216 protein-coding genes, 15 tRNA genes, 1 other RNA gene and 2 pseudogenes (2 of these 234 running past the window's edge) are annotated in these 222723 nt (G+C 69.1%); 168 read left to right on the top strand and 66 right to left on the bottom strand.

The annotated features are described in order from the left end of the window. A protein-coding gene (locus tag JGR64_RS10430; protein ID WP_199373317.1) for an FAD-dependent oxidoreductase crosses the window boundary here: on the top strand, nt 1-451 show its 3' portion. The gene continues 743 nt to the left of window position 1, outside the view; the window shows 451 of its 1194 coding nt (coding positions 744-1194); the start codon falls outside the window, past its left edge; its stop codon occupies nt 449-451. A 27-nt stretch (nt 452-478) separates the two neighbouring features. On the opposite strand, the gene JGR64_RS10425 is transcribed toward JGR64_RS10430, so the two are convergent. The 5 genes from JGR64_RS10425 to JGR64_RS10405 form a co-directional block, all read right to left on the bottom strand. Next, nucleotides 479-829 carry a hypothetical protein gene (locus tag JGR64_RS10425; RefSeq protein ID WP_182825135.1) on the bottom strand — a complete coding sequence of 117 codons (351 nt, stop codon included), beginning with the start codon at nt 827-829 and terminating at the stop codon, nt 479-481. A 98-nt stretch (nt 830-927) separates the two neighbouring features. Beyond that, nucleotides 928-2016, bottom strand: a complete 1089-nt coding sequence (gene rlmM / locus JGR64_RS10420) for a 23S rRNA (cytidine(2498)-2'-O)-methyltransferase RlmM (RefSeq protein WP_199373316.1) — start codon at nt 2014-2016, stop codon at nt 928-930. Between the two features lie 34 nt (nt 2017-2050). Then, nucleotides 2051-2626: a nucleoside deaminase gene (locus tag JGR64_RS10415; RefSeq protein ID WP_199373315.1), complete on the bottom strand. Its 576-nt coding sequence runs from the start codon at nt 2624-2626 to the stop codon at nt 2051-2053. Next, entirely contained in the window at nt 2626-3042 is a 417-nt protein-coding gene (locus tag JGR64_RS10410; protein WP_199373314.1) for a hypothetical protein, read from the bottom strand. The genes JGR64_RS10415 and JGR64_RS10410 overlap by 1 nt, the downstream gene beginning before the upstream one ends. A gap of 84 nt (nt 3043-3126) precedes the next feature. Next, a complete protein-coding gene (locus JGR64_RS10405; protein ID WP_199373313.1) occupies nt 3127-4881 on the bottom strand; it encodes a glutamine--tRNA ligase/YqeY domain fusion protein in 1755 nt (584 codons plus the stop codon). Nucleotides 4882-5086: 205 nt separating this feature from the next. Here JGR64_RS10405 and JGR64_RS10400 point away from each other — a divergent pair, with 205 nt between their 5' ends. Further along, a complete protein-coding gene (locus JGR64_RS10400) occupies nt 5087-7285 on the top strand; it encodes a GGDEF domain-containing protein (protein ID WP_199373312.1) in 2199 nt (732 codons plus the stop codon). A 70-nt stretch (nt 7286-7355) separates the two neighbouring features. After that, complete coding sequence (gene msrA / locus JGR64_RS10395; RefSeq protein ID WP_199373311.1) at nt 7356-8006, top strand: peptide-methionine (S)-S-oxide reductase MsrA; 651 nt, start codon at nt 7356-7358, stop codon at nt 8004-8006. Between the two features lie 12 nt (nt 8007-8018). On the opposite strand, the gene JGR64_RS10390 is transcribed toward msrA, so the two are convergent. From JGR64_RS10390 to ahpC, 3 genes are all read right to left on the bottom strand, one after another. Then, on the bottom strand, nt 8019-8972 hold the full coding sequence (locus JGR64_RS10390; protein ID WP_199373310.1) for a LysR substrate-binding domain-containing protein: 954 nt from the start codon (nt 8970-8972) through the stop codon (nt 8019-8021). Nucleotides 8973-9025: 53 nt separating this feature from the next. After that, complete coding sequence (gene ahpF / locus JGR64_RS10385; protein ID WP_199373309.1) at nt 9026-10606, bottom strand: alkyl hydroperoxide reductase subunit F; 1581 nt, start codon at nt 10604-10606, stop codon at nt 9026-9028. A gap of 153 nt (nt 10607-10759) precedes the next feature. After that, a complete protein-coding gene (gene ahpC, locus JGR64_RS10380) occupies nt 10760-11323 on the bottom strand; it encodes an alkyl hydroperoxide reductase subunit C (RefSeq protein ID WP_199373308.1) in 564 nt (187 codons plus the stop codon). A gap of 236 nt (nt 11324-11559) precedes the next feature. Between ahpC and prmC the strand changes: the two genes are divergently transcribed. Both prmC and pip read left to right on the top strand, forming a co-directional pair. After that, complete coding sequence (gene prmC / locus JGR64_RS10375; RefSeq protein ID WP_199373307.1) at nt 11560-12411, top strand: peptide chain release factor N(5)-glutamine methyltransferase; 852 nt, start codon at nt 11560-11562, stop codon at nt 12409-12411. 34 nt (nt 12412-12445) lie between these two features. Then, nucleotides 12446-13393, top strand: coding sequence for a prolyl aminopeptidase (gene pip / locus JGR64_RS10370; protein ID WP_199373306.1), 948 nt, complete (start codon nt 12446-12448; stop codon nt 13391-13393). 12 nt (nt 13394-13405) lie between these two features. Here the strand turns inward: pip and JGR64_RS10365 are convergent, their stop codons facing one another. Genes JGR64_RS10365 through JGR64_RS10355 form a run of 3 tightly spaced genes read right to left on the bottom strand, consistent with a single transcriptional unit; the run spans nt 13406 to nt 15482 of the window. Beyond that, a complete protein-coding gene (locus tag JGR64_RS10365) occupies nt 13406-13966 on the bottom strand; it encodes an NUDIX hydrolase (RefSeq protein WP_199373305.1) in 561 nt (186 codons plus the stop codon). Further along, entirely contained in the window at nt 13963-14916 is a 954-nt protein-coding gene (locus tag JGR64_RS10360; protein WP_199373304.1) for a 5'-3' exonuclease H3TH domain-containing protein, read from the bottom strand. Before JGR64_RS10360 ends, JGR64_RS10365 begins: the two co-directional genes overlap by 4 nt. Beyond that, entirely contained in the window at nt 14913-15482 is a 570-nt protein-coding gene (locus JGR64_RS10355) for a nitroreductase (protein ID WP_199373303.1), read from the bottom strand. Before JGR64_RS10355 ends, JGR64_RS10360 begins: the two co-directional genes overlap by 4 nt. A gap of 155 nt (nt 15483-15637) precedes the next feature. Here JGR64_RS10355 and JGR64_RS10350 point away from each other — a divergent pair, with 155 nt between their 5' ends. The 3 genes from JGR64_RS10350 (at nt 15638) to JGR64_RS10340 (ending at nt 21445) form a co-directional block, all read left to right on the top strand. Next, the gene (locus JGR64_RS10350; protein WP_199373302.1) at nt 15638-18025 is read left to right on the top strand and encodes a DUF1631 family protein; all 2388 of its coding nucleotides are present in this window, start codon (nt 15638-15640) and stop codon (nt 18023-18025) included. A gap of 161 nt (nt 18026-18186) precedes the next feature. Then, entirely contained in the window at nt 18187-20268 is a 2082-nt protein-coding gene (locus JGR64_RS10345; protein WP_199373301.1) for a DUF1631 family protein, read from the top strand. Nucleotides 20269-20350: 82 nt separating this feature from the next. Then, on the top strand, nt 20351-21445 hold the full coding sequence (locus JGR64_RS10340; RefSeq protein WP_199373300.1) for an NAD(P) transhydrogenase subunit alpha: 1095 nt from the start codon (nt 20351-20353) through the stop codon (nt 21443-21445). A 39-nt stretch (nt 21446-21484) separates the two neighbouring features. On the opposite strand, the gene JGR64_RS10335 is transcribed toward JGR64_RS10340, so the two are convergent. The 3 genes from JGR64_RS10335 to JGR64_RS10325 are packed head-to-tail and all read right to left on the bottom strand — an operon-like array spanning nt 21485 to nt 22888. After that, entirely contained in the window at nt 21485-21931 is a 447-nt protein-coding gene (locus JGR64_RS10335; RefSeq protein ID WP_199373299.1) for a DUF3106 domain-containing protein, read from the bottom strand. Nucleotides 21932-21935: 4 nt separating this feature from the next. Continuing rightward, on the bottom strand, nt 21936-22307 hold the full coding sequence (locus JGR64_RS10330) for a hypothetical protein (RefSeq protein ID WP_199373298.1): 372 nt from the start codon (nt 22305-22307) through the stop codon (nt 21936-21938). Further along, nucleotides 22304-22888 (bottom strand): RNA polymerase sigma factor, encoded by a 585-nt coding sequence (locus JGR64_RS10325; protein ID WP_199374280.1) that lies wholly within the window; start codon nt 22886-22888, stop codon nt 22304-22306. Before JGR64_RS10325 ends, JGR64_RS10330 begins: the two co-directional genes overlap by 4 nt. Nucleotides 22889-23056: 168 nt before the next feature. Between JGR64_RS10325 and JGR64_RS10320 the strand changes: the two genes are divergently transcribed. Then, complete coding sequence (locus JGR64_RS10320) at nt 23057-23368, top strand: NAD(P) transhydrogenase subunit alpha (RefSeq protein WP_199373297.1); 312 nt, start codon at nt 23057-23059, stop codon at nt 23366-23368. Nucleotides 23369-23391: 23 nt separating this feature from the next. Beyond that, nucleotides 23392-24774 carry an NAD(P)(+) transhydrogenase (Re/Si-specific) subunit beta gene (locus tag JGR64_RS10315; protein ID WP_199373296.1) on the top strand — a complete coding sequence of 461 codons (1383 nt, stop codon included), beginning with the start codon at nt 23392-23394 and terminating at the stop codon, nt 24772-24774. Nucleotides 24775-24825: 51 nt separating this feature from the next. Here the strand turns inward: JGR64_RS10315 and JGR64_RS10310 are convergent, their stop codons facing one another. Continuing rightward, nucleotides 24826-25227 carry a hypothetical protein gene (locus tag JGR64_RS10310; RefSeq protein WP_199373295.1) on the bottom strand — a complete coding sequence of 134 codons (402 nt, stop codon included), beginning with the start codon at nt 25225-25227 and terminating at the stop codon, nt 24826-24828. Nucleotides 25228-25323: 96 nt separating this feature from the next. Here JGR64_RS10310 and sufT point away from each other — a divergent pair, with 96 nt between their 5' ends. From sufT to JGR64_RS10290, 5 genes and pseudogenes are all read left to right on the top strand, one after another. After that, nucleotides 25324-25875, top strand: a complete 552-nt coding sequence (gene sufT / locus JGR64_RS10305) for a putative Fe-S cluster assembly protein SufT (RefSeq protein ID WP_199373294.1) — start codon at nt 25324-25326, stop codon at nt 25873-25875. Between the two features lie 322 nt (nt 25876-26197). After that, nucleotides 26198-27760: pseudogene (locus tag JGR64_RS13915) on the top strand (S8 family serine peptidase); the annotation flags it as partial. A 3-nt stretch (nt 27761-27763) separates the two neighbouring features. Further along, a complete protein-coding gene (locus JGR64_RS13910) occupies nt 27764-28462 on the top strand; it encodes a proprotein convertase P-domain-containing protein (RefSeq protein ID WP_255531438.1) in 699 nt (232 codons plus the stop codon). 117 nt (nt 28463-28579) lie between these two features. Continuing rightward, entirely contained in the window at nt 28580-30235 is a 1656-nt protein-coding gene (locus tag JGR64_RS10295) for a PKD domain-containing protein (RefSeq protein WP_199373292.1), read from the top strand. A 35-nt stretch (nt 30236-30270) separates the two neighbouring features. Beyond that, on the top strand, nt 30271-31608 hold the full coding sequence (locus tag JGR64_RS10290; RefSeq protein WP_234446943.1) for a M20/M25/M40 family metallo-hydrolase: 1338 nt from the start codon (nt 30271-30273) through the stop codon (nt 31606-31608). 39 nt (nt 31609-31647) lie between these two features. Here JGR64_RS10290 and JGR64_RS10285 read toward each other — a convergent pair whose 3' ends face one another. From JGR64_RS10285 to wrbA, 3 genes are read right to left on the bottom strand one after another with little or no spacing between them, the layout of a single operon-like run. Further along, complete coding sequence (locus tag JGR64_RS10285; RefSeq protein ID WP_199373290.1) at nt 31648-32133, bottom strand: asparaginase domain-containing protein; 486 nt, start codon at nt 32131-32133, stop codon at nt 31648-31650. Nucleotides 32134-32191: 58 nt separating this feature from the next. Then, the gene (locus tag JGR64_RS10280; RefSeq protein ID WP_199373289.1) at nt 32192-32548 is read right to left on the bottom strand and encodes a DUF2069 domain-containing protein; all 357 of its coding nucleotides are present in this window, start codon (nt 32546-32548) and stop codon (nt 32192-32194) included. Beyond that, entirely contained in the window at nt 32548-33138 is a 591-nt protein-coding gene (gene wrbA / locus JGR64_RS10275) for an NAD(P)H:quinone oxidoreductase (RefSeq protein WP_199373288.1), read from the bottom strand. Before wrbA ends, JGR64_RS10280 begins: the two co-directional genes overlap by 1 nt. Before the next feature lie 86 nt (nt 33139-33224). On the opposite strand from wrbA, the gene JGR64_RS10270 reads away from it, so the two are divergent. Together JGR64_RS10270 and JGR64_RS10265 are read left to right on the top strand one after the other, a co-directional pair. Next, a complete protein-coding gene (locus tag JGR64_RS10270; protein ID WP_199373287.1) occupies nt 33225-34493 on the top strand; it encodes a YihY family inner membrane protein in 1269 nt (422 codons plus the stop codon). A 4-nt stretch (nt 34494-34497) separates the two neighbouring features. After that, nucleotides 34498-35130 (top strand): TlpA disulfide reductase family protein, encoded by a 633-nt coding sequence (locus JGR64_RS10265; RefSeq protein ID WP_199373286.1) that lies wholly within the window; start codon nt 34498-34500, stop codon nt 35128-35130. Between the two features lie 12 nt (nt 35131-35142). Here the strand turns inward: JGR64_RS10265 and ppk2 are convergent, their stop codons facing one another. From ppk2 to hemA, 5 genes are read right to left on the bottom strand one after another with little or no spacing between them, the layout of a single operon-like run. Further along, a complete protein-coding gene (gene ppk2, locus JGR64_RS10260) occupies nt 35143-35919 on the bottom strand; it encodes a polyphosphate kinase 2 (protein ID WP_199373285.1) in 777 nt (258 codons plus the stop codon). Between the two features lie 40 nt (nt 35920-35959). Beyond that, entirely contained in the window at nt 35960-36478 is a 519-nt protein-coding gene (gene moaB / locus JGR64_RS10255) for a molybdenum cofactor biosynthesis protein B (RefSeq protein ID WP_199373284.1), read from the bottom strand. Nucleotides 36479-36487: 9 nt separating this feature from the next. Further along, a complete protein-coding gene (locus JGR64_RS10250) occupies nt 36488-38209 on the bottom strand; it encodes a UDP-N-acetylglucosamine-peptide N-acetylglucosaminyltransferase (protein ID WP_234446942.1) in 1722 nt (573 codons plus the stop codon). A 16-nt stretch (nt 38210-38225) separates the two neighbouring features. Beyond that, on the bottom strand, nt 38226-39314 hold the full coding sequence (prfA, locus tag JGR64_RS10245; RefSeq protein ID WP_199373283.1) for a peptide chain release factor 1: 1089 nt from the start codon (nt 39312-39314) through the stop codon (nt 38226-38228). After that, nucleotides 39292-40626 carry a glutamyl-tRNA reductase gene (gene hemA / locus JGR64_RS10240; RefSeq protein ID WP_199373282.1) on the bottom strand — a complete coding sequence of 445 codons (1335 nt, stop codon included), beginning with the start codon at nt 40624-40626 and terminating at the stop codon, nt 39292-39294. The genes prfA and hemA overlap by 23 nt, the downstream gene beginning before the upstream one ends. A gap of 156 nt (nt 40627-40782) precedes the next feature. On the opposite strand from hemA, the gene JGR64_RS10235 reads away from it, so the two are divergent. From JGR64_RS10235 to JGR64_RS09970, 54 genes are all read left to right on the top strand, one after another. Next, complete coding sequence (locus JGR64_RS10235; protein ID WP_199373281.1) at nt 40783-42396, top strand: tetratricopeptide repeat protein; 1614 nt, start codon at nt 40783-40785, stop codon at nt 42394-42396. Further along, the gene (gene lolB, locus JGR64_RS10230) at nt 42393-43043 is read left to right on the top strand and encodes a lipoprotein insertase outer membrane protein LolB (RefSeq protein WP_199373280.1); all 651 of its coding nucleotides are present in this window, start codon (nt 42393-42395) and stop codon (nt 43041-43043) included. The genes JGR64_RS10235 and lolB overlap by 4 nt, the downstream gene beginning before the upstream one ends. Next, nucleotides 43040-43942 carry a 4-(cytidine 5'-diphospho)-2-C-methyl-D-erythritol kinase gene (gene ispE, locus JGR64_RS10225; RefSeq protein WP_199373279.1) on the top strand — a complete coding sequence of 301 codons (903 nt, stop codon included), beginning with the start codon at nt 43040-43042 and terminating at the stop codon, nt 43940-43942. Before lolB ends, ispE begins: the two co-directional genes overlap by 4 nt. Beyond that, nucleotides 43905-43981 (top strand) — tRNA-Gln (locus JGR64_RS10220). The genes ispE and JGR64_RS10220 overlap by 38 nt, the downstream gene beginning before the upstream one ends. Before the next feature lie 37 nt (nt 43982-44018). Then, entirely contained in the window at nt 44019-44981 is a 963-nt protein-coding gene (locus JGR64_RS10215) for a ribose-phosphate diphosphokinase (protein WP_199373278.1), read from the top strand. A gap of 109 nt (nt 44982-45090) precedes the next feature. Beyond that, on the top strand, nt 45091-45741 hold the full coding sequence (locus JGR64_RS10210) for a 50S ribosomal protein L25/general stress protein Ctc (protein ID WP_199373277.1): 651 nt from the start codon (nt 45091-45093) through the stop codon (nt 45739-45741). Between the two features lie 51 nt (nt 45742-45792). Next, nucleotides 45793-46389 (top strand): aminoacyl-tRNA hydrolase, encoded by a 597-nt coding sequence (pth, locus tag JGR64_RS10205; protein WP_199374276.1) that lies wholly within the window; start codon nt 45793-45795, stop codon nt 46387-46389. 96 nt (nt 46390-46485) lie between these two features. Beyond that, nucleotides 46486-47577, top strand: a complete 1092-nt coding sequence (gene ychF, locus JGR64_RS10200) for a redox-regulated ATPase YchF (protein WP_199373276.1) — start codon at nt 46486-46488, stop codon at nt 47575-47577. 113 nt (nt 47578-47690) lie between these two features. Beyond that, nucleotides 47691-47776 (top strand) — tRNA-Tyr (locus JGR64_RS10195). Nucleotides 47777-47791: 15 nt separating this feature from the next. Beyond that, nucleotides 47792-47865 (top strand) — tRNA-Gly (locus JGR64_RS10190). 44 nt (nt 47866-47909) lie between these two features. Next, a tRNA-Thr gene (locus JGR64_RS10185) sits at nt 47910-47985 on the top strand. Between the two features lie 60 nt (nt 47986-48045). After that, nucleotides 48046-49236: an elongation factor Tu gene (gene tuf, locus JGR64_RS10180; RefSeq protein ID WP_191073332.1), complete on the top strand. Its 1191-nt coding sequence runs from the start codon at nt 48046-48048 to the stop codon at nt 49234-49236. A gap of 101 nt (nt 49237-49337) precedes the next feature. Beyond that, nucleotides 49338-49413, top strand: a tRNA-Trp gene (locus JGR64_RS10175). Nucleotides 49414-49437: 24 nt separating this feature from the next. Then, a complete protein-coding gene (gene secE, locus JGR64_RS10170; RefSeq protein WP_199373199.1) occupies nt 49438-49821 on the top strand; it encodes a preprotein translocase subunit SecE in 384 nt (127 codons plus the stop codon). Nucleotides 49822-49841: 20 nt separating this feature from the next. After that, entirely contained in the window at nt 49842-50414 is a 573-nt protein-coding gene (gene nusG / locus JGR64_RS10165; protein WP_233348053.1) for a transcription termination/antitermination protein NusG, read from the top strand. A gap of 186 nt (nt 50415-50600) precedes the next feature. Then, complete coding sequence (gene rplK / locus JGR64_RS10160) at nt 50601-51029, top strand: 50S ribosomal protein L11 (RefSeq protein ID WP_199373198.1); 429 nt, start codon at nt 50601-50603, stop codon at nt 51027-51029. A gap of 4 nt (nt 51030-51033) precedes the next feature. After that, nucleotides 51034-51732 carry a 50S ribosomal protein L1 gene (gene rplA, locus JGR64_RS10155; protein ID WP_199373197.1) on the top strand — a complete coding sequence of 233 codons (699 nt, stop codon included), beginning with the start codon at nt 51034-51036 and terminating at the stop codon, nt 51730-51732. A gap of 345 nt (nt 51733-52077) precedes the next feature. Next, nucleotides 52078-52602 (top strand): 50S ribosomal protein L10, encoded by a 525-nt coding sequence (gene rplJ / locus JGR64_RS10150; protein WP_199373196.1) that lies wholly within the window; start codon nt 52078-52080, stop codon nt 52600-52602. A gap of 69 nt (nt 52603-52671) precedes the next feature. Next, complete coding sequence (gene rplL / locus JGR64_RS10145; RefSeq protein ID WP_199373195.1) at nt 52672-53043, top strand: 50S ribosomal protein L7/L12; 372 nt, start codon at nt 52672-52674, stop codon at nt 53041-53043. A 228-nt stretch (nt 53044-53271) separates the two neighbouring features. Then, nucleotides 53272-57426, top strand: coding sequence for a DNA-directed RNA polymerase subunit beta (gene rpoB, locus JGR64_RS10140; protein WP_199373194.1), 4155 nt, complete (start codon nt 53272-53274; stop codon nt 57424-57426). Between the two features lie 88 nt (nt 57427-57514). Continuing rightward, nucleotides 57515-61765, top strand: a complete 4251-nt coding sequence (gene rpoC, locus JGR64_RS10135; RefSeq protein ID WP_199373193.1) for a DNA-directed RNA polymerase subunit beta' — start codon at nt 57515-57517, stop codon at nt 61763-61765. 340 nt (nt 61766-62105) lie between these two features. Next, nucleotides 62106-62480, top strand: a complete 375-nt coding sequence (rpsL, locus tag JGR64_RS10130; protein ID WP_182825358.1) for a 30S ribosomal protein S12 — start codon at nt 62106-62108, stop codon at nt 62478-62480. Between the two features lie 54 nt (nt 62481-62534). Further along, nucleotides 62535-63002, top strand: a complete 468-nt coding sequence (gene rpsG / locus JGR64_RS10125) for a 30S ribosomal protein S7 (RefSeq protein ID WP_182825360.1) — start codon at nt 62535-62537, stop codon at nt 63000-63002. A gap of 144 nt (nt 63003-63146) precedes the next feature. Beyond that, a complete protein-coding gene (gene fusA / locus JGR64_RS10120; RefSeq protein ID WP_199373192.1) occupies nt 63147-65237 on the top strand; it encodes an elongation factor G in 2091 nt (696 codons plus the stop codon). 51 nt (nt 65238-65288) lie between these two features. Beyond that, entirely contained in the window at nt 65289-66479 is a 1191-nt protein-coding gene (gene tuf, locus JGR64_RS10115; RefSeq protein ID WP_182825364.1) for an elongation factor Tu, read from the top strand. A 504-nt stretch (nt 66480-66983) separates the two neighbouring features. Next, a complete protein-coding gene (gene rpsJ, locus JGR64_RS10110; RefSeq protein WP_024891232.1) occupies nt 66984-67295 on the top strand; it encodes a 30S ribosomal protein S10 in 312 nt (103 codons plus the stop codon). Nucleotides 67296-67305: 10 nt separating this feature from the next. Then, entirely contained in the window at nt 67306-67959 is a 654-nt protein-coding gene (gene rplC / locus JGR64_RS10105) for a 50S ribosomal protein L3 (protein ID WP_182825366.1), read from the top strand. A 12-nt stretch (nt 67960-67971) separates the two neighbouring features. Then, nucleotides 67972-68577 (top strand): 50S ribosomal protein L4, encoded by a 606-nt coding sequence (gene rplD, locus JGR64_RS10100; protein ID WP_182825368.1) that lies wholly within the window; start codon nt 67972-67974, stop codon nt 68575-68577. Beyond that, on the top strand, nt 68574-68873 hold the full coding sequence (gene rplW / locus JGR64_RS10095) for a 50S ribosomal protein L23 (RefSeq protein WP_199373191.1): 300 nt from the start codon (nt 68574-68576) through the stop codon (nt 68871-68873). Before rplD ends, rplW begins: the two co-directional genes overlap by 4 nt. 10 nt (nt 68874-68883) lie before the next feature. Further along, nucleotides 68884-69711, top strand: coding sequence for a 50S ribosomal protein L2 (gene rplB, locus JGR64_RS10090; RefSeq protein WP_199373190.1), 828 nt, complete (start codon nt 68884-68886; stop codon nt 69709-69711). A 6-nt stretch (nt 69712-69717) separates the two neighbouring features. Further along, complete coding sequence (gene rpsS / locus JGR64_RS10085; RefSeq protein ID WP_182825374.1) at nt 69718-69984, top strand: 30S ribosomal protein S19; 267 nt, start codon at nt 69718-69720, stop codon at nt 69982-69984. 10 nt (nt 69985-69994) lie between these two features. Continuing rightward, on the top strand, nt 69995-70330 hold the full coding sequence (gene rplV / locus JGR64_RS10080; RefSeq protein WP_182825376.1) for a 50S ribosomal protein L22: 336 nt from the start codon (nt 69995-69997) through the stop codon (nt 70328-70330). Between the two features lie 3 nt (nt 70331-70333). Beyond that, complete coding sequence (rpsC, locus tag JGR64_RS10075; RefSeq protein ID WP_199373189.1) at nt 70334-71074, top strand: 30S ribosomal protein S3; 741 nt, start codon at nt 70334-70336, stop codon at nt 71072-71074. A 6-nt stretch (nt 71075-71080) separates the two neighbouring features. After that, complete coding sequence (gene rplP, locus JGR64_RS10070) at nt 71081-71494, top strand: 50S ribosomal protein L16 (RefSeq protein ID WP_182825380.1); 414 nt, start codon at nt 71081-71083, stop codon at nt 71492-71494. Beyond that, a complete protein-coding gene (gene rpmC / locus JGR64_RS10065) occupies nt 71494-71679 on the top strand; it encodes a 50S ribosomal protein L29 (protein ID WP_182825382.1) in 186 nt (61 codons plus the stop codon). The genes rplP and rpmC overlap by 1 nt, the downstream gene beginning before the upstream one ends. Nucleotides 71680-71692: 13 nt before the next feature. Beyond that, on the top strand, nt 71693-71959 hold the full coding sequence (rpsQ, locus tag JGR64_RS10060; protein ID WP_182825384.1) for a 30S ribosomal protein S17: 267 nt from the start codon (nt 71693-71695) through the stop codon (nt 71957-71959). A gap of 12 nt (nt 71960-71971) precedes the next feature. Next, complete coding sequence (gene rplN / locus JGR64_RS10055; RefSeq protein ID WP_182825386.1) at nt 71972-72340, top strand: 50S ribosomal protein L14; 369 nt, start codon at nt 71972-71974, stop codon at nt 72338-72340. Nucleotides 72341-72362: 22 nt separating this feature from the next. After that, a complete protein-coding gene (gene rplX, locus JGR64_RS10050; protein WP_199373188.1) occupies nt 72363-72677 on the top strand; it encodes a 50S ribosomal protein L24 in 315 nt (104 codons plus the stop codon). A gap of 10 nt (nt 72678-72687) precedes the next feature. Continuing rightward, nucleotides 72688-73230 (top strand): 50S ribosomal protein L5, encoded by a 543-nt coding sequence (gene rplE / locus JGR64_RS10045; RefSeq protein ID WP_182825390.1) that lies wholly within the window; start codon nt 72688-72690, stop codon nt 73228-73230. Nucleotides 73231-73246: 16 nt separating this feature from the next. Beyond that, on the top strand, nt 73247-73552 hold the full coding sequence (gene rpsN / locus JGR64_RS10040) for a 30S ribosomal protein S14 (RefSeq protein WP_182825392.1): 306 nt from the start codon (nt 73247-73249) through the stop codon (nt 73550-73552). 61 nt (nt 73553-73613) lie between these two features. Next, a complete protein-coding gene (gene rpsH, locus JGR64_RS10035) occupies nt 73614-74009 on the top strand; it encodes a 30S ribosomal protein S8 (RefSeq protein WP_199373187.1) in 396 nt (131 codons plus the stop codon). Nucleotides 74010-74022: 13 nt separating this feature from the next. Further along, entirely contained in the window at nt 74023-74550 is a 528-nt protein-coding gene (gene rplF / locus JGR64_RS10030) for a 50S ribosomal protein L6 (protein WP_199373186.1), read from the top strand. 30 nt (nt 74551-74580) lie between these two features. Then, nucleotides 74581-74934, top strand: coding sequence for a 50S ribosomal protein L18 (gene rplR, locus JGR64_RS10025; RefSeq protein WP_182825398.1), 354 nt, complete (start codon nt 74581-74583; stop codon nt 74932-74934). A 161-nt stretch (nt 74935-75095) separates the two neighbouring features. Then, on the top strand, nt 75096-75635 hold the full coding sequence (rpsE, locus tag JGR64_RS10020) for a 30S ribosomal protein S5 (RefSeq protein WP_199373185.1): 540 nt from the start codon (nt 75096-75098) through the stop codon (nt 75633-75635). Next, a complete protein-coding gene (rpmD, locus tag JGR64_RS10015; protein WP_182825402.1) occupies nt 75628-75825 on the top strand; it encodes a 50S ribosomal protein L30 in 198 nt (65 codons plus the stop codon). The genes rpsE and rpmD overlap by 8 nt, the downstream gene beginning before the upstream one ends. Before the next feature lie 4 nt (nt 75826-75829). Continuing rightward, on the top strand, nt 75830-76264 hold the full coding sequence (gene rplO / locus JGR64_RS10010) for a 50S ribosomal protein L15 (protein WP_185116118.1): 435 nt from the start codon (nt 75830-75832) through the stop codon (nt 76262-76264). 7 nt (nt 76265-76271) lie between these two features. Beyond that, complete coding sequence (gene secY / locus JGR64_RS10005) at nt 76272-77627, top strand: preprotein translocase subunit SecY (RefSeq protein ID WP_182825406.1); 1356 nt, start codon at nt 76272-76274, stop codon at nt 77625-77627. Between the two features lie 341 nt (nt 77628-77968). Next, a complete protein-coding gene (gene rpsM / locus JGR64_RS10000) occupies nt 77969-78325 on the top strand; it encodes a 30S ribosomal protein S13 (RefSeq protein WP_182825408.1) in 357 nt (118 codons plus the stop codon). A 12-nt stretch (nt 78326-78337) separates the two neighbouring features. Further along, the gene (gene rpsK, locus JGR64_RS09995) at nt 78338-78727 is read left to right on the top strand and encodes a 30S ribosomal protein S11 (protein ID WP_132985250.1); all 390 of its coding nucleotides are present in this window, start codon (nt 78338-78340) and stop codon (nt 78725-78727) included. 13 nt (nt 78728-78740) lie between these two features. Next, nucleotides 78741-79376, top strand: a complete 636-nt coding sequence (gene rpsD, locus JGR64_RS09990) for a 30S ribosomal protein S4 (protein WP_199373184.1) — start codon at nt 78741-78743, stop codon at nt 79374-79376. A gap of 49 nt (nt 79377-79425) precedes the next feature. Beyond that, a complete protein-coding gene (gene rpoA / locus JGR64_RS09985) occupies nt 79426-80424 on the top strand; it encodes a DNA-directed RNA polymerase subunit alpha (protein ID WP_199373183.1) in 999 nt (332 codons plus the stop codon). Nucleotides 80425-80448: 24 nt separating this feature from the next. After that, nucleotides 80449-80823 carry a 50S ribosomal protein L17 gene (gene rplQ / locus JGR64_RS09980; RefSeq protein WP_199373182.1) on the top strand — a complete coding sequence of 125 codons (375 nt, stop codon included), beginning with the start codon at nt 80449-80451 and terminating at the stop codon, nt 80821-80823. An 87-nt stretch (nt 80824-80910) separates the two neighbouring features. Next, entirely contained in the window at nt 80911-81429 is a 519-nt protein-coding gene (locus JGR64_RS09975) for a disulfide bond formation protein B (protein WP_199373181.1), read from the top strand. A gap of 69 nt (nt 81430-81498) precedes the next feature. Further along, nucleotides 81499-82875 (top strand): 3-deoxy-7-phosphoheptulonate synthase class II, encoded by a 1377-nt coding sequence (locus tag JGR64_RS09970; RefSeq protein WP_199373273.1) that lies wholly within the window; start codon nt 81499-81501, stop codon nt 82873-82875. A 40-nt stretch (nt 82876-82915) separates the two neighbouring features. On the opposite strand, the gene JGR64_RS09965 is transcribed toward JGR64_RS09970, so the two are convergent. After that, a complete protein-coding gene (locus JGR64_RS09965) occupies nt 82916-83500 on the bottom strand; it encodes a 2'-5' RNA ligase family protein (protein ID WP_199373180.1) in 585 nt (194 codons plus the stop codon). Next, nucleotides 83497-85326 (bottom strand): translational GTPase TypA, encoded by a 1830-nt coding sequence (typA, locus tag JGR64_RS09960; protein ID WP_199373179.1) that lies wholly within the window; start codon nt 85324-85326, stop codon nt 83497-83499. Before typA ends, JGR64_RS09965 begins: the two co-directional genes overlap by 4 nt. Nucleotides 85327-85542: 216 nt before the next feature. On the opposite strand from typA, the gene JGR64_RS09955 reads away from it, so the two are divergent. The 6 genes from JGR64_RS09955 (at nt 85543) to prpC (ending at nt 92633) form a co-directional block, all read left to right on the top strand. Further along, nucleotides 85543-86037, top strand: coding sequence for a peptidylprolyl isomerase (locus tag JGR64_RS09955; RefSeq protein WP_199373178.1), 495 nt, complete (start codon nt 85543-85545; stop codon nt 86035-86037). 144 nt (nt 86038-86181) lie between these two features. Then, the gene (locus JGR64_RS09950) at nt 86182-87381 is read left to right on the top strand and encodes a pyridoxal phosphate-dependent aminotransferase (protein WP_199373177.1); all 1200 of its coding nucleotides are present in this window, start codon (nt 86182-86184) and stop codon (nt 87379-87381) included. Between the two features lie 37 nt (nt 87382-87418). Beyond that, the gene (locus JGR64_RS09945) at nt 87419-88405 is read left to right on the top strand and encodes a malate dehydrogenase (protein ID WP_199373176.1); all 987 of its coding nucleotides are present in this window, start codon (nt 87419-87421) and stop codon (nt 88403-88405) included. A gap of 156 nt (nt 88406-88561) precedes the next feature. Continuing rightward, nucleotides 88562-90448 carry a propionate--CoA ligase gene (prpE, locus tag JGR64_RS09940; protein ID WP_199373175.1) on the top strand — a complete coding sequence of 629 codons (1887 nt, stop codon included), beginning with the start codon at nt 88562-88564 and terminating at the stop codon, nt 90446-90448. Between the two features lie 79 nt (nt 90449-90527). Continuing rightward, nucleotides 90528-91412 carry a methylisocitrate lyase gene (gene prpB, locus JGR64_RS09935; RefSeq protein ID WP_199373174.1) on the top strand — a complete coding sequence of 295 codons (885 nt, stop codon included), beginning with the start codon at nt 90528-90530 and terminating at the stop codon, nt 91410-91412. Nucleotides 91413-91478: 66 nt separating this feature from the next. Beyond that, nucleotides 91479-92633, top strand: a complete 1155-nt coding sequence (gene prpC / locus JGR64_RS09930; RefSeq protein WP_199373173.1) for a 2-methylcitrate synthase — start codon at nt 91479-91481, stop codon at nt 92631-92633. 70 nt (nt 92634-92703) lie between these two features. Here prpC and JGR64_RS09925 read toward each other — a convergent pair whose 3' ends face one another. The 3 genes from JGR64_RS09925 to JGR64_RS09915 form a co-directional block, all read right to left on the bottom strand. Then, a complete protein-coding gene (locus JGR64_RS09925) occupies nt 92704-93315 on the bottom strand; it encodes a glutathione S-transferase N-terminal domain-containing protein (protein WP_199373172.1) in 612 nt (203 codons plus the stop codon). 75 nt (nt 93316-93390) lie between these two features. Continuing rightward, the gene (locus JGR64_RS09920; RefSeq protein ID WP_182825437.1) at nt 93391-93846 is read right to left on the bottom strand and encodes a cell wall hydrolase; all 456 of its coding nucleotides are present in this window, start codon (nt 93844-93846) and stop codon (nt 93391-93393) included. Between the two features lie 270 nt (nt 93847-94116). Further along, a complete protein-coding gene (locus JGR64_RS09915) occupies nt 94117-96141 on the bottom strand; it encodes an NADPH-dependent 2,4-dienoyl-CoA reductase (protein ID WP_199373171.1) in 2025 nt (674 codons plus the stop codon). A gap of 236 nt (nt 96142-96377) precedes the next feature. On the opposite strand from JGR64_RS09915, the gene JGR64_RS09910 reads away from it, so the two are divergent. The 3 genes from JGR64_RS09910 to JGR64_RS09900 all read left to right on the top strand — a co-directional run bounded on the left by JGR64_RS09910 (nt 96378) and on the right by JGR64_RS09900 (nt 99456). Continuing rightward, nucleotides 96378-97502 carry an OmpA family protein gene (locus tag JGR64_RS09910; RefSeq protein WP_199373170.1) on the top strand — a complete coding sequence of 375 codons (1125 nt, stop codon included), beginning with the start codon at nt 96378-96380 and terminating at the stop codon, nt 97500-97502. 185 nt (nt 97503-97687) lie between these two features. Then, the gene (locus tag JGR64_RS09905) at nt 97688-98776 is read left to right on the top strand and encodes an OmpA family protein (RefSeq protein ID WP_199373169.1); all 1089 of its coding nucleotides are present in this window, start codon (nt 97688-97690) and stop codon (nt 98774-98776) included. Between the two features lie 98 nt (nt 98777-98874). Next, complete coding sequence (locus JGR64_RS09900; protein ID WP_199373168.1) at nt 98875-99456, top strand: hypothetical protein; 582 nt, start codon at nt 98875-98877, stop codon at nt 99454-99456. Nucleotides 99457-99544: 88 nt separating this feature from the next. On the opposite strand, the gene kbl is transcribed toward JGR64_RS09900, so the two are convergent. Then, nucleotides 99545-100747: a glycine C-acetyltransferase gene (kbl, locus tag JGR64_RS09895; protein ID WP_199373167.1), complete on the bottom strand. Its 1203-nt coding sequence runs from the start codon at nt 100745-100747 to the stop codon at nt 99545-99547. Nucleotides 100748-100788: 41 nt separating this feature from the next. Continuing rightward, nucleotides 100789-101823 (bottom strand): L-threonine 3-dehydrogenase, encoded by a 1035-nt coding sequence (tdh, locus tag JGR64_RS09890; RefSeq protein WP_199373272.1) that lies wholly within the window; start codon nt 101821-101823, stop codon nt 100789-100791. 227 nt (nt 101824-102050) lie between these two features. Between tdh and JGR64_RS09885 the strand changes: the two genes are divergently transcribed. The 7 genes from JGR64_RS09885 to JGR64_RS09855 all read left to right on the top strand — a co-directional run bounded on the left by JGR64_RS09885 (nt 102051) and on the right by JGR64_RS09855 (nt 111868). Then, nucleotides 102051-104144 carry a S46 family peptidase gene (locus JGR64_RS09885; RefSeq protein ID WP_199373271.1) on the top strand — a complete coding sequence of 698 codons (2094 nt, stop codon included), beginning with the start codon at nt 102051-102053 and terminating at the stop codon, nt 104142-104144. 181 nt (nt 104145-104325) lie between these two features. Then, nucleotides 104326-106416 (top strand): S46 family peptidase, encoded by a 2091-nt coding sequence (locus JGR64_RS09880; protein ID WP_233348181.1) that lies wholly within the window; start codon nt 104326-104328, stop codon nt 106414-106416. Beyond that, complete coding sequence (locus JGR64_RS09875) at nt 106413-107057, top strand: histidine phosphatase family protein (protein WP_199373165.1); 645 nt, start codon at nt 106413-106415, stop codon at nt 107055-107057. Before JGR64_RS09880 ends, JGR64_RS09875 begins: the two co-directional genes overlap by 4 nt. 10 nt (nt 107058-107067) lie before the next feature. Further along, nucleotides 107068-108378 carry a bifunctional tetrahydrofolate synthase/dihydrofolate synthase gene (gene folC, locus JGR64_RS09870; protein WP_199373164.1) on the top strand — a complete coding sequence of 437 codons (1311 nt, stop codon included), beginning with the start codon at nt 107068-107070 and terminating at the stop codon, nt 108376-108378. A 31-nt stretch (nt 108379-108409) separates the two neighbouring features. Continuing rightward, complete coding sequence (locus tag JGR64_RS09865) at nt 108410-109522, top strand: SPOR domain-containing protein (RefSeq protein ID WP_199373163.1); 1113 nt, start codon at nt 108410-108412, stop codon at nt 109520-109522. Nucleotides 109523-109586: 64 nt separating this feature from the next. Next, nucleotides 109587-111059, top strand: a complete 1473-nt coding sequence (purF, locus tag JGR64_RS09860) for an amidophosphoribosyltransferase (protein WP_199373162.1) — start codon at nt 109587-109589, stop codon at nt 111057-111059. Continuing rightward, nucleotides 111056-111868, top strand: a complete 813-nt coding sequence (locus tag JGR64_RS09855; protein WP_199373270.1) for a ferritin-like domain-containing protein — start codon at nt 111056-111058, stop codon at nt 111866-111868. Before purF ends, JGR64_RS09855 begins: the two co-directional genes overlap by 4 nt. 18 nt (nt 111869-111886) lie before the next feature. Here JGR64_RS09855 and lpxH read toward each other — a convergent pair whose 3' ends face one another. Genes lpxH through JGR64_RS09840 form a run of 3 tightly spaced genes read right to left on the bottom strand, consistent with a single transcriptional unit; the run spans nt 111887 to nt 115820 of the window. Then, nucleotides 111887-112624 carry a UDP-2,3-diacylglucosamine diphosphatase gene (lpxH, locus tag JGR64_RS09850; RefSeq protein WP_199373161.1) on the bottom strand — a complete coding sequence of 246 codons (738 nt, stop codon included), beginning with the start codon at nt 112622-112624 and terminating at the stop codon, nt 111887-111889. 26 nt (nt 112625-112650) lie between these two features. Then, a complete protein-coding gene (locus tag JGR64_RS09845; RefSeq protein ID WP_199373160.1) occupies nt 112651-113223 on the bottom strand; it encodes an ECF-type sigma factor in 573 nt (190 codons plus the stop codon). Next, nucleotides 113220-115820, bottom strand: coding sequence for a serine/threonine-protein kinase (locus JGR64_RS09840; protein ID WP_199373159.1), 2601 nt, complete (start codon nt 115818-115820; stop codon nt 113220-113222). Before JGR64_RS09840 ends, JGR64_RS09845 begins: the two co-directional genes overlap by 4 nt. Before the next feature lie 189 nt (nt 115821-116009). Here JGR64_RS09840 and JGR64_RS09835 point away from each other — a divergent pair, with 189 nt between their 5' ends. The 8 genes from JGR64_RS09835 to JGR64_RS09800 are packed head-to-tail and all read left to right on the top strand — an operon-like array spanning nt 116010 to nt 124349. Beyond that, entirely contained in the window at nt 116010-118244 is a 2235-nt protein-coding gene (locus JGR64_RS09835) for a response regulator (RefSeq protein WP_199373158.1), read from the top strand. Next, nucleotides 118241-118615, top strand: a complete 375-nt coding sequence (locus JGR64_RS09830) for a response regulator (protein WP_199373157.1) — start codon at nt 118241-118243, stop codon at nt 118613-118615. Before JGR64_RS09835 ends, JGR64_RS09830 begins: the two co-directional genes overlap by 4 nt. A 23-nt stretch (nt 118616-118638) precedes the next feature. Then, entirely contained in the window at nt 118639-119415 is a 777-nt protein-coding gene (locus tag JGR64_RS09825) for an anti-sigma factor antagonist (protein WP_199373156.1), read from the top strand. Nucleotides 119416-119433: 18 nt separating this feature from the next. Beyond that, nucleotides 119434-120303 (top strand): patatin-like phospholipase family protein, encoded by an 870-nt coding sequence (locus JGR64_RS09820; protein ID WP_234446941.1) that lies wholly within the window; start codon nt 119434-119436, stop codon nt 120301-120303. After that, nucleotides 120296-121183 (top strand): patatin-like phospholipase family protein, encoded by an 888-nt coding sequence (locus JGR64_RS09815; RefSeq protein WP_199373154.1) that lies wholly within the window; start codon nt 120296-120298, stop codon nt 121181-121183. The genes JGR64_RS09820 and JGR64_RS09815 overlap by 8 nt, the downstream gene beginning before the upstream one ends. After that, complete coding sequence (locus JGR64_RS09810; protein WP_199373153.1) at nt 121180-122361, top strand: fused response regulator/phosphatase; 1182 nt, start codon at nt 121180-121182, stop codon at nt 122359-122361. Before JGR64_RS09815 ends, JGR64_RS09810 begins: the two co-directional genes overlap by 4 nt. Before the next feature lie 31 nt (nt 122362-122392). Further along, entirely contained in the window at nt 122393-123790 is a 1398-nt protein-coding gene (gltX, locus tag JGR64_RS09805) for a glutamate--tRNA ligase (RefSeq protein WP_199373152.1), read from the top strand. A gap of 58 nt (nt 123791-123848) precedes the next feature. Then, a complete protein-coding gene (locus tag JGR64_RS09800) occupies nt 123849-124349 on the top strand; it encodes a transcriptional repressor (RefSeq protein ID WP_199373151.1) in 501 nt (166 codons plus the stop codon). Here the strand turns inward: JGR64_RS09800 and JGR64_RS09795 are convergent. Then, complete coding sequence (locus tag JGR64_RS09795) at nt 124346-126550, bottom strand: TonB-dependent receptor (protein WP_199373150.1); 2205 nt, start codon at nt 126548-126550, stop codon at nt 124346-124348. The genes JGR64_RS09800 and JGR64_RS09795 overlap by 4 nt on opposite strands. Nucleotides 126551-126623: 73 nt before the next feature. On the opposite strand from JGR64_RS09795, the gene JGR64_RS09790 reads away from it, so the two are divergent. Next, nucleotides 126624-127028: a MerC domain-containing protein gene (locus JGR64_RS09790; protein WP_199373149.1), complete on the top strand. Its 405-nt coding sequence runs from the start codon at nt 126624-126626 to the stop codon at nt 127026-127028. Between the two features lie 34 nt (nt 127029-127062). Then, nucleotides 127063-127296 carry a 30S ribosomal protein THX gene (locus JGR64_RS09785; RefSeq protein ID WP_255531423.1) on the top strand — a complete coding sequence of 78 codons (234 nt, stop codon included), beginning with the start codon at nt 127063-127065 and terminating at the stop codon, nt 127294-127296. Between the two features lie 72 nt (nt 127297-127368). Here the strand turns inward: JGR64_RS09785 and JGR64_RS09780 are convergent, their stop codons facing one another. Next, complete coding sequence (locus tag JGR64_RS09780) at nt 127369-128589, bottom strand: dipeptidase (RefSeq protein WP_199373147.1); 1221 nt, start codon at nt 128587-128589, stop codon at nt 127369-127371. Between the two features lie 14 nt (nt 128590-128603). Then, a complete protein-coding gene (gene hutI / locus JGR64_RS09775) occupies nt 128604-129824 on the bottom strand; it encodes an imidazolonepropionase (RefSeq protein ID WP_199373146.1) in 1221 nt (406 codons plus the stop codon). Nucleotides 129825-129925: 101 nt separating this feature from the next. On the opposite strand from hutI, the gene JGR64_RS09770 reads away from it, so the two are divergent. Further along, the gene (locus JGR64_RS09770) at nt 129926-131179 is read left to right on the top strand and encodes a formimidoylglutamate deiminase (protein WP_233348051.1); all 1254 of its coding nucleotides are present in this window, start codon (nt 129926-129928) and stop codon (nt 131177-131179) included. 19 nt (nt 131180-131198) lie between these two features. Here JGR64_RS09770 and JGR64_RS09765 read toward each other — a convergent pair whose 3' ends face one another. The 3 genes from JGR64_RS09765 to JGR64_RS09755 form a co-directional block, all read right to left on the bottom strand. After that, entirely contained in the window at nt 131199-131729 is a 531-nt protein-coding gene (locus tag JGR64_RS09765; protein ID WP_199373144.1) for a methylated-DNA--[protein]-cysteine S-methyltransferase, read from the bottom strand. Beyond that, on the bottom strand, nt 131726-133276 hold the full coding sequence (locus JGR64_RS09760; RefSeq protein ID WP_199373143.1) for a DNA-3-methyladenine glycosylase 2: 1551 nt from the start codon (nt 133274-133276) through the stop codon (nt 131726-131728). Before JGR64_RS09760 ends, JGR64_RS09765 begins: the two co-directional genes overlap by 4 nt. Nucleotides 133277-133352: 76 nt before the next feature. Then, nucleotides 133353-134522: an alkaline phosphatase family protein gene (locus tag JGR64_RS09755; RefSeq protein WP_233348050.1), complete on the bottom strand. Its 1170-nt coding sequence runs from the start codon at nt 134520-134522 to the stop codon at nt 133353-133355. 474 nt (nt 134523-134996) lie between these two features. Between JGR64_RS09755 and JGR64_RS09750 the strand changes: the two genes are divergently transcribed. The 20 genes and pseudogenes from JGR64_RS09750 (at nt 134997) to JGR64_RS09655 (ending at nt 153033) form a co-directional block, all read left to right on the top strand. Further along, complete coding sequence (locus tag JGR64_RS09750) at nt 134997-135410, top strand: hypothetical protein (protein ID WP_199373141.1); 414 nt, start codon at nt 134997-134999, stop codon at nt 135408-135410. 48 nt (nt 135411-135458) lie between these two features. Beyond that, nucleotides 135459-136298, top strand: coding sequence for a type IV secretion system protein (locus tag JGR64_RS09745; RefSeq protein WP_199373140.1), 840 nt, complete (start codon nt 135459-135461; stop codon nt 136296-136298). Nucleotides 136299-136312: 14 nt separating this feature from the next. Beyond that, complete coding sequence (locus JGR64_RS09740; RefSeq protein ID WP_233348175.1) at nt 136313-137050, top strand: TrbG/VirB9 family P-type conjugative transfer protein; 738 nt, start codon at nt 136313-136315, stop codon at nt 137048-137050. Continuing rightward, entirely contained in the window at nt 137047-138189 is a 1143-nt protein-coding gene (locus JGR64_RS09735; protein WP_199373138.1) for a TrbI/VirB10 family protein, read from the top strand. Before JGR64_RS09740 ends, JGR64_RS09735 begins: the two co-directional genes overlap by 4 nt. Then, nucleotides 138189-139250: pseudogene (gene virB11, locus JGR64_RS09730) on the top strand (P-type DNA transfer ATPase VirB11); the annotation flags it as partial. The gene JGR64_RS09735 and the pseudogene virB11, both read left to right, overlap by 1 nt. Before the next feature lie 16 nt (nt 139251-139266). Further along, the gene (locus JGR64_RS09725; RefSeq protein WP_199373269.1) at nt 139267-140019 is read left to right on the top strand and encodes a lytic transglycosylase domain-containing protein; all 753 of its coding nucleotides are present in this window, start codon (nt 139267-139269) and stop codon (nt 140017-140019) included. Nucleotides 140020-140071: 52 nt separating this feature from the next. Then, the gene (locus JGR64_RS09720) at nt 140072-140458 is read left to right on the top strand and encodes a TrbC/VirB2 family protein (RefSeq protein ID WP_199373137.1); all 387 of its coding nucleotides are present in this window, start codon (nt 140072-140074) and stop codon (nt 140456-140458) included. Beyond that, a complete protein-coding gene (locus JGR64_RS09715; protein WP_199373136.1) occupies nt 140451-140756 on the top strand; it encodes a VirB3 family type IV secretion system protein in 306 nt (101 codons plus the stop codon). Before JGR64_RS09720 ends, JGR64_RS09715 begins: the two co-directional genes overlap by 8 nt. Beyond that, nucleotides 140753-143224, top strand: coding sequence for a VirB4 family type IV secretion/conjugal transfer ATPase (locus JGR64_RS09710; RefSeq protein WP_199373135.1), 2472 nt, complete (start codon nt 140753-140755; stop codon nt 143222-143224). Before JGR64_RS09715 ends, JGR64_RS09710 begins: the two co-directional genes overlap by 4 nt. A 38-nt stretch (nt 143225-143262) precedes the next feature. After that, on the top strand, nt 143263-144009 hold the full coding sequence (locus JGR64_RS09705) for a hypothetical protein (protein WP_199373134.1): 747 nt from the start codon (nt 143263-143265) through the stop codon (nt 144007-144009). Between the two features lie 21 nt (nt 144010-144030). Beyond that, complete coding sequence (locus tag JGR64_RS09700; RefSeq protein ID WP_199373133.1) at nt 144031-145164, top strand: type IV secretion system protein; 1134 nt, start codon at nt 144031-144033, stop codon at nt 145162-145164. 216 nt (nt 145165-145380) lie between these two features. Continuing rightward, nucleotides 145381-147288: a threonine--tRNA ligase gene (thrS, locus tag JGR64_RS09695; RefSeq protein WP_199373132.1), complete on the top strand. Its 1908-nt coding sequence runs from the start codon at nt 145381-145383 to the stop codon at nt 147286-147288. Between the two features lie 69 nt (nt 147289-147357). Continuing rightward, nucleotides 147358-147903, top strand: coding sequence for a translation initiation factor IF-3 (infC, locus tag JGR64_RS09690; protein ID WP_199373131.1), 546 nt, complete (start codon nt 147358-147360; stop codon nt 147901-147903). Nucleotides 147904-148161: 258 nt separating this feature from the next. Continuing rightward, the gene (gene rpmI, locus JGR64_RS09685; protein WP_055249161.1) at nt 148162-148359 is read left to right on the top strand and encodes a 50S ribosomal protein L35; all 198 of its coding nucleotides are present in this window, start codon (nt 148162-148164) and stop codon (nt 148357-148359) included. Nucleotides 148360-148372: 13 nt separating this feature from the next. After that, nucleotides 148373-148732 (top strand): 50S ribosomal protein L20, encoded by a 360-nt coding sequence (rplT, locus tag JGR64_RS09680; protein ID WP_182820419.1) that lies wholly within the window; start codon nt 148373-148375, stop codon nt 148730-148732. 119 nt (nt 148733-148851) lie between these two features. Then, on the top strand, nt 148852-149847 hold the full coding sequence (pheS, locus tag JGR64_RS09675) for a phenylalanine--tRNA ligase subunit alpha (protein WP_199373130.1): 996 nt from the start codon (nt 148852-148854) through the stop codon (nt 149845-149847). A 9-nt stretch (nt 149848-149856) separates the two neighbouring features. After that, on the top strand, nt 149857-152232 hold the full coding sequence (pheT, locus tag JGR64_RS09670) for a phenylalanine--tRNA ligase subunit beta (RefSeq protein WP_199373129.1): 2376 nt from the start codon (nt 149857-149859) through the stop codon (nt 152230-152232). A 13-nt stretch (nt 152233-152245) separates the two neighbouring features. Beyond that, nucleotides 152246-152548 (top strand): integration host factor subunit alpha, encoded by a 303-nt coding sequence (gene ihfA / locus JGR64_RS09665; RefSeq protein WP_182820422.1) that lies wholly within the window; start codon nt 152246-152248, stop codon nt 152546-152548. Then, complete coding sequence (locus JGR64_RS09660) at nt 152541-152897, top strand: MerR family transcriptional regulator (protein ID WP_199373128.1); 357 nt, start codon at nt 152541-152543, stop codon at nt 152895-152897. Before ihfA ends, JGR64_RS09660 begins: the two co-directional genes overlap by 8 nt. A 59-nt stretch (nt 152898-152956) precedes the next feature. Then, nucleotides 152957-153033 (top strand) — tRNA-Pro (locus tag JGR64_RS09655). Nucleotides 153034-153104: 71 nt separating this feature from the next. Here JGR64_RS09655 and JGR64_RS09650 read toward each other — a convergent pair. Beyond that, nucleotides 153105-154136, bottom strand: a complete 1032-nt coding sequence (locus JGR64_RS09650) for a diguanylate cyclase (RefSeq protein ID WP_199373127.1) — start codon at nt 154134-154136, stop codon at nt 153105-153107. Nucleotides 154137-154399: 263 nt separating this feature from the next. Here JGR64_RS09650 and JGR64_RS09645 point away from each other — a divergent pair, with 263 nt between their 5' ends. Next, the gene (locus JGR64_RS09645) at nt 154400-155365 is read left to right on the top strand and encodes a TraB/GumN family protein (protein ID WP_233348048.1); all 966 of its coding nucleotides are present in this window, start codon (nt 154400-154402) and stop codon (nt 155363-155365) included. Nucleotides 155366-155380: 15 nt separating this feature from the next. Here the strand turns inward: JGR64_RS09645 and dxs are convergent, their stop codons facing one another. From dxs to JGR64_RS09620, 5 genes are all read right to left on the bottom strand, one after another. After that, nucleotides 155381-157294, bottom strand: coding sequence for a 1-deoxy-D-xylulose-5-phosphate synthase (gene dxs / locus JGR64_RS09640; RefSeq protein ID WP_199373125.1), 1914 nt, complete (start codon nt 157292-157294; stop codon nt 155381-155383). Between the two features lie 69 nt (nt 157295-157363). Next, nucleotides 157364-158512, bottom strand: a complete 1149-nt coding sequence (locus JGR64_RS09635) for a hypothetical protein (RefSeq protein ID WP_199373124.1) — start codon at nt 158510-158512, stop codon at nt 157364-157366. Between the two features lie 157 nt (nt 158513-158669). Further along, nucleotides 158670-159326, bottom strand: a complete 657-nt coding sequence (locus JGR64_RS09630) for an HNH endonuclease (protein WP_199373123.1) — start codon at nt 159324-159326, stop codon at nt 158670-158672. Between the two features lie 81 nt (nt 159327-159407). Beyond that, a complete protein-coding gene (locus tag JGR64_RS09625; RefSeq protein ID WP_199373122.1) occupies nt 159408-161198 on the bottom strand; it encodes an acyl-CoA dehydrogenase C-terminal domain-containing protein in 1791 nt (596 codons plus the stop codon). 55 nt (nt 161199-161253) lie between these two features. Continuing rightward, nucleotides 161254-161730 (bottom strand): LEA type 2 family protein, encoded by a 477-nt coding sequence (locus tag JGR64_RS09620; RefSeq protein ID WP_199373121.1) that lies wholly within the window; start codon nt 161728-161730, stop codon nt 161254-161256. Between the two features lie 158 nt (nt 161731-161888). Between JGR64_RS09620 and JGR64_RS09615 the strand changes: the two genes are divergently transcribed. After that, a complete protein-coding gene (locus tag JGR64_RS09615) occupies nt 161889-162521 on the top strand; it encodes a hypothetical protein (protein WP_199373120.1) in 633 nt (210 codons plus the stop codon). A 30-nt stretch (nt 162522-162551) separates the two neighbouring features. Here JGR64_RS09615 and JGR64_RS09610 read toward each other — a convergent pair whose 3' ends face one another. From JGR64_RS09610 to JGR64_RS09590, 5 genes are all read right to left on the bottom strand, one after another. Then, the gene (locus tag JGR64_RS09610; RefSeq protein WP_199373119.1) at nt 162552-164087 is read right to left on the bottom strand and encodes a Ppx/GppA phosphatase family protein; all 1536 of its coding nucleotides are present in this window, start codon (nt 164085-164087) and stop codon (nt 162552-162554) included. Continuing rightward, nucleotides 164084-166189, bottom strand: coding sequence for a polyphosphate kinase 1 (gene ppk1 / locus JGR64_RS09605; RefSeq protein ID WP_199373268.1), 2106 nt, complete (start codon nt 166187-166189; stop codon nt 164084-164086). Before ppk1 ends, JGR64_RS09610 begins: the two co-directional genes overlap by 4 nt. Before the next feature lie 52 nt (nt 166190-166241). Further along, nucleotides 166242-167591, bottom strand: coding sequence for a phosphate regulon sensor histidine kinase PhoR (gene phoR / locus JGR64_RS09600; protein ID WP_199373118.1), 1350 nt, complete (start codon nt 167589-167591; stop codon nt 166242-166244). Between the two features lie 9 nt (nt 167592-167600). Beyond that, on the bottom strand, nt 167601-168290 hold the full coding sequence (phoB, locus tag JGR64_RS09595) for a phosphate regulon transcriptional regulator PhoB (protein WP_199373117.1): 690 nt from the start codon (nt 168288-168290) through the stop codon (nt 167601-167603). A gap of 97 nt (nt 168291-168387) precedes the next feature. Continuing rightward, a complete protein-coding gene (locus tag JGR64_RS09590; RefSeq protein ID WP_199373116.1) occupies nt 168388-169971 on the bottom strand; it encodes a M48 family metalloprotease in 1584 nt (527 codons plus the stop codon). Nucleotides 169972-170162: 191 nt separating this feature from the next. Here JGR64_RS09590 and grxC point away from each other — a divergent pair, with 191 nt between their 5' ends. From grxC to JGR64_RS09570, 4 genes are all read left to right on the top strand, one after another. Next, entirely contained in the window at nt 170163-170456 is a 294-nt protein-coding gene (gene grxC / locus JGR64_RS09585; protein WP_199373267.1) for a glutaredoxin 3, read from the top strand. Continuing rightward, on the top strand, nt 170453-170845 hold the full coding sequence (locus tag JGR64_RS09580) for a carboxymuconolactone decarboxylase family protein (RefSeq protein WP_199373115.1): 393 nt from the start codon (nt 170453-170455) through the stop codon (nt 170843-170845). Before grxC ends, JGR64_RS09580 begins: the two co-directional genes overlap by 4 nt. A 134-nt stretch (nt 170846-170979) precedes the next feature. Then, entirely contained in the window at nt 170980-171990 is a 1011-nt protein-coding gene (locus JGR64_RS09575) for an isocitrate dehydrogenase (protein ID WP_199373114.1), read from the top strand. Between the two features lie 135 nt (nt 171991-172125). After that, complete coding sequence (locus tag JGR64_RS09570) at nt 172126-173460, top strand: Na+/H+ antiporter NhaC family protein (RefSeq protein WP_199373113.1); 1335 nt, start codon at nt 172126-172128, stop codon at nt 173458-173460. 57 nt (nt 173461-173517) lie between these two features. Here JGR64_RS09570 and JGR64_RS09565 read toward each other — a convergent pair whose 3' ends face one another. Further along, nucleotides 173518-174279: a Bax inhibitor-1/YccA family protein gene (locus JGR64_RS09565; protein ID WP_199373112.1), complete on the bottom strand. Its 762-nt coding sequence runs from the start codon at nt 174277-174279 to the stop codon at nt 173518-173520. A 171-nt stretch (nt 174280-174450) separates the two neighbouring features. Here JGR64_RS09565 and JGR64_RS09560 point away from each other — a divergent pair. The 13 genes from JGR64_RS09560 to JGR64_RS09500 all read left to right on the top strand — a co-directional run bounded on the left by JGR64_RS09560 (nt 174451) and on the right by JGR64_RS09500 (nt 184104). Further along, a tRNA-Pro gene (locus JGR64_RS09560) sits at nt 174451-174527 on the top strand. A gap of 47 nt (nt 174528-174574) precedes the next feature. Beyond that, a tRNA-Arg gene (locus JGR64_RS09555) sits at nt 174575-174651 on the top strand. Nucleotides 174652-174774: 123 nt separating this feature from the next. Further along, a tRNA-His gene (locus JGR64_RS09550) sits at nt 174775-174851 on the top strand. A gap of 62 nt (nt 174852-174913) precedes the next feature. Next, a tRNA-Lys gene (locus JGR64_RS09545) sits at nt 174914-174989 on the top strand. A 65-nt stretch (nt 174990-175054) separates the two neighbouring features. Continuing rightward, nucleotides 175055-175139, top strand: a tRNA-Leu gene (locus JGR64_RS09540). Between the two features lie 155 nt (nt 175140-175294). Then, nucleotides 175295-176590, top strand: coding sequence for a trigger factor (gene tig, locus JGR64_RS09535; RefSeq protein ID WP_199373111.1), 1296 nt, complete (start codon nt 175295-175297; stop codon nt 176588-176590). 25 nt (nt 176591-176615) lie between these two features. Continuing rightward, complete coding sequence (gene clpP / locus JGR64_RS09530) at nt 176616-177242, top strand: ATP-dependent Clp endopeptidase proteolytic subunit ClpP (RefSeq protein ID WP_182820443.1); 627 nt, start codon at nt 176616-176618, stop codon at nt 177240-177242. A gap of 125 nt (nt 177243-177367) precedes the next feature. Further along, on the top strand, nt 177368-178657 hold the full coding sequence (gene clpX, locus JGR64_RS09525; RefSeq protein WP_199373110.1) for an ATP-dependent Clp protease ATP-binding subunit ClpX: 1290 nt from the start codon (nt 177368-177370) through the stop codon (nt 178655-178657). A 245-nt stretch (nt 178658-178902) separates the two neighbouring features. After that, nucleotides 178903-181329 (top strand): endopeptidase La, encoded by a 2427-nt coding sequence (gene lon, locus JGR64_RS09520; protein WP_199373109.1) that lies wholly within the window; start codon nt 178903-178905, stop codon nt 181327-181329. A gap of 151 nt (nt 181330-181480) precedes the next feature. Then, the gene (locus tag JGR64_RS09515) at nt 181481-181807 is read left to right on the top strand and encodes an HU family DNA-binding protein (protein WP_199373108.1); all 327 of its coding nucleotides are present in this window, start codon (nt 181481-181483) and stop codon (nt 181805-181807) included. A gap of 11 nt (nt 181808-181818) precedes the next feature. Continuing rightward, a tRNA-Val gene (locus JGR64_RS09510) sits at nt 181819-181893 on the top strand. A gap of 32 nt (nt 181894-181925) precedes the next feature. Further along, nucleotides 181926-182002 (top strand) — tRNA-Asp (locus JGR64_RS09505). A 122-nt stretch (nt 182003-182124) separates the two neighbouring features. Further along, nucleotides 182125-184104: a peptidyl-prolyl cis-trans isomerase gene (locus JGR64_RS09500; protein WP_199373107.1), complete on the top strand. Its 1980-nt coding sequence runs from the start codon at nt 182125-182127 to the stop codon at nt 184102-184104. 80 nt (nt 184105-184184) lie between these two features. Here the strand turns inward: JGR64_RS09500 and JGR64_RS09495 are convergent, their stop codons facing one another. From JGR64_RS09495 to gloB, 3 genes are read right to left on the bottom strand one after another with little or no spacing between them, the layout of a single operon-like run. Continuing rightward, complete coding sequence (locus JGR64_RS09495; RefSeq protein ID WP_199373106.1) at nt 184185-184991, bottom strand: enoyl-ACP reductase; 807 nt, start codon at nt 184989-184991, stop codon at nt 184185-184187. A 33-nt stretch (nt 184992-185024) separates the two neighbouring features. Further along, the gene (locus tag JGR64_RS09490) at nt 185025-185987 is read right to left on the bottom strand and encodes a lytic transglycosylase domain-containing protein (RefSeq protein WP_199373105.1); all 963 of its coding nucleotides are present in this window, start codon (nt 185985-185987) and stop codon (nt 185025-185027) included. Further along, on the bottom strand, nt 185984-186751 hold the full coding sequence (gloB, locus tag JGR64_RS09485) for a hydroxyacylglutathione hydrolase (RefSeq protein ID WP_199373104.1): 768 nt from the start codon (nt 186749-186751) through the stop codon (nt 185984-185986). Before gloB ends, JGR64_RS09490 begins: the two co-directional genes overlap by 4 nt. Before the next feature lie 42 nt (nt 186752-186793). Between gloB and JGR64_RS09480 the strand changes: the two genes are divergently transcribed. From JGR64_RS09480 to dnaQ, 3 genes are read left to right on the top strand one after another with little or no spacing between them, the layout of a single operon-like run. Continuing rightward, nucleotides 186794-187447 (top strand): hypothetical protein, encoded by a 654-nt coding sequence (locus JGR64_RS09480; protein WP_199373103.1) that lies wholly within the window; start codon nt 186794-186796, stop codon nt 187445-187447. Beyond that, a complete protein-coding gene (gene rnhA / locus JGR64_RS09475) occupies nt 187444-187896 on the top strand; it encodes a ribonuclease HI (protein WP_199373102.1) in 453 nt (150 codons plus the stop codon). The genes JGR64_RS09480 and rnhA overlap by 4 nt, the downstream gene beginning before the upstream one ends. A 37-nt stretch (nt 187897-187933) precedes the next feature. Continuing rightward, complete coding sequence (gene dnaQ / locus JGR64_RS09470; protein WP_199373101.1) at nt 187934-188665, top strand: DNA polymerase III subunit epsilon; 732 nt, start codon at nt 187934-187936, stop codon at nt 188663-188665. Nucleotides 188666-188679: 14 nt separating this feature from the next. Here the strand turns inward: dnaQ and JGR64_RS09465 are convergent, their stop codons facing one another. Both JGR64_RS09465 and JGR64_RS09460 read right to left on the bottom strand, forming a co-directional pair. Then, nucleotides 188680-189384, bottom strand: a complete 705-nt coding sequence (locus JGR64_RS09465) for a protein phosphatase 2C domain-containing protein (RefSeq protein ID WP_182820453.1) — start codon at nt 189382-189384, stop codon at nt 188680-188682. Between the two features lie 227 nt (nt 189385-189611). Continuing rightward, nucleotides 189612-189702 (bottom strand) — tRNA-Ser (locus tag JGR64_RS09460). A gap of 106 nt (nt 189703-189808) precedes the next feature. Between JGR64_RS09460 and JGR64_RS09455 the strand changes: the two genes are divergently transcribed. Continuing rightward, the gene (locus JGR64_RS09455) at nt 189809-190216 is read left to right on the top strand and encodes a DUF6165 family protein (RefSeq protein ID WP_199373100.1); all 408 of its coding nucleotides are present in this window, start codon (nt 189809-189811) and stop codon (nt 190214-190216) included. On the opposite strand, the gene JGR64_RS09450 is transcribed toward JGR64_RS09455, so the two are convergent. Further along, complete coding sequence (locus JGR64_RS09450; protein ID WP_233348045.1) at nt 190192-191268, bottom strand: glycosyltransferase family 9 protein; 1077 nt, start codon at nt 191266-191268, stop codon at nt 190192-190194. The genes JGR64_RS09455 and JGR64_RS09450 overlap by 25 nt on opposite strands. 18 nt (nt 191269-191286) lie before the next feature. Here JGR64_RS09450 and JGR64_RS09445 point away from each other — a divergent pair, with 18 nt between their 5' ends. The 6 genes from JGR64_RS09445 to JGR64_RS09420 are packed head-to-tail and all read left to right on the top strand — an operon-like array spanning nt 191287 to nt 195012. Further along, nucleotides 191287-192048, top strand: coding sequence for a 3-deoxy-D-manno-octulosonic acid kinase (locus JGR64_RS09445; RefSeq protein WP_199373099.1), 762 nt, complete (start codon nt 191287-191289; stop codon nt 192046-192048). Further along, a complete protein-coding gene (locus JGR64_RS09440; protein ID WP_199373098.1) occupies nt 192048-192806 on the top strand; it encodes an MBL fold metallo-hydrolase in 759 nt (252 codons plus the stop codon). Before JGR64_RS09445 ends, JGR64_RS09440 begins: the two co-directional genes overlap by 1 nt. Further along, complete coding sequence (gene moaA / locus JGR64_RS09435) at nt 192803-193837, top strand: GTP 3',8-cyclase MoaA (RefSeq protein ID WP_199373097.1); 1035 nt, start codon at nt 192803-192805, stop codon at nt 193835-193837. Before JGR64_RS09440 ends, moaA begins: the two co-directional genes overlap by 4 nt. Before the next feature lies 1 nt (nt 193838). Further along, a complete protein-coding gene (moaC, locus tag JGR64_RS09430; RefSeq protein WP_199373096.1) occupies nt 193839-194345 on the top strand; it encodes a cyclic pyranopterin monophosphate synthase MoaC in 507 nt (168 codons plus the stop codon). Then, complete coding sequence (locus JGR64_RS09425) at nt 194342-194587, top strand: MoaD/ThiS family protein (protein WP_199373265.1); 246 nt, start codon at nt 194342-194344, stop codon at nt 194585-194587. Before moaC ends, JGR64_RS09425 begins: the two co-directional genes overlap by 4 nt. Next, nucleotides 194584-195012 carry a molybdenum cofactor biosynthesis protein MoaE gene (locus JGR64_RS09420; protein WP_199373095.1) on the top strand — a complete coding sequence of 143 codons (429 nt, stop codon included), beginning with the start codon at nt 194584-194586 and terminating at the stop codon, nt 195010-195012. Before JGR64_RS09425 ends, JGR64_RS09420 begins: the two co-directional genes overlap by 4 nt. Nucleotides 195013-195020: 8 nt before the next feature. Here the strand turns inward: JGR64_RS09420 and ffs are convergent. Then, an RNA gene (ffs, locus tag JGR64_RS09415) (signal recognition particle sRNA small type) lies at nt 195021-195117 on the bottom strand. Nucleotides 195118-195169: 52 nt separating this feature from the next. Further along, nucleotides 195170-195262 (bottom strand) — tRNA-Ser (locus JGR64_RS09410). Between the two features lie 143 nt (nt 195263-195405). On the opposite strand from JGR64_RS09410, the gene dnaX reads away from it, so the two are divergent. From dnaX to JGR64_RS09390, 4 genes are all read left to right on the top strand, one after another. Further along, a complete protein-coding gene (gene dnaX / locus JGR64_RS09405; protein WP_199373094.1) occupies nt 195406-197208 on the top strand; it encodes a DNA polymerase III subunit gamma/tau in 1803 nt (600 codons plus the stop codon). Nucleotide 197209: 1 nt separating this feature from the next. After that, nucleotides 197210-197530, top strand: coding sequence for a YbaB/EbfC family nucleoid-associated protein (locus JGR64_RS09400; protein ID WP_199373093.1), 321 nt, complete (start codon nt 197210-197212; stop codon nt 197528-197530). A 34-nt stretch (nt 197531-197564) separates the two neighbouring features. Then, the gene (recR, locus tag JGR64_RS09395; RefSeq protein WP_199373092.1) at nt 197565-198161 is read left to right on the top strand and encodes a recombination mediator RecR; all 597 of its coding nucleotides are present in this window, start codon (nt 197565-197567) and stop codon (nt 198159-198161) included. Between the two features lie 63 nt (nt 198162-198224). Beyond that, entirely contained in the window at nt 198225-198572 is a 348-nt protein-coding gene (locus JGR64_RS09390) for a histidine triad nucleotide-binding protein (protein WP_199373091.1), read from the top strand. A 27-nt stretch (nt 198573-198599) separates the two neighbouring features. Here the strand turns inward: JGR64_RS09390 and JGR64_RS09385 are convergent, their stop codons facing one another. From JGR64_RS09385 to JGR64_RS09370, 4 genes are read right to left on the bottom strand one after another with little or no spacing between them, the layout of a single operon-like run. Beyond that, nucleotides 198600-199085: a Slp family lipoprotein gene (locus JGR64_RS09385; RefSeq protein ID WP_199373090.1), complete on the bottom strand. Its 486-nt coding sequence runs from the start codon at nt 199083-199085 to the stop codon at nt 198600-198602. Between the two features lie 41 nt (nt 199086-199126). Continuing rightward, nucleotides 199127-201133 (bottom strand): DUF3488 and transglutaminase-like domain-containing protein, encoded by a 2007-nt coding sequence (locus JGR64_RS09380; RefSeq protein WP_199373089.1) that lies wholly within the window; start codon nt 201131-201133, stop codon nt 199127-199129. Further along, entirely contained in the window at nt 201066-202034 is a 969-nt protein-coding gene (locus JGR64_RS09375) for a DUF58 domain-containing protein (protein ID WP_199373264.1), read from the bottom strand. Before JGR64_RS09375 ends, JGR64_RS09380 begins: the two co-directional genes overlap by 68 nt. Nucleotides 202035-202051: 17 nt before the next feature. Continuing rightward, nucleotides 202052-202978: an AAA family ATPase gene (locus tag JGR64_RS09370; RefSeq protein WP_199373088.1), complete on the bottom strand. Its 927-nt coding sequence runs from the start codon at nt 202976-202978 to the stop codon at nt 202052-202054. A 73-nt stretch (nt 202979-203051) separates the two neighbouring features. On the opposite strand from JGR64_RS09370, the gene JGR64_RS09365 reads away from it, so the two are divergent. Continuing rightward, complete coding sequence (locus JGR64_RS09365; protein WP_199373087.1) at nt 203052-204908, top strand: glycosyltransferase family 39 protein; 1857 nt, start codon at nt 203052-203054, stop codon at nt 204906-204908. Nucleotides 204909-204946: 38 nt separating this feature from the next. Here the strand turns inward: JGR64_RS09365 and JGR64_RS09360 are convergent, their stop codons facing one another. Further along, nucleotides 204947-205519 carry a Maf family nucleotide pyrophosphatase gene (locus JGR64_RS09360; protein WP_199373086.1) on the bottom strand — a complete coding sequence of 191 codons (573 nt, stop codon included), beginning with the start codon at nt 205517-205519 and terminating at the stop codon, nt 204947-204949. 5 nt (nt 205520-205524) lie between these two features. Then, on the bottom strand, nt 205525-205887 hold the full coding sequence (locus tag JGR64_RS09355; RefSeq protein ID WP_199373085.1) for a hypothetical protein: 363 nt from the start codon (nt 205885-205887) through the stop codon (nt 205525-205527). Nucleotides 205888-206021: 134 nt separating this feature from the next. Here JGR64_RS09355 and JGR64_RS09350 point away from each other — a divergent pair, with 134 nt between their 5' ends. The 13 genes from JGR64_RS09350 to JGR64_RS09290 all read left to right on the top strand — a co-directional run bounded on the left by JGR64_RS09350 (nt 206022) and on the right by JGR64_RS09290 (nt 218312). After that, a complete protein-coding gene (locus JGR64_RS09350; RefSeq protein ID WP_199373084.1) occupies nt 206022-206540 on the top strand; it encodes a YceD family protein in 519 nt (172 codons plus the stop codon). A 27-nt stretch (nt 206541-206567) separates the two neighbouring features. Further along, nucleotides 206568-206762, top strand: a complete 195-nt coding sequence (rpmF, locus tag JGR64_RS09345) for a 50S ribosomal protein L32 (protein WP_199373083.1) — start codon at nt 206568-206570, stop codon at nt 206760-206762. Between the two features lie 107 nt (nt 206763-206869). Continuing rightward, nucleotides 206870-207880, top strand: coding sequence for a beta-ketoacyl-ACP synthase III (locus JGR64_RS09340; RefSeq protein WP_199373082.1), 1011 nt, complete (start codon nt 206870-206872; stop codon nt 207878-207880). A gap of 183 nt (nt 207881-208063) precedes the next feature. Further along, nucleotides 208064-209014 carry an ACP S-malonyltransferase gene (fabD, locus tag JGR64_RS09335; protein WP_199373081.1) on the top strand — a complete coding sequence of 317 codons (951 nt, stop codon included), beginning with the start codon at nt 208064-208066 and terminating at the stop codon, nt 209012-209014. Between the two features lie 128 nt (nt 209015-209142). Continuing rightward, complete coding sequence (fabG, locus tag JGR64_RS09330; RefSeq protein ID WP_199373080.1) at nt 209143-209886, top strand: 3-oxoacyl-ACP reductase FabG; 744 nt, start codon at nt 209143-209145, stop codon at nt 209884-209886. Between the two features lie 115 nt (nt 209887-210001). Continuing rightward, nucleotides 210002-210241, top strand: coding sequence for an acyl carrier protein (gene acpP, locus JGR64_RS09325; RefSeq protein WP_182820475.1), 240 nt, complete (start codon nt 210002-210004; stop codon nt 210239-210241). Between the two features lie 110 nt (nt 210242-210351). Beyond that, the gene (gene fabF, locus JGR64_RS09320; RefSeq protein WP_199373079.1) at nt 210352-211587 is read left to right on the top strand and encodes a beta-ketoacyl-ACP synthase II; all 1236 of its coding nucleotides are present in this window, start codon (nt 210352-210354) and stop codon (nt 211585-211587) included. A gap of 40 nt (nt 211588-211627) precedes the next feature. Continuing rightward, nucleotides 211628-213004, top strand: coding sequence for an aminodeoxychorismate synthase component I (locus JGR64_RS09315; RefSeq protein WP_199373078.1), 1377 nt, complete (start codon nt 211628-211630; stop codon nt 213002-213004). A 36-nt stretch (nt 213005-213040) separates the two neighbouring features. Continuing rightward, nucleotides 213041-214096, top strand: a complete 1056-nt coding sequence (mltG, locus tag JGR64_RS09310; protein WP_199373077.1) for an endolytic transglycosylase MltG — start codon at nt 213041-213043, stop codon at nt 214094-214096. Beyond that, complete coding sequence (tmk, locus tag JGR64_RS09305; RefSeq protein ID WP_233348043.1) at nt 214093-214734, top strand: dTMP kinase; 642 nt, start codon at nt 214093-214095, stop codon at nt 214732-214734. Before mltG ends, tmk begins: the two co-directional genes overlap by 4 nt. After that, nucleotides 214731-215777: a DNA polymerase III subunit delta' gene (locus JGR64_RS09300; RefSeq protein ID WP_199373076.1), complete on the top strand. Its 1047-nt coding sequence runs from the start codon at nt 214731-214733 to the stop codon at nt 215775-215777. Before tmk ends, JGR64_RS09300 begins: the two co-directional genes overlap by 4 nt. Then, the gene (locus JGR64_RS09295) at nt 215774-216130 is read left to right on the top strand and encodes a PilZ domain-containing protein (RefSeq protein WP_199373075.1); all 357 of its coding nucleotides are present in this window, start codon (nt 215774-215776) and stop codon (nt 216128-216130) included. Before JGR64_RS09300 ends, JGR64_RS09295 begins: the two co-directional genes overlap by 4 nt. A gap of 481 nt (nt 216131-216611) precedes the next feature. Further along, entirely contained in the window at nt 216612-218312 is a 1701-nt protein-coding gene (locus JGR64_RS09290; protein WP_199373074.1) for a hypothetical protein, read from the top strand. A gap of 40 nt (nt 218313-218352) precedes the next feature. On the opposite strand, the gene JGR64_RS09285 is transcribed toward JGR64_RS09290, so the two are convergent. Further along, nucleotides 218353-220407: a 3-hydroxyacyl-CoA dehydrogenase NAD-binding domain-containing protein gene (locus tag JGR64_RS09285; RefSeq protein WP_199373073.1), complete on the bottom strand. Its 2055-nt coding sequence runs from the start codon at nt 220405-220407 to the stop codon at nt 218353-218355. A 197-nt stretch (nt 220408-220604) separates the two neighbouring features. Between JGR64_RS09285 and rpoE the strand changes: the two genes are divergently transcribed. The 3 genes from rpoE to JGR64_RS09270 all read left to right on the top strand — a co-directional run. Further along, on the top strand, nt 220605-221219 hold the full coding sequence (rpoE, locus tag JGR64_RS09280; protein ID WP_199373072.1) for an RNA polymerase sigma factor RpoE: 615 nt from the start codon (nt 220605-220607) through the stop codon (nt 221217-221219). Between the two features lie 9 nt (nt 221220-221228). Continuing rightward, complete coding sequence (locus JGR64_RS09275; protein WP_199373071.1) at nt 221229-222302, top strand: sigma-E factor negative regulatory protein; 1074 nt, start codon at nt 221229-221231, stop codon at nt 222300-222302. Nucleotides 222303-222371: 69 nt separating this feature from the next. Then, nucleotides 222372-222723 carry the 5' end (the start) of a DegQ family serine endoprotease gene (locus JGR64_RS09270; RefSeq protein WP_199373070.1) on the top strand. The gene runs 1157 nt beyond the window's last position, so only the first 352 of its 1509 coding nucleotides appear in the window; its start codon is at nt 222372-222374; its stop codon lies off the right edge, out of view.

Raw genomic sequence — 222723 nt, 5'->3', positions numbered from 1 at the left:
CGCGTTCGGCAACGCCCTCACACGGGCCTTCGATGCGCGCCTTGGCCGCACCGCGCCATGTTCGCGACGCGTCGCATTCCCCCTGCGCATGCAGCTCGCGCGCAGTTATGTCGTCGGCCGGGTGCTGCTGGTTGGCGATGCCGCGCATGCCGTGCATCCGCTGGCCGGGCAAGGCGTCAATCTGGGCCTGCGCGATGTCGCCGCGCTGCGCGAGTCCATTGCCAGCGCACGCACGCGCAAGCAGGACTGGGCCACGCCGCAGCGGCTCGCGCGCTGGGCACGTGCGCGCCGCAGCGAAGACACGCTGGCCGCACGCGCGTTCGACGGCATCAACCGCGCCTTTACCAGCGCGTCGCTTCCGGCGACGTTGCTGCGTGGACCGCTGCTCGGCATGGCCGGGCGCATGCCGCTGCTGTCCTCCGCGCTCTGGCGCCACGCCGCGGGGACCTGAGCGGCCGGACGCGCGGCCTCGTGCGGGTTATCGCATCCAACCCTTGAGTTCATGGCTGTCGAGCACGCCGTCGCCATTGGCATCCACGGCGCGGAACTCGGCGCTCAGGGTGGCATTGGTGCGGGCCTCGCGGCGCGTCAGCTTGCCGTCGGCGTTCGCGTCGAGCGCCGCCATGTCGATCCGGTACTCGCCGATCACGGAATCGGGCAGCCGGCTGCTGATCGTCACCGGCGCTTCGGCGGGCTGGGTCGATGTGACCGTGCCGGTGACCGGCGCTTGCGTGGGCGTGTCCAGGGACGATTGCGCCAGCACGCTGCCGCTGGCGGCGAATGCACCCAGCGCGGCGAGCACCAGGCTGGTCGGGGTGCGTGGCTTCATCTTCGGGTCTCCGGGCTGGTGGTCAGCGGACACTAGCGGCCACGCCATGACGTCGGCGTAGGGAATCGTGGACTGTCCGCTGAATACCGCGCGCGTCTTCAGCTGCCGGACGGCATCGCGATGACCGTGATCTCTTCGCGGTCGTGGTACAGCTGCCGTGCGCGCACGGTCAGCGGCCGCCCCGCCTCGCGCGCGAACAGGTCCAGGCACAGCGTGGTCTCGAGCCAGCGCTTCTTCATCGGCAGCTTCAGGTTGAACACCGCCTGCCGGCACCAGCCCTCGCGGAACCAGGTCGCCATCCGCGAGGCGACCCGGCGCGGCTGCTCGACCATGTCGCACACCATCCAGTCCAGCGGGCGCGGCGGCTGCCAGCGGAAACCGTCCTCGCGCAGGTGGGTCACGCGTCCGGTATCCATCACATGCTCGCGCAGCGGGCCATTGTCGATCGCCATCACCTGCAGGCCTTCGCGCAGCAGCACCCAGGTCCAGCCGCCCGGCGCGGCGCCGAGGTCGGCGGCGTGCATGCCGGGTTTCAGCAGGCGCGCGCGCTCGGCGTCGTCCAGCATCGACATGAACGCTTCTTCGAGCTTCAGCGCCGAGCGCGAGGGCGCATCGCGGTGCAGTCGCAGCCGCGGCACGCCGTTCGGCCACGGCGAGGAGTCGCGGCTGTCGCTGCATGCCAGCAGCAGGTGGTCGCCGGCGAGCAGGCAGACGTGCAGGCGCGGGCGGCGCGGGTCGTCGCTTGCAGCCAGCAGCCCGGCCTTGCGCAGCGCCGGGCGCAGCGCATTGCCGAACGCGCGCGCCAGGCCCGAGAGTGGACCGGCGGCATCGCTGTCGGGGTGCTCCACCAGCAGGGTGCCGTACGGCGCCTGGCCCGCGGCGGCGGGTGGCCCCGCCACGGATGCGGATTGCAGCGCCGCGATGATCGGCGCTATGCGGTCCTTCGGGTCGAGCGCGGGCAGGTCGGCGAGCAGCTGCAGCTTCTGCCTCGCGAACACCAGGTCGCGCCAGGGCAGCGCGCGCGACAGCGCATGCGCGTCGCCACCGGGCACGAGGAAGCGCACGTAGCCGCTGTCGCGATCGGTGACGGCGTAGCCGGCGTGGCCGGCAGCCGCGGCGCGCTCGCCCAGTTCGGCGGCGAGTTCGGGTTCGAAACCCGCCCGGCAATAGCAGAGCAGGCCACTCATGCCGCCACGGCCCGCGGCATGGGCGGCGACGGCATCAGTAGCGCCGGCCGCCGGCCTGGCCATAGGCGGCCAGCACGGCGCGGGCGTCATCGCGGCGCACGTCGCGTGCAACCTCGATCCCGCGGCGCGCGAGCTCGCCGATCCAGTCGGCGGGCAGCGGGCCTTCGTCGAATTCGGTGAGCGCGTGCACGTCCTCGGCGCGCGCGCCGATCAGCAGGCGGTCCACGCCCGCCCACACCGTCGCGCCGTAGCACTGGCAGCACGGCTGCGCCGAAGTGGCGAGGGTGTAGGGGCCGTCATGGCGTCCGTCCGCGTCCTGGTTGAGGCGCGGCCGCTGCAGGCGCTGCTGGGCCAGCATGTAGGCCATGTTCTCGGCGTGCGCGAGCGAGGTGCTCTGCGGCAGCACCACGTTGACGCCGGCGGCGACCACGCGGTCGGTCGGGCCGAAGACCACGGCGCCGAACGGGCCGCCGGTTTCGGCGGCGACGTTGCGACCCGCCAGTTCGATCGCCAGCCCGACCTTGTCTTCGTCGGTGGCGTAGGCGCGCGCGGTATCGACCGCGTCATGGACCCACGCCGGCAGCGTGAGGTGGACCTGGGCGTAGAGCATCAGCGTGCCACCGCCGCGGAGGCCGAGGCTTCGCAGCTGTTGGCGACGCAGCTGCAGGCTTCGATCTCGCGAAAGCCACAGGTGCCCATCACGCCATTGGCGGCGCAGGCGGCCTGGACCGCGGCCGGGTCGGGCTTGGCGTCCTTGTTGACGCAGGCCGGGCGGTAGCCGCAGCAGCTGCCGACGTCCTTCACGGTGCAGTCGGTGTCGACCTTGCAGCTGCGGTCGAGGACCGGTACGCCGGCCACGGTACCCGGGCGCTGGCGCGGCACGGATTCCACCGGTTGTTCCGCGGTTGTCGGTGGTCCGACGTCGTTGCCGGCGTTCGACTGCGGCGCCGCACAGGCGGCCAGCAGCAGCGGGGCGAGCAGCAGGGAAAGCAGGGACAACAGCGTGCGGGGTTCGATCCGGCGCATGTGGGGCTCCTTGGCGGAATGAGGCGCGGGCGATGGTAGCCGCGCCGCGGTGGCGCCGCCGTGCAGGCCGGCGCGCGGATCGGATCAGGCCTTGGCGGCCCAGGTGTCGCGCAGGGTCACGCTGCGGTTGAACACCGGCGCATCGGCGCGGTGGTCGCGGCGGTCGGCGACGAAGTAGCCGATGCGCTCGAACTGCAGCGACTGTTCCGGCGCGGCGTCGGCCGCGGCCGGCTCCACCCAGCCCTTCACGGTGCGCCGCGAGTCCGGATTGATGCGGTCGCGGTAGCCCAGGCCGTCGCTCTCGTCGTCCGGGTCGGCCACCGCGAACAGGCGGTCGTACAGGCGGATCTCGGCGGCGATCGCGCGGCCGGCATCGACCCAGTGGATCGTGCCCTTGACCTTGCGGTTGGCGCCTTCCATGCCCGGACGCGACTCCGGGTCGAGCGTGCAGCGCAGTTCGACGACGTTGCCGTCGGCGTCCTTGACCACCTCGTCGCAGCGGATGATGCCCGCGCCGCGCAGCCGCACCTCGCCACCCGGCACCAGGCGCTTCCAGCCTTTGGGCGGCACTTCGGCGAAGTCGTCCTGCTCGATCCACAGCACGCGCGAGAACGGCACCGCGCGCGTGCCCAGCGCTTCGTCCTTGGGGTGGTTCGGGAACAGCAGCTGCTCGGCGTGATCGTCGGGCAGGTTGGTGAGCGTGAGCTTCAGCGGGTCCACCACGGCCATGCGCCGCTCGGCGCCGGTGTCCAGGTCGTCGCGCAGGCAGCCCTCGAGCACCGAGTAGTCGATCACCGAGTTCTGCTTGCTGATGCCGACGCGGTCCACCAGCAGGCGCAGCGCGGCCGGCGTGTAGCCGCGGCGGCGCAGGCCCTGCAGGGTCGGCATGCGCGGATCGTCCCAGCCGTCCACCAGGCCTTCGGTGACCAGCTGCGTCAGCTTGCGCTTGCTCATCACCGTGTAGTTGATGTTGAGGCGCGAGAACTCGATCTGGCGCGGTTTTGCGGCCTCGATCGGCAGGCCCTTCGCCGCCAGCGGCGCCAGCAGCTCCGGGTTGCCGGCGAGGTCGACGCGGTCCACGCACCAGTCGTACAGCGGGCGGTGGTCCTCGAATTCCAGCGTGCACAGCGAATGGGTGATGCCTTCGACGGCGTCGCCCAAGGCGTGCGCGAAGTCGTACATCGGGTAGATCGGCCAGTCCGCGCCGGTGTTCTGGTGCTCGACGTGCTTGATGCGGTACAGCGCCGGGTCGCGCAGGTTGATGTTGCCGCTGGCCATGTCGATCTTCGCGCGCAGCGTGCGCGCGCCGTCGGCGAATTCGCCCGCGCGCATGCGCCGGAACAGGTCCAGGTTCTCATCCACGCCGCGCTCGCGGAACGGCGAGTTGCGGCCGCCTTCGGTGAGCGAGCCGCGGTAGCTGCGCACGTCGTCGGCGCTCAGGTCGCAGACGAAGGCGTCGCCCTGGCGGATGAGCTTTTCTGCCGCCAGGTAGAAGACCTCGAAGTAGTCCGACGCATGGCGCAGGCTGGCCCATTCGAAGCCCAGCCAGCGCACGTCGTCCTGGATCGCGCGCACGAACTCGGGGTCTTCCTTGGCCGGGTTGGTGTCGTCGAAGCGCAGGTTGCAGCGGCCGCCGAACTCCCCGGCGATGCCGAAGTCCAGGCAGATCGCCTTGGCGTGGCCGATGTGCAGGTAGCCGTTGGGCTCCGGCGGAAAACGGGTGCGGATCGCTTGGTGGCGGCCCGCCGCCAGGTCCTGGCGCACGATCTGGCGGATGAAATCCTGCTTCTCGGCGGGCGCTGCGGGCGCGGTGGCGGACGGGTCTGCGGGTAGGCTCATGTGGCGATGGACGCTGCCGGCGCGGGCTGCGCCACGGACCGCGAAGTGTAGCCGAGCGGCGCCCGCCGGAGCAGGTGGCATGCCGCTTGCTTGTATGTTTGGCATTGGTTCGGGGGGGGGGGGCGGCTATGGATAGCGGAATCCCGGTTGGTGCGTGGGCTCCGCGCCGCGCAGGACGGGCGCGCGGTTCCGGCGGGTGCGCCTGATGGCGTCCCGCTGGCGGCTCGCGCTGCTCCACGACTGGGCCTTCGCCGCCGGCGTCGCCCTGCTGCTGGCGTTGCTGGTGGCAGCCAGTTCGGACGCGTTCCGCGGCGGCCTTGACGGGCTTGCCGTGACGCTGGGCGAGCCGCAGGGCGCGGGACGCGCGGGCGCTGCCGCGGACATCCTGGTCCTGCCGGCGCGCCACACCGGGCTGACCGTGGTCCCCCTGCGCGTCGCATTTCCCGCCGAGGCCGGCGATGGTCCCCCCTGGGTCGTCTGGGTGGGCAGGGGCGCGGTGGATGCGATCTGGCTGGAAGGCGCGGGCTGGCAAAGCGCGCGCAGCGACTTCTTCGCGCCGGGGGGCGACGATGGCACGCTGCCATCCGGCTACATGTTTCCCCTCCGCGGGGACCTGGGCAACGACGCCAGCATCGCCCTGCACGTGGTCGGCAGCGAGCGCGGGGTGATGCGCGTGCGCCTGGTGCGCGCGGACGCGGCGATGCGCATCGCCCAGCTCGGCTCTGCGATGAGTGCGTCGATCTATGCCGCGCTGTTCGTCCTGGCCCTGTTGACGCTGGCGCTGTACGGCGCGGTCCGCGATCGTGCGTTCCTGCAGTTTTTCGCGGCGGCCGTGCTTGCCCTCCTGGCATCGGCAGCCGACAACGGGCACCTGTACGCGCTGCCGGTGTTCGGCGCCGCGTCGGCCTGGCGCGGGGACGGGATCCGCGTGCTCGGGCTGCTGTTCCTGGCTGCGGTGCTGCCGCTGCTGCAGCGCTACGCCGGTACCGCCCTGGCCATGCCGCGGCTGTCGCGGCTGGCAGATCGCCATGTGTGGGCGCTTTTTGCCCTTGCCGCGGTGTGCCTGATGCGCGTCGAGGCGTTCGGCGGCGTGCTGCCGGGCGTGGCGCTGGTCGCGCAGCTGGGCGCGGCGACGCTGGGCCTGGCGATGCTGGTGGATGCGGGGCGGCGGCGGGTGCCGATGGCCTGGTCGCTGGTGCTGCTGTTCGCGCTGGTCGCGGTGGCGTCGCTGGTGATCGAATTCGTGGCCCACGGCCGCTGGCTGGACCCGGTGTGGCTGCGCTATGGCGGACAGCTGGTGCTTGCGTTCGCCGCCGCCGTGCTGGCGGTCGGCCTGGTGAGCCGGGTGGGCCAGTACCGGGACCAGCGCGACCGCGACCGCATCGCCCGCGCCGAGTCGGAAACGCGGATGCGGCGCGAAGCCGCGCGCGCCGACCTCAATGCCGCCCTGCAGACGGCGCTGCGTGGCGTGCCCGATACCGACCTTGCGTGGACCGCGTACCGCCTCTTGCTGGAGCATCTGGTGCCGCAGGTGCCGGTCGCCTTTGCGGCGGTGCTGTCGCGCGGCCACGGCGGGCGCGACATCGACATCGTCGTTCCCCAGGCCAGCAAGGCGGCGGTGGATGCGATCGTGTCCGGCCGGCTGCTGCCGCTGAAGCGCCAGGCCGCCAACGGCATTCCGCTGCAGCAGCCGGTCACGGTCGAAGGACAGCACGGGGTGGTGGCGATGGAAGCGGTCCTGCCGCTCGCCATCCGCGCGCCCGCTTGGGGCGTGCTGCTGCTGCAGCGCACCGGCGGCGACTCGTTCAATGCGGCCGAGCTGGCGCTGGCCGGCGAGTTCGCGCGCGCGACCCAGGTGGGCATCGAGCACGCGCGCGCGGCCGTCGCCTTGCAGCGCTCGGCCGAGCTGGATGCGCTGACCGGCACCTTCAACCGGCGCACGATCGACCAGTGGCTCGGTCGCGGCGTCGCCGAGTCCGTGCGCAGCGGCCAGCCGATCTCGGTCCTGTTCATCGACCTCGACCGCTTCAAGGCGATCAATGACCGCCATGGCCACGGCTGTGGTGATGCCTGCCTGCGCGCGGTGTCGAAAGTCCTGCACTCGGCATTGACCGAAGGCGACCTGCTCGGGCGCTACGGCGGCGAGGAGTTCATCGTCGTGCTGCCCGGTCGCGGGGGCGCCGCGGCACGCGCGATCGGCGAGGAGATGCGCCTTGCGGTGGAGTGCCTGGTGTTCGAATGGGAAGGCCAGCGCGTACAGCTGACCGCCAGCGTCGGCGTGGCCACGCGCCTGTCGGACGAGGATCTGCCGGCCTCGCTGGTCGAGCGCGCCGACAAGGCGGTGTACGCGGCCAAGCACGGCGGCCGCAACAGTGTGCACGTGGCGCCGGCGGTGTTCAGCTAGGCCATTGCCGCGCCTTGATCGCGCGGCGCGGCGCGCCGATCATGGCCGCGACGTCGATATGGAGCGGGACATGCTTGGAGTCGGTTCGTGGAAGCAGCGGATGCCGACGGCGGGGCAGGCGTTGCCGGGTCGCGATACGCCGCTGCCGCTGCACAACATCCACCACGTGCACGGCCGTCCGCTGCGTGGCCCATTCGAAGGGTTGGGGCGCGTCGCATTCGGGATGGGTTGCTTCTGGGGAGCGGAACGCCTGTTCTGGACGCTGCCGGGCGTGGAGACCACCGCGGTCGGCTATGCCGGTGGGCTGACGCCCAACCCCACCTACCGCGAGGTCTGCAGTGGCGAGACCGGACACGCCGAGGTGGTGCTGGTGGTGCATGACCCGGCGGTGGTGTCGTTCGCGCAGCTGCTGGCGCGCTTCTGGGAAGGCCACGACCCCACCCAAGGCATGCGCCAGGGCAACGACATCGGCACCCAGTACCGCTCGGTGATCCATTGCGAAACCGCGGCGCAGCATGCGCAGGCGCTGGCCAGCCGCGACGCCTACCAGCAACGGCTGGCTGCGGCGGGGCTGGGCGCCATCACCACTGAAATCGTGTACCCCGCGCCGGTGTTCCATTACGCCGAAGACGAACACCAGCAGTACCTGTCCAAGCATCCCGCGGGCTACTGCGGCATCGGTGGCACCGGGGTGTCCTGCCCGGTCGGCGTCGGCGCCTGACGGCGCGGGCGCTCAGGCGCCCGAGGTACCCGGTGCGTGCAGCGGTGCGCGCGCCCCGCCGTTGCCGGGTGCCAGTAGGCCGGGTGGAAGTTCGCGCAGCACCTGCGCCAGCGCCAGCAGGAATTCGTGCATCGCCGAACTCTTGCGCCACACCATCGCCACGCGACGGCTTGGCGGCGGATCGCGGAAGCCGACCAGCTGGATGCTGTCCGAACGCGCCACCGGCGGCTTGACTGCCAGCGTCGGCAACAGGGTGACGCCGACGCCGGCCGCGACCATCTGCCGCAGCGTCTCCAGGCTGGTCGCCTGGAACTCGTCCTTCTCGCTCGCCCCCGACAGGTGGCAGACATCCAGCGCCTGGTCGCGCAGGCAGTGGCCGTCGGCAAGCAGCAGCAGGCGTTCGCCGGCGATGTCCTTCATGGACAGTGCGTCGCGCCCGGCCAGCCGGTGCGTGTCCGGCACCGCCAGCACGAACGGCTCCTCGAACAGGAACTCCAGGTGCAGCTGCTCCTCGTTCACCGGCAGCGCCAGCAGCGCGGCGTCCAGCCGGCCTTCCTGCAGGCGCGACAGCAGCACGTCGCTCTTTTCCTCCACGAGCAGCAGTTCGAGCTGCGGGAAGCGCGCGCGGATCCCGGGCACCACGTGCGGCAGGAGATAAGGCCCCAGCGTGGGGAAGACGCCGAGCCTGACCGTGCCCGCTTCCGGGTCACGGCTGCGTCGCGCCGATTCGCGCATCTGCTCGACGTCGGCCACGATCCGCCGCGCGCGCGCGGCGACGTCGCGCCCGGCCGGGGTGAGCATGACCTTGCGCGGTGCGCGCTCCACCAGCACCACGCCCAGCTCTTCCTCGAGCTTGCGCACCTGCGTGGACAGGGTCGGCTGGCTGACGAAGCTGGCCGCCGCCGCGCGCCCGAAGTGCAGGTGTTCGGCGAGGGCGATGAAATATTTCAGGTCGCGCAGGTTCATGCTGTCCCCCTCGTGGCCCGCCGCGGCCGGGTGGCCGTTGCGCGGGTTGTGCCTTACGCGGCGGCGGTCTCGACGACCGGACTGCTGCTGCGGATGAGGTGGTCGAACGCGCTGAGCGCGGCCTTGGAGCCTTCACCCATGGCGATCACGATCTGCTTGTACGGCACCGTGGTCGCGTCGCCCGCGGCAAACACGCCAGGCAGCGAAGTGCGGCCCGCGGCATCCACTTCGATCTCGCCGCGCGGCGACAGCGCCAGCGTGCCCTTCAGCCATTCGGTGTTGGGCAGCAGGCCGATCTGCACGAACACGCCCTCCAGCTCAATGCGATGGGAATCGCCGCCGGCGCGGTCGCGGTAGACCAGGCCGTTGACGCGGTTGCCGTCGCCGAGCACCTCGGTGGTCTGCGCGGAGGTGATGATGCGGACGTTCGCCAGGCTGCGCAGCTTGCGCTGCAGCACCTCGTCGGCACGCAGCTTGTCGTCGTATTCGATCAGCGTCACGTGGGCGACAAGGCCGGCGAGATCGATCGCCGCTTCCACGCCCGAGTTGCCACCGCCGACCACCGCGACGCGCTTGCCCTTGAACAGCGGCCCGTCACAGTGCGGGCAATAAGCCACGCCCTTGTTGCGGTACTTGTCTTCGCCGGGCACGCCCATCTGCCGCCATCGCGCGCCGGTGGACAGCACCACGGTGCGGCCGCGCACCGATGCACCGCTGGCCAGGCGCACGGTGGTGATGCCGTCGGCGTCCTGCGTAAGCGCTTCGGCGCGCTGCAGGTTCATGATGTCGACGTCGTACTGGCGCACATGCGCTTCGAGCTGCGCCGCCAGGCGTGGACCCTCGGTCTCCTGCACGGAGATGAAGTTCTCGATCGCCATGGTGTCGAGCACCTGGCCGCCGAAGCGTTCGGCGACCACGCCGGTGTTGATGCCCTTGCGCGCGGCGTAGATCGCGGCCGCTGCGCCGGCCGGGCCACCGCCGACCACCAGCACGTCGAACAGGTCCTTGCCGGCGATTTCGCTCGCGGCACGCTCCGCGGCGCCGGTGTCGAGCCGCGCCACGATCTGCTCCAGGCTCATGCGGCCCTGGTCGAACAGCTCGCCGTTGAGGAACACGGTCGGTACCGACATGACCTCGCGCGCGTCCACCTCGTCCTGGAACAGGGCGCCGTCGATCGCCACGTGGCGGATGCCGGGGTTCAGCACCGCCGCCAGGTTGAGCGCCTGCACCACGTCGGGGCAGTTCTGGCACGACTGCGAGAAATAGGTCTCGAAGCGGAACTCGCCCTTCAGGTTGGCGACCTGCTCGAGCAGCGCCGGGGCCGCCTTCGACGGATGGCCGCCGGCCTGCAGCAGCGCCAGCACCAGCGAGGTGAATTCGTGGCCCATCGGCAGGCCTGCGAAGCGCAGGTCGATGTCGTGGCCGGGGGACGTCACGGCGAAGGAGGGCTTGCGCTGGTCGTCGTCGCGACGGATCTCGACCGAGACCTTGTCGGACTGCGCGCGGATGTCCTCGAGCAGCTCGAGCAGTTCCGCCGACTTCGTGCCGTCGTCGACGCTGGCGACCAGCACCACCGGTCGCTGCAGGCGCTCCAGGTAGCCCTTGAGCTGGGTCTTGAGATCGTCTTCGAGCATGTCGGACTCCTGATGTTCGGCAAAGCGGGGCCAGCACCCCGCCATGGACGGGGCACCACCGGCGTGGGGATGGACCGCAGGCCGCGCAGGGCACGGACTCCGGTCCAGCCCCACCCCCGCTCGCGCGGGGATGGAGTGGGATGTGGCGGGTACTTAGATCTTGCCGACCAGGTCGAGCGACGGCTTCAGCGTCTTCTCGCCTTCCTTCCACTTGGCCGGGCACACCTCGCCCGGGTGGGCGGCGACGTACTGGGCGGCCTTGACCTTGCGCAGCACTTCCAGCGCGTCACGGCCGATGCCCTCGGCGGTGATCTCGACGGACTGGATCACGCCCTGCGGGTCGATGATGAACGTGCCGCGGTCGGCCAGGCCAACGCCCGGGCGCATCACGTCGAAGTTGTTGGTGATGGTGCCGGTCGGGTCACCGATCATCGGGTACTGGATCTTGCCGATCGCGTCCGAGGTGTCGTGCCACGCCTTGTGCGAGAAGTGGGTATCGGTGGACACGCTGTACACGTTCACGCCGAGCTTCTGGAACGCGTCGTAGTTGATCGCCAGGTCTTCCAGCTCGGTCGGGCAGACGAAGGTGAAGTCGGCCGGGTAGAACACGACCACCGACCACTTGCCCTTGAGATCGGCGTCGGAGACTTCGATGAACTCGCCGTTGTGATAGGCGGTAGCCTTGAACGGCTTGATTTCGGTATTGATGACGGACATGGAATCCTCGGTGTCGGTGGGGAAGAAACCGGCGCGTGCCGGATGCGGTGAACTTTAGGCAAAACCTATCGGAAAGTGAAACTGATTAATTCTATGTAATCGATAGGTCTTGGCTATCGATATGGCGCCACCTCAGTCAATTCACAAGGCAACTCGTTGAAAGCGTTCCCATTCCCCGTATTCCCGCCCGGTGTCCCGGCGTTTGCAGGTCGGACGTCGCCGTCGGGTGGCGGGCCGTGACCGGTCGCCGCTCGGTTGACGAGGCGCTCCGGGCCGCCCGCGCCCGCATCGCCCCGGAAGACGCGCTGCCCCTGCTGCTCCACGTGCTGGGCCGCAGCCATGGCTGGCTGTATGCCCACGGGGACGCGCCGCTGGCGGACGCCGACGCGGCGCGGTTTGACGCATTGGTCGCACGCCGCGAGGCCGGCGAGCCGGTCGCCTACCTGGTGGGCCGCCGCGGATTCTGGACCCTCGACCTGGCGGTCACCCCGGACACGCTGATCCCGCGCCCCGAAACCGAGCTCCTGGTCGAGCAGGCGCTGGCGCGCATTCCGCCGGGCGCCGCCACGCGCGTGGCGGACCTGGGCACCGGCAGCGGCGCGATCGCGCTGGCGATCGCCAGCGAGCGGCCGCAGGCGCGCGTGGTCGCCACCGACCGCAGTGCTGCCGCACTGGCGGTCGCCGGCGCCAACGCCCGCGCGCTGGGCCTCGGCAAAGTAGAGTTCCGCGAGGGCGACTGGTTCGCGCCGCTGGCCGGGGAGTGCTTCGACCTGATCGCAAGCAATCCGCCGTACATCGTCGCGGGCGACCCGCACCTGGGTCGCGGTGACCTGCGCCACGAGCCGGCGGCGGCGCTCGCCTCGGGCCGGGATGGCCTCGACGCGATCCGCGAGATCGTGGCGGCAGCACCCGCGCACCTCGTCGCGGGCGGCTGGCTGCTGCTCGAACATGGTTGGGACCAGGGCGTCGCAGTGGGCGGGTTGCTGGCGGCGGCGGGCTTCGCCGAAGTCGCCACCGTCGCCGACCTCGAAGGCCGCGACCGCGTGACGCTCGGCCGCCGCGGCGGGGCTGGCGAACCCGCCTGTTAGACTCCCGGGCGGATTTCCACGAGGTTTCCGCTGCATGCGCACCCTGTATCCCGAGCTCGAGCCCTACGACACCGGCCGGCTCCAGGCGGACGATCGCCACTCTCTCTATTACGAGCAGTGCGGCAATCCCGACGGCAAGCCGGTCGTACTGCTGCATGGCGGGCCCGGCGGCGGCTGCACCGACAAGATGCGCCGCTTCCACGATCCGGCGAAGTACCGCATCGTGCTGTTCGACCAGCGTGGTTCGGGGCGGTCCACGCCGCATGCCGACCTTGTCGACAACACCACCTGGCATCTTGTCGCCGACATCGAGCGCCTGCGCGAGAAGCTCGGCATCGAACGCTGGCAGGTGTTCGGCGGTTCCTGGGGGTCGACGCTGGCGCTGGCCTACGCCCAGGCGCACTGCAAGCGGGTCACCGAGCTGGTCTTGCGCGGCATCTTCATGCTGCGCCGCTGGGAGCTGGAGTGGTTCTACCAGGAGGGCGCCTCGCGCCTGTTCCCCGAGGCCTGGCAGCGCTATATCGCGGCCATCCCGGAGGACGAGCGTGGCGACCTGATCGCGGCCTTCCATCGCCGGCTGACATCCGATGACGCGTCGACGCGCCTCGCCGCCGCGCGCGCGTGGAGCATGTGGGAAGGCGCCACGAGCTTCCTCCACGTCGACGACGGTTTCGTGGCCGACCACGAAGACGCGGAGTTCGCGCTGGCCTTCGCGCGCATCGAGAACCACTACTTCAGCAACCGCGGCTTCTTCGAAGTCGACGACCAGCTGCTGCGCGATGCCTACCGCATCGTCGACATTCCCGGCGTCATCGTGCACGGCCGCTACGACGTGGTCTGTCCCGTGCAGAACGCCTGGGACCTCCACCAGGTGTGGCCGAAGGCGGAGATGGTGGTCACCCCGGGCTCGGGGCATTCGGCATTCGAGGCCGAGAACGTCGACGCGCTGGTGCGCGCCACCGACCGCTTCGCGCAGGGCTGACGCGCGCGGCGATCAGCGGGCCGGCGATCCGTCCGGCTCGTGGTCGATCATCCACAGCCCGGCCCAGAGCTTGAGGTCGAGTTCGTAGCCCTCGGCGTACTTGCGCATCAACCACGCCGGCGCGGTGGCGCGCGGGATCGCGTGGACGGTGATGTTCTCGTCGGCCACGCCGCCGCCTTCGCCGACCTTGCGCAGGTCGCGGGCGCGGGCGAAGGCGATGCGCTCGTTGCTCATGCCCGACGAGGTCGGCCCGACCAGCAGCACGTCGATGCGTCCCGCATCCCAGCCGGTTTCCTCGATCAGCTCGCGGCGTGCGGCGGATTCCAGCGTGTCGCCTTCGAGGTCGTCGCCGACCAGGCCGGCCGGCATCTCGATGGTCCGTGCGCCCAGCGGCACCCGGTACTGCTCGACGAACAGCACGTCGTCGTCCGGCGTCACCGCGATCACCAGCACCGCCAAGCCATCCTTGCCGTGGGTACGCTCGCAGGACTCCCAATGGCCGCGCCTGACCATGCGCAGCCAGTCGCCCTGGTAGAGGATTTCAGGTTGTTCGTCGAGTCGGGCGTCGGTCATGGAGCCGATCCTACGTGCTGCGGCGGGTCCTGCGTTTCCGCCAGGCCGGCCGCGGCCTGCAGGCGACGGCGTGTCATCGGCCCGAAGCCGACCGCGTCGGCCAGCGCCGCGAGGGTGCCGGCGTCGCCGTTGCCGCGCACGAATGGCGGCGTGGCATCGTCGATCGGCGCGTCCAGCGCGACCGTCGACAGCTGGCGGCACAGCAGCGCCTGTTCGCGGTGCTGGCGCAGCCGCACGGCGGCCTGTGCCGCGCCGCGGAAGCGCAGGAACGCGACCTCGTCCACGCGCTCAAGCAGCGCATCCAGGCTGCCGAAGTGCGCCAGCAGCACCGCCGCGGTCTTGCTGCCGATGCCGGGGACGCCCGGAATGTTGTCGACCGCGTCGCCGCTCAGCGCCAGGAAATCGGCCACCTGGTGGGCGTGCACGCCCTGGCGCGCCTTCACCCCGGCCGCGCCCCAGCGCACGCCGCGGGCGAAGTCCCACTGCTCGTCGTGGGTTTCGAGCAGCTGCGACAGGTCCTTGTCGGCGGACACGATCACGCCGCGGAAGCCCTGCGCGCGCACCAGCACCAGCGCGCTGCCGATCAGGTCGTCGGCCTCGTACTCGCGGTGCGCCAGCACCGGCAGGCCGAGCGCCGCGCACAGCGATTTGCAATAGGCGAACTGGCGCTTCAGTTCGGCCGGCGCCGGGTCGCGGTTGGCCTTGTACGCCGGGTACAGCGCGTTGCGGAAACAGCTGTCGAGCGCCTCGTCGAACGCGATGGCGATATGACGCGGCCGCTCGCGCTCGATCAGGTCCAGCAGGAAGCGCGCGAAGCCGTGCACGGCGTTGGTCGGCCAGCCGTCGGCATCGCGGAATTCGTCCGGCATCGAATGCCAGGCGCGGAACACGTACAGGCTGGCGTCCACCAGGTGCAGCGCGGGCAGCGGCGCCGGCAGCGGCACGCTCACGCGGGCGGCGACCAGTCGGTGAGCAGCTCGGCCGGGTCCGGGCGCTCGCGCTCGTGCGCCTCCTGCATCGGCGTGCCGATATGGATGAAGCCGGCGATGCGCTCCTGCGTGCCCAGGCCGAGCAGCCGCAGGATCTCGGCGTCGTAGGCCGGCCAGCCGGTCAGCCAGCAGGCACCGAAGCCGAATGCCTGCGCGGCCTGCAGCAGCGCGAAGCACGCGCTGCCGGCGGTCAGCAGGCGTTCCTGCGCCGGGATCGCGGTATCGGCGTCGTCGAGCACCGCGACCACGGCCACCACCAGCGGTGCGCGGGTGAAACGCATGCGGTCCTTCCCGGCAGCCGCCTCGCCTGCATCGGGACGCAGTTCCAGGCCGCGCGCCACGACCGCGTCGCCGAGCGCGTTGCGCGCATCGCCGGCGATGCGGATGAAGCGGAACGGCTCGCGCTTGCCGTGGTCGGGGACGCGCACGGCCGAGCGCAGCATGCGTAACAGGGTCGCGTCGTCGGGCGCCGGTTCGGCCAGGTGTTTGGACGAAACCGAGCGGCGGGCGTCGATCGCCTCGAGCATCGCTGGGATGCGTGGACTAACTGGGATTGCAGTCACAGACCTCGGGTGCTCCATTCAGGGATGGTATGCACGGGTGTCCCCCGAACACCGGCAGTGCCCCCATGATCGCAGAAGAACCCCGTCCGTTTTCTCCTCCACGCAGCCGCGGTGGCGCCATGCGCGAGCCCGCGCGCGTGTTCGAAGCGATCAAGCGCGAGGCGGTGACCACGCTTGGCGGTGTGCTGTCCGGGTTCTGGGGCACGATCGAGGAGCAGGTGCGGCTGGAGGCGTTGGCGGGCCACGACTACAGCGGCGCGCAGGACGACCGCATGGCGGTGATGGCGCTCGGCCATCGTGCGCTGGAACTCGCCACTCGCTATCGCGATTCGCTCGAGCGCGAGTTCGACGCCTGGCGCAAGCCGCCCGTGGAGCGGAGCGGCGACAAGTCGCTGAGCCTGATGTCGGAAGGCGAGCTGGAGATCCACCTCGCCGGCCAGCACACCACCGAACTCCTCGACCACCAGTTCCTGCACCCGCTGGAGCTGATGGAGGAGCGCCTGCAGGCGCTGGCCACCGCGCTCGGCGTCGAAGGCAAGCGGGCAAACCCGGTGCGCCCCGACGCCACCGTCGCCGCGTTCGTCAACCTGTTCGGCGCGGAAGACCTGACCCGCGGGCTGCGCCCGCTGGTGTTCAACCAGTTCGACAAGCGCCTGCCGGAGGTGCTCGGCGAGCTGTACGAAAAGCTGAACTCGATGCTCGAGGCGGCCGGCTTCGGCTATTCGCTCGCGTCCGACGCGCCGGTGCGTGGTCGCCAGCCAGATACGATGCATTCGGCCGGTACCGCGTCCGCGGCGCCCGCCGCACGTGGGGCGGACGGCGGCGGCCAATGGGTGCCGGACGGCGGCATGGTCGAGCACATGGGTGGCGCACAGTCGCCTGGCGGCACGGCTGCCGGCATGGCCCAGGGGTATCGGGGCAACACCGGCGGCATGGCCGGCGGAGGCCACGCCACTGGCGGATACGCGGGTGGCGGCATCGGCGCCGCGATCGCCGGCGGCGGCATGCATGCCGCCCTTGCCGAGGGGCGCGCGCCGCGCTATCGCGACGTGGTCCGCGACCAGCTCCGCCACTGGCGCGCCGCGGGCAACGATTCCGACGCATACGGCCACGACGACAGCGGCCTCACCGAAAGCGCCGCTGCAATCGCGGCCGGCGTGCAGGTGCTGCGCACCGAGGACCTGCTCAGCGTGGCGCAGATCCTGCAGGGCGACGATGCCAGCCTGTACACGCAAGCGTTGGGCGCAAGCGACTCGCGCGAGCTGTCGCGGGTGATCCGCGAGGCGATCCTCGGCGGCGTGCGCCAGCTGGGCTTCGATCCCGACGCCACCCACTTCAGCGTCGACGAAGAAGACGCCATCGACCTCGTCGGCATGCTGTTCAGTTCACTCAGCGATTCCACCGATCTCGCCCAGCGCGCGCGTGATTTCTACGGGCGGCTGGTGGTGCCCTACCTGAAGGTCGCGCTGACCGATGATTCGATGTTCAACCGTCGCAGCCACCCGGCGCGGCGCCTGTTGGACGTGCTCACCGAGGCTTGCGACGGCAACGCCGGCGAAACGCCGCAGGACCGCGAAACACTGGACCGCGCCGAGCGCGCGGTCGACCGCGTGGTCGAGGAGTACGACGACGACCAGGCGATCTTCGAACTGGCGGCGAGCGAGCTGCGCGACCAGCTGGAGCAACAGCGCCGCCGCACCGATCTTGCCGAAAAGCGTGCCGGCGAAGCCATCCACGGGCGCGAGCGGCTGCAGCAGGCGCGCGCCCATGCCGCCGACATGGTCGCGTCCCGGCTTGCCGGGCGCAGCCTGACCACGCCGGTCGCGCACTTCCTCGACCGCCACTGGCGCCACCACCTCACCCAGGCCTGGCTGCGTGAAGGCCATGGCACCGATCGCCACCACCAGGCGATCGCGGTCGGCGACGCCATGGTCCAGGTCGATGCCGACGCCGCGCAGGCGCGCGGGCGCGTGGTCGCGGAACAACTGCTGGCGCTGCAGGTCCCGCTGGGCGAGTGCTACGCCAGCTGCGGCATGGACGCGACCGCGGCGCGTGACGCCATGGCGCGCATCATCGCCGCGTTGGGCCTGCCCGACTCGCCGCGCAAGGTGCACCACCCGGAGCAGGCGGCCGACGATGTGGATGGCGCCGAAGACGCGTCGCCGCTTTCCGGGCTGCACCTTGCCGGCGGGACCGACACGCTGGCGTTCGATCCCAACATCGCCGCGCGCATGCGCCGCCTGCGCGTCGGCCAGGGCCTGCGCCTGATCGACGAGGACGGCCACGAGACCGCCGCGCGGATCGCCTGGATCAGCCCGCTGACCGGCCGTTTCCTGGTGGTCAACCGTCGCGGCGTGCGCAAGATGGTGGTGTCGCCGGAAGAGCTCACGGTGCTGGTCGCCCGCGGCCGCGCGGTGATCCGGTCGGTGGACGCGCCGTTCGACGAGGCGATGAAGCAGGTGTGGCAACACCTGAATCCGCGACAGGCGGCCGAAGGCGGCGGCTGAATTCGCGCTCCGGGCCGGTTGCCGGCGAACCGTGTCGCCGGTCACGCTATATCGGCTATCGTGTGCGTCTCCACGCCGCCCCCTGACCACGACGTATGCGAACGCCCCAAGGATCCGGAGGCGACGCGGCTGCCAGTGCGCAACGCGCAGCGGCTCCGCCGATGCAACAGCTCGACGCGCTCCGCCAGGAGTTCCGGGCGCGGCTGCAGCCACTGCTCGCCGAGGCGCAGCTCGCGGCGGAAAAAGATCTGCTGCAGATGTTCGCCGAGGCGCCCGACGTGGCGGTCGGCGATGCGCTGGCGAACGTGGCCATGCTGCGCCGCGATGCGCTGCGCCATGAACGGCGCTGGCAGGCACGGATCGATGCGGCATTCGCCGGTTGGCCGGCACGCGCCCCGGCGGCTACCGGCGATCCGGCCGCATTCGCGCTGTTGTCCGAAGGCGAGCTGAGCACCCAGCTGATCGGGCAGCCGGCCATCGAGGCGCTGCAGCGGCGGTTCTCCGATGCGCTTTCGATCGTCGAGAGCCGGCTGGTCTCGCTGGCCGCGCGCATGGGCGGCGATGGCTTGCCGGCCAACCCGTTCGCGCCGCCCGTGGTGGTCGACGCGTTCCTCGTGGCCTTTCCGCCGATCGACTGCGAGCCGCTGCTGCGCCAGTCGCTGCTGCGCCATTACGAGCGGCTGTGCGGTGCACATCTTGGGCCGACCTACGCCTGGCTCAACGGCGCGCTGGCCGCCGGTGGTTTCGCGATGCTGGGCGGCAGCGTGCACGCGGCGATGGTCTCGCAGCCGGTGGGCAGTGCCGAAGGCGCTTCCTGGCGGGGGCGGGACGGCCTGGCACCACGCGGACCCGATGAGGGGCGCGGTGCCGCCACGGCGGCGAGCCGTGGCGACACGCCTGCGCCGAGGCGTGGAAACCTGCTGCGCGCGTACGTGCGCGCGAGGCGGCCGGAACGGGCGGTCGACGACAGCCGCCGCGCGTTCGGCGACCGCGAGTTCCTGGCCGTGCTGTCCCTGCTCCAGGGCAGCGAAACCCCGACGCGCTGGCCGCCAGCCGATCCGGGACCGTTCGCGGTGCAGCTGCGCCGAGCACTGCTGGCCGGCGCGTCCAGCCTGGGCATGGGCGCGGACGCCGCGCTTCCGTCGATGGCGCAGGACGACGCAATCGACGTCACCGCGCTGCTGTTCGACGCGTTGCGCGCATCGGCCTGCCTCACGCCCGCTGCCGAGGCCCGCCTGGTCCGCCTGGCCTGGCCGTGGACGCGCCTGGTGCTCGAAGACCCGCAGCTGTTCGACGCGGTCGCGCATCCGGCGATGCGCGCGCTGGCCACCATCGTCACGCTGTGGGATGGCAATCCGGGCAGCGGCGACGACGCGCCGCTGCATGCGCTGGCTGACGCGGCGGCGGACGGGATCGCCAACGCCTACCAGGGTGAACTCGCCGTTTTCGAGCGCGCCTTGGCCGATCTCGAGGCGGGCAGCGCGCCACTGCTGCGGCGCGCCGCGATCAGCGAACGGCGCGCATGGCAGGCGCTCGATGGCAGCGAACGCCTGGAGGCCGCGCGCCGGTCGGCGGATGCCACGCTGGCCGAACGCGTCGGCGAGCGTGCCGTGCTACCGATCGTCGGCGAGTTCCTTGCCGGCCCGTGGCGTGGCGCGCTGGTCCAGGCGTGGCTGCGCGAGGGCGCGGGTTCGGCCCGCCATCAGGCGCTTCTGGACCTGGCCGATGGCGTGCTGCGGCTGGATGCCGACGCCGCGCAGGCGCGTGGCGCCGCCGTGGCCGACGGCCTGCTTTCCATCGAGGCGCCGCTGCGTGCCTGCCTCGCCGCCGTTGGCGAGGATGCGGGGGCCATCGACATGCAGCTGGCTTCGATCGCCGCGGGGCTCGCGCTTCCGGACGCGCCGCGCGCCATGCCCGGGTTCACTGCGCTGGCCACCGACGCTGCCGATCCAGAGGCCGATGCCGATGCGGCCGAACCCGGATCCGTCGCCGTACCAGGTCCCGAGGTCGGCGATGTGCTGGTTGCGCGCGACCATGGCGCGATGGCGCGGCACCTCCGCCTTGCGTGGCGTAGCCCGCTGACCGGCCGCTGCCTCCTCGTGACCCGGCAGGGTGGGCGCCATGCCGTGCTTTCGCCGCGGCGCATGGCCGCCGCCCTCGCCAGCGGGGAACTGCTGGCACGCGCCGGTCCGGATCCGGTCGAGGCCGCCGTCTGCCACGTCCTGGACGAAGCCGCGCGCTGAGCGCCGGTCGGGCGTCATCGCGCGCATCGCGCCGCCCCGGCGCATTCGCTAGGATGGCCGCTGCGCATCCCGGGGAGCAGGCATGGCAGTAAAGATCGGCATCGCACGCGAGGCCGCGCCCGCGGAACGGCGCGTGGCGCTCACTCCCGAGACCTGCAAAAAGCTGGTCGCCGCCGGCGCCAGCGTGTCGGTCGAACGCGGGCTCGGCACGCGCGCGCATTTCAGCGATGACGCATATGCCGACGCCGGCGCCATCCTGGTCGATGACGGCGCCGCTGCGCTGGCCGATGCCGACCTCGTGCTGTGCGTGCAGGCGCCGCCGCCCGCGGTGCTCGCGGCATTGAAGCCTGGCGCGGCGATCGTCGGCCAGCTCCAGCCCGAAGCCGACGCGGCGCGCGCGGACGCGATCCGTGCCGCGGGCCTGCTCGCGTTTCCACTGGAGCGCCTGCCGCGCACCACCCGCGCCCAGGCGATGGACGTGCTCAGCTCGCAGGCCGGCATGGCCGGCTACAAGGCGGTGCTGGTCGGCGCGCAGCTGGCGCCGCGCTTCTTCCCGATGCTGACCACCGCGGCCGGCACCATCCGGCCCTCGAAGGTGCTGGTGGTCGGCGCCGGCGTGGCCGGCCTGCAGGCGGTGGCCACCGCGCGGCGCCTCGGTGCGCAGGTCGAATGTTTCGACGTACGCCCGGAAACCCGCGAGCAGATCGAATCCCTCGGTGGGCGCTTCCTCGATCTTGGCGTGAGCGCGGCGGGCGAGGGCGGTTATGCGCGGCAGCTCACCGATGAAGAGCGTGCGGAGCAGCAGCGCAGGCTGGGCGAGCACCTGAAAACGATCGACGTGGTGGTCTGCACCGCGGCGGTGCCGGGACGCCCGGCGCCGCGGATCATCAGCGCGGCGATGGTGGCCGGCATGCGCGCCGGCAGCGTGATCGTCGACCTGGCGGCCGAGACCGGCGGCAACTGCGAAGCGACGCAGCCGGGCCGGACGGTCGACGTCGATGGCGTCACCGTTGCGGGCCCGCTGGACCTGGCGAGCAGCGGCGCGGTGCACGCCAGCGAGATGTTCGCGCGCAACGTCTTCAATTTCGCGTCGCTGCTGCTGCGCGGCGGCGCGCTGGGCTTCGACTGGAGCGACGAGCTGCTCGCGAAAACCGTCTGGCCCTCGCGCGAGGCCTGAGCGGCGCGCGCGCCGGAGCGTGGCGCCGGCACGCGGTACTCAGCGCGGGGGCGCGGCCCCCCGCTCGGCCGGCGGGTTCGCTTCGGCCCAGGCGCGACGCTGCTCCGGGGTCATCGCCTTCCATCGCGCGCGCAGGGCGCGGCGCTCGTCTTCGGGAAGGCTGCGCAGCTTGCCGTAGAGCGCGCGCGTTTCCGCTTTCTCCGCCGGGCTCATCCCGTGCCAGCGGTCGGCGCCGTGCCGGGCACGTTCGCGCTGTTCGGGCGTCATCTGCTGCCAACGCCGGGCATGCGCGAGCATCTTCGCGCGGCCTTCGGGCCTGTCGTCCCAGCGCTGCTTGAGCGGTGCCACCAGGGCTTCGCGCTGCTCGCTGTCGAGCTGGTCCCAGGTCGGAAGCGGCTCGCTCTTTGCGGGTCCCTGGGCCGCCGCGGGCAGAGAGAGCGCCAGCGCGAGCGGCAGCAGCAGGGTAGCGAGGAGTCGGATGTGCATGGTCTTACTCCATGGCCAGCGGCAAGGCGTCCTGGGACGCCAGCCACAGGAACAGGTCGGGGTCTTCGTCGAGGGTGGCGAAGGCTTCATAGGTTTCGGCAGCGGCGTCGGGGCCGCTGGTCGTGGCCAGGGGCGCGGCAGGCGCCTGCTCGATCCCGGGCTGTCGCAGGCCGATGGCCAGCGCGAACACCGCCGTGCAGGCGGCGGCCAGCGACCAGCCCGCAATCCGCGCGCCGCGTGCCGGCACGGCCGCAGACGACATGCCGCGGGTGCGGCGGATGCGCAGTTGTTCCAGCGTGCGCGACGGCACGTGTTGCACGGCTTGCGCATGCAATGCGCGCGCCCTGCGATCGAAATCGTCTTGCCGGGTGGTCATCGGAAATCCTCCAGTCGCTTCTGCAGCGCGCCACGTGCGCGCGACAGGTGTGTCTTGACCGAACCCTCGCCGCAGCCCATGACGCGCGCGGTCGTCGCGACGTCGAGCTCCTCCAGCACGCGCAGGGTGAAGGCCTCGCGCTGGCGACGCGGCAGATCGCGCAGCGCCGCCGCGAACACCCCGTAGGCTTCGCGGCCGTCGTGGCTGCGCGACGGGTCGGGGCCGTCGTCGGCCCATTCCACGCCGGCCTCCTGGCGCTCGTCCGCCGAGGTCAACCACCCCAGGCGGAACGTGCGCCGGCGCTGCGCGTCGACGATCCGGCTGCGCACGATCGTCCAGAACAGCGGCGTCCATTCCGCGGGCGGACGGTCGCGGTAGCCCAGCATCTTCACCATCGCGTCCTGCAGCACATCCATGGCGTCCTCGCGGTGGCGCAGGCCGGACTCGGCAAAGCGGAACGCGCGCGGGGCGATGGCGTCGAGGAATTCCTCGAGCGTCTCCGCCGGCGGCGCGGGCACCGCGTCGGTGGCCGGCATGGTGGCGGCAGGGATGTCGGCGGGCTGACCCATGCCGTCCAGCATAGCCAGCGCGCCGATGTCGCGGTGTTGCTGCATGCCGCCATCCATTCCACGCATCCCGGGTCGGGTCCGGGGCTGTCAACGCGTCGCCGCGCCCGCGGTTGACAGCGGCGTCGCGCCCGCCGCCGCGGCGGTTATGATCGAGCGCAGGGCAGCCCGGGGAAAAAGCGGATGAGCGACGGTTTCGTGGCCTTGTACATCTTCATGCTGGCGGCGATCGCCGGCAACGTGATCATCTCGCGGGTGCCGGTGATCCTGCACACGCCGCTCATGTCGGGCAGCAACTTCATCCACGGCATCGTGCTGATCGGCGCCATGCTGGTGCTGGGCCACGCCGACACCACGCTGGAAAAGGCGATCGGGTTCATCGCGGTGCTGCTGGGCGCCGGCAACGCGGCCGGCGGCTACATCGTCACCGAGCGCATGCTGGACATGTTCAAGCCGAGCGCGAAGCCTGCCGCCAAGCCGGGCGCCGCGCCGTGACGTGGGACTTCGCGGATGTCCTGATGCTGCTGGTCAAGGCCAGCTACCTGGTGGCCGCCACCCTGTTCCTGCTCGGTCTGCAGCGCATGGCGTCACCGCGCACCGCGCGCAGCGGCATCCGCTGGGCCGGGCTGGGCATGGTGATCGCCACCGTGGCCACGCTGTTCATGCCGGGGCTGCAGAACATCGGCCTGATCGTGCTGGCCACGGTAATCGGCATCGCCTCGACCTGGATCTGGGGCAAGAAGGTGGCGATCACCGACATGCCGCAGATGGTCGCCCTGTTCAACGGCATGGGTGGCGGTTCGGCCGCGGCCATCGGCGCCGTCGAGCTGCTGCGCTTCTCGGGTGGCGGCCCCGACGCCACGCCATTGATGACCACGCTGGTGCTCGGCACGCTGGGCGCGCTGATCGGTGCGGTGTCGCTGTCGGGTTCGGTCATCGCCTGGGCCAAGCTTGACGGACGCATGGACCGGCGCTTCACGTTCCCCGGCCAGCAGGTGTTCAACGCACTGGTGTTCCTGGCCGCGGTGGTGCTGGGCGCGATGGCCATCCACACCCTCGACGTGCCGGTGATCGTGGCCTTCTTCATCGTCGCGCTGGCGCTGGGCGTGTTGATGACGCTGCCCATCGGCGGTGCCGACATGCCGGTGGTGATCTCGCTGTACAACGCACTGACCGGCCTCGCGGTGGCGTTCGAGGGCTACGTGCTCGGCAACGAAGCGCTGATCATTGCCGGCATGATGGTCGGCGCCGCCGGCCTGCTGCTGACGCGGCTGATGGCCAAGGCCATGAACCGCTCGATCGCCAGCGTGCTGTTCTCGAGCTTCGGCGCCAGCGGCGAGGCGCAGGAGATCACCGGTGCGCAGAAGCCGATCGAGGCCGCCGACGTCGCGGCGATGATGGCCTACGCCGAACGCGTGGTGATCGTGCCCGGCTACGGCATGGCCGTGGCGCAGGCGCAGCACAAGATCTGGGAGCTCAGCCAGCGCCTGATCGAGCGCGGGGTGAAGGTGCGCTTCGCCATCCACCCGGTCGCCGGGCGCATGCCGGGCCACATGAACGTGCTGCTGGCGGAAGCCGGCGTGCCCTACGACCTGATCGTCGACATGGACGACATAAACCCCGAGTTCCCCAACACCGACGTGTCGCTGGTGATCGGCGCAAACGACGTGGTCAATCCGGTGGCGCGCACCGATCCGGCCAGCCCGATCTACGGCATGCCGGTGCTCGACGTGGTCGACTCGAAGAACACCATCGTGATCAAGCGCGGCAAGGGCACCGGTTTCGCGGGCATCGAGAATGCGCTGTTCTACGCCGACAACACGCGCATGCTCTACGGCGATGGCGCGGAGGTGGCGAGCGCGCTGGTCGCCGAGCTCAAGGCGCTCGACGGCGGGCACTGACGCGCGGATCCGCATTGCGCCGGGCGCGCCCCGCGACCGGGCGCCGGGGTCTCAGCGGCAACTCACCGCGGCAACCACGATCCCCGCGCCCAGCCACGCCAGGTCGACGGCGCCGTTGGCCAGTCGCGCCAGCAGCCAGCCGTGTTCGAACCCGAGGCGACCGAGCGAGGTCCAGGGCGCCAGGCCGGTGACCTTACCGAGCTCGGTGGCGACGATCCCCCAGTTGGCCAGCGCGATCGTCAGCACCGTGGCCAGCACGCCCCAGGCGGCACGTGTCATGCCCGGCTGCACGCGCACCATGCGCAGCAGCAGGGCGGCGTCGAGCGCGGCCAGCACGGCCATCCAGCTGCACTGCCGGCCGGTGGCCTGTGCCAGCAGCACCCAGGCACAGGCAAAACCGATGCCGCCAGCCAGCGCCAGCGTGGGCGCCAGCCGGGATCGCATTGGGGTCATGGAACGCTGCACCGCTCGGGGCGGCACAGGATAGCGTCCCGGCGGCGCTAGAATGGGCGCCTTGCATCATGCCGCCAGCGGCCACACATCCCCGACATGTACTCCCGTAGCAGCGAACCCGTGCGCCTCGAGCGCGATTGCGCCGCCGTGCTCGTCCCGCAGGGCGATGAGGTGACGTTGCCGGCCGGCAGCATCGGCTACATCACCCAGGCGCTCGGCGGCAGCTATACCGTCTACATCGAAGGCAATCTGTTCCGCATCGCCGGTCCCGATGGCGACGCCATCGGCAAGGAACCGCCGGAGCCGCTGGTCCTCGAGGAAGGCGCCGACGACGCCGCGGTTGAAAGGCTGGTCTGGCAGCAGCTGCGCACCTGTTTCGACCCCGAGATCCCGATCAACGTCGTCGACCTCGGGCTGGTCTACGAAGCGGTGGTCACCCACCGCGACGACGGCCAGCGGGAGGTCGCGGTGAAGATGACGCTCACCGCGCCCGGCTGCGGCATGGGTAACATCCTCGTTGACGACGTGCGCAGCAAGCTGGAGATGATCCCGACCGTGGCCGAGGCGGATGTCGAGCTGGTCTTCGACCCGCCGTGGGGCCGCAACATGATGTCGGAAGCCGCGCGCCTCGAGACCGGGATGCTCTGAGGGGCTGGTGCTGGCGACCGGGTCGCCAGCCACTTTCAAGCTTTGTGAGCGTCGCCACATTTTCAAGGCGGAAGTAGGGTCTGCGCCCGCTTGTGTGAACGCCAACCTGTCGCGTAGCGTCAGTTCGCGGACAATCTGGTCAGTCCGCTTCGCGTCCGGCAGGGTCGTGAACGGGGGAGGGATCCCGGGCAGGCGTCCTGCCGGCAGTTGCCGCCCAGCGGCGCCGTCACACCTCCCGGAAACAACCGCCATGACCGATCGTCCGAACCGCCGCGTGCGCCTGCACGCGCTCGCCGTTGCCACCACCCTTGCGCTTGCGTCGCTGGCTGCCGTCTCGGCGCCGGCTGCCGATCGCATCGACCTGAGTGGCCTGCAGGCGTCCGAACTGCACGACCGCTTCATCGTCAAATACGTGGACGGCAGCGCCGAACACGCGCAGGCCGCCGCTCGCGATGCCGCGCTCAGGTCCGCCGCCGTCGCCGTTCCACAGGCACGTAACGCGCGCGGCGCGACGCCGCTGGCGCTGCGCCACGAACGCCGCATGGCCGTCGGTGCCGAGGTGGTGCGCAGCAGCCGCAAGCTGGACCGCATCGAAGCCGAATCGCTGATGCGCCAGATCGCATCCAACCCGAACGTCGAGTACGTCGAGGTCGACAAGCTCAACAAGGCGGTCCTGACCCCCAACGACACCAACTTCAGCCAGCAGTGGGGCTTTGGCACCACGCCGGCCGGCATCCGCGCCACCCAGGCCTGGGATGTCACCACCGGCACCGGCGCGGTGGTCGCGGTGCTCGATACCGGCATCACCAACCACAGCGACCTCAACGCCAACATCCTGCCGGGCTACGACTTCATCATCGACACCGCGGTCGCCGGCGACGGCAACGGCCGCGACAGCGATGCGAGCGATCCCGGGGACTACTCCGGCGGCTATGCCTCGAGCTGGCACGGCACGCATGTCGCCGGCACCGTGGCCGCGGTGACCAACAACGCCAAGGGCGTCGCCGGCACCGCGTTCGGTGCCAAGGTGGTCCCGGTGCGCGTGCTCGGACGCGGCGGCGGCTACGACTCCGACATCGCCGACGCGGTCATCTGGGCATCGGGCGGCACCGTGAGCGGCGTGCCGGCCAATGCCAACCCGGCAGAGGTGATCAACCTCAGCCTGGGCGGCACCGGCAGCTGCGGCAGCGCCATGCAGAGCGCGATCAACGGCGCCGTCGGCCGCGGAACCACCCTGGTGATCGCCGCCGGCAACAGCAACGCCAACACCTCCGGGTTCTCGCCGGCCAACTGCAACAACGTGATCGCGGTGGGCTCGATCACCAGCACCGGCGCGCGCTCCAGCTTCTCCAACTACGGCGCGCTGGTCGACATCGCCGCGCCCGGCTCCAGCATCATGTCCACGCTGAACTCGGGCAGCCAGGGTCCGGGCAGCGAAAGCTACGCGAGCTACAGCGGCACCTCGATGGCGGCACCGCACGTGGCCGGCGTGGTCGCGCTGATCCAGTCGGTCTCCAACCCGGCCAAGACGCCCGCGCAGATCGAAGCGCTCATCAAGAGCACCGCCAGCGCATTCCCGAGCACGCCCTCGCAGACCATCGGTGCGGGCATCGTCAACGCCAAGGCGGCGGTCGATGCCGCCGGCGGCGGGACCGGCAACGTCGCCCCGACCGCGAACTTCAGCGTCAGCACCAGCGGCCTGGTCGCCAGCTTTACCGACAGTTCCACGGACAGCGACGGCAGCATCGCCTCGCGCAGCTGGACCTTCGGCGATGGCACCAGCTCCACCGCCACCAGCCCCAGCAAGACGTACGCGGCGGCAGGCACCTACAGCGTCACCCTCACCGTGACCGACAACAGCGGCGCCAGCAACAGCCGCACCCAGTCGGTGACGGTCAGCAGCGGTGGCGGCGGAGGCAGCGTGCTGCAGAACGGCGTACCGGTGAGCGGCATCGCCGGCGCGGCATCGAGCACGCAGTCGTGGACGATCAATGTCCCGGCCGGCGCCAGCAACCTCACCATCGCCAGCAGTGGCGGTACCGGTGATGCCGACCTGTACGTGCGCTTCGGTTCCGCACCGACCACCACCACCTACGACTGCCGTCCGTACCGCGCCGGCAACGCCGAAAGCTGCAGCTTCGCCGCGCCGCAGGCGGGCACCTACCACGTGATGCTGCGCGGCTACTCGGCGTTCTCCGGCGTCACCCTCACCGGCAGCTACACGGCCGGCGGTGGCGGCGGTTCCCCGCAGACCTACAGCAACGGCACCGACTACCCGGTCAACAGCAATGCCACCGTGGAGAGCCCGATCACGGTCTCCGGCCGCAGCGGCAACGCGCCGGCGTCGACGCCGGTCGCGGTCAATATCGTCCACACCTACCGCGGTGATCTGAAGGTCGACCTGGTGGCGCCGGACGGCAGCGTGTACGTGCTGCACAACCGCAGCGGCGGCAGCGCCGACAACATCAACTCGACCTACAACGTGAACCTGTCGAGCGAGGCGCTCAATGGCACCTGGAAGCTGCGGGTGAACGACAACGCCGCCGGCGACAGCGGCTACATCAACAGCTGGAGCGTCACTTTCTGAGTCTCAGCCTGATCTGAATGGCCTTCGCCCGGTTACAGTCTGCTGCCCCGGCCCGCGCCGGGGCAGCATTCCATCAACGGTCGATCGGTCCAGTGCGGGGACGCAGATATGAAAAGGATGAAGCGGGTTTGCCTGGCGCTGTGCGCGCTGCTGATGGCGGGCGGCGCCATGGCCTCCGGGAGCCGCATGGCCCCGCAGGGGCTGCCCGCCGAACACACGGTTGAAGTGGTCCGCATGCCGGCGGTCGATGTCGCCAGGCTGCATGCCGAAGACCGCGCCGCGACGCGCGGCGACGCGCCGGCTCGGTTCGCGGTGGCGCATGCGGTGAACATCACGCCGGACAGAGCGGGCGACTGGGACGCGGTCGGCAAGGACCGCATGATGTGGCGCCTGCGCATCGAGTCGCCCGGCGCGCTGTCCCTCAATTTCGGATTCAGCGCGTACCGGATGCCGGAAGGCGGCGAGCTGCGCGTCTATCCTGCAGGCCTGCCCAAGGCGCATGCGCCGGAGCTGGTCAGCGTGTTCACCGCAGCCGACAACAAGCCGCATGGCCAGCTGTGGACACCGATCGTGCCGGGCGATCATGCCGTGATCGAAGTGACGGTGCCCGCGGTGCGCGTCGGCGAACTGAAGCTGGCGCTGTCCAGCGTCAACCATGACTACGTCGGCTTCGGCCGCATCGCGCGCGAGGCGGCTTACGAAGTGCGCGCCATGGGCGTGTCCGGCGCCTGCAATATCGACGTCGCGTGCCCGCAGGGCGATGCGCATCGCCCGCAGATCCGCTCGGTCGGCGCGTACTCGCGCTACGGCACCTTCTACTGCACGGGCTCGCTGCTCAACAACACCGCCAACGACCGGCGCATGCTGTTCCTGACCGCGCACCACTGCAGCATGGGCACGGCGGCGGCTGCAGCCAGCATCGTCGTGTACTGGAACTACCAGAACTCCACCTGCCGCATCCCCGGCAGCGCCGCCAGCGGCCAGAACGGCGACGGCTCGCTTGCGTACAACCAGTCGGGCGCGCAGGTGCGCGCGACCAACGCGGCCTCGGACTTCACCCTGCTCGAACTCGATGACGCTGCCGATCCCGCGTTCAACCTGTACTGGGGGGGCTGGGACCGGCGCGACGTCGCGCATGCCAACGCCACCGGCATCCATCACCCGCGCGTGGCGGAAAAGCGCATCACGCATTCGCTCGATCCGCTGGTCATCAGCGGCTACTTCGGCAGCGGCAGCAGTCACTACCAGGTGTTCTGGGAGCCGGGCGGCATCGGCACCACGGAGGGCGGCTCGTCGGGATCGCCGTTGTACAGCCCCGAGAAGCGCGTTGTCGGCCAGCTGCACGGTGGACTCGCCAGCTGCAGCACCACCGGCGCCAGCCACAGCGACTATTACGGACGGATCTTCACCTCGTGGAGTGGCGGCGGCACAGCGGCAACGCGGCTCAGCGACTGGCTGGATCCGGCCGGCAGCGGCGCGGCCTTCGTCGATGGACTCGACGCTGCCGGCACGCCCAATGCCGACCCGGTCGCGCAGTTCGCCTTCCAGCGCAATGGCGGCCTGAACATCCGGTTCGACGACCGGTCCAGCGATGCGGACGGCAGCATCGTGGCCTGGCATTGGGACTTCGGCGACGGCACCACTTCCACGGCAGCCAACCCGACCCGGACCTACGCGGCCAAGGTGTTCTACCAGGTCACCCTGACGGTGACCGACGATCGCGGCGCCACGTCCAGCGTCACGCGGACCGTGCGCCCGGGTACGCGGCTTTGAAGCGCGCGCTGACCAGCGGCCTCGTGGCTGCCACGATGCTGCTTGCGAGCGGCGCCGCAGCGGCGCACGACCATGGCGCGACCACGGTCGACCCGATGGCGCCGGTGCACGTGGTCGCCGAACGCGCCACCTTCGAGGCCGCGTTGCGCGACTTCAGCGGCCGGCTCGCGTCGCGCCGCGATGCCCTGGGCAATGCGCTGGTGCTGGCCGAGCTGCGCGAGCACCAGATCCAGGACCTGGCCCGCCACGTGCACGAGGTCGAGCGCCGCTGCGGAGGCTACTTCGCGTTCGCGACCCGCGCCGAGGCCGAGGCCTTCGTCGCGAATCGCGCACCGCTGGACGGCATGCGCGCCGCCGCGCCGCCGGCGTACACCATCAACAACCAGGCGGTGGTCGGGCGCTGGCTGCCGCAGGTGTCCGCGGCGAACCTCGCCGCCACCATCACCCACCTGTCCACGGCCTGGCCGAACCGGTATTTCGCCAGCACCCACGGGCAGGCGTCCGCGCTGTGGATCCGCGACCACTGGCTGTCGCTCGCCGCCGGCCGCAGCGATGTCAGCGCCGAGCTGTTCACCGCCTGCAACAACTGCGGTGGCCAGCCGTCGGTGATCCTCACCATCCAGGGCAGCGACCTGGCCGACGAGATCGTCGTACTCGGCGGCCATCTCGATTCGATCTCCAGCACCGGCAGCGGCAACGCCATGGTCGCGCCGGGCGCGGACGACGACGCATCCGGCATCGCCACGCTGACCGAGGTGCTGCGCGTGGCGATGGCCGACGGGTACCGGCCACGGCGCACGGTCAAGCTGATGGCGTACGCCGCCGAGGAAGTCGGCCTGCGCGGCTCGCGCGCGATCGCGCAGTCGTTCGCCCTCGAGGGCCGCACCGTGGTCGGCGTGCTGCAGATGGACATGACCAACTACCGCGCGCCGGGCGGCGGCAGCGACATCCGGGTGATGACCGACAACTCCAACCCGGCGCTGGTGCAGTTCCTGCGCGACCTGTTCGACGAGTACATGGCGCCGCAGGGCTATACGCGCAGCGATTCGTCCTGCGGGTATGCCTGCTCCGACCACGCTTCGTGGACCCAGTCCGGGTTCCCTGCGGCGATGTACGACGAAGGCCCGTTCTTCCCGCGCCTGCACACGCCCGGCGACACGCTGGCCAACATGGGCGGCAACGCGGAGCACGCCACGATCATCGCGCGCCTGGGGCTGGCGTTCATGGGCGAACTGGCCAAGTCGAACAGGACCCGGCTGCAGGTGCCACCACCGGCATCGCCCGGCCAGGTACCACGCAACCGCCCGCACCCGGCGCTGCCGGATCCGGTGCCGCCGGGTGGCCCGGGACGGTCGCGCTTCAGCCCGCCCTGACGTCGCGCTCCGCGCCCGCGTGCCGCGCGTGCGTGGGGCTCAGGTCGCTTCGAAGCGGTTCGCGGCGACGTTCTTGCGCACCTTGAGCGGATCCCAGATGCGCCCGTTCATGGCGATGTAGACCCCGGGCGCGAGCGACTGCACCGCACCGACCGCGGTGCCGATGTTGAACTCGGCGTCCGAACCGCGGAAGCGCGCCGGGTTCAGCGCGCCGGTCAGCACGATCGTGCGATCGGTGAGCGACGCCAGCGCCTGCGCGGTCTCCACCATGGTGTCGGTGCCGTGGGTGATCAGCACATGGCGCGCCGGCTGCGCGGCGATGGTGGCGCGCACCAGCTCGCGGTCGGCATTGTCGATGTGCAGCGAATCCTTGCGGATGATCGGGATCACGCGGGAGCGGAACGCCACCCCGAGCTCCTCGAGGATCCGGCCGATCTGCGGTTCGCCGACCTGGAAATCCGACTTGTCGTCGAAGTAGACCTTGTCGATCGTGCCGCCGGTGGTGACGACCAGGAGTTCATCCATCGCGTGTTCCTCGAATGCCGTGCGCGGTGGCGGGCGTGTCGCCGGCCGGGTGCGCATTCTAGTCGGTCGCGCCGCCCTGGCCGCGACGGCCGAAGCGCGCGCTCAGCCCCGGCCAGCTCGCGGCCACGATGATCGCCAGCGCCAGCGCGACTTCCGCCAGGGCGTAGCCGCGGCCTGCCGCGCGCTCCCAACCGACCATCACGCCGTGGCAGAACCAGCCGAGGCCGAACACGCCGGACCAGAATGCCGCGACCCGGCTGCCGAGCAGCACACCGGCCATCAGCAGCAGCGGCGGCAGCGCGAACACCGCGAGCGCCTGCAGGTAGCGCGGGTCGTCGCGGAACCACGCCGCGAACAGCAGCGCGAGCACCGCGAGCAGCGCGGCGAGTGCCCACCTCGAACGGGGTGCCATCATCAACCCAGCCTCGCGGCGAGCATCGCGATGCGGCGCCCGAGCGCGCGGGCCAGCCGCGCCTCCTCGTCGGTGGGGAGCGGGTCATTGTCGCCGCCGGCGACGTGGCTGGCGCCGTAGGGCGTGCCGCCACTGCGCGTGGCGGACAGGCCCGGCTCGGTGAAGGGGATGCCGGCCAGCACGCAGCCGTGGTGCAACAGCGGCACCATCATGGTCAGGAGCGTCGACTCCTGGCCTCCGTGCAGGGTGGCGGTAGACGTGAACACGCCCGCCGGCTTGCCGACCAGCGTGCCGCTCGCCCATTCGCTGCCGAGGCCGTCGAGGAAGTGCTTGAGCGGCGCGGCCATGTTGCCGAAGCGCGTCGGGCTGCCCAGCAGCAGGCCGGTGCATTCGTCGAGGTCCGCGCGTTCCACGTAGGGCGCGCCTTCATCGGGCACGGGCGGTGCGGCCGCCTGCGTCACCGCGGCCACCGGCGGCACCGTGCGCAGCCGCGCCGCCATGCCGTCCACTTCGCCCACGCCGCGCGCGACGTGGCGCGCGAGCGCGGCGACCGAACCGCCGCGGCTGTAGTACAGGACCAGGATGTCGGGCATGCGGTTTCCTCCGGGCGGCAAAGCATAGCCGCATGCGCCAGGCCCCGTGCCGCGGCGCGGGTTCGTGATCGGTTAACCTCGCCACGATGGAGCCGCTGGATTCCCTGTACCGCTGGAAGGAACGCATCCGCGACCGCGCGCGCGCGATATCGTTCGCCCGCTTCCTGTGGCGACGCTTCCTTGATGACCGCCTGTTCGAAGCGGCCGGTGCGCTGTCGTTCACCACCACCTTCGCGCTGGTGCCGCTGTCGATGGTGGTGTTCGGCGTGCTGTCCGCGTTCCCGGTGTTCGAGCAGTGGAGCGCACAGCTGAGCACCTACATCTTTTCCAACTTCGTGCCCAGTTCGGCACAGGCCATCGAGGGCTACCTGCGTTCGTTCTCGGAAAACACCGGGCAGCTGACCGCGGTCGGCGTGGTGGCACTGGTGGTGTCGGTGCTGGTGACGCTGTTCGGCATCGAGGGCGCCTTCAACCGCATCTGGCGCGTGCACACCGCACGGCCGCGGTTCGGGCGGTTCCTGGTGTACTGGACGGTGCTGACCCTCGGCACGCTGGTCGCCGCGGCCAGCCTGTCGGTGTCGGCGAGGTTCTTTGCACTGGATGTGTTCCGCAGCAACGCCGGGCAGTGGCTGCAGCACCTGATGCTGGGGCTGGCCCCGACGCTGATCGAGCTGCTCGCGTTCGCCACCATCTACCGCGTGGTGCCACACCGCACCGTGCAGTGGCGGCACGCGTTCGCCGGCGCCGTGCTGGCGGTGGTACTGCTGGAAATCGGCAAACGCCTGCTCGGCCTGTACCTGGGAAGTTTCAACGCCTACCAGAACATCTACGGGCCGCTGGCGTTCGTGCCGATCTTCCTGCTGTGGCTGTACTTCGGCTGGATCTCGATCCTGCTGGGCGCGTCGTTCGCCGCGTCGATCTCGGCGTTCCGCTACCAGCCCGCGCACATGCGCCTGCCGCAGGGCTACGAGCTGTACGGGATCCTGCGCCTGCTCGGCCGCTTCGCCGAGGCGCGTCGCGAAGGCCGCGGCCTGCACAGCGACGACATCCTGGCATGCGAACCGATGCTGACCGACGCGCTGGTGCAGGAGATCCTCGGCCAGCTGCAGGGCATCGACGTGGTGCGCCGCGCCGAGACCGGCGAATGGCTGCTGGCGCGCGACCTCGACGGGCTGTCGCTCGCCGAACTCTACGAAGCCGGACAGCTGCGCATCCCGGTCGCCGAGGCGGTGCTGCCGTGCCGCGACGACGCCCTCGGCGCGGCCGCGATCGCCGCGCTGGACGAACTTCGCCTGCCGCTGCGCGACCTGCTGCGCCGCCGCATCGGCGACATCCACGATCCCTCCAGGACCTGAGCCCATGCGTGTGCGCCCGCTGTACATCCCCTGCCTTGCATTGACCGCGCTGCTGGCGCTTTCCGGCTGCCGGCCCGACGGCGGCGATGCGCCGGCGACCACAGGCGACACCCCGGCGCAGCCCGCTGCGCCTGCAGGCGATGCGCCGGAACCGGCACCGCCAATGGCCGCGGACGAGGCGGGCGCCGCCGCGTCCGCGGATGCCGAGGTCCCGGTGCTCGAGGTGACCACGATCGACGGCGTGCCCTACCGGCTTGCCGATCATCGTGGCCGCTGGGTGGTGGTCAATTTCTGGGCCACCTGGTGCGCGCCCTGCATCAAGGAAATGCCCGAGCTGTCGGCGCTGGACGCGATGCGCGAGCACATCGAAGTGGTCGGGCTGGCCTACGAGGACATCGCGGTCGACGACATGCGCGCGTTCCTGGACAAGCATCCGGTGGTCTATCCGGTCGCGATCCTGGACGTCTACGACCCTCCGAAGGACTTCGCCACCCCGCGCGGGCTGCCGCTGACCTACCTGATCGCGCCCGACGGCCGCGTGGCCCGGAAGTTCCTCGGCCCGGTGACCGCCAGCGAGATTGAAGCCGCGATCACCGCGGCCGGCGAACCGGACGCACCGGCCGCACCGGCCGCTTGACGCGCGGCGGCCTCAGCCTTCCCAGGCCGGGATCGGCTTGAGTTTGCCGAAGCGTTCCTTCTTCGGCTTGCCATCGAGCGGCGGGAACTCGGGTGCGCGGCGCGGCACGTGCACGTCGGGCAGGCGGTCAAGCAGGTGGCGGATGAGCGTGAGCCGGCCGCGCTTCTGGTCGTCGAAGTCGACCAGGGTCCAGGGCGCGTTCCCGGTATGCGTGGCCTCGAGCATCGCTTCGCGGGCCCGGGTGTAATCGGCGTAGCGGGTGCGCGCCTCGACGTCGATCGGCGACAGCTTCCACGACTTCAGCGGATCCGCGAGTCGCTCCGCGAAGCGTTCTTCCTGTTGTTCCTGATCGCAGCACAGCCAGTACTTGAACAGCAGGATGCCGTCGTCGGTGAGCAGCTTCTCGAACGCCGGCGCCTGGCGCAGGAAGGCGGCGACCTGGTCGTCCGTGGCAAAGCCCATCACTTTTTCGACGCCGGCGCGGTTGTACCAGCTGCGGTCGAACAGCACGATCTCGCCGGTGGTGGGCAGGTGGCGCACATAGCGCTGGAAATACCACTCACCCTGTTCGCGCTCACTCGGCTTGGGCAGCGCGACGACACGGTACTGGCGGGTGTCCAGGTGCTCGGTGATGGCCTTGATGGCGCCGCCCTTGCCGGCGGTGTCGCGGCCTTCCATGACAATGGCGATGCGCTGCCCGGCACATCGCGCCCAGCGTGCCATGGCCACCAGCTCGTGCTGCAGCGGCTCCAGCAGCGATGCGTACTGCTTGCGCTTGAGTTCCTTCACGTGCCGCTCCCGTTCCGCAATGGTTGGGCGATCGCGCCGGTCATTCCTTCAGGCGCGGCCGCAGCGTGGCGAGGTTGCAGGGACGGGTGCGTGAATCCAGCTGCGCGCGGATGATCCGTTCCCACGCCGTGCGGCAGGCCGAGGTCGATCCGGGCACGCAGAACAGGAACGTGCCGTTTGCCAGGCCGGCGAACGCCCGCGACTGCAGCGACGAGGTGCCGATTTCCTCGAAGCTGATCGCGCGGAACAGTTCGCCGAAGCCCGCCATCTCCTTGTCCAGCAGCGGCAGCAGCGCTTCCGGCGTCGAGTCGCGTCCGGTGAAGCCGGTACCGCCGGTGACCAGGATGCCGTCTATCGCGGGGTCCGCGATCCACTGCGAAACCAACGCACGCAGGCGGTAGCGGTCATCGGGCAGCAGGCCGCGGCCCGCCAGGCGGTGACCGGCTTTCTCGAGCGCGGCGACGAGGTAATCGCCCGAGCTGTCCTCGGCAGCCGTCCGCGAATCGGACACGGTGAGGACGCACAGGTGCAGCTGGACGGCGGTGTCTGACTGGGTCATCCGTCGAGCCTACCGCGCCTGGAGCGCGGCCGGAGGCAGTCCGCTCCGCTGGCGGTCCGCCATGGCCAGGGCCATCGCGGCGAAGTCGCGCGCGAACGCCGGCATGTCGAACAGCCCCGACTCCTGCCGCAGGGCGTGCAGGCGAGCGCGCAAGGCCTGCAGGCGTACGCGGTCGTTGCCGAGCGCGGTGGCCAGCGCGACGAAGCCCGCGTCGTCGGCGACGTTGAGTTCGCCAAGCCCGATGTGGTGGTTGAGGCTGCCCGCGACGCGTGCAGCAAAGGTGCGCCCCGGCCGGGTGAGCACCGGGCAACCGGCCCACAGCGCGTCCGAAGCGGTGGTATGGGCGTTGTACGGATTGCTGTCGAGGAACAGGTCGGCGAGCTGCAGCCGCGCGAGGTAGATGGCATGCGGCTGCTTGGCCATGAACACCAGCCGCGCCGGATCGATGCCGGCCGCCTGGGCGGCGGCGCGCAGGCGCTCGTCGCCGCGCCCCGGTCCGGACAGCAGCCACAGCACGCTGCCCGGGACGCCGCCCAGCACTGCCATGGCGCGCGCGAAGCTGGCCGGATTGAGCTTGTAGCTGTTGTTGAAGGAGCAGAACACCACGCCTTCCGCCGGCAGGCCGCACTCCACGCGCGACGGCGGCGGGGCGGGGGCGCGCCGGGTGTCGGAGGGCTGGAAGCAGCGCGGCAGGCGTGCCACCGCTTCGGAAAAGCCCGTCTCGAGCGCTGGTGGCAGCACGAAGCCATCGGCGAGCACGTAGTCGATCCACGGCGCGCCGGAGGTGCCTGGATAGGCGAGCCAGTTGACCTGCAGCGGCGCCGGGCGCATCGCCAGCACGGCCGGCGTGCCGCCACCTCCCCAGCCGCGCAGGTCGTGGAGCACGTCGATGCCGGCCGCCCGGATGCGCGCCGCCACCTCCGCATGGGGCAGGGCGGAGACGTCATGCAGGGTGGTCGCGGCCTGGAGTCGCTGGCGCACCGCGCTGCCGTCGTCGGCGTTGAGCGCGAACAGATGCGCCTCGACGGCCGCCTCCGCGCGCAGCGCCTCCAGGAACGCCACGGTCAGCAGGCCGGTGGGATGCGCACCGAAACCGTTGGACAGGAAGCCGATCCGAAGCGGGCCGTCGCCGGCGATCGCGCGCGGCGGCAGCGGACGCACGCTGCGCGCCACCTGCGCCGCGCTCAGCCGCGCGCAGCGCAACTGCTCGAGCGCATCACCGTCTTCGCTGAGGAAGGCGAACGGCTCCACCGCCGCTTCGCCGCGCGCCACCGCCGAACGCACCTGCGCCGACAGGGCGTCCAGCCCGCGCCAGACGCACAGGCGCCGGCGCCAGGCCAGTAGGTGGGCCGCGATCTGCGCCGCGGCGGGTGCCAGCGCATGCGCGCGTGCATACGCGTCGGCCGCGGCTTCCGCTTCGCCCACGTCCTCCAGCGCATGTCCGTGCCAGAGCGCGATGCCGGGATGCCCCGGCGCAGCGCGCGCAGCCTGCCCGAGGCTGTCCGCGGCGTCGCGGCGGTGGCCGAGCAACCATTGGGCGCGGCCCAGGCGCGCGAGCGCTTCGGGGTGTCCGGGCGCCAGCGCGAGTGCACGCTGCGCAGCGGCTTCGCCGGCGACGCCGTCACCGGCATCAAGCTCGGCATCCGACAGCAGGATCCAGGCGATCAGGTTGCCCGGCGCCAAGACCGTCGCGCGGCGCGCTTCGCTGCGCGCATCCGCGGGGGCGCTCACGCACCCGCTCCGCGGATCACGTCGACTGCTCCGTCAGGCGTGCCAGTTCGTCGGCCTGGTGTTCCTGCAGCAGGCGATCGACCAGCGGGTCGAGCGCGCCTTCCATCACGGCCGGCAGGTCGTACAGCGTCAGGCCGTCGACGCGGTGGTCGGTGATCCGGCCTTGCGGGAAGTTGTAGGTGCGGATGCGCTGGCTGCGGTCGCCGCTGCCCACCTGCAGCTTGCGCGACTGCGCGGTGGCGGCGGCGCGGCGCGCGGCTTCGGCCTCGGCCAGCATCGCCTTCAGGCGCTTCATGGCCTTGTCGCGGTTGGCGTGCTGCGAGCGCTCGGTCTGCGATTCCACCACCACGCCGGACGGCAGGTGGGTGATGCGGATCGCGGAGTCGGTCTTGTTGACGTGCTGGCCGCCCGCACCCGAAGAACGGAAGGTGTCGACCCGCAGGTCGGCAGGATTGATCTCGATCGGCTCGCTCTCGTCCTCCACCGGGATGATCGCGACCGTCGCCGCCGAGGTGTGGATGCGGCCCTGCGATTCGGTCTCCGGCACGCGCTGCACGCGGTGGGTGCCGGACTCGAACTTCAGGCGTGCGTAGGCGCCGGCGCCCTCGATGCGCGCCACCACTTCGCGGAAGCCGCCGTGCTCGCCGGCGTTGGCGGACTCGACCTCGACCCGCCAGCCCTGGCGCTCGGCGTAGCGGCTGTACAGGCGGAACAGGTCGCCGGCGAAGATCGCCGCCTCGTCGCCGCCGGTGCCGGCGCGGACTTCGAGGTAGATGCCGCCGTCGTCGCGCGCATCGCGCGGCACCAGCAGCGCCATCAGCGCGGCGTCGAGTTCGGCGAGGCGCGCGGTTGCGGACGTCACCTCCTCGTCGGCCATCTCGCGCAGCTCGGGGTCGTCGCGCAGCGCCTGCGCCGCGGCGAGGTCGGCGCGGGCGCGGGCCTCGTCGGCGAGCGCGCTGGACAGCGGCGCCAGGCTCGCGAATTCCCGTGACCACGCGCGGTACCGCGCCTGGTCGGCCGCGGCGGCGGGATCGGAGAGCAGGCGTTCGAGTTCGTCGCGGCGCTCGGCCAGCGCCTCGAGCTTACGGCGCAGGGAGGGGAGCATCGTCGTCGTCGTGCACGCCGGCATCGGCCCGCTGGCGTGGTGCGTCGGCGGTCGCGGGGTCGGCGGGGAGCATGCGTTCCACGGCGCGCAACAGGATGTCGTCGCCGCTGGCGGCCGCTTCGCGCAGGGCGGCGGTGGGCGCGTGCAGCAGGCGGTTGGTCAGCGCGTGGGCAAGATGCTCCAGTGCGGCCTCCGGCGACTGGCCGGCCGCGAGCTGCTGCCGCGCCCTGGCCAGCGCTTCGCTCCGCGCCGCTTCGCCATGCGCGCGCAGTCGGCGCAGCGGCGCGCTGCGCGCGTTGGTGGCCAGCAGTTCGGCGTAGCGCGAGACCTGCAGGTCGATGATCGATTCCGCCGCGTCCGCGGCCTCGCGGCGGCTGCGCCGGTTGTCCTCGACCGCGCGTTCCAGGTCGTCCACGGTGTACAGGTAGGTGTCGCGCAGCTCGGCGACGGAGGGTTCGATGTCGCGCGGCACGGCCAGGTCGACCAGCAGCATCGGCCTGTTCCTGCGCGCCGACAGGGCCGCGGCGACGTGCTCGCGGCGGATCACCGGGGTGCGGCTGGCCGTGGCCGAGAACACGATATCGGCGAGGAACAGGTGGCGGTCGAGTTCGTCCAGCGGCAGCGCTACGCCGCCGTGGCGCGCGGCCAGCTCCTCGGCGTGGCGGAAGGTGCGGTTGGCCACCAGCAGGCGCTTGACCTTGGCCTGCGCGAGGTGGCGCGCCGCCAGTTCGATGGTCTCGCCGGCACCGACCAGCAGCACCACCGAGTCTTCCGGCCGGGCAAAGCTCTCCTGCGCCAGGCGCACCGCCATCGACGCCATCGACACCGGGCTGTTGCCGATGCGGGTCTCGGTGCGCGCGCGCTTGGCCGTCACGAACGCGTGCTGGAACAGCCGGTCGAGGTGGCCACCGAGCGTGCCCGCGCTGCGCGCGCTGGACCAGGCCTGCTTCACCTGGCCGAGGATTTGCGGCTCGCCGAGCACCATCGAGTCCAGGCCGGTGGCGACGCGGAACAGGTGGCGCGCCGCGGCGTCGCCCGCATGGTGGTACAGGTAGGCGTGCAGCCCGGCGGCATCGCCCGAAGCGTCGTCGGGGTGGGTGGCGAGCCAGTTCACCAGCGCGCGGCCTTCGTCATCGGCAACGGCATACAGCTCGGTGCGGTTGCAGGTGGAAAGCAGCGCCACCTCCTTGACGTCGGGCAGCGCGCGCAGTTCGGCCAGCGCGGCCTCCAGCCGATCGCCGGCAAAGGCCACCCGTTCACGCAGCTGGAGCGGCGCGGTCTGGTGGTTGAGACCGATGGCGATCAGCCTCATCGGTTCAGGTGCTTGCGATAAGCTGCTGGCATGACAGGTCGCTATTTTACGTCGCCGGCAGCCTCCGCGTCCGCGACCGGCGTTCGCCACCTCCCGCGCGGTCGTTCGCGGCGCCCCCGCGCGGCGCTGGCCGCCGTCCTGATGCTCTTTTGCGCCATGGCCGCCCAGGCGCGGGACCGCGTCGCCCGCGACCCGCTCGAGGCGGTGATTGCCGCGGAATTCGCGGTTTCGGCCGGTCGCTTGGACGAAGGCACGGCGTGGTACCTGGAGGCGGCGCGTGCGCTGCCCGAAGACGCCGAACTCGCGGCCCGCGCCACCCGCTATGCGTTGATGGGGCGCGACGACGTCGCGCTGGGCGAGGCCCTCGGCCTGTGGTGCCAGCGCGCACCGGAGTCGGTGGGCATGAAGGGCGCGGCCGCCACGCTCGCGTTGCGCACCGGCAAGGGCCGCGCCGCCCGGAGCGAGCTCGAGTCGCTGCTGCGCGAAGACGGCCGCGAAGGCCTGCTCACCGCGATGTCGGTGCTCGGCACCGGCAGCAGTGACCAGGCGCTGTCGGCCAAGGTGCTCGGCCAGCTGTTCGATCGCGACGCGATCCCGCACGAATCGCTGGCGCTCGCCAGCGCCGGCGAGCTTGCGCTGGGGCTGGGCGACCAGGCCCTGTTCGAACGCATCGACGGCGTCGCCCGCGTGGCGTTCCCCGACGACCCGCTCACCGCCCTGGTCCGCAGCCGCCACCTCCACCAGACCGGCCGCAGCGAGGAGGCGAAGGCAGTGCTGGACGAGCTCGCGGCACAGCCCGGGGTCACAGCGCATCCGCGCATGCGCGAGAACATCGCCCTGGCCTACGCCGAGGTCGGCGCCCCGGCAGCCGGCGCGGCGCTGCTGGAAGACGGCCCTCCGGAACTCCGCTGGCTGGCGCTGCGCGCGTCCCTGCTGGCGCAGGCCGAGGACAAGGAGGGGTTGGGGCGGCTGTACGACGTCCTCAAGACCGATGCCGAGGCACCCAATCCACCGCGTCGCCTGCTGCTCGGCCAGCTCGCCGAGTACCTCGAGCTGCCGACCGAGGCGCTCGACTGGTACCGCAGCGTGCCGGGCGGCGAGCAGCGCTGGCTGGCGCGGCTGCGCATTCCCAAGGTGCTGCACGACCTCGACAAGGACGACGAGGCCTACGCGGAGCTCTCGCGCCTGCAGCAGGATGGCGACGCCGACGGCGAATACCGCCGCGACGCCTACGTGATGGAGGCGGAGCTGCGCCGCGAGGATGGTGGTGGCGACGCCGAGCTCGATGCGTACGCGCGTGGGCTGGCCGCGTTCGTCGATGACCCCGCGCTGCTCTACGCGCGCGCCCTGATGTGGGAGCGGCGCGACGATATCGCCCGCGCCGAGGCCGACCTGCGCCGCATCCTGGTGGCCGATCCGGACAGCACGGCCGCGCTCAACGCCTTGGGCTACACGCTCGCCGACCGCACCACGCGCTATGACGAGGCGCTCGAGCTGATCGAGCGCGCGCGAGTCGCCGAGCCGGGCAACGCCGCGATCATCGACAGCTACGGTTGGGTACTCTACCGCCTGGGCCGCAACGAGGAAGCGCTGGTCGAGCTGCGCCGCGCCTACGTACTCGAGAAGGACGCGGAGATCGCCGCGCACCTGGGCGAAGTGCTCTGGGTGCTGGGCCGCCATGAGGAAGCGCGTCGTTACCTCGAGGAAGCGCGCGCGATCGATCCGGACAACCGCGCCCTCAAGCGCGCGCTGGAAAAGACCGCGTCATGAGGCCGGCGAGGGTCCTGCTGGCGCTTGCCGCCGCGGCCGTGCTGGCCGCGTGCGCGACCCGCGGGCCTGCATCCCCGCCGTTGCCCGTGCTGGCGCCTGCTGCCGTGGCGGCGGCCATGGATGCCCAGGTGGCGCGCGAGGCGCAGCTGGCCGCGCTGCCGGCGTGGACCCTGACGGGGCGCGCGGCCATCACCCGTGACGGCAAGGGCGGCAGTGGCCGTATCGACTGGCGCCAGGATGGAGCCGGCTATCGCGTCGAGCTGTCCGCGCCCGTGACCCGACAGGGCTGGCGGCTCTCCGCGGATGATGCCGGCGCGCGCCTGGAAGGGCTTGAAGGAGGGACCCGTGAAGGGCCGGACGGCGGCGCGCTGCTGTACGAGGCCACCGGGCTGGAAGTGCCGATGGCCGCCCTGGGCGCCTGGCTGCGGGGGGCGCGCGCCGATGAGGGCCGCCACGGGCCCGCGACGCTCGCGTTCGGCGGCGACCTGCTGCCGGCGCGGCTGGAGCAGGACGGCTGGGTCATCGATTTCCGCGCCTGGCACGCGGGCGATGCGGCCACGCCGCCGCTGCCGCGGCGCATCGAAGCGCGCCGCGGCGGAGCCGACGTGCGCCTGGTTGTCGACCAGTGGGGCGGGATGTCGCCATGACGGTCATTGGGGACTGGTCGGCCTGGCCGGCACCGGCCAAGCTCAACCTGTTCCTGCGCATCACCGGCCGCCGCGCCGACGGTTACCACAACCTGCAGACCGTGTTCCGGCTGCTGGACTGGGGCGACACCGTGCATCTGCGGCCGCGCGCCGACGGCCGGATCGTGCGCTGCGGGACGGATCTTGGGGCCGTCCCGGAATCCGCGGACCTGAGCCTCCGCGCGGCGGAAGTTCTGCAAAAAGCAGCTAAATGTGCACTTGGTGCCGATATCCGCGTCGAAAAACGCATTCCCGCCGGCGGAGGTTTCGGCGGCGGGTCATCCGACGCGGCGACCGTGCTGGTGGCCCTGGACGCGCTCTGGGGGCTTCACCTGGGCCGGGACGCGCTGGCGGCGCTCGGAGTCGGCCTCGGCGCCGACGTTCCGGTGTTCGTGCATGGCGAGAACGCCTGGGCCGAGGGCGTCGGCGAGCGCCTGGCGCCGGTGGCGCTGCCGCCGGCCTGGTACCTGCTGGTCGACCCCGGCGTGCACGCGGCGACCGCCGCGCTGTTCCAGGCCCCTGAATTGACGAGGGATGCCGCCGCCGCGACAATAGCGGACTTCGCTTCAAGTGTTCCGCTCGGCAATGCGTTCGAGCCGGTGCTGCGTCGCCTCGAACCGGCCGTGGAGGCTGTATTCCAGGTACTTTCGCGCGTCGGCACGCCACGGCTTACCGGGACGGGTAGCGGCTGTTTCGTCGAGTTCGCAGACCGCGCGCTCGCCGAGGCTGCGCTCGCCGGATTGCCGCCAGGCCTCGTGGCCTGGGTGGTGCCCGGTGCCGCGCGGTCGCCGCTGCTGGATGCACTTGCGGCGTGGCCTCTGCAGGGGCGTCGCCAAGAGGCCCAAGGCACCAGGTTTTGATCCTGGCATTCGTAGGTTCGAATCCTACCGCCCCTGCCATTTCCCACTCGAAACCAGCGTGCAGCGGAGACGTCCCGTGAAAAAGGAAGATGGCAACCTGCTGATCTTCTCCGGCAATGCCAACCGCCCGCTCGCCCAGGCCGTGTGTCGCGAGCTCGGCGTGCGCCCCGGCAAAGCCCTGGTGTCGACCTTCTCCGATGGCGAAGTGCAGGTCGAGATCGAGGAAAACGTGCGCCGCCAGGACGTGTTCGTGGTGCAGTCCACCTGCGCCCCGACCGCCGAGCATTTCATGGAGCTGATGGCGCTGATCGACGCGCTCAAGCGCGCCTCCACCGCCAGCATCACCGCGGTGGTGCCGTATTTCGGATACGCCCGCCAGGACCGCCGCATGCGCTCGTCGCGGGTGCCGATCACCGCCAAGCTCGCCGCCAAGATGTTCACCGTGGCCGGTGCCGACGGCCTGCTCACGATCGACCTGCACGCCGACCAGATCCAGGGCTTCTTCGACATCCCGGTCGACAACGTCTACGCCTCGCCGCTGCTGCTGGCCGATATCTGGCGCGCGCACGGCACCGACAACATGGTCGTGGTCAGCCCCGATGTCGGCGGCGTGGTGCGCGCCCGCGCGCTGGCCAAGCGCCTGGATGACGCGGATCTCGCGATCATCGACAAGCGCCGCCCGAAGGCCAACGTCGCCACGGTGATGAACATCATCGGCGACGTGCAGGGCAAGACCTGCGTGCTGGTGGACGACATCGTCGACACCGCTGGCACGCTGTGCGCCGCCGCCGCTGCGCTGAAGGCACAGGGCGCCACCAAGGTGGTCGCCTACTGCACGCATCCGGTGCTCTCGGGCGCGGCGATCGACAACCTGAACCGCTCCCAGCTCGACGAGCTGGTGGTCACTGATACCATTCCGCTTTCCGATGCCGCCCGCGCCTGCGGCCGCATCCGCCAGCTCAGCGTGGCCGAGCTGCTGGCAGAAACCATCCGCCGCATCGCCTTCGGCGAGTCGGTGAGTTCCCTCTACGTGGACTGAGGCGGCGCTGCCGCCCCGGTCCCGGTCGTGTTCCAACCGGCTCCCCTGGTCGCGGGGGAGTCAACATTTCCGCCGCGAGGCGGGCCAACCAAGCAAACGAGTACATCCAATGACACAGCACAAGATTTCGGCAGTCGGCCGCAAGGACGAGGGGAAGGGTGCGAGCCGCCGCCTGCGTCGCGCGGGCAGCCTGCCGGCCATCATCTACGGTGGCGACGCCGCTCCCATGAGCATCCAGCTCGAGCAGGAAAAGACCTGGGTTGCCAGCCAGCACGAGTGGTTCTACTCGTCGATCCTCGACCTCGACGTCGACGGCAAGATCGAGCGCGTGCTGCTGCGTGACATGCAGCGCCACCCGTTCAAGCAGCAGATCATGCACATCGACTTCCAGCGCGTGAACGAGAACGAGGCGATCCGCTTCAACGTTCCGCTGCACCTGGTCAACGCCGACACTTCGGTGGCCGGCAAGACCGCGGGCGTCGTGCTCACCCAGGAGCTCAACGAGATCGAAGTCAGCTGCCTGCCGGGCAAGCTGCCGGAGTTCATCGAGGTCGACCTGGCCAACATGCAGGTCGGCGACACCGTGCACCTGTCGGACGTCGTGTTCCCCGAGGGCGTCACGCCCGCGCAGAAGATCGACGAAGGCCACAACCCGGCCGTGGCCGTCGCGCGCCATGTCCGCGAGGAAGTGGAAGCCGACGTCGAGGCCGGCGCCGAAGTGCCTGCCGCCAAGCAGGAACAGCCGGGCAAGGAAGGCTGACCGCGTTCCACCGGTGCATCCCCAGCGGATGCGCCGGTGGGCAGCGCCGCGATGGACGGGCTTCGACTCATCGTCGGGCTGGGTAATCCCGGCCCCGACCACGCGCGGGACAGGCACAACGCCGGGTTCCGCTTTGTCGACGCCCTTGCGGAGCGGGGCGGCGCGCGCTTCAAGGTCGACGGCAAGCTCTTTGGCGAGACCGCCAGGGTGCAGGTCGGTGGTCGCGACGTGTGGTTGCTGAAACCGGCCACCTTCATGAACCTGAGCGGCAAGTCGGTGCTGGCCGCGCTGCAGTTCTGGAAGATCGAGCCGGAGCAGGCGCTGCTTGCCCACGACGAGCTCGACCTGCCGCCGGGCACCGCGCGCCTGAAGTTCGATGGTGGCCACGGCGGCCAGAACGGCCTGCGTGACACCATGCGCCTGCTCGGGCATGGCCGGTTCCACCGCCTGCGCATCGGCATCGGCCATCCCGGCCACAAGGACCGCGTGACCGGCTGGGTGCTGGGCCGCGCCACGGGGGCGGACGACATCCTCATCGGACGCGCCATCGATGACGCGATCGACGTGCTGCCGCTGGCGGTCGCCGGCGACGTCAACGAGGCGATGAAGCGGCTGCACACGGCGGCGCCGGCAGGCGCGGACGGCTGACGGCCGACCACATCACGCATTGCCGAGACGCGATGCGGGAGCCTCCAGCCGCAACGGCCGGTGGCTCCCGCCTCCCGTTTCACGAGTCCCGGATCCATGGGCATCAAATGCGGCATCGTCGGCCTGCCCAACGTCGGCAAGTCGACCCTGTTCAACGCGCTCACCAAGGCGGGCATCGCCGCGGCCAATTTTCCGTTTTGCACCATCGAGCCCAACGTCGGCGTGGTGCCGGTGCCGGATCCGCGCCTGAATGCGCTGTCGGAGATCGTCAAGCCGCAGAAGTGCATCCCGACCGCGGTCGAGTTCGTCGACATCGCGGGCCTGGTGGCTGGCGCGGCCAGCGGTGAGGGCCTGGGCAACAAGTTCCTGGCGCATATCCGTGAGGTCGACGCGATCTGCCACGTGGTGCGCTGCTTCGAGAACCCGGACGTGATCCACGTCAACAACAAGGTCGACCCGATCGCCGACATCGAGACCATCGATACCGAGCTGGCGCTGGCCGATCTGGAATCGGTCGAAAAGGCCCTGCAGCGCGCCGAGCGCTCGGCGAAGACCGGTGACAAGGACGCCAAGGTGCGCGTGGAAGTGCTGGCCCGGGTGCGCGAGGCGCTCGACAGCGGCAAGCCGGCGCGCGCACTGGCGCTGACCGAGGACGATCACGTCGCCATCCGCGACCTGTTCCTGCTGACGCTCAAGCCGGTGATGTACGTGGCCAACGTGCTCGAGGACGGCTTCACCGACAACCCCCACCTGGATGCGGTCCGCGCGCGCGCGGCCGGCGAGGGCGCCGAGGTGGTTCCGGTCTCGGCGGCGATCGAGGAGGAGCTGTCGCAGCTCGAGGACGAGGACCGCGACGCGTTCCTGACCGACCTCGGGCTCGAAGAGCCTGGCCTGAACCGTGTCATCCGCGCGGCCTACACCTTGCTGGGCCTGCAGACCTATTTCACGGCGGGGGTCAAGGAAGTCCGCGCATGGACGGTCAAGGGTGGCTCGACCGCCCCGCAGGCCGCCGCGGTGATCCACACCGACTTCGAGAAGGGCTTCATCCGCGCCGAGACCATCGGCTACGACGACTTCATCAAGTACAAGGGCGAGGCCGGGGCCCGCGAGGCCGGCCGCCTGCGCCTGGAAGGCAAGGAATACCGGGTCCGCGAGGGCGACGTGCTGCATTTCCGATTCAACGTCTGACCGCGGACGGCGGGCCGGCGTGTTCTTCTTTCGGGAAAAACACGCGCAGGCGTTGACAGCAGGATTGGGGGGCGTCAAAATCGCGGGCTGTTTTCACCGGTTCATTACTTGCCGGAGGGATACCCAAGCGGCCAACGGGGGCAGACTGTAAATCTGCTGGCTTACGCCTTCGGTGGTTCGAATCCACCTCCCTCCACCAAGTGCGGTTCCCGGCGCGGGAGTAGTTCAACGGTAGAACCTCAGCCTTCCAAGCTGATGGTGCGGGTTCGATTCCCGTCTCCCGCTCCACCGCGGGCCTGCCATTGCAATCCAGGCGCCAGGACACAATTTACGCTCACGTAGCTCAGTCGGTAGAGCACCTCCTTGGTAAGGAGGAGGTCGATGGTTCGATTCCATTCGTGAGCACCATGTTCAAGGCCGCGGCCACCGCGCGGCACTCCATCCAACAGTTCAGCGAGATACGCAATCATGGCCAAGGGTAAGTTCGAGCGCACCAAGCCCCACGTGAACGTGGGCACGATCGGTCACGTCGACCACGGCAAGACGACGCTGACGGCGGCGCTGACGAAGATCGGTGCGGAACGCTTCGGCGGCGAATTCCACGCCTACGACGCGATCGACAAGGCGCCGGAAGAGAAGGCGCGTGGCATCACCATCTCGACCTCGCACGTCGAGTACGAATCGCCGAACCGCCACTACGCGCACGTCGATTGCCCGGGTCACGCCGACTACGTCAAGAACATGATCACCGGTGCCGCGCAGATGGACGGCGCGATCCTGGTGTGCTCGGCCGCTGACGGCCCGATGCCGCAGACGCGCGAGCACATCCTGCTGGCGCGCCAGGTGGGCGTGCCGTACATCGTGGTGTTCCTGAACAAGGCCGACATGGTCGACGACGCCGAGCTGATGGAGCTCGTCGAGATGGAAGTGCGCGAGCTGCTGTCGAAGTACGACTTCCCCGGCGACGACACCCCGATCATCCAGGGTTCGGCGCTGAAGGCGCTGGAAGGCGACCAGTCGGACATCGGCGTGCCGGCGATCGTGAAGCTGGTCGAGGCGCTGGACACCTGGATCCCGGAGCCCCAGCGCGACGTGGACAAGCCGTTCCTGATGCCGGTCGAGGACGTGTTCTCGATCTCGGGCCGCGGCACGGTGGTGACCGGTCGCATCGAGCGCGGCATCATCAAGGTGGGCGAGGAAATCGAGATCGTCGGCATCCGTCCGACCGTCAAGACGACCGTCACCGGCGTGGAGATGTTCCGCAAGCTGCTCGACCAGGGTCAGGCGGGCGACAACGCCGGCCTGCTGCTGCGCGGCACCAAGCGTGACGACGTGGAGCGCGGCCAGGTGCTGTGCAAGCCGGGTTCGATCAAGCCGCACACCGAGTTCGAAGCCGAGGTGTACGTGCTGTCGAAGGACGAGGGCGGCCGCCACACGCCGTTCTTCAAGGGCTACCGCCCGCAGTTCTATTTCCGCACCACCGACATCACTGGCGCCTGCGAGCTGCCGGAAGGTGTCGAGATGGTGATGCCGGGCGACAACGTGAAGATGGTGGTCACGCTGATCAACCCGGTGGCGATGGACGACGGCCTGCGCTTCGCGATCCGCGAAGGTGGCCGTACGGTCGGCGCCGGCGTGGTGGCCAAGATCATCAAGTAAGCAGTCGTATCCCGGCGGCCTTGGCCGCCGTGATACGTGCCGGGGCGAGTCGGTGACGGCTCGCCGTTGGCGTCTAAGGAAGTCCGATTTTTACGATTTACACGCCAGTAGCTCAATTGGCAGAGCAGCGGTCTCCAAAACCGCAGGTTGGGGGTTCGAGTCCCTCCTGGCGTGCCATGCCGCAACGAGGGCAGTAACGACTTGAACAGCAGGGTCGATCATTCGCGGAACCAGTCTTCGGCTGGCGATGTGGCCAAGTACGTCATTGCCGGGCTTCTGGTCGTTGCCGGGCTGGTGGCGTTCTACTGGTTTGACGGGCAGTGGCCCACCCCGCTGCGCGTGCTGGCGGTCGTTGCTGGCGTCGCCGCCGGCCTGGTGGTGTTCCTGACCAGCGCCAAGGGCCTGCAGTTGCGGGAGTTCCTGTCGGAGGCACGCTTCGAGCTGCGCAAGGTGGTCTGGCCGACGCGCCAGGAGGCCATGCGCATGACGTGGGTGGTCATGCTGGTGGTGGTCATCATCAGCCTGCTGCTCGCCGGGTTCGACCTGGTCATCCAGTGGGTCATCCGCCTGCTGCTTGGCAATTGAATAAAGGCTGTCTAAGTCATATGGAAACCGAGCTCATCAAGCGCTGGTACGTGGTCCACGCCTATTCCGGCTTCGAGAAGTCGGTGGCCCAGGCGCTGCGTGACCGCATTGCCCGCCTTGAGATGGAAGAGAAGTTCGGCGACGTGATGGTGCCGACCGAGGAAGTGATCGAGATGCGCGCCGGCCAGAAGCGTCGCTCCGAGCGCAAGTTCTTCCCCGGCTACGTGCTCGTGCAGATCGCCACCCACGACGAGGGCGGCATCCCGCGCATCGACAGCGAAAGCTGGCACCTGGTCAAGGAAACCCCCAAGGTCATGGGCTTCATCGGCGGAACCGCCGCCAACCCGCTGCCGATCCGCGACGACGAGGCCGATGCCATCCTCGCCCGCGTTCAGGAAGGCGTGGAGAAGCCGCGCCCGAAGGTGTTGTTCGAGGCCGGCCAGATGGTCCGCGTCACCGACGGCCCCTTCAACGACTTCAACGGCGTGGTCGAGGAAGTCAACTACGAGAAGAGCCGACTGCGCGTGGCGGTGCTGATTTTCGGACGCTCCACCCCGGTCGAGCTCGAGTTCGGGCAGGTCGAAAAGGCCTGATCGCCGGCCGCGTGCCGCAAGCCCCGGGAGCTGCTATAGTATGCGGCTTCCTGCCCGCCACTGGCGGGCAAACGCACTGGCCGCCGGATGGGCGGCCTTTCGCGCACCAGATAACGCGATGCCGGGACGCGTGCGTATTCCCGGCCCGATGGGGAGCCTGAACGGCGTTCGCACCCGGAGAGCAACATGGCAAAGAAAGTAGTCGGTTACATCAAACTGCAGGTCAAGGCAGGCCAGGCGAATCCGTCGCCGCCCGTCGGCCCGGCCCTGGGCCAGCGCGGCCTGAACATCATGGAATTCTGCAAGGCGTTCAATGCCGCCACGCAGAAGCTCGAGCCGGGTCTCCCGACTCCCGTGATCATCACCGCGTACTCGGACCGCACGTTCACCTTCATCACCAAGAGCACCCCGGCTGCCGTGCTGCTCAAGAAGGCGGCTGGCGTGACCACGGGCTCCAAGCGCCCGAACACCGAGAAGGTGGGCAAGGTGACCCGCGCGCAGATCGAAGAGATCGCCAAGGCGAAGGAAGCCGACCTGACGGCGGCCGATCTGGAAGCAGCAGTACGCACCATCACGGGTTCCGCCCGTTCGATGGGCTTGTCGGTGGAGGGCTGAGACCATGGCAGAGACCAAGCGACAGAAGGCGGCCAAGGCGGCAGTCGTCCCGGGCAAGAGCTACCCGATCGATGAAGCCCTGAAGATCGTCAAGGACAACAGCAAGTCCAAGTTCGTCGAGGCCGTGGACGTTGCCGTCCGCCTCGGCGTGGACGCGCGCAAGTCGGACCAGCAGGTGCGCGGTTCCACCGTGCTGCCGGGCGGTACCGGCAAGAGCGTGCGCGTGGCGGTGTTCGCCCCGGCGGGCGCCAAGGCCGACGAGGCCCTGGCTGCCGGTGCCGACGCGGTCGGCATGGACGACCTGGCCGAGAAGATGCAGGCCGGCGACCTCAGCTATGACGTCGTCATCGCCACCCCGGATGCGATGCGCGTTGTCGGCAAGCTCGGCACGCTGCTCGGTCCGCGTGGCCTGATGCCCAACCCCAAGGTCGGCACGGTGTCCCCGAACCCGGGCGAAGCCGTGAAGAACGCGAAGGGCGGCCAGGTGCGTTACCGCACCGACAAGGCCGGCATCATCCACTGCACCATCGGCAAGGCCGACTTCGAGTCGGACCGCCTGAAGGAAAACCTGCAGGCGCTGCTGGCCGACCTGGTGAAGGCCAAGCCGGCCACCGCCAAGGGCCAGTACCTGCAGAAGATTTCGGTGAGCTCCACCATGGGCCCGGGCGTCGCGGTCGACGCGTCGACGCTCTCGCTCAAGTAATCAGCAAGTTTTGAGGGCATCGCCAAGGGCTCAGGCCCGAAGCGGAGCCGTCAAAGACCGCAGGCGCGGCCTGCGTGGCAACGACGACGGGCAAGGATGCTCGAACTGGCATGGAATCGCCGTCGTTGCCCGCGCAGGGCGCTTAATCCTCGAACCGCGTGAGCGGGAACGGGCCTGCGCAGATGGTTGCCGACCCTCCTCAGAATCAATGTTTCACGATCTGCTGGAAAACGGCCACCACCGGAATGCCGCTTGCGGCCTTCCCGGCGCCAAGGGACTGGCGTCGCCCCAGTACCGTCCGGGCGAGGATTCGCCAGGGCGGAATTCGATGTACGGAGGAGTGCAATGGCTCTCAATCTGAACCAGAAGAAGGAAGTCGTTGCCGAACTGGCCGAGGTCGCCTCCAAGGCGCACTCGCTGGTTGCCGCGGAGTACGCGGGTCTGACGGTCGAGCAATTGACCAACATGCGGAAGAAAGCGCGCGTGGAAGGCGTGTTCTTGAAGGTAGCCAAGAACACTCTGGTCTCGCGTGCGGTGGAGGATACCGATTACGCCGTCGTCAAGGACGAGCTGACCGGTCCGCTGCTGTTTGCTTTCTCGCAGGAAGACCCCGGCGCCGCAGGACGCCTGATCAAGGAGTTCGCCAAGGCGAACGACAAGCTGAAGCCGCGCCTGGTGGCGATGGGCGGACAGATGTACCCGGGGTCCCATGTGGACGTCCTGGCTGCACTGCCGACCCGCGACCAGGCACTGTCGATGCTGCTCAGCGTCATGGTTCAGCCCGCCACCATGCTGGTGCGCGTACTGGCCGAGCCGGCCACGCAGGTTGCCCGCGCCACGAGCGCGGTTGGCCAGCAAAAGGCGGCTTGAGGCACCCAATCGTTCGGTCACGACAACTGACCCCAGACGTTTTCCAACTTAGATAACAGAGGTATCGAGATGTCCCTTTCCAACGAGCAGATCATCGAAGCGATCAGCAGCAAGACCCTCATCGAGGTGATGGAGCTGGTCAAGGCGATGGAAGAGAAGTTCGGCGTGTCCGCCGCCGCCCCGGTGGCCGCTGCCGCCGGTCCGGCCGCCGCCGCCGCCCCGGTCGAAGAGCAGACCGAGTTCACCGTGACCCTGAAGTCGCCTGGCGACAAGAAGGTCGAAGTGATCAAGGTGGTCCGCGCGATCACCGGCCTTGGCCTGAAGGAAGCGAAGGATCTGACCGAAGCCGGTGGCGTGGTCAAGGACAGCGCTTCGAAGGACGAAGCCGAGAAGATCAAGAAGGATCTGGAAGCGGCCGGCGCCACGGTCGAAGTCAAGTAAGCGTTGTTGCGTCGCCTGCGTGATGGGCGACCACCGGGGCTGGGGGCGTAAGCCCCCGGCCTTCGGCCGTTGTAGCAAGTAAAAAACCCCGACATCGAGTCGGTAGTTGGAAGTAGCAGCAGAAGGCGTGCTGGTGCCGGCAATACCAGCGACTTCCAACTGGCGATTCACTTCGATTCCCCCTGGGGCGCGGACGCGCGCCCCGCAGATGCCAAAGGCGGTAGCCCCATGACGACGTATTCGTTCACCGAGAAGAAGCGCATCCGCAAGGACTTCGGCAAGCGCCGTTCGATCCTCGAGGTCCCGTTCCTGCTCGCCATCCAGGTCGACTCGTACCGCGAGTTCCTGCAGGCCGACGTGGATCCGGCCCGCCGCGACGACCGCGGCCTCCATGCCGCGCTGAAGTCGGTGTTCCCGATCGTCAGCTACAACGGTTACGCAGCGCTGGAGTATGTCGGCTACAAGCTCGGCAGCCCGGTGTTCGACGAGCGCGAGTGCCGCAACCGCGGCCTCAGCTACGGCGCCCCGCTGCGCGTGACCGTGCGCCTGGTGATCTACGACCGCGAGTCGTCGAACAAGGCCATCAAGTACGTGAAGGAGCAGGAGGTCTACATGGGCGAGATCCCGCTCATGACCGACAACGGCACCTTCATCGTCAATGGCACCGAGCGCGTCATCGTCTCGCAGCTGCACCGCTCGCCGGGCGTGTTCTTCGACCACGACCGTGGCAAGACGCACAGCTCGGGCAAGCTGTTGTACAGCGCCCGCATCATCCCGTACCGCGGTTCGTGGCTCGACTTCGAGTTCGACCCGAAGGACGCGCTGTTCACCCGCATCGACCGCCGTCGCAAGCTGCCGGTGTCCGTGCTGCTGCGCGCGCTCGGCTACAACAACGAAGAAATGCTCAACGAGTTCTTCGAGATCAACACGTTCCACATCGATCCCGAAGAGGGCGTGCAGCTGGCGCTGGTCGCCGACCGCCTTCGCGGCGAAACGCTCGATTTCGACCTCGCCGACGGCGACCGCGTCATCGTCGAGGCGGGCAAGCGCATCACCGCGCGCCACGTCAAGCAGCTCACCGACTCGGGCATCGAAGCCCTGGCCGTGCCGGACAGCTACCTGGTCGGCCGCATCCTGTCGCATGACGTGATCGATGCCGCCACCGGCGAGCTGATCGCCAGCGCCAACGACGAGATCACCGACGAGATGCTGGAAGGCCTGCGCAAGGCCGGCGTCGAGGCGGTCGGCACCATCTGGGTCAACGACCTGGACCGTGGCCCGTACATGTCCAACACGCTGCGCATCGACGGTACCAAGACCCAGCTCGAAGCGCTGGTCGAGATCTACCGCATGATGCGTCCCGGCGAGCCGCCGACCAAGGACGCCGCGCAGAACCTGTTCCACAACCTGTTCTTCACCTTCGAGCGCTACGACCTGTCGTCGGTCGGCCGCATGAAGTTCAACCGCCGCATCGGCCGCAAGGAAACCACCGGCGCGCCGGTGCTGTACGACGCGCGCTACTTCGCCGAGCGCAAGGACGAGGACTCGGTCCGCCTGCGCGAGCAGTTCGGCGACATGTCCGACATCCTCGACGTGGTCAAGGTGCTCACCGAGATCCGCAACGGTCGCGGCACGGTCGATGACATCGACCACCTCGGCAACCGTCGCGTGCGTTCGGTCGGTGAAATGGCCGAGAACGTGTTCCGTGTCGGCCTGGTGCGCGTCGAGCGCGCCGTGCGCGAGCGCCTGACGATGGCCGAGAACGATGGCCTGACGCCGCAGGAACTGATCAACGCCAAGCCGGTCGCGGCAGCGGTGAAGGAGTTCTTCGGTTCGTCGCAGCTGTCGCAGTTCATGGACCAGAACAACCCGCTGTCCGAGGTCACCCACAAGCGCCGCGTGTCGGCACTTGGCCCGGGCGGCCTGACGCGCGAGCGTGCCGGTTTCGAGGTGCGCGACGTGCACCCGACGCACTACGGCCGCGTCTGCACGATCGAAACCCCTGAAGGCCCGAACATCGGCCTGATCAACTCGCTGGCCGTGTTCGCGCGCACCAACCACTACGGCTTCCTCGAGACTCCGTACCGCAAGGTCGTGGACGGCAAGGTCACCGACGACGTCGAGTACCTGTCGGCGATCGAGGAAAACGAGTACGTCATCGCGCAGGTGAGCGCACCGCAGGACGAGAACGGCGTGCTGACGGCGCAGTTCGTCGCCTGCCGCTTCCAGGGCGAGAACCTGCTCAAGCCGCCGAGCGAGATCCACTACATGGACGTCTCGCCGATGCAGACCGTGTCGGTCGCGGCGGCGCTGGTGCCGTTCCTGGAGCACGACGACGCGAACCGCGCGTTGATGGGCGCCAACATGCAGCGCCAGGCCGTGCCCACGCTGCGCAGCCAGAAGCCGCTGGTCGGCACCGGCATCGAGCGCGCCGTGGCGCGCGACTCGGGCGTGACGGTGAACGCGCGCCGTGGCGGCGTGATCGAGCAGATCGACGCCGGCCGCATCGTGGTCAAGGTCAACGAGGACGAGATTTCCGGCGAGACCGATGCCGGCGTCGACATCTACAACCTGATCAAGTACACGCGCTCCAACCAGAACACCTGCATCAACCAGACCCCACTGGTCAACGTCGGCGACGTGGTCGCCCGCGGCGACGTGCTGGCCGACGGCCCTTCGACCGACATCGGCGAGCTCGCGCTCGGCCAGAACATGCTGGTCGCGTTCATGCCGTGGAACGGCTACAACTTCGAGGACTCGATCCTGCTCTCCGAGCGCGTGGTCGAGGAGGATCGCTACACCACGATCCATATCGAAGAGCTCACCGCGGTCGCGCGTGACACCAAGCTCGGGCCGGAGGAGATCTCCGCCGACATCCCGAACGTCTCCGAGCAGGCGCTGAACCGCCTCGACGAGTCGGGCGTGGTGTACATCGGCGCCGAGGTGCGTGCCGGCGACATCCTGGTCGGCAAGGTCACGCCGAAGGGCGAGAGCCAGCTGACCCCGGAAGAGAAGCTGCTGCGCGCGATCTTCGGCGAGAAGGCGTCCGACGTTAAGGACAGCTCGCTGCGCGTGCCGCCGGGCATGGACGGCACCGTCATCGACGTGCAGGTCTTCACCCGCGACGGCATCGAGAAGGACAAGCGCGCGCGCCAGATCGAGGAAAACGAGATCAAGAGCGTCAAGAAGGACTTTGACGACCAGTTCCGCATCCTCGAGGGCGCGATCTACGCGCGCCTGCGCGACCAGCTGCTGGGCAAGGTCGCCAATGGCGGCCCCGGCGTGAAGAAGGGCGACACCGTCTCCTCGCTGGTGCTCGACGGCATCCGCAAGGCCGAGTGGCTGCAGCTGCGCATGAAGGACGACGACGCGGCCGACGCGATCGAGCGCGCGCAGAAGCAGCTCGAGGTCCACGAGAAGGAGTTCGAGCGCCGCTTCCAGGACAAGCGCGGCAAGATCACCCAGGGCGACGACCTCGCCCCGGGCGTGCTGAAGATGGTCAAGGTCTACCTGGCCGTGAAGCGCCGCATCCAGCCGGGCGACAAGATGGCCGGCCGCCACGGCAACAAGGGCGTGGTGTCGACCATCGTGCCGGTGCAGGACATGCCGTACATGGCCGATGGCCAGACCGTCGACATCGTGCTCAACCCGCTGGGCGTGCCGAGCCGAATGAACATCGGCCAGATCCTCGAAGTCCACCTCGGCTGGGCCGCGAAGGGCCTGGGCCAGAAGATCGACCGCATGCTGCAGGCGCAGGCCAAGATCACCGAGCTGCGCAAGTTCCTCGACCAGATCTACAACCACGACGACAAGCTGCACGGCCAGCGCGTCGACCTCAAGCAGTTCAGCGACGAGGAACTGCTGGCGTTGGCGCACAACCTGACCGACGGCGTGCCGATGGCCACCCCGGTGTTCGACGGTGCCGACGAGTCCGAGATCAAGGCGATGCTGACGCTGGCCGACCTGCCGACCAACGGCCAGGCGCAGCTGTTCGACGGCCGCACCGGCGACGCGTTCGAGCGCAAGGTCACCGTGGGCTACATGCACATGCTGAAGCTCAACCACCTGGTCGACGACAAGATGCACGCGCGTTCCACCGGTCCGTACTCGCTCGTCACCCAGCAGCCGCTGGGCGGCAAGGCGCAGTTCGGCGGCCAGCGCTTCGGCGAGATGGAGGTCTGGGCGCTGGAGGCCTACGGCGCGGCGTACACGCTGCAGGAGATGCTGACGGTCAAGTCGGACGACGTGCAGGGCCGCAACCAGATGTACAAGAACATCGTCGACGGCGAACACGAGATGGTCGCGGGCATGCCCGAGTCCTTCAACGTGCTGGTCAAGGAAATCCGCTCGCTCGCGATCAACATGGAGCTGGAAGAGAACTGAGGACGCAGCCGGGGCAGGGCGCGCATGACGCGCCCCGCACCCGCAAGCACCGCAGCCCCGTCCTCGATTCCCGATCCCGGAGAAACACATGAAAGACCTTCTGAACCTGTTCAACCAGCAGCGCCCGGCGCTCGACTTCGACGCGATCAAGATCGCGCTCGCCTCCCCCGACCTGATCCGATCGTGGTCGTTCGGCGAGGTCAAGAAGCCCGAGACCATCAACTACCGCACCTTCAAGCCGGAGCGTGACGGCCTGTTCTGCTCGGCCATCTTCGGCCCGATCAAGGACTACGAGTGCCTGTGCGGCAAGTACAAGCGCATGAAGCACCGCGGCGTGGTGTGCGAGAAGTGCGGCACGGAAGTGACGCTGGCCAAGGTGCGCCGCGAGCGCATGGGCCACATCGACCTGGCCAGCCCGACCGCGCACATCTGGTTCCTCAAGTCGCTGCCGTCGCGCATCGGCCTGATGCTGGACATGACGCTGCGTGACATCGAACGCATCCTCTACTTCGAGGCGTTCGTGGTCACCGAGCCGGGCCTGACTCCGATGGAGCGTGGCCAGCTGCTCAACGAAGAGCAGTACATGCAGATGCGCCAGGAGCACGGCGACGACTTCGACGCCGCCATGGGCGCCGAAGCCGTGTTCGACCTGCTGCGCACGATCGACCTGCAGGCGCAGATGGTGCAGCTGCGCGAAGACATCGCCGCCACCGGTTCCGAGACCAAGCTCAAGCGCCTCACCAAGCGCATCAAGCTGGTCGAGGCCTTCCTCGAGTCGGGCAACCGCCCCGAGTGGATGGTGATGACCGTGCTGCCGGTGCTGCCGCCGGACCTGCGTCCGCTGGTGCCGCTGGACGGTGGCCGCTTCGCGACCTCCGACCTCAACGACCTGTACCGCCGCGTCATCAACCGCAACAACCGCCTGCGTCGCCTGCTGGAGCTCAACGCGCCCGACATCATCGTGCGCAACGAGAAGCGCATGCTGCAGGAATCGGTTGACGCGCTGATGGACAACGGCCGTCGCGGCCGCGCCATCACCGGCACCAACAAGCGCCCGCTCAAGTCGCTCGCCGACATGATCAAGGGCAAGCAGGGTCGCTTCCGCCAGAACCTGCTCGGCAAGCGCGTCGACTACTCGGGCCGTTCGGTCATCGTGGTCGGCCCGTACCTGAAGCTGCACCAGTGCGGCCTGCCGAAGAAGATGGCGCTCGAGCTGTTCAAGCCCTTCATCTTCGCCAAGCTGCAGCGCCGCGGCCTGGCCACCACCATCAAGGCCGCCAAGAAGCTCGTCGAGCGCGAAGAGGCCGAGGTGTGGGACATCCTCGAAGAGGTGATCCGCGAGCATCCGGTGCTGCTGAACCGCGCGCCGACGCTGCACCGCCTGGGCATCCAGGCGTTCGAGCCGGTGCTGATCGAGGGCAAGGCCATCCAGCTGCACCCGCTGGTCTGCACCGCGTTCAACGCCGACTTCGACGGTGACCAGATGGCCGTCCACGTGCCGCTCTCGCTGGAAGCCCAGCTGGAAGCGCGTGCGCTGATGATGTCGTCCAACAACATCCTGTCGCCGGCCAACGGCGAGCCGATCATCGTGCCGTCGCAGGACGTGGTGCTGGGCCTGTACTACATGACCCGCGCCCTGGAGAACACCCCGGGCGAGGGCATGGCGTTCGCCAACGTGTCCGAGGTCAAGCGCGCCTACGACGCCAAGGTCGCCGGCCTGCATGCCAAGGTGAAGGTGCGCATCACCGAAACCGTGATCGACGAAGAAGGTGGCCGCAAGACCGGCACCTCGATCGTGGAGACCACGGTGGGCCGCGCGTTGCTGGCGGAGATCCTGCCGGAGGGCCTGCCGTTCTCGCTGGCCAACACCGAGCTGAACAAGAAGAACATCAGCCGCCTGATCAACACCTGCTACCGCATGCTCGGCCTGAAGGACACGGTCGTGTTCGCCGACCGCCTGATGTACACCGGCTTCGCGTACGCCACGCGCGCCGGCGTCTCCATCGGCATCGACGACATGATCATCCCGCCGGAGAAGAAGGGCATCCTGGCCGAGGCCGAGGGCGAGGTGCTGGAAATCCAGCAGCAGTACCAGTCGGGCCTGGTCACCGCGGGCGAGCGCTACAACAAGGTCGTCGACATCTGGTCGCGCACGAACGAGCGCGTGGCCAAGGCGATGATGGAAGCCATCGGCACCGAGACCGTGACCAACGCCAAGGGCGAGCAGGTCCCGCAGAAGTCGATGAACTCCGTGTACATCATGGCCGACTCCGGCGCGCGTGGTTCGCAGGCGCAGATCCGCCAGCTGGCCGGCATGCGCGGCCTGATGGCCAAGCCCGACGGCTCGATCATCGAGACCCCGATCACCTCGAACTTCCGCGAGGGCCTGAACGTCCAGCAGTACTTCATCTCGACCCACGGCGCCCGCAAGGGCCTCGCGGATACCGCGCTGAAGACCGCGAACTCCGGCTACCTGACCCGTCGCCTGGTCGACGTGGCGCAGGACGTGGTGATCACCGAGACCGATTGCGGCACGCGCGATGGCCTGACCATGACCCCGATCGTGGAAGGCGGCGACGTGGTCGAACCGCTGAAGGATCGCGTGCTGGGCCGCGTGGTTGCCGAGGACGTGTTCCTGCCGGGCAATGACGACGAGCCGGTGGTGACCCGCAATACGCTGCTCGACGAAGCCTGGGTGCAGAAGCTCGAGGACGACGGCGTGCAGACCATCCAGGTCCGCTCCACCATCACCTGCGAGTCGTCCTTCGGCGTTTGCGCGCTGTGCTACGGCCGCGATCTCGGTCGCGGACACCAGGTGAACCATGGCGAGGCGGTCGGCGTGGTCGCCGCGCAGTCCATCGGCGAGCCCGGCACGCAGCTGACGATGCGTACGTTCCACATCGGCGGCGCGGCTTCGCGTGCGGCGGCGATCGACAACGTCACCGTCAAGACCACCGGCTCGGTGAAGTTCAACAACATCAAGTCGGTCCAGCACGGCAACGGCCACCTGGTGGCGGTGTCGCGCTCCGGCGAGCTGTCGATCCTCGACGCCCATGGCCGCGAGCGCGAGCGCTACAAGCTCCCGTACGGCGCGACCATCCACGTCAAGGACGCGCAGGCGGTCAAGGCCGGGCAGACGGTCGCCAACTGGGACCCGCATAACCACCCGATCGTGTCGGAAGTGAAGGGCGTGATGCGCTTCGTCGACTTCATCGACGGCGTGACGGTGATCGAGAAGACCGACGACCTGACCGGCCTCGCCTCGCGCGAGATCACCGATCCGAAGCGTCGCGGCTCGCAGGGCAAGGACCTGCGCCCGATCATCCGCATCGTCGACGAGAAGACCGGCAAGGACCTGAGCATCCCGAACACCGACCTGCCGGCGCAGTACATGCTGCCGCCGCGCTCGATCGTCAACATGCAGGACGGCGCGTCCGTCGGCGTGGGCGACGTGGTGGCGAAGATCCCGCAGGAAGCGTCGAAGACCCGCGACATCACCGGCGGCCTGCCGCGCGTTGCCGACCTGTTCGAAGCCCGCAAGCCCAAGGACCCGGCGATCCTCGCCGAGAAGTCGGGCGTGGTGAGCTTCGGCAAGGACACCAAGGGCAAGCAGCGCCTGATCATCAAGGGTGCCGACGGTGACGATCACGAGGAGCTGATCCCGAAGTACCGCCAGATCATCGTGTTCGAAGGCGAGCACGTCGAGAAGGGCGAGACCGTGGTGGACGGCGAGCCGAGCCCGCAGGACATCCTGCGCCTGAAGGGCGTCGAGGAACTTGCGTCGTACCTGACCAAGGAAATCCAGGACGTCTACCGCCTGCAGGGCGTGAAGATCAACGACAAGCACATCGAAGTGATCGTCCGCCAGATGCTGCGCAAGGTGGAGATCACCGACGCCGGTGACAGCCGTTTCCTCAATGGAGAGCAGGCCGAGCGCCAGCGCGTGATCGAGGACAACATCAAGCTGAATGCCAAGGGCGAGCTGCCGGTGCGTTACGACCCGGTGCTGCTGGGTATCACCAAGGCGTCGCTTGCGACCGAGTCGTTCATCTCCGCCGCGTCGTTCCAGGAGACCACCCGCGTGTTGACCGAGGCCGCTGTACGCGGCACCCGTGACAGCCTGCGTGGCCTGAAGGAGAACGTCATCGTCGGGCGCCTTATCCCGGCGGGCACCGGCTTGGCGTACCATACGCAGCGCCGCAAGAATGCCTCCGGCCTGACCGACTCCGAAATGGATGCGCTGTCCGGGGTCTCCGTGGCAGAAGTTGCCGCGGAACCTGCAGTGATGATCGAAGCCCCGGCCGCCGCGGAAGCGGCGGGCGAGGGCGACGAAGGCTGATACAAAGTTAGTGACGGCCCCACGGGGCCGTCCCAGATCCCGAAATGAGGTGCCATGGAGGCGCTTCGTGTTCGGCCCAGGATGGGCGGGAAAGAGATCGCGGCCATGGCTGCGCCCAGGTTGGGGCGCGCATGGCGGGTCGTATGCTGCGTTGACGCTGGTCGTCGGCGCACGCTATACTTTTCCGTCTGGCAGGCTGGATCATTCCGCCTGCCTTTGTTTTCGCGCACGGGACCTGGACCGTGCGGCCGGCACGGGCCTCGGTCCGCGCCACCAGAGCCGGGCCCAGGCCCGCCACACACACCGCGGGCCCCGTGCCCAGAGCAAAGACCCGAGACCGATGGCAACAATCAACCAGCTTGTGCGCAAGTCGCGCAGCCCGGAAACCTACAAGAGCAACTCGCCCGCCCTGGAGAACTGTCCCCAGCGTCGCGGCGTGTGCACGCGCGTCTACACCACCACCCCGAAGAAGCCGAACTCGGCCCTGCGCAAGGTTGCCAAGGTGCGCCTGACCAACGGTTACGAGGTGATCTCCTACATCGGTGGCGAAGGCCACAACCTGCAGGAGCACTCCGTGGTGCTGATCCGCGGCGGTCGCGTCAAGGACCTCCCGGGCGTGCGTTACCACACCGTGCGTGGCTCGCTCGACGCCGCCGGCGTCACCAAGCGCAAGCAGGCGCGTTCGAAGTACGGCGCGAAGCGTCCGAAGGCCTGAGCCTCCGGCTGTTGACGCACCGTCGAACCAGATACTGACAAAGGCACAAGAACAATGTCGCGTAAAGGAAACACCCCGCAGCGCTCGGTGCTGCCCGACCCGAAGCACGGGAGCGAGACCATCGCCCGCTTCATCAACATGGTCATGTACAGCGGCAAGAAGTCCGTCGCCGAAAAGATCGTCTACGGCGCCATGGACGTGATCGGTGAAAAGACTCCGAACCCGCTCGAAGTCGTCGAAAAGGCGCTCGGCAACATTTCGCCTTCGGTCGAAGTGAAGTCGCGTCGCGTCGGCGGTGCCACGTACCAGGTGCCGGTCGAAGTGCGCCAGTCGCGGCGCATGGCGCTGGCGATGCGCTGGCTGATCGACTCCGCGCGCAAGCGTGGCGAGAACACCATGCCGCGCAAGCTTGCGGCCGAACTGATCGACGCCTCCGAGAACCGCGGCGGCGCCATCAAGAAGCGCGAGGAAACCCATCGCATGGCGGAGGCGAACAAGGCGTTCGCACACTACCGCTGGTAATGGCACCCGGGCGGCGCGCACCTCGCGCCGCCGGCGACGGCCCCGCCGGCGCCAGTACATCGCAGTAGCCGGGTGCCGCCTTCTGGCGGCATTCGGCCATCCGGAAACTTCTCCGCTCAGCGGACAAAAAATAGAGAGACCGCCGTGGCTCGCACCACTCCCATCGAACGCTACCGCAACTTCGGCATCATGGCCCACATCGATGCCGGCAAGACCACCACGTCCGAGCGCATCCTGTTCTACACGGGTGTCAGCCACAAGCTGGGCGAAGTGCACGACGGCGCCGCCACCATGGACTGGATGGAGCAGGAGCAGGAGCGCGGCATCACGATCCAGTCTGCGGCCACCACCGCGTTCTGGTCCGGCATGGACAAGTCGCTGCCGCAGCACCGCTTCAACATCATCGATACCCCCGGGCACGTCGACTTCACGATCGAAGTCGAGCGCAGCCTGCGCGTGCTCGATGGTGCCGTGTTCGTGCTGTGCGCCGTTGGCGGCGTGCAGCCGCAGTCGGAAACCGTCTGGCGCCAGGCCAACAAGTACCACGTGCCGCGCATGGCGTTCGTCAACAAGATGGACCGCACCGGCGCCAACTTCGACAAGGTCGTCGAGCAGCTGAAGTCGCGCCTGGGCGCGAGCCCGGTGCCGATGCAGGTGCCGGTCGGTGCCGAGGACGGCTTCGAGGGCGTCATCGACCTGCTGAAGATGAAGGCGGTCCATTGGGATACCGCGTCGCAGGGCATGGTGTTCGAGTACAAGGAGATTCCCGCGCACCTGGCCGACAAGGCCGTCGAGGCGCGCGCGTTCATGGTGGAGTCGGCGGCCGAGGCCACCGAGGAGCTGATGGACAAGTACCTCGAGGGCGGCGAGCTCACCGAGGACGAGATCGTTGCCGGCCTGCGTCTGCGCACCCTGAACGTCGAGATCGTGCCGGTGTACTGCGGCACCGCGTTCAAGAACAAGGGCGTGCAGGCCATGCTTGACGGCGTGATCCAGTTGCTGCCGTCGCCCGTCGACCGGCCGCCGGTCCAGGGCATCGACGACCGCGACCAGCCGGACACCCGCGTTTCCGACGACAAGGCGCCGTTCTCGGCGCTGGCGTTCAAGATCATGACCGACCCGTTCGTCGGTTCGCTGACCTTCTTCCGCGTGTACTCGGGCGTGCTCAACGCCGGCGACCAGGTGTTCAACCCGGTCAAGAGCCGCAAGGAACGCATCGGCCGCCTGTTGCAGATGCACTCCAACGATCGACAGGAAATCAAGCAGGTGTGCGCGGGCGACATCGCCGCGGCCGTCGGCCTGAAGGACGTGACCACCGGCGACACGCTGTGCGCGCAGGACCACATCATCACGCTGGAACGCATGATCTTCCCGGAGCCCGTCATCTCGATGGCGGTCGAGCCGAAGACCAAGTCCGACCAGGAGAAGATGGGCCTCGCGCTTGGTCGCCTGGCGCAGGAGGATCCGTCGTTCCGCGTGCGTACCGACGAGGAATCCGGCCAGACGATCATCGCCGGCATGGGTGAGCTGCACCTGGACATCCTCGTGGACCGCATGAAGCGCGAGTTCAACGTCGAGGCCAACGTCGGCAAGCCGCAGGTTGCCTACCGCGAGACCATCCGCAAGACGGTCAAGTCGGAAGGCAAGTTCGTCCGCCAGTCGGGCGGCAAGGGCCAGTTCGGCCACGTGTGGCTGGAAATCTCGCCGCAGGAAGCCGGCGTGGGCTACGTGTTCGAGAACGCGATCGTCGGCGGCGTGGTGCCGAAGGAATACATCCCGGCCGTCGACAAGGGCATCCAGGAAGCAATGGCCAACGGCCTGCTTGCCGGCTACCCGATCGTCGACATCAAGGTGAAGCTGATCGACGGCTCGTACCACGAAGTCGACTCCTCGGAAATGGCGTTCAAGATCGCCGGCTCCATGGGCTTCAAGGAAGGTTTCCACAAGGCCGGTCCGGTCCTGCTGGAGCCGATCATGAAGGTCGAGATCGTGTCGCCGGAGGATTACATCGGTGACGTGATGGGCGACGTCAGCCGTCGTCGCGGCATCCTGCAGGGCCAGGACGACAGCCCGTCGGGCAAGATCGTCAACGCGATGATCCCGCTGGGCGAGATGTTCGGCTACGCGACCAGCCTGCGTTCGATGTCCCAGGGCCGCGCGACGTTCACGATGGAGTTCGACCATTACGCCGACGCGCCGACCAACATCGTCGACGAAGTCGTCAAGAAGAAGTAAGCGGCCGCGGCAACGCGGTCCCTTCCAACAACTTTCTGAGAGTGAAGAATCATGGCCAAGGGTAAGTTCGAGCGCACCAAGCCCCACGTGAACGTGGGCACGATCGGTCACGTCGACCACGGCAAGACGACGCTGACGGCGGCGCTGACGAAGATCGGTGCGGAACGCTTCGGCGGCGAATTCCACGCCTACGACGCGATCGACAAGGCGCCGGAAGAGAAGGCGCGCGGCATCACCATCTCGACCTCGCACGTCGAGTACGAATCGCCGAACCGCCATTACGCGCACGTCGATTGCCCGGGTCACGCCGACTACGTCAAGAACATGATCACCGGTGCCGCGCAGATGGACGGCGCGATCCTGGTTTGCTCGGCCGCCGACGGCCCGATGCCGCAGACGCGCGAGCACATCCTGCTGGCGCGCCAGGTGGGCGTGCCGTACATCGTGGTGTTCCTGAACAAGGCCGACATGGTCGACGACGCCGAGCTGATGGAGCTCGTCGAGATGGAAGTGCGCGAGCTGCTGTCGAAGTACGACTTCCCCGGCGATGACACCCCGATCATCCAGGGTTCGGCGCTGAAGGCGCTGGAAGGCGACCAGTCGGACATCGGCGTGCCGGCGATCGTGAAGCTGGTCGAGGCGCTGGACACCTGGATCCCGGAGCCCGAGCGCGACGTGGACAAGCCGTTCCTGATGCCGGTCGAGGACGTGTTCTCGATCTCGGGCCGCGGCACGGTGGTGACCGGTCGCATCGAGCGCGGCATCATCAAGGTGGGCGAGGAAATCGAGATCGTCGGCATCCGTCCGACCGTCAAGACGACCGTCACCGGCGTGGAGATGTTCCGCAAGCTGCTCGACCAGGGCCAGGCGGGCGACAACGCCGGCCTGCTGCTGCGCGGCACCAAGCGTGACGACGTGGAGCGCGGCCAGGTGCTGTGCAAGCCGGGTTCGATCAAGCCGCACACCGAGTTCGAAGCCGAGGTGTACGTGCTGTCGAAGGACGAGGGCGGCCGCCACACGCCGTTCTTCAAGGGCTACCGTCCGCAGTTCTACTTCCGCACCACCGACATCACCGGCGCCTGCGAGCTGCCGGAGGGCGTCGAGATGGTGATGCCGGGCGACAACGTGAAGATGGTGGTCACGCTGATCAACCCGGTGGCGATGGACGACGGCCTGCGCTTCGCGATCCGCGAAGGTGGCCGTACGGTCGGCGCCGGCGTGGTGGCCAAGATCATCAAGTAAGTATTCGTATCCCGGCGGCTTGCGCCGCCGTGATACGTGCCGGTGTTGATCCGGATCGCCGTAGGCGCTCCAGATAACACCGGCGGGGGCCATCGGCTTGCGCCGACGGCCTCCGGCGCCGGCGGGCTGTGGTTTCCCTGCGATTTGTTGGCCGCGGGTGTTGCGTGGCTGGTGGGTAGGTGTCTATAATGTTCGACTACTTCGGCAAGACCCTTCGGGGGCTCGCCGGAACCGCGAAATGAGGTGCAGGATGCGCCTCGTTTTCGCCAGACAGGGAACACGTCGCGCGGCAGTACCCCGGTTCGTCCCGAAGCTCTTCGGGACAAAGTGACCAGGGGAATCGTCGCGTCCGCATCTCCGTCTGGGCGGGCCGGGTAACTGGCCTGCCTTGTTGTTTTCAAGGACGGTCGCCGGGCGGGGTCTCCAGCCTTGGCATCCATTGATTTCACGGGGTTCCGCGCATCCAGCCGCGGGCCTGTCGCTCTTTAAAGAAGGAATTCCGTCATGGCGGACCAGAAAATCCGGATCCGGCTGAAAGCGTTCGATCATCGACTGATCGACCGTTCGGCCAGCGAGATCGTCGAAACGGCCAAGAGGACGGGCGCCCAGGTGCGCGGCCCGATTCCCCTGCCGACCAAGATCGAGCGTTACACCATCCTGACCTCGCCGCACGTCGACAAGGACGCGCGCGACCAGTATGAGACCCGCACGCACAAGCGCGTGCTCGACATCGTCGACCCCAACGACAAGACCGTGGACGCGCTGATGAAGCTCGAGCTCGCGGCTGGCGTCGACGTCCAGATCAAGCTGACCTGAGGACGCCACCATGACCGCGAAGCGATATTCGTTGGGCATTGTCGGTCGCAAGGCCGGCATGACCAGGGTGTTCACCGAGGATGGCCAGTCCATCCCGGTCACCCTGATCGAAGCCACCCCCAACCGCATCACCCAGATCAAGACCCAGGAGACCGACGGCTACAGCGCCGTGCAGGTCGCCGTCGGCACCAAGCGTGCCGTGCTGGTCAACAAGCCCGAGACGGGTCACCTGGCCAAGGCCAAGGTTGAAGCCGGCCGTGGCCTGTGGGAACTGCGCGTCGGCGACGACCAGATCGGCGGTTTCGAAGTGGGCGGCGAGATCCGCGCCGATATCTTCGAAGTTGGCCAGATCGTCGACGTCGAGGGCGTGACCAAGGGCAAGGGCTTCCAGGGCACGATCAAGCGCTGGAATTTCAAGATGGGCGACGCGACGCACGGCAACTCGCTGTCGCACCGTTCGCCGGGCTCGATCGGCCAGCGCCAGACGCCGGGCCGCGTGTTCCCGGGCAAGAAGATGTCCGGTCACATGGGTGCGGTGCGCCAGAGCACGCAGAACCTCGAAGTGGTCCGGGTCGACGCCGAGCGCGGCCTGATCGCAGTCAAGGGCGCGGTTCCGGGCGCCCCGGGTGGCGACGTGATCGTGCGTCCCACGAGCAAGGCATAAGGAGAGATGACGATGGAACTCTCCATCAACGGTAGCAGCGACAAGATGTCGGTTTCCGAAGGCGTGTTCGGCCGCGAGTTCAACATGGACCTGGTTCACCAGGTCGTGGTGGCTTACCGCAATGCCGGCCGCTCGGGTACCAAGGCGCAGAAGACCCGCTCGGAAGTCAGCGGCACGACCAAGAAGTCGAAGAAGCAGAAGGGTGGCGGCGCGCGTCATGGCGCCCTGACGGCCCCGATCTTCGTCGGCGGCGGCGTGACGTTCGCGGCCAAGCCGCGCAGCTTCGAGCAGAAGGTCAACCGCAAGATGTACCGCGCGGCGATGTCGACCATCCTGTCCGAGCTGGCCCGCCAGGGTCGCCTGCAGGTCGTCGAGTCCTTCGACGTCGCGGAGACCAACACCAGCGCGTTCGCCGAGAAGCTCAAGGGCCTCGATCTGGGCAAGCGCCCGCTGATCGTGACCGAGGACGCTTCGGACCACCTGTACCTGTCGGCGCGCAACCTGCCGTACGTGCAGATCCGTGACGTCCAGGGCCTGGATCCGGTTTCGCTGGTCGGCGCCGACAGCGTGCTGGTCACCGCCGACGCCATCAAGAAGATCGAGGAGTGGCTGGCATGAATGACGCCAAGCTCTATGCACTGATCCGTGCGCCGCGCGTGTCCGAGAAGACCGCACGCCTGCAGGAAGTGTCCAACCAGTACGCGTTCGAAGTGGCGACCGATGCCACCAAGGCCGACATCAAGATCGCGATCGAAAAGCTGTTCGCCGTCAAGGTCGAAGCCGTCAACGTGCTCAACGTGAAAGGCAAGCAGAAGGCCTTCCGCAACCGCAACGGTCGCCGCGGCGATTGGCGCAAGGCCTACGTGACGCTGGCCGACGGCCAGTCGATCGACGTCATGAACACCAAGGCCTGAGGAAGACCCCATGCCATTGATGAAATTCAAGCCCACCTCGCCCGGCCGCCGTTCAGCGGTCCGCGTGGTCACGCCGGAACTCCACAAGGGTGCGCCGCACGCCGCCCTCGTCGAGCCGCAGAGCAAGACCGGTGGTCGCAACCACCATGGCCGCATCACCACGCGGCACATGGGTGGCGGCCACAAGCAGCACTACCGCATCATCGACTTCAAGCGCGACAAGGAAGGCATTCCGGCGCGCGTCGAGCGCATCGAGTACGACCCGAACCGCACCGCTCACATCGCGCTGCTGTGCTACGTCGACGGTGAGCGCCGCTACATCATCGCGCCGAAGGGCCTCAAGGCCGGCGACCAGGTGATCGCGGGCAATGATGCGCCGATCAAGGCGGGCAACACGCTGCCGCTGCGTAACATCCCGGTCGGTTCCACCGTGCATTGCGTCGAGATGAAGCCGGGCAAGGGCGCGCAGATCGCCCGTGCCGCCGGCGCCGGCGTACAGCTCGTCGCCCGCGACGGCCTCTACGCCACCGTCCGCCTGCGTTCCGGCGAGATGCGTCGCGTGCCTGCCGAGTGCCGCGCCACCATCGGTGAAGTGGGCAACGTCGAGCACAACCTGCAGAAGCTGGGCAAGGCCGGTGCTTCGCGCTGGCGCGGCATCAAGCCGACCGTCCGTGGTGCCGCCATGAACCCCGTCGACCACCCGCACGGTGGTGGCGAGGCCAAGGCCGGCCAGGGCAACCCGCATCCGGTCACCCCGTGGGGCGTGCCGACCAAGGGTTACAAGACCCGCCACAACAAGCGGACGCAGCAGTTCATCGTGCGCGATCGCAGGAGCTAACCGACCATGGCACGTTCACTGAAGAAGGGTCCGTTCGTCGACCATCACCTGATCAAGAAGGTGGAGACCGCGGGCAACACCAAGCGCCCGATCAAGACCTGGTCGCGCCGCTCGATGATCCTGCCGGAGATGGTGGGTTTCACCATCGCCGTGCACAACGGTCGCAACCACGTTCCGGTGCTCGTCAACGAGAACATGGTGGGCCACAAGCTCGGCGAGTTCGCCCTGACCAGGACCTTCAAGGGTCATGGCGGCGACAAGAAGTCGCGCTAAGGAGATGACGATGGAAGCCAAGGCAATCCTGCGCAGTGCGCGCATCTCCCCGCAGAAGGCACGTCTGGTCGCCGACCAGATCCGCGGCCTCTCCGCGGCCCGTGCGCTCGACCTCCTGAAGTTCAGCGACAAGAAGGCCGCGCACATGATCTACAAGGTCGTGTACTCGGCCACGTCGAACGCCGAGAACAACCTGGGCGCCGATGTCGACGAGCTCAAGGTCAGTGCGATCACGGTCGACGAGGGTCCCACCCTGAAGCGGTTCATGGCGCGAGCCAAGGGTCGCGGCAGCCGCATCCTCAAGCGCACCAGCCACATCACCGTCGTCGTCGGCGAGGGGAAGTAACTCATGGGTCATAAAGTTCACCCGACCGGCATCCGCCTTGGCATCGCCAAGGACTGGAATTCCAAGTGGTATGCCGGCAAGAAGGAATTCGCCGATTACCTGGTCGCCGACATCAAGGTCCGCGAGATGCTTCGCAAGAAGCTCGCCGCGGCCGGCATCAGCAAGATCCTGATCGAGCGTCCGTCGAAGTCTGCCCGCGTCACGATCCACACCGCCCGTCCGGGCGTGGTGATCGGCAAGCGCGGCGAAGACATCGAGAAGCTGCGCAAGGAAGTCTCCGCGCTGATGGGCGTCCCGGCGCACATCAACGTGACCGAGGTCCGCAAGCCGGAGCTCGACGCGCAGCTGGTCGCCGAGTCGATCGCGCAGCAGCTGGAGCGCCGCATCATGTTCCGTCGCGCGATGAAGCGCGCCGTCGGCAACGCGATGCGCCTTGGCTCGCTGGGCATCAAGGTCAACGTGGCCGGCCGCCTCAACGGCGCCGAGATCGCGCGTTCGGAGTGGTACCGCGAGGGTCGCGTGCCGCTGCACACGCTGCGCGCCGACGTCGACTACGGCTTTGCCGAGGCCAAGACGACCTACGGGATCATCGGTATCAAGACCTGGATCTACAAGGGCGAGATCTTCGACTTCGCCCAGGTCGGCCAGGAAAAGCAGGACGACTCGCCGCGCGGCGAGCGTGGTGATCGCGGTGACCGCGAGCGCCCGCGTGGCCCGCGTCGCGACCGCGAGGCGAGGGAGTAATCAACCATGCTGCAACCCAAGCGAACCAAATACCGCAAGATGCACAAGGGCCGCAACGACGGCCTGGCCTGGAACGGCAATGCCGTCAGCTTCGGCGAGTATGGCCTCAAGGCCACGCAGACCGGCCAGCTGACCGCGCGCCAGATCGAGTCCGCGCGTCGTGCCATCAGCCGCTACGTGAAGCGCGGCGGCAAGATGTGGATCCGCGTGTTCCCGGACAAGCCGATCACCAAGAAGCCCATCGAAGTCCGCATGGGCTCGGGCAAGGGTGCGGTCGAGTTCTGGGTCGCCCAGATCCAGCCGGGCCGCATGATCTATGAGATCGAGGGCGTCGACGAGGTGACCGCACGCGAGGCGTTCCGCCTGGCGGCCGCCAAGCTCTCGGTCACCACCACTTTCGTGACGCGGACGGTGCGCTGATGGAAATCAAGGAACTCCGCCAGAAGTCGACGGACGAGCTGAAGGCACACTTGCTTGAGCTGCAGAAGGAGTCGTTCTCGCTCCGCATGCAGAAGGCAACCGGCCAGCTCGCCAAGACCCACGACGCCCGCCGGGTTCGCCGCGAGATTGCTCGCGTCAACACCCTCCTCGGCGCCAAGCAGTAAGGACCGGGCAGACATGACCGAAAACACTGAAAAGAAGCTGCGCACGGTCGAAGGCCGCGTTGTCAGCAACAAGATGGACAAGACCGTGACGGTGCTCGTCGAGCGCCAGGTGAAGCACGCGTTGTATGGCAAGTACATCCGCCGTTCGACGAAGCTCCACGCCCACGACGCCGAGAATTCCTGCAACGAGGGCGATACCGTCCGCGTGGTGGAAATCGCGCCGATGTCCAAGACCAAGAACTGGCGCGTCGTCGAAATCGTCACGCGCGCGGCCGACTAAGGAGGCTCTCCAATGATCCAGATGCAGAGCCACCTCGACGTGGCGGACAATTCGGGTGCCAAGGAAGTGATGTGCATCAAGGTGCTGGGCGGCTCGAAGCGCCGCTATGCAGGCATCGGCGACATCATCAAGGTGTCCATCAAGGACGCCATCCCGCGCGGCAAGGTCAAGAAGGGCGAAGTCTACGACGCGGTCGTCGTGCGCACCCGCAAGGGCGTCCGCCGCCCCGACGGTTCGCTGATCCGCTTCGACGGCAATGCCGCCGTGCTGCTCAACAACAAGCAGGAGCCGATCGGCACCCGCATCTTCGGGCCCGTGACCCGTGAGCTTCGTACCGAGAAGTTCATGAAGATCGTCTCGCTCGCGCCCGAAGTGCTCTGAGCCGGACGGAGAGGAAACCGACATGAATCGCATCAAGAAGGGTGATCGCGTGATGGTCACCGCCGGCAAGGACAAGGGCAAGCAGGGTGAGGTCGTTCGCGTGCTCGGCGACAAGGTCGTCGTCGCGAACATCAACATCATCAAGCGCCACACCAAGCCGAACCCGCAGGCCAACCAGCCTGGCGGCGTGATCGAGCGCGAAGCGCCGATCCACGCGTCGAACGTGATGGTGTTCAACCCTGCCACCGGCAAGGGCGAGCGCATTGGTACCAAGGTCCTCGAGGATGGACGGCGCATCCGCGTCTTCCGCTCGAGCGGTGAGGCGATTGACGCCTGAGGAATGTGAAATGAACACCCGTCTCGAAAAGTTCTACAAGGAAGAAGTGGTGCCGAAGCTGACAAAGCAGTTCGGCTACACCAATCCCATGCAGGTTCCGCGCCTGAGCAAGATCACGCTCAACATGGGCGTGGGCGAAGCCGCCGCGAACAAGAAGGTCCTGGAGAACGCGACCGCCGACATGGCCAAGCTCTCCGGCCAGAAGCCGATCGTGACCAAGTCCCGCGTGTCGGTGGCTTCGTTCAAGATCCGCGACGGCTGGCCGATCGGCTGCAAGGTGACCCTGCGCCGCGCCAAGATGTTCGAGTTCCTCGATCGCCTGGTGAACGTGTCGCTGCCGCGCGTCCGCGACTTCCGCGGCGTGTCCGCGCGGTCGTTCGATGGCCGTGGCAACTACAACATGGGCATCAAGGAACAGATCATCTTCCCGGAAATCGACTTCGACCAGGTCGATGCGATCCGCGGCATGGATATCGCGATCACCACGACCGCCAAGACCAACGAGGAAGCCAAGGCACTGCTCGAAGCCTTCCGTTTCCCGTTCCGCACCTGATCGGACAAAGAAGACCATGGCCAAGACCTCAATGATCAACCGCGAGACGAAGCGCACCAAGCTGGCGAAGAAGTTCGCCGCGAAGCGCGAGGCGTTGAAGAAGGTTGTCAGCAGCCAGGACGCCAGCTTCGAAGAGAAGATGGACGCCGCCACCAGGCTGCAGAAGCTTCCGCGTGACTCCTCCACCTCGCGCCAGACCACGCGTTGCGCGTTGACCGGTCGTCCGCGCGCCGTGTACAGCAAGTTCGGCCTCGGCCGCAACAAGCTGCGCGAGGCCACGATGCGCGGCGACGTTCCCGGCCTGCGCAAGGCAAGCTGGTAAGCAATTTCCACTTACGAATTCGCATTCCTGCGGATATCGGTGCACTCAGAAGGTAACAACGATGAGCATGACTGATCCCATCGCCGATATGCTGACCCGCATGCGTAATGCGGCGGCCGTCGGCAAGCCGGTGGTGAAGATGCCGTCCTCCAAGACCAAGGTGGCAATCGCCAAGGTCCTGAAGGACGAGGGTTACATCGCCGGTTCGCGCGTGACCGAGATCGGTGCCAAGGCCGAACTCGAAATCGAGCTCAAGTATTACGAGGGTCGTCCCGTGATCGAGCGCATGCAGCGCTTCTCGCGTTCCGGCCTGCGCCAGTACCGCGGCAAGGACGCGATCCCGAAGGTCCTCAACGGCCTCGGCATCGCCATCATTTCCACCTCGAAGGGCATCATGACCGATGCGCAGGCGCGCCAGTTGGGCGTCGGCGGCGAGGTTCTGTGCTTCGTGGCTTAAGGGAGTAACCGCAATGTCCCGAGTCGCCAAGAAGCCGATCGCCCTCCCGAAGGGCGTCGAGCTGAACATCCAGGCCGACAGTGTCAGCGTCAAGGGCCCGAAGGGCACCCTGTCGATGGCCAAGCCGTCCGACGTGGACGTCACGATCGAAGACGGCCATGCCGTGCTTTCGTCGCAGGATCCCGACCAGGTGGCCATGACCGGCACCATGCGCGCGATCATCGCGAACATGGTCCACGGCGTGTCCGAAGGCTTCGTGCGCAAGCTCGAGCTGGTCGGCGTCGGCTACCGTGCCGCCATGCAGGGCCCGGACCTGAACCTGTCGCTGGGCTTTTCGCACCCGGTGCTGTTCAAGGCCCCGGCCGGCATCAGCATCGCCACGCCGACGCAGACGGAAATCGTCGTGACCGGCGCCGACAAGCAGCAGGTCGGCGAGGTTGCAGCGAAGATCCGCGGGTTCCGCCCGCCGGAGCCGTACAAGGGCAAGGGCGTCAAGTACGCCGGCGAGAACATCATCCGCAAGGAAGCCAAGAAGGCCTAAGCGGGCCTTCAGCTTTCGGAGAACGACAACATGCTCAAGAAAATTGCCCGCCTGCGCCGCGCCAAGTCGACGCGTTCGCACATCCGCGTGCTCGGCGTGCCGCGCCTGTCGGTGCTGCGCACCGGCCAGCACCTGTACGCCCAGCTGTTCACCGCCGATGGCTCCAAGGTCCTGGCCTCGGCCAGCACCACCCAGTCCGATGTCCGCGAGGGCCTGAAGGGCGCGAAGAACATCGAGGCCGCCGCCAAGGTCGGTCGCGTGATCGCCGAGCGTGCCAAGGCCGCCGGTATCGAGAAAGTCGCGTTCGATCGCTCCGGTTACAGGTATCATGGGCGGATCAAGGCCCTGGCCGACGCCGCGCGCGAAGGTGGCTTGCAGTTCTGATTGAAAGGGTGGGGCTCCGTCCCCACCATTGCCCCCTGCCGATGCGGGCTGCATCGGACGCCCTCCGCCTTTTGCGCGGTCCGGCGGTCCACCGATCCGACCAACAACTCCAAGCGGCATGAAGCCGTACATCCCTTTCGTACAACAGAGGCAATACAGAGATGGCAGAGGAACGTGCTCCGCGCGGTCGTGACCGCGACCGCAACAGGGAAGAAGTCGACGACGGCATGATCGAGAAGCTGATCGCGGTGAACCGCGTCAGCAAGACCGTCAAGGGTGGCCGCCAGTTCACCTTCACCGCGCTGACCGTGGTCGGCGACGGCGCCGGCAAGGTCGGCTTCGGCTACGGCAAGGCCCGCGAGGTCCCGGTCGCGATCCAGAAGTCGATGGAATATGCGCGTCGCAGCATGTCCACGGTCGATCTCAACGGCGGTACGTTGTGGCACACGGTCAAGGCCGGCCACGGCGCGGCGCGCGTGTTCATGATGCCGGCGTCCGAGGGTACCGGCGTCATCGCCGGTGGCGCGATGCGCGCCGTCCTCGAAGCCGTCGGCGTGAAGGACGTGCTGGCCAAGGCCGTCGGTTCGCGCAATCCCATCAACCTGGTTCGCGCGACCGTCCGCGGTCTCGAGAGCATGCACTCGCCGGCGAACATTGCCGCCAAGCGCGGCAAGAAGGTCGAGGAGATCGTCAATGGTTAAGAAGGAAGCGACCGGCGGCACGCTCAAGGTGCGCCTGGTCAAGGGCCTTCGCGGCTCGCAGGGCATCCATCGCCTGTCGGTGCAGGCCCTGGGCCTGCGCAAGATCAACGACGTCCGTGAACTCAAGGACAGCCCGCAGGTCCGTGGACTGATCAACAAGGTCCATTACCTTGTCCGGGTCGAGGAATAATCCAATGAAGCTCAATACTCTGCACCCCACGCCCGGCGCGCGTACCGATCGCAAGCGCGTTGGCCGCGGCATCGGTTCCGGCCTCGGCAAGACCGCGGGCCGCGGCCACAAGGGTTCCTTCGCCCGCTCGGGCAAGGGCAAGATCAAGGCCGGCTTCGAAGGCGGCCAGATGCCGCTGCGCAAGCGCCTGCCCAAGGTCGGCTTCCGCTCGCGCATCGCCGGCGACACCGCCGAGGTCATGCTGTACCAGCTCGAGCGCCTGGAAGGCGACATCGACTTCAAGGCGCTGCGCGCCGCGAAGCTGGTGCCGGCCACCGCCAAGCGCGCCAAGATCGTGCTGAAGGGTGACGTCACCAAGGCCCTGGTGCTGAAGGGCGTGCTGGCCACGGCCGGTGCGCGCGCGGCGATCGAAGCCGCCGGCGGCAAGGTCGAGGAGTAAGAACGGCATGGCACGTAGCGGCAACGCGATGGCCGGGGTCGGCGGGCTCGGCAAGTTCACCGAGCTCCGCCAGCGCCTGCTGTTCGTCGCTGGGGCACTGATCGTCTACCGCATCGGCTGCTACATCCCGGTGCCCGGCGTGAACCCCGACGCCATGCTGCGCCTCATGGAGCAGCAGGAAGGCACCATCGTGGACATGTTCAACATGTTCTCCGGTGGCGCCCTCTCGCGCTTCAGCCTGTTCGCGCTCAACGTCATTCCCTACATTTCGGCGTCGATCATCATCCAGCTGCTGGTGCAGATCCTGCCCAGCCTGAAGGCGATCTCGAAGGAAGGCGAGTCCGGTCGCCGCAGGATCACGCAGTGGTCGCGCATCGGCGCGATCCCGCTGGCGATCTTCCAGTCGGCCGGCATCGCCGTCGCGCTGCAGAGCTCGGGCGCCAGCAATGGCATCCCGGTGGTCTACGCACCCGGCATGGGCTTCGTGGTCACCGCAATCATCGCGCTCACCGCCGGCACCATGTTCCTGGTGTGGCTGGGCGAGCAGGTGACCGAGCGCGGCATCGGCAACGGTGTGTCGCTGATCATCTTCGCGGGCATCGTTGCAGGCCTGCCGAGTGCCGTCATCACCACGTTCGAAGCCGCGCGCAACGGCGACATGAGCCCGATTGCGGTGATCCTGATCGCGCTGATCGTGGCGATGTTCACGTACTTCGTGGTGTTCGTGGAGCGTGGCCAGCGCCGGATCACGGTGAACTACGCGCGTCGCCAGGGTGGCCGCAACGCGTACATGAACCAGAGCTCGTTCCTGCCGCTGAAGCTCAACATGGCGGGCGTGATCCCGGCGATCTTCGCATCGTCGATCATCATGTTCCCGGCCACCGCGTCCACCTGGTTCAGCCAGGCCGGATCGGCGACGTGGCTGCAGCGGGTGAGCCAGGCGCTGTCGCCGGGCGAGCCGCTGTACATCCTGCTTTACGCGGGCCTGATCGCGGGTTTCACCTTCTTCTACACGGCCTTGGTCTTCAATTCCCAGGAAACCGCCGACAACCTGAAGAAGTCGGGCGCGCTGATCCCGGGCATCCGTCCGGGCAAGGCGACGGCGGACTACATCGACGGCGTGCTGACGCGGCTCACCGCGGCCGGCGCGACCTATCTGGTGCTGGTCTGCCTGCTCCCCGAGTTCATGCGCACCGAGCTGAATGCGTCGTTCTATTTCGGCGGCACCTCGCTGCTGATCGTGGTGGTCGTGGTCATGGACTTCATTGCCCAGATCCAGGCACACCTGATGTCGCACCAGTACGAAAGCCTGCTCAAGAAGGCCAACCTCAAGGGAGGCCAGCGCGGCCTGCCGCGCGGCTGACGATATTCAAGCGGATGCCCCCGCGGCCGGCTGGCCGGGGAGGGGATCCTGGTCCCACCGCTTCGCGGTCGGACCGTGATGGGCGACTCGCGCGGCGGTCCCGCGTGCGAGTGGTTCGAAGCCTGTCCTGGCGCCAGAGTAGCGCCGGGCGGACCCGGTCCCGCAAGGGGGCGGGTTGCAGCATCGGACCTTCGCCGGAGCATGGGCACACTCCCCATGCCGGGCTTGCTGGACGCCATTGGCGGCCACGGGCTTCCTTGTACCTCGGGATCCTGATAGAATTTCGTGTTCACTGCGTCGGATGAACCCATCCGTGCGCCAAACCAGTTGGAGATCCGCGCATGGCGCGTATTGCAGGTGTCAACCTGCCTGCCCAGAAACACGTCTGGGTCGGGCTGCAAAGCATCTACGGCATTGGCCGTACCCGTTCGAAGCTCGTCTGCCAGGCGGCCGGCGTGGATTCGTCCATCAAGATCCGCGACCTGTCGGAGCCTGACGTCGAGCGCCTGCGCTCGGAAGTCGGCAAGTACGTGGTCGAGGGCGACCTGCGCCGCGAAATCGGCATGGCGATCAAGCGCCTGATGGACCTCGCCTGCTACCGCGGGCTCCGCCATCGTCGCGGCTTGCCGCTGCGCGGCCAGCGCACCCGGACCAATGCCCGCACCCGCAAGGGTCCGCGCAAGGCCATCAGGAAATAAGGAAACAAGACCATGGCCAAGCCGGCAGCTAAGCCGAAGAAGAAGATCAAGCGCGTCGTCACCGACGGCGTTGCCCACGTCCACGCTTCGTTCAACAACACCATCATCACGATCACCGACCGCCAGGGCAACGCGCTCTCGTGGGCGACTTCGGGCGGCGCGGGCTTCCGCGGTTCGCGCAAGTCGACCCCGTTCGCAGCACAGGTCGCCGCAGAGAAGGCCGGCAAGGCCGCCCTCGACTACGGCGTGAAGTCGCTGGAAGTGCGCATCAAGGGACCCGGTCCGGGCCGTGAATCTGCCGTTCGTTCGCTGAACAACGTCGGCTACAAGATCACCAACATCATCGACGTGACGCCAATCCCGCATAACGGGTGCCGTCCGCCGAAGAAGCGTCGCGTCTAAGGGGCGATAAGAAATGGCTCGTTATATCGGACCCACCTGTAAGCTCGCGCGCCGCGAAGGCGCCGACCTGTCGCTCAAGTCGCCCGCCCGCGCTCTTGATTCCAAGTGCAAGCTGGAGCAGAAGCCCGGCCAGCACGGTGCCGGCACCGGCGCCCGCCGGAGCAAGCTCTCCAACTACGCCGTCCAGCTGCGTGAAAAGCAGAAGGTCAAGCGTATCTACGGCCTGCTCGAGCGCCAGTTCCGCAACTACTACAAGAAGGCCTCGACCAAGAAGGGCAACACCGGCGAGAACCTCCTGCAGCTGCTGGAAACCCGTCTCGACAACGTGATCTACCGCATGGGCTTCGCGGTCACCCGCCCGGCGGCCCGCCAGCTGGTCTCGCACCGCGGCGTCACGGTCAACGGCAAGCCCGTCAACCTGCCGTCCTACCTGGTCAAGGCTGGCGATGCCATCGCCCTGTCCGAGAAGGCGCAGAAGCAGCTCCGCGTGCAGGAGGCCCTCACGGTCTCGTCCACGATGGACCTGTCGCCGTCCTGGGTCGAGGTTGATTCGAAGAAGTTCAGCGGCGTGTTCAAGGCGGTCCCGGACCGCGGCGACCTGCCGGCTGACATCAACGAAGCGCTGATCGTCGAGCTGTATTCGAAGTAATTCACTTGGCCCGCCGGCGTCAGTCGACGGGCCCCAGGAGACACCAAACATGACGGTTACCGCCAACCAGGTCCTGCGCCCGCGTGGTCCCCAGATCGAGCGCATTACCGGCAACCGCGCGAAGGTCGTGATCGAGCCGCTCGAGCGCGGCTACGGCCACACGCTCGGCAATGCCCTGCGCCGCGTCCTGCTGTCGTCGATCCCCGGCTTCGCCATCACCGAAGTGGAGATGGACGGCGTGCTGCACGAATACAGCACGATCGAAGGCCTGCAGGAAGACGTGCTCGAGGTGCTGTTGAACCTCAAGGACGTCGCCATCCGCATGGGCACCGGCGAAAGCGCCACCCTCACCCTGGCCAAGTCCGGCCCGGGCGTGGTGACCGCCGCCGACATCAAGACCGACCACAACGTCGAGATCCTCAACGGCGAGCACGTGATCTGCCATCTCACCAAGGATGCGTCGGTCAACATGCGCCTGAAGATCGAGCGTGGTTTCGGCTACCAGCCGGCCGCCGCGCGTCGTCGCCCGGACGATGAGACCCGCGTCATCGGCAGGCTGATGCTCGACGCATCGTTCTCGCCGGTTCGCCGCGTCGCGTACGAAGTCGAAGCCGCCCGTGTCGAGCAGCGCACCGACCTCGACAAGCTGGTCATCGACATCGAGACCAACGGCACGATCGACGCCGAGGAAGCCGTGCGCACCGCCGCCGACATCCTCACCGACCAGCTCAGCGTGTTCGGCGACTTCACCCGCCGCACCGCCGGCGACACGAAGCAGCCGACGCCGGGTGTCGACCCGATGCTGCTGCGTCCGATCGACGACCTCGAGCTGACGGTGCGTTCGGCCAACTGCCTCAAGGCCGAGAGCATCTACTACGTGGGCGACCTGATCCAGAAGACCGAGGTCGAGCTTCTCAAGACCCCGAACCTCGGCAAGAAGTCGCTGACCGAGATCAAGGAAGTCCTGGCCCAGCGTGGCCTTTCGCTTGGCATGAAGCTCGAGAACTGGCCGCCGGCCGGCGTCTCGGCGCACGGCATGCTCGGTTAAGACAGACAAACAGGAACCAAGACCATGCGCCACCAGAAATCCGGACGCAAGTTCAGCCGCACCAGCGCACACCGCGATGCCATGTTCACCAACATGGCGGCGTCGCTGATCAAGCATGAGCTGATCAAGACCACGCTTCCGAAGGCCAAGGAGCTGCGCCGCGTCGCAGAGCCGCTGATCACGATGTCGAAGACCGACGGCGTTGCCAACCGCCGCCTCGCCTTCTCGCGCCTGCGCGACAAGGAAGCCGTGGGCAAGCTGTTCGTCGAGCTTGGCCCGCGCTACCAGGCGCGCCCGGGTGGTTACCTGCGCATCCTGAAGTGCGGTTTCCGCGACGGTGACAACGCGCCGATGGCGTACGTCGAGCTCGTCGATCGCCCGGAAGCGTCGGCCGAGTAATAACGCGGCATGCGCCACCTGTGAAAACCCCGGACCTGTTCCGGGGTTTTTGCTATGTTGGCGGCCGCTTTCGGGAAGCCCCTTGCCATGGTCCTCAATCCGTTTCGCTGGTCGTTCCGCGCCCAGTGCCTGTCCGGCTTTGCCGCCTGCGCGGCGCTGATCGGCTTTGCGATCTTCTCGCAGTTCGCGTGGGGGCTCGAGCCCTGTCCGTTGTGCATCTTCCAGCGCATCGCGTTCGCGGCGCTTGGCGTGGTGTTCCTGCTCGCAGCGCTGCATTCGCCGCGCTCCGCCTCGACCCGCGCGTTCTACGGCGTGCTCGGCTTCCTGGCCGCGGCCGTGGGGATGGCGATCGCGGGGCGCCATGTCTGGATGCAGCTCAATCCGCCGGAGATCCCCGGCTGTGGCCCGCCGCTGTCGTTCCTGCGCGAAACGCTGTCCACCGGCAACGTGATCCGCAAGGTGCTGACCGGCACCGGCGACTGCGGCAACGTGGACTGGACCTTCCTCGGGATTTCGATGCCCGCCTGGAGCCTGATCTGGTTCGTTCTGCTGGCCGTGCTGTTCGTTGTCGCGGGCTTCCGCAGCCGTCGTTCGCGCTGGGCGTGAGCCGGCATTGCGGCGCGCCGGCAAGCGGCGGATGATGGTCCCGCTGCAGTGCAACAAAGACCGATGACGATGCCCGCCAACGACCGTGCCCTCCATCCCGTGAACCTGCCCGAGCATTGGAGCCCTGGAAGCTGGCGCCAGCGCCGCGCCCTGCAGCTGCCGAGCTATCCCGACGCGGACGAGCTCGGCCGTGTGCAGGACGAACTCCGTGCGCTGCCACCGCTTGTCACGTCGTGGGAGATCCAGGCGCTCAAACAGCAGCTGGCCGAAGCGCAGGAAGGCAAGCGCTTCCTGCTGCAGGGCGGCGATTGCGCCGAGAACTTCAGCGACTGCACCTCGGAGGTCGTGTCCAACCGGCTCAAGGTGTTGCTGCAGATGAGCCTGGTGTTGGTGCACGGCCTGCGCTTGCCGGTGGTGCGCGTCGGGCGCTTTGCCGGCCAGTACGCGAAACCGCGCTCCGCCGACACCGAGACCCGCGGCGACATCACCTTGCCCAGCTATCGCGGCGACATGGTCAACGGCCCGGAGTTCACCGCGTCCGCGCGCATCCCCGATCCGCGGCGCATGGTCAAGGCACACGCCCGATCGGCAATGACCATGAATTTCGTGCGTTCGCTGATCGATGGCGGATTCGCCGACCTGCACCACCCGGAATACTGGGACCTCGGCTGGGTGACGCATTCGCCGCTCGCCGACGACTACCACCGCATGGTCGCCAACATCGGCGACGCGGTGCGCTTCATGGAGACGCTGTCCGGGAGCGAGGTCCACAACCTCAACCGGGTGGATTTCTATACGTCGCATGAAGCGCTGCTGCTGCCGTACGAAGAGGCGCAGACGCGGCAGGTGCCGCGCCAGTGGGGCTGGTTCAACCTCAGCACCCACTTCCCGTGGATCGGCATGCGCACGGCGGCACTCGATGGCGCGCATGCGGAATACTTCCGCGGCATCCGCAATCCGGTCGCCGTGAAGATCGGCCCGTCGGTGGAGCCCGATGACCTGCTGCGCCTGGTCGACCTGCTGAACCCGGACGATGAGCCCGGTCGGCTGAGCCTGATCTGCAGGATGGGCGCGGCCCATGTGGCCGATCGACTGCCGCGCCTGCTGGAGGCGGTCAAGCGCGACGGACGCCGCGTGCTGTGGATCTGCGACCCGATGCACGGCAACACCGAAGCCACCAGCAACGGCTACAAGACGCGTCGCTTCGACAACATCCGCAGCGAGATCGAGCAGAGCTACGACCTGCATGCCGCGGCCGGCACGCGCCTCGGCGGCGTGCACCTCGAGCTGACCGGCGAGGATGTCACCGAGTGCACGGGTGGTGCGCGCGACCTCGGCGAGATCGATCTCGAGCGCGCCTACCGCTCATCGGTGGACCCGCGGCTCAACTACGAGCAGTCGCTGGAGATCGCCATGGCGATCGTGCGCAAGCAGGCGCAGTTGTGAAGCCGCCGTCCAACGCCTGAGCGGCAGAGCGGGCCTCGTTCTACAGCAGGCGCGGCTGCTCCGGCGCGACGGGAAGCGGCCCGCCGGTCAGTGGCCAGTCGCCCAGGGCTTCGTAGTGGCCGCCGGGGTTGAGCAGCAGCTCGAAACGATCCACGCGCATCACGTCGCCGCCGCAGTCGATGTCGTCCAGCCACGCCTGCGCGGGCAGGCCGCGCGGAAGATGGGCCAGAGTGACGTGCGGCTGCGTGGTGGCCTGTTCCGGCCGGATGCCGCACTGGCGGATGGCATCACGCGTCGCGTCGCACAGGGCCTGCAGCGCGGGACTGGCGTGTGGCAGGGCGACGACCGCCCCGGATTGCGCCCAGTACGCCACGCGTTGGACTTTGAACCCGTGCGCGGGAATGCGCCGCGCGACCGCCGCGAATGCGTCGAGCAGGGCAGGCGTCGCGGCCTGCCTGGCCTCGTAACCGATGAAGCAGAGGGTGGCGTGCCATTGGTCCGGGCGACGCGGCTGCAGGCGCCGTCCGTCGGGCGGCTGTGCGGCCTGCAGCCTGGCCGCGATCGCGGTCAGGCTCTCCCGGCCCCCGGCATCCGGTCGCCAGGCGGGGAACAGCGCGTGGCTCACGCCGCGCGGCTGGCCCGCTTGCGATCGGTTTCGCTGAGGTGCTTCTTGCGCAGGCGGATTTCCTTCGGGGTGACCTCGACCAGCTCGTCGTCCTCGATGAAGTCCAGCGCCTGTTCCAGCGTGTACTTGATCGCCGGGGTCAGCTTGATGGCATCGTCCTTGCCCGAGGCGCGCATGTTGGTGAGCGGCTTGGTCTTGATGGCATTGACCGTGAGGTCGTTGTCCTTGGAGTGGATGCCGATCAGCTGGCCTTCGTACACGTTGTCGCCTTCGGCCGCGAACAGCTTGCCGCGCTCTTCGAGCGGGCCGAGCGAGTAGGCGGGCGTGACGCCGGCGGCGTTCGCGATCATCACGCCGTTGGTGCGCTTGGCGATCGCGCCCTGCTCCTTCGGGCCGTAATGGTCGAACACGTGGAACAGCAGGCCGGTGCCCTGGGTGAGGGTCTTGAACTCGTTCTGGAAGCCGATCAGGCCGCGGGCCGGGATCATGTAGTCCAGGCGCACGCGCCCCTTGCCGTCGGACTCCATGTTCTTCAGCTGGCCCTTGCGGATGCCGAGCTTCTCCATCACGCCGCCCTGGTGCACTTCCTCGATGTCGACCACCAGCTGCTCGACAGGCTCCATCTGCTGGCCGTCGATATTCTTGATGATCACTTCCGGGCGCGACACGGCGAGCTCGAAGCCCTCGCGGCGCATGGTCTCGATCAGCACCGACAGGTGCAGCTCGCCGCGGCCGGAGACCAGGAACTTGTCCGGGTCCGAACCTTCCTCGACCTTGAGCGCCACGTTGTGCAGCGTCTCGCGCTCCAGGCGCTCGCGGATCTGGCGGCTGGTGATGAACTTTCCGCCGCTGCGGTCCTTGTTGCCGGCGAACGGTGAGTTGTTGACCTGGAAGGTCATGCTGATGGTCGGCTCGTCGACGGTCAGCGCGGGCAGTGCTTCCGGCGTATCGAGCGCGCAGACGGTGTCGGAGATCGACAGGTCGGCGATGCCGGAGAGGGCGAGGATGTCGCCTGCCTTACCTTCATCGACTTCGACGCGTTCCAGGCCGAGGAAGCCCAGCACCTGCATCACCTTGGCCTGGCGCTTCTTGCCGTGGCGGTCGACCACGCTCACCGGCATGTTGGTCCGCACCGTGCCGCGCTGGATGCGCCCGATGCCGATCAGGCCGACGAAGTTGTTGTAGTCCAGCTGGCTGATGCGCATCTGGAACGGGCCGTCCGGATCCACGGTGGGCGGCGGCACGTGCTTCATGATCGCTTCGTAAAGCGGGGTCATGTCGCCTTCGCGGGCGGTGTCTTCCAGGCTCGCGTAACCGTGCAGCGCCGAGGCGTAGACGATCGGGAAGTCGAGCTGCTCGTTGGTGGCGCCGAGCTTGTCGAACAGGTCGAAGACCTGGTCGATCACCCAGTCCGGGCGCGCGCCGGGCCGGTCGATCTTGTTGACCACCACGATCGGGTTGAAGCCCATCGCGAACGCCTTCTGGGTCACGAAGCGCGTCTGCGGCATCGGCCCGTCCATGGCGTCGACGAGGATCAGCACCGAGTCGACCATCGACAGCACGCGCTCGACCTCGCCACCGAAGTCGGCGTGGCCAGGGGTGTCGACGATGTTGATGCGGTTGCCATTCCAGTTGATGGCGGTGTTCTTGGACAGGATCGTGATGCCACGTTCCTTTTCCTGGTCATTGCTGTCCATCATCCGCTCGGCCGTGACCGTGCGTTCGTTGAACGTACCGGATTGCTTGAGCAGGCAATCGACGAGGGTGGTCTTGCCGTGGTCGACGTGGGCGACGATGGCGATATTGCGGAGGCGTTCGATGGACATCGGGAAAGCCGCACCTGGGTGCCGTTGTCGGGCAGGGCGCGCGGGACCTTGTTTTGGGAAGCCCGGTAGTATACAGCCCCATCCGCTGGCGTCATCAGTGTTGGAATCCGCCCCGGCGGCTCCATATCGACGCCACGGTGCCTTGGCCCCCGGCCACGGCCCTCCGGCCGCGTCCCCGGGCCGACGCCCCAGCATCCCTCCACCAGGAATCCATCCATGTCCCTGAATGCCGTATTCGACACCGCCCGTGGCCAGATCAAGGTCGAGCTCTACCCCGACAAGGCCCCGCTCACGGTCGCCAGCTTCGTCAACCTCGCCAAGCACGGCTTCTACGACGGCCTGAGCTTCCACCGCGTGATCCCCGACTTCATGGTGCAGGGCGGCTGCCCGCAGGGCACCGGTACCGGCGGTCCCGGCTACAAGTTCGAGGACGAGACCGGCAACGGCGTGAAGCACGAGCGTGGCGTGCTCTCGATGGCCAACGCCGGCCCCAACACCAATGGCAGCCAGTTCTTCATCACCCACATCAAGACCGACTGGCTGGACGGCAAGCACACCGTGTTCGGCAAGGTCGTGGAAGGGCTGGACGTGGTCGACGCGATCAAGCAGGGCGACGCCATCAACTCGGTGACGGTGCAGGGTGATGTCGACGCCGCGCTGGCCGCCAAGCCGGAGCGCGTCGCCGAGTGGAACCGCATCCTCTCCGCGTGACCCGTGCCAGCCTTGCCGCGCGTCGCCCTGGTGCGGCCGCGGCAGGCCCCGGCGATGCCCGGGCTGTTAGAATACGCGGCTGAAATACGCGCGGCGCGGCCCCCGGGCCCGCCGCCCAGCCCACCCAACTCCCGAGGTTCCGCGATGCTGCAGCTCGCCAAGCGAATGGGCCGTGCCAAGCCCAGCGCGATCATGGTCGTGGCCGAAAAGGCCAAGCGTCTGAAGGCCGAAGGCCGCGACATCATCAGTTTCTCGATCGGTGTCCCCAATTTCCTGCCCGGCGACCATGTCTATGCCGCCGCGCGCCAGGCGCTCGAGCACGATTCCGGCCAGTACGGCAGCAACCGCGGCGCCAACGAGCTGCTGGATGCGTTTCTTGCGCACATGCAGGCGCTGGGCCTTGACGGCTATACCCGGGCCAACTGCGCCACCGGCGTGGGCGCCAAGCACGTGCTCTACAACCTGGCCGAGGCGCTGCTGGACGAGGGCGACGGGTTCGCGTTCGCAACGCCGTACTGGACCAGCTACCTCGACATTGGCGAGATTGTCGGCGCCGACATCCAGCTGCTGCCATGTCCGCCCGAGCAGGATTACAAGCTCAGCCCCGCGCAGCTCGACGCGGCGCTGGCGAAGAAGCCCAAGGTGTTCCTGTTCAACAACCCGTCCAACCCGACGGGCATGGTCTACACCCGTGACGAGATCAGCGCGCTGGCCGACGTGTTCGCCCGCCATCCCGACACCTGGATCATCACCGACGACATCTACAACACGATGGTGTTCGACGGCGTCGGCTACCACAACTTCGTGCAGGCGCGCCCTGAGCTGCGCGACCGGGTGATCTTCGTGGATTCGCTGTCCAAGACCTACGGCATGCCCGGCTGGCGCGCGGGCTTCATGGCCGGCCCCGAGGTCGTGGCCCAGGCCGTGACCACCATGAACTCCAACCACATCACCAACCTGCCGGAGATCGTCACCGCGGCCGCCGTGGCGGCGCTGTCGGGCCCGCAGGATGTGCCCGCCGCGCGTCGCGCGGAGTTCCAGGCCAAGCGTGACCAGGTGGTGGCCGCGCTCAATGCGATCCCGGGCGTGGTCTGCCCGGTGCCACAGGGTGCGTTCTACGCGTTCCCCGACATCAGCGTGGCCTACGGCAAGTCGCACGCCGGCCAGGTGATCAACAACGACGTCGAGTTCTGCGCGGCCCTGCTCGAAGCCAAGGGCGTGGCCTGCGTGCCGGGCTCGGCCTTCGGCGAGCCGCGCGGCATGCGCATCAGCTACACGTGCCCGACGCCGCAGCTGGCGCCCGGGCTGGAGCGCATCCAGGCGTTCTTCGCCGAGCTCCAGTAATTCCCCAACACAAACCCCATACCCCGGAGTCCGCACGATGAACGCCCCCGTCCGAGTTGCCGTCACCGGCGCCGCCGGCCAGATCGGCTACGCCCTCCTGTTCCGCATCGCCTCGGGCGAAATGCTGGGCAAGGACCAGCCCGTCATCCTGCAGCTGCTCGAGCTGCCGATGGAGAAGGCCCAGGCCGCGCTCAAGGGCGTGATGATGGAGCTGGAAGACTGCGCGTTCCCGCTGCTGGCGGGCATGGTCGGCACCGATGACCCGGAAGTCGCATTCAAGGATGCCGACATCGCGCTGCTGGTCGGCGCGCGTCCGCGCGGCCCCGGCATGGAGCGCAAGGACCTGCTGCTCGAGAACGCCAAGATCTTCACCGCGCAGGGCGCGGCGCTGAACAAGGTCGCCTCGCGCGACGTCAAGGTGCTGGTGGTCGGCAACCCGGCCAACACCAACGCCTACATCGCGATGAAGTCGGCGCCGGACCTGAAGGCGGCCAACTTCACCGCGATGCTGCGCCTCGATCACAACCGCGCGCTGAGCCAGCTGGCCAACAAGGCCGGCGTGGCCGTGGGCGACATCGAGAAGCTGGTCGTCTGGGGCAACCACAGCCCGACCATGTATCCCGACTACCGCTTCGCCACTGTCAACGGCGAGTCGCTGAAGGACAAGGTCAACGACGCCGACTGGAACGCCAACGCATTCATCCCGCAGGTCGGCAAGCGCGGCGCGGCCATCATCGAAGCACGCGGCCTGTCCTCGGCGGCGTCGGCGGCGAATGCGGCCATCGACCACATCCGCGACTGGGTGCTGGGCAGCAACGGCAAGTGGGTGACCATGGGCGTGCCGTCGGATGGCAGCTACGGCATCCCCGAGGGCGTGATCTACGGCGTGCCGGTCACCACCGCGAACGGCACCTACACGCGCGTCGAGGGCCTGGAAGTGGACGCGTTCAGCCGCGCCGCCATGGACAAGACCCTTGCCGAGCTCGAGGAAGAGCGCGCCGGCGTGGCGCACCTGCTGGGCTGAGGCCGCACGCCAGGCAGTGCTGAAGAAACCGGGCGCCTGCCCGGTTTCTTCGTTTTCGGCACCGCTGCGGCTACCATCGGGCGAAGGCATGGACCATCGTCGTAGTGCGCCGCTGCGGGCGACGGCCCAGGCTGTTCGAACCCACTGGAGGCAGGCATGCGTTACGAAGATTTCCACCGTCGTTCGATCGAGGAGCCGGAAGCGTTCTGGGCCGAGCAGGCGCGGGCGATCCACTGGCACAAGCAGCCCGAGTCGATCCTCGAGTACGCCAACCCTCCGTTCCGCCGCTGGTTCGCTGGAGGCGAAACCAACCTCTGCCACAACGCCATCGATCGCCACCTGGCCGAACGCGGCGAGCAGTTGGCCCTCGTCGCCGTGTCGAGCGAAACCGGCAGCACGCGCGAGTACACCTACCGCGAACTGCACCGCGAGGTGAGCACCTTCGCCGCGGTGCTGAAGTCGCTGGACGTCGGCCGCGGCGACCGCGTCGTGGTCTACATGCCCAACATCGCCGAGGCCGTGTTCGCCATGCTCGCCTGCGCGCGGATCGGCGCGGTGCATTCCGTGGTGTTCGGTGGTTTCGCCGCGCACAACCTCGCGGTGCGCATCGACGATGCCGAACCGAAGCTGCTCATCGCCGCCGATGCCGGCAGCCGTGGCGGCAAGGTCATTCCCTACAAGCCGCTGGTCGATGCCGCGTGCGCGCAGGCCAAGTCGCCGCCAGCACGCGTGTTGATGGTCGACCGTGGCCTCGCGCCCTACGCGCGCTCCGGGGGTCGCGACGTCGACTACGGCGAAGTACGCGGCCGGTTCGAGGATGCCGAGGTGCCGGTGCAGTGGCTGGAGTCCAACGAACCGAGCTACCTGCTGTACACCTCGGGCACCACCGGCAAGCCCAAGGGCGTGCAACGGGACGTCGGCGGCTACGCGGTGGCACTGGCGATGTCGATGTGGTCGATCTACGACGTGCGCGCCGGCCAGGTGATGTTCTCGACCTCCGACGTCGGCTGGGCGGTCGGGCACTCGTACAACGTGTACGGGCCATTGATCGCCGGCGCGACCACGATCCTGTACGAAGGATTGCCCACGACGCCGGATGCCGGCATCTGGTGGCGCATCTGCGAGCAGTACGGCGTGCGCACCATGTTCTCGTCGCCGACCGCGGTGCGCGTGCTGAAGAAGCAGGACCCGGCCTGGCTGACGAAGTACGACCTGTCGGCGCTGCAGTACCTGTTCCTGGCCGGTGAGCCGCTCGACGAGCCCACCGCGCACTGGATCAACGAAGGCCTGGGCAAGACCATCATCGACAACTACTGGCAGACCGAGACCGGCTGGCCGGTGCTTTCGCTGATGCCGGGCGTGGAGCTGAAGCCGGTGAAGTTCGGCTCTCCCGGCCTGCCGACGCCGGGCTACGACGTGCGCGTGATCGACGAGGCCACCGGCGAGGAAGCCAAGCCCGGCGAGAAGGGCGTGCTGGTGATCCAGCCGCCGCTGCCGCCCGGTTGCATGACCACCGTGTGGCGCGATGACGAGCGCTTCCTGTCCAGCTACTTCTCGCATTTCAAGGAGCTGCTCTACAGCTCGCTGGACTGGGCGATCCGCGACCAGGACGGCTACACCTTCATCCTTGGCCGCACCGATGACGTGATCAACGTGGCCGGCCATCGCCTGGGTACGCGCGAGATCGAGGAGTCGGTGTCCAGCCATCCGGGCGTTGCCGAGGTGGCTGTGATCGGCGTGAGCGACGAGCTCAAGGGCCAGGTGCCGGTGGTGTTCGCCACGCTCAAGCAGGCCGCGGACTCGGCCGTCGCGGCGCAGGAGATGCAGGGCAGGGTGGTCGAGCAGCTCGGTGCGATCGCGCGCCCTGCGCGGGTGTACGTGGTCGCTGCGCTGCCCAAGACCCGCTCCGGCAAACTGCTGCGGCGCTCGATCCAGGCGCTTGCCGAATCACGTGATCCCGGCGACTTGTCGACGCTCGACGATCCGGGCTCGCTGGAAGAGATCCGCGACGCGCTGGAGCGCGGTGCCGACGCCGGCAGCTGAGCAGGCGCGGCGCATGCCCGGGGCAAGGCCGCGCCGCCTGCTCGGATAGAATGGCGGTCCCGCAACACGCAGGTTCGCCATGTCCCAGTCGACCTCATCCGGCGCGCGGTTCCGCGCCGCCGTCGCCGCCGAATCCCCGCTGCAGGTGATGGGCGCCATCACCGCCTATGCCGGCCTCATGGCCAGGCGCGTGGGCTACAAGGCGCTCTATCTGTCCGGTGGCGGCGTGGCCGCCAACTCGCTGGGCGTGCCCGACCTCGGCATCAGCACCATGGAGGACGTGCTGATCGACGCGCGCCGCATCGTCGACGCCACCGGCCTGCCGCTGCTGGTCGACATCGACACCGGCTGGGGCGGCGCGTTCAACATCGCGCGCACGGTCAGGTCGTTCGAGCGCGCCGGCGTCGCCGCGGTGCACATGGAGGACCAGGTGGGCCAGAAGCGCTGTGGCCACCGCCCCAACAAGGAAGTGGTGCCGAAGGCCGAGATGGTCGACCGGGTCAAGGCCGCGGTCGACGGCCGCAGCGATGCCGGGTTCGTGATCATGGCGCGCACCGACGCCGCCGCGGTCGAGGGCATCGACGCGGCCATCGAGCGCGCGGTTGCCTATGTGGAGGCCGGCGCCGACATGATCTTTCCCGAAGCGATGAACTCGCTCGCGGACTATGCGCGGTTCAAGGACGCGGTGAAGGTGCCGATCCTCGCCAACCTCACCGAATTCGGCTCCACGCCGTTCTTCACCACCGACGAGCTGCGCAGCGCAGGTGTCGACATCGCGCTGTACTGCTGCGGCGCCTATCGCGCGATGAACAAGGCCGCGCTCAATTTCTACGAGACCGTGCGTCGCGAAGGCACGCAGAAGGGCATCGTCGACACCCTGCAGACGCGCGCCGAGCTGTACGACTATCTCGGTTACCACGCTTACGAAGACAAGCTGGACGCGTTGTTCGCCAGCGAAGAGTGACGCGTCGAGGCCGCCGCGCATGCGGTGGCCCGTCAACAAACCCGCTATCAGATCCGGAGCATGCGCATGAGCGATACCGCACCCACCCCGCCGAAGCCCAAGAAGTCGGTGGCCCTGTCGGGCACGCCCGCAGGCAACACCGCGCTGTGCACGGTGGGCCGCAGCGGCAATGACCTGCACTACCGTGGCTACGACATCCTCGATTTCGCGACCACCGCCGAGTTCGAGGAGATCGCGTACCTGCTGGTGCACGGCAAGCTGCCGTCCAAGCCTGAGCTCGCCGGCTACAAGGCCAAGCTGAAGTCCTTGCGCGGCATCCCGGCGTCGGTCAAGGCCGCGCTCGAGGAGCTGCCGCCGTCGGCGCACCCGATGGACGTGATGCGCACCGCGGTCTCCGTGCTGGGCTGCGTGCAGCCCGAGAAGGACGACCACAACCATCCGGGGGCGCGCGACATCGCCGACAAGCTGATGGCGTCGCTGGGTTCGATGCTGCTGTACTGGTACCACTACAGCCACAACGGCCGCGTCATCGATGTCGAGACCGACGACGAGACCATCGGCGGGCACTTCCTGCACCTGCTGCACGGCGAGCCGCCGCCGGCGTCGTGGGTGCGTGCCATGCACACCTCGCTGATCCTCTACGCCGAGCACGAGTTCAACGCATCCACGTTCACCGCGCGCGTCATCGCCGGCACCGGCAGCGACATGCATTCGTGCATCAGCGGCGCGATCGGCGCGCTGCGCGGGCCGAAGCACGGCGGCGCCAACGAAGTCGCGTTCGAAGTGCAGAAGCGCTACGACAGCGCCGACGAGGCCGAGGCCGACATCAAGGAGCGCGTGGGCCGCAAGGAAGTGGTGATCGGTTTCGGCCATCCGGTCTACACCGTCGGCGATCCACGCAACAACGTGATCAAGCAGGTCGCGAAGGAGCTGTCCGCCGAGCGCGAGGACATGCGCATGTACGACATCGCCGAGCGCCTCGAGTCGGTGATGTGGGACATCAAGAAGATGTTCCCCAACCTCGACTGGTTCAGCGCGGTGAGCTACCACATGATGGGCGTGCCGACGGCGATGTTCACGCCGCTGTTCGTGCTGGCGCGTACCAGCGGCTGGAGCGCGCATGTGATCGAGCAGCGCATCGACGGCAAGATCATCCGCCCCAGCGCCAACTACACCGGTCCGGAAGACCGCGCCTGGGTACCGCTCGACGCACGCGACTGACCCATCCGGATCCGTGAAATGAAAACGGCGCCCAAGGGCGCCGTTCTCGTGTGCGCTGTCGCGGCGTGGCTCAGGCCAGGCCTTCCGCCTTGAGTGTTGCCTGCACGCCTTGGTCGGCGTCCATGCGCACCTTGAAGGCGGCGATGTTGTCGAGGCCGGCCATGTCCACGCCGGTGCCTTGCGCCCAGCGCACGGTCATATAGAAGTAGGGGTCGGCAAAGCTGCGGAAGCCCGCCAGCCACGAGTTGTCGGCGAGGCGCTTGTCGGCAGACTCCATCAGCCCGCGGACCAGGTTCCGTGCCGCCGCCTTGACCGCGTCGTGTTGCGACTCGTCACCGACGTAACGCGCCGGCGAGAAGATCGGCTTGAACGCCGGATGCACATCGGAATTGACGAAGGCCAGCCAACGCGTGGCGTCGGCACGCTCGCGCGCCGAGCCGTCGCCGCCCAGGCCCGCCTGCGGATGCGTGTCGGCGATGTAGCCCATGATCGCGGCGTTCTGGGTGAGTACGAAGTCGCCGTCGACGAGGGCCGGCACCGCGCCGGCGGGATTGATGGCGAGATAGGCGGGCGCCTTCATCGAAGGGCCGTCGAGGATCTCGACTTCGAACGGGCCGCCGGCCCACTGCAGGGCGATGTGGACGGCCGTCGAGCAGGCGCCCGGCTTGGTGTACAGCTTCATGTGCGGCTCCGGTTGGGGGACACCGCCATCATCCGCGCTTGCCGACGACCACTCAATGCAGGACGCGCACCAGCATCAGGTCTTCGGCTTGAGGCTCTGCACTTTCAGGAACGTGTGGTCGCCGATCGTCGCCACCTGGTACGCGTTGCGCCAGCTCGGGCTGGCAATCGCATGGGCCAGGAAGTGGCTGGCACCGGGCACGACTTCCTTGCGCTCGCCCGCGGGCAGCGCCCAGTTGTGCTGGGATTCCAGCGCGATGGTCACAGCCTGCGACCAGGCTTCGGTATTGGTCAGGCGCGTCCGCGGCGAAACGATGGTCGGCGCGAACTGCTTGCGCGCTGTGACCACGTCGCACACCGAGTCGCCCCACAGGCCGCTGTCGGTGCGACGCAGGGCCACTTCGGCCACGGCGCGCTGGCCGAGGACCGACTGGTCGCGGGCTTCGAGGTAAAGCGTGGTGCTCAGGCAGAGTGAATCCGCGGCCTGTGGCGGCAGCACTGAGGCCAGCCACAGGATCCAGGCGAGTTTCATGACGACTCCTTGCTCCGTTGCGTCGGTCGCAACGGGGCACCCCGTCCAAATGGAATCGGGAAGCCGCTGTCGCGGACCGGCATGGCGTGTTGGGGAGGGCGGCGGCACTCTGTGGCGCATTTGCTGCCCGGGCGCGAACCCGCAGGGTTGCGTGTCGTGCCGGTTCCGCCGAAGACGCGGCGGGAAAGTGGGCGCACCTTAATGCGAGTTTTGAAAACGTGGCGTGAACGCGGGAGCGGCCCGGCACTTGCACCACGTGCCCTATTCAGACTAGAGCGCGGCCGCGAGCCTGGAGCCCTGGTCGATGGCGCGCTTGGCATCGAGTTCGGCCGCCACGTCCGCGCCGCCGATGACGTGGACCTCGCATCCTGCCTCTCGCAGCGGTGCGGCCAGGTCGCGCCGCGACTCCTGTCCCGCACAGACCACGACATGGTCGACCGGCAGCAAGCGGGCTTCGTCGCCGATGCGCAGGTGCAGGCCGTCATCATCGATGCGTTCGTAGGTGATGCCGCCGAGCATCTGCACGCGCTTGCCCTTGAGCGTCGCGCGATGGATCCATCCGGTGGTCTTGCCCAGGCGTGCACCCGGCCGGCCCGGGCTGCGCTGCAGCAGCCATACTTCGCGCGCCGGGGCCTCGGGCCGCGCTGGTACCAGGCCGCCGCTCGTGGCGAAGCGGGGATCAACGCCCCATTCGGCCATCCAGCGCGCCGGATCAAGGCTGGGCGAAGTGCCTTCGTGGACCAGGAATTCGGCCACGTCGAAGCCGATCCCGCCGGCGCCGATGATCGCCACGCGGTGCCCCGGTACGACGTCGCCGCGCAGCACCTCGGCATAGCCGAGGACCTTGGGATGGTCGTGACCCGGCAGGTCCACGCTGCGCGGCGTCACGCCCGTGGCCAGCACCACCGCGTCGAAACCGGCCAGCACTGACGGCGTGGCGGTGGTGGCGAGGCGAAGCGACACGCCGGTGTCGGCGATGCGCTCGCGGAAGTAGCGCAGGGTTTCGTCGAATTCCTCCTTGCCCGGCACGCGCCGCGCAAGGTTGAACTGGCCGCCGATTTCGGCGGCGGAATCGAACAGCGTGACCGCATGCCCGCGCTGCGCGGCGACCGTGGCGCAGGCGAGCCCGGCCGGTCCCGCGCCGACGACGGCGATCCGCCGCGGCGATGCGGACGCGATGTAGTTGAGCTCGGTCTCGTGGCAGGCGCGCGGATTGACCAGGCAGCTTGCGCGCCGGTTCTGGAAGACGTGGTCAAGGCAGGCCTGGTTGCAGGCGATGCAGGTGTTGATGGCCTGCGGACGGCCGGCGCGCGCCTTCGCGACCCACTGCGGGTCGGCGAGCAGCGGGCGCGCCATCGACACCATGTCGGCGGCGCCCGTGGCCAGGATGCGTTCGGCGACGTCCGGCATGTTGATGCGGTTGGTCGCGACTACCGGCAGCGACACCAGCGGCCGCAGCTTGGCGGTCACGCCGGCGAACGCGCCGCGCGGCACCGACGTGGCGATCGTCGGCACCCGCGCCTCGTGCCAGCCGATGCCGGTATTCAGGATGGTCGCGCCGGCGGCCTCGACCGCGCGCGCCTGGGCCACGATCGCCTCCCAGTCGTTGCCGCCGTCCACCAGGTCGAGCATCGACAGCCGGTAGATGATGATGAAGTCCGGTCCGCAGGCCTCGCGCACCTGGCGCACGATTTCGACCGCGAAGCGCATGCGGTTTTCGACGCTGCCGCCCCAGCGGTCGCCACGATGGTTGGTACGGGCCACCGTGAACTGGTTCAGCAGGTAGCCCTCCGAGCCCATGATCTCCACGCCGTCGTAGCCGCCATCGCGCGCGAGCCGGGCCGAGGTCGCGAATGCCGCGATCTGTCGCTCGACGCCGCGCGCCGACAGCCCGCGCGGCGTGAACGGGTTGATCGGTGCCTTCAGCCGCGACGCCGATACCGACAGCGGGTGATAGGCGTAGCGGCCTGCATGCAACAGCTGCATGCAGATCCGTGCGCCATGGGCGTGGACCGCGGACGTCACCTGGCGATGCTTGGCCGATTCCCACGGCCAGCTCAGCTTGCCGGCGAATGGCTTCAGCCAGCCGACCACATTGGGCGCGAATCCGCCGGTGACGATCAGCCCCACGCCCCCTTCGGCGCGCTCGGCGAAGTAGGCCGCGAGCCTGGGGAAGTCGCGGCGATGGTCCTCGAGGCCGGTATGCATGGACCCCATGAGCACGCGATTGCGCAGCGTGGTGAAGCCCAGGTCCAGCGGCGCGAAAAGGTGCGGGTACGGCGTGGCTTCGGACATGCTGCGTGCGTGGTGTGAGGATCGCGCACAGTGCAGTGAAAGGCGGGGGGCGGCAAGGACGCCTCGGCGATCGGCGGCTCAATCAATTGTTAGCTGGGTGTTAACGCGGTCTTCACGCCGCCGATCCTAACCTGCGCCCCGGTGGTGGCCAGTGTGGCGGCCACCTTTCCCCCCAATACGCTAGCGACCGCTGTCTTCGCCAGGTCCGTCAAAGCGATTCAAGGAGCCATAACGACATGAACAAGAAGCTGCTTTGTGCTGCCATGCTGATAGGCGGGCTGGGCGTGGCGCAAGCCGCCGGTGCGCAGGATTTCGACGATCGCTGGTACATCACCGGAAGCGCAGGCTTCAACCTGCAGGACAACGACCGTGAGACGCGCAACGCGCCGTTCCTCGCGCTGGGCGTCGGCAAGTTCATCAACCCCAACTGGTCGTTCGACGCCGAGCTGAACTACCAGAACCCGCACCACGACGCCAACCAGGACCTCAACTGGAGCCAGTACGGCATCTCGTTCGATGCCCGCCGCCACTTCATCCGGGAAGGCCGCAACTGGAATCCGTACCTGCTGATGGGCCTCGGTTACCAGCGCGAGGAGATCGAGACCGACAACTTCCCGAACCCGAACTCGCCGTTCGAGGAAAAAGAGGGCGCGATCGCGGGCAAGTTCGGCGTCGGCCTGCAGGGTGACCTGGGTCGCGTCAGCATCCGCACCGAGCTGGCCTACCGGGCCGTCGCCATCGACGACACGCGTGCGCAGCTTCTCAACGACGACCCGTTCCCGGAGCGCAATGACGGCGAAGACTGGTTCGGCGACGTGCTGGCCTCAGTCGGCGTCGTGATCCCGCTGGGTCCGGAGCCGACCGCACCGGTCGCTCCGGCTCCGGTGGCCCCGAGCTGCGCCGACATGGACAGCGACGGCGACGGCGTGAACGACTGCGACGACAAGTGCCCCGGTTCGCAGGCTGGCCAGACCATCGGTCCGGACGGCTGCCCGGTGCCGGTGTCGATCGACCTGAAGGGCGTCAACTTCGACTTCGACAAGGCGACCCTGCGTCCTGACGCGGTGTCGATCCTCAACGAGGCGATCGAGATCCTGAAGCGCTATCCGCAGCTGAAGGTCGAAGTGGCTGGCCACACCGACTCGAAGGGCACCGACGCGTACAACCAGTCGCTGTCCGAGCGTCGTGCGACCACGGTCTATGACTACCTGACCAGCAACGGCATCGACTCCGGCCGCCTGGTGGGCCCGAACGGTTACGGCGAGAGCCGTCCGATCGCGCCGAACACCAACGACGACGGTTCGGACAACCCGGAAGGCCGCGCGCGCAACCGCCGCACGGAGCTGAACGTCCAGAACTGATTTCGTTTTGACCGGCTCTGCCAACGCCCAGGGGACGCTCCTGGGCGTTGGTTTAATGTATGGTTAACATTCACCTGAATGTGTATTATTGCGGCGCAACTGGCAGGGGTCAGGGTGCCCGAGTGGTTGATCCCCCGCACTTCCCACCCCCCGATTCGTTCCTGACTGGACTTAGGAGTACGTATATGAAGATTCGCTTGTTGAGCACCGCCCTGCTGGCAGGTCTCGCAGTGTCGCAGGCCGCGGTCGCGCAGGATTTCGACGATCGCTGGTACATCACCGGAAGCGCTGGCTTCAACCTGCAGGACAACGACCGCGAGACGCGCAACGCGCCGTTCCTCGCGCTGGGCGTCGGCAAGTTCATCAGCCCCGAGTGGTCGCTGGACGCCGAGCTGAACTACCAGAACCCGCACAATGACGCCAACCAGGATCTCAACTGGAGCCAGTACGGCGTGTCGCTCGATGCCCGCCGCCACTTCATCACCGAAGGGCGCAACTGGAACCCCTACGCGCTGTTCGGCGTCGGCTACCAGCGTTCGGAGGAGGAGTACGACAACTTCCCGAGCCCGAATTCCCCCGGCCAGCGTGAAGACGGCAACTTCGCCGCCAAGGTTGGCGTCGGCCTGCAGGGCGACCTGGGTCGCGTCGGCATCCGTACCGAGCTTGCGTACCGCGCCAGCTTCGACGACACCAGCGTTGCTGCGCCGCAGGAAGACTGGTTCGGCGACGTGCTGGCCTCGGTCGGCGTCGTGATCCCGCTGGGTCCGGAGCCGACCGCACCGGTCGCCCCGGCTCCGGTGGCCCCGAGCTGCGCCGACATGGACAGCGACGGCGACGGCGTGAACGACTGCGACGACAAGTGCCCCGGTTCGCAGGCTGGCCAGACCATCGGTCCGGACGGCTGCCCGGTGCCGGTGTCGATCGACCTGAAGGGCGTCAACTTCGACTTCGACAAGGCGACCCTGCGTCCTGACGCGGTGTCGATCCTCAACGAGGCGATCGAGATCCTGAAGCGTTACCCGCAGCTGAAGGTCGAAGTGGCTGGCCACACCGACTCGAAGGGCACCGACGCGTACAACCAGTCGCTGTCCGAGCGTCGTGCCACCACGGTCTATGACTACCTGACCAGCAACGGCATCGACTCCGGCCGCCTGGTGGGCCCGAACGGTTACGGCGAGAGCCGTCCGATCGCGCCGAACACCAACGACGACGGTTCGGACAACCCGGAAGGCCGCGCGCGCAACCGCCGCACGGAGCTGAACGTCCAGAACTGAGGACGTCGGCACAAGCAGTCCCGCGAAGCCCGGCCCAGTGCCGGGCTTCGCGCTTTCAGGGGCTGCTACACTTCGCGGCGCAGCAGGAGAAACCCCACATGAAGCGTGCAGCAATGTTGTTGATGGCCGGCCTCGCCGCCCCGGGCATGGCCCACGCGGCGATCGATTGCGCCAACCTTCCGGCCGCGAACGCGTCGGTGCAGCGCGTCACCGTGCTCGCGCCCCTGGCGCAGGAACTGGTCGCGCCCTCGTACCTCCTCGGTGGCAACAGCGGCGTGCTGTCGTACGCCTACGACGAGTCGCAGACCGTCGACGAAGTGCTGCTCCGCCAGCGCATCGAGGGCTGCCGCAACGTGGCCATCGCGGCGCCGGCCCCCAGCGTCGCCAACCCCGACGATCCGGGCGCCTACAAGCCGAAGACAGAGTTCGACAACACGCCGTGGCGGTTCGACATGAACCAGAACGGCAAGCGCATGACCGCCGACGAGTTCGATGCCTGGATGAAGTCACGCGGAGTGCGCGTTGCGCGCGGCAGCGGACCCGCGCCGGTGGCGGCGGCTGCCCCGGCACTTCCGGGCGCCGCGCCAGCCGCCGCGGACGGATCGCCGGCCGCCGCGGCACCGCCGGCGTCGGATCCGCCTCCGGCCGAAGCGGCCAAAGGCGAAGCCACCCCCGGCTGATCGCATCGCCTGGCGCAGCAGGCCGGTTGCCCTCGCTGCGCCATCAGGCAACGCGCTTCGATGAAGTCGCGTTGCCCGAAAGCCCCGCTCAGCTCGCCAGCACGCCGAGCTCGCGGCCGATGCGCGTGAAGGCGTCGATCGCGCGGTCGAGGTGCGCGCGCGTGTGCGCCGCGGAAATCTGCGTGCGGATCCGCGCCTGGTCCTTCGGCACCACCGGGAAGAAGAAGCCGATCGCGTAGATGCCTTCCTCCAGCAGCCGCTCGGCGAAACGCTGCGCGAGCTTCGCGTCGTAGAGCATGACCGGGCTGATCGGATGCGTGCCCGGGCGCACGTCGAAGCCTGCGGCGGTCATTCTTTCGCGGAAGTAGCGCGTGTTTTCGACCAGGCGCTCACGCAGGTCGGCGGCGGCGGCCAGCATGTCGAACGCCTTGATGCCGGCCGCGACCACATGCGGCGGCAGCGAATTCGAGAACAGGTAGGGACGCGAGCGCTGGCGCAGCATTTCCACGACCTCGGCCTTCGCGGTGGTGAACCCGCCCAGCGCGCCGCCCATCGCCTTGCCCAGCGTGCCGGTGATGATGTCGATCCGGTCCAGCACGCCCTTGACCTCGGCGGACCCGCGGCCGGTGGCACCGAGGAAGCCGGTGGCGTGGCATTCGTCGATGTGCACCAGCGCGCCGTACTTCTCCGCCAGCGCGGTGATCTCGTCGAGCGGGGCGATGTAGCCGTCCATCGAGAACACGCCGTCGGTGGTGATCATGATCGTGCGCGCGCCGTCGGCCCGGGCCTGCCGGAGCTGCGCTTCCAGGTCCGCCATGTCGCAGTTCGCGTAGCGGTAGCGCTTCGCCTTGCACAGGCGCACGCCGTCGATGATCGAGGCATGGTTGAGCGCGTCGGAAATGATCGCGTCGTCCTCGCCCAGCAGCGGCTCGAACAGCCCGCCGTTGGCGTCGAAGCAGGCGGCGTAGAGGATCGTGTCCTCCTTGCCGAAGAAGCCGGCGATCGTCGCCTCCAGCTGCTTGTGCAGGTCCTGGGTGCCGCAGATGAAGCGCACCGAGGCCATGCCGAAGCCGTGCGTGTCGAGCGCGTCCTTGGCCGCGGCGATGATGTCCGGATGGTCGGCCAGGCCCAGGTAGTTGTTGGCGCAGAAGTTCAGCACCGTGCGCCCGTCGGCGAGCGTGATCTCGGCCGCCTGCGGGCTGGTGATCGTGCGCTCGGACTTGAACAGCCCCTGGCTGCGGATGGCGTCGAGTTCGTCGGCGTAGCGCGTGGTGAGGCTGGTGTCGGACATGGGGCGGCTCCCTGCGAGGCAGCCGCCATTCTATCCGTGCGTCAGTTCCAGCTCAGGACCACCTTGCCCGACTTGCCGCTTTCCATCAGGTCGAAGCCCTTCTGGAACTCGTCGACCGGCAGTTGGTGGCTCAGCACCTTGTGCAGCGGGAAGCCCGACAGCACCAGCTGCGTCATCTTGTACCAGGTCTCGTACATCTTCCGGCCGTAGATGCCCTGCACGGTGAGGCCCTTGAAGATGATCCGGTCCCAGTCGATGCCGGCGCCCTGCGGCAGGATGCCCAGCAGGGCGACCTTGCCGCCGTGGTACATGCAGTCGAGCATGTCGTTGAACGCGCGCGGGTTGCCGCTCATCTCCAGGCCCACGTCGAAGCCTTCCAGATGCAGGTCGGCCATGACCTCCTTGAGCGACTGCTGGGCCACGTTCACCACCCGCGTGGCGCCCATGTCGGCGGCGAGCTTCAGCCGGTAGTCGTTGACGTCGGTGACCACCACGTTGCGCGCGCCGATGTGCTTGCAGATGCCGGCCGCCATCACCCCGATGGGGCCGGCGCCGGTGATCAGCACGTCCTCGCCGACCACGTCGAACTCCAGCGCGCAGTGCGCGGCGTTGCCGTAGGGGTCGAAGAACGCCGCCAGCTCGCTGGGGATCTGGTCGGGGATCGGCCACAGGTTGGTGGCCGGCATGACGATGTACTCGGCGAAGGCGCCGTCGCGGGTCACGCCGATGCCGACGGTGTTCGGGCACAGGTGCTGCTTGCCGGCGCGGCAGTTGCGGCAGTGGCCGCAGACGATGTGGCCCTCGGCCGAGACCCGCTGGCCCAGGGTGTAGCCGTTGACGCCCGGACCGATCTGCACGATGCGGCCGACGAACTCGTGGCCGATCACCAGTCCCGGCTTGACGGTGCGCTGGCTCCACTCGTCCCAGAGGTAGATGTGCAGGTCGGTGCCGCAGATCGCGGTCTTCTCGAGCTTGATCAGCACCTCGTTCGGCCCCGGCGCGGGCACCGGCACCTCGTCCATCCAGATGCCCTTGCCTGCTTCGCGCTTGACCAGCGCCTTCATGGTGGAGGGAATGAGGGCGGGTGCGGTCTGCGACATGTCGGGCCTGCGGCGTGCGATCGAAAGCGCGATTGTAGCGCCGGCCCATGCAGCGACGCGTGTGCCGGATTTGCCTCGATCGGTGCCAGCGCCTAAGGTCGCGGGCTTTATGCCTGCCCCGAGGAATGCCCGTGACCCTGCGCCTGCTGCCCGTCGCACTCGCCGCCGCCCTGTTTCCCGCCGCCGTGCTCGCCGATGAAGGCATGTGGATGCCGTCGCAGCTGCCCGCGGTGGCCGCGCAGATGGAGGCCGCCGGTTTCCAGGGCGATCCGAAGGATCTCGCCGACCTCGGCAGGCATCCGATGAGCGCGGTGGTGTCGCTGGGCGGCTGCACCGCGAGCTTCGTGTCGCCGCGCGGGCTGGTGGTCACCAACCACCACTGTGCGCACGGCGCCATCCAGCTGAATTCGACGCCGGAGAACAACCTGATCGTCAACGGCTTCAATGCCGCGACGCCTGCCGACGAGGTGTCCGCCGGCCCGGGCGCCCGGGTGCTGGTGACCGACCGCTTCGAGCCGGTCACGGAGCGGATCCTGGGTGCCGCCAGCGGCCTGCGTGGCCGTGCGTACTACGACGCGATCGATGCCGCCAGCAAGGCCGTGGTGGCCGAGTGCGAAGCCGAGGCCGGCTACCGGTGCAGCGTGGCCAACATGTACAGCGGCAGCGAGTTCCACCTGGTGCGCCAGCTGGAGCTGAAGGACATCCGCCTGGCGTACGCGCCGCCGGACGCGATCGGCAGCTACGGCGACGAGATCGACAATTTCATGTGGCCGCGCCACAGCGGCGACTTCGCCTTCTACCGCGCCTACGTCGGCCCGGACGGCAAGCCGGCGCCGTTCGCCGCGGACAACGTGCCGTACACGCCCGCTGCCTGGCTGGAGGTCTCCACCGATCCGATCGCCGAGGGCGATTTCGCGATGCTCGCCGGCTATCCGGGGCGGACCTTCCGCCACCGCACCGCCGCCGAGTTCGCCGACCAGGTCGAGTGGCAGCTGCCTTCGCGCGTGGCGCTGAACGCCGCGCTGCTGAAGACCATCGAAACCGCCACCGAGGGCCAGCCGGACGCCACGGTGCGCTACGCCGCGCACGTCGCCGGCATCAAGAACACCCTCAAGCGCGCGCAGGGCGAACTGGACGGCCTGCAGCGCAGCGACGCGGTCGCGGTACGGCGCGCGGAAGAGTCGGCGGTGCTCGGCTGGCTGGCGCGGCAGCCGCGCGCTGCCGCCAGTCGCAAGGACATCGACGCCGCCATGCAGGTCATCGCCCAGGCACGCGCCACCCGTGAACGCGACCAGCTGTTCGGCATGCTGCGCGGCCAGACCCAGTTGCTGAAGTCGGCGCTGCAGCTGCAGCGCCTGGCGCTGGAGCGCGGCAAGCCCGACCCGCAGCGCGAAAGCGGCTACCAGCAACGCGACGAAGCGCTGGTGGAGGCCGCCCTGAAGCAGGCGCAGCGCCGCTACGACCCGGCGGTGGAGCGCGCCATCCTGGCCACGTTGCTGGCGCGCTACCACGCGCTGCCGGCCGACCAGCGCATCGCCGAGGTGGATGCGGTGTTCGGTGGCACCGATGCCGCCGCGGCGAAGGCGCTCGACACGTTGTACGCCGGCACCGCGCTGGGCGAGGAAGCCGTGCGCCTGCGTCTGCTCGCGGCCCCGCCGGCCGAGGTGCAGGCCTCGACTGATGCGCTGATGCAGGCCGCGGCCACGCTGCTCACCGCCGAGCTGCGCCTGGAAGACGAAGCCAAGGCGCGCGAAGGCGAGCTGCTGCGCCTGCGTCCGGCGTACATGCGTGCGTTGGCCGGGCACGCCGCAGCGCAGGGCAGGGCGCTGTATCCGGACGCCAACTCCACGCTGCGCGTGAGCTACGGGCAGGTCAGCGCGCTGGCGCCGCGTGACGCGGTGCACTACACGCCGCTCACCACCGTGGACGGCATCGTCGAAAAGCACACCGGCATCGCGCCTTTCGATGCACCCGCGCCCCTGCTCGCCGCCATCGCGCGGCGCGATTTCGGCGCCACGGTCGATCCGGTGCTGGGCAAGCAGACCGTCAATTTCCTGACCAACCTCGACACCACGGGCGGCAACTCGGGCTCGCCGGTGATGGACGCCAGGGGCCGCCTGATCGGCCTGAACTTCGACAGCAACTGGGAGGCGGTGAGCGCCAGCTGGATGTTCGATCCGCGCTACAAGCGCGCGATCCACGTCGATGCGCGCTACATGCGCTGGCTTATGGCGCGCGTCTATCCGGCCCCGCAGCTGCTGCGCGAGATGGGGCTGCCGCTCGACCAGGCGGACTGAGGCGGCACGGCCCGGCCCGACCGGCAACCGGGCCGACCGGCACGGTCCAGGCGGCGGCAGGGGAGGCTAAACTCCCCCTTCACTGGCTATCCGGGATCCATCCATGCGCAAGACCTTCCTCGCGGCCGCCGCCGCAGCCGCCACGGCCTCCGTCGCCTTCCCCGTGCATTCGGGCGAGGGCATGTGGGTGCCGCAGCAACTGCCGGAGATCGCCGGACCGCTGAAGAAGGCTGGCCTGAAGCTCAACGCCACGCAGCTCGCCGACCTGACCGGCGACCCGCTGGGCGCCGTGGTCTCGCTGGGCGGCTGCACCGCGAGCTTCGTCTCGCCGCAGGGCCTGGTGGCCACCAACCACCACTGCGCCTATGGCGCGATCCAGCTCAACTCGACGCCAGAGAACAACCTGATGCGCGACGGCTTCTACGCCGCCGCCCTCGGTGACGAGCTGAGCGCGGGCCCGACCTCGCGCATCTACGCGCTGGAGGCGATCGAGGACGTCACCGAACGCGTCCAGGCTGCCGTGGCCGCCGCGCCGGACGCGATCGGCCGCACCAAGGCGCTCGATGCCATCGAAAAGTCGCTGGTCGCTGCCTGCGAAGCCGACGCCGGCTACCGCTGCCGGCTGTACAGCTTTGCCGGCGGCAATACCTACCGCCTGTTCAAGAACATCGAGATCCGCGACGTGCGCCTGGTGTACGCGCCGCAGGGCAGCATCGGTGCCTACGGCGGCGAGATCGACAACTGGATGTGGCCGCGCCACACCGGCGACTTCGCGTTCTACCGCGCCTACGTCGGCAAGGACGGCAAGCCGGCCGCCTACGCCGAAGACAACGTGCCGTTCCAGCCCAAGCGCTGGCTGAAGTTCGCCGAGCGGCCGCTGGGCGCCGGTGACTTCGTGATGGTGGCCGGCTACCCGGGCCGCACCGCGCGCTACGCGCTGGCCAGCGAGTTCCAGGCCACCCAGGACTGGACGTACCCGACCATCAGCCGCCACTACAAGGCCCTGCAGGCGCTCGTGGCCGAGGCCGGCAAGTCCGACCCGGACATCGAGGTGAAGTACGCCAGCACCATGCGCGGCTGGGAAAACGTCTACAAGAACTACGACGGCCAGCTGGCCGGCTTCGAGCGCACGGGTGCGCTGGCCACCAAGCAGAGGGTCGAGGCGGAGGTGCTGGCCTGGGCCGCCGCGCAGGGCGAGTCAGGCAAGCCGGCGATCGCGGCACACGCGCGCCTGCTCGAGCTCGAAGCCACCAGCAACGCCACGCGCGAACGCGACCTGGTGTTCGGCCAGTTCAACGGCACCGGCCTGCTGTCGGCGGCGATCCGCAGCTACCGCCTGGCGATCGAGCGCGAGAAGCCCGACGCCGAGCGCGAGCAGGGTTACCAGGAGCGCGACCTGCCGACGCTGGAGGGCGCCATCCGCCAGATGGACCGCCGCTACGTGACCGGCATGGACCGCGCCCTGCAGCAGTACTGGCTGGATGCGTACGTGAAACTGCCGGCCAACCAGCGCATCGAGGCGCTGGATACCTGGCTCGGCGGCACCGACGCCAAGGCGATCACGCGCACCCTGGACCGCGTCAACCGCAGCGAGCTGACCAATGCCGATGCTCGGATGACCTGGCTCAAGGCCGATCGCAAGACCTTCGAGCGCAGCAAGGATCCGGCGATCCGCTACGCGGTGGCGGTCATGCCGACGCTGCTGGCCCTCGAGGCCGAGCGCAAGACGCAGGCGGGCGACGCGCTGCAGGCGCGCCCGGTGTTCCTGCGGGCGATCGCCGACTACAAGGCCAGCAAGGGCGAGTTCGTCTATCCCGACGCCAACTCCTCGCTGCGCATCACCTTCGGCAACGTCAAGCCGTACACCAAGCTCGACGGCACGCCGCAGCAGCCGTTCACCAGGCTCGAAGAGGTGGCCGCCAAGGCCACCGGCGAAGAGCCCTTCGACGCGCCACCCGCGCTGCTCGAGGCGATCGCCGAAAAGCGCTACGGCGGCCTGGCCGACCGTCGCCTGAAGACGGTGCCGGTGAATTTCCTGTCCGACCTCGACATCACCGGCGGCAATTCCGGCTCGCCGGTGCTCGACGCGCGCGGCCAGCTGGTGGGCCTGGCGTTCGACGGCAACTGGGAGTCAGTGGCGTCCAACTGGGTGTTCGACCCGGTGATGACGCGCATGATCTCGGTGGACCAGCGCTACATGCGCTGGGTGATGCAGGAGGTCTATCCGGCGCCGCGCGTGCTGGCGGAGCTCGGCCTGACGCCCAAGCCGTGAGGATCCTGCTCGCGCGGCACGGCGAAACCGCCTGGAACCGGGAAGGCCGCTACCAGGGCCAGGAAGACATCCCGCTGTCGGACGCGGGCGCGAAGCAGGCGCTGCGCCTCGGCGAGCGCCTGCACGACGTGCGCATCGCGCGCGCCGTGGCGTCGCCGCTCGGCCGCGCCTACGACACCGCGCGCCTCGCGCTGGGCGATGCGCGCGCGGACATGCTGGAGGTCGACAACGGCCTGATGGAGATCGCCCACGGCAGCTGGGAAGGCAAGCTGGCCAGCGAGATCCGCGAGTCCGATCCCGAACGCCTCGCGGCCTGGCGCGACACGCCCGACAAGGTGCAGATGCCCGGCGGCGAATCGCTCAAGCAGGTGCTGGCCCGGGCCTGGCCGGCGCTGGCCAATGCCTGCGAAGGCCTCGGCCCGGACGACACCCTGCTCGTGGTGTCGCACGACGCGGTGAACCGGGTGCTGCTGTGCCGAGTGCTCGGCCTGCCGCTGTTCCGGCTGTGGACCTTCCGCCAGGCGCCGGCCACGCTCAACCTGCTCGAAGGCCCGGACGTCGAGCATCTCGACGTGGTGCGCATGAACGACTGCACGCACCACACCCTGCTGTTCGGCGAAGCGGTGCACCGCGCACTCTGAGCACGACGCGATGACCGTTACGCGCAGCCTCGGCGACTGGCTCCGGCATATCGAGGGCCAGCACCCGCACGCCGTCGACATGGGCCTGGACCGCGTGCGCGCGGTCGCCGCACGCATGCGGCTGGCGCGCCCGGCGGCGCACGTGGTGACGGTGGCCGGGAGCAACGGAAAGGGCTCCACGGTGGCGTTCATCGAGGCGATCGCGCGCGCCAGCGGCCTGCGCGTGGGTGCCTACACGTCGCCGCACCTGCTGGCGTACAACGAACGCGTGCGCATCGATGGCGCCGACGCCGATGATGCCGCGCTGGTGCGCGCGTTCGACGCGGTCGAGACCGCGCGCGGCGACACCACGCTGACCTATTTCGAGTACGGCACGCTGGCCGCGCTGTGGCTGTTCGAACGCGCGGGCCTGGACCTCGCGGTGCTCGAGGTCGGCCTCGGTGGCCGGCTCGACGCAGTGAACATCGTCGACCCCGACGTCGCCGTGGTCACCACCGTCGATCTCGACCACCAGGACTGGCTGGGCGCGGATCGCGAGGCGATCGGGCGCGAGAAGGTCGGCATCGCGCGCGCATGGAAACCGCTGGTATTGGGCGAGGACGATCCGCCGTCCAGCGTGCTCGGCCATGCATACGCCATCGGCGCGTCGGCGATCCGCGGCGGCAGCGACTTCCGCTTCGGCCTGCACGACGACGCCAGCCCCGGCTGGTGGTGGCGCGAACCCGGCTTCGAGCTCGCGCTGCCCATGCCCCGGCTGGCGGCGCCGACGCAGCTGCGCAATGCGGCGACCGCGATCGCGGCACTGCGCGCGCTGGACGTGGACATCGACGATGACGCCTGGGCACGCGGCGTGGCCGCGGCCGATATCCCGGGGCGCCTGCAGCGCTTCGAGCGCGGCGGCGTCACGGTGCTGGTGGATGTCGGCCACAACCCGCAGGCGGCGCGCGCGCTGGGCGACTGGCTGCGCACGCAGGCCGGGCAGGGCGGACGGACGCATGCGGTGTATGGCGCGCTTGCCGACAAGGACGCGGCCGGCGTGGTGGACGCGCTGGCGTCGCAGGTCGATGCCTGGTACCTCGCGGGTCTTGCCGATGCGGGTCCGCGCAGTGGCGATGCCGACGCGCTCGCCGCGCGCCTGGTCGGCACCGCGGCCGCCGCAGGCGCGCGCCATGGCGATGTCGCCGCCGCGTTGTCCGCCGCAGTCGCACAGGCCGCCCCCGGCGATCGCGTGCTCGCGTTCGGCTCGTTCCATGTCGCAGCCGCCGCGTTGGCATGGCTGGCCGGCACGGGTTCAGAAGCCCATGCGGGTGGCGGCGTATAATTCGCGGGACCCCTTGCCGCCCCGAGCGCATATGGAATCCGGACTGAAACAGCGCCTGATCGGCGCCGCGGTGCTGATCGCGCTTGCGGTGATCTTCCTGCCGATGCTTGTCCAGGGCCCGGCCCCGGACAGCGGCGTGTCCGACCTGTCGCTGCAGGTGCCATCGGCGCCCGGCGGCCAGTACGAAACGCGCGACCTGCCGCTGGTCGTGCCCAATGCCACCACCAGCGCCGGCCTGCTCGCCGATGACGGCAGCCTGGCGACGGTCGACACCGCCACTGCGCCGACGCCTGCGGGCACGCCGTCCGACGACGCCGCAGACCTGTCCAGCGCGCAGCCGCTGGTCGAGGAAGACGGCGTAGTCGCGACGCCGCTGCCGCCTCCTCCGGAGCCTGCGGTCACTGCGGCCGTCGCCGCGGCGCCGGCGGCGACTACGGCCAACACGCCCGCTCAGGTTCCGGCTGCGGCAGCGCCGAAGCCGGTGGAAGCACCCAAGCCGGTCGCCGCCGCGCCTGCGCAGCGCCTGCCGGCCGCCACCGCCGGTGGTGACTACGTGGTCAGCTTCGGCGCGTACGCCACGCGTGCCGATGCCGGTGCGGTCGTCGACCGCCTGCGCAAGGCCAGCCTGCCGGGCTACGTGGAAGAAACCACGGTCAACGGCCGCGACGCCTGGCGCGTGCGCATCGGTCCCTACGCCTCGCGCGCGGACGCCGAGTCGGCGCGCATCACCGCCGGTGGCATCGGCTCGCGTGCGCAGGCGCAGGTGGTTGCGCTGGACGCCCGTCCCGCAGCCACGGTGTCGGCCAAGCCAGCCGCGACGGCTTCGGCCCCGGCGAAGCCGGCGGCCAGCACGCCGTCCGCTGCGGCCCCGACGCCCGCGCCTGCCGCCACGCCACCCGCCGCCGCCGGCACCGGTTTTGCCGTGCAGCTCGGCGCGTTCGGCAACGCGGCGGACGCGCAGGCGCTGCGCGACCGCCTGCGCGCCGCCGGCATCGGTGCGTTCACCGACACCGTGCAGACCGACAAGGGCGCGCTCACCCGCGTCAAGGCCGGCCCGGTGCTGACCCGCGCCGAAGCCGAGCAGCTCAAGGCGCGCATCAAGTCTTCGCAGGGCATCGACGGACTCGTCCGCGCGCATCCCTGACACCGCCGGTCGACCGACCGGCTGATCCTTTCCATCGCTCCATTCCAGACCCTGGCAGGACCCCATGTGCGGCATCGTCGGCATCGTTGGCACCACTGAAGTCGCGCCCGCGCTGTACGACGGGCTGACCGTGCTCCAGCACCGCGGCCAGGACGCGGCGGGCATCGCCACGGCGGTCGGCACCCAGCTGCGCGTGCACAAGGGCAACGGCCTGGTGCGCGATGTCTTCGACGCGCGGGCCATGGCGCTGCTGGATGGCCGCGTGGGCATCGGCCACTGCCGCTATCCGACGGCGGGTTCGGAAGGCAGCGACGAAGCGCAGCCGTTCTACGTCAACTCGCCGTTCGGCATCGCGCTGGCGCACAACGGCAACCTGGTCAACACCGACGCGCTGCGCCGCGAGGTGTTCGAGACCGACCGCCGCAACGTCAACACCCAGTCCGATTCCGAGGTCCTGCTCAACGTGTTCGCGCACGAGCTTGACCGCAGCCGCGCGCTGTCGCCGGAGACCGCGTTCGCCGCGGTTGAAGGCGTGATGCGCCGCGCCAAGGGCGGGTTTTCGGTGGTGGCGGTGGTGCTCGGCCTGGGCCTGGTGGCGTTCCGCGACCGCAACGGCATCCGCCCGCTGGTGCTCGGCAAGCGCGAGACGGCGGAGGGCACCGAATACTGCGTGGCCTCGGAATCGGTGGCGCTCGACATCCTCGGCTTCGAGCGCCTGCGCGACGTGGCGCCCGGCGAGGGCATCGTGATCACCGCGCGCGGCGAGCTGCACGAGCGGCAGTGCGCGGAGCCGGCCGAGCATGCGCCGTGCATCTTCGAGTATGTGTATTTCGCGCGTCCGGACTCGATGATCGAAAACATCTCGGTGCACAAGGCGCGCATGCGCATGGGCGTGACGCTGGGCGAGAAGATCCTGCGCGAGCGTCCGGACCACGACATCGACGTGGTGATCCCGATCCCCGACACCTCGCGCGATTCCGCGCTCGAGCTCGCCAACGTGCTCAACGTGAAGTACCGCGAGGGCTTCATCAAGAACCGTTACGTCGGCCGCACCTTCATCATGCCGGGGCAGGTGGAGCGGGCGAAATCCGTGCGCCGCAAGCTCAACCCGATCCCGCTGGAGTTCCGCAACCGGGTGGTGCTGCTGGTAGACGATTCCATCGTGCGCGGCACCACGTCGCGGCAGATCGTGCAGATGGCGCGCGACGCCGGTGCGCGCAAGGTCTACCTGGCGTCCGCGGCGCCGCCGGTGCGCCATCCCAACATCTACGGCATCGACATGCCATCGGTGGAGGAGCTGGTGGCCAATGGCCGCAGCGAGAAGGAGATCGAGGAACTGCTGGGCTGCGACTGGCTGGTCTACCAGGACCTCGCCGATCTCGAGGTCGCGGTGGCCGGGCACAAGTTCCCCGGCAAGAAGTTCGACAGCTCCTGCTTCAGCGGCGAGTACGTGACCGGCATCGAGCCGGGTTATTTCGAGCGCCTGCGCCAGCTGCGCTCCGACGAGGCGAAGAAGAAGCGCCGCGTCGGCGCCTGAGCGTGGGCGCCTCGCTGTTCGACGCCGCGCGCGACTGCCTCGCCGCGGCGTCCCCGGAGGACAAGGTGGCCGCGACGCACGCGGCCGCCGACGCGTTCCGGAGTGGCGGGCTCGCGATCGATGCCAACGCCCCAGAAGCGATGACCATCGCGATGCCGGGCCGCCCGCCGCGCCCACGCCTGGTGCATCCGCGCGAGCTTCCGCGCCGCGGCGTCGGCACCGACGAAGGGCGTGCGGCGTTCATCCACGCGATCGCGCACATCGAGTTCAACGCCATCGACCTCGGCTGGGATGCGGTCTACCGCTTCCGCGGCATGCCGGCGCAGTACTACGCCGACTGGGTGATGGTGGCCGACGACGAAGCGCGGCACTTCACCATGCTGCGCGCGCGGCTGCAGGCGATGGGCTTCGACTACGGCGATTTCGACGCGCACAACGGGCTGTGGGAGATGGCCGAGAAGACCGCGCACGACGTGCTGGCGCGCATGGCACTGGTGCCGCGGGTGCTCGAGGCGCGCGGGCTGGACGTCACGCCGGGGATGATCGTGAAGCTGCGCGCGCTGGGCGACCAGGCGACCGCCGACATCCTGGAGATCATCCTGCGCGAGGAGATCGCGCACGTGGCCGCCGGCAGTCGCTGGTTCCGCTGGTGTTGCGAGCGCGGTGGCATCGATCCGGAGCCGCGCTTCCGTGAATTGCTGACCGAATACGCGCGCGCGGTGCTGCATGGGCCGTTCAACGTCGATGCGCGCAGTGCGGCGGGTTTCAGCGAGGACGAGCTGGCGGCGCTGGTGCAGATTTCGGGCTGAGCGCTGGAGGTCGTGCGGTCAGGCCTGCAGGTTGTCCAGGCGCATGCCATCGGCGTCCACGCGCAGCACCGATCCCTGCTCGTACCAGTCGCCGAGGACCACGCGGCTGCAGGCGCGGCCCTCGACATCAAGACCGTGCACGGCGGGGCGGTGGGTATGGCCGTGGATCAGCAGGTCCACGCCATGCCCGCGGAACGCGGCGGCGACGGCTTCGGGTGCGACGTCGGTGATGGTTTCCATGGTGCCGGCGTCGCGCAGTTCGCCCTGGCGCGCCTGGCTGGCGGCGCGCGCCTGGCGTGCGAAGGCGAGCCTCGCCGCCAGCGGCTGCGCGAGGAACTGCGCCTGCCACGCCGGGTCGCGGGTCTGGGCGCGGAACTGCTGGTAGGCGATGTCGTCGGTGCACAGGGTGTCGCCGTGCATCAGCAACGCGCGCCGGCCATGCAGGTCGATGACGGTCGGATCGTCCAGCAGGAGCATGCCGGCGCGTTGCGCGTAGGCGGCGCCGAGCAGGAAGTCGCGGTTGCCGTGCATGAAATGCACCGGGACGCCGGACGCGGCAAGCGCGGCGAGGCGCTTCGCCACGAATGCGCCGGTCTCCGACGGGTCGTCATCGCCCACCCAGGCTTCGAACAGGTCGCCGAGGATGTAGAGCGCGTCGGCGCTGCGGGCTTCGCCGTCGAGGAACGCGCCGAACAGGCGGGTGATGTCCGGGCGCGCCGGATCGAGGTGCAGGTCGGAGACGAAGAGGGTGGCCATGCGGCCGATTGTAGAGCGCCGCGGCGTCAGTCCACTTCGAGCTCGCGGCGCAGCCAGGCGCGGGCCATGCGCCATTCGCGCTGCACGGTGGCGGTGGAGAGGCCGGTGGCGGCGGCGATCTGTTCGCCGGTCAGGCCGGCGAAGAAGCGCATGTCGACGATCCGCGCCTGGCGTTGGTCGAGCGTGGCCAGGCGGTTGAGCGCGTCCTCCAGCGCATCGGGTTCGACCTCGTCGCCGAGGTTCTCGGCGACCTCGGTGAGTTGCATGCGATCGCCGTCCTGCGGGCGCTTGGCCGAGAGGCGGCGGCGGGCGTGGTCGATCAGCACCTGGCGCATGGCGTGCGCGGCCAGGCCCAGGAGGTGGCCGCGGTTCTCCAGCGGTGGCAGTGGCGCGCCTGCGAACAGCTTCAGCCAGGCCTCGTTGATCAGCACGGTGGCGCTGAGCATGGGGTCGTGGCGCTCGTGTCCCAGCTGCGCGGCCGCCAGCTGGTGCAGGGCCTGGTACAGCCCGTGCACCACCTGGTCCATCGCCGCGGGTTCGCCGTCGGCGGCGGCCTGCAGCAGGCGCGTCACGTCACCCTGGGCTGCTTGCGCGCTCATTGCCCGAGCGTCTTGCGCAGGTCCGCAAGGCTCTCGCGCCAAGGCGATTTGGCGGGCTCGCCATGCGCGTCCAGCAAGGCCGCGTAGCGCGCCATGGCCGCACTGGCCTGCCCGTGCGCGCCGAGCATGGTGAGCGAGCGCGCGAGCGGATCGATCACGCCGTCGTAGACCACCAGATAGTCGCCGGCATGCGGCAACAGCACGGCCTCGGCTTCAACGGCAAGGTCGCGGGCCTGTGCCGGATCCTGGCCCTGGTCCACCAGCACACGGGCCAGGGCCGCCAGCGCGTAGGCCAGGTTGACCGCGTCCACGCCGGGGGCGGACCGGCTGCGAAGCCCGGGCAGCACCTCGCGCAGCAGCGTCGCCGATTCGTCGAGGCGTCCCAGGCTGCGCAGCCCGATCGCATGGCCGACGGCAAGCTGCAGGTACAGGCGGTTGTCGGCGCTCGTCGTCTTGCGTGCCACGGCCACCGCCAGGCCACTGGCCCTGGCGGCATCGTCATCGCGGTTGGCGCGCGAATAGCCGACCGAGAGCTGGTTGAGGTTGACGGCGCGCGACAGCGTGTTCTCGCCGATCAGCCTGACGTAGTCGGCATCGAGTGCTTCGAACATGCGGATGCCGCGCTCAAGGTCCACGTCGAGCATGAGTGCGGCCTGGTTGGCGCGCGCGGTCAGCAGCACGACGGGCGCATCCTTCGAATGGCGTTCAAGCAGCGCGACGGCCTCTTCGTGGGCGGCAAGCGACAGGTCGAGTTCGCGCGTGTGCTGGCGCGCGTCCGCCAGCGCGGTCAGCGCATCGGAACGGATCAGCGCACGGGTCTCGTCGCTCGGTTCGCCGAGCGTGGCCAGCACCTCTTCGAGATCCACCGCCATGTCGGCGGCGGGCCGGGTGCTGGCGAGTCCCTCGTTGCGGAGCTCGCGCACCCGGTGGCGGACACGTTCTAGGAATTCCTCGGGGTCGTCCTGCGAAAGGCCCGCCTGCGCCTCGCGATGGATGCGGATGGCGTCGGCGTTGCGCCCCTGCTGCGCGTAGACGTGCGCCAGCTTCATCTGCAGGCGCGACAGTTCCACAGGCGTGCCCGTCAGGCGCTTGAGCTCCAGTGCCTCCTGGAACAGCGGCTCCGCGGCGGAATCCAGCGCCAGGCCGTGGTTGGCTTCGGCCATGGCCATGAGCAGGTCGGCGCGGACGTCGGGCGGCAGGTCGGTGCGCGCGCGCAGGTCGGTCGCGCCGCGGTCCAGCACCTCGCGCACGGTGATCTGTTCACCGCGCGAGCGCGAGGGATCGGCATTGGCGAACAGCTCGGTCATGAAGCCGGCCAGTGCCTGCGCCTTGCCGCGTTCCGCGGTCACCTGTTGCAGCTGGCGTTCGCGCTCGAATACGAAGCCGGTGCCGATCACCAGCAACACCATGCCAGCGGCCAGCGGCCAGCGCCGGCGCCAGGCGAACCTGCGCAGCCGATACAGCGCGTGCCCGCGCCGCGCCGACACCGGGCGCGAATCCAGGAACCGGCGCAGGTCCTCGGACAAGGCGGCGACCGAGGGATAGCGCTGCTCGGGTGCGTGCCGCAGCGCCTTGAGCACGATCGCGTCGATGTCGGCGGGAATCCTGCCGACCGCGTGGCTGATCGTGCGCGCGTCCCGGTCGGCGTCGCGATTGCCGGTGTGCGGCGCGTTGCTGGGCGGACGGATTTCGCCGGAGACGATGGCATCGGGCAGCAGGTGGCCCGATTCCATTGCCTGGTGCGGGCGCGTACCCGCCAGCAGTTCGTACAGCACGATGCCCAGCGACCAGACGTCGGTGGCGGTGGTCAGGGGCTTGCCCGCGACGTGCTCGGGGCTGGCATAGGCGAGGGTGAGGGCGCGATGCGCGGTGCCGGTCGGGTCGGCTGGCGCGTTCTCCTCGACCAGGCGTGCGATGCCGAAATCCAGCAGCTTGGGCTCGCCCTCCGCGGTGACGAGGATGTTGGCGGGCTTCAGGTCGCGATGGATCACCAGGCGCTGGTGCGCGTGCTCCACCGCGGAACAGACCTTGAGGAACAGCGCCACGCGCTCGCGCAGGGGCAGGGCGCGGACCTGGCACCAGCGATCGATGCGCTCGCCCTCCACGTATTCCATGGCGATGAAGGGCTGGCCATCGCCGGTGCTGCCGCCGTCCAGCAGGTGGGCGATGTTGGGGTGCTGCAGCGTGGCGAGGATGCGGCGCTCTTCGGCCATGCGCTGCGCCAGCCGCGCGCCATGCGGGCCGGCGCTGGCCAGCAGCTTGAGCGCGACCAGCTGGTGGGCATCGCCATCGTCGCGTTCGGCCAGGTAGACCACGCCCATGCCGCCTTCGCCGAGCAGGCGCAGCACGCGGTACTGGCCCGGCTGCGCGGCATCGACCCGGGTCCCTTCGTGCAACGGCGCAGGACCTGGTTGTGACCAGCCCGGGGCGAGTGGATCGTCCGGGCCGGTGCGGGCGGAGGCGATCAGCCAGTCGACTTCCGCACGCAGCCCGGCATCGTCCGCACAGCGTTGCGCGAGCCAGGCATCGCGCGCGTCCGGCGCAAGTTCCAGCGCTTCCATGGCAAGCGCCTTGGCCTGCAGATAGCGGTCTTGCATCGGGGTTCCCCTGCCGTGCCGGACGGATGTCGCGCCCGCATGGCGGTTCCCCGCGCCCGGACATGCATGGCAAACGTGCAAGCCGGCTGAAACCGGCCAGGCGAAGGCGGTGATCAAATCCGTCGCCGTCCTGCGCAGTCATGGGAAACGGGCAGCAAACGCCCGCCCACCGGACCTTGGGCCGCACGCATGATCACCTCGCATACCATCGACACCCCGCGCGGCAGCGTAGCCCCGCTGCTGCCGTATTTCGTGCGCCACCCGCGTGTGCGGGCGGCGAGGCCACGTCCCGGCCTGCACCCGATCGTGAGGCTCGACTACGTCTCACGGATGTCGTGCATGCCGCTGCTGTCGGCGGTCATCTACTCCGTCTTCCACGCCAGCGGGCGCGACAGTGCACTGGTGGTCGCGCTGTTGCTGTTCTGGGGCGTCATATGGCCGCAGCTGGCCTACCTGCACGCGCGGTGGAGTCGCGATTCCAAGCGCGCCGAGCACGCCAACCTGCTGGTGGATGGGGTGATGGTGGGAGTGCTGCTCGCGGGCATGCATTTCAGCCCGTGGCCCAGCGTCATGATGTTGATGGGCATGAGCCTGGGCAACATGGGCGTGGGTGGCGCGCCCCTCGCCGGCCGCGGCCTGCAGGGCATCGCGGTGGGGGTCATCGCCTGCGGCTGGTTCACCGGGTACCAGGTCGACTTCGCGTCCACGGTGCTGCCGACCGTGGCCAGCATCATCGGCATTTTTCTTATCGCCGCGGTCTTCGCGCTGTTCACCCACCAGCAGAGCAAGCGCTTCGTGCGCAGCCGCCGGCTGCTGCAGGAGCAGAACCTCAAGATCGAGGAAAAGAGCGCGCAGCTGGCGCAGGCCAAGGAGGAAGCGGACGCCGCCAACCGTTCCAAGAGCCTGTTCCTGGCCAACATGAGCCATGAGCTGCGCACACCGCTGAACGCGATCATCGGTTACAGCGAGCTGCTGGTGGAGGAAGCGGAAGAGTCCGGGGGCGAGCACCTGGTGTCCGACCTGCGCAAGATCCACAAGGCCGGCAAGCACCTGCTGCGCCTGATCAACGACGTGCTGGACCTGTCGAAGATCGAGGCCGGCAAGATGCAGCTCGACCTGGAAGACGTCGAGGTACGCGCGCTGCTCGACGACGTGGTCACCACGATGCGCCCGCTGGTGGACAAGAAGGGCAACCGGTTCGCGATCGAGGCGGGCGAGCTGGGGACGATGCGCACCGACGTCACCAAGCTGCGGCAGCTCCTGTTCAACCTGGTCGGCAACGCCGCCAAGTTCACCGAGAACGGCGCCATCCGCCTGCGCGCGCGCCGCAAGACCGGAGCCTCCGGCGACTGGCTGGTGTTCGAGGTCGAGGACACCGGCATCGGCATGTCCCCGGAGCAGCAGCGCGGCCTGTTCCAGCCGTTCTCGCAGGCCGACGTGTCGACCACGCGCAAGTACGGCGGAACCGGCCTGGGCCTGGTGCTGACGCGGCGCTTCGCCGAGATGCTGGGGGGCGAAGTGGGCATGCGCAGCGCGCTTGGCGCCGGCACCACGTTCACCATCCGCCTGCCCGCGGAATCCGTCGACGCCGAACAGCTGCACCCCGCCGCCACGCCGGAAGAGCAGGCCACCGAACAGGCCGCGGCCGAGGCGCGCACCGTACTGGTGATCGACGACGACGCCGCCGGCGCGGACGTCATCGGCCGGATGCTGCTGCGGCAGGGCCTGCGGGTGGAGTTCGCGAGCAACGGTGCGGACGGGCTGCGCATGGCGCGCGAGCGCGCGCCCAAGCTGATCCTGCTGGACGTGCTGATGCCGGGCGCCGACGGCTGGAGCGTTCTGACCGCGTTGAAGACCGACCCCCGGCTCGCGTCGATCCCGGTGGTCATGATTTCGGTGACCGAACAGCAGGCACTGGGCCAGGCGATCGGGGCCGCCGATTACCTGGTCAAGCCGGTGCAGCAGGACAGCCTGGTGCAGGCGGTTGCGCGGCACCTGCCGTCCGGCATTCCGCGCCCGATCCTTGTGATCGACGACGACGCGACCACGCGCAGCATGTTGCGGCGGCAGATGGAACGCCAGGGATGGCGCGTCGTGGAGGCCGCGAACGGCGCCGAAGGACTGGCCTGCGTCGGCAGCCTGGCCCCGGCCATGATCCTGCTGGACCTGATGATGCCGGCGATGGATGGGTTCGCATTCCTCGATGCCCTGCGCGGCGAGCTTGGCGCGGCATCCGTCCCGATCATCGTGCTCACCGCCAAGGAACTGTCGCGCGACGAGGAGCGCGGGTTGTCGACCCGCGTGTCCAGGGTCATCGCCAAGGGCGGTTACCGCGGCCGCGAGCTGGAAGACGAGGTGCGGCGCGTGATGCAGGGCATGGACCACGTGGTCGACGTGCCGGTCGGCGAGGCGCTGCCGTCATGAGGATCCTGCTGGTCGAGGACAACGAGATGAACCGCGACATGCTGTCGCGGCGGCTGGTGCGGCGCGGCTACGAGGTGGTCATCGCCGAAGACGGCTGCGTGGCGCTGGAGGTTGCGCTGCGTGAAGCGCCCGACCTGATCCTGATGGACATGGGCCTGCCGGTGATGGATGGCTGGGAGGCGACCCGCCGACTCAAGGCGGATGCGCGAACGGCGTCGATCCCGGTCATCGCACTCACCGCGCATGCCATGGCCGACGACCGCATGCGCGCGCTGGAGGCCGGCTGCGACGACTTCGACACCAAGCCCGTCGACATCGACCGGCTGCTGGTCAAGGCCGGTGCCTTGCTGTGGGACGACGTGCCGCGATGAACGTCGTTGATGCAGGAGGGCGCATGGCATTCCGGGCGCAGCGGCTGCAGGACCTCGCGCCGCTGGCGGCGTTCCTGGACACCGCCTGTGCCGGCGTCGATGCCGATGTGCGGGCCGACCTGCGGCTGGCGACCGAGGAAGTGTTCGCCAACATCTTCAAGCATGGCTACCGCGGCCACGCGGGCCCGGTCGAGATCCGTGTCAGCCGCGCACCCGGGCGGATCACGGTGCTGATCGCGGACGAGGCGCCGGCGTTCGATCCGGCTTCGGCGCCCGCACCGGACCTCGCATCCGACCCCACCGAACGCAGTGTCGGCGGGCTGGGCTGGCACCTGGTGCGCCATGTCATCGACGAGGTCGGATGGGAGCGCGCCGCGGAGCGCGGCAACGTCTATCGACTGGTCAAGCACGTCGCACCGGATCCATCGGATCTACCGGCACAGAGAAAGGATCACACGCACATGAACATCGAACTCCAGCCCGGCGAACACGCCGCGGTCGTCGTCATCTCCGGCAGCGTGGACGGCCTGACCGCCGACCACCTGCTGGGGACCCTGCAGGGCTTTGTCGATGCCGGCCAGACGCGGCTGGTGGCTGACCTCGCGGGCGTCCTTTACACCAGCAGCGCCGGATTGCGCGCGCTGCTGGCCACGGTGAAGCAGGCCCGCCAGGGCGGCGGCGACCTGCGCCTGGCCAGCATCAATCCGCCCGTGCTGAAGGTGCTCGAGTTGAGCGGCTTCACCACCATCATGAAGTGCTACGACAACGTCGCCAGCGCCATCGACAGCTACGCGGGCTGAGGCCCAGGGAGAGACGGGATGGACGCAATGACGAGGCCGGCCCGGCGCAAGCGCGTGGCGGTGGTGATCGGCGCGGGCAGCGTGCAGTGCGCGGCCGCGCTGGGCATGTGGAAGGTCCTGCAGCGCGAAGGCATCGAGATCGACCTGCTGGTCGGCTGCAGCGGTGGAAGCCTGTACGCCTCGGTGATGGCCCTGGGTTACGACCTGGACGCGTGCGAACGCCTGACCCGCGGCCTGTGGACGCCTTCGCTGACCCGGCGCCGCGACCTGCGCTCGATGCTCAGCGCGTTCATGCCACGCCTGTTCAAGTTCGATGGCGCGTTCGGCATGGTCGACGATCGCCCGATGATGGCGGCGCTGGAGAAGATCTTCGGCGACCGGCGTTTCGAGGACGCACACACCCCGCTGCACGTCGTCGCCACCGACCTGCAGAACGGCCAGAAGGTGGTGCTGGGCGAGGGCCGGGTGCGCGACGCGATCCGCGCGAGCATCGCGATCCCGTACGTGTGGAAGCCGTGGAAGATCGACGGCCGCCTGCTGCTGGACGGCTGCGCGTCGGACCCATTGCCGATCGATGTCGCGATCCGCGAAGGCGCGGACGTGATCCTGGCGATGGGCTTCGAGAGCCCGTATCCGAGCCGGATCCGCTCCGCGACGCGTTTCGCGTTCCAGGTCAACAGCATCTACACCAACAACCTGCTGCGCGCGAACTACGCGTTCCACAACCTGGCGCACCATGCCGAGATCATCCCGGTGCTGCCGGATTTCGGGCGCCCGATACGCCTGTTCGACACCGCCGAGATCCCGCACGTCATCGAGCAGGGCGAGCGCGCCACCGAAGCGCAGCTTCCGCACATCCGCCAGGCGCTCGAGGCCGCCGGTGTCTGAGGCCTCGCCGGCGCCTTCGCTGCGCGCACGGCCACGGGTTGCGGTGGTGGTCGGATCGGGTGGCGTGAAGTGCGCCGCCGCGGTCGGCATGTGGAAGGTGCTGGAGCGCGAAGGCATCCGCGCCGACATGGTGGTCGGCTGCAGCGGCGGCAGCATCTACATGGCCGGGATGGCGCTCGGCAGGACCGCGGCCGAAGCCGAGCAGTACAGCCACGAGATGTGGAGCGGGCTGTTCAGGCGCCTGCATGTCCGCTCGGTGCTGCGCAGCCTGTTGCCGCGGCGCTTCGGTTTCAGCGAACGCATCGGCCTGGTCGATGACGCGGCGGTCTGCGCGAATATCGCCCGCCTGTTCGGCGCGGCGACGTTCGCCGATGCCGGCATTCCCCTGCACATCGCGGCCACCGACCTGCATTCCGGTGAAAAGGTCGCCTTGAGCTCCGGTTCGATCGCCGATGCGGTGCGTGCCAGCATCGCGATGCCGCTGTTGCTGCGCCCCTGGCCGGTGGACGGACGCTTGCTGGTCGACGGCGGCGTGTCCGATCCCCTGCCCATCAGCCTGGCGATCCGCGAAGGCGCGGAGATCATCCTGGCCATGGGTTTCGCGCGGCCGCCGCTGCCGCGCATCGATTCGCTGCTGGGCATCGCCAACCAGGCGATCTCGGTCACCATCAACAACCTGCTGCATTCGACGTACGCGTTCTACAGCGCCGTGCACCATGCCGAGATCGTGCCGATCATGCCGGCCTTTGATGCCCCCATCGAGGTGGGCGACAGCCACCTGATCCCGTACATCATCGAGCAGGGCGAGCAGGCCGCCCTGGCGGCCTTGCCCTACCTGCGCCAGCTGGGGCTGTGCCACGCCGCGGCGGTGGCGGCATGAACGGCCCGCACATGGCCGCCGATCCGGCCCGCATCCTGGTGGTCGACGACACCGAGGCCAATCGCGACCTGCTGGTGCGTCGCCTGCGTCGCGAAGGCCATGCCACCGAGGTCGCGGCCAACGGTCGTGAAGCGCTGGACTGGCTGCACGCGGTGGCATTCGACCTGATGCTGCTCGACATCATGATGCCGGAGATGACCGGCTACGAGCTGCTGGAGCGCGTGCGCGCCGACCCCGAGCTGCGCCATGTGCCGGTGATCCTGATCTCGGCGCTGGACGACACCGACAGCGTGATCAAGGGCATCGAGCTGGGTGCCGACGACCACCTGCCCAAGCCGTTCAACCCGCACATCCTGCGCGCGCGCGTCGACGCCAGTCTCGCCCGCAAGCGCCTGCGCGACCGCGAGCAGATGCATGCCCGGAGCCTGCAGCGCGAAATGGACATCGCGCGCACGATCCAGGCGGGCTTCCTGCCGCACGCGCTGCCGCATGCCGAAGGCTGGGACCTCGCGGCCTGGTTCCAGCCGGCGCGCCACGTGGGCGGTGATTTCTACGATGCATACACCGTCCGGGACGGCCGGCGCATCGTGCTGGCGGTCGCCGATGTCTGCGACAAGGGCGTCGGCGCGGCGCTGTTCATGGCCCTGTTCCGCAGCCTGCTGCGCGCGCAGGCGGAGCGGATCCTGGACGGCGAGGGCGACCTTGCAGCGCAGGCCTGCGAGCTGGTCGCCGGCGTGAACGACTACATCGCGCGCGTCCACGAGCGCGACAGCATGTTCGCCACGGTGTTCCTGGCGATCCTCGACCCGGCGTCCGGTGAGCTGGTCTATGTCAACGGGGGCCACGAGGCCCCGGTCGTCTGCGGGCCAGGCGGCGTGCGCACGCGCCTGGTGCCGACCGGGCCCGCGGTGGGCATGCTGCCCGGCGCCGTGTTCACCGCGGCAGGCATCCAGATGGGAGAAGGCGAGACGCTCGTCGCCTTCACCGACGGCGTGACCGACGCGATCGATGCCGGTGGCGCCGTCTATTCCGAGGAGCGCCTGCTGTCGCGGTTGGAGCCCGCAGCGGGTCGCGCCGACGACACCCTCTGCGCCATCCGGAACGACCTGCAGGCCGCGATGGGCAACGCCGCGCAGTTCGACGACATCACCCTGCTGGTCCTGCACCGCGCGGGCTAAAATGCGCGCATCCCGCACGTATCGACACGCCATGACCGTCCGCACCCGCTTCGCCCCCAGCCCCACCGGCTACCTGCACATCGGCGGCGCCCGCACCGCCCTGTACTGCTGGTTGGAGGCGCGGCGCCGCGGCGGCCAGTTCATCCTGCGCATCGAGGACACCGACCGCGAGCGCAGCACCCAGGGTGCGATCGATGCCATCCTCGAAGCGATGGACTGGCTCGGTCTCGATTACGACGAAGGCCCGATCTACCAGACCGCGCGCGTCGACCGCTATCGCGAAGTGGCCGAACAGCTGGTCGCGGCCGGGCAGGCCTATTACGCCTACGAGTCGAAGGCCGAGCTCGACGCGATGCGCGAGGCCGCCATGGCCACGGGCGACAAGCCCCGCTACAACGGCGCGTACCGCGACCAGTCGGCGCCGTACCGAGACGATCCCAACCGCGTCATCCGCCTGAAGAACCCGCTCGACGGCGTGGTCGCATGGGAGGACAAGGTCAAGGGCCGCATCGAGATCAGCAACACCGAGCTCGACGACCTGGTGATCTTCCGCCCCGACGGCTACCCGACCTACAACTTCGCCGTGGTCGTCGACGACCTGGACATGCGCATCAGCGACGTGGTGCGCGGCGACGACCACGTCAACAACACCCCGCGCCAGATCAACATCTACCGCGCGCTGGGTGCCGAGGTGCCGGCGTTCTCGCACTTGCCGATGATCCTCGACGAGCAGGGCGCCAAGCTTTCCAAGCGCACCGGCGCGGCGGACGTCATGCAGTACCGCGACGCCGGCTACCTGCCGCACGCGCTGCTCAACTACCTGGCACGCCTGGGCTGGTCGCACGGCGACCAGGAACTGTTCTCCATCGACGAGCTGAAGGCGCTGTTCGATCTCAAGGACGTCAACGCCAAGGCGGCGCGCCTGGACATGGCCAAGCTCGGCTGGCTCAACCAGCAGTACCTGAAGGGCGACGATCCGGCGGATGTCGCGAAACATCTCGAGTGGCACCTGCGGGCGGCGGGTTACGACCTCGCGGCCGGGCCCGCGCCGGCCGACGTGGTGCTGGCGCTGCGCGACCGCGTGCAGACGCTCAAGGACATGGCCGAGCGCGCGGCCGTCTGGTACCGGCCGCTCACGGAATACGACGACGCGGCCGTGGCCAAGCACCTCACCGCAGCCGCCGGCATGCCGCTGGCCGAAGCTCGCGCGCGCTTCGAGGCGCTTTCCGAGTGGAGCGCCGAGGCCATCCACGGCGCGCTGCAGGCGGTGGCCGAAGCGCTCGGCATCGGCATGGGCAAGGTGGCGCAGCCGCTGCGCGTGGCGATCACCGGCACGCAGGTCAGCCCGGACATCGCGCACACCGTGTACCTGGCAGGGCGCGATGAAGCCCTGAAGCGCATCGACGCCGCCATCGCGCGCACCGGCTGACCGCCGCCGCGCGGCGCGCCGGCTTGAGTCGGCGCGCAATGGCCACCATCATGGCTGCATGCCTGCACACGTCCACGCCTGTACGCACCCCACGCACCACGTCCACGACGGCAAGGCCTTCGTGGCCGCAGTGGAGGAGGCGTGCCGTGAACGCGGGCTGCGCCTGACGCCGATCCGCGGCCATGTGCTCGGCCTGATTGCCGAGGCCGGCCAGCCCATCAAGGCCTACGACCTGCTCGACCGCGTGCGCGATGGCAAGGGCCCGGGCGCCGCAGCGCCGCCCACGGTCTACCGCGCGCTGGATTTCCTGCTGGCCAACGGCTTCATCCACAAGCTGCAGTCGGTGAATGCGTTCGTCGCCTGCCACCACCCCAGCACGGCGCAGCACTCGGTGCCGTTCCTGATCTGCGACAGCTGCCACGCAGCGATCGAACTCGAGGACCTGCAGGTGGTCGGTGCGCTGCGCGATCGCGCGCTGGCGCTCGGCTTCCGGCCGCGCGCGCAGACACTCGAAGTGCATGGCACCTGCGCGCAGTGCCTGGCCGGCGAAGAAACCTAGAAGAACACGCGCACGCCCGCGGTCACGCCGCGGCCGGCCAGGGGCGCCAGGTCCTTCAGCACCGAGGTATGCACGCGTGCCTCCTCGTCGAGCAGGTTGCGGCCGTCGACGAACAACTCCATCGCGTTGCCGTTGGCGCCATCGCGGTGCCAGGCGACGCTGGCATGCACCAGCGTGTAGCCGGGAGACGTGGTCTCGAACTGCGCCACGTGGTCCTGGCCCGCGTAACGCACCGCGCCCAGCGATGCCCGCCACTGCGCGCCCTGCCAGCGCAGCTCGCTGCCGAGGCGGCGCGGTGCGATGCGCGGCAGGTTGCCTTCCGGCACCAGTTCGGCGGTGTAGTCGTGCTCGTGGTCGCCGTGCGGGATGCTGGCGTCGAATCGGCGGCTGGCGCCACCGTCAAGGCGCCCGCGCACCACGTCGGCAAACGACCTCAGGCTCCATGCGCCGTACTCGGTTTCGGCGAAGTCCCACTGCGCCTCGACCTCGCCGCCGTGGAAGCGTGCGTCGGCCTGGTGCCAGGCGCGCAGGGCGAGGCCATCATCTTCCAGGCCGGTGTCGGCCAGGTAGATGAAGTCGTCGTAGCGCACCTGGAACAGGGACGCGCCGAGCCGCAGCGGCCCGTGGTGCCAGTGCAGGCCGATCTCGGCGCGGTTCGCGGTTTCGGGGTCGAGATCCGGGTTGCCGAATTCGAAGCTCTGCGTGGCGACGTGCATGCCGCTGGAGTAAAGCTCCTCGGCGGTCGGCGTGCGCTGCGCGCGGTCCAGTCCGAACGAGAGATGCAGGTCGCGCGAGACGTCCCAGCGCATGGCGAGCGATGCGCTGGTGGCGTCGAAATCACGCGATGCGCCGATCGCTTCCACCGCCGCCACATCGATCCTGTTGCGGTCGTGGCGCAGGCCGAGCTCGACGCCGAACGCGCCGAAATCTCGCTCGCCGATCCAGAACAGGCCGGCGTCGCGCGCATTGGAGTCGGGCACGAACGCCTCGTCGCCGACCGCGCTGAAATCGCGCTCGGACCACTGCAGCCCGACGGCGCCCTGCCAGCCGGCGATCGCGCGGTGCACCAGCTCCACGCGGCCCTCCAGCGTGCTGTTGTCGAACACCGTGCCCACCGTGTCGCCTTCGTACTCGGTGTGCGTGTAGTCGGTGTGCGCCAGCTTGATGCGCAGGCTCTCGAACGCGCCGATATCGTCCAGGCCGCCGCGGACCTCGTTGCGGCGCTGGTCCATCACGACGTGCACGGCGCCGTGGGTGTCGGTTTCGGATTCGTCGTGGTCATGCGCGTGGCCGTGGTCGTCCGACGCGGCGTGGCTGTGGCCCGGAACGCCGTAGCGCGTGTTGAACACGCTGTGGCCAATGCCCAGGAAACCGGCGTCGCCGATGTACGACACGCCCAGCGCGCCGCTGTCGGTGCGCACGAAGCTGTTGGGCAGCTGGCCGCGGGCCGCGTCCTCGGGCGCGTGTCCGACGTCGTGGTCGTGGTCGTGGTCATCGTGGTGCAGGTCCGCACGTTCAGCGAACCCGGGGATGTCGTAGTCGCCGGTCTCGCGGTGCAGGGCGTCGAAATGGAACACCACCCGACCCGATGCCGAGGTGCCATCAAGGCGCAGCATGCCGGTGCGCTCGTCGTTGACGCTGCCGGCGCGCAGCTCGGCGCGGCCTTCGAGCGGCGTCGACGTGGCCGTTTCCGGGATGCGGCCGTCGATCACATTGACTGCGCCACCGATGGCGCCGCTGCCATACAGCAGCGTCGCCGGACCCTTGAGCACTTCGATCTGGTTGGCGAGGAACGGCTCGATGCTGACCGCATGGTCCGCGCTGACCGTGGACACGTCGCCGGCCGACAGGCCATCGCTCAGCACCTGCACACGCGCGCCTTCGAGGCCACGGATGACCGGGCGGCCGACACCGGCACCGAAGAACGACGACTGCACGCCCGGCAGCCGTGACACGGTCTCGCCCAGCGAGGCGGCCTTGGCCTCGTCCAGCTGCTCGCCGGCCAGCACCGCCACCGGGCGCGCCAGGTCTTCGGCGGTGCGGGCGAGGGGGTTGGCGCGCACCACGATGCCGCTGAGGTCGGCGATTTGTTCGTCGTGGCGGGGATCGTCCTGGGCGGCCGTGGCCACGGCGGGCAGGCCGCCGAGTGCGAAAGCGAGGGCGAGGCAGAGCGGGGTCGGGCGGAAGCGCTGGGGGAGCATTGGACAGCCTGGACTTGGATGGCGGCGGGAAGTGTTATAACATTTCATCTCTGACGCAACCCTTACGGAAGTCATGGCCTCACCGACCGCCCTCCGCAATGCAGACCGCTTCGGTCTTGCCGCGTCATTCCTGTGCGCCGTCCACTGCGCGCTGTTGCCGGTCGCGCTCGCCCTGCTGCCGGCGTTCGGCTTCACGGTGGTGGGTTGGGTGGACATCGACCAGGCGTTCGTGGTGTTCGCCTCGCTGCTCGGCGCGACCACGCTGTCGCTGGGCTACCGCCGCCACAGGGCGTTCCGGGCCTGGGCGCTGCTGCTCCCCGGTCTGAGTCTGGTCTGGGCGGGCGCGTTCACCGCATTGCACACGCACGGCTTCACGCACGCGGCGGTGATGGTGTCCGGTGGGCTGCTGCTGGCCGCGGCGCACCTTGTCAACCTGCGCCTGACACACGCCGCGGCCGGCAGCGTTCCAGCGCCGTAAACCGGCATGCGTGCTAGGATTCGCGCCCTGCGGCGTGCATGCGCGCGCCGGATCGAACAACCTCCAGGAGCATCACATGGGCAAGGGCGACCGCAAGACCGCCAAGGGCAAGCGCTTCAACGCCAGCTACGGCAATTCCCGTAGCCAGGTGACCACCAAGGCCGCCGGCACGGCTGCCGCGCCGGTCGCCAAGAAGGCCGCGAGCAAGACTGTTGCCAAGGCGCCGGCCAAGAAGGCCGTGGCCAAGAAGACCGTCGCCAAGGAATAACGCGCCCTTCCAGCGCGATCGAGAGAAGCCCCGCCCGTGCGGGGCTTTCTTCGTTTCAGGGCCCGTGGCGCGTCAGCGCGACGCCGCCCCTGCCTCCACCAGCGCCCACGCGCGCAGCAGGTTGCCGCCGAGGATCGCACGGATGTCATCGTCCGAGTGCCCGCGCGCCTGCAGGCCGGCAATCAGGTTGGGGTAGTCGGCCACGGTACGCAGGCCTTCGGGCAGTTCGCCGCTGACGCCGTCGAAATCGGAGCCGATGCCGACGTGTTCGACGCCAAGCAATTTCACCGCGTAGTCGATCTGGTCGAGCACGTCGGTGATCGGCGCCTCCATCGGCGGATTGGCGGCCTCCCAGTCCTTTTCGAACGCGGCGCGGTCGGCCGGCGGCTGCCCTGCGGCCACGCGCCCGGCATTGGCGCGGTTGAAGGCGTCGGACGCGCGGAAGTACGCCTGGGTCTTCGCCGCCGCTGCCGGGGTGACGAAGGCGATCCCGAACGGAATCTGCACCACGCCGCCCTTCTTGGCGATCGCCAGCGCGAGTTCGTCGCTGAGGTTGCGCTCGAAGCCCGGGGTGAAGTGGCGCAGCGCGGAATGGCTGGCAATCACCGGCACGCGGCTCAACGCCACCGCCTGCGCGACGGCGGCATCGGACAGGTGCGATACGTCGACCATCATCCCGAGGCGGTTCATCTCGGCCACCACCTCGCGGCCGAACGGGCTCAGCCCGTCCCATTTTTTCTCGATCGTGTAGGACGAATCGCTGATGCGGTTGTTGGCGCTGTGCGCGAGGGTGATGTAGCGCACGCCGCGGGCGTGGAAAAACGCGACCTGCGCGAGGTCGTCGCCGATCGGCGCGCCGTTCTCCATTCCCAGCGGCAGCAGCACGCGGCCGCCTTGGCGCAGCTGTTCGACATCGCGCGGCGAGGTGACGATGGCGAAGCGGTCCGGGTGCCGCGCCGCCAGCGCCTCCACGGCGTCGATCTGCGCGTTGGCCGACTGCCAGGCGCTGCCGGCGTCGTCCTCGCGCGGAGAGGTGTAGATGGACATGAACGCGACATCCAGGCCGCCAGCGCGGGCGCGCGGGTAGTCGAACTCGCGGTCCGGCGCGCTGACGCCCAGGTCGGCCCAGGTCTCCACGAGGATGCCGGGCGCATCGATGTGGGTGTCGACGATCACCGCGTCGGCCGCCAGCGCGCGCGCGGCGTCGGTGGACTGGGCCAGCGCCAGCGTGGGCGCGGCGAGCGCGATGGCGAGCAGGCAGCGGGGCAGGGCATGGCTCGGCACGTGGATCATTCGGGTCTCCAGGGTCAGGCGACGCGGCGGCCGCCGCAGTGGACCGAGGCGGCGAGGTCGCCGCCCAGCCAGTAACAGAGTGCCGCGGGCTCGCGCACGCGCCAGCGCACGAAATCGGCGCGCAGTCCGGCGCGCAGGACGCCGCGATCGTCGAGGCCCAGCGCCTTCGCGCCATTGACCGTGGCACCGCGCAGCGCGTCCTCGGGCGACAGCCGGAAGTGCGTGCAGGCGAGCTGCATTGCCTGGCGCAGCGACTGCAGCGGCGAGGTGCCGGGGTTGCAGTCGGTGGCCACGGCCATCGCCACGCGCGAAGCGCGGAAGGCTTCGATGGGCGGCAGCGTGGTCTCTCGCAGCACGTGGAACGCGCCGGGCAGCAGGACCGCGACGGTGCCGGCCGTGGCCATTGCCGCCACGCCTTCAGGGGAGGTGTGTTCGACGTGGTCGGCCGACAATCCGCCGAACTCCGCAGCCAGCGCCGCACCGCCGCCGTCGCTCAGCTGGTCGGCGTGCAGCTTCACCGGCAGGCCGAGCGCGCGCGCCGCTTCGAACACGCGCCGCGTCTGCGCGGCGCTGAACGCGATGCGCTCGCAGAACGCGTCCACCGCGTCCACCAGGCCCTCGGCGTGGAGGCGCGGCAGCCAGTCGAGCACGGCATCGATGTAGGCATCCGCATTGCCGGCGAACTCGGGTGGCAGCGCGTGCGCGCCAAGGAAGGTGGTGCGCACGCCGATGCCGAGCGTGTCGCCGATGCGGCGCGCGACGCGCAGCATCTTGCGTTCGTTGTCGAAGTCCAGGCCGTAGCCGGACTTGATCTCGAGCGTGGCCACGCCGTCGCGCAGCAGCGCGCGGGCCCGCGGCAGCGACTCGGCGAGCAGCGCGTCCTCGTCGGCGGCGCGGGTGGCGCGCACCGTGGAGACGATGCCGCCGCCGGCACGCGCGATCTCCTCGTAGCTCGCGCCCATCAGCCGCTGCTCGAATTCCGCGGCGCGGTCGCCGGCGAACACCAGGTGGGTGTGGCAGTCGACCAGCGCGGGCGTGACCAGGTCGCCGCCGGCGTCGATCACCTCAACGGAGAGGCTTTCCGCCGCGCCTGGCAGCGCCGAAGCCGGGCCCGCGAAGACGATGCGGCCGTCGCGCCAGCCCAGCGCGCCGTCATGCACGAGGCCGTAGCCGGCATCGCCGTCCAGGGTGGCGAGCGTGGCGTTGCGTAGCAGCCCGTCCCAGCGCTCAGGCATGTTGGACATCCGGACGGTGTTCGGGAGCGCGGAGCATGGCGGGCCTGTCGGCATGGTGGCGACGCGGTAGCCTAGCGCACTCCCGACGCACACCCGCCGCCATGCCTGCCACCGCCACTCCACTGCCGTCGCTCGTCCAGCCCGTTGCCGGCGGCTGGCGCGTACCCGCGATCGCCAACCTGCATTCGCACGCCTTCCAGCGTGCGATGGCCGGCATGGCCGAGCGCCAGACGCATCCCGAGGATTCGTTCTGGACCTGGCGCGAAACCATGTACCGGGTGGCCGCGCGCTTCGATCCCGACCTGCTGCACGCCGTCGCCTCGCAGCTGTACGTCGAGATGCTGGAAGCCGGCTACGGCAGCGTCTGCGAGTTCCACTACGTGCACCACCAGCCCGACGGCCGTCCGTACGCGGCGCATACGGTGATGGCCGATGCGCTGCTTGCCGCGGCGCGCGACACCGGCATCCGCATCACCCTGCTGCCGGTGCTGTACATGACCGGCGGCTTCGATGGCCACGCGCTGGGTGAACGGCAGAGGCGCTTCGGGCACGACGTCGACAGCTACCTGCGCCTGTTCGACGCCCTGCGCGCGCACACCGGCGACAGCGTGCGCATCGGCTGCGCGCTGCACAGCCTGCGCGCGGTGCCGGAAGCGGCGATGCGCGAGGTCCTGGCCGCGCTGCCCGCGGATGCGCGCATCCACATCCACGTCGCCGAGCAGGTCGGCGAGGTGCAGGACTGCCTGGCGCTGCGCGACGCGCGGCCGGTGGAGTGGCTGCTCGGCCACGCCCACGTCGACGCGCGCTGGACGCTGGTGCATGCCACGCACCTGGACAACGCCGAGCTCGCCGGCATCGCCAGCAGCGGCGCCACGGTCGCGATCTGCCCGACGACGGAAGCCAACCTCGGCGACGGCCTGTTCCGGCTGCGCGACTTCCTCGATGCCGGCGGCAGCTGGGGCATCGGCTCGGATTCGCACATCTCGGTGTCGCCGGTGGAGGAACTGCGCTGGCTCGAGTACGGCCAGCGCCTGGACACCCGCCACCGCAACATCGCGGTGTCGGCGGATTCGACCAGCGTCGGCGAGACGCTGCTGCAGGGCGTGGTGGCGAGCGCAGCGAAATCGACCGGCTTCGACGCCGGCGATGACCATGTCGTGCTCGATGGCGAAGCTGCGATTTTCGCCGGGGCCAATGCATCGGATGTCGCCGACCGCTGGATCTTCAGCGGCAACGTGCCCTGCGTGCGCGAGGTCGAAGTGGCGGGAGTGAAGCTCGTGTCCGAAGGACGCCACCGCGACCGCGACGCAGTGGCCGGCCGCTATCGCCAGGCGATGGTGCGGCTGCTCGCCTGAGCGTCAGCGCGTCAGCGCGTCAACGCGTCAACGCGGCAGTGTCGCCGCCGGCGAACAGGTCGTCATCGCCCGGCGGCAGGGCACCTTCCAGCCTCAGCAGGAACGCCTTGGTCGGCAGCCCGCCGCCGAAGCCGGTGAGGGAGCCGTCGGCGCCGATCACGCGATGGCAGGGCAGCACGATCGGCAGCGGGTTGCGGCCGTTGGCGGCGCCCACCGCGCGCATCGCGCTCGGCTTGCCGATGCGCTGCGCAAGGTCGCGATAGCTCCAGGTGTGCCCGTAGGGGATCGCGGCGAGTTCGGTCCACACGCTGCGCTGGAATTCCGTGCCCTGCGGCGACAGCGGCAGGTCGAAGCTGCGCCGGCGGCCAGCGAAGTATTCCTTCAGCTGCCTGCGGGTCTCCGCGATCACCGCGTTGCTGCCTTCGCGCCATGCGGAACCGGCGGGCGGCAGCCTGGGCGGCGGGAAGTCGATGCGCTGCAGCCCGGTGTCGTCCGCGGCGAGGGTGAGCACGCCGATCGGCGTGTCGAAGTGCTGGTAGACGAGTGTCATGGGCGCGGAGCCTCTGCGATGGATGGACGCGCGCGGCGGCGCGCGGGAGCGGACACCTGGGCCTTGGCCGCGGTTGCCGTTGCCGCCGCGTCGCGCCAGAGATGGATGACGGCGTAGGCGCGCCAAGGCCGCCACGCCTCGGCGCGCAGGCCGAGGGCCTTCGCGGTGAACCGCCCGTCGTCGGGCGCGGCGGCCTTCTGCAGCACCAGGTCTTCGGCCGGGAACGCATCGGGATGGCCGAGCGCACGCATGGCGATGTACTGGGCGGTCCACGGCCCGATGCCCGGCAGCGCGACCCAGCGTTCGGTGAAGTCCGCAAGCGTGCGCTCGGGACGGAAATCCACGCGGCCGTCGAGCAGCGCACGCGCCACGCCGCGCACGGTGTCGGCGCGTGCGCGCGTCAGGCCGATGGCCGCGAGGTCGGCATCGGAGAGCGCTTCCGGCGTCGGGAACAGGTGTTCGAGGCCGCTGGCGAACGGCGTGGCCAGCGTGGTACCGAACTGCCGCGCCATGCGCGTGGCGAGCGTGCGCGCCGCGGCCACGCTCACCTGCTGGCCGAGCACCGCGCGCACCGCGATCTCGAACCCGTCCCAGCCGCTCGGCAGGCGCAGCCCGGGATGCGCGCGCAGCAGCGGTCGCAGGCGCGGATCGGCGGACAGCGTGGTGGCGATGGCCTGCGGGTCGGCGTCGAGGTCGAACATGCGCCGAAGACGCTGCACGATGTCGAGCAGGCGCGCGGCCAGCGGCGCATGCAGCTCCAGCTTCAGCGCGTGTTCTCCGCCAGGCCACGCACTGACGCGCAGCCAGCCGTCCGGACCGCCGTTGCTGCCGGCGATGACGCGCGCGTAGCTCGCATCGTCGACGGCCTCCACGCCCGGCAGCGCGCGCCCGCGCAGGAACGCGAGCATTGCGGCGAAGTCGTAGGGCGGCCGGTAGCCGAGGCGCAGCACCAGTGAATCGCCGCCGGTGTTGCGCGCCGCACCGGGCTGGCGGCGCAAGTCGCGCGGCGCCATCCGGTAGGCGTCCTTGAACGTCGTGTTGAAGCGCCGCAGGCTGCCGAACCCGGCCGCGAGCGCCACGTCGGTGATCGGCAGCGCGGTCTCGGTCAGCAGCTGCTTGGCGAAGAGCAGCCGGCGCGTGCCGTGCACGCCCACCGGCGGCGCGCCGAGGCGCTCCACGAACAGCCGCCGCAGCTGCCGCTCGCCGATGCCGACGCGCGCGGCCAAGGCGGCCAGCGGTGCATCGGCAAGCGCACCCTGGTCGATAAGCGTGAGCGCGCGCGCCAGCGCCGCATCACCGCGTCGCCACGCGCCATCGTGCGGGGACAGCTCGGGCCGGCAGCGCAGGCAGGGGCGATAGCCGGCGGTCTCCGCCGCCGCGGCATTCGCGAAGTAGCTGACCCGCTTTGCGAACGGCGCCGGGCACACCGGCCGGCAATAGATGCGCGTGCTGTGCACGGCGGTGAAGAACAGCCCGTCGAAACGCGGATCGCGGCTGCGTCGCGCCTGCTCGCAGACCTGCACATCGGGGAGGGCGGGGGATGCCATGGACGCAGGCTAGCACCGCCCGGCGCGCCGGACTCGCCGCTTTCGGACATCAGGGCCGGCGTCTTTCCGGCGCGGTTCAGGGCCCCGCGACGGCGGGCACCAGGGCCGGCAGCAACGCCTCGGGATCGCCGTCGTTGTCGGCGGCCGCGATGCCCAGCAGCCGCGCCAGCAACGGATACACGTCGACGTTGTCGATCGCATCGATCACCGCGCCACGACGGAACGCCGGACCGCTGGCGATGAACACCGCGCGCATCGACGGCAGCGCCGGGTCGTAGCCGTGCGAGCCGCGCGTGCCGCCGAGTGCGCGCGCGTCCAGGACCCGTGGGAGCACCACGTCCCAGTTCTCGTCCATCTGGCAGACGATCGCCGGCACGCGCGGGTGGGTGCCGTAGTGCCAGCGCGCCGGCACGTCCCCGCGGCGCCAGCATTCGTGGTGCGCGTGGCGGCCCAGCAGCCGCGCCTCCACCTGGGACTCGAAGCCGGGGTTTGGCTGCACCTGGATCACCTGGCCGATGCTCACCACGCGCGCCTGCTCCATGGTCACCAGGTCGTCGATGGACAGCTGGTTACCCGGCGGCACCTCCGCCATGCCGTGGTCGGAGACCAGCACGATGTTGGTGTGGCCAAGGCGCCCGTTGCTCTGCAGCGCGTCCAGCAGGCAGCCGACGGCAGCATCGACGCCTACGAGCGCAGCGCGCGCCTCCGCGGAGCCCGGGCCGTAGGTGTGGGCCGCGGTGTCGACATCGTGGAAGTACAGCGTGGCCAGGCGCGGGCGCGTGGCGTCCGGCTCCAGCAGCCAGCCGGCTACGGTGGCCGCGCGCTGGGCGGCGGAGGCGGACTCGTCATACACATGCCAGCGCGTGGGCCGCACGCCGGCCACCTCGGCCTCGGAGCCGGGCCAGAACATGGTGGCGGTGCGCAGGCCGGCGTTCTCGGCGCCCACCCAGATCGGCTCGCCGCCCCACCAGCCGCTGGCACCCACCGCGTCGCGGTCGGACAGGCGGAACGTGCCGAGCGCGGCATCGTGCATGGAGTTGTGGACGATGCCGTGCCGGTCGGGCCGCAGCCCGGTGGCGATGGTGTAGTGGTTGGGGAAGGTGAGCGACGGGTAGGAGGGCGTCATCCAGCGCGCCTGCACGCCGTTGGCGGCGAGGCGGACCAGGTTGGGGGAGTCGGCTGCGTTGAGGCGGTCAGGATGCAGGCCGTCGATGGAGACGAGCAGCAGTGCGTCGCCGCTGGACATGGCAGCCGGCGCATGGACGGCAGGTAGCGACCCTGTCCGTGTGGTGGGGCCGGTGCAGGCGGCGGTGGCGAGGAGGGTAACGAGTAGCGCGGCGATCAGGGCCGGAGGTCGAAGAGGCAGGTGCATGGACGGAATGATAGGACGTGCGCATGACGGCTGTAGCCGCGGAAACGGGAATCGGCACGCTGCTGGTGTCCGTGCATGGGCCGCATCGCGCACATCTCCGTCTGACGCGCATCGGATTTGTGCACAACTGTGCATGGGATTTGTCCGTTCTCTCGACGCCATCACAGAAATGCGTACGTCCGCGTATTGACCCGTTCACGCGCGACGTTTAGCTTCGAGTCATGGCGCATGTGGAGTAACGCAGCGCACGTGTCGTAGCCAGGGGGCCACGACACACACGGAGTTTCACGGCCGAGGACAAGGATCGTTCCGGCCTCTACATTCAAGCTTGTCGCCGGGGAGGGGGGCATGGACGTCAAGGATGACGTGATCGGGTACTGCGGTGCCGCCCTCGTGGCGTTGATGCTCGGCGGTTGCGCGGCGCGCGAAGTGCCCGACGTCCGCGGCCGCTGGCAGCCGGTCAACCGCTACGCCGCAACGACGCACGCCATCCCATTGCGCGGTGCGTACGTGTTCCAGGCGTCTCCGCTGGATCGCACGCTGCGCAGCCTGCTGGTGCGCTGGGCACGCGACACGCAGTTCACGCTCGATTATCGGCACCATGCCGATTTCACGCTGCACCTTCCGGTGCAGGCGTTGCGCGCGCAGCGCATCGAGGATGCGGCCGCCCAGTTGAGCGAGATCTACGCCGCGCAACAGGTGCTGGTGGCGGTCGACGGCGATCGACTGGTGGTGACAGCACGGGAAGGAGACCCGGGTTGATCGCGAGGCAATAAAACCAACTCACACGAACCTTGCACGGATTGCATCATGTTCGGAAGGAAGCAGGCGTCTCCGGCGATCGAGGAAGCGATCGCCAGGGCGACAAACTATGAGGTCACCATCGCCGACCTTGCGCGGCGCAGTGAACGTCGTGCATGGCTGGTCGCGCTGGTAGCGGCTATCACCGCGCTCGTGCTGGGCGCCGGATATGTCCGAATCATGCCGCTGAAGGAGCGGGTGCCGTTCCTGGTGATGGCCGATGCCTACAGCGGGAACGCCACCATTGCCCGCCTCGATGACGACTTCCGGCACCGTGCGGTGACCGCCAGCGAAGCCATCAACCGGGCCAACGTGGCCCGCTTCGTGGGCCTGCGTGAATCGTATGACGTGGCGATGATGAATCTGCGCGACTGGCGGGCCGTGCACGCGATGACGGTCCCGGAAGTCGGGCGCGAGTACGCCGCACTCCACGCCGCCAACAATCCCCGCAGCCCGTTCAACACGCTTGGGCGGACGCGCGCCATCCGGGTGCGGATCCTCAGCATCCAGCTGATCGATGGTGCGGATGGACATCCCGGTGGCGCCACGGTGCGCTTCCAGCGCAGCGTCTACGACAAGTCGTCCGGTGCGACCCGGCCACTGGACAGCCGTATCGCGACGCTCGGCTTCACCTACAACCTGGCGCTGAAGATGGAAGAGCCCGACCGTCTCGAGAACCCCCTCGGATTCCAGGTCACGAGTTACCGCGTCGACAACGACTATGCCGCCTTGCCGCCCGCCGAGTCGGAGCCAACGCACGCAGTCTTTGAGCCCGCCGCCGATGCAGCGGTGGATGACAGTGCCGACGCTGGCGCTGTGGCAGATGAGAACCAGGAGGCGAGCCCATGACCAGGACCCTGTCCATGACCATGGGCGGCATGCTGCTGTACGGCTTGCTCACGGGGCCGCCCGCGCGCGCGCAGCATGTCGACGTCTACGAGTACCAGCCAGATCAGGTCTACGCGGTTCGCGCCGCGCTCGGAATCGCCACCCAGATCGAGCTCGATCCTGCCGAGGAAATCCTCGATTACAGCACCGGCTTCAGCAGCGGCTGGGACCTGACCCGGCGCGGCAACGTGTTCTATCTGCGGCCACGCGATGTCGACGTCGACACCAACATGCTGGTGCGCACGAAGTCGCATGCATACATCTTCGAGCTGAAAGTCGTTGCAAGCGACTGGACATCGCTGGAGCAGGCGCGCCGTGCTGGCGTGCAGTACAAGATCGCGTTCCGCTATCCGGCGGACGCCAGCTTCAAGGCGCCGATCGAGGAATCACCTACCCAGGGCTTGAGCGTCGCGCTCGACAAGGGGCGTGAGTACAACTTCGACTACGACTATGCCGTGCGGCGAGGCCAGGCTTGGCTGGTGCCCGCCAATGTCTACGACGATGGCAGCTTCACCTACCTGCAGATGGGTGATCAGGCCAGGTTGCCGACCGGCAGTTTTCCGGTGGTGTTCGGACGCGAGCGCGAGGATGGTGAGGACTTCGTCGTCAACACCACAGTCGACGGCAGCACGGTGGTGGTGCACGGCACCTATCCATATCTCGTGGTCCGCCACGGGCGCAGTATCGTCGGCCTGAGGAGGAACCCGCGATGAGCGAGCGTGATTTTTCCCCTGCCGACGGACGATCAGGCCACTATGCGGCGCGCCAGGCGGGGCCGGACCTCGACTCGGCGGCCCCGGTGCTGCGAACCGAGGACCTCCGGCGCCTCAATCGCAAGGCGCTGGGATTCCTCGCAGGCATCGTACTGCTGCTCGTGCTTGCGATCGTGTGGATGCTGCGCGCGATCGGTGGCGAAGGAGACGTGCCCGCCGAGCCGCGTGAGCAGGCGCTTGTCATCCCCGAATTGCCGAGAACTGATCCATCACGCGAGCGAGCAACCGTGGCAATGCCGACAATGCCGGCCGTTCCCATTCCAGTGCTGCCTGTTCCGATAGAGCAGCGGCCGACGGCATTGCCCAGCTTCGCGATTCCCGCGCGCCCCGACGGTCCGTCACTGCGCGAAAGGCGGATGCAGTCCGGCGAAGGTGACGCGGTGCCGAAGGGCCCGGACGCGTACATGCAGGCCATGCTCGCGGGCCTCCCGACTGCGGAGCCCGCTCATGTCGAACCCGATTCCACGTCCACGACCCGTGCCCGATACATCGCCCGGCCCGACGCGCTCCTGGTCCGCGGCACCTACATCCGCTGCGTGCTCGAGACGCGCATCATCACCGACATATCCGGGTTCACCTCATGCGTGGTGACCGAGCCCGTGTATTCGATCAACGGCCGGCAACTATTGCTGCCGCGCGGTTCGAAGGTGCTGGGACGTTACGACATGGAGCCGACGGGCCCACGCGTGGCGGTGGTCTGGGACCGGATCACCACGCCCAGCGGGCTTGATGTCGCGATGTCGAGCCCCGGGGTGGACAATCTTGGCGGAGCCGGGCATCCGGGTCACTACAGCGCGCATTGGGGCAGCCGGGTCGCATCGGCGTTGTTGATCAGCCTGTTGAGCGATGCGTTCAAGTACGCGGCCGCCGAAGAGGGACCGTCATCGTCCACCATCGGTCCAGCTGGCGTGGTCGTGCAGTCTCCGTACGAGAGCGCGACCGGGCGCACCATGGAGCGGCTCGCAAACCAGGCACTCGACAGCCGCAGGCCGCCGACGGTGACCATCCAGCACGGCACGGTGGTCAACGTCTATGTGGCCCGTGATGTCGACTTCTCCGCCGTGGTGGCGCAGCTGTGATGGCCGACGGCAGCTCATCGCTTGGTGCGCAGCGCGATTGCGTGCGTGGCGGGCCGCGCAGTGGCTTCCTCGACTACCAGTACGAGGTGCTGGGAATTCTCGGGTACATGGCGTCGCCCGACGTCACCGAGATCTGCATCAACCGCCCGGGAGAGGTCTGGCTCGAGGCGCGTGGCGCTTGGCAGCGCGTCGAAGTCCCGGGGCTCACGTTCGAGCGCGCCCGCCAGTTCTGCACCGCGGTGGTCAACGAAAGTGATACCGGCCAGCGCATCACGGATGCCGATCCCGTGGTCTCGCTGACGTTCCCGACCGGCCAGCGAGCGCAGTTCGTGGTGCCGCCGGCTTGTGACGCCGGCAAGGTGTCGATCACCATCCGCCTCCCGTCGCGGCAGGCACGCAGCCTGGACGCGTACGAGGCGGACGGGTTCTTCGACGCGGTGCAGCCGGCCGCGGACGCCCTCGACGCCGGCGACCGCGAGCTTCTGTCGCTGCGCGCCGCGGGTCGCTACATCGATTTCTTCCGGTGCGCCGTCCAGCAGCGCAAGAACATCGTGGTTGCGGGCGCCACCGGGAGTGGCAAGACCACGTTCATGAAATCCCTGGTCGAACACATCGACGCGGACGAGCGCCTGGTCACCATCGAGGATGCCCGGGAGCTGTTCATCAGTCAGCCGAACGTCGTCCACCTGTTGTATTCCAAGGGCGGGCAAGGCACGGCCAACGTCACCGCCAAAGGCTGCATGGAAGCCTGCCTGCGTATGAAGCCCGACCGGATCATCCTTGCGGAGCTGCGTGGCGACGAAGCCTTCTACTTCATACGCAACTGCGCGTCCGGACATCCCGGCTCCATTACCAGCTGCCACGCCGGGAGCACGGCGCAGGCCTGGGACCAGCTCGCACTCATGGTCAAAGGCTCGCCCGAGGGGGCGGGGCTGGAGTTCGCCACCATCCGGCGCCTGCTGATGTCGACCATCGACATCCTCGTCCACATCAGCGCGCGCGGCGGGCGGCGGCATGTCACGGGTATCGATTTCGAGCCGATGCGCGCGTCACCAGGGGGCGAATCTGATTCCGGGGATCGAAGCGCTTGCGTGCCAGGATCTTGCCGTGCCGGCCGAGGTCATGCATCACATCGTGCGGGTGGAGTCGTCCTACAACCCCTACGCCATCGGCGTGGTCGGTACGCGCCTGGCACGACAGCCGCGCAACCTGGCCGAGGCTGTCGCGACTGCAAGGCAGCTGGAACGCGACGGCTTCAATTTCTCGCTCGGGCTGGCGCAAGTGAATCTCCATAACCTGGTGAAGCAGGGGCTTGGCAATTACGAGCTTGCATTCGACCCTTGCCCGAACCTGGCCGCCGGCTCCCGTATCCTCGCCGACTGCCATATGCGTGCCGGTGGCGACTGGGACAAGGCGTTCAGCTGCTACTACTCCGGAAACTTCAGCACCGGCTTTCGCGACGGTTACGTGCAGAAGATCCGTGCCTCGATCGCGCGCGGAGACGGCAACGTCGACGCGGTCGCGATCGCCCGGGCTGGAGCGCCTGCGCGACAGTGGAAGGCAAGACGCGACCAGCGCGCTGATGGAGGCAGTGGAAGCCTGGTCGGTCGGAGAGGAGTTCCCGCCCTGGACGTGCATGGCGCAGGGCCGCAGCCGGTTGCGACCGCACAGACAACGCCGACGCTGGCGCCGGCTGTACAGACCGCCCTCCACCACACGGAAACCGAACCATTCGTCCCGACGGTCAGCACCACCGCGACTGGACGCGGCAACGAAACCCGGGATGACGCGGCACCAGCAGCGGAGCGCGACACCGCATTCGTGTTCTGAAAATCACTCCCGCCGGGATGGCGGGAATCCATCACCAACGCAGGGATGCATCATGAACGCACGCAAGGAAGGCAGGGGACACCAACATTACTTCGGCATGCGCCGTCACGTTTCCATCACCACGATCGCGGTGCTGGCGTCGGCGCCGTACCTGGCACTTGCGCAGGGCTTTGGGGGAGCGGACACCAAGGTCTGCGGCTTCTTCGAGAACGTCAACGGCCTTCTCAATATGGCATCGATCGCTGTAGTGACGATCGCCATCATCTTCGCCGGCTATCAGATCGCGTTCGCGCACAAGCGCATCGCCGACGTCGCGCCGATCCTGATCGGCGGGCTGCTGATCGGCGCGGCTGCGCAGATCGCGAGGATGCTGCTCGGCCCGGAGGCCGGCGAATGCACGGCGATGCTCGGGGCGGTGCTGCCGGTGTCGCATGCGTAGGGACGTGCTCTTCCGCGGTTGCACCCGCCCCGCCATGTTCCTGGGCGTCCCATACGTGCCGTTCTTCATCGGCGCCGGGGCATGCCTGCTGCTTGCGGTGTACGTGAACCTGCTTCTTCTCGTCACGCTGCCGGTGGTGGTGTTCGCGATGCGGCAGATGGCGCGCCGCGACGAGATGGTGTTCCGCATGCTGGGGCTGCGCTGGCGCATGCGCACCAGCGTGCGCAACCTTGGACTTCGCGACGGCGCGTGGTCGTTTGCGCCGAACAGATATCGTTCGCGCGGAGCGTCCGGATGAACGCCGTGGCGGATGCGGCGGTGGGCGACTTTGTTCCCCTCTCGTCGCACGTGTCGCCCACGGTGGTGAAGACCACAGGCGGCGACTTTCTGGTGGCGTGGCGCCTTGCTGGCCTGCCGTTCGTCGGCCGCGAGGCGTGGGACCTGGAGCATCGCCATGCCACGTTCAATCGGCTGTTGCAGTCGCTGCGCGCGCCGGATTTCAGCAATGTCGCCTTCTGGGCACACGACATCCGCCGCAAGCGTGCGATCAAGGGCGGCGGGCGATTCGCGCAGGCATTCAACCAGGACTTGTCCGACGCCTACTTCGCGAGGCTGTCCGAACAGGACGCGATGCAGAACGAGTTGTACCTCAGCATGCTGTATAGGCCGCTGGTCACTGGTCGGCGGATGTCGGAGCGCAGCTCGGACCTGGGTCGACTACGGGCGGAGCAGGAGCAGGCCGTGGCGCGGCTGCAGGAGCTGGCAGGCAATGTCGAGGCGGTGCTGGTGGACTACGCGCCGCGACGCCTGGGCATGTACGAAGCGGGGAACGGCGTGCTGTTCTCCGAGGTTCTTGAGCTTTACGGCTACATCGTCAACCGGCTTGACGAGCCGGTGCCGGTACTCGCCGCGCCGATAGGCGACTACCTGCCGGTGAGCCGCCACACGTTCTCGGCCAGGACAGGCGACTTCGTGGTGGCCACCCCGTGCGGGCGCCATGATTACGGGGCCATCCTCAACATCAAGGAGTATTCCGAGGCCACCTGGCCCGGGATCCTCAATGGCTTGAAGTACCTCGACTTCGAGTACGTCATGACGCAGTCGTTCAGCCCGATGGGACGTCAGGATGCGCTTCGCGTGCTCGATCGCACCAAAGGCATGATGGTGTCTTCCGGGGACAAGGCGGTCAGCCAGATCGCCGAGCTCGACCATGCGATGGACCAGCTGGCTTCCGGCAACTTCGTCCTGGGCGAGTTCCACTTCTCGCTTGCCTTGCACGCCGCCAGCCAGGAAGCGCTCTCGCACAACATCGCTGCCGCGCGCGCGGAACTTTCGAATGCGGGATTCGTTTCGGCCAAGGAAGACCTGGCAATAGCGTCGGCGTTCTATGCGCAGCTGCCCGGCAACTGGCGATATCGCACACGACTCGCCAACGTCAGCTCGCTGAATTTCCTCGGCCTTTCGCCCCTGCACAACTTCGCCAGCGGAAAGCAGTCCAGGAACCCGTGGGGCGAGTGCGTGACCACCCTGCAGGCGACCAACGGCCAGCCGTACTTCTTCAACTTCCACGCCACCCATGGCGGTGAGGATTCGCGCGGCGAGAAAGCCCTCGGAAACACCATGATCATCGGCAAGTCCGGGACGGGGAAGACCGCGCTCGTCAACTTCCTGCTCAGCCAAGTGCAGAAGCTGGATCCGTCGCCGACGATCTTCTTCTTCGACAAGGATCGTGGCTCCGAGATCTTCGTGCGGGCATGTGGCGGAAACTACCTGGCGCTGGAGAACGGCCGCGCCACCGGGTTCAATCCGTTCCAATGCGAGCGCACGGAAGGAAACGTGCAGTTCCTCGCCGAACTGGCCAGGATCCTCGCCGGCAAGCCCTCGTACACCGCGCGCGAGGACGAGGACATCCATCGCGCGGTGGAGGGCATTCTTGACACGCCGCCGGCGCTGCGAAGCATGACCAACTTCCAGAAGAGCCTGCCCAATATGGGGGATGACGGCCTCTACGCGCGCTTGCGGAAGTGGACCGCCGGCCACAGCCTGGGCTGGGTGTTCGACAATCCGGTCGATACCGTCGATCTCTCACGCGCCAACATCATCGGGTTCGATTACACGGATGTCGTCGACAACCCCGAGGTGAGGGTGCCGGTGGTGCGCTACCTGCTGCACCGCCTCGAGGGGCTGATCGACGGACGCCGGCTGATCTATGTGATGGACGAGTTCTGGAAGATCCTCGACGGTGGCGGCGCGCTCAAGGATTTCGCGCGCAACAAGCAGAAGACCATCCGCAAGCAGAATGGCCTGGGGATCTTTGCGACTCAGAGCCCGGAAGATGCGCTGTCCAGCGACATTGCTGCCGCGCTTGTCGAACAGACGGCGACCCTGATCCTGCTGCCCAACCCGAACGCCAAGCGCTCCGATTACGTCGATGGCCTGAAGCTGACCGAAGCCGAGTTCCGGGTGGTGCTGTCGCTCGACGAACGATCGAGGTGCTTCCTGGTCAAGCAAGGGCACGCTTCAAGCGTCTGCCGTCTGGATCTCAATGGTCTCGACGATGCGCTTGCGGTGATTTCGGCATCGACCGACAACATCGAAGTGATGCACCGGGTGCTGGCCGAACGTGCTCACGCCGAAGGCGTCGCGACTGACGCTCTTCACCCCGGGCAATGGCTCAGCGCGTTCCAGGCTGAGAGGCGCGGAACCGGACGCGAAGGTGTGCGCGCCATGTCTCGAGGCAGTCAGGGCGTATTGGTGGTGCCCTGATTCACATTGGACACATGTATCAACCCAAGGAGCTGGACATGGACGACAAGGAAGTCGGCAGGCGTGGAAACGGGGCTGCGGTGAGGCCCGTGCGGTGGGCAGCAGGCCTGCTGATGGCGGGCGTGCTAGCCGCAGGCCCGGCAAACGCTCAGGTCGCGGTATTCGATGTGCCGCATACCATCAAGACCATCCTCGGCTGGATCGCGCAGTACCAGCAGATGTGGCAGGACTACCAGAGCCAGATCGACCAGTTGAGCACGCTGGACAAGCAGTACCAGCAGGCGCTTGTGGCCGGCGCAGCCTACCAAGGCAACCCCGGGCATCGCGAACAGTTCGCCCAGCGCGGGCTGGACGATGGTCTGGCCGACCGCTGCGGCAGCGAGCCGCGCAACAATCCCTCTGGCGTCGAGCAGCACATGTATTGCAGCGCGATCGTCAACACCGAGAACCGCAGGTTCAACGCAATGGTGGCGATGCTCGAAGATGTCGAGGCACGCGACGGGGAGCTGCGTGCCACCTATGCGGAGCGCGCGGGCATCGGCGCGGACGAGCAGGGCAAGCTGGCGTCCAATACGAACCGCATCCTTGCCATCCAGGGGCAGCTGCAGAACGACGTACAGAACGCCGAGACGTTGCTGGGTGCGTATGACGCAACCCTGCGGACGTTGCAGGCCGACCAGGTGCGGGCGGCCAACAAGAGCTTCAGGAACCCGGGCACCGATGAGCTCATCCAGGGCGCTGCGCTCAAGGTCGCCTTGCGCGCAGCGCGCCTGCGCGAGCGCTGAGCAGGTACGACAACAATGGCCATGGAAGACACGCTGCGCTTCGTCATGGGAGGGATCGACTGGATGCAGGTCCAGGCCGGTCTCCCCAACATGATCTTCTTCCATGAGATCAGCAGCTTCCTCGACGACGAGATCAGTGAATTCGCAGGCAACCTGTTGGGACGCGTGCTGCGTGTGGTGGGCACCGCAGCGCTGAGCCTTTTGACGCTCTGGATACTGGTGCATGGCTACCGGATCGCCACCGGTCAGTCACGCGAGCCGATGATGGCGCTGGTCACCGATGCGCTGAAGGCGGTGCTGGTGATCGCAATTGCCACCGGGGCTGCCGCCGGCTCGGGGTCGACCTACCGCACGCTCACGCATGGCCTGACCGAAGTCGTCGCCGAAACAATAACGGGCGAGCGTGACGGCGGGCCGTATGAGGACATCGACCGGACGCTGGCCATCATGCAGGTGGCGTTGGCTGCGATCGATTCGGTTGATTCCGGCGATGACCTGCTGACTGACAAGCGAAAGGATCGAGCGTTGTGGTTTACCGGCGTCGGCCTCGGCGGGCCTGCGATCATGGCGGCGGCAACCATGCTGCTCAACAAGGTGGCGATCGCGCTGGTGGTCGGGTTGGGGCCGATCTTCATCCTGTGCCTGTTGTTCCGCGCAACGCAGCAGCTGTTCACGAAATGGCTCTACTACGGCATCGGCACCCTGTTCTCGCTGGCGCTGCTCACGGTGATGGTGACGCTCGCGCTCGACATGGTGATCGCGGTCGGCATTGCATTCTGGGTCGCCGGCTGGACCACCGGTGCCAGCCAGGAGAGTCTGACCGCGATGGCGATGCAGCAGGGCGGAATGGGGCTGATCTTGACCATGCTCATCGTGAGCGCACCGCCGATGGCTGCGGTGTTCTTCAACGGCGTGCTCGGGCAGTTCTCCGCCTACAACGCGCTCAACGCGCTGTCGCCGGGGTCTGGGCAAGGCGCGCCGCCCGGTTCCGGGCTGCCGCCCGGCGTCACGGCGGCGCATGCCCCGGCCCCGACAGGCCATGGTGCCGCAGCCGCGATGGACGCGAGCGATCCCGCGGGGGCGGCGCGGCTTGCCGGGCAGCGGTCAGCCCGCGTCGACGTCGATGTCATCCGCCCCGCCGGGCATTCCGGTTAGCCGGGCGCCGACGCGCACGATTTGTTTTAGAATCGGGCGCCACACCCCTTGGCGCAAAGGTGGCCCGCGGCAACGCCGGCCGAGCGTGCGACATGAGCACTACCACCGCCCACCGCTGATCCCCGCCCGCGGCCGATTCCGGAAGGCGCCCGCGTGGCGCTTTTTTCTTGTCCGCGGCCCGCAGCCCTTGCCGACCGCCCAGCCAGCAGCCCATACATGATCACCATCACGCTCCCCGACGGCAGCCGCCGCGAGTTCGATCACCCCGTCTCCGTCATGGAGGTCGCGCAGTCCATCGGCCCCGGTCTGGCCAAGGCCACCGTGGCCGGCAAGGTCGACGGCCGCCAGGTCGACGCGTCCGACCTCATCGACCAGGACGCCAGCCTGCAGATCCTCACCCCCAAGGACGCCGAGGGCGTGGAGATCATCCGCCACTCCTGCGCGCACCTGGTGGGCCACGCGGTCAAGCAGCTGTACCCCGACGCCAAGATGGTGATCGGGCCGGTGATCGAGGACGGCTTCTACTACGACATCTGGCGCGCGCAGCCCTTTACGCCCGACGACATGGCCGCGATCGAAGCGCGCATGCGCGAGCTGATCGACACCGAGTACGACGTCATCAAGCGCATGACCCCGCGCGACGAGGTGGTGGCGGAGTTCCAGGCCCGCGGCGAGGACTACAAGCTGCGCCTGATCGAGGGCCTGGGCCCGGAGGTCACGGCCATGGGCCTGTACCACCACCAGGAATACGTGGACATGTGCCGCGGCCCGCACGTGCCCAACACGCGCTTCCTGAAGGCGTTCAAGCTGACGCGCGTGTCCGGCGCCTACTGGCGCGGCGACTCCAAGAACGAGCAGCTGCAGCGCATCTACGGCACCGCCTGGGCCGATGCCAAGCAGCTCAAGGCCTACGTGCAGCGCATCGAGGAAGCCGAGAAGCGCGACCACCGCCGCATCGGCAAGCAGCAGGAGCTGTTCCACCTGCAGGAAGAGGCGCCGGGCCTGGTGTTCTGGCACCCCAAGGGCTGGGCGATCTGGCAGGTGGTGGAGCAGTACATGCGCGGCGTGTATCGCAGCAGCGGCTACGGCGAGGTGCGCTGCCCGCAGGTGCTGGACGTGAGCCTGTGGCAGAAGTCCGGTCACTGGGACAACTACAAGGAGAACATGTTCTTCACCGAGTCCGAGAAGCGGACCTACGCGGTGAAGCCCATGAACTGCCCGGGCCACGTGCAGGTGTTCAACCAGGGCCTGCACAGCTACCGCGACCTGCCGATCCGCTACGGCGAGTTCGGCGCCTGCCACCGCAACGAGCCCTCGGGCGCGCTGCACGGCATCCTGCGAGTGCGCGGCTTCACCCAGGACGACGGCCACGTGTTCTGCACCGAGGGCCAGATCGAGTCCGAGGTGACCGCGTTCCACGCCCAGGCCATGAAGGTCTACGCCGACTTCGGCTTCGAGGAGGTGCAGGTGAAGCTGGCCCTGCGTCCCGATTCGCGGCTGGGCGACGACGCCACCTGGGACAAGGCCGAGACGGCGCTGCGCTCCGCGCTGCGGTCGGCCGGGGTGGAGTGGACGGAGCTGCCGGGCGAGGGCGCGTTCTACGGCCCGAAGATCGAGTACCACCTGAAGGACGCCATCGGCCGCACCTGGCAGCTGGGCACGATGCAGGTGGATTTCATGATGCCGGGCCGCCTGGGCGCCGAATACGTCGACGAGAACAGCCAGAAACAGACGCCGGTCATGCTGCACCGCGCCATCGTCGGCTCCATGGAGCGCTTCATCGGCATCCTGATCGAGCACCACGCAGGCAGCTTCCCGGCGTGGCTGGCCCCGGTGCAGGCGGTGGTGATGAACATCACCGACGCCCAGGCCGACTGGGTCGAAGAGGTCAGGAAAACCCTTGTCAATCAAGGTCTTCGGGTCGAGTCCGACCTGCGCAACGAGAAGGTCGGCTACAAGATCCGCGAGCACACGATGCAGCGGGTGCCGTACCTGCTGGTGGTGGGGGACCGCGAGAAGGAGCTCCAGGCGGTAGCCGTGCGCACCCTGGCGGGGGAGGACCTGGGCAGCATGCCGCTTTCGGACTTCATCGCCCGCGTGCATGCAGAACGGGCCCCTTGCTGAGTATCATGTATCCCCGCGCCCGCCAGATGGCAGGCGCCATGGGGCCCGGGATCCGGGTCCTGCCCGGTAGTGTTCACCCACGGAGATTGCAACATCAGCACACCTGACAAGCAGAATAGAAGGAACGGCGAAATCCGCGTGCCCCGCGTGCGCGTGATCGGTTCGGACGGCGAGATGATCGGCGTGCTTTCGCGCGACGAGGCCATCGCCATGGCCGAAGAGGAAGGACTCGACCTCGTCGAGATCCAGCCCAATGCCGATCCGCCTGTGTGCAAGGTCATGGACTTCGGCAAGTTCAAGTTCGAGACGCAGAAGAAGGCGAACGAAGCCAAGAAGAAGACCCGCCAGGTCGAGATCAAGGAAGTCAAGTTCCGTCCGGTGACCGACGAGGGCGACTACCAGATCAAGCTGCGCAAGATGCGCGGGTTCCTCGAGGAAGGCGACAAGATCAAGGTCAACATCCGTTTCCGTGGCCGCGAGATGAGCCACCAGGAGTTGGGCCGCGAGATGGCCAACCGGATCGAGACCGACCTCGGCGAGGACATCGTCATCGAGTCCAGGCCGCGCCTCGAAGGCCGGCAGATGGTCATGATGATCGCGCCGAAGAAGAAGTGAGGCCGCGCGCCAGCGGCGCGTGACGCGACACCCTTCCCGCCGCGCCACGCGGGAAGGGCGCTTGAACCCGGTGATTGCCCCAGGGACCCGAGTCCGTGCATAATGCGCGGCTCGGTGTGCCGTTTTGGCGGCGTACCGGATGGACCCGTCCTGGATCCGCAGTGGATTCCAGGGCCTAAGACCGGCAGGGGCAGGACGGAAAGCGTGGCGCAAGCCACCGCCCGGGCCAGTGACAGAAACCAAACAGGGATCCCAGCAATGCCCAAGATCAAGACGCACCGGGGCGCGGCCAAGCGCTTCAGGAAGACCGCGTCCGGCAAGTACAAGGCAGGCCACGCGAACCGTAGCCATATCCTCACGAAGAAGGCGACGAAGCGGAAGCGCAACCTCCGTCAGACGAACCACATTCCTGCGTGCGACAGCGGTCGTCTCGATCGCATGCTGCCGTATCTCTGAGGAGGACTGAACAATGGCACGAGTAAAGCGTGGCGTGCAGGCGCGCCGCCGTCACAAGAAGGTCCTCAAGCAGGCCAAGGGTTACTACAACGCGCGCCGCAAGGTGTTCCGCGTTGCCAAGCAGGCCGTCACCAAGGCCCTGCAGTACGCCTATATCGGTCGCAAGCAGAAGAAGCGCAATTTCCGCTCGCTGTGGATCGTCCGCATCAACGCGGCGGCCCGCATCAACGGCATGAGCTACAGCCGCTTCATGAACGGCCTCCTGAAGGCCGGCATCACCCTCGACCGCAAGGTGCTGGCGGACATCGCCGTGCACGACGCGGCGGGTTTTGCCGCGCTGACCGAGAAGGCGAAGGGCGCGCTCGCAGCGTAAGTGTGTCGCCGGCCACCGCGCGTTCGCGCGGCGGTGGCCAGGCGGACAACGCAGTACACGCATGGGGAAGGGCGCAAGTCCTTCCCCATGTTTCGTTTTGGCTCCCCGAAGGTGCCCTGATGACCGACATCGAACACATCCGCCAGCAGGCGCTCGCCGACATCGCCGCCGCGCAGGCACCGGATGCGGTTGAAGCGCTGCGCGTCGCGCTGCTCGGCAAGAGCGGCAGCATCACCGCACTGCTGAAGACACTCGGCACGCTGCCGGGCGACCAGCGCAAGGCAGCTGGCGAAACCATCAACCGGGCCCGCGACGCGATCGGCGAGGCGCTGGCGGAGCGCAAGGCCGCACTCGATGCCGCCGCGCTCGACGCGCGCCTGGCCGGCGAATCCATCGACGTAACGCTGCCCGGCCGCGATGCCGACCGCGGTGGCCTGCACCCGGTCAGCCGCACCATGGAGCGCATCGCCGAGATCTTCGGCCGCCTGGGCTACGCACTGGCCGACGGCCCAGAGATCGAGGACGACTTCCACAACTTCGAGGCGCTGAACTTCCCGCCGCACCACCCGGCGCGCGCCATGCACGACACGTTCTACTTCGGCGATGGCCGCCTGCTGCGCACCCACACCTCGGGCGTGCAGGTGCGCTACATGCAGGAGCACGCGCCGCCGCTGCGCATGATCGCGCTGGGCAAGGTGTACCGCAGCGATTCCGACCAGACGCATACCCCGATGTTCCACCAGTGCGAAGGCCTGCTGGTCGGCGAGCACGCGAGCTTTGCCGACCTGAAGGGCACGCTGGTGGAGTTCGTGCGCGCGTTCTTCGAGCGCGACTTCGAGATGCGCTTCCGGCCGAGCTATTTCCCGTTCACCGAGCCGTCCGCCGAGGTCGACATCGCCTGGGCCCAGCCGGATGGCTCCACCCGCTGGCTGGAAGTGCTCGGCTGCGGCATGGTCCACCCCACCGTGCTGCGCAACGTCGGCATTGATCCGGAGCGCTATACCGGGTTCGCGTTCGGCCTGGGCGTGGAGCGCTTTGCGATGCTGCGCTACGGCGTGGACGACCTGCGCAGTTTCTTCGACAACGACGTGCGCTTCCTGCGCCAGTTCGCCTGAGGCCGCCGCATGAAATTTTCCGAGAACTGGCTGCGCCAGCACGTCTCCACCACCGCCTCGCGCGATGAGCTCGCGGCCACGCTGACCGCGATCGGCCTGGAGGTCGAAGAACTCACGCCGCTCGGCGCCGCGCTCGACGGCGTGGTGGTGGCGCGCATCGTGTCCGCCGAAAAGCATCCCGAAGCCGACCGCCTGCAGGTCTGCCAGGTCGACGCCGGCGGCGGTGCGCTGCTGCAGGTCGTCTGCGGCGCGCCGAATGCGCGCCCGGGCCTGGTCGCGCCACTCGCCACCATTGGCACGCAGGTTGGCGAGCTGGTGATCAAGGCCGCCAAGCTTCGCGGCGTCGACTCCAACGGCATGCTGTGCTCGGCGAAAGAACTGGGCATCGATGCCGACGCCTCCGGCCTGCTGGAACTTCCCGCCGACGCGTCGCCCGGAACGCCGCTGGCGGCCTACCTCGGCCTGCCGGACGCCAGCATCGAGCTCAAGCTGACGCCCAACCGCGCCGACTGCTTCAGCGTGCGCGGCATCGCCTATGACGTGGCGGCGGCTTGCGGCAGTGCAGTGGTGGAGCTCGACGCCACGCCGGTGCCCGCGCAGGGTGCTGCGACGCTCGCGGTCACGCTCGATGCCGGCGCCGATGCGCCACGCTATGTCGGCCGCGTCATCGAAGGCGTCGACGCCAGTCGTCCGACGCCTGCGTGGATGGCCGAACGCCTGCGCCGCAGCGGCGTTCGTCCGCTGTCGCTGCTGGTCGATGTCACCCAGTACGTGATGCTCGAACTCGGCCAGCCGATGCACGCCTACGACCGCAGCCTGCTGCACGGGCCGGTCGGTGTGCGCCGCGCGCGCGATGGCGAGGCGCTGAAGCTGCTCGACGGCCGTGATGCCGCGCTTGATCCCGGCTTCCTGGTGATCACCGATGCCGACCGCGCCGTCGGCCTCGCGGGTCTGATGGGCGGCTTCGATACCCGCGTCACCGACGCGACGCGCGATGTCTTCCTCGAGGCCGCGCACTTCGCGCCGGCCGCGATCATCGGCCGCGGCCGCAAGCTCGGCCTGCATACCGATGCCGGCCATCGCTTCGAGCGCGGCGTGGACCCGGAACTGCCCCGCACTGCGATGGAATACGCGACGCGCCTGATCCTCGACATCGCCGGCGGCGTGCCCGGCCCGGTGGTCGCGGTGGAACAGGCGCAGCATCTCCCGCGGCCGGCGATCATTCCGCTGCGCCGCGCGCGCCTGGCGAGCGTGCTGGGCATCGCCATCGCCGATGCCGACGTGGAGCGCATCCTGCGCGCGCTGGGGCTGGGCGTTGCGGCGGGCGACGAAGGCTGGACGGTGACCGCGCCGACGCGCCGCTTCGACCTGGCGATCGAAGAGGACCTGATCGAAGAGGTCGCGCGCATCCACGGCTACGACGCCATCCCGACCACGCTGCCAGGCGGTGCGATGCGGCTGGTGGCGGCATCGGAAACCGAATTGCCCGAACACGACCTGCGCCGCGCGCTCGCCGCGCGTGGCTACCTGGAGGCCATCAACTACGCCTTTGTCGATGCGGGGCTGCTAGCCACGTGGCAGGCGGACGAGGCGCTGGTGCCGCTGGCCAACCCGCTCAGCGCCGAGCTCGGCGTGATGCGGCCGCGGCTGCTGCCCGGGCTGGTGGACGCGCTGGCGCGCAACGTCGCGCGCCAGCAGGGCCGCGTGCGCCTGTTCGAACTCGGCAAGGTATTCACCGCTGCGGGCGAAGGCGCCGCGCCGCTGGAAACGCCGCGCATCGCCGCCGTGGCCTGCGGCGACGCCGCCATCGAGCAGTGGGGCGTGCCCGCCCGTCGAGTCGACTTCCACGACCTCAAGGGCGACCTGGAGGGCCTTGCCGCGCTCTCCGGGACCACGCTGGCGTTCCGCCCGGCCACGCCTGCCTGGGCGCATCCGGGCCGGGCTGCGGAGGTGCTGCGCGACGGCCAGGTGGTCGGTGCGATCGCCGAGCTGCACCCGCGCCTGCAGCAGGCGCTCGGGCTCGACCACCCCGTGGTTGCGTTTGAACTCGACCTGGCCGCGCTGCGCATGCGCGAAGTGCCGCGCGCGCGGGCGCAGTCGAAGTTCCCCTCGGTGCGCCGCGACCTCGCATTCATCGTTGCCGACACGGTGGCGTGGGCGGATCTTGAAGCCTCGGCGCGGGCCGCCGCAGGACCGGTGCTGCGCGCTCTGCGCGTGTTCGACGTCTACGCCGGGAAGGGCGTAGAAACGGGATTCAAGAGTGTCGCGATGGGCTTGATTCTGCAGGACGATTCACGCACGCTGACCGACCGCGATGTGGATGCGGTGGTGGTTTCGGTCACCAGCGCGGTGGCGGTTGCGCACGGAGCGCGGATCAGAGGTTGAGCAGGGGGATGGCATGGCGTTGACGAAGGCGGAAATGGCCGAACGGTTGTACGAAGAGGTTGGCCTGAACAAGCGCGAAGCGAAGGAATTCGTGGACGCGTTCTTCGTCGCCCTGCGCGAAGCCCTGCAGGGCGGTCGCCAGGTGAAGCTCTCCGGCTTCGGCAATTTCGACCTGCGCCGCAAGAACCAGCGTCCCGGCCGCAACCCCAAGACCGGCGAGGAAATCCCGATTTCCGCGCGCACGGTGGTCACCTTCCGTCCCGGCCAGAAGCTCAAGGAACGCGTGGAAGCGTACGCGGGAGGCACCCATGCTTGACCCCGGCAGCAACCGAGAACTCCCGCCCATCCCGGCCAAGCGCTACTTCACCATTGGTGAAGTGAGCGAGCTGTGCGACGTCAAGCCGCACGTGCTGCGCTACTGGGAAACCGAATTCCCGAGCCTCAGCCCGGTCAAGCGCCGTGGCAACCGGCGCTACTACCAGCGCCACGACGTGCTGATGGTGCGCCAGATCCGCGGCCTGCTGTACGAGCAGGGTTACACCATCGGTGGCGCCCGCCTGCGGCTCGAGGGCGAAGACGCGAAGGACGAGTCCGCGCTCAGCAGCCAGATCATCCGCCAGGTGCGGCTGGAGCTCGAAGACGTCCTGCAGCTCCTGCGTCGTTGAACAACTTGCCGGCGAGAGCGCGCATGAAGGCGCGGCGCCGGCTATAATCCGCACCCATCCGGGGTATAGCGCAGCCTGGTAGCGCACTTGTCTGGGGGACAAGTGGTCGTCGGTTCGAATCCGGCTACCCCGACCAAATTTGTGTGACTTCAACGGCCCGCGATCATTCGCGGGCCGTTTTTTATTGGCCGCGCGTGGCCGGTCGGGTCACGTGCGTGCGAGCACCATGCGATTGCGACCGCTGCGCTTGGCTTCGTACAGCGCTGCGTCGGCGGCGTTGACCCAGTCTTCGATGCGTGCGTGGTTGGGCCGCGCCGACGCGATGCCGATGCTCACCGAGTGCGACAGGTCGGGCGCCTGCGGCAGGCGGATGGTCTCGACGGCGGCGCGGAACGCCTCGGCCGTCGCGGCCGCCTCGGTCAGGCCGGTGGCCGGGCATACCACCGCGAACTCGTCCCCGCCGTAACGCCCGCCGATGTCGCCGGGTCGCAGGGTTTCCTGCAGCAGGGCAGCCACCGCGCGCAGGAGCGCATCACCGGCGATGTGGCCGTAGCGGTCGTTGGCCTGTTTGAACCCGTCGATGTCGATCATCACCAGCACTGCGGGGGACGCTCCCGCGTGCACCTCGTGCAGGGTGCGCGCAACCTCGCGTTCCCAGTGATCGCGCGAGCGCAGCCCGGTCAGCATGTCGGTGCGGCTGAGCAGGTCGAGCTCCTGGTTCTTGCGCAGCACCTTCGCCACCAGTCTGCGTCGCCCATGGCTCACGGCCAGCGTGTGGATCAGCAACATCGGCATGCAGGCCAGCACCACCGCGGTACTGGACGAGGGCGCGAACGCAAAGCCCGTGGCCAGGCCGCCCGCGAGGATCGCGACGCATGTCGGCAACAAGGTGCGCCGGTACAGCCCGGGAATGTCGGTGTTGACCTTGTCCGCGGCAGGGAGTGCCAGCAGCAGCACGGCCGGAAGCAGGTTGAAATGCAGCAGCGGGACCCAGAGCGCCGCGAGCGCCGAGTCGGCGATGAGGTTGCGCTGCTCGGCCGCGAAGGGCGACGCGCTGCGCTGTGCCAGCAGGTGGGCGAGCTGTGGCCAGACCACTCCCGTGAACACGCACAGCGCCCAGAGGAGCGTTCCCGCCTGCAGTTCGAGCAGCACGGTTGCAATCGCCAGCGCGCCGAGTGCCATGCCCAGGACGCGATACGGGTAGACGCGCCGCGGCAGCGTCAACTGGGTGCGGAGCAAATCGAAGCCCGTGCCACGTGCCGGCGCCAGGCGTGCCGTTTGCGGGTCCTGCAACGCGTTCCCCCCCGTTTGGCCGGGGCGATGCCCGGCGCAGCGGGATTATAGTGCGCGACCGGCGGGTGTGACGGCCGCTGGACCTTCGTCCCGCGGCTTGCTCCTACAATGTCGTATTCACAATCGGGGAGTCCTGTATGAGGGTCTTGCATGCTGTGCGCTGTTGCAGCGCCGCGCTCGCCGTGGCCCTCGGGCTCTGCCTGGCGGTCATGGGTATCCCTGCCGCAGCGCAACCTGCCGCGCCCACCACCGGGGCCCCCGACATCCGCGACCTCGAGGCAATGGTGGTATCGGGCACGCGGCCCGGTCCCGGCATGTGGAAGGTGACCAAGGCTGATCACGTGCTCCACATCCTCGGCACGGTGTCGCCCCTGCCGCGGCGCATGGACTGGAATTCGGCCGCCGTCGAGGCGGTCATCGCGCGCTCGCAGGCGGTCATCGAGGCGCCTTACGTGGCCGTGAATTCCGACATCGGGATGTTCCGGGGCCTGGCCCTGGTGCCGGCGATGCTGCGCGCACGCAACAACCCGGCCAAGCGGCCGCTGCGCGAAGTGGTTTCGGCGGACCTGTATGCCCGGTGGGAGGTGCTCAAGGCGCGCTACATGGGCCATGACCGCGGCGTGGAGAAGCGGCGGCCGCTGGTGGCGGCGCAGGAGCTCTACGAAGCGGCATTGAAGAAGTCCGGCTTGCGCATGACCGGCGTGGTCGCGCCGGTGGTGCGCAAGGCGGCGAAGGATGCCGGAGTGCCGCTGGTCGAAAGCAAGGTCGTCCTCACGCTGGAGGACCCCAAGGCCGCGTTGAAGGAACTCAACGACAGCGACCTCGCCGACCGCGAGTGCTTCGCGGGCACCATGGCACGCATCGAAACCGACCTCGACAACATGCGCGCGCGCGCCAATGCCTGGGCCGACGGCGACCTCGAAGCGCTCCGCGCGCTCCCCTACGAGGACCATTACAGGTCGTGCGCGGAGGCGTTGACGACCAGCGCGATCGCCCGGCGGCTGGGATTCGACGACCTGCGCGCGCGCGCCGACGCTGCGTGGCTGGCCAACGTCGACAAGGCGCTGGCCGACAACGCGGTGAGCTTCGCCGTGCTGCCGATGTCGCAACTCATGGCGGATGACGGCCTGCTGGCGCAGCTGCGCGCACGCGGCTACGACGTCCAGGCGCCCTGAGTCCCGCCGCGGCGGTCAGCCCGCGGCGGTGCGCGCCGCAGACGCGGGCAGCGCGACCTGCGGCCAGCGCGAAAGGACAGCGGCGCGGATGCCGGCGGCATCGATTCCGGCCTCGGCCAGCAGGTCCTCGCGGCTGGCGTGGTGCTGGAAGGCATCGGGCAGGCCGAGGTGCAGGACCGGCAGCAGCACGTTTTCGGCCGCCAGCAGCTCGGAGACCGCGGAGCCCGCGCCGCCCATGACCACGTTGTCTTCGATGGTGACAAAGCCTTCGTGGCTCGCCGCCAGCTGCAGCATCAGCTCGCGGTCGAGCGGCTTGATGAAGCGCATGTTGACCACGGTGAGATCGAGTTCGGCGGCGATCGCTTCGGCCGCCGGCACCGTGGCGCCGAACGCGAGCAGGGCGACGCGCGTGCCGGTGCGGCGGAGCTCGGCCTTGCCGATCGGCAGCGTGTCGAGATCGCTGCCGGCGGCGACGCCGGGCCCGCTGCCGCGCGGATAGCGCACCGCCGCGGGGCCGCGATGGCGGAAGCCTGTGGACAGCATCTGCCGGCACTCGTGTTCGTCGGCGGGCGCCATCACCACCATGTTGGGCACGCAGCGCAGGTAGCTCAGGTCGAGGTTGCCGGCGTGGGTGGCGCCATCGGGGCCGACCACGCCGCCACGGTCGATCGCGAACAGCACGTCGAGGTCCTGCACGGCGACGTCGTGCACCAGCTGGTCATAGCCGCGCTGCAGGAACGTCGAGTAGATCGCGACGACCGGCTTCGCGCCTTCGCAGGCCATGCCGGCCGCCAACGTGACCGCGTGCTGCTCGGCGATGGCGACATCGAAGTAGCGCGCCGGATATTCCTTGCTGAAACGCACCAGGCCGGAGCCTTCGCGCATGGCGGGGGTGATCGCCATCAACGTGTCGTCGGCCGCCGCCATGTCGCACAGCCAGTCGCCGAAGATGTCGGTATACGTGGGCTTCTTGACCGCGCCGGGCTTGGACACCAGGCCCTGGTCGGGATCGAACGGCGACACCGCGTGATAGCCGATCTGGTCACCCTCGGCGCGCTCGTAGCCCTTGCCCTTGGTGGTGATGACGTGCAGCAGCTGCGGGCCCTTCAGGCCGCGCACCACCTTCAGCGCCGAGACCAGCGCCTTGATGTCGTTGCCATCGATCGGGCCGGTGTAATGGAAGCCCATCTCCTCGAACAGCGTGGACGGAACGAACATGCCCTTCCAGTGTTCTTCCCAGCGGCGCACGAACTTCGCCGGCGCGCCGCGCTTGTCGCCGAGCAGCTTCTTGCCGCCCTCGCGCAGCGCGTTGAGCGTCTGGCTGCCGGTGGCGCGGCCGAGCATCTTGGTCAGTCCGCCGACGTTCTCGCTGATCGACATGCGGTTGTCGTTGAGCACCACCAGCAGGTTGGGCTCGGGGTCCATGCCGCCGGCGTGGTTGAGCGCCTCGTAGGCCATGCCCGCGGTCATCGCGCCATCGCCGATCACCGCGACCACCTTGCGCTCGTCGCCGGCGCGCGCGGACGCGATCGCCATGCCCAGCGCGGCCGAGATGCTGGTCGAGGAGTGGCCGACGCCGAAGGTGTCGTACTCGCTCTCCTCGCGCTTGGGGAACGGCGCCACGCCGTCCTTCTGCTTAACGGTGTGGATGCTGTCGCGGCGGCCGGTCAGGATCTTGTGCGGATAGGCCTGGTGGCCGACGTCCCAGACGATGCGGTCGCGCGGGGTGTCGTAGAGGTAGTGCAGGGCGGTGGTCAGTTCGACCACGCCAAGGCCGGCGCCGAAGTGGCCGCCGCTCTTGCCGACTGATTCAATGAGGTAGGCGCGCAGCTCGTCCGCGATCGCGGGCAGCTCGGCCTCGTCGAATTCGCGCAGGCGCGCAGGGTTGTCGATGCGCGCGAGGCGCGGATGGCGGGTGGAGTCGATCATCCGCATATTGTAAGACGGCCGGGAGCCGCGGGGCGTGGTGGCCGCCGCAGCCGCATCCCGGCCCCGTGTTCAGCGATTGCGCAGGCGGCCCAGCAGGCCCCCCGAGCGTGCCTTCTCCGGCTCTTCGATGACCGGCGGTGCCTCCGCCACGGCCTCGGCGTAGCCGGTGGCCAGGTTGGCATTGATGAAGTCGGCGACGTCGGCGCCAGGGATGCCGCTGGCTTCCGCGATCTCGGCGACGGTCGCGGGCCCCTTCATCATCGCGGTGGCGATGCGGAAGTGACGCGGATACTCGCGCTCGGTCTGCGGCCACTTGGTCAGCGCATAGCGGCCAGCAGGGTCATGGCCGGGCAGCAGCGCACCACCACCGGCAAGCAGTCCACCCAGCCAGCGAAGGCGTGCCAGCGGCTGCTGTGCGCCGGCACCGGCGGTCTCGCGCGCCCAGGTGGCGGCGTCGACCGGGGCGAAGTCCGACGCTTCGAGCGCGCCCTGGAAATAGCCGGCGAGCGGATTCAACGGCGTCGGACCGTGCCAGCTGTCGTTGTCGGCATCGATGAACAGGGTCGGGCCGGAGGCGCTGCGGAAGCACACGCGGCCGGACAGCGCACCGGGACGCAGCCATGCGGCGAAGTCGTCCGGTACAGGTGCAGCGATTTCGACGGCTTCCGCGGCTTCCGCGACTTCCTCGACGCTGGTGGCTGCGGCGCCGGGCGAGGCGGTGCTTGCGGGACCATCTCGCAGTTCGGCGACTGGATCCGGCTCGGCGACCTCCGCGGCTGCCGCAACGGGAACGGCAGTTTTCACCACGACCGTTGCGGCGGGGGAGTCGCCCTCGGCAGCGCTGGTCGTGGTGGGCGCGTCTTCGACAGTGGTCGCAGCGGTTGCCGCCGGCGCGGCAGCGAGGTCGACACCTACGCTGCGCGCGACATCGGCGAGCAGCTGCGCGACCTGGGCGCCATCGAATGGTCGACCAAGCCGGAACTCGGTCTGGGTGCGCGGCGCGGACGTCAGTCCGATCACGTGGCGTCCGGCGGCATGCAGGCGCAGCCAGCTCATCGGCCCGTACATGCTGTCCATGTCGACCACGACGTGGTCGGCATCTGCTTCAGGGACGAGGCGCCACGCGCCGCCGAGGCGTGCGTTGCCATCATCGAACGCGGCCTTGAGCGCGGTTTCCGTGGCCGGGTCCATGCCGGTCAGGCCGAGGGTCAGCGACATGGGTGAACACTCCGGAAACAATGAGCGGCGAGTGTCCGGGAGCGTGCCAGCTGCGTCAACGCGCGCGCTGCGGCAGTTGCGGCTGCTGTGCGTCACCTGGCGCGGATGTTTGGTGACCGTGGTCGCGCTTGCGCGGCGTTGCGCGCCCGAATGCGGGTCAGTGGCGAGGTTGTTTCGGCAACTGGCTCTTCAGGAACGCCATCTGGTCGGCGAGGATGTTGCGGTTCGAGAGGATCAGGTGCTCGATCCAGCTTGGCCGGTACGGCACCGCGAGCAGCGGCATGGACGCCTGCTGCGGCGTGCGCCCGCCCTTGCGCGAATTGCAGTGGAAACAGGCGGTGACCACGTTTTCCCAGGCGTCCTCGCCCCCCTGCGAAAGCGGATGCACGTGGTCGCGGGTCAGGTGGCGGTGCGCGACGTCGCGCCCGCAGTACAGGCACAGGTGCTGGTCGCGTGCGAACAGCGCGGTGTTGGTCAGCGCCGGGGTCGGATTGAGCGCGCGCGAGCGTGCCTGGCTGCGCGCGGCGACGATCGGATGAAGTTGCACCAGGCTGCGCAGACCGGTGGCGCGGCAGGTGCCGCCGCGCACCGCAAGACAGGGATCACCGAGCGTCCAGGCCACGGCGCCGCGGACGTACAGGCAGGTTGCGTCCTGCCAGCTCATCCAGTCGAGCGCGCGGCCGTGGGCATCGAGGGACAGCAGGCGCACGCGATCAAGCGCATGTCGGCCGGCGCCTTCCGGCGGGCCGACGGCGGCCGGCGGGGCGGGGCCCATGCCGCGGACGAGGCGAAGATTCGCTCTGTCGGGTTCCATGGGAACAACAGCTTATACGCTCCCCGTTACCGCTTGTGTAGCGCCGCCGGAGCTGGCCGGCGGCGGGGCGGCAGACGCCGGTCAGGCGTCGAACGCGTCGGCGTCGAGCGTCATCAGCGATGCGGCGCCGGAGGCCATCGCCTCGGCGTGCGCAAGGGTGCGCGGCAGGATGCGCGCGAAGTAGAAGCGGGCGGTCTCGCGCTTGGCGTCCTTGAACGCCTGGGTACGCGACGAGTCGCGCGCGGCGGCGCTGGCGCGCAGCCACCAGTAGGCCAGCACCACGTAGCCGGAATAGAACAGGTAGTCGTGGCTGGCCGCGCCGAGCTCTTCCGGATTGGCGGCAGCGCGCTGCAGCACGTTCCTCGTCAGCACGCTCCACTCCGCTGCCTTGGCGCGCAGGATGGCGACATCGGCCCCGAGGTCCGCATCGTCGGCATGGGCGGCGCAGAACGCTTCCACTTCCGCCAGGAACAGCTTCAGGCCGGCGCCCTGCGAGGACGCGGTCTTGCGCCCGATCAGGTCCATCGCCTGGATGCCGGTGGTGCCCTCGTACAGGGTGGTGATGCGCGCGTCGCGCGCCAGTTGCTCCATGCCGTGTTCGACGATGTAGCCGTGGCCGCCGAAGCACTGCAGCGCGTTGTAGGTGTTCTCGATGCCCCATTCGGTCTGGCAGGCCTTGGAGATCGGCGTGAGGAAGCCGACCAGGGTCTCGGCGCGCGCGCGCTCGTCGGGATCGCTGGAGTGCGAGGCGATGTCGAGCAGGCTGGCCGCCTGCAGCGCGAGCATGCGGCTGCCTTCCACCAGCGACTTGATTGACAGCAGCATGCGCCGCACGTCGGGGTGGACGATGATCGGGTCGGCGGGCTTGTCGGGGAACTTCGCCCCGGACAGCGAGCGCGACTGCAGGCGTTCGCGGGCGTAGCGCAGTGCGTTCTGGTACGCGCGTTCCGACAGCCCCAGGCCCTGCAGGCCCACGCCGATGCGCGCGGAGTTCATCATCGTGAACATGGCCTTGAGGCCGCCGTGCTTTTCGCCGACCAGATAAGCCTCGGCGCCGTCGAAGTTCATGACGCAGGTGGCCGAGCCCTTGATGCCCATCTTGTGCTCGATCGACCCGCAGCGCAGCGCGTTGCGTTCGCCGATGCTGCCGTCGCGGCCGACCTTGAGCTTGGGCGCCACGAACAGCGAGATGCCCTTGGGGCCGGGCGGCGCGTCCGGCAGCCGCGCCAGCACCAGGTGCACGATGTTGTCGGTGAAGTCGTGCTCGCCGGCGGTGATGAAGATCTTCGTGCCGTGGATGGCATAGGCGCCGTCAGCGGTGGGCTCCGCGCGCGTGCGCAGCAGGCCAAGGTCGGTGCCGCAGTGCGGCTCGGTGAGGCACATGGTGCCGGTCCAGCTGCCCTCGACCAGCGGCTTCAGGAACACCTCGCGCTGCCAGTCCTCGCCGTGCCGCTCGAGCGCCATCACCGCGCCGTGCGACAGCAGCGGGAAATTGCCCCAGGCGAGGTTGGCGGCGTTGATCATTTCGTTGACCGACAGCCCCAGCATGTGCGGCATGCCCTGTCCGCCGAAGGCCGGGTCGGCGGTCAGGCCGGGCCAGCCGGCGTCGATGAACTGCGCATACGCGGCCTTGAAGCCGTCCGGCGTGGTGACATCGCCCGTCGTCGGGTCGTGGTGGCAGCCCTGCTGGTCGCCGACCGCGTTGAGCGGCGCGAGCACGCTGCCGGTGAAGCGCGCGGCTTCCTCGAGCACCGCATCCACCACATCGGCGCTGGCGTCGTGGAATCCGAGGCGCGCGAACAGCGCCTGCGCGTTGAACACGTCGTTGAGCACGAAACGGACGTCGTCGATCGGGGCCTGGTAGTTGCTCATGGTGTCGCGCGGTGTCCTGGTTCTGGGTGGAGTGCGTGGTGCGGGGCGCGGATGGTCAGCGCAGCACGCCGGGCAGGCCGGGCATCGGGCTCAGCGCGCTCTTGCGGAGAATCCTGTAGCTGCGGGATGAACCGCGATCGGCCGGGGCGGCATCGATGCTGCCCTCCAACGCGTAGTCAACGCCACGGCGCGAGGCCAGGGCGTCGGCGAGGAACATCCGCGCGCCGGCGTCGGGACGCATCTTGATGGTGACCACATCGGCTGACTCCGGCCCGATGGTGAGCGCCGGTTGGTGGAGCAGTTGGCCAGCGGCCTGGTCGCCGATGCGGACGTCGAGGGTGACGGTGTCGAAGCGCATCGGGACGCTGCTGTAATTCTGCAGCCGCAGGTCGAGCGACCAGTTGCCATCGGCTGCCACGGTGAGCTGCTGGATGCTGGCGGCGGGCTCGGACACCCTGCGCACGGGCCCGCCCGAGCAGGCCGTCAGCAGGACGCACGCCAGTGCCAGTGTCACGAGGACGCGATGCACCATTCCCTGCTCCTGTGTTGGGTGCCGTGAGCATAGCATCGGGGCGATACGGTCGCGGATGGTGCGCGCGGCACGCCTCGGTTGGCGGGAACCATCGCCGTCTTGCGTTTAAAGTGGGCGGCATGCCACGGCCATGACGGCCCTGGATCACAGGAGCAGCAATGAGCGTCGAGCCGAGCAAGAAGGGTTTCAGGGAGCGCCTGCCGTGGACGATCGCCGCGATCGCGGTGGTCGCGCTGGTGGCCAACCTGGTGTGGGGCCAGAAAGACCGCGGCAGGCCCGACGACGACGCGATCGCCCAGCTCACCGAGCGCATGGCCGCGCTTGAAACCGGTGGTGCGGAACGGGCACCGCGCCGCGCGGCGCAACGCGTGCCGGGCGCGCGGCTGGACGGCGCCGATGGCGACCAGGGCAGCGCATTGGGACGCACGCAATCGCCGGAAGAGGCGGCGGCGGACCGTGATCGCCAACTGCGCGAACTCGAGGCGCAGTTCGCGCGCGACGTCGCCGATCCGGTGACCGGCCCGAAGACCGAAAGCCTCCTGGTGAAGACCATCTCCGGTGAAACCATGGCCGGGACCGGCCTGACGCCAACCAACGTCGACATCGCCTGCAAGAAGGACAGCTGCCGCATCGTGGGCAGCTTCGACCGGATGGGCGATGCGCAGGACTGGGGTCTGTTCTACATCACCGCCGCCGGCGGCAGCGTGCTGTCGCAGACGCAGATGGTATTCGTGCCCAAGCCGGACGGCAGGACCGAAGTGCGCATCTATTCGGCCCGCGCGAAGGGTTGACCGGCGCGCCAGACCAGGGCGCGCCGGGCGTCAGCCCAGCCGGAACACGATCCCGAGGGCGCCGATCTCGCCCGGCTCGCCGTCCAGGTCCGCCTGCAGCAGCGGACGTTCGCCGAGCCAGCGCGGCGGGAGCTGCAGCGACAGCATGTTGCCTTCTGCCACGACGCGCAGGTCGGGGATGTCGGCTTCCTCGTGGCCGCGGTGCAGCAGGACCGCCACCCGCAGCAGGATCGCCAGGCGGCGCGCCTCCGGCAGCAGGCGGTCGGGCAGCGCCTCGAAGGCGGACTTCGGAACCTTGCGCCGGTGCGTACGCACCAGCGCGGCAAGGAACTGCTGCTCCTGGCGCGAGAAACCGGCGATGTCGGAGTACTCGACCACGTAGGCGCCGTGCACCTGGTACTGGCTGTGCGCGATGGAGAGCCCGAGCTCATGCAGCTGGGCGGCCCAGTTCAACATCAGGCGGTCGTCGGGCGACAGCGACCACGCCGCCGCGACCTGGTCGAACAGCGCCAGCGCGGTGGCCGCGACGCGGGCACCCTGGGCCTGGTCGATGCCGTAGCGCAGCACCAGCGCCGCGATCGACGCCTCGCGCGGATCGGCATCGCCGGCGCGCCCCAGCATGTCGTGCAGCACGCCTTCGCGCAGCGCGGCCTTGCTGACCATCATCCGTTGCAGCCCGAGCGTGTCGAACGCAGCCTCCAGGGCGAGCAGTCCGCCGGCGATGATGGGACGGCGGTCCGCCGACAGTGACGGCAGGTCGATGTCGTCGATGTGCTCCGCGCGCAGCAGCCGCTCGCGCACGGTGGCGAGGGCCTCGGCGGTGATCGCACCCTTGGTGAGCTTCATGGTCGCGCAGATTTCGCCGATCGCCTTGTTGGTGCCCGAGGTGCCGATCGCTTCGTGCCAGCCGAGGCTGCGGTAGGCGCTCGCGAACTGCTGGAACTCGGCGGACACCTCGATCAGCGCATCGCGCCATTTGCGCCGCGACAGCCGGCCGTTGGCGAAAAAGCGGCGGGTGGTCGCGATGGACCCGACCTGCACGCTCTCGCGTTCAATGGTGGCGAAGCCGCGGCCGATGATGCATTCGGTCGAACCACCGCCGACGTCGATCACCAGCCGGCGCTGGTCGTTTTTCGGCGGTTGCGCATGCGCGACGCCGAGGTACACCAGGCGTGCCTCCTCGCGACCGGACACGACTTCGATCGCGTGGCCGAGCGCGGTCTCGGCCGGCATCAGGAACGCCTGCGGCGCGGCGAGCCGGCGCACGGTATTGGTGGCGATGGCGCGCACGCGGTGCGGCGGGATGTCGCGGATACGCTGGCCGAAACGCGCCAGGCACTGCAGCGCGCGCTGGCGCACCTCGACCACCAGCCCGCCCTTGGCATCGAGGCCTTCGGCCATGCGCACCGTCTCGCGCAGGCGGTCGACGATGCGCAGCTGGCCCAGCGTGTAGCGCGCAACGACCATGTGATAGCTGTTGGAGCCGAGGTCGATCGCGGCCAGCATGTCGCCGTCGACCAGCGGCTGCGACTGCGAGGCTGTCGCCTGGAGGCGGGCGTCGTTCATCCGCCGGTCCCGGCCATCAGCGCCGCCTGCGCGGAATGCGGCGGTTCGCCTTCGGCGGGCGCGAGCTGGTGGTAGCTGCCGTCGTCCTGCAGCTCCCAGGCGCTGGTGTTGTCGGCCAGGTAGTTGTCGAGCGTTTCCTGGCGCACGCGTTCGGCGATCACCGGGTCGATGATCGGGAAGCAGGTTTCCACGCGCCGCAGCAGGTTGCGCTCCAGCCAGTCGGCGCTGGCGCAGAAGGTCTCAGGCTGGCCGTCGTTCCCGAACCAGTACACGCGGCTGTGCTCGAGGAAGCGGCCGACAATGGAGCGCACGCGGATGTTGTCGGAGACCCCCGGGATCCCCGGGCGCAGCGTGCAGGCACCGCGCACGATCAGGTCGATCTGCACGCCGGCTTGAGAGGCGGCATACAGGGCACGCACCACCTGCGGCTCGTTCAAGGCGTTCATCTTGGCGATGATGCGGCCCGGGCGCCCGGCTTGTGCGAGCTCCGCTTCCCGCTCGATGCGCGCCATCACGCCGGCATGCAGGGTGAAAGGCGATTGCAGCAGGCGCTTGAGCCGGATCGCCGGCGCCAGGCCGGAGATCTGCTGGAAGATCTGGTGCACGTCGCTGCCGATTCCGGGATCGGCGGTGAGCAGCCCGATGTCGGTGTAGGCACGCGCGGTGCCGCTGTGGTAATTGCCGGTGCCCATGTGCACGTAGCGGCGCATGCGCTTGCCCTCGCGGCGTACCACCAGCAGCATCTTGGCGTGGGTCTTGTAGCCCACCACCCCGTACACCACCTGCACGCCGGCGTCCTGCAGGCGGTCGGCGAGGCCGAGGTTGGCCTCCTCGTCGAAGCGCGCGCGCAGCTCGACCACCACGGTGACGTCCTTGCCGTTGCGCGCCGCCTGCACCAGGTGCTCGACGATCGCCGAGTCCTTGCCGGTGCGGTACAGCGTCTGCTTGATGGCGAGCACGCCGGGGTCACTCGACGCCTGCTTGAGAAGTTCCAGCACCGGCGTGAAGGCGTCGAACGGGTGGTGCAGGAGCACGTCGCCGGCGGCGATGCGCTCGAACATCGTGTCGATGCCCGACAATTGCCGGGGCTGGAAGGCCGGGAACTTCAGTTCAGGGCGGTCCACCTCGTTGTAGACCTGGATCACGCGGTTGAGGTTGACCGGTCCGTTGATCCGGTACACCGCGTTGTCGGGCAGGTCGAAGTTGCGCAGCAGCCCCTCGACGATCGGCTTCGGGCAATCGGATGCGATCTCCAGGCGCATCGCGCGCAGGTAGCCACGGCCGACCAGTTCGTCGCGCAGCGCCAGCGCCAGGTTCTCGATCTCGTCCTCGTCGACGATCAGCTCCGAGTTGCGGGTGACGCGGAACTGGTACGCGCCCTTCACCGTCATGCCCGGGAACAGGTCGTCCACGAACTCCGACAGCATCGCCGACAGGAACACGAAGTCGTGCTCGCCGCCCGACACGCGTTCGGGCAGGCGGATGATCCGCGGCAGCGAGCGCGGCGCGCGGACGATCGCCAGGTGCCCGCTGCGCCCGAATGCATCCTTGCCCTTCAGCACCACCACCAGGTTCAGCGACTTGTTGAGGATCTTGGGGAACGGATGCGACGGATCGAGTCCGAGCGGCGACAGCACCGGCAGGATCTCTTCGCGGAAATAGGCGCGCAGCCAGCGCTTCTGGCGCGCGTTCCAGGTATCTCGCGACAGCACGCGCACGCCGGCGTCGGACAGCGCCGGGCGGAGGACCTCGTTCCAGCACTGGTATTGCGCCTCGACCAGGTCCGCGGTGCGTTCGTGGATGCGCTTGAGCACGGCGGCCGGGGCCAGGCCATCGACCGGCAGCGGCATGTCGAAGTCCTGCGCATGGCGCACGGTGGCGGCGCGGATCTCGAAGAACTCGTCGAGGTTGGTGCAGGAAATGCACAGGAAGCGCAGGCGTTCGAGCAGCGGCATCGAAGCATCCTGGGCCTGGGCGAGCACCCGGAAGTTGAAATCCAGCTGCGACAGCTCGCGGTTGAGGTACAGGGCGGGATCGCGCAGCGGGTCGGACTCTGGCTGCTCGGTCGTGGCGGCGACGGCAGCGGACGCCGGCGCCTGCATCGAGGTTGCCAGCTTGTTCGACCGGGGCGCGCTGGCGCGCCGCTTGGGCGTCTTACGGGGCGTGCTCATGGGCGCGCTGTGCTCCGTGGTGGTCGTCGTCGCGCTCTACGATGCGCGCCGCGACGAAGTGGCAGGTGAACGTGCTGCCACGCCCGACCTCGCTCTCGATCCCGAGGCGGGCCTGGTGCAGCTGCAGCACGTGCTTGGCGATCGCGAGCCCCAGCCCGGTGCCACCGGTCTCGCGGGTGCGGCTGGTGGACACGCGATAGAAGCGTTCGGTGAGGCGCGGGAGGTGGTCGGCAGGGATGCCGTAACCGCTGTCGCGCACCGCGAGGTCCGCGCCGCCATCCGGGCTGCGCGTGAATTCGATCGAGATCTCGCCGCCGCTCGGCGTGTAGCGGATCGCGTTGGCCACGAGGTTCGAGAACGCACTGTGCAGCTCGCGAGTGGAGCCCGCCAGGTCGACACCGGCATGGTCGGCGACCGTGACCACGTGCCGGCCCTGGCTGAGCGCTTCGGCCTCGCGCCGCAACGTGGCCAGCATGGATGCCATCGACACCGGCTCGTCCGGCAGCGCCTCCTGCGCTTCCAGCCGCGACAGGGTCAGCAGGTCCTCGACCAGCTGGGTCATGCGCTGCGACTGGCGCTGCATCTCCGCCAGCATCGGTGCCCACTCCGGATTGTCCTCCGGGTCGAACATGTCCAGGTAGCCGTGCACCACGGTCAGCGGCGTGCGCAGCTCGTGCGAGACATTGGCCACGAAATCGCGGCGCATCTGCTCCAGGCGGACCATCTTGCCGACGTCGCGGGCGACCAGCAGCCACAGCGAATCGGAGTAGGGGATCAGGCGCAGGCTCAGGCGCAGGCTGGCATCGACGGGCGAGGCGACGTCGAACATCGGCTCGGCGTGCCGGCCGGCGCTGAGCCAGCGTGCCATCGGCAGCGGCTGCAGCCGCTCGCTGATGCTCGCGCCCTGGTCGCGCGGGTAGTCGAGGCCGAGCAGGGCACCCGCGGCGGTGTTCGACCACAGCAGCCGCTGGCTGTTGCGGTCGACGATCACCAGCGCGTCGGGAAGCACCGAGGCGACGGTGCGGTAGGCGCGCAGCATCTCGACCAGGCGGCGGTCGCGGGCGCGTGCATCCTGCCGCTTGCGGTGCAGCAGGCGCTCGACCTCGCTCCACGCGCCGCGGCCATGGCCCGGAGGCGGCATGCGCTGGCGGGTATCGACGCGCGCCAGAAGTCGGCGCAGGCGCAGCACATGGCCGGCCAGCAGCGCGAGCGCCGCCAGCGCGAGTGCCGGCCACGGCTTGCCGAGCGCCAAGCCCACGACAAGCGCGCCCGCGAGCACCGTGGCCAGGGTGGCGACGGTACGCAGCCAGGCGGAATTTGCGGTGGGCGGCATGCCGCCAGTCTAGACGGAGGCGGAGAATCGGTAACCCGCGCCGCGCACCGTCTGCACCATCGCATCGAGGCTGACAGGCTCCAGCGTCTTGCGCAGGCGACGGATATGCACGTCGACCGTGCGCTCCTCGACATAGACACTGCCGCCCCAGACGTGGTCGAGCAGCTGCGAGCGCGAGTACACGCGGTCTGGATGGGTCATGAAGAAATGCAGCAGCCGGTATTCGGTAGGCCCGATCGAGACCGGTTCGGCGCCGGCGAACACGCGGTGGGCGGCGCCGTCGATGCGCAGCCCGCCGACGTGGACGCTGCCGTCCTCGTCGTCTTCGCGCGAGCGGCGCATGACCGCGCGGATCCGTGCCAGCAGCTCGCGCGAGGAAAACGGCTTGACCACGTAGTCGTCGACGCCGGCTTCCAGGCCGCCGACGCGGTCGTTTTCCTCACCGCGGGCGGTCAGCATGATGATCGGCACGTCGCGCGTCAGCGGCTCGCGCCGCCAGCGCCGTGCCAGCTCGATGCCGCTGGTGCCGGGCAGCATCCAGTCGAGCAGGATCAGGTCGGGCACGCGGTCCGCGATCGCTTCCTGCGCCTGGCGGGCGTCACCGGCATGGACCGGGTCGTAGTCGCCCTTGCGGAGCGCAAAGGCGACCATGTCGCGGATTGCCGGCTCGTCGTCGACGATGAGGATGCGCTTTTGCACGCGTTCACGGCTCGCGGAAGGGGGACGCAGGCATTAGACGACGGTTTGGTGACGGTTTGGTTACACAGGCCGGTGCACATCCGTCGCATCCAGCGCCTCAGCGGCGCAGGTCGGGGTCGCGGATGCCCTGGCGCTGCAGCTCGAGCACGGTCGGGGTGATGGCGGCGATGCGCGCGTCGATGCGCGCGCGTGCGTAATAGTCGAGGTCCTCGCGGCGGCGCAGCGTATTGAGCTGCATCAGGGCCGCCTCGGCGCGGCCATTGAGGAAGGACGATTCGGCCCAGGCCTCGCCGGCGCGGACCGGGTCGCCGGCGATCTCGCTGGCGCGCGCGAAGGTGCGCTGGAACACCGGGTCCTCGCTCGAACTGCCGAGCAGCGGCCGCAGGATGTCCTGGGCGCGACGCCCGGCTTCGGCATTGTTGCGTTCGCCCAGTGTCTCCGCATAGGCAAGCACCACCGCGCGGTTGCGGGGCATGCGCTGGACCAGGGTTTCGAAACGCGCATCGGCGGCGGCGTGGCGGCCACGACGCGCGTCCGCCTGGGCCAAGCCGATGGCAAGCCAGGTGTCGCTGCCGTGCGCGGGCAGCAGGGCTTCGAACTCCCTGGCGGCCGCTGCGCCATCGCCGGCGAGGAGCTGGGCCACGCCGAGCCCGTAGCGCTGTGCGTCGTCCAGGGCTCCCGCGCGAGCCAGCCGCTGGTATTCGGCAATTGCCGCCGGCGGCGTGTCCGCGCTCAGCACGCGCAGCCGCTCGCGTGCCCACGCGAAGCGGCCGTCTCCGGCCGTGGCCGGGGAGGGGCCGATCCGCAGCCCGTGCGGAAGCAGTGGGTTGTCGCCGGCAAGGCCGCGCGTTGCCAGGGCCTGGGTGCCGGGGGAGGCCGCGTACTGTTCGGCGAGCTGGCGCGCTTCGCTGATGCGCGTGGTCGTGACCGGGTGGGTGCGCAGGTAGTCGGGCATGCGCTCGCGTTCACCGCCCTGGTTGGTGCGCGACAGGGCCTGCATGCGCTCGAACATCCTGGCCATCGCGGTCGTGTCGTAGCCGCTGCGCGACAGGGTGCGCATGCCCAGACGGTCGGCTTCGGACTCGTTGGACCGCGTGTAGTCGATCTGGCGCTGCAAAGCCAAACCCTGCGCGCCTGCGATCGCCGCCATTGCAGCATCCCCCGACGAGTTGCCACTGGACTGGCTGGCCACCGCGATCGCGCCCAGCATGGCCAGCAGCATCGGCACGCTGTCGCGCTGCGCACGTTCGACGCCACGCAATACATGCGACTGGGTGACGTGGGCGACCTCATGGGCAAGGACGCCCGCGACCTCGTCCTCGCTGCCGGCAGTCAGTACCAGGCCGGCGTTGGTGCCGATATAGCCGCCGAGGGTGGCGAAGGCGTTGACCGACCGGTCCTTCATCATGAAAAAGGTGAAGTCCTGCGTCGGCCTGTCGCTGGACGCGGACAGCCGGTTGCCGAGGCCGCGCAGCCAGCTGTCCACCAGCGGGTCGTCGAGGATGTAGCCGTAGTGGCGCAGCTGCGCCAGCAGCATCTTGCCGTACTCCTCCTGTTGCGCCGGGCCGAGCAGGGTGGCGGCGGACGAGCCGATGTCGGGCAGGCGCTGCTCCTGCGCGGGCGTGGAGCCGGCTGCGAATGCGAGGACCAGGACGGCGGTGGTGGCGGGCAGCAGGCGCATCGGTTCGTGGGCTCGGTGTGGTGGGGCGGGGCGACGACGGCAGCGGACAGCATGGTCGGCCGTCGCCTGCGGGGCGTGAATCCGACGTTAATCCATCCTCCCAGCCTGCGCCGGTTTGCGATGCGCCCGGTTTGCACAGGCTGGAAAAGTCGCCGCTTGCCCCCACAATCGACCGCACCACGCCGCACAAGTTGCAGGAGACCACATTGAACGAGCCCATCGCCCCCGAGATCACCCTGTACACCAGTGCCATCTGCGGCTACTGCGTGGCCGCCAAGAATTTCCTGCGCAGCAAGGGCCTGGAGTGGAAAGAGGTGCGCATCGACACCGATCCCGCCGAGCGCGAAAAGATGGTCGCGCTGGCGCGACGCACCTCGGTCCCGCAAATCTTCGTGGGCGATGTCCACGTGGGGGGCTACGACGACCTGATGGCGCTGCATCGCGCCGGCGGCCTGGAGCCACTGCTGGCGGGGAAGGGCGCATGAGCGCCGGGTCCGGGGAGGACGACCGACTGCGCGAGTTCACCGCCTTCCGGCAGCGCATGAACGAACGCATCCTGGCCGAACCCAACCAGGTGGTGCGCCGCTTCTTCGCGCTGGACACCCAGACCTACCAGGCGGGCGCGCTCGATGTGAAGACCAAGGAGCTGCTCGGTCTGGTGGCGTCGCTGGTACTGCGCTGCGACGACTGCATCAGCTACCACGTGGCGCAGTGCCGCGAGGCGGGGGTCGGGCGCGACGAGATGTTCGAGGCGTTCTCCGTCGGCCTGGTGGTGGGCGGCAGCATCGTGATCCCGCACATGCGTCGCGCGGTCGATTTCCTCGATCGCCTGGAGGCCGGCGAGGCCGTCGCCGGGCCGCACGCGCACGACTGAGGCGTTGCCGGACTTCAGCGTCCGGCCCGCGGAGGGGACGCCCGAGGGCGGCTTGCGGCATAATTGGCTGCTGATTCAAGCCTCTCGACGCCACGTGCCCCCCGCCCGGCGTCATTCTGCATGGACCCAATCAAATGACCCACACCATCACGGTGATCCGCGGCGACGGTATCGGCCCGGAAATCATGGACGCCACCCTGCTCGTACTCGAGGCCATGAACCTCGGGCTGGTCTACGAAGAGGCCGATGCCGGCCTGGTCGCGCTGGAAAAGCACGGCGAGCTGCTGCCGCAGGCGACGATCGACTCCATCGGCAAGAACCGCGTGGCGCTCAAGAGCCCGCTGACCACGCCGGTCGGCGGTGGCTTCTCGTCGATCAACGTAGAGCTCCGCCGCCGCTTCGACCTGTACGCCAACGTGCGTCCCGCGACGTCGTTCCCGAACACGCGGTCGCGCTTCGCCGAAGGCGTCGACCTGATCACGGTGCGCGAAAACACCGAGGGTGCGTACAGCGCCGAGGGCCAGGAAACGGCCGCCGACGGTTCCAGCGCCACGTCGATCACGCGCACCACCCGCAAGGGTTCGGAGCGCATCGTGCGCTACGCGTTCGAGCTGGCACGCCGTACCGGCCGCAAGAAGGTCACCGTGGTGCACAAGGCGAACATCCTGAAGTCCACCTCGGGCCTGTTCCTGAACGTCGCCCGCGAAGTGGCCGCGCAGTACCCCGACATCGAGTGCAACGAGATGATCGTGGACAACACCTGCATGCAGCTGGTGATGCGCCCCGAGCAGTTCGACCTGATCGTGACCACCAACCTGTTCGGCGACATCATCTCCGACCTCTGTGCCGGCCTGGTCGGCGGTCTCGGCCTGGCGCCGGGCGCCAACATCGGCGCGGACGCCGCGATCTTCGAGGCGGTCCACGGCTCGGCACCGGATATCGCCGGCAAGGGCATCGCCAACCCCTGCGCGCTGCTGCTGGGCGCGGCGCAGATGCTCGACCACCTCGGCATGCCCGACAAGGCGACCCGCCTGCGCGAGGCCATCGTGGCCACGCTCGCGGCCCGTGATTCGCTGACCCCGGACCTGGGCGGCGAGGGCAACACCATGGCGTTCGCCAAGGCGATCGCCAGCCGCGCGGCCTGAGCGGGCGCGCTAATGCAGTACGGACGGGCGCTTCGGCGCCCGTTTCGTTTGTGGAACACCGTCAACGCGCCGGCGCGCGTCGACAGTCGGGAGCCGACGCCCCACAATCACGAATCCTTTTATCCGGATAGAGCGATGGAAGTCCGCCCCAGCGCTGTCGCGCTGACCCCGCTGCTGCTGTTCCTGGCGCTGTTCTTCGGCGCGGGCCTGTATTTCACAGCGCAGGGTGAAGAGATGGGCTTCTACCAGCTGCGCGCCCCGGTCGCGATCCTGCCTGCGCTGGCGCTCGGCGCGTGGCTGGCGCATCGCCGGCGCCTGCCCGCGGGCGAGATCCTGCTGCGCGGCATGGGCGATCCCAACATCATGATGATGTGCCTGATCTTCCTGCTTGCGGGCGCGTTCGCATACGTGTCCAAGGCGATCGGCGCGGTCGATGCCGTGGTCGCGCTCGGCATCGGCGCGCTGCCGCCGGGGCTGATCCTGCCGGGCCTGTTCGTGCTGGCGTCGCTGATTTCGCTGGCGATCGGCACGTCGATGGGCACGATCGCAGCCGTCGTGCCGATCGCGCTGGGCGTGGCCGACGCCTCCGGCCTCGACCGCACGCTGGTGCTGGGCGCGGTGCTGGGCGGGGCGATGTTCGGCGACAACCTCTCGGTCATCTCCGATACCACCATCGCCGCGACGCGCAGCCAGGACGCCGAGATGCGCGACAAGTTCCGCGAGAACTTCAGGATCGCGCTGCCGGCGGCGCTGGCGACGATGGTGCTGCTGGCATTCCTGGGCGATTCGGCACCGGTCACCTCCGATGTCTCCGCTTCGCCCTGGCTGGCGTTGCCCTACGCGCTGGTGCTGGTGCTGGCGCTGCTGGGCCTGGACGTGCTGGTGGTGCTGGGGATCGGCCTGGTGCTGTCGGCGGGGTTCGGGTTGGCCTTCGGCAACGACTACGACCTGGTGCAGTTCGCCGGCGACGTCTGGATCGGGTTCGAAAGCATGGTCGAGATCCTGCTGCTGTCGCTGCTCATCGGTGGCCTCGGTGCACTGATGAAGGCCACCGGTGGGCTGGAGTGGCTGGCGCAGGTGATCGCGCGTTTCGCGCGGGGCCATCGCGGGCGGCGCACGGGCGAGTTCAGCATCGCGGCGCTGTCGAGCACTGCCGACGTCTTCACCGCCAACAACACGGTGGCGATCCTGGTGAGCGGCGGCGTGGCAAAGGACATCGCCGCCCGCCATGGCATCAGCCCGCGGCGCGCGGCCAGCGTGCTCGACATCTTCGCCTGCGTGCCGCAGGGGCTGCTGCCATATGGCGCGCAGATCCTGCTCGCCGCCTCACTGGCCTCGGTGTCGCCGCTCGCGCTCAGTGGATCGGTGTATTACTGCTGGATCCTCGGCCTGGTCGCGATCGGCTTCATGGCCTGGCCGTCGCGCACCCCTGGCAGGGCGCCTGTCGCCGCGCCCGCCGAAGGCGCCTGAGGCAAAAAAGAAAGGGCGCCCTCGGGCGCCCCTTTTTCTACCGCCCGCAAACGCGGATCAGTTGCGCGACTGCAGCTTCGACAGCAGGCGCAGGAACTCGATGTACAGCCACACCAGGGTGACCATCAGGCCGAACGCGCCGTACCACTCCATGTACTTCGGGGCGCCCTTCTCGACACCGGTCTCGATGAAGTCGAAGTCGAGCACCAGGTTCAGCGCCGCGATCACGATCACGAACAGGCTGAAGCCGATGCCGATCAGCCCGCTGTCATGGATGAACGGCATGTTGATGCCGAACATGCGCAGCACGATGCTGGCCAGGTACACCAGCGCGATGCCGCCGGTGGCCGCGACCACGCCCAGCTTGAAGTTCTCGGTGGCCTTGATCAGCCCCGAGCGGTAGGCGAACAGCAGCGCGAACAGCGTGCCGAAGGTCAGCAGCACGGCCTGCATCACGATGCCTTCGTACATGTGGTTGAACATCGCCGAGATCGCGCCCAGGAAGAAGCCCTCGACCAGCGCGTACAGCGGCGCAGTCACTGGCGACCATTCCTTCTTGAAGGTCGTGACCAGTGCGATCACGAAGCCGCCGATGGCGCCGCCCCACACGTACATCGAGAAGCCGGGAGCGAGTTCGCCCGGTGCGCTGAACGCCTGGCTCCAGGCGAAGGCCGCGGTGAGCACGGTCAGCAACAGCAGGAACGCAGTCTTGTTGACCGTGCCGTTCAGGGTCATGGTGCCGCCGTCGCGGGTCACGACGGTGCCGCTGCCCAGGTCGAGGAACGTGGAGTCGGAGAGGACGGGATTTCCGCTGCGCATGTGTTGATCCCCCGGATCAGATGGATTTGGCTGCCGCGAGGATACACGGGGCCTGCGATCACAAGGAATGTGGCGGCCGTCGGACAGGCCGGCAAGGACCTGCGTTGACACTGCATGGGGTGCTCCCGACAATGGACGCCCGTTCCGGCATGCCGGCGGGTCCGCACTCGGCGGGGTATAGCGCAGTCTGGTAGCGCGCCTGCTTTGGGAGCAGGATGTCGGGGGTTCGAATCCCTCTACCCCGACCACCGGTCGGCGCCGGCCCACGGCCCGCCTCCGTACACGTCCTACGCCCGCGCCCGTAGCTCAACCGGATAGAGCACCGGCCTTCTAAGCCGGTGGTTGCAGGTTCGAGTCCTGCCGGGCGCGCCAATTCGACCAGGCGTTTGCGGTGGGCGTGACACATCCCCCGTTGTCCGCGCTACAATGCGCGCCCGCTGGCGGTGCCGGTCCGGTGTCAACGCCCGGGCTCGCATGTGGCAACGGTTTTCAATGGTGGATGTAGCTCAGTTGGTTAGAGCACCGGATTGTGATTCCGGGGGTCGCGGGTTCAAATCCCGTCTTCCACCCCAATGTTCCGGGTACGCGGTCGTGGTTGTCAGGCGGCCGGGCCTTGCGGTAAAATTTCGCGTTCGGGCCGTTAGCTCAGTTGGTAGAGCAGTTGACTCTTAATCAATAGGTCCAAGGTTCGAATCCTTGACGGCCCACCAATCCGAAGGCGCCCGGCACTGCCGGGCGTTTTTTTTGCCCGGTGCAGAGGTGGCGGCGGGTCCAGGCGAAAGTGGCGGAATTGGTAGACGCCCTGGTTTTAGGTACCAGTGCCTCACGGCGTGCGGGTTCGAGTCCCGCCTTTCGCACCACCCGGCCCCCGGCGGGCCTGCAACCGCGGTGCTGGCGGCAGCGGCCGGAATCCGCCAAAATGTTTCGTTCCGCCGCCCGGACAAGGCCTCGTGCCCGCCCGCCGGCTACACCAACAACATAATCCGTGGCGGCGTCCGCGGTGGCAGGAGTGGGTATGCAAGTTTCAGTCGAGTCGGTCGGCAACCTCGAGCGCAAGATGACCTTCAGCCTCCCGGCGGACCGCCTGGAGGGCCAGGTGGGCAGCCGCCTGCGCGAGATCGGGCGCACCGCGCGCATCAAGGGCTTCCGCCCGGGCAAGGTGCCGGCGAAGGTGATCGAGCAGCGCTTCGGCGAGCAGGTCCGCAACGAGGTCGTGGACGGCCTGCTGCGCGAAGGCTTCGACAACGCCGTGCGCGACAACGCGCTGCGCATCGCCGGCCAGCCGCGCATCGAGCGCGGCGACGACAGCCTGGCCTACGTCGCGACCTTCGAGGTGGTACCTGATTTCGGCGAGATCGACGTTGCCAAGCTGGAGGTGGTGCGCCACGTGGCCGAAGTCACCGAGGCCGACATCGACCGCATGATCGAAAACCTCCGCCAGCAGCGCCGCAGCTGGTCCGCGGTCACCCGTGGCGCCCAGGCCGGCGACGCGGTGGACATCGAGACCTGGTCGCAGATCGGCGACGAGCGCCTTCCGGCCGAAGGCGTCGAGCGCGGCGTGGCGGTGATCGGGTCGGGCGCGATGTTCGCCGACATCGAGAACGCACTTGTCGGCATGGCCAAGGGCGACGACAAGGCCGTCGACGTCAGCTTCCCGGCCGACTGGCGCGTGCCGCAGCTTGCCGGCAAGACCGCCGAGGTCCACCTGCACGCCGAACAGGTTTCCGAGCCGGTGTTGCCGGAGGTGGATGCCGCGTTCATCAAGAGCTTTGGCGTGAAAAGCGGCGAGATGGAACAGTTCCGCGCCGACATCCGCACCAATCTCGATCGCGAGCTGAAGAACGCGCTGATGAACCGCCTGCGCCGCGCGGTCGGCGAGCAGCTGGTCGACGCGTTTGCACACGTCGAACTGCCCCCGAAGCTGGTAGAGCAGGAGGCGCGCGCGCTGGCCGCGCAGGTCGCCGAACAGGCGCGCCGCCAGGGTCGCCAGGTCAACATCCCGGCCGATGCACACCTCGGGTTCATGGAGCCGGCGCGCAAGCGCGTGCTGGTCGGCCTGCTGGTCGGCGAGGTCGCCCGCGGCCACCAGCTGCTCCTTGATCGCAAGCGCGTGGACGAGAGCCTGCGCCTGATCGCCTCGACCTACGAAGAGCCGCAGCAGGTCATTGACTTGTACCGGAAGGATCCCCAGCTTATGTCGGGACTGCAGAACCGGGTGATGGAGGAGCAGGTGATCGACTGGATCGCCGAGCGCGCCAGGCACACCGACCAGCAGCTGACCTTCCAGGAAGCGATCGCGCCGCAGGCGTGACCGCGTCCGCCGCACAGGAATCCCCATGAGCATGCAGACCAAGGCCCTCAACCTCGTTCCGATGGTGGTCGAACAGACCAGCCGCGGCGAGCGCGCGTACGACATCTACTCGCGCCTGCTGAAGGAGCGGGTGATCTTCCTGGTCGGCGGCATCGACGACCACGTCGCCAACGTGATCGTGGCGCAGATGCTGTTCCTCGAGGCGGAGAACCCCGAGAAGGACATCAACCTGTACATCAACTCGCCGGGCGGCATCGTCACGGCGGGCATGGCGATCTACGACACCATGCAGTTCATCAAGCCCGACGTGAGCACCATCTGCGTTGGCCAGGCGGCCAGCATGGGGGCGCTGCTGCTGGCGTCCGGCGCCGCCGGCAAGCGCTACGCGCTGCCGAACTCGCGAGTGATGATCCATCAGCCGCTGGGCGGCTTCCAGGGCCAGGCCACGGACATCGAGATCCACGCCCGTGAGATCCTGTCGATGAAGCAGCGCCTGAACGAGATCCTGGCCCGCCATACCGGCCAGTCGCTGGAAACGGTCGCCCACGACACCGAGCGCGACAACTTCAAGAGCGCCGCGGCCGCCCGTGACTACGGGCTGGTCGATGAAGTCCTCGAGCGCCGCCCGGAAGACTCCATCCAGCCTGCCTGACCGGGCCCGAAAGCCCAGCCAGCGCCGCGGCCGACCGGCCGCGGACCCCCCGTCCGGTGCGTTTGCGGCCCCGGGCGCGGGTGCTATTCTCGAAACCGACCATCGCAGCACAGATTGACGAGAGCATGACCGAAGACCGACAGGGCCGTTCCGGCGACAGCAGCAAGATCCTCTACTGCTCGTTCTGCGGGAAGAGCCAGCACGAGGTCCGCAAGCTGATCGCGGGCCCGAGCGTGTTCATCTGTGATGAATGCGTCGAGCTGTGCAACGACATCATCCGCGAGGAGCTCGAGGAGAAGGCGCAGTCGGCGCGCAGCTCGCTGCCCAAGCCGAAGGAAATCCTCGAGGTCCTCGACCAGTACGTGATAGGGCAGCTGCGCGCCAAGCGCACGCTCGCGGTCGCGGTGTACAACCATTACAAGCGCATCGAGAGCCGGTCCAAGAACGACGAGGTCGAGCTCGCCAAGTCCAACATCCTGCTGGTCGGCCCTACCGGCTCGGGCAAGACGCTGCTCGCCGAGACCCTGGCGCGGCTGTTGAACGTGCCGTTCACGATGGCCGATGCGACGACCCTGACCGAAGCCGGCTACGTCGGCGAGGACGTCGAGAACATCATCCAGAAGCTCCTGCAGAAGTGCGACTACGACGTCGAGAAGGCGCAGCAGGGCATCGTGTACATCGACGAGATCGACAAGATCTCGCGCAAGAGTGAAAACCCGTCGATCACCCGCGATGTTTCCGGCGAGGGCGTGCAGCAGGCCCTGCTGAAGCTCATCGAAGGCACGGTCGCCAGCGTGCCGCCGCAGGGCGGGCGCAAGCATCCGCAGCAGGAATTCCTGCAGGTCGACACCCGCAACATCCTGTTCATCGTCGGCGGCGCGTTCGCCGGCCTGGACAAGATCATCCAGCAGCGCAGCACCGACTCCAGCGGCATCGGCTTCGGCGCCAAGCTCAAGAGTTCCGAGCGCAAGACCGAGATCGGCAAGGTGCTGGCCGACGTCGAGCCCGAAGACCTGATCAAGTTCGGCCTGATCCCGGAGTTCGTCGGCCGCCTGCCGGTGGTGGCGACCCTCGAGGAACTGGACGAGGCCGCGCTGGTCAAGATCCTGTCCGAGCCGCGCAACGCGATCACCAAGCAGTTCCGCAAGCTGTTCGAGATGGAAGGCGTGGAGCTCGAGTTCCGCCCCGACGCGCTTGCCGCCATTGCCCGCAAGGCGCTCAAGCGCAAGACCGGCGCGCGCGGTCTGCGCACCATCGTGGAGTCGGTGTTGCTCGACACCATGTACGACCTGCCGTCGCTGGAAAACGTGAGCAAGGTGGTGGTGGACGAATCGGTGATCGAGCACAAATCCGAGCCGTACCTGATCTACGAAACCCCGGCCGTGCCAGCGCCGAAGGCCGCCTCGGGCGACTGAGGCAGGCCGCAGGCCCGGCCGGCAGGCCGAACCGCCTGCCTGTCCGTTCAGTTGAGAGGTCCGGGCCAGCCGCCCGGGATTGGCGTGCGCCAGAAGTCCTGCCCCGTTTTCCCGGCCCCCCGGGCCGGCGGGTGCCCCCGGCCGTGCCCTCGCGCCACGCCCTCCGCGGCGCTTGCATCCGTTCGCGCCGAACCCCATAAACAGGGCCATGCGGCCACCAGGCCGCGCGTCCTCCAGGAGTAGCGATGAGCCCCCCCGATCAGCCCACCCTCGACCTGCCGGTCCTGCCGCTGCGTGACGTCGTGGTGTTCCCGCACATGGTCATCCCGCTGTTCGTGGGCCGCGACAAGTCGATCCGCGCGCTCGACCTGGCGATGGAAGGCGACAAGCAGATCCTGCTCGTGGCGCAGAAGTCCGCCGAGACCGACGATCCTGGCGTGGACGACCTGTATGCGGTCGGCACGCTGGCGCAGGTCCTGCAGCTCCTGAAGCTGCCGGACGGCACGATCAAGGTGCTCGTGGAAGGCGTCTCGCGGGTGACCGTGTCCAACGTCCGCGAGACCGACGGCACGCTGAGTGGCAGTGGCACGGTGGTCGAGTCTGACGCCGACCGCGAGCCGCGCGAGGTCGAGGCCATCGCACGCTCGCTCATGTCCCTGTTCGAACAGTACGTGAAGACCAACCGCAAGCTGCCGCCCGAGTTGTTGCAGACGCTTGCCGGCATCGACGAGCCGTCGCGCCTGGCCGACACCATCGCCGCGCACCTTGGCGTGCGCCTTGCCGACAAGCAGCGCCTGCTCGAGGCTGTCGGAATTGCCGCGCGTCTCGAGATGCTGGTCGGCTTCGTCGATGGCGAGATCGACGTGCAGCAGATGGAGAAGCGCATCCGCGGCCGCGTGAAGTCGCAGATGGAGAAGTCGCAGCGCGAGTACTACCTCAACGAGCAGATGAAGGCGATCCAGAAGGAGCTCGGCGAGATCGACGACGCGCCGAACGACATCGAGGAGATCGCGCGCAAGATCGCCGAGGCGGGCATGCCCAAGGCGGTGGAAGCCAAGGCCCGGAACGAGTTCAGCAAGCTCAAGCAGATGTCGCCGATGTCGGCGGAAGCCGCGGTCGTGCGCAACTATCTCGACTGGTTGCTCGGCGTGCCGTGGAAGAAGCGCAGCAAGGTGCGCAAGGACCTGAAGGTCGCGCAGGACGTGCTCGACGCGGACCATTACGGGCTCGAAAAGGTCAAGGAACGCATCCTCGAATACCTCGCCGTGCAGACCCGGGTGAAGCAGATGAAGGGCGCGATCCTGTGCCTGGTCGGCCCACCCGGCGTGGGCAAGACGTCGCTCGGCCAGTCGATCGCCAAGGCGACCAACCGCAAGTTCGTGCGCATGTCGCTCGGCGGCGTGCGCGACGAGGCCGAGATCCGCGGCCATCGCCGCACCTATGTCGGATCGATGCCGGGCCGCATCGTGCAGAACCTCAACAAGGTCGGCACCAGGAACCCGCTGTTCATGCTCGACGAGATCGACAAGATGTCGATGGACTTCCGCGGCGATCCGTCATCGGCGCTGCTCGAGGTGCTCGACCCGGAGCAGAACAACGCGTTCAACGACCACTACCTCGAGGTCGACCTGGACCTGTCCGAGGTGATGTTCGTGGCGACGTCCAACTCGCTCAACATCCCGGGGCCGCTGCTCGACCGCATGGAAGTGATCCGCCTGCCCGGGTACACCGAGGAGGAGAAGATCAGCATCGCCATGCGCTACCTGCTGCCCAAGCAGATGAAGGCCAACGGCCTGCGCGAGGGCGAGCTCAAGATCGCCGAGGATGCCGTGCGCGACATCGTGCGCTACTACACGCGCGAGTCGGGCGTGCGCAACCTGGAGCGCGAGATCGCCAAGATCTGCCGCAAGGTGGTCAAGGAGATCGCTCTCGCGGGGCCGCAGAAGAAGAAGGCGCGCGTGCTGACAGTCAACGCGAAGAACCTCGACAAGTACTTGGGCGTTCAGCGCTTCGATTTCGGCCGCGCCGAGCAGGACAACGAGGTCGGCCTGGTAACCGGGCTGGCCTGGACCGAAGTCGGCGGCGACCTGCTGCAGATCGAATCCACCCTGGTGCCGGGCAAGGGCCAGCTCATCCTTACCGGCCAGCTCGGCGACGTGATGAAGGAGTCGGCTTCGGCGGCACTTTCGGTGGTGCGCGCGCGCGCGGAGGGCATGGGGATTCCGCTGGATTTCCTGCAGAAGCAGGACGTCCACGTGCACGTGCCCGATGGCGCCACGCCCAAGGACGGCCCCAGTGCCGGTATCGCGATGGCGACATCGCTGGTGTCCACGTTGACCCGGGTGCCGGTGCGCGCGGACGTGGCGATGACCGGGGAGATCACGCTCCGCGGCAAGGTCACCGCGATCGGCGGCCTCAAGGAGAAGCTGCTCGCCGCGCTGCGTGGCGGCGTTACGACGGTGATCATCCCGGAGGAGAACCGCAAGGATCTCGTCGACATTCCGAAGTCGGTTACCGACACCATCCGCATCGTTCCGGTGAAGTGGATCGACGAAGTGCTGGACCTCGCGCTTGAACGCCCGCTGTCGCCTCCGGCGGTCGCGGTCGATGCGGTGCCGGCGGCTCCGCGCCGCACCCGCAAGCCGGCGCAGCGTGCCGCGGTCAAGCATTGAGCGGGACGCCGATCGGCCCCTGAAGAAGCAGAAACGGTGCAGGGAAGCGGGTTTTTCTTGCGCACCTAAAATCGCGCTGGTATAAAGTCGCGCTGCGCATCGCGACCACCATCGCACGCGACCACGGACATGCGAGCGGCTCGCCGCCAACATGCCCGCCACCTCATTCGAGCGGCTTCCGGGCCGCGCAGGGAGCAACGAACACATGAACAAGAACGATCTGGTCCAGGCTGTCGCCGACGAGGCCAACCTGTCCAAGGCCGATGCCGCACGCGCCGTCGACGCCGTGCTGTCGTCGGTGGGCAAGGCGCTGTCGAAGGGCGACACTGTTGCCCTGATCGGCTTCGGCACCTTCCAGGTCCGCGAGCGCGCCGCCCGCACCGGTCGCAATCCGCGCACCGGTGAGGAGATCGCGATCGCCGCCGCAAAAAATCCGGTCTTCAAGGCTGGCAAGGCGCTGAAGGATGCCGTAAACTAAGCGACCCGCTTGGGTGCTTAGCTCAGCGGTAGAGCGTCTCCTTTACACGGAGAGGGTCGGGGGTTCGATCCCCTCAGCACCCACCAAGGTCTGATGCTCGTACAAGGTTCAAAAAAGCGGAGTGGTAGTTCAGTTGGTTAGAATGCTGGCCTGTCACGCCGGAGGTCGCGGGTTCGAGTCCCGTCCACTCCGCCAGTTACACCCGAAGGCGCCCGAAAGGGCGCCTTCTTCTTTTGCGGTCCGTGGCCGCGGATACGGAGCGCATCGGCCGGCCATGCGCTAGACTGCGCGGCTACGTCATTCCCGCGTGCCGACACATGCTGCAAGCCCTTCGAGACAAGACCTCCGGCTGGATCGCCGTCGCCATCGTCATCCTGCTGGCGGTGCCGTTCGCGTTCTTCGGCATGGAGCAGTACCTGTTCCAGAATTCCGCGAACTACGCCGCCAAGGTGCAGGCGCCACCCTCGTGGTGGCCTTCGGCGCCCGACGTATGGCCGGTCCGCAAGCTGTTCTGGTCGTCCGAGGAGGTCTCGCCGGAGTCCTTCCGGAGCGAGTTCGAGCGCAGCCGCCAGCAGGCGCGCGAGCAGCAGGGCGATGCGTTCGACGGCCGTGCCTTCGAGGCGATGGACAACAAGCTGCGCGTACTCGACGGCCTCGTCGACCAGGCCGTGCTGCGCCTTGCGGCGCGCAATGCCGGCATCGAGGTCGGCAACGCGCAGGTCGCCGAGGTGATCCAGTCGATCCCGGACTTCCAGGTCGACGGCCGCTTCGACCCGCAGCGCTACCAGCTGGTGCTGCAGTCGCGGGTGCCGGCACGCACGCCGCGCCAGTACGACGACCAGATCCGCGCCGACCTGCAGATGCTGCTGCTGCCGCGCCAGGTCGCGGGGTCGGCGTTCGTCACCAAGGCGCAGCTCGACCGCACCATGGTGCTGCTGGGCGAGCAGCGCGACGTGAGCTTCGCCGTGGTGCCCGCGCCGCTGCCCGATGCCGGTGCCATCAGCGCGGCCGACATCCAGGCCTGGTACGACAGCCATCGCGGTGATTTCCGTGCGGCCGAGTCGGTGTCCATCGAATATGTCGAAGTCGACGGCAGCGCGCTGCCGCCGCCTGCCGCGCCCGATGACGCGACGCTGCGCGCGCGCTATGAGCAGGAGAAGGGGCGCTTCGTGGAGGCCGAACAACGCCTGGCCTCGCACATCCTGGTGCGCGTGCCCGAGGGCGCCGATGCCGCCGCGCAGGCTGCCGCCAAGGCGCGTGCCGAAGCCATTGCCGCCAAGGTCCAGGCGGCAGGTGCGGATTTCGCCGCCGTCGCGCGCGCGGAGTCCGACGACGAAGGCTCCAAGGCGCAGGGTGGCGATCTCGGCTGGATCGAGCGCAACACCATGGGCGAGGCGTTCGATACCGCGCTGTACGCGCTGCAGCCCGGCCAGGTGAGCGCACCGGTGCAGACCGACTTCGGCTGGCACGTGCTGCAGCTGCGCGAAATCAGCGCCGGCAAGTCGGTGCCGTTCGAAGCCGTGCGCGATGAGCTTGCCGCCGCCCAGTCGGCAACCGACGGCGAGCGCGCGTTCAACGACCTGATCGGCCGCCTGGTGGACCAGGTCTATCGCAACCCGGGCTCACTGGCGCCGACCGCGCGCGAGGCGAACCTGCCGGTGCAGAAGCTGGGCCCGTTCACCCGCGGCAACGCCCAGGGCATCGCCGCCAATCCCGCCGTGCAGCGCGCCGCGTTCTCCGATGCGCTGGTGCAGGACGGCACGGTCAGCGACCCGATCGAAATCGGTCCATCGCACAGCGTGCTCATCCGCGTGACCGCGCACCAGCCCGAACGCGAGCTGCCGCTGGCCGACGTCCGCGATCAGGTCGTGGCGGCGATCCGCGCCGATCGCGGCCGCGCCGCGGCGATCGCCAAGGCCGACGCCGATATCGCGCGCATCGCGGGCGGCGAGTCGCTCGCGGCCATCGCCGAGGCCGCCGGCTGGCAGTACGCCAGCGTGCCCGGCGCGCGGCGCGGCATGCCGATTCCGTCTCCTGAGGCCAACGACGCATATTTCGCGGCCGCCGAGCCTGCCGAAGGCAAGATCTCGGCCGGCAAGCTCGTGCAGGACGACGGCAGCATCGTGCTGTTCACCGTCGACAAGGTCACGCCTGGCAATCCGCAGGACGCGAGTGCGCAGGAACGCGCGATGCTGGCCAGCCAGTTCGCGCAGATGGCCGGCCAGGAAGATGCCGAGGCCATGCTGCGTGCGCTGCGCCGGCGGATGAACGTCAGCATCGTCGAGGCACGCCTGTAGCACGCGCCTGGCACTCCGGCCAGACATGAAAAAGCCCGGCTCAAGGCCGGGCTTTTTCGTGGGCGACGTCGTTGCCGCGATCAGTCGGCGGACGGCGTCTCGTTGCCAAGCCCGGTCATGCCGACGATGTTGTAGCCCGCGTCGACATAGGTCACCTCACCGGTCACGCCCGCGGCCAGGTCCGAGCACATGAACGCGGCGACGTTGCCGACGTCTTCGATGGTCACGCTGCGGCGCAGCGGGGTGTACTCCTCGACATGGCCGAGGATCTTGCGGAACCCGCCGATGCCCGCCGCCGCCAGGGTCTTGATCGGCCCGGCCGAGATCGCGTTGACGCGGGTGCCTTCCGGCCCGAGGTTCAGCGCGAGGTAGCGCACCGTGGCCTCCAGGCTGGCCTTGGCCACGCCCATGACGTTGTAGCTCGGCAGGGTGCGCACCGCGCCCAGGTAGCTCAGCGTCAGCACGGCGCCCTTGCGGCCCTGCATCATCGGACGCGCGGCCTTGGCCAGCGCGGCCAGCGAATACGCCGAAATGTCGTGGGCCGACGCGAAGTTCTCGCGGGTCAAGCCGTCGAGGAACTGGCCGGTGATCGCCTCGCGCGGCGCGAACGCGATCGCGTGGACCAGGATGTCCAGGCCGTCCCAATGCTGGCCAAGCGCGGTGAACAACGCTTCGATCTGGGCATCGTCGGCCACGTCGAGCGGATACACGGGGCCGCCACCCAGCCGGCCGGCGACGTCTTCGACGCGCGACTTGAGCTTTTCATTCTGGTAGGTGAAGGCGAGCTCGGCGCCCTCGCGGTGCATGGCCTCGGCGATGCCGTTGGCGATGGAGCGCTGGCTGGCGATGCCGGTGATGAGTGCGCGCTTGCCCTGCAGGAATCCCATGGTGTGGTTGGACCCGATGTTGTGCGGAAGCGCCTAGTTTGCCACGGCCCCCCGGGCTGCGGTCGCGGCCGCGGCTGGGACCAGTACGTGCATGCCGCCGGCACGCGCCGTACCCTGCGGTGCAACGGCCGGATTCAGGCGCTTGAGGCGCGCGGCGTCCAGGCCCTCACGCGCGGCGAACGCATCCAGGCTGGCGGCGTCGGCAGGCAATTCGATCGCGACCAGCCGCGCCACCGGTCGGTCCAGCGCTTCGCGGAAGTCGCGCTCGCGGCCGGCTTCCACCATCAGGCACGACAGTGCGTGCAGCTTCACCACGTAGGCGCGGGTGATGCCGGACAGGCTTGCCAGCGCTTCGGGCCGGGCGTCGGCGGCGCGCATGTCGTGGCGCTTCAGCGCGCCCAGCACGCGGTACTCGCCCGCGTTGAACGCCATGACCGCAAGCCGCCAGTCGCCCGCGAACATGCCGTGCAGGGTCTTCAGGTAACGCACCGCGGCGCGGGTCGCCTCGATCGGCGACAGGCGGCCGTCGAAGCCGGGACGCATCGGGATCTTGTGGTTGCGCGCGGTGAGCGCGATGAACTGCCACAGGCCCGCGGGGCCGCTGGCGCTGCGCGCGCCGGGCCGGTAGCCGCTCTCGACGAACGGGATGAGCGCGTATTCGGTAGGCAGGTGCGCCTGGCGCAGCGCATCCACGACGTACGCGAACAGTGGCAGCACCTCGCTGTCGGCGGCCGCCAGCTGCGCCGGCACGTGCGCGAAGTGCGACTCCCAGCGCGGGCTGGCGTCTTCGCAGGCCGGCTGCGCCAGGCCGCCGACAAACTCCTCGTAGATGTCCACGCCGGTGCGCGCGTCGGGCGTTCCGGTTGCCGGCACCGCCAGCTGCACGGTGGGCGCCGCAGGCGTTCCCGCGGGTGGCGATTGCGCCGCGGCGGGCAGCGCGGCTGCCAGCAGTACGGCGACCAGCAGCGTCGCCGCACGTCCTGGTGGGCGCGTCATGCGCGAAAACCGTCCTTCCAGCGCCGCAGCGCGGCGAAGGTCGCGACCCGGTCGAGATCCTCCCGACCCTCGCGGGCCGCGACGGCGGCGCGGATGGCGGGCGCATCGATGCGCAGGAACGGGTTGCAGGCGCGCTCGCTGGCGAGCGTGACGGGAAGGGTGGGCTGGCCGGCGTGGCGCATGGCGGTCACCTCATCGCTGCGGCGCGCGAGCGCCGGATTGTCGGGGTCGACCGCCAGCGCGAAGGCGGCATTCGACTGCGTGTATTCGTGGCCGCAGCACATCAGGCTGTCGCCGGGCAGCGCGGCCAGCCGATCGAGCGACCCGAGCATCTGCTCCGGCGACCCCTCGAACATGCGGCCGCAGCCGAGACTGAAGAGGGTGTCGCCGCAAAACAAGAGGCCCTGGCCGTGGAATGCGATGTGGCTCACGGTATGGCCGGGGACGGCGATCACGTCGAAGCCGAACCCGCCGGCCTCGACCCGGTCGCCGCCACCAACCCGCGAACAGGCGAAAGGGATGCGCTCGTCGGCCGGCGCATACACGGCCAGGCCCGGCCAGCGCCGCAACAGCTCCGGCATGCCGCCGACGTGGTCGTCGTGGTGGTGGGTCAGCAACACCACGGAAGGCTGCAGTCCGGCATCGGCCGCGGCGAAGACCGGGCCGGCCTCGCCAGGGTCGACCACCAGCGCGCCCGCACCGGCGTCGCCCGGCAGCAGCCAGATGTAGTTGTCGGAGAAGGCGGGCAGGGCAATGGGCTGCATCGGTCGGGGACCTGGTCGGGCGGGGCGTCTAGAATGGCGACCATGCCCCTGCCTCTCCGGACCGGTCAACCCGCTCCCGCCCTCCAGTGGTTCGCAAGCACGCCGGGCCGCGCCCTGCTGAACAGCGAACAATCCGCCGTCGAACGCGCGCTCGCCGAGCGCCCGGCGCAGCCTTGGCTGTGGCTTGCGCCGCTGCCGCCGCTGCGCCCGACAGGCCGGCGCGGGCTGGCGCTGGCGCCGTGCGGCGACGGGTGGCACGGCGAGGTCAGCTGCCGGCTGCCCCTGCCGCTACCCAGTGAAGCCTTCGGAACGGTGGTGGTGCAGCACGTGGCGACCTCCGACGCGGGCGGCCGCGCCTTGCTCGAGGAGGCTGCCCGCATCCTGGTACCTGGTGGCCGGCTCTTGCTGTTCCTGCTCAACCCGTTGTCGCCATACCGCTGGCATTGGCACGGCCATGGACTGCGCGCATCGGAGCCGCTGGTCTGGCGCCGCCGGCTGCGCGCCGCCGGCCTGCAGCCGGACACCGTGTCCGAGGGGATCGGGCCGCGCTGGCGGGCCACGGATGACCTGCGCCAGCAGAGCGGCGCGGGATTCCGTGCCGCTTATCTCGTGCGCGCGGAAAAGCGCGCCACACCGCTGACGCCGGTCCGCCAGTCGCGCGCGCTGGCGATGCCGCAGGGAGCCACGGCGGCATGAAGTCGATTGAAGTGCATACCGACGGGGCCTGCCTCGGCAATCCCGGGCCGGGTGGCTGGGCGGCCCTGCTGCGCTACGGCGCGCGCGAGCGCGTCGTGGCCGGCGGCGAGGCCCTGACCACCAACAACCGCATGGAGCTGATGGCGGCGATCGTGGCGCTGGAAACGCTGACCGAGGCCTGCAACGTCACCCTGCATACCGACTCGCAATACGTGCGCCAGGGCATCACCGAATGGATGAAGAACTGGGTGCGCCGCGGCTGGAAGACCTCCGGCGGCGATCCGGTGAAAAACCGCGACCTGTGGGAGCGCCTGCATGCGGCTACCCATCGCCACAGCATCGACTGGCGTTGGGTGAAGGGACATTCCGGCGATCCCGACAACGAGCGCGTCGACGTGCTGGCCCGCGATGAAGCGGTGAAGTTCAAGGCCGCAGCCGCGCTGCGCTGAGCCGCGCGCACGCCCGCCCCCACGCCCCAAGGAAGCCATGCGCCAGATCGTCCTCGATACCGAAACCACCGGCCTGGAATGGCGCAAGGGCAACCGCGTCGTCGAGATCGGCTGCGTCGAGCTCATCGAGCGCCGGCCCACGGGCCGTACCTGGCAGCAGTACATCCACCCCGAGCGCGAGTTCGAGCCCGGAGCGCAGGAAGTCACCGGGCTGACCCTCGACTTCCTGGCCGACAAGCCGAAGTTCGCCGCGATCGCCGACGAGTTCCTGGCGTTCATCGATGGCGCCGAACTGGTGATCCACAACGCCGCGTTCGACCTTGGCTTCCTCGACCACGAGCTGTCGCTGCTCGGCGACGGCTATGGCCGCATCCGCGACCGTGCGTCGGTGCTGGATTCGCTGGAGATGGCGCGCCAGCGCTTCCCGGGCCAGCGCAACTCACTCGATGCGCTGTGCAAGCGCCTCGGCGTCGACAATTCGCATCGCCAGGTGCACGGCGCGCTCCTCGACGCGCAACTGCTGGCCGACGCCTATCTGGCGATGACCGCCGGCCAGACCGAGCTCGGCCTGGCGGGGCCGGACTCCGGCCAGGAGCAGGCGACGATCGTGCGCAGGCCGCCGGCGGCAAGCGATGCGCCGCGGCCGCGGGTGCTCGTCGACATGTCGGACACCGCCGCGCACGAGGCGCGGCTGGCGACCATCCGCAAGCGTGCCGGGCACAGCGTGTGGGATGTCGTGGATGCGGTGGCGGAACACGAGACGGCCTGAGGGCCGCCGCCGGGTCAGTGCCGGCGCACCAGCACCACGGTGACGTTGTCCGAGCCGCCGCCGTCGAGCGCCGCGGCCACCAGGCCGTCCACGCATTCCTGGGCGCTGCACTCGGTATGCGCGAGCACCCGGGCGATGCCGTTGTCGTCGACCTCCTCGGTGAGGCCGTCGCTGCACAGCAGCAGCTGCATCCCCGGCGAGAGTTCGCCCGACATAGTCTCGACGTTGAGCGCCTGAGGGTCGGTCACGCCCAGCGCCTGGGTCACCACATTGCGGTGCGGATGGCTGCGCGCCTGGTCGATGCTGATCGCGCCCTGGCTGATCAGCTCCTGCACATAGCTGTGGTCCTGCGAGAGCTGCGCCAGCTTGCCTTCGTGCCAGACGTAGACGCGGCTGTCCCCGACCCACGCGACCTCGAAGCGATTGCCGGTGATGCGCGCCGCGACCACCGTGGTGCCCATCGGAAGTGCGTCCTGGCGCTTGCGCGAGGCGCTGATGATCTCCTCATCGGCGATGCGGATCGCCTGCGGCAGCGGCGTCCCCTGGCGGGTCTCGCGCACGATCGCCTCGCGGGCGAGCGCGCTGGCGACCTCGCCGTACTCGTGGCCACCCATGCCGTCGGCGACCAGCCAGAGCCCGAGCTCGCTGTCGCCGTAGTACGTGTCTTCATTCAGCTCGCGCCGCAAGCCGACATGGGTGAGGTGGCCGAATTCAATCATGCGCGGGCCGATTCGGCTCCCGGGGTTGCTGTCAGGAAGAACGGCGTCGGCGCGCGCAACAGGTCAGCGGGCATGCGGTCGGGATGGGATGAGGGATGGAAGGATGATGGCATAGGGTGGTGAGCGGAACTTCATGCGCGAACAGCCACTTGCGGAACGAGGCTTGACTCGAGTACTCCGCCTGCGCCAGATACGCAAAAACCCCCTTGCGGGGGCCTTTGCGTATCTGGCGGAGAGGGGGGGATTCGAACCCCCGAGGCGCTATAAACGCCTGCCTGATTTCGAGTCAGGTACATTCAACCGCTCTGCCACCTCTCCGGGTGCCCGACCGCGAGGGCCGGGGGCGCAATGATACGGGTCGCCGGCGGGGGCCACAAGACGAACGCGTACACTGGCCGCCCCTGACGTCCGTAGCCAGAGACCCATGTCCGAAATTTCCGTCCCCGTGTCGTTCGGCGAGCTGCTCGACAAGATCGCCATCCTGCAGATCAAGTCCGAACGCATGACCGATCCGGCCAAGCTGGCCAATGTGCGCAACGAGCTGTCGGCGCTGGAGAAGACCTGGATGGCGCATCCCGCCGCCGGTGGCGACATCGTCCGCCTGCGCGCCGAACTCAAGGCGGTCAACGAGCGCCTTTGGGTGATCGAGGACGACATCCGGCTCAAGGAGAAGGCCCAGGCCTTCGACGAGGAGTTCATCGGCCTGGCGCGCAGCGTCTACGTCCAGAACGACGTGCGCGCGCGGATCAAGAAGGACATCAACCTCGCGCTCGGTTCGAGCTATGTCGAGGAAAAGTCGTACGAGGATTACGGCCCGGGCGTGGCCGGCTGACCCATGGTGGCGCGGCAGCGCTCGAATGCGTCGATGGCATCGTCCACCGTGACCAGGTCCATGACGCCGTCGGCCTCGATCTTGGTCCCCCAGGCCAGTTCCGCGGCGGGCTTACCCAGGTATCTCCGCGCCGCGTCGTCGTAGCGGTCGACGCAATAACGGATGTCGGAGTAGGGGCCGCTCCGCCGCGGATCGGTGGCGGCGTGCAGGCCGAGCACCTTCGCGCCCATGGCGTTGGCGATGTGCATGGGGCCGGAGTCCGGCGTCATGACCAGGTCGGCGCGGGCCAGCAGTGCGGGCAGCTGCTTCAGCGTGTCCTTGCCGATCAGGTCCAGCGCGGGCGCACGCATCGCGGCGAGGATGGCGTCGCCGGTGTCGCGTTCGAGGGCGCTGCGACCACCACAGAGCACGATCCGCCAGCCGCGCTCCGCGGCATGGTCGGCGACGGCCGCGTAGCGCTCGGCGCGCCAGTTGCGGCGCGCGTGGCTGGAGCAGGGCGAGATGACCAGCGTCGGCACCCCGTCACGCGGCCACTGCGCCTCGGCCCAAGCGTGCGCGTCATCGGGTACCGGCAGCCGCCATTCAACCTTGTCGCGGGCCACGCCAAGGGGCTCGCTGAAGCTGCCGAGCACGTCGAGCACGTGCGGGCCGGCGTCGCCCCGGATGCGCTCGTTGACGAACAGGCCGTGCAGCTCCTTCGAGCGGGCGCGGTCGTAGCCGACCCGGCGACGCGCCCGCACGCAGGTGGACAACAGGTTGGCGCGCAATGCGAGCTGCATCAGGAGCAGCGCGTCGAAGCGGCGCCCGGCAAGCTCGCGGCGCAGGGCGCGCATTCCGCCGACGCCGGTCTTCTTGTCGTAGACGATGAACTCGACGCCCGGCAGGCCCTCGAGCAGGCGCTGCTCGCCCTTGCCGATGATCCAGGTGATGGCGACCTCCGGATCCGCAGCCTGCAGGGTGTGGACCAGCGGCAGCACGTGGGTCACGTCGCCCAGCGCGGACAGGCGCAGCAGGCAGATCGAGCGGGGCGATGCAGGCGTGGGGGCTGACAAGCTTGTTAGACTCGGTTGATGGCCATTTTCGATGCCACCGAGAGCCTGACGCCGTTCCGCGCCGGACCCCGGGAACGTGGCGTCGGGTCGATTCTGTTCGACCAGACGCAGCTGCGGCAAGCCGACCCGCGCTGGTTCGACCCTGAAGCCTGGGGCGCGCGCGCCACGCCGGTGTCGGGCAGCGGTCGCGGCGGCGCGTGGTTCATCGAAGGCGCCAGCCACGGACCCTGCGTATTGCGCCACTACCTGCGTGGAGGCCTGGCGGCGGCGGTCAGCCGTGATCGCCACCTCTGGCGTGGCGTCGACCGCGTGCGCAGCTTCGCCGAGTTCCGGCTGTTGCGGGAGCTGCGCCGGCGCGGCTTGCCGGTGCCGGAGCCGATTGCGGCGTCGTACCTGCGCGAAGGCATCTGGTACCGCGCGTCCATCCTGATGGCGCGCCTGGTGGGCGTGCGTTCGCTGGCGGCGCTGGCGGCGCAGGAGCAGGGCGAAGCGCCCTGGGAGGCGACCGGCGAGCTGATCGCGCGTTTCCATCGCGAAGGCCTCGACCATGCCGACCTCAACGCGCACAACATCCTGTTCGACGAGGCGGGGCGGGGCTGGCTGATCGACCTCGACCGTTCGCGCATGACCATCCCGGCGACCGCCTGGCGCACGCGCAACCTGGCGCGGCTGGAGCGCTCGCTGCTCAAGCTGCGCGGCGAGCGCAGCGAAGAGGCGGTGCGCGCCGATTTCGCCCGACTGCGCGCCGTCTACGACAAGCGCTGGGCACGGGGCATCTGATGGCCTGGTCGCTGCGCTTCCAGGGCGTCGGCAACGCGTCGGCGGTGGCGCTCGGTTCGCCGATGGCCACGCTGGAGCGCGACGGCGCGCCGTGGCTCGCGATCGACTGCGGCGCTGAAGGGCTGACCGCCTACCTGGCGCACTACGGCGCGCCGCCGCCGGCGCTGTTCGTGACCCATGTGCACCTGGATCACGTGGCGGGCTTCGAGCGGCTGTTCGTGGCCAACTATTTCGATCCCGCGCGGCGCGGGCGCACGCCGGTGTATGTGCCGGTCGACGTGCTGCCGCTGCTGCACCGGCGCATCGCCGAATACCCCAACGCGCTGGCCGAAGGTGGCGCGAACTTCTGGGATGCGTTCCGCGTGGTGCCGGTCGGCGATGCGTTCTGGCATGACGGCGTGCGCCTGGAGACGTTCGAGGTGCGCCACCACTGGCCGCGCAGCGCCTACGGGCTGCGCCTGCGCGGCAGCCTGGCGTGGAGTGGCGACACGCGGCCGATCCCGGAAGTGCTCGCTGCCATGGCCGGCGAGGGCGAACTGGTCGCCCATGACTGCGGCCTGCATGGCAACCCTTCGCACAGCGGCATCGCCGACCTCGAGCGCGAGTATCCGCGTGAGCTGCTCGCGCGCTGCGTGCTCTACCACTACGCCAGCGAGGCCGATGGCGACGCCATGCGCGCCCGCGGCCATCGCGTCGCACGCCCGGGTGAATTGCTGGCATTGGCTGATCCGCGGCCGCATCCGGCACTGTCGCCATGAGCGCCCTGCTGCAGCCGCACGCCCTGTCTCCGGCGATGCCGGCCGATCGCCTTGGCCGGCCGCTGCGCGAACTGCGCCTGTCGGTGATCGACGCCTGCAACTTCCGCTGCGGCTACTGCATGCCGGCCGACCGCATTGCCGACGACCACGGGCTCGACGCCGCATCGCGGATGTCGTTCGACGAGATCGAAACGCTGGTGCGCGGCTTCGCGCGGCTCGGCGTGCACAAACTGCGCATCACCGGCGGCGAGCCGCTGCTGCGCCGGGACCTGCCTTCGCTGGTGGCGCGCCTGGCGCAGGTGCCCGGCATCGACGACCTGGCGTTGACCACCAACGGCTCCCTGCTGGCGCGGCACGCGCACGCGCTGCGCGCGGCCGGGCTGCAGCGGATCACGGTCAGCCTCGACGCGCTCGACCCGACGCTGTTCCGCGCGCTGAGCGGCGGCCGCGGTGAGGTCGCCGATGTGCTTGACGGCATCGCCGCGGCGGAGGCGGCCGGCTTCGGCAGCCTGAAGCTCAACTGCGTCGTGCAGCGCGGGGTCAACGATGGCGAAGTGGAGGCGCTGGCCGCGCGCTTCCGCGGCACGCCGCACGTGTTGCGCTTCATCGAGTACATGGATGTCGGCACCTGCAACGACTGGCAGCCCGCGCGCGTGGTGCCTTCCGCCGAGCTGCATGCGCGGCTGCACGCGCGCTGGCCGCTGCGGGCGCTGGATGCGCAGTACCGCGGCGAAGTCGCGGTGCGCCATGCCTGGGCGGATGGCGCGGGCGAGATCGGCTTCGTCAGCGCGATCAGCGCGCCGTTCTGCGGCGACTGCCACCGCGCGCGGGTGTCCGCCGATGGCCGTCTCTACACCTGCCTGTTCGCCGCGGACGGGGACGCGCTGCGTCCGCTGCTTGCCGGTGGCGAGACCGCGCTTGCCGGACATGTTGGCGGCCTCTGGGCACGGCGCGCGGACCGCTACAGCGAGCTGCGTGGCAGTCCGGCCGCCACGCGGCGTCACGTTGAAATGTTCCTCATCGGGGGCTGAGATGACGCGCAGCGCCAGGGGCCTCACCCACATCGACGCCGAAGGCCGCCCGGGCATGGTGGATGTCTCGGCCAAGGTGGCCACGGCGCGCGAGGCGATCGCCGGCTGCCGCGTGCGCTTTCCGGTGGCGGTGGCGGCACAGCTGCGCGCCGACGGGCTGCGCAGCGCCAAGGGCGGCATCGTCGACACGGCGATCATCGCCGGCACCATGGCGGTCAAGCGCACCCACGAGCTGATCCCGTTCTGCCACCCGCTGCCGATCGATGGCATCCGCATCACCATCGATTGGCATGGCGAGCGCGAGCTTGCGATCGAATGCGCGGTGAAGACGGTGCACCGCACCGGCGTCGAGATGGAGGCGCTGACCGGCGCCGCCATCGCCGCGCTGACGGTTTACGACATGTGCAAGGCGCTGTCGCACGCGATCGTGATCGGTCCCGCGCGCCTGCTCGGCAAGCGCGGCGGGCGCCGTGACGTCGGCCGAGGCACGGCTCCGGACGCGCGCTGATGGCTCGCGTGACGCTGCTCTATTTCGCCAGCCTGCGCGATGCCGCGGGCGTCGGTCGCGAAGACGTGGAGAGCCCAGCCGCGGACCTGCGCGCACTGTATGCCGAGGCGCAGGCGCGGCACGGCTTCGCGCTGCCGGTCGATCGCCTGCGGGTGGCGGTGGACGGCGCGTTCGCGCGCTGGGACGACGCCCCGGTCGCGGGCAGCGAGGTCGCCTTCATCCCGCCGGTGTCCGGCGGATGAGCGGCGGCGCGCGGTTCGCGATCGCCGACGCGCCGTTCGCGGTCGCGCCGCTGCGCGACGCACTGCTGGACCCACATGCCGGCGCGTTCGCCAGCTTCGAAGGTTGGGTACGCAACCACCACGGCGGCCGCGCGGTTGCCGGCCTGCGCTACGAGTGCTATCGCGCCCTCGCCGAAACCGAAGGCGAGCGCATTCTTGAAGAAGCAGAAGTTCGCTTCGCCATCACTGGCGCGTGCTGCGTGCACCGCGTCGGCGAACTGGCGATCGGCGAACTGGCGGTCTGGGTGGGCGTGGCTGCGGCGCACCGCGACGCGGCATTCGACGCCTGCCGGTTCGTCATCGACGAGGTCAAGGCACGGGTGCCGATCTGGAAGCACGAACGCTACGCCGACGGCGATGCCGGCTGGCTGCATCCGGGGTCCTGAAGGAGGCAACCCCGCCGGCTGACCTCGGCGCCCGCGTCGATCGATACCGTTGCTGCCTTCCGGCCCTGGCGGGGTTTTCGACCTAGCGTCGCGAGGGGCCGACGGGGCCACCACGGAAACCTGCGACCGCGTGCGATGCCCGGCACGCGGGTAGAACTGGCGGAGAGAGGGGGATTCGAACCCCCGAAGCGCGGTTTAGACGCTTACACACTTTCCAGGCGTGCTCCTTCAACCACTCGGACACCTCTCCGCACCTGGCCCGCGCTTCACGCCTGTCCATGGAATGGGGGCTCGGGGGCGGCAAGTCTAGCCGCCAGCCCGCGCGCGGACAAGGAAAACCGCTCGCGCGCCCGGCTCGGCGGCCGCGCCGGATGCGCGTGGCAGAATGGCGGCATGTCCTACCTCGTCCTCGCCCGCAAGTGGCGCCCGAAGCGGTTCGCCGAGCTCGTCGGCCAGGAGCACGTGGTCCGTGCGCTCACCAACGCGCTCGATTCCGGCCGCGTCCACCACGCGTTCCTGTTCACGGGCACGCGCGGGGTGGGCAAGACCACCATCGCGCGGATCTTCGCCAAGAGCCTGAACTGCGAACACGGCGCGTCCAGCGATCCCTGCGGGCAGTGCGAGACCTGCCAGGCGATCGACGCCGGCCGCTACATCGACCTGCTGGAGATCGACGCCGCTTCCAACACCGGCGTCGACAACGTCCGCGACCTGATCGAGAACGCGCAGTACATGCCGTCGCGGGGGCGCTACAAGGTGTACCTGATCGACGAGGTGCACATGCTCACCAAGCAGGCGTTCAACGCCCTGCTGAAGACGCTCGAAGAGCCGCCGGAACACGTCAAGTTCCTGTTCGCCACCACCGATCCGCAGAAGCTGCTGGTGACGGTGCTGTCGCGCTGCCTGCAGTTCAACCTGAAGCGCCTGGACGAAGCGCAGATCGGTGGCCAGATCGACAAGATCCTGGGCGCCGAGGGCATCGCCGCCGAGCCCGGCGCGGTGCGCCAGCTGGCGCGCGCGGCCGACGGCAGCCTGCGCGACGGCCTGTCGCTGCTCGACCAGGCGATCGCCTACACCGGCGCCGGCGAAGGCCGCGGCAGCCTCACCGACGACGCGGTGGCGACGATGCTCGGCACGGTCGACCGCACCCGCGTGGCGACGCTGCTCGCGGCGCTGGCCGCGAGCGACGGCGCCGCGCTGATGGCGGAAATCGAAGTGCTGGCAGGTTATTCGCCGGACTGGGCCAGCGTGCTCGAGGCGCTCGCGGCGGCGCTGCACCGCATCCAGGTGCGGCAGCTGGTGCCGGGCAGCGAGGTCGACGGCGAAGGCATCGACGTCGAGGCGCTGGCGGCCGCGCTGCGCCCGGAGCTGGTGCAGCTCTGGTACCAGATGGCGGTTTCGGGCCGGCGCGACATCGGCATGGCGCCGAGTACCCGCGCGGGCTTCGAGATGAGCCTGCTGCGCATGCTGGCGTTCCGGCCCGGCGAGGGCGGGGCAGCGGCATCGGGGAGCGAGGCCGCCGGTGGGCGTGCCAGCGGCGTCTCGGCCGCGGCAGCTGCGCGCGCCGCGCTCGGGGCTGCAGCACCGGCATCGCCGGGTACATCGCCCCCGATGACTGCGTCCGCACGCGAACTGCCGCCGCCGGTCGCGCGTAGCGGATCGCCTGCCGCATCTGCGGCGCCGGCGGCTCCGGCGGCGCACGCCGCGCCGGTTCCGATCGCGACGGCTGCCGTCACAGCCGCACCCGCACCTGCACCCGCACCCGCACCCGCCCGTTCAGCGCCGGCGCCCGCCATCGACCACGACCAGTGGCCGGATCTCGTCGCCAGCCTCGGGTTGCGCGGGCCGGTGCGCGAACTCGCAGCCAGCTCGGCCTTCGTCGGCCATGAGCAGGGCGTGCTGCGCCTGTCGCTGCCCGCGGCCGACGAACACCTGCGCGCGCCGTTCCTGGTGCAGCAGCTCGCCGACGCTCTTGGCGCACGCTGGGGCAGCGCCCCGGAGATCCGTTTCGAATCGGCCACCAGTACCGCGGCCGGCGAAACCCTGCACGCGCGCAACGAGCGCGTGCGCGACGAGCGCCAGGGCGCTGCCGAGAGCACGTTTCTCAACGACCCCGACGTGCAGCGGCTGATGTCGCAACACGGCGCGCGGCTCGTCCCCGATTCGATCCGCCCCCTAGAAGACCAGGAGCACTGACATGCGTGGAAACATCGCCCAGCTGATGCAGCAGGCGCAGAAGATGCAGGAGAACCTGCAGAAGGCGCAGGAAGAACTCGCCAATGTCGAAGTCACCGGCAGCGCCGGCGGCGGCATGGTGGAAGTCACCCTGACCGGCCGCAAGGAGTGCCGCAAGGTGCGCATCGATCCCAGCGTGCTGTCGGATCCGGAGATGGCCGAAGACCTGATCGCCGCGGCGTTCAACGATGCCAGCAACAAGGTCGACGCCGAATCGCAGTCGCGCATGGGCGCGGCCACCGCGGGCATGGCGCTGCCGCCCGGCATGAAGATGCCGTTCTGACCACGCGCGACCTCCTGATACGCGCCTGCCGCCGATGAGTGCACCGCTGCTCGAACAGTTGGTCGAGGCGTTCCGCGTGCTGCCCGGCGTGGGCCCGAAGACCGCCCAGCGCATGGCCTACCACGTGCTCGAGCGCGGGCGCGACGGCGGGCGCCGCCTCGCCGCGGTGCTCGCCGATGCGGTGGAACGCATCGGTCACTGCACGCGCTGCCGCGACTTCAGCGAACAGCCGCTGTGCACGACCTGCTCCAGCGCCGCGCGCGACGTCCAGCTGCTGTGCGCGGTGGAGTCGCCGGCCGACCGGCTGGCGATCGAACAGGCCACCGGCTACCGCGGCCTGTATTTCGTGCTGCAGGGCCGGCTGAGCCCGCTCGACGGCATCGGCCCGCGCGAACTCGGCCTGGAGCAGCTCGCCGCGCGTCTCGCCGAAGGCGAGGTGCAGGAACTGATCATCGCCACCAACCCGACGGTGGAGGGCGAGGCCACCGCGCACTACCTGGCGCAGCTGGCGCGCCAGCACGGCGTGCGCCCGAGCCGGCTTGCGCACGGGCTGCCCTTGGGCGGCGAGCTGGAATACGTGGACCGCGGCACGCTGTCGCACGCGTTCGGGTCGCGCAGCGAAGCCGGCTGAGCGGAGCGTCCGCGGGCTTCGGGCTACGATGCCCGCATCCATCCGGCATCCGGGGCCCGCGCCATGTCCACCATCTTCCACAAGATCATCAACCGCGAGATTCCCGCGGACATCGTCTACGAGGACGAGCACCTGCTCGCGTTCCGCGACATCGCGCCGCAGGCGCCGGTGCACGTGCTGTTCGTGCCCAAGGTCGACGTGGCCACGCTCAACGACCTGCCGCGCGAACAGCCGGAACTCGTGGGCCGGCTGGCGCTGGCCGCGGCGGACTACGCGCGCCGCGAGGGCTTTGCCGAAGACGGCTACCGGATCGTGATCAACTGCAACGGCGACGGCGGGCAGACGGTGTTCCAGCTGCACCTGCACCTGCTGGCCGGTGCGCCGCTCGGGCGCTTCGGCACGACGCTCTGAGCGCGCCTGCCCGCCCGCGCCGGGCGCTTACCAGTAGCCCCACCACGGCCACGGCGCCGGGCGGGTGATCACGTTGATGTGGTCGCGCTTGGGCCACAGGTAGACGACGTCCGCCGCGACCTGCGGGAAGCGGTAGTCGTAGCCGCCGATCTTGCGGGTTTCGTATCCGCTGATGCGCCCGGTGAAGGTGACGTCGCGGTTGCGCTCGAACACCGCCGGGTCGTAGAAGCCCGCACGGCAGGCGATGAACCGCCCGCCGGTGTCGTCGCCAGCCCAGTACGGCCGGCCATAGTGGTCGAGGCGCGCGGACACCATTTCAAAGCAGGTGCTGTCCGGGCGTGGTTCCACCTGGACGATGCGCCCGCCCCAGCGCACGACGGCGCCGGTGGCTTCCCCGGCGGCGGCGTCGCGCGGCGAGAGCGGGTTGAACTCGCCCTGCAGCGGATGTGGCTGCGACGCGCAGGCCGCAAGCAGCAGCGCGGCGGCCATGGCGATGAAGGGACGGATGGTCATGCGGATCTCCGGCGTTGCTTGGGGTTGCACGAGGGCGCCTGTCAGGGGCGATGGGCGCGCAGGTCGTGGACCAGCGTGCGGGCGTCGCCGCCGCGACCGCGAGCGTACCGCCATTCCGCGAAACGCGCGCTGAGGGCGACCAGCGCAGTGGACTGCGGACGCAGCGCAAGCACCCGCGCGCTCCAGGCGTCTGCGGTCTCGTGCGGGCGGCGACCGAGGCCGAGGCGGGCATAGCGCGCGCCCAGCCGGTGCCAGGCGCGCAGCACGGGGTCGCGCTCGCGTTCGCCACGCGCGACCAGCCACAGCATGGCCGCCAGCGCGGCGCCGCCGATGAGCGCGAACAGCGCCACCAGCTGGCTGCTGCCGAGGTCGCCGCCACCCAGCGGACGCAGCAGGCGTTGCTGGCGGGCGGCGTCGAAGCCAAGCACGAGGTCATTCCAGCCGCGGCGCATCCAGTCGCCGACGTCGTACATCGGTGCCAGCGCCCGCAGCCCGGCGGGGCCTCCCGAGGCGCGGTCGGCGAGGGTGTCGTAGATGCGCTCCGGCGCGACCGCGGCGGTCGGGTCGACGCGCACCCAGCCGCGCCCGGGCAGCCAGACTTCGGCCCAGGCATGGGCGTCGGAGCGGCGCACGATCCAGTAGCCACCAAAGGGGTTGCGGTAGCCGCCGGCGTAGCCGGTGACGACACGGGCGGGCACGCCGGCGGCGCGCATCAGCACCACGAACGCCGAGCTGAAGTGTTCGCAGAAGCCCTGTTTCTGGTCGAACAGGAACTCGTCCACCGCGTGCCGTCCCGGCAGCGGCGTGCTCAGCGTGTAGCCGAATTCGGCACCGATCCAGGCGAGGGCGCGCTCCACGATCGCCGCGTCGTTGCCGCTGCCGGCCTGTGCGCGCCAGTCCCGCGCCAGTGCGATGGTGCGCGGATTGAAACCATCCGGCAGGCGCAACGCGGCGGCGCGCAGGGTGCCGCGCAGGTCGGGCTCGAAGGCCACCGGTGCGGCCGAGGTCATCCGCCAGCGCGTGGTGGCCGACAGTGGCCGCTCCGTGCGCAGCATGTGGTCGATCGACGCCTGGGCGCCGTCCGGCACTTCGGTTGGCAGCTCGAGCGCGACGAGTTGGCGGCGGTCCGTCGCCTCGACTTCCAGGTCGTAGCGGTAGCGCCGTGGCCCATGGGTGACGGGTGCCGCCGGCAGGCCGCGGAACCACGGCGAGGTGGTCCATTCGCGGCCGTCGTAGTTCCACAGCACCGGTCCGCGCCAGTACATCTCCGAGGTCGGCGGTGCCGGGCCATCGAAGGCGACGCGCAGCGCCACGCTGTCGTCGTTCATGAGGTCGAGCCACTCGCCCGGCGCCATGGTGTCCGACAGGCCGGGGCGTGCGATGACGCGCTCGGGCACGCCCCACAGCGGCGTGGCCATGCGCGGGAACAGCCAGAATGCCGCCAGCGCGAGAGGCAGGCCGATCGCCACCAGGCGCAGCACCCGCGCCAGGCGCGGTGCCGGGGCCAGCACCTCGGGTTCGCCACTTTCCATTTCCGACAGGCGCAGCAGTGCGGCCAGCACCAGCACCGCGGCCCCGAGGCCGAGCACCAGCGACAGCGGTCCCTGGTCGAGCAGGAAGGTCGCGAACGGGGCGAACAGCGCGAACCCGAGCAGGCTGCGTGCATCGCGCAGCGTGGCGAGTTCCATCGGTTTCAGCGCCAGCATCGCGGCGAGCAGTGCGCAGCCGGTGTCGCGGCCGAATGCGAAGCGCGCATTGGCCAGCACCACCGCCACCAGCGCCAGCGACAGCACCAGGCGCAGCGCGGCCGGCAGCGGACGACGCCGCGAAGCGGCGGTGGCGACGCTGCCGGCCAGCGCAAGCCCGAGCGCGAGCGTGCCCGGCAGCTGCAGCAGGAGCGGCAACAGGCATGCGCCCGCGGCCGCAAGCGACCAGCCGCGCGCCTGCGCGTCGAGCGGCGCGCTGCGGGACGGTCGACGCCTAGCCAAGGTCGTTGTGCTCCGCGCCGGTTGCCAGCGGCAGCAGCGCGAGCGCGCGCAGGCAGGCATGGCGATGCGCCGCGCCGCGGCCTGGGCCGATCGCCGGCTGCTGCGCCAACTGCAGGCGCCAGCGTCGGCCTTCGCGTTCGGCCTGGTCGACCCAACGCGCCAGGCGGGCGATGCGGTCCTCGTAGGCCAGAGGGGCCAGCGCCAGCCAGTCCAGCACCACGTCGGCGCCCTGCGGCTGTTCGTATTCGCGCACCAGCAGCGTGTCGCGGCGCGCCGATGGCTTCCACGCGATGGCACGGCGCGCATCACCGCGGCGGTACGCGCGCAGGTGGTGGACATCGTCGCCGGTGGGCTGCAGGCGCGCCCGGGCGTTGTCGCCGTGGCCATGCGGCAGTGGCGGGTCATCGGTTTCCGGCCGCGGATAGACCAGCACATCGTCCGCGGGCCATGCGTACGCCCACGCGCGCGCCAGCCCCAGTGGGCGCGTGGTCGAGATCCGCAGGCGGCCGGGTTGCAGCCATCCGCGGCGCTGCGTCGGGAGCGCCAGGCGCGCCTCGCCGGCGCCGCCGCGCAGGGACAGCACGGCTTGCGCGTCACCGGCCTCGACGCGCAGGCCGCGTCGCGTGCGCCCCGGTTCGGCGCGCGCGTGCACGCGCAACAGCAGCGGCGTGCCCGCGGGTACCGGCTCGGCTTCCACGGCGACGATGCGCAGGCCCGACAGCTGCAGGTGCGCGACCAGCAGGCTGGTATTGCCGGCGCCGGCCAGCAGCAGGGCCAGCAGCAGCGCCGGGTTGTTGTTGTAATTGAGAGCGCCGAGCAGCATCACCACCAGCAGGGCGACAAAGAACGCACCGAATGCCGTGGGCAGCACGTAGATGCGGCGGCGGTCGAACGTGACCGGAAACGATTCGGGGCGACGCGGCCGCGCCAGCGCCTCGAGGCGTGCGCGCAGCCCGGCCAGGCGCCGCCTTGCCACCCTCAGTCGACCGCGACGGCGTGCAGGATCGCCTGCGCCAGCGTGGTGTCGTCGCCGGCATCGGCATCGCCCACCAGGCGATGCGCCGCCACCGCGCCGAACAGCCGCTGCACGTCGTCGGGCAGGACATGGTCGCGGCCAAGCAGCAGTGCATGCGCGCGCGCCGCGCGCAGCAGCGCGATGCCTGCACGCGGCGACAGGCCGACGCGCACGCCGGCATGGTGGCGGCTGCGCGCCAGCAGCGCCTGCACGTAGCGCACCAGGGCGTCGCTGGCGTGCACGGCGGCCGCGGCCTGGCGCAGCCGCAGCACGTCGTGTTCGCCGAGCATCGGCATGGCCTGCCCGATCAGCGCGCGGCGGTCGGCACCGGCAAGCAGCGCGCGCTCGGCGGCTTCGTCGGGATAGCCGAGGTCAAGGCGCAGCAGGAAGCGATCGAGCTGCGAGTCGGGCAGGGGATAGGTGCCGGCAAGGTCCACCGGGTTCTGCGTGGCGATCACGAAGAACGGCTGCGGCAACGCATGCGTGGTGCCATCCACGGTGACCTGGTGCTCCGCCATCGCCTCGAGCAGCGCGCTCTGCGTGCGCGGCGGCGCGCGGTTGATCTCGTCGGCCAGCAATACCTGGGTGAACACCGGGCCCGGGTGGAAGCTGAAGCTGCGCGCCTGCGCGTCATACACCGACACGCCGACGATGTCCGAGGGCAGCAGGTCGGAGGTGAACTGCACGCGCTGGAATCCGAGGCCCAGCGTGGCCGCCAGCGCGTGTGCCAGCGTGGTCTTGCCCAGGCCTGGCAGGTCCTCGATCAGCAGGTGGCCATCGGCGAGCAGGGCGGTGAACGCAAGGCGCACCGCCTGCTCCTTGCCCAGCACCAGGGAATTCACCTGCGCCTGTGCGTCTTGCAGGGCCTGCCGCAGGGCGTCGGTTAGCATGTCGTGGCTCACATGGTGTGCAGGCGTGCCCGGGTCCCGGGCGGATCATCGAGTCTAACGAGGTCGCTGGCGGATGCGGAAATCGATCGATGCGCGCGTGATCTTCATCGCGTTGTGGTGCGCGCTGCTGCTCCTCAAGGCGGCGATCGCCGTGCGCCTGCCGCTGTTCGTCGACGAGGCCTTCTACTGGCAGGAGAGCCGCCACCTCGCATGGGCGTACTCGGACCTGCCGGGGCTCACGGCGTGGATGATCCGGGTGGGCAGCATGGTCTTCGGCGACGGCGTGCTGGCGCTGCGCATGCCGTTCCTGCTGGTTGCCGCCGCGTTGCCGTGGTTGGTGGTCCGTATCGCAGCACGCGAATTCGGCGAGCCGCAGGCCTGGGTCGCGGGCATTGCCGCGCTGCTGCTGCCGCTGGCCGGCAGCCTTGGGCTGATGGCATTGCCCGACACGGCGATGGCGCTGGCGACGCTGCTGTGCCTGGATGCGGGCACGCGCATGCTGCGCGGCGTTGGCTACGGCGTGGTGCTGCAGTTCGCGCTGGGACTGGCAATCGGCGCGCTTAGCCACTACCGCTTCGCGGCGGTGGTAGGGGTGGGTTTCGTTGCGCTCCTGCTGCTGCCACAGGGCAGGCAGGTGCTGCGCGACCCGCGCGTGTGGATCGCGATCGCGTTCGGCGCCGCGGCATGGACCCCGTTGCTGGCCTGGAACTTCGAGAACGCCGAGGCGGGCCTGCGCTTCCAGTTGGTCGATCGCCACCCGTGGTCGTGGCATCCGGATGGCTTGTGGTTCATCGCGATCCAGGCGCTGCTGGCCACGCCGCTGCTGTTCGTCGCGCTGCTGCTGGCCGGCGTGCGCGGCGTGCGCGAAGCCAGCGAGCCGGTGCGGTTCCTGGCGCTGTGCGGGCTGCTGCTGGTGCTCGGATTCTTCGTGCTTGGGTTCTTTGCCGATACCGAGCGCGTCAGCTTCCATTGGCCGCTGCCGGGCCTGCTCGCGCTGCTGCCGCTACTGCCTGCGGCGCTGGCGCACTGGCGGCCATGGCTGCGTGCGGCGACCTGGGTGATGGCCGCGTGCGGCCTGGTCGTGGTGCTGGGCTACTACCTGGTGGTGTCGATGCCAGCGCTGCGCGCGCAGACCGCCACGCTGAAGTGGTACCCGTCGAACTTCGCAGGCTGGAATGAACTTGCCCACGCCGTCCGCGAGGAGCGCGCCGCCATGCCGGAGGGCACGCGCCTCGTCGCCGACAACTTCAAGGTCGGTGCCGAGCTTGGGTTCGCGCTCGGCAATCCGCGCATCGAAGTGCTCGAGCATCCGGTCAACCGCGACCACGGGCGTGCGCCCCAGCTCAGGCTGTGGGGGCTCGAGGCGAGCGGGGCGGTCGACCGTGGCGGCGATCCGGTGCTGCTGGTCGTGGCCGCCAACGAAGTCGAATACAAGCACCTGCTGCTGCGCTACCACGCGCTGTGCCGGCGGTTCGGACCGTTGCCGCCGCCGCGCGTGGTCAGCGTCGACCACGGCCGCACCCGCTTCCTGCTGTTCGCGCTCGGCCCACGCGCCCCGGACATGCCCGAAGGCGGCTGCACGCTGCCGGCGATGGCCTGGTTCGACAGTCCCGCGGCCGGTGCCCGTGTCGACGACCATGTCGCCGTGGCCGGCTGGGCGTTCAAGGACGGCGTGGGCATCGACCGCGTCGAGGTCACGCTCGACGGCCAGGTGGTGGCGACCGCGCAATACGGGCTCGAGCGGCCCCATGTCGCCGGCTACTGGGCGATCTCGACCGATCCCGCGCACCCGGCGGTCGGTTTCCAGGCCGATGTCATCCTGCCGGCTGGCCTGCAGGGCGTGCGTTGGCTTGGCCTGCGCCTGCACGGCAAGGACGGCAGCGTCGAGGACTGGCCGGAGCAGCGCATCGTGGTGGAAAGCGGCGACTGAGCGCCTGTGTGCGTCGCCGCGCCGCCGTGGTGCTGTGGTCAGGGTAGGACGTAGCCGGCCGCGCGCAGCAGGCGCGCGGTCGCGATCAGCGGCAGGCCGACCAGCGCCGTCGGGTCGCTGCTGTGGATGGCCTCGAAGAGCGCGATCCCGTAGCCCTCGCACTTGAAACTTCCGGCGCAGTCCCAGGGCTGCTCGGCGTCGACGTAGCGCGTGATCGCGTCGACGTCGAGGGCGCGCAGGCGCACGCGCGTGGTGTCGATTTCGGCGTGTACTGCGTCGCCGCCCGCCACGGCCACGGCGGTGTGGAAGACGACCTCGCGCGCCGACATCGCGAGCAACTGGGCGATCGCGGCGTCGCGTCCTCCGGCCTTGCCGATCGGCCGGCCGTCGAGTTCGGCCACCTGGTCGGAGCCGATCACCCATGCGTCGGGATGCGACGTGGCGACCGCTGCGGCCTTGGACTGCGCCAGGCGCATGGCCAGCGCTGCGGGAGCTTCGCCGGGGCGCGGGGTCTCGTCGACCTCGGGGCGGGCACATTCGAACGGCAGGCGCAGGCGCGCCAGCAAGTCGCGGCGGTAAGGAGAGGTGGAGGCCAGGACCAGGGCAGGCATGCGCATCAGCGCAGCGGCGCGCGTGCGCGCTCGATCCGCGACAGCTCCTGCTCGATGCGGGTGCGTGCGGCATCGATGGATTCACGCACCGTCGCCAGCTGGGCGAGCGAAGCGCTTTCGCCGTGCTGCTGCAGCCACAGGCGCTGGCGCAGCATCTCCTGCAGGGCGGCGCGCACCGGATCGACGGCATCGCCGGCGACCGCCTCGAACTCCGCACGCGCGGTGCGCAGGCGCGATTCCAGGGCATCGGCGGCGTCGAGGACCCCGGCCAGGGCGCGGCGCCGCCGGCCGCTGCCGGCCCGGCGCAGCAGCAGCCACAGGGCCGCGGCCAGTGACGCGAGTACAATCAGCAGCGGCGTCGGAGACACGCGGGAGCCCTCGGTTGCGGGCCAGCAGTCTGCCCGTTGCGGCACGGCCCGGGCAAATTGCCCCCGTGTACAAGGGGTTGGCCGGGATCCGCGGTTTGACAGGTGTCGGGGCGAGGCCTAACATTCTCCGGCTTATGTCTGCAGACGTGCCCGAGGTATTGGACGCTTGGCGCATGGTCGCGGCCCGGCGCGAGTTCGCTGGCCGCCTGCCGCTGTCCGCGTTTGCGCGGCTGGGCGACACGCTGGTCGATGCGGAAGGGGATGTCTCCTTCAGCCTCGGCTTCGATCGTGACGAGCTGCAGGTGCCTTTCGTGGAGCTGAGGATCGACGCGGAGTTGCCGCTGCTTTGCCAGCGCACCCTGCAGCGGTTCCTGTTCCCGGTCTCGGTGGTGCAGCGTCTTGGCCTGCTGCGGGACGGGGATGACGAGGAGGCCGCCGAAGCCGCGCTGCCGGAGGGCTACGAAGCCCTGCTGGTGGCCGACGACGGCATCGTGCGGCCCGCGGAGCTGGTCGAGGACGAGCTGATCCTGGCCGTGCCGGTGGTGCCCGTGGCACCCGGTTCGGAAAGCGTCGAGCGCGACTGGCCGGTTTCGGAAGATGAAGAAAAACGCGCCAACCCGTTCGCGGCGTTGGCTGACCTGAAAAAGAACTGACAACCCGGTTTCGTTTGGAGCACACCCATGGCCGTACAGAAGTCCCGCGTTTCCCCCTCCCGCCGTGGCATGCGCCGTGCGCATGACGCGCTGAGCGCCAAGCAGCTGTCCACCGACCCGACGTCGGGTGAGACGCACCTGCGCCACCACGTCACCCCGGATGGTTTCTACCGCGGTCGCCAGGTCGTGCAGCCGAAGGTCAAGATCGCCGAGGAAGATTGACCTCCCGGCCCGCCGCGCGGCGGCGGGCATGGCCATCGCGCGTGCGCTGAGCGCCGCGCGATCCGCCGGCATTGCCGGCGCCGGAACCAGTGAGGTCGATCCACCAGATGAGTGAGTCCGCAATCCCCGCGACGGCCCCAGCGCCGCGCATCTACGCGCGCATCGCGGGCACCGGCAGCTATCTGCCGGCCAAGGTGCTGACCAACGACGACCTTGCCAAGTTCGTCGACACCAGTGACGAATGGATCGCCAGCCGCACCGGCATCCGCCAGCGCCACGTCGCCGCCGAGGGCGAGACCACCGGCGACCTGGCCTACCACGCGGCCGTGCGTGCGCTCGAAGCCGCTGGCGTCGACGCCTCCGAACTCGACCTGATCATCCTCGGCACCACCACGCCGGACATCATTTTTCCGTCGACCGCCTGCCTGGTGCAGCACCGCCTCGGCGCCGACGGCTGCCCGGCGTTCGACGTCAACGCGGCCTGTTCGGGCTTCGTCTACGCCCTCAGCGTGGCCGAGAAGTTCATCACCTCGGGCGCCGCGAAGACGGCGCTGGTGATCGGCTCCGAGACGCTCACCCGCATGGTCGACTGGAGCGAGCGCACCACATGCGTGCTGTTCGGCGATGGTGCCGGCGCGGTCGTGCTCAAGGCCGATACCGAGACCGGCATCCTCAGCACCCACCTGCACGCCGACGGCGGCAAGAAGGAGCTGCTGTGGAACCCGGTCGGCGTGTCGGTGGGATTCAAGGAAAACGAGAAGAACGCCGGCGTGCGCATCCAGATGGCCGGCAGCGAGGTGTTCAAGGCCGCGGTCAAGGCGCTGGACGCGATCGTCGAGGAGACGCTCGAGGCCAATGGCGTCGACCGCCATGACATCGACTGGCTGATCCCGCACCAGGCCAACCTGCGCATCATCGAAGCCACGGCCAAGCGCCTGGACATGCCGATGGAGCGCGTGATCGTCACCGTCGACAGGCACGGCAACACGTCGTCGGGGTCGGTGCCGCTGGCGCTGGACGAGGCGGTGCGCTCGGGCAAGGTGCAGCGCGGCCAGCTGGTGCTGCTGGAAGCGTTCGGTGGCGGGTTCACCTGGGGCTCGGCGCTGCTGCGCTATTGAGCGCGCCGGTCGCGGTGCCGCGACCACACGTAAACCGCAGGGGCCGCGAGCGATCGCGGCCCTTTGCGTTGGTGCTCCTGCACGCCGCCGGCCACGCGCATCCGGCCCCGACAGTACGCACGGGTACAGACGGGGGAGGCGGTTCGCCCGTATCATCGCCCCGTTTTTGAACAGGACTCCCGCTTGACCGCTTCCACGCTCGCATTCGTCTTCCCCGGCCAGGGTTCGCAGTCGCTCGGCATGCTGTCGGGGCTCGGTGCACGCCATCCCGAGGTGCGTGACGCCTTCGCCGAAGCTTCCGAGGGCGCCGGCGTGGACCTGTGGGCGTTGTCGCAGGATGGCCCGGAAGACCAGCTCAACCGCACCGAGTTCACCCAGCCCGCGCTGCTGGCCGCCGGCGTCGCCGCCTGGCGCGCCTGGCAGGCGCAGGGTGGCGAGGCGCCGTCGCTGCTGGCCGGCCACAGCCTGGGCGAATACGCCGCCCTGGTCGCCGCCGGCGCGCTGTCGCTGGCCGACGGCGCGAAGCTCGTGCGCCTGCGTGGCCAGCTGATGCAGGACGCGGCGCCGGCCGGCACCGGCGCGATGGCGGCCGTGATCGGCGCCGAGGACGCACTGGTGCAGGACACCTGCGTCGAGGCCTCCGGCGATGCCGGCGTGGTCGTGCCGGCCAACTTCAATTCGCCCGGGCAGATCGTCATCGGCGGGCATGTGGCCGCGGTCGACCGCGCGCTCGAGCTGCTTGCGGCCAAAGGCGTGCGCAAAGTGGTGAAGCTCGCCGTCAGCGTGCCTTCGCACACGCCGTTGATGCGCGAAGCCGCCAACCGCCTGTCCGAAGCCATGTCCGGGCTCGCCTGGAATACCCCGGCGTTGCCAGTCGTGCAGAACGTCGACGCCGAGGTGCACGACGGCGTGCAGGCGATCCGCGACGCGCTTGTGCGCCAGCTGTACCTGCCGGTGCAATGGACCTCCTGCGTCCAGGCGCTGGCCGGCCGCGGCATCACGCGCATCGGCGAATGCGGCCCCGGCAAGGTCCTTACCGGGCTGGCCAGGCGCATCGAGAAGTCGCTGGACGCCCGTGCGCTCGGTGCGCCGGACGACTTCGACGCCGCCTTGGCGGAATGGAACAACAGCTGATTCTTTTGCCACGGATCCACGCGGATCACGCGGATCAAGCCGGACTGGTGTGCAGTGCCGCGATCCGATCCGAGTCATCCGCGTCAATCCGTCGCAAGAAACGCTCTGACTGATACAGGCAAGGACATATGACACAGGAATTGAAAGGCGAGATCGCGCTGGTGACCGGCGCGAGCCGCGGCATCGGCGCGGCGATCGCCGACCAACTGGCTGCGATGGGCGCCACCGTGATCGGCACCGCGACCAGCGAGGCCGGCGCGCAGGCGATCGGCGCGCGCCTGGCGGAGCATGGCGGCCATGGCCGCGTGCTGGACGTGTCGGTGCCGGGCGAAATAGAGGCGCTGGTCGACGCGATCGCCAAGGACATCGGCGCGATCTCGATCCTCGTCAACAACGCCGGCATCACCCGCGACAACCTGCTGATGCGCATGAAGGACGAGGACTGGCAGGCCATCCTCGATACCAACCTCACCAGCGTCTATCGCGCGTCCAAGGCGGTGATGCGCGCGATGATGAAGGCGCGCCGTGGCCGCATCATCAACATCGCCTCGGTCGTCGGCGTCACCGGCAATGCCGGCCAGGCCAACTACGCCGCCGCCAAGGCGGGCGTGATCGCGTTCAGCAAGTCGCTGGCCAAGGAAATCGGCAGCCGCGGCGTGACCGTGAACGTGGTGGCGCCGGGCTTCATCGCCACCGACATGACCCGCGACCTGCCGGAGGCTTCGAAGGAAGCGCTGGTCGGGCAGATCGCGCTGGGGCGCCTGGGCGAAGCGGACGACATTGCCCGCGCCGTCGCGTTCCTGGCCGGGCCGGGCGCAAGCTACATCACCGGCGAAACCCTGCACGTCAATGGCGGCATGTACATGCCGTGACACTGAAAGGCCAAGCGCAGGGCCCCGGGATCCGGGGGCCGCGCGCGGCAAGCAACGTCCCACCCGTTTCCCTTACACTATCCACCGCAACTGCCTCCACCGGAGCCGAATACCCATGAGCAGCATCGAAGAACGCGTCAAGAAAATCGTCGTCGAACAACTGGGCGTCAAGGAAGACGAGGTCAGCACCAGCGCCTCCTTCGTCGACGACCTCGGAGCCGACTCCCTCGACACCGTCGAGCTGGTGATGGCCCTCGAAGAAGAGTTCGAGTGCGAGATCCCGGACGAGGAAGCCGAGAAGATCACTTCGGTGCAGCAGGCCATCGATTACATCAAGGCCCACGTCAAGGCCTGATGCGTCCATTGCGGCCCTCGGCCGCAGCGTGACAACCCGGGGCCGCTGATGCGGCCTCGGGCGTTTTCGGCGCGCCGGTTGGCGGCGCGCGCAACCGTCCAGGAGTCCATATGTCCAAGCGTCGCGTCGTCATCTCCGGCCTCGGCATCCTGTCGCCGCTCGGCAATGACCTGGCATCGTCCTGGCAGGGCATCGTGGACGGGCGTTCGGGCATCGGCCCGATCACCAACTTCGACGCTTCCAGCTTTGCCACGCGCATCGCCGGCGAGGTCAGGGGCTTCGAGCCGACGCAGTGGATCGCGCCGAAGGACGTCAAGAAGATGGACCCCTTCGTGCACTACGGCGTGGCCGCGGCGATGATGGCGATCGCCGACGCGGGCCTCGACGTGGCAGCCGATCCCGAGCGCATCGGTGTCGCCATCGGCGCCGGCATCGGTGGCCTCAAGGGCATCGAGGAAACCACGCTCAAGTACGCCGAGGGCGGCGCGCGCAAGATCTCGCCGTTCTACGTGCCAAGCACCATCATCAACATGATCGCCGGCCAGGTCTCGATCATGACCGGCGCGCAGGGCCCCAATATCGCCGCGGTCACCGCGTGCACCACGGCCACGCACAACATCGGCCTGGCGATGCGCATGATCCAGTACGGCGATGCCGACGTCATGATCGCCGGCGGTGCCGAGTACGCCACCACGCCGACGTCGGTCGGCGGCTTCTGCGCGATGAAGGCGCTGTCCACCCGCAACGACGATCCGGCCGCGGCTTCGCGCCCCTGGGACGAGGGCCGCGACGGCTTCGTCATGGGCGATGGCGCCGGCGTGCTGGTGATCGAGGAATACGAGCGTGCCAAGGCCCGCGGCGCGCGCATCTATGCCGAGCTCGCCGGCTTCGGCATGAGCGGTGACGCGTACCACATGACCGCGCCCAGCGAGAACGGCGGCGGCGGCGCGCGCTGCATGCGCGCGGCGATCAGCGACGCGGGCATCGACCCGTCCGCCATCGGCTACATCAACGCCCACGGCACCTCCACACCGGCCGGCGACCTCGCCGAGACCATGGGCATCAAGAGCGTGCTCGGCGAGCACGCGCGCAAGGTCATGGTGAGCTCCACCAAGTCGATGACCGGCCACCTGCTCGGCGCGGCCGGCGGCGTGGAGGCGGTGTTCTCGGCGATGGCCCTGCATGCGGGCGTCATCCCGCCGACGATCAACCTCGACAACCCGTCGCCGGGCTGCGACCTCGACTATGTGCCGCACACCGCACGCCAGCAGCAGGTGGACATCGCGATGTCCAACTCGTTCGGCTTCGGCGGCACCAACGGCAGCCTGGTGTTCCGCCGCATCTGACGCGTCGCCGCCGCGTCCGCGGCGGCACCGGCCTGCCTGCATGCTGATTGCCCGTACCCTGCCATCCGGCGTCGACCTGCTGGCGCTGCAGCGGCGCACGCCCGCGCGCTTCCCGCTGCTGCTTGAATCGGTCGCGTCCGGCACCGCACAGGGGCGCTGGGACATGCTGCTCGCCGCCGACGGCGCCCGCATCACCCTCGGGAGCGACGGACACAGTCGGCGCGAAGACGGTCGCGTGGCCGGCGCCGGCTTCCTCGACGTGCTGGATGCCGACTGGCAGGCGCTGCGCGTGCCGCGCGAGGAGCCGCTGTGGCCGTTCCGCGGCGGCTGGGCGCTGCTGCTGGGCTACGAACTGGCGGCCGAGGTTGAGCCGGTGCTTTCGCTGCCCCCCGCGGAAGGCACGCTGCCGGTCGCGGTCGCCTGCCGCTGTCCCGCGGCGGTGCTGCGCGATCGCGCAAGCGGCGAGGTTGTGGCGGTGGCCGAGCGCGGACACGAGGCGCTGCTCGAGGCCATCGTTGCAGACGCCCTGTCTGCCGCCGTGCCGCCGCCGCTTGCCTGGCCCGGTGTGGTCGCCTGCGAGGAAGACGCCGGCGAAGCCTATCTGCACGGCGTCGCTCGCGCGCTCGACTACATCCGCGCCGGTGACGTGTTTCAGGTCAACCTGTCGCGTGGCTGGGACGTGCGCTTCGACGCGCCGCTCGAACCCGCGGCGCTGTACCAGCGCCTGCGCGTGGCCAATCCCGCCCCGTTCGCCGGCCTGTTCGACCTGGGCGATGCCGGAGCCGTGGTCAGCGCCTCGCCCGAGCGCCTGGTCTCGGTGCGCGGTGACCTGGTGGAGACGCGCCCGATCGCCGGCACACGTCCAAGGCTGCCCGGAGATGACGACGCCGGCCGCATCCGCGAGCTGGTCGGGCATGCCAAGGAACGCGCCGAGCACGTGATGCTGGTGGATCTCGAACGCAACGATCTCGGGCGTGTGTGCCAGGCGGGCAGCGTCGAAGTCGACGAGCTGATGGTCGTGGAAAGCTACGCCCACGTGCACCACATCGTCAGCAACGTGCGCGGCCGGCTGCGCGCCGATGCGACGCCCGGCGCCGTGCTGCGCGCGGTGTTCCCCGGCGGCACCATCACCGGTGCGCCCAAGGTGCGCTGCATGCAGGTGATCGCCGAACTCGAGGGGGTCGGCCGCGGTGCCTACACCGGTGCGATGGGCTGGTTGAACCGCGACGGCGACCTCGACCTCAACATCCTGATCCGCAGCGCCGAAGTCACCGGCGTGCAGCTGCGCTTCCGCACCGGCGCCGGCATCGTGGCCGATTCGGATCCGGTGCATGAACTCGACGAAACCCGCGCCAAGGCGCGCGGCATGCTGCAGGCGCTCGGCCTGACCGGCCATGCGGCCGGCAAGGTATCCTGAGGCCATGCTTGCAATCATCCCCGCGGGTCCCGCCGCATGAGTGCCTGGTCGGCGCTGAAGCGCATCGCACTGGCCCTGTTCCTGCTGTCCGCGCTCATTGTCGGCGGCGCGGCGTACTGGGGCTGGACGCACTACACGAGCTTCGCGTCGGCGCCGTTGCCGGGTGTCGAGGAGGGTGACAGCCTGGTGGTCGAACGTGGCGATTCGCTGCGCCGCGTGGTCACCCGCCTGCGCGGGCAGGGCAACTCCGCGGGCAGCGACATCGAGTGGCGGCTGCTTGCGCGCCAGCTGGGTGCGGGCGACCGCATCCAGGTCGGCGAGTACGCGCTGGAGCCCGGCATCACGCCATCGCAGCTGCTGCTGCGGATGCGCGACGGCAAGGTGGTGCACCATCGCGTGACGATCGTCGAAGGCTGGAACATCCGCGAACTGCGCGCGGCGCTTGCGCGTGCCACGCCGCTGGTACAGACCCTGCACGAGCTCGATGATGCCGCGTTGATGGCGGCGCTGGGACGCGAAGGCGTGCACCCCGAAGGCCGCTTCCTGCCCGAGACCTACGCCTACACCACCGGCGACACCGACCTCGACCTGCTTCGCCGCGCGGCGGCAGACCTCGACAGCGCGCTCGACGCCGCCTGGGACGCGCGCGCCGACAACCTGCCGATCTCGTCGAAGGACGAAGCACTGGTGCTGGCGTCCATCGTGGAGAAGGAAACCGGCATCGCCGAGGAGCGCGCGCGCATCGCCGGCGTGTTCACCCGTCGCCTGCGCATCGGCATGCGCCTGCAGACCGACCCCACGGTGATCTACGGCATGGGCAGCAGCTACGCCGGCAACATCCGCCGCGCCGACCTGCTCGCCGATACGCCGTACAACACCTATACCCGCGACGGCCTGCCGCCGACGCCGATCGCCATGGCCGGGCGCGATGCGCTGCGCGCCGCGACGCAGCCCGCGGAGGGCGATGACCTGTATTTTGTCGCCGTCGGCGATGGCAGCGGCCGCCACGTGTTCTCGCCGTCGCTGGATGCGCACAACACCGCCGTGCGCGAGTACGTGCGCCGCTACCGCCAGCAGCACGCGCCGCGATGAACGCGTTGCCGATGCATCCGCGGCTGGTCTCGCTGGAAGGCGGCGAGGGCGCGGGGAAGACCACGGTGTTGGCCGCACTGCACGCCGAACTGGCCGCTGGCGGCGACGAGGTGCTGGTGACCCGAGAGCCCGGCGGCACGCCGCTGGCCGAGATGATCCGCGAACTGCTGCTGTCGCCGCGGCACGAGCCGCCGGCGGCGGAAACCGAACTGCTGCTGATGTTCGCCGCGCGCGCGCAGCACGTGCGCGAGGTGATCAACCCGGCGCTCGCACGCGGCGCCTGGGTGCTTTGCGACCGCTTCACCGATTCCAGCTTCGCCTACCAAGGTGGCGGCCGCGGGCTGGATCCCGCGCTCATCGAAACGCTGGAGCGCGGCGTTGTCGGCCTGCGCCCGGGGCTCACCCTGCTGCTCGATCTCGACGTCGCCCAGGGCCGCGCCCGGACCCGCGGCCGCGATCCGCAGCCGGACCGCATCGAACGGGAGCGCGACGAGTTCTTCGAGCGCGTGCGCGCCGCGTTCCTTGCGCGCGCGGAGGCCGATCCGGCGCGCTTCCGCGTCATCGACGCGTCGCGCGCCGCAGGCATCGTGGCGGCAGACGCTGTGGCGCGGCTGCGCGAATGGCGACACGGCGCATGATGCCGACCGACGCCATGGCGCCCTGGCAGCAGCGCGTCCACGATCACGCCGCGGCCGCCATCGATGCCGGGCGGATGGGGCACGCGCTGCTGTTCTGCGGACCGGCACGGCTGGGCAAGCGGCGCGTCGCCGAGCAGCTTGCGCAGCGCGTGCTGTGCCTGGCGCCCGACACTGGCCTGCGCCCCTGCGGTGCCTGCCGCGCATGCCGGCTGTACCTGTCGCGCAGCCAGAAGGATCCGCTGGAGGAGCGCCCCGACAAGGCGCTTGCGCATCCGTTCGGCCATCCGGCGCACCCCGATGCGGTGTTCGTCGGCTATGCATGGCGCTTCACGCCCTCGCCACCACGTCAGATGACGCAGATCTCGGTCGACCAGGTACGCGAACTCTCCGAACGCCTGTCGACGACGCCGCAGTACGGCACCGCCAAGGTCGCGATCATCGAGCCGGCGGACGCCATGAACGAGGCGGCCGCCAACGCACTGTTGAAGACGCTCGAAGAGCCGGTACCCGGGCGTTACCTCTGGCTCATCACCGACAACCCGGCGCGCCTGCCGGCGACGATCCGCAGCCGCTGCCAGCGCCTGGAGTTCCGCATTCCGCCCGCGGACGAAGCCGCGGCCTGGCTGCGGGCACAGGGCCATCCCGCGGCCGCTGCCGTCGAAGCGCTGGCTGCGGCACGCGGCCATCCCGGCCTCGCCGACGCGTGGCTGCGCGACGGAGGGATGGCGCTCCGCAAGGCGGTCGCGGCCGAGCTTGGCCGGGTGGCGCGCAACGACGCTTCGGCGCTCGAGATCGCGAAGGCCTGGACCGGCGATGACGATGCCGACAAGCGCCTGCGGCACGCGGCGGACATCGCGGTTGCCGAAGCGGCCGGCTTGACCGATCCGCTGCGAATCCGGAAGCTGGCCGCCTGGTTCGATGCCGCCAACCGCACCAGGGACCTGCTGCGCACCACGGTGCGCGCGGACCTCGCGGTCGCCGAACTGCTGCTGTCCTGGCGCAGTGCGGCCGGTGGCGACACGGCAAGGGGAGTGGCGAAATGAGTTCAACCGGTGGTGCGCGGCAAGGCATCCTGTCCCTCGCGGTCAAGGACAAGGCGCAGCTGTATGCGGCCTACATGCCGTACCTGAAGCACGGCGGGATCTTCGTGCCCACCACGCGGCGGTACTTCCTCGGCGACGAGGTCTTCGTGCTGCTGACCCTCCCGGAATCCAGCGAACGCCTGCCGGCCGCCGGCAAGGTGGTCTGGGTGACGCCGCCGGGCGCGCAGGGCAATCGCACCGCCGGCATCGGCGTGCAGTTCGCCGACACCGCCGAGGGCGAGAACGTGAAGGGCAGGATCGAGACGCTGCTGGCCGGCACGCTGACCGCGGAGAAGCCCACGCACACGATGTAGGGCGCGCGGGTGGCGGGTGCCGGGTACCAAGGCCCTTTGGGGGCTCATGTCCCCCGGCGATGGCCTGCGGCCACCGCCTCCTCCTTGACTTCGCCCTCAAGGCCTTGGCACCCGGTGCGCCGCACTACGCCATGGTTTGAGAAGCACGCCCCGCGATCCCGCGCATGCCGCCGGTACTGGCAGCCAGCCCACCGCCCCGAAGTGGCCGGGAGGCCTTCGCGGGGAAGTAAAGGAGGAGGCATCCGCCGCCAGGCGGATCCGGGGGACATGAGCCGCGAAGGCCTCCCGGCCACCACAGGGGCCCTCCGAGCCCCGGCTCAGCGATCACCCTTCACGCCGGTGGCGAAACCGTTTCTCGGTCACTGACCAGGGCCCCACACAAGAGCGCGAAGGGGCCAGTCCGCGGGAGCGATCGCGCCTGTCCGCCCGCCATCCGGCACCGCGTTGTCCGGTGAGTGTCGTCCGTTGCCGGAGGCCTCCCATGGACCGTCGAATCCCCGTTTCCGTGTCGTGCGCCGTAGCGGCGCTGGCCCTCGCCTGTGCCGGCTGCGGCCAGCACGCCTCCACGGCGGACGCGCCGCGGTCGTCACCCCCGGAAATGGCCCTGGTCGGCGCGGTGCTGCTGGAGGGACTGGGCGATTACAGCTTCCCGGTCAGCAGTACCCATCCCGAGGTGCAGCGCTGGTTCGACCAGGGCCTGGCGCTGACCTACGGCTTCAACCACGACGCCGCCGAACGCGCCTTCCTCAAGGCCACCGAACTCGACCCGGCGTGCGCGATGTGCTGGTGGGGCGCGTCGCTGGTGCTCGGCCCGCACGTCAACGCCGCCATGGATCCCGCCGACAACGCCGACGCCTGGAGCCGGCTGCAGCGCGCGCGTGAATTGGCGCCGAAGGCGACCGCCCGCGAGCAGGCATTCATCGAGGCGCTGTCGGCACGCTACGCCGCGCAACCGCCGGAGAATCGCCGCCCATTGGACGAGGCCTATGCCACGGCAACCGGCACGCTGGTGAAGCAGCGCCCGGATGACCTCGATGCGGCGGTCCTGCATGCCGAGTCGCTCATGGACCTGCAGCCCTGGGACTACTACGACGCCTCGCTGCGGCCCAAGGGCCATACCGCCGAGATCGTGCGAGTGCTGGAGTCGGTGATCGCGCGTGATCCCGAACACGCCGGCGCGCTGCACCTGTACGTGCATGCGGTGGAGGCGTCCGCCGATCCGCAGCGCGGCGTGGTGGCCGCCGACCGCCTGCGCGAACTGATCCCGGGCTCGGGGCACCTGGTGCACATGCCCGCGCATATCTACGCCCGCGTCGGCCGCTGGCACGACGCCGTGCTCGCCAACAAGCGCGCCATCGAGGCCGATGACGCGTATCTCGCGATCTGCCGCGGCAACGTGCAGGGCGTGTATCCCCTCGGCTACGTACCGCACAACCACCATTTCCTGTGGTTCGCCGCGAGCATGGAGGGCAGCAGCAAGCTTGCCGGCGAGGCCGCGCGGCACACGTCCGAACGCACCAACTTGCCGGAGCTGATGCGCCAGCCGGGGTTCGCCGGGCTGCAGCACTACTGGATGACGCCGTGGTTCGAGCGCGTGCGCTTCGGGCGCTGGGACGAGATCGCGGCCGCGCCCAACCCGGCCCCGGACCTGCCCTACGTCACCGCGATCTGGCACTACGCGGAAGGCATGGCGGCCGTGCGGCAGTCGCGACCGGCCGATGCCGACCGCCACCTCGCTGCGTTGCGACCGCTTGCCGCGGACCCCGCGATGGACACCTTGATGGTGTGGGACCGCTATCCGCTGGCGCACTCGGCGCGAATCGCCGAGCGCGTGCTCAGCGCCGAAATCGCCGCCGCGCGTGGTGACCATGTTGCGTCGGTAGCGGCGCTGCGCGAAGCCGTGAAGATCGAAGACGGCATTCCCTATGACGAACCACCCGGCTGGCATGCGCCGGTGCGCCACACCCTGGGCGCAGTGCTGCTCGACGCGGGGCGCGCGGCGGACGCCGAAAAGGTCTATCGCGAAGAGCTGCGCCGCAATCCGGGCAATGGCTGGTCGCTGTTCGGCCTGGCCAAGAGCCTGGACGCGCAGCGCAAGACCCGCGAGGCGGCGGATGCCAGGCGCCGGTTCGCGGCGGCCTGGCAGAACGCGGATATCGAGCTGACAGCGTCGCGGATGTGATGGTGCGGAAGGGCACGCCAGGTGCCCTTCCGCCGCGGGGTCAAGCCCGCAACGCCGGTGAATCCCACCCCGGTCGGGGGGCGAAACGATCGCCGTGGGTCGCCTGCAGCGCCTTGAGCCGGGCGAGGATCACGTCGACGCCGGTTTCGCGCACGTACTGGATCGGGCCGCCGCGGAACGGCGCGAAGCCTGTCCCGAAGATCACCCCGGCATCGAGCAGGTCGGCGTCGGCGACAACGCCGTCGTGCAGTGCGGCGACCGCTTCGTTGATGAGCGGCAGGATCAGGCGATCCTCGAGGTCGGCGGGCACCGGGTAGTCCTTCGGCACCTCCGGCTTCTTCGCCTTGCCCTCGGCCCACGTGTACAGGCCCTGGCCGTCCTTCTTGCCGCGCTTTCCTGCTTCCGGCGGCGAGGACAGCGAAGCGGGGATCGGCAGGCCAAGGAACGGCGCGAGTTCCGCGCCCACGCCCACCGCCACGTCCAGGCCCACGGTGTCGATCAGCTCGATCGGCCCCATCGGCATGCCGAACTTCACCGCCGCCTTGTCGATCACCGCACCCGGGATGCCGTCCGCGTACGCGGTCGCGGCCTCGAGCATGTACGGGAACAGCAGGCGGTTGACGAGGAAGCCCGGCGTGCCCGTCACCGGCACCGGCAGCTTGTCGATCGCCTTGCAGAATGCGGCCAGGCGCAGCTCGGTCGTCGGGTCCATGCCGTCATGGCGGACGATCTCGACCAGCGGCATCATCGCCACCGGGTTGAAGTAGTGCAGGCCGGCGAAGCGCGCCGGCTGTGCCAGGCCGCCACGCAGGTCGTCGAGCGGTATCGACGAGGTGTTGGTGGTCAGCAGCGCTTCGGCCTTCAGCCGCGGCTCCACGCTGGCATACAGCGCGCGCTTGGCGTCGGGCTGTTCGATGATCGCCTCGATCACCAGGTCCGCCGCCGGCAGGCCGTCGCCGGCCAGGTCCGCCTTCAGGCGCGCAGATACCGCGGGGCGCTTGGCCTCGTCCTTGACCTTCTTCGCGAACAGCTCCTGCGCGCGCGCCATGGCCTTGTCGATGAAGGGCTGCTCGCGGTCCTGCAGGGTGACGTCGAAGCCCTTGTAGGCCGACCAGGCGGCAATGTCGCCGCCCATCACGCCGGCGCCGACCACGTGCACGCGCTGGATGCCACTGTCCTTGCCGCCCAGGCCCTTCAAGCGCTCCTGCAGGAAGAACACCCGCGTCAGGTTGCGCGCGGTGGGCGTGCCGGCCAGCTTGACCACCGACTTGCGCTCGGCCGCGAGGCGCTTCTGCACGCCGCCCCCGCTGCGCCGCCAGGTCTCGATCAGCGCGTAGGGCGCGGGGTAATGCTCCTTGCGTGCCTTGCGCGCGACCTGCTTCGCCAGCATCGGCGCCAGCAGCTGTCGCGCCGGCCAAGTGTTGGTCAGCCAGCCGGTGGCGCGCTGCTTCAATGGACGCACGCGGCCGCCGAGCGCCAGCGCCACGGCCGCGTCCACCAGGCGCGCGGGCTCGACCACCTCGTCGACCAGGCCGATGCCGCGCGCGGCCGACGCCGACAGCGTGCGGCCGGTCAGCATCATGTCCATCGCCGCTGGCGTACCGACCAGGCGCGGCAGGCGCACGCTGCCGCCCCAGCCGGGATAGATGCCGAGCTTCACCTCGGGCAGCCCGATGCGCGTGGAGGGATCATTGCTGGCCACGCGGTAACGGCAGGCCAGCGCGATCTCGGTACCGCCGCCCATGCAGAAGCCGTGGATCGCGGCCACCGTGGGGCAGGGCAGGTCGGCCAGGCGCTGGAACGCCTGCTGGCCGCGGCGGATCGAGTCGCCGATGGTGCCCTTGGCATCGAACGCGGCGAACTCGCGGATGTCTGCGCCGGCGATGAAGCCGCGCGCCTTGCCGGAGCGCAGCACCAGGGCCTTGGGCGGGTCGAGCGCAAGGCGTTCCAGCAGCGCGTCGAGTTCGACCAGCACATCCTGTGCAAAGGTGTTCACCGACTCGCCGGCGCGGTCGAACGTCAGCAGCACGACGCCATCGGCACGCTGTTCGGCTTGCCAGTGGCTGAAGCGCAGACCATCGAGGCCAGCAATCATTCGGAACCATCCGTTAGGGTACGTACGGGGACCTATGATCCAGAGTCCGTTCAACCCGCGTCAAATCGGACCGCTGGACCACCTTCGCCTTGCGACGGTGGCCTGCGGGCCCCAGATCATCCGCCAGCCGGGAACTTTTCCCGCCGCACATGGTCACAAGCCCCGCCTGCAGGCCGGGCGGAAGGAGCGCCGGGCCCATGGCCGAAAGCGACACAGAACACCTCGATCACGATCTGGTGCGCCGCGTTCAACAGGGCGACACCGCGGCGTTCGACCTGCTGGTACGCAAGTACCAGCACCGCATCGCCGCCCTGATCGGGCGCTACATCCGTGACTGGAGCGAATGCCAGGACGTGGCCCAGGACACCTTCATCCGCGCCTACCGCGCGATCGGCAGTTTCCGCGGCGATGCACAGTTCTATACCTGGCTGCACCGCATTGCCGTGAACACCGCCAAGAACCACCTGGTGGCCAGCAATCGCCGCCCGCCGACGGACGACGTGGAGATCGAGGATGCCGAACATTTCGATTCCGCGATCCGCCTGCGCGACAACGACACCCCGGAGCGTGAACTGATGCGCCAGCAGCTGGAACAAACGGTGATGCGCGCGGTCGAAGCCCTGCCCGAAGAGCTGCGCACGGCGATCACGCTGCGCGAAGTCGAAGGCATGAGTTACGAGGAGATCGCGCAGCGCATGGATTGCCCGATCGGTACGGTCCGCTCGCGGATCTTCCGGGCCCGCGAGGCGATCGACGTCGAACTCGCGCCACTGATGGACAACGAAACCGCGTCCCAACGCGCGGTGCGATAGAGCATGACGATGAACCACGACGCAGAAGACCTGGAGTTCGAGCCGGCCCCGCCGGACAAGCTCTACACCCACAACCGCCGCCAGCTGTCGGCGATGCTGGATGGCGAGCTGTCGCCGGACCAGGCGCGTTTCATGCTGCGCCGGCTGCAGCACGACACCGAGCTTGCCGACTGCTGGGAGCGCTGGCAGGTCTGCGGCGACGTGCTGCGCGGGCAGGGCCATGCGCTGCTGCCCGCGGATTTCTCGCGGCGGGTGGCGGCTGCAATCGCCGCGCCGGATTCCGAATCGGTTGCCGCACAAACGTCTGTCCGGACCGGCAACCGGCGTCCGCGCGTGCTGCGTTGGGGCGGTGGTGCGCTGGCGGCCTCGATGGCACTCGTTGCACTGTTCATGGCCCGGCAGCTTCCGGACAGCCAGCTGCCTGCAGCGGGAGTCGGCGGCGACGTGGTGGCTGAGGCGACCACCGCGCCGCCCGGCGCGCAGCAGGCGCAGGAGGGTCTGGCGCGCATGCCTGAGGCAGCAGCCCGGACTGCCGTTCCAGGTGGTGATCTGGTGGCGGGTGGTGGCGCTCCCGCCTCGCCTGCTCCGGAAGGCAGCGAGGGTGCATGGGCCGCGGCAACTGGTGTGGCGGTCGCGGAGCTGCCGCGACGTGCCGCCGAGCGGCGTTCACGCGGCCAGTCGCAGCGTGCCGCCCGCCGTGTCGCGGCGGCCACTGCGCCGGCCCGGGGAATCGTGGCCACGGCCGCGTCCATGGCGCCGGCGATGGAGCCGTCAGCAACCGGCAGCGCGATGCCGCTGTTTGCCGACGCGCCTGATGCGCGCACGTTTGGCGCGCCGGCGGGTGCGCTGTTTGGCGGTCAGCCGGTCGCGCCGTCACGTCCATGGCCGCGTGCGGTCCTGCCCGGTATTGCCGCCGGCAGCCAACCGTTCTCGGCGCGTTACGGCTTGCCTTCGGCGCCCTCCGATGCCGCATTTGCACCGTTCCAGCCGCGGCTGGTCGAACCGTTCCCTGCCCGCCCCAATCCCGAGCCGGGCACCGAGGCCCGCGACGCGCAGCCCGATCCCGGCACTGGCGCCGACTGATTCGCGCCCGCGGCTCCCGTCGCCGCGGGCACCCCCCTTGACCCGCCCTTTATCGAGGCCGAATCCCCGATGAAATCCCCTGTGTACGCCCTTGCCCTGGTCACCTTGACCGCCGCCGGCACTGCCGCGGTCATCCTGCCGGCCGCCACCGCCCAGTCCAACGCCGCCGCGGTGCCCGCCGCCGCGCCGTCGCCATCGATGGTCTCCGGGCTGCCCGATTTCACCCGGCTGGTCGAGCGTGTCGGCCCCGCGGTGGTCAACATCGAGGCCGTGACTGGCGGCACGGCCGCGGCCCAGCCCCAACAACAGCAGCTGCCGGACGAGATGCCCGAGTTTTTCCGGCGCTTCTTCGGGCCGGGCTCGCCATTCCCCGGCATGCCGCAGGATCCGGGCGGTAGGCGCGGCATGTCGATGGGCACCG

This window comes from Luteimonas sp. MC1572 (assembly GCF_016615815.1).
Taxonomy (GTDB): Bacteria; Pseudomonadota; Gammaproteobacteria; order Xanthomonadales; family Xanthomonadaceae; genus Luteimonas.
This window is presented reverse-complemented; position numbering and strand designations above follow the sequence as displayed.

Excerpts from the sequence above, each read along its gene's own strand:
- JGR64_RS10425 (WP_182825135.1), bottom strand. The coding sequence starts at position 829 with ATGAAGCCACGCACCCCGACCAGCCTGGTGCTCGCCGCGCTGGGTGCA.
- rlmM (WP_199373316.1), bottom strand. The coding sequence starts at position 2,016 with ATGAGTGGCCTGCTCTGCTATTGCCGGGCGGGTTTCGAACCCGAACTC.
- JGR64_RS10415 (WP_199373315.1), bottom strand. The coding sequence starts at position 2,626 with ATGCTCTACGCCCAGGTCCACCTCACGCTGCCGGCGTGGGTCCATGAC.
- JGR64_RS10410 (WP_199373314.1), bottom strand. The coding sequence starts at position 3,042 with ATGCGCCGGATCGAACCCCGCACGCTGTTGTCCCTGCTTTCCCTGCTG.
- JGR64_RS10405 (WP_199373313.1), bottom strand. The coding sequence starts at position 4,881 with ATGAGCCTACCCGCAGACCCGTCCGCCACCGCGCCCGCAGCGCCCGCC.
- JGR64_RS10400 (WP_199373312.1), top strand. The coding sequence starts at position 5,087 with ATGGCGTCCCGCTGGCGGCTCGCGCTGCTCCACGACTGGGCCTTCGCC.
- msrA (WP_199373311.1), top strand. The coding sequence starts at position 7,356 with ATGCTTGGAGTCGGTTCGTGGAAGCAGCGGATGCCGACGGCGGGGCAG.
- JGR64_RS10390 (WP_199373310.1), bottom strand. The coding sequence starts at position 8,972 with ATGAACCTGCGCGACCTGAAATATTTCATCGCCCTCGCCGAACACCTG.
- ahpF (WP_199373309.1), bottom strand. The coding sequence starts at position 10,606 with ATGCTCGAAGACGATCTCAAGACCCAGCTCAAGGGCTACCTGGAGCGC.
- ahpC (WP_199373308.1), bottom strand. The coding sequence starts at position 11,323 with ATGTCCGTCATCAATACCGAAATCAAGCCGTTCAAGGCTACCGCCTAT.
- pip (WP_199373306.1), top strand. The coding sequence starts at position 12,446 with ATGCGCACCCTGTATCCCGAGCTCGAGCCCTACGACACCGGCCGGCTC.
- JGR64_RS10365 (WP_199373305.1), bottom strand. The coding sequence starts at position 13,966 with ATGACCGACGCCCGACTCGACGAACAACCTGAAATCCTCTACCAGGGC.
- JGR64_RS10355 (WP_199373303.1), bottom strand. The coding sequence starts at position 15,482 with ATGCTCGAGGCGATCGACGCCCGCCGCTCGGTTTCGTCCAAACACCTG.
- JGR64_RS10350 (WP_199373302.1), top strand. The coding sequence starts at position 15,638 with ATGCGCGAGCCCGCGCGCGTGTTCGAAGCGATCAAGCGCGAGGCGGTG.
- JGR64_RS10345 (WP_199373301.1), top strand. The coding sequence starts at position 18,187 with ATGCAACAGCTCGACGCGCTCCGCCAGGAGTTCCGGGCGCGGCTGCAG.
- JGR64_RS10340 (WP_199373300.1), top strand. The coding sequence starts at position 20,351 with ATGGCAGTAAAGATCGGCATCGCACGCGAGGCCGCGCCCGCGGAACGG.
- JGR64_RS10335 (WP_199373299.1), bottom strand. The coding sequence starts at position 21,931 with ATGCACATCCGACTCCTCGCTACCCTGCTGCTGCCGCTCGCGCTGGCG.
- JGR64_RS10330 (WP_199373298.1), bottom strand. The coding sequence starts at position 22,307 with ATGACCACCCGGCAAGACGATTTCGATCGCAGGGCGCGCGCATTGCAT.
- JGR64_RS10325 (WP_199374280.1), bottom strand. The coding sequence starts at position 22,888 with ATGCTGGACGGCATGGGTCAGCCCGCCGACATCCCTGCCGCCACCATG.
- JGR64_RS10320 (WP_199373297.1), top strand. The coding sequence starts at position 23,057 with ATGAGCGACGGTTTCGTGGCCTTGTACATCTTCATGCTGGCGGCGATC.
- JGR64_RS10315 (WP_199373296.1), top strand. The coding sequence starts at position 23,392 with ATGCTGCTGGTCAAGGCCAGCTACCTGGTGGCCGCCACCCTGTTCCTG.
- JGR64_RS10310 (WP_199373295.1), bottom strand. The coding sequence starts at position 25,227 with ATGACCCCAATGCGATCCCGGCTGGCGCCCACGCTGGCGCTGGCTGGC.
- sufT (WP_199373294.1), top strand. The coding sequence starts at position 25,324 with ATGTACTCCCGTAGCAGCGAACCCGTGCGCCTCGAGCGCGATTGCGCC.
- JGR64_RS10295 (WP_199373292.1), top strand. The coding sequence starts at position 28,580 with ATGAAGCGGGTTTGCCTGGCGCTGTGCGCGCTGCTGATGGCGGGCGGC.
- JGR64_RS10290 (WP_234446943.1), top strand. The coding sequence starts at position 30,271 with ATGCTGCTTGCGAGCGGCGCCGCAGCGGCGCACGACCATGGCGCGACC.
- JGR64_RS10285 (WP_199373290.1), bottom strand. The coding sequence starts at position 32,133 with ATGGATGAACTCCTGGTCGTCACCACCGGCGGCACGATCGACAAGGTC.
- JGR64_RS10280 (WP_199373289.1), bottom strand. The coding sequence starts at position 32,548 with ATGATGGCACCCCGTTCGAGGTGGGCACTCGCCGCGCTGCTCGCGGTG.
- wrbA (WP_199373288.1), bottom strand. The coding sequence starts at position 33,138 with ATGCCCGACATCCTGGTCCTGTACTACAGCCGCGGCGGTTCGGTCGCC.
- JGR64_RS10270 (WP_199373287.1), top strand. The coding sequence starts at position 33,225 with ATGGAGCCGCTGGATTCCCTGTACCGCTGGAAGGAACGCATCCGCGAC.
- JGR64_RS10265 (WP_199373286.1), top strand. The coding sequence starts at position 34,498 with ATGCGTGTGCGCCCGCTGTACATCCCCTGCCTTGCATTGACCGCGCTG.
- moaB (WP_199373284.1), bottom strand. The coding sequence starts at position 36,478 with ATGACCCAGTCAGACACCGCCGTCCAGCTGCACCTGTGCGTCCTCACC.
- prfA (WP_199373283.1), bottom strand. The coding sequence starts at position 39,314 with ATGCTCCCCTCCCTGCGCCGTAAGCTCGAGGCGCTGGCCGAGCGCCGC.
- hemA (WP_199373282.1), bottom strand. The coding sequence starts at position 40,626 with ATGAGGCTGATCGCCATCGGTCTCAACCACCAGACCGCGCCGCTCCAG.
- JGR64_RS10235 (WP_199373281.1), top strand. The coding sequence starts at position 40,783 with ATGGCCGCCCAGGCGCGGGACCGCGTCGCCCGCGACCCGCTCGAGGCG.
- lolB (WP_199373280.1), top strand. The coding sequence starts at position 42,393 with ATGAGGCCGGCGAGGGTCCTGCTGGCGCTTGCCGCCGCGGCCGTGCTG.
- ispE (WP_199373279.1), top strand. The coding sequence starts at position 43,040 with ATGACGGTCATTGGGGACTGGTCGGCCTGGCCGGCACCGGCCAAGCTC.
- JGR64_RS10210 (WP_199373277.1), top strand. The coding sequence starts at position 45,091 with ATGACACAGCACAAGATTTCGGCAGTCGGCCGCAAGGACGAGGGGAAG.
- pth (WP_199374276.1), top strand. The coding sequence starts at position 45,793 with ATGGACGGGCTTCGACTCATCGTCGGGCTGGGTAATCCCGGCCCCGAC.
- ychF (WP_199373276.1), top strand. The coding sequence starts at position 46,486 with ATGGGCATCAAATGCGGCATCGTCGGCCTGCCCAACGTCGGCAAGTCG.
- tuf (WP_191073332.1), top strand. The coding sequence starts at position 48,046 with ATGGCCAAGGGTAAGTTCGAGCGCACCAAGCCCCACGTGAACGTGGGC.
- nusG (WP_233348053.1), top strand. The coding sequence starts at position 49,842 with ATGGAAACCGAGCTCATCAAGCGCTGGTACGTGGTCCACGCCTATTCC.
- rplK (WP_199373198.1), top strand. The coding sequence starts at position 50,601 with ATGGCAAAGAAAGTAGTCGGTTACATCAAACTGCAGGTCAAGGCAGGC.
- rplA (WP_199373197.1), top strand. The coding sequence starts at position 51,034 with ATGGCAGAGACCAAGCGACAGAAGGCGGCCAAGGCGGCAGTCGTCCCG.
- rplJ (WP_199373196.1), top strand. The coding sequence starts at position 52,078 with ATGGCTCTCAATCTGAACCAGAAGAAGGAAGTCGTTGCCGAACTGGCC.
- rplL (WP_199373195.1), top strand. The coding sequence starts at position 52,672 with ATGTCCCTTTCCAACGAGCAGATCATCGAAGCGATCAGCAGCAAGACC.
- rpoB (WP_199373194.1), top strand. The coding sequence starts at position 53,272 with ATGACGACGTATTCGTTCACCGAGAAGAAGCGCATCCGCAAGGACTTC.
- rpoC (WP_199373193.1), top strand. The coding sequence starts at position 57,515 with ATGAAAGACCTTCTGAACCTGTTCAACCAGCAGCGCCCGGCGCTCGAC.
- rpsL (WP_182825358.1), top strand. The coding sequence starts at position 62,106 with ATGGCAACAATCAACCAGCTTGTGCGCAAGTCGCGCAGCCCGGAAACC.
- rpsG (WP_182825360.1), top strand. The coding sequence starts at position 62,535 with ATGTCGCGTAAAGGAAACACCCCGCAGCGCTCGGTGCTGCCCGACCCG.
- tuf (WP_182825364.1), top strand. The coding sequence starts at position 65,289 with ATGGCCAAGGGTAAGTTCGAGCGCACCAAGCCCCACGTGAACGTGGGC.
- rpsJ (WP_024891232.1), top strand. The coding sequence starts at position 66,984 with ATGGCGGACCAGAAAATCCGGATCCGGCTGAAAGCGTTCGATCATCGA.
- rplC (WP_182825366.1), top strand. The coding sequence starts at position 67,306 with ATGACCGCGAAGCGATATTCGTTGGGCATTGTCGGTCGCAAGGCCGGC.
- rplD (WP_182825368.1), top strand. The coding sequence starts at position 67,972 with ATGGAACTCTCCATCAACGGTAGCAGCGACAAGATGTCGGTTTCCGAA.
- rplW (WP_199373191.1), top strand. The coding sequence starts at position 68,574 with ATGAATGACGCCAAGCTCTATGCACTGATCCGTGCGCCGCGCGTGTCC.
- rplB (WP_199373190.1), top strand. The coding sequence starts at position 68,884 with ATGCCATTGATGAAATTCAAGCCCACCTCGCCCGGCCGCCGTTCAGCG.
- rpsS (WP_182825374.1), top strand. The coding sequence starts at position 69,718 with ATGGCACGTTCACTGAAGAAGGGTCCGTTCGTCGACCATCACCTGATC.
- rplV (WP_182825376.1), top strand. The coding sequence starts at position 69,995 with ATGGAAGCCAAGGCAATCCTGCGCAGTGCGCGCATCTCCCCGCAGAAG.
- rpsC (WP_199373189.1), top strand. The coding sequence starts at position 70,334 with ATGGGTCATAAAGTTCACCCGACCGGCATCCGCCTTGGCATCGCCAAG.
- rplP (WP_182825380.1), top strand. The coding sequence starts at position 71,081 with ATGCTGCAACCCAAGCGAACCAAATACCGCAAGATGCACAAGGGCCGC.
- rpmC (WP_182825382.1), top strand. The coding sequence starts at position 71,494 with ATGGAAATCAAGGAACTCCGCCAGAAGTCGACGGACGAGCTGAAGGCA.
- rpsQ (WP_182825384.1), top strand. The coding sequence starts at position 71,693 with ATGACCGAAAACACTGAAAAGAAGCTGCGCACGGTCGAAGGCCGCGTT.
- rplN (WP_182825386.1), top strand. The coding sequence starts at position 71,972 with ATGATCCAGATGCAGAGCCACCTCGACGTGGCGGACAATTCGGGTGCC.
- rplX (WP_199373188.1), top strand. The coding sequence starts at position 72,363 with ATGAATCGCATCAAGAAGGGTGATCGCGTGATGGTCACCGCCGGCAAG.
- rplE (WP_182825390.1), top strand. The coding sequence starts at position 72,688 with ATGAACACCCGTCTCGAAAAGTTCTACAAGGAAGAAGTGGTGCCGAAG.
- rpsN (WP_182825392.1), top strand. The coding sequence starts at position 73,247 with ATGGCCAAGACCTCAATGATCAACCGCGAGACGAAGCGCACCAAGCTG.
- rpsH (WP_199373187.1), top strand. The coding sequence starts at position 73,614 with ATGAGCATGACTGATCCCATCGCCGATATGCTGACCCGCATGCGTAAT.
- rplF (WP_199373186.1), top strand. The coding sequence starts at position 74,023 with ATGTCCCGAGTCGCCAAGAAGCCGATCGCCCTCCCGAAGGGCGTCGAG.
- rplR (WP_182825398.1), top strand. The coding sequence starts at position 74,581 with ATGCTCAAGAAAATTGCCCGCCTGCGCCGCGCCAAGTCGACGCGTTCG.
- rpsE (WP_199373185.1), top strand. The coding sequence starts at position 75,096 with ATGGCAGAGGAACGTGCTCCGCGCGGTCGTGACCGCGACCGCAACAGG.
- rpmD (WP_182825402.1), top strand. The coding sequence starts at position 75,628 with ATGGTTAAGAAGGAAGCGACCGGCGGCACGCTCAAGGTGCGCCTGGTC.
- rplO (WP_185116118.1), top strand. The coding sequence starts at position 75,830 with ATGAAGCTCAATACTCTGCACCCCACGCCCGGCGCGCGTACCGATCGC.
- secY (WP_182825406.1), top strand. The coding sequence starts at position 76,272 with ATGGCACGTAGCGGCAACGCGATGGCCGGGGTCGGCGGGCTCGGCAAG.
- rpsM (WP_182825408.1), top strand. The coding sequence starts at position 77,969 with ATGGCGCGTATTGCAGGTGTCAACCTGCCTGCCCAGAAACACGTCTGG.
- rpsK (WP_132985250.1), top strand. The coding sequence starts at position 78,338 with ATGGCCAAGCCGGCAGCTAAGCCGAAGAAGAAGATCAAGCGCGTCGTC.
- rpsD (WP_199373184.1), top strand. The coding sequence starts at position 78,741 with ATGGCTCGTTATATCGGACCCACCTGTAAGCTCGCGCGCCGCGAAGGC.
- rpoA (WP_199373183.1), top strand. The coding sequence starts at position 79,426 with ATGACGGTTACCGCCAACCAGGTCCTGCGCCCGCGTGGTCCCCAGATC.
- rplQ (WP_199373182.1), top strand. The coding sequence starts at position 80,449 with ATGCGCCACCAGAAATCCGGACGCAAGTTCAGCCGCACCAGCGCACAC.
- JGR64_RS09975 (WP_199373181.1), top strand. The coding sequence starts at position 80,911 with ATGGTCCTCAATCCGTTTCGCTGGTCGTTCCGCGCCCAGTGCCTGTCC.
- JGR64_RS09970 (WP_199373273.1), top strand. The coding sequence starts at position 81,499 with ATGCCCGCCAACGACCGTGCCCTCCATCCCGTGAACCTGCCCGAGCAT.
- typA (WP_199373179.1), bottom strand. The coding sequence starts at position 85,326 with ATGTCCATCGAACGCCTCCGCAATATCGCCATCGTCGCCCACGTCGAC.
- JGR64_RS09955 (WP_199373178.1), top strand. The coding sequence starts at position 85,543 with ATGTCCCTGAATGCCGTATTCGACACCGCCCGTGGCCAGATCAAGGTC.
- JGR64_RS09950 (WP_199373177.1), top strand. The coding sequence starts at position 86,182 with ATGCTGCAGCTCGCCAAGCGAATGGGCCGTGCCAAGCCCAGCGCGATC.
- JGR64_RS09945 (WP_199373176.1), top strand. The coding sequence starts at position 87,419 with ATGAACGCCCCCGTCCGAGTTGCCGTCACCGGCGCCGCCGGCCAGATC.
- prpE (WP_199373175.1), top strand. The coding sequence starts at position 88,562 with ATGCGTTACGAAGATTTCCACCGTCGTTCGATCGAGGAGCCGGAAGCG.
- prpB (WP_199373174.1), top strand. The coding sequence starts at position 90,528 with ATGTCCCAGTCGACCTCATCCGGCGCGCGGTTCCGCGCCGCCGTCGCC.
- prpC (WP_199373173.1), top strand. The coding sequence starts at position 91,479 with ATGAGCGATACCGCACCCACCCCGCCGAAGCCCAAGAAGTCGGTGGCC.
- JGR64_RS09925 (WP_199373172.1), bottom strand. The coding sequence starts at position 93,315 with ATGAAGCTGTACACCAAGCCGGGCGCCTGCTCGACGGCCGTCCACATC.
- JGR64_RS09920 (WP_182825437.1), bottom strand. The coding sequence starts at position 93,846 with ATGAAACTCGCCTGGATCCTGTGGCTGGCCTCAGTGCTGCCGCCACAG.
- JGR64_RS09915 (WP_199373171.1), bottom strand. The coding sequence starts at position 96,141 with ATGTCCGAAGCCACGCCGTACCCGCACCTTTTCGCGCCGCTGGACCTG.
- JGR64_RS09910 (WP_199373170.1), top strand. The coding sequence starts at position 96,378 with ATGAACAAGAAGCTGCTTTGTGCTGCCATGCTGATAGGCGGGCTGGGC.
- JGR64_RS09905 (WP_199373169.1), top strand. The coding sequence starts at position 97,688 with ATGAAGATTCGCTTGTTGAGCACCGCCCTGCTGGCAGGTCTCGCAGTG.
- JGR64_RS09900 (WP_199373168.1), top strand. The coding sequence starts at position 98,875 with ATGAAGCGTGCAGCAATGTTGTTGATGGCCGGCCTCGCCGCCCCGGGC.
- kbl (WP_199373167.1), bottom strand. The coding sequence starts at position 100,747 with ATGTCCGACACCAGCCTCACCACGCGCTACGCCGACGAACTCGACGCC.
- JGR64_RS09885 (WP_199373271.1), top strand. The coding sequence starts at position 102,051 with ATGTGGATGCCGTCGCAGCTGCCCGCGGTGGCCGCGCAGATGGAGGCC.
- JGR64_RS09880 (WP_233348181.1), top strand. The coding sequence starts at position 104,326 with ATGTGGGTGCCGCAGCAACTGCCGGAGATCGCCGGACCGCTGAAGAAG.
- folC (WP_199373164.1), top strand. The coding sequence starts at position 107,068 with ATGACCGTTACGCGCAGCCTCGGCGACTGGCTCCGGCATATCGAGGGC.
- JGR64_RS09865 (WP_199373163.1), top strand. The coding sequence starts at position 108,410 with ATGGAATCCGGACTGAAACAGCGCCTGATCGGCGCCGCGGTGCTGATC.
- purF (WP_199373162.1), top strand. The coding sequence starts at position 109,587 with ATGTGCGGCATCGTCGGCATCGTTGGCACCACTGAAGTCGCGCCCGCG.
- lpxH (WP_199373161.1), bottom strand. The coding sequence starts at position 112,624 with ATGGCCACCCTCTTCGTCTCCGACCTGCACCTCGATCCGGCGCGCCCG.
- JGR64_RS09845 (WP_199373160.1), bottom strand. The coding sequence starts at position 113,223 with ATGAGCGCGCAAGCAGCCCAGGGTGACGTGACGCGCCTGCTGCAGGCC.
- JGR64_RS09840 (WP_199373159.1), bottom strand. The coding sequence starts at position 115,820 with ATGCAAGACCGCTATCTGCAGGCCAAGGCGCTTGCCATGGAAGCGCTG.
- JGR64_RS09835 (WP_199373158.1), top strand. The coding sequence starts at position 116,010 with ATGATCACCTCGCATACCATCGACACCCCGCGCGGCAGCGTAGCCCCG.
- JGR64_RS09830 (WP_199373157.1), top strand. The coding sequence starts at position 118,241 with ATGAGGATCCTGCTGGTCGAGGACAACGAGATGAACCGCGACATGCTG.
- JGR64_RS09825 (WP_199373156.1), top strand. The coding sequence starts at position 118,639 with ATGGCATTCCGGGCGCAGCGGCTGCAGGACCTCGCGCCGCTGGCGGCG.
- JGR64_RS09820 (WP_234446941.1), top strand. The coding sequence starts at position 119,434 with ATGGACGCAATGACGAGGCCGGCCCGGCGCAAGCGCGTGGCGGTGGTG.
- JGR64_RS09810 (WP_199373153.1), top strand. The coding sequence starts at position 121,180 with ATGAACGGCCCGCACATGGCCGCCGATCCGGCCCGCATCCTGGTGGTC.
- gltX (WP_199373152.1), top strand. The coding sequence starts at position 122,393 with ATGACCGTCCGCACCCGCTTCGCCCCCAGCCCCACCGGCTACCTGCAC.
- JGR64_RS09800 (WP_199373151.1), top strand. The coding sequence starts at position 123,849 with ATGCCTGCACACGTCCACGCCTGTACGCACCCCACGCACCACGTCCAC.
- JGR64_RS09795 (WP_199373150.1), bottom strand. The coding sequence starts at position 126,550 with ATGCTCCCCCAGCGCTTCCGCCCGACCCCGCTCTGCCTCGCCCTCGCT.
- JGR64_RS09790 (WP_199373149.1), top strand. The coding sequence starts at position 126,624 with ATGGCCTCACCGACCGCCCTCCGCAATGCAGACCGCTTCGGTCTTGCC.
- JGR64_RS09780 (WP_199373147.1), bottom strand. The coding sequence starts at position 128,589 with ATGATCCACGTGCCGAGCCATGCCCTGCCCCGCTGCCTGCTCGCCATC.
- hutI (WP_199373146.1), bottom strand. The coding sequence starts at position 129,824 with ATGCCTGAGCGCTGGGACGGGCTGCTACGCAACGCCACGCTCGCCACC.
- JGR64_RS09770 (WP_233348051.1), top strand. The coding sequence starts at position 129,926 with ATGCCTGCCACCGCCACTCCACTGCCGTCGCTCGTCCAGCCCGTTGCC.
- JGR64_RS09765 (WP_199373144.1), bottom strand. The coding sequence starts at position 131,729 with ATGACACTCGTCTACCAGCACTTCGACACGCCGATCGGCGTGCTCACC.
- JGR64_RS09760 (WP_199373143.1), bottom strand. The coding sequence starts at position 133,276 with ATGGCATCCCCCGCCCTCCCCGATGTGCAGGTCTGCGAGCAGGCGCGA.
- JGR64_RS09755 (WP_233348050.1), bottom strand. The coding sequence starts at position 134,522 with ATGTCCAGCGGCGACGCACTGCTGCTCGTCTCCATCGACGGCCTGCAT.
- JGR64_RS09750 (WP_199373141.1), top strand. The coding sequence starts at position 134,997 with ATGGACGTCAAGGATGACGTGATCGGGTACTGCGGTGCCGCCCTCGTG.
- JGR64_RS09745 (WP_199373140.1), top strand. The coding sequence starts at position 135,459 with ATGTTCGGAAGGAAGCAGGCGTCTCCGGCGATCGAGGAAGCGATCGCC.
- JGR64_RS09740 (WP_233348175.1), top strand. The coding sequence starts at position 136,313 with ATGACCATGGGCGGCATGCTGCTGTACGGCTTGCTCACGGGGCCGCCC.
- JGR64_RS09735 (WP_199373138.1), top strand. The coding sequence starts at position 137,047 with ATGAGCGAGCGTGATTTTTCCCCTGCCGACGGACGATCAGGCCACTAT.
- JGR64_RS09720 (WP_199373137.1), top strand. The coding sequence starts at position 140,072 with ATGAACGCACGCAAGGAAGGCAGGGGACACCAACATTACTTCGGCATG.
- JGR64_RS09715 (WP_199373136.1), top strand. The coding sequence starts at position 140,451 with ATGCGTAGGGACGTGCTCTTCCGCGGTTGCACCCGCCCCGCCATGTTC.
- JGR64_RS09710 (WP_199373135.1), top strand. The coding sequence starts at position 140,753 with ATGAACGCCGTGGCGGATGCGGCGGTGGGCGACTTTGTTCCCCTCTCG.
- JGR64_RS09705 (WP_199373134.1), top strand. The coding sequence starts at position 143,263 with ATGGACGACAAGGAAGTCGGCAGGCGTGGAAACGGGGCTGCGGTGAGG.
- JGR64_RS09700 (WP_199373133.1), top strand. The coding sequence starts at position 144,031 with ATGGAAGACACGCTGCGCTTCGTCATGGGAGGGATCGACTGGATGCAG.
- thrS (WP_199373132.1), top strand. The coding sequence starts at position 145,381 with ATGATCACCATCACGCTCCCCGACGGCAGCCGCCGCGAGTTCGATCAC.
- rpmI (WP_055249161.1), top strand. The coding sequence starts at position 148,162 with ATGCCCAAGATCAAGACGCACCGGGGCGCGGCCAAGCGCTTCAGGAAG.
- rplT (WP_182820419.1), top strand. The coding sequence starts at position 148,373 with ATGGCACGAGTAAAGCGTGGCGTGCAGGCGCGCCGCCGTCACAAGAAG.
- pheS (WP_199373130.1), top strand. The coding sequence starts at position 148,852 with ATGACCGACATCGAACACATCCGCCAGCAGGCGCTCGCCGACATCGCC.
- pheT (WP_199373129.1), top strand. The coding sequence starts at position 149,857 with ATGAAATTTTCCGAGAACTGGCTGCGCCAGCACGTCTCCACCACCGCC.
- ihfA (WP_182820422.1), top strand. The coding sequence starts at position 152,246 with ATGGCGTTGACGAAGGCGGAAATGGCCGAACGGTTGTACGAAGAGGTT.
- JGR64_RS09660 (WP_199373128.1), top strand. The coding sequence starts at position 152,541 with ATGCTTGACCCCGGCAGCAACCGAGAACTCCCGCCCATCCCGGCCAAG.
- JGR64_RS09645 (WP_233348048.1), top strand. The coding sequence starts at position 154,400 with ATGGGTATCCCTGCCGCAGCGCAACCTGCCGCGCCCACCACCGGGGCC.
- dxs (WP_199373125.1), bottom strand. The coding sequence starts at position 157,294 with ATGATCGACTCCACCCGCCATCCGCGCCTCGCGCGCATCGACAACCCT.
- JGR64_RS09635 (WP_199373124.1), bottom strand. The coding sequence starts at position 158,512 with ATGTCGCTGACCCTCGGCCTGACCGGCATGGACCCGGCCACGGAAACC.
- JGR64_RS09630 (WP_199373123.1), bottom strand. The coding sequence starts at position 159,326 with ATGGAACCCGACAGAGCGAATCTTCGCCTCGTCCGCGGCATGGGCCCC.
- JGR64_RS09625 (WP_199373122.1), bottom strand. The coding sequence starts at position 161,198 with ATGAGCAACTACCAGGCCCCGATCGACGACGTCCGTTTCGTGCTCAAC.
- JGR64_RS09620 (WP_199373121.1), bottom strand. The coding sequence starts at position 161,730 with ATGGTGCATCGCGTCCTCGTGACACTGGCACTGGCGTGCGTCCTGCTG.
- JGR64_RS09615 (WP_199373120.1), top strand. The coding sequence starts at position 161,889 with ATGAGCGTCGAGCCGAGCAAGAAGGGTTTCAGGGAGCGCCTGCCGTGG.
- JGR64_RS09610 (WP_199373119.1), bottom strand. The coding sequence starts at position 164,087 with ATGAACGACGCCCGCCTCCAGGCGACAGCCTCGCAGTCGCAGCCGCTG.
- ppk1 (WP_199373268.1), bottom strand. The coding sequence starts at position 166,189 with ATGCAGGCGCCGGCGTCCGCTGCCGTCGCCGCCACGACCGAGCAGCCA.
- phoR (WP_199373118.1), bottom strand. The coding sequence starts at position 167,591 with ATGCCGCCCACCGCAAATTCCGCCTGGCTGCGTACCGTCGCCACCCTG.
- JGR64_RS09590 (WP_199373116.1), bottom strand. The coding sequence starts at position 169,971 with ATGCGCCTGCTGCCCGCCACCACCGCCGTCCTGGTCCTCGCATTCGCA.
- JGR64_RS09580 (WP_199373115.1), top strand. The coding sequence starts at position 170,453 with ATGAGCGCCGGGTCCGGGGAGGACGACCGACTGCGCGAGTTCACCGCC.
- JGR64_RS09575 (WP_199373114.1), top strand. The coding sequence starts at position 170,980 with ATGACCCACACCATCACGGTGATCCGCGGCGACGGTATCGGCCCGGAA.
- JGR64_RS09570 (WP_199373113.1), top strand. The coding sequence starts at position 172,126 with ATGGAAGTCCGCCCCAGCGCTGTCGCGCTGACCCCGCTGCTGCTGTTC.
- JGR64_RS09565 (WP_199373112.1), bottom strand. The coding sequence starts at position 174,279 with ATGCGCAGCGGAAATCCCGTCCTCTCCGACTCCACGTTCCTCGACCTG.
- tig (WP_199373111.1), top strand. The coding sequence starts at position 175,295 with ATGCAAGTTTCAGTCGAGTCGGTCGGCAACCTCGAGCGCAAGATGACC.
- clpP (WP_182820443.1), top strand. The coding sequence starts at position 176,616 with ATGAGCATGCAGACCAAGGCCCTCAACCTCGTTCCGATGGTGGTCGAA.
- clpX (WP_199373110.1), top strand. The coding sequence starts at position 177,368 with ATGACCGAAGACCGACAGGGCCGTTCCGGCGACAGCAGCAAGATCCTC.
- lon (WP_199373109.1), top strand. The coding sequence starts at position 178,903 with ATGAGCCCCCCCGATCAGCCCACCCTCGACCTGCCGGTCCTGCCGCTG.
- JGR64_RS09515 (WP_199373108.1), top strand. The coding sequence starts at position 181,481 with ATGCCCGCCACCTCATTCGAGCGGCTTCCGGGCCGCGCAGGGAGCAAC.
- JGR64_RS09500 (WP_199373107.1), top strand. The coding sequence starts at position 182,125 with ATGCTGCAAGCCCTTCGAGACAAGACCTCCGGCTGGATCGCCGTCGCC.
- JGR64_RS09495 (WP_199373106.1), bottom strand. The coding sequence starts at position 184,991 with ATGGGATTCCTGCAGGGCAAGCGCGCACTCATCACCGGCATCGCCAGC.
- JGR64_RS09490 (WP_199373105.1), bottom strand. The coding sequence starts at position 185,987 with ATGACGCGCCCACCAGGACGTGCGGCGACGCTGCTGGTCGCCGTACTG.
- gloB (WP_199373104.1), bottom strand. The coding sequence starts at position 186,751 with ATGCAGCCCATTGCCCTGCCCGCCTTCTCCGACAACTACATCTGGCTG.
- JGR64_RS09480 (WP_199373103.1), top strand. The coding sequence starts at position 186,794 with ATGCCCCTGCCTCTCCGGACCGGTCAACCCGCTCCCGCCCTCCAGTGG.
- rnhA (WP_199373102.1), top strand. The coding sequence starts at position 187,444 with ATGAAGTCGATTGAAGTGCATACCGACGGGGCCTGCCTCGGCAATCCC.
- dnaQ (WP_199373101.1), top strand. The coding sequence starts at position 187,934 with ATGCGCCAGATCGTCCTCGATACCGAAACCACCGGCCTGGAATGGCGC.
- JGR64_RS09465 (WP_182820453.1), bottom strand. The coding sequence starts at position 189,384 with ATGATTGAATTCGGCCACCTCACCCATGTCGGCTTGCGGCGCGAGCTG.
- JGR64_RS09455 (WP_199373100.1), top strand. The coding sequence starts at position 189,809 with ATGTCCGAAATTTCCGTCCCCGTGTCGTTCGGCGAGCTGCTCGACAAG.
- JGR64_RS09445 (WP_199373099.1), top strand. The coding sequence starts at position 191,287 with ATGGCCATTTTCGATGCCACCGAGAGCCTGACGCCGTTCCGCGCCGGA.
- JGR64_RS09440 (WP_199373098.1), top strand. The coding sequence starts at position 192,048 with ATGGCCTGGTCGCTGCGCTTCCAGGGCGTCGGCAACGCGTCGGCGGTG.
- moaA (WP_199373097.1), top strand. The coding sequence starts at position 192,803 with ATGAGCGCCCTGCTGCAGCCGCACGCCCTGTCTCCGGCGATGCCGGCC.
- moaC (WP_199373096.1), top strand. The coding sequence starts at position 193,839 with ATGACGCGCAGCGCCAGGGGCCTCACCCACATCGACGCCGAAGGCCGC.
- JGR64_RS09420 (WP_199373095.1), top strand. The coding sequence starts at position 194,584 with ATGAGCGGCGGCGCGCGGTTCGCGATCGCCGACGCGCCGTTCGCGGTC.
- dnaX (WP_199373094.1), top strand. The coding sequence starts at position 195,406 with ATGTCCTACCTCGTCCTCGCCCGCAAGTGGCGCCCGAAGCGGTTCGCC.
- JGR64_RS09400 (WP_199373093.1), top strand. The coding sequence starts at position 197,210 with ATGCGTGGAAACATCGCCCAGCTGATGCAGCAGGCGCAGAAGATGCAG.
- recR (WP_199373092.1), top strand. The coding sequence starts at position 197,565 with ATGAGTGCACCGCTGCTCGAACAGTTGGTCGAGGCGTTCCGCGTGCTG.
- JGR64_RS09390 (WP_199373091.1), top strand. The coding sequence starts at position 198,225 with ATGTCCACCATCTTCCACAAGATCATCAACCGCGAGATTCCCGCGGAC.
- JGR64_RS09385 (WP_199373090.1), bottom strand. The coding sequence starts at position 199,085 with ATGACCATCCGTCCCTTCATCGCCATGGCCGCCGCGCTGCTGCTTGCG.
- JGR64_RS09380 (WP_199373089.1), bottom strand. The coding sequence starts at position 201,133 with ATGCCTGCCTGCGCGCGCTCGCGCTGCTGCCGCTGGCAACCGGCGCGG.
- JGR64_RS09370 (WP_199373088.1), bottom strand. The coding sequence starts at position 202,978 with ATGCTAACCGACGCCCTGCGGCAGGCCCTGCAAGACGCACAGGCGCAG.
- JGR64_RS09365 (WP_199373087.1), top strand. The coding sequence starts at position 203,052 with ATGCGGAAATCGATCGATGCGCGCGTGATCTTCATCGCGTTGTGGTGC.
- JGR64_RS09360 (WP_199373086.1), bottom strand. The coding sequence starts at position 205,519 with ATGCCTGCCCTGGTCCTGGCCTCCACCTCTCCTTACCGCCGCGACTTG.
- JGR64_RS09350 (WP_199373084.1), top strand. The coding sequence starts at position 206,022 with ATGTCTGCAGACGTGCCCGAGGTATTGGACGCTTGGCGCATGGTCGCG.
- rpmF (WP_199373083.1), top strand. The coding sequence starts at position 206,568 with ATGGCCGTACAGAAGTCCCGCGTTTCCCCCTCCCGCCGTGGCATGCGC.
- JGR64_RS09340 (WP_199373082.1), top strand. The coding sequence starts at position 206,870 with ATGAGTGAGTCCGCAATCCCCGCGACGGCCCCAGCGCCGCGCATCTAC.
- fabG (WP_199373080.1), top strand. The coding sequence starts at position 209,143 with ATGACACAGGAATTGAAAGGCGAGATCGCGCTGGTGACCGGCGCGAGC.
- acpP (WP_182820475.1), top strand. The coding sequence starts at position 210,002 with ATGAGCAGCATCGAAGAACGCGTCAAGAAAATCGTCGTCGAACAACTG.
- fabF (WP_199373079.1), top strand. The coding sequence starts at position 210,352 with ATGTCCAAGCGTCGCGTCGTCATCTCCGGCCTCGGCATCCTGTCGCCG.
- JGR64_RS09315 (WP_199373078.1), top strand. The coding sequence starts at position 211,628 with ATGCTGATTGCCCGTACCCTGCCATCCGGCGTCGACCTGCTGGCGCTG.
- mltG (WP_199373077.1), top strand. The coding sequence starts at position 213,041 with ATGAGTGCCTGGTCGGCGCTGAAGCGCATCGCACTGGCCCTGTTCCTG.
- tmk (WP_233348043.1), top strand. The coding sequence starts at position 214,093 with ATGAACGCGTTGCCGATGCATCCGCGGCTGGTCTCGCTGGAAGGCGGC.
- JGR64_RS09300 (WP_199373076.1), top strand. The coding sequence starts at position 214,731 with ATGATGCCGACCGACGCCATGGCGCCCTGGCAGCAGCGCGTCCACGAT.
- JGR64_RS09295 (WP_199373075.1), top strand. The coding sequence starts at position 215,774 with ATGAGTTCAACCGGTGGTGCGCGGCAAGGCATCCTGTCCCTCGCGGTC.
- JGR64_RS09290 (WP_199373074.1), top strand. The coding sequence starts at position 216,612 with ATGGACCGTCGAATCCCCGTTTCCGTGTCGTGCGCCGTAGCGGCGCTG.
- JGR64_RS09285 (WP_199373073.1), bottom strand. The coding sequence starts at position 220,407 with ATGATTGCTGGCCTCGATGGTCTGCGCTTCAGCCACTGGCAAGCCGAA.
- rpoE (WP_199373072.1), top strand. The coding sequence starts at position 220,605 with ATGGCCGAAAGCGACACAGAACACCTCGATCACGATCTGGTGCGCCGC.
- JGR64_RS09275 (WP_199373071.1), top strand. The coding sequence starts at position 221,229 with ATGAACCACGACGCAGAAGACCTGGAGTTCGAGCCGGCCCCGCCGGAC.